This is a genomic window from Rickettsia endosymbiont of Oedothorax gibbosus (assembly GCF_936269705.1).
Classification (GTDB): domain Bacteria; phylum Pseudomonadota; class Alphaproteobacteria; order Rickettsiales; family Rickettsiaceae; genus Tisiphia.
Map to the genome: position 1 here is coordinate 633,383 of NZ_OW370493.1, position 230,686 is coordinate 864,068.

Sequence of the window (230,686 nt, forward strand, 5' to 3'; positions counted from 1 at the left end):
CTTACCACCAACGGAAGGAAGTAGAGAGCGTAGAGCCTCATTATCTTCATCCTATTCCTCATCTTCTATTCGCAGCGAAGAAGATTACACTGAAACGTTAGCTGATAGAATATTTGAGCAAATGCAAGAGCTCAAAGAAGGACTAGCTTATTTTCAGCGTAACATTATTGAATATTGTCAGTTAATCATGCCAAGCTTTCATCCAGCTTTATTGAAAGATATTCTTGAGGATGAGAAGAGCATAAAATTAGAGAAATATTTACTTTTATCAAAAAGATATTTTCCAGTTTTTAAAAAACTATTTCCTGATATTGGAGGTTATGAACTAAGTAGTATAGCTGGAAACTGCTTGCCATCATTCCAGCAAATAAATATTGCCACTATATTGCCAATTTTTCAGAAAATTGCTGTATCTATTATTGGTGATGAAGAATTACATGATTTAAAGATTATTGATAATGAGCTGATTAAGCTAAAACATCCGGTAAGACATTTGTCGGTAGGTTTTCCTTATTCTTCGATATTACAGACTTTTCCTTTGATATTTCCGGATGAATACGAGCATGTTCCGAAAAAAGATGCGGAACTTGGATTGAAGGTCTTTAATAGTAAAGGTGGTTATATTGAAGAAAGGCTTGATAATGGGCAAATAGATAGGCAACATATTAATAGTAGATATTTAGATAGTGATGCGTTGATTAGATTGGTTAATGATAAGAAATATTTAACAACATCAACAGCTACTAAAGAAGTATGTGACTTATTTGCCACTCCTTATCAATCAGGTTGGGTAAATTTTATTATGCACGGAGAAATTAAAACTGATATTGATGTTATTTTTAAGGTCGATAAGCCTTATCCCGTTAGTATATTAAAAATCTATGCCAAGGCAAAGATTTTACCAAATTATAAGGGTAATTGATGAATGAGCGAGAGACCCCCACTAACCACAGGGGTCATAACACTGTACCTACGTTCCTCAGTCAATGTTGCAAGTAGCAATCGGTAATGCCCTAATTCTTCGAAAGAATCGACTGCTAAAAATGCCTACCCGTTAGGCAGATTTTTCAGTACATTTGTGAGTAGACCTAACCAATTGCTTGGTTAAGCCCCTCCTCAGAACCGGACATGCAGAGCTACCGCATCCGGCTCCCGAAAGGTAAGATAGGCTTGTACCCTATTTTTTTTTGTTGGTTTTAGAACATTGAAATGGTCTTCCACTTATTTGGAAAGTCGACCCTTTTGAGTATTTCAGCTAATCTTTGCCAATTCATCTTACGCTTCCCACCCATTCTATTAAACCACCCATATATTGCTCGCCTAGTTTGGTGAATAAATGAACTTACTCGTCTTTGATTATCTGATATACCATGATAATTGATCCACCCCTTTGTAGCTCTAATGACTTGCAATAATATCTGTTCTTTGCCCCTCTCATTAAGGTGACTTCGTAGATATTCTCTTAGCCCTTTAAGCTTCTCGGTAAATCGATCTTTCCTTGTGGTATATTTTAATCTCCATATGTTACCAAACCTTGATTTACCCCAATAGCAAGTAAAGCCAAGAAAATTATAACTCTTGATCTTCTTACCTTGCTTAGCTAAGTCCTCAGCATGGTATCTACCGGACTGAATCATCTGCGATTTAGCTTCATTGATGTTCAAGCCATACTTGTTTAATCTTTTGGGCAAAACCTCATAAAACTTCCTCGCGTCTTCTTCATTCTCAAAGACGAACACCATATCGTCACAATACCTCACCATTCCAGTTTGCCCTCTTATGTTTTCCTTGCTGATTTTAGCAAACCAACAGTCAATAACATAATGTAGGAAGACATTTGCCAAAATTGGTGATGTTTTAGACCCTTGGCGGCATCCTTCCTTGTTAGTAACTGTAATGCCGTTTTCTATAATTGGTGTTTCCATCAGTTTCATAACTAGTCTTAGGAATCTTTTGTCAGATATTCTCTTTCTTAGGAATCCCATCAACTCAGAATGTTTGATTGAATTGAAGCACTTAGTTATATCAATTTCAACTACAGCTCCTTTATTGAAGTTATACGTAAGTCTATTCAACTCCTTAAGTGCATCATGGGCGTTTAATTTAGGTCGAAACCCGTAAGAACATTTTAAGAATATTGGCTCGAACACTGAGTTTAATATCTTGCTTACTGCCGACTCGATTATCTTGTCTTCAAAGCATGATATTACCAAAGGTCTTTTGCCTCCATCTTCTTTTGGAATCAATGTAATTCGTGCAGGTTTAGCTTGATATTGCCCCTTGCGAATTTTAGTAAGGAGCGAGAGCAAATTTGCTTCCAACTTCTTACCATAAACCGCTTTGGTTATACCATCTATTCCTACAGCTTTCTTGCTATCAAGTTCCTTATATTGTTCTTCTAACATCTTTAAATCAATAATATGTCCAAGATTATTAAACTTTATGTCTTGATTTTGTGATGATAGCAACTTTATACGCTCAAGTTTCGTTGACCATGTATTTCCGTCTATGCTGTGTACGGTCATTGTTTCCCTCTTACGTTCTTACCTTTCTGTCAGCCCTTCGCTCCACTCCCATTACGAAGCTTCATCACTACTACAACTGACTCAGCCATCCTTAACACCATCTCCAAAGCCTTATGTTTCGGCACTTGTACTTTGAATACTTACTTAACTCAGTAAGAGTTATAAGGACTTCTCAAGTTGTGTCATTAATCTCTACAAACTCGCTGACGCCTGAGACCCCGATGGTTGAAAACTTTCGGATTTTCGCTAGTTTGACCTCTAGTTTTCTCTTGTCTACTGCGTTGTGTAGCACATCGACTTCCACTACCAATATCATTTCAGGGCTATCACGTTCACCATTTGGTTTCGGCTCGGATGTTTCGCTGTCTACGCTTTACTACTGTCGTTACCTTCAGCAGCACAAGACTCGCTATATGGTGGAGCTAGCTACTCCTTCCATAACAGGACTTTCACCCGTAAGATTAATGCACCTTATCTTGACGCACACACAACTAATACTAGTTATAATGTAACATATTCTTGCAACAAATTAAATAGCTAAAAATCTTTAAAAGGTAAAAAATAGCAATGTTTGATTTTCTAAATTTTTTCTCGAGTGGAGCGAGTATATTTGCTACAGGAGCATCTTTATTTAATACTTACTCCCAACTAAGAAGTAATAAAGAAAAAACTAAGCAATCCTTATATGAACAACAGCATTTATTGAGACAACAACAGGAGAATGTCAGGTTTGACCGTCAACAACTAATAGAAAGAACTGCGGAATATGGAGCAATATCAAGTTATCATGTTGATATGTTGAGGCAAGAACAGTTATATAATCGCCAGCAGCTGGGCTATAATATCCTGAAAACTGGTATTGGTATAACTGGTACTGATTCAGCTGGCTTATTACTACGACATATGGCTTATATGGACGAGATGAAGGCAAGAAGTGTAGAAGCTGAACATTTTCACCAAAGACCAAGATCAAACTTAAACACGGTAATGATTGATTTAAATAAGGAAGCAATTAACCGTAATATTAGTTCGATCAGGTCAGCTTCGCCTTGGCAAAATCTTGGTACGGTTTTAAGCGGGATGTCTGATCTTGCTAGGATATCAAGAAGTAATGAAGGGATAACAGACAAGTAAAAGGGAAGTAATAAAAAAAGATGAAATGGCAAGTTATAGCAGGTATAAGTCAGCAGATTAATGAAGAAGCTAAAGGCTATTTGGTACGTAAACTGGAGAAAGATTCCAGCGTAGAAATGCCAAATTTATGGGCAGACTTTATTAAAGATACCACTACGCACTTGCATCAATCACAGAGCAATATTGAAGTAGCTAGTGATAACAAAACTGGTGGTTTTAACTGTTTGACACAATTTGATGAATTTCATCCGGATTTTTCAGAAAACAACAAACCGTTTATCGAGTATTTTTTAGGCAAGTATGATAAGCGGGCTGTAAATTATCTGCAACAAGCCAAGAACAGACTAACCAAGCGTATGTTGCAAGCTAAGATTAATGACTACCGAATATCTTTAATTGGGCAAATAAGTCATACAGAAGCCAAGCTGATTGATGGTAAACGTAACCATTTAGCAATTGAAGCTATTGAAAAGTTAAAGAATGCTACTTATGATAACCCACAGCTTTATACTAGTCACTTACAAGATATCGTGATAGCTATTAACTCTCTGTCATTACTGCCGCAAGAGCGAGAACAAATGCTAATTAATGCCAAACAAGCTTTAGCATTTGCCTCAGCACTAGGTACTTTAAAGCATTCGCCAGATGCTATATTAAATCCCAATATAGTTGCTGAATGGAAAGAAGATTTATCGCTTGAACAGAGGATAAAGCTGGAGGGGCAAGCAAATAATCTATTACATCATCAGCAATTACTGAGACAACATCAACTTAGTTCTCTTACCAATGCCCATTTGCATAGTATCCTAAATACTGGAGAAGGTATTAAAGGGTTTGAAAATCTACTGCAAGCCAGTTTTAATGCTGGTGATCCACGACTGCAGCAATTCATAGCCCAAGAAGCTTTGTATAACCAGGCTTTTGTTATTTCAGAACAAATGAAGAACTTACCATTTAACCAATGTCAGGAAATATTACAACAAATTGCCCCAAAGGGCGGAGATGTTGATTATGACAAGAAAGAGCAAATATATCATATTTTAGCTGAGAAGTTTAACAGACAGAGTAAATTGGTTCAAACAGACCCGGTTAGGCTGATTGAGGAATTGTACGCCGACATAATACCAATTGCAATAATTAACACGGTGTGTTTATCCAGTCTCTATACATAATTGATTTTACTAAATCTACATTATGAGCAAATTGATTCCAAGCGTAACAAGCCATAGTGACGATATCTTCATATACACCATAACATTGGTTAGACAAGAAATGATTTTTGATCCATTCCCAAACTTGTTCCATTGCATTAAGTTCCGGTGCATAGGGCGGAAGCGGTATCAAAGTGATATTGCTTGGCACAGTTAGTTTTTTGGCTGTGTGCCAACCTGCATTATCCGTTAGTAAAGCTATATGTCGGTTGCCTTGAATACTGCGAGAAAGCTCTTCTAAGAATTTATTCATTGCCTGTGTGTTTGCATATGGTAAAATTAATGCAAAAGCTTCTCCTGTATCATGGCAAGCAGCTCCATAAATATATGTTGAAATGAATTGCTGTTGCCGAACTTTACGGGGTCTAGTGCCACGCTTAGCCCATATACGAGTTAAGCTACCTTGTTGCCCAACTCGAGTTTCATCCTGAGACCATATATCAACTTTACATCTATCGATATTTTTTGGTAATAATTTTGTTAACATGTCTGGGAAGTTTTTTTATATGTATTTTGAGTCTCTTGATTTGACTTTGGATGCATTGAACGAGAAGTAATCCAGCTAAAACCAAGGCGGTGCATAGTATTGTAGACTGTTTTTAAAGCGCATTTAGCACCATATTCCTCAAGTAACATGATATGTAGCTCCTTTCCAGTTATATACCCACCAGTTTTACTTTCACTGAGCGTATTGATTTTATCAAAAAGAGCAGACTCTTGTATAGTGTTAATCTTCCTAGGGGCGCCGCTTCTTTGTGATTCAAATAATCCTTCAAAACCATGATTCCTAAATCTTCTGAGCCATGATTGCACAGTTTTCCAGTGTGACTTCACTATTTCAGATATGGCTTTTAAAGATTTGCCTAATTGAAGGTGATACATCGCCAATAAACGTATACGATTTCGACCATGCGGCTCATGTTTCATCATTTTTATAAAATCATGACCATGAAAACCTTGTGGTAATATTAACCTAGCCATTTGAGTACCTTTATCAGTTAAAAACCCATTTTACACCACTGCGTTAATTATTGCAATTGGTATAATACCTAAAGCCCTAACATTTCCTCAACGTTTATTGCTTAGAAAACAATTACAACAGCAAAAAGGCATTCCGAGTTACGATCAGAGATATTTAATGGAATCTGAGCGTATTGAGTATTTAAAAAAGATTCAGACTAAAGATGTTAACCAAATTAAACAAGCCATCGACAGTATAATTAGTCTACGAGATGATGATACAGGAGGCGGGCAGCAATATGGCTTGGAGATAATGGAAGAAATCTTAAGGGGTAAGGGGGAGCTAGAATGCCTGACTCAATTCTATGCTGAGAGTAGGCTATGTAACCGTAAAAATGCGTCAGCCTTCATACAGATGATGACACTAGTTAACGAGCTATCATTAAAAAGTCAGCCTTTATTTATCAGTAATGAGACTACAGAATTTAACAAAGAAATTGATAAAAATGGTATATTCAAGCGATGGAGTAAGGATTTAGCAAAAAGCAATATGCAAAATGAGACAGAGATTAGCCAAACACGGCAAGCCATAAAATATTTAGCTAAATACTACCAACGTACTGAAGATTTAATGATTGACAAAGCAGTAAAAAAAGCAACCAAAGAATTAATTAGCGAGGTCTATATGCGACTAGATAGTAAAAATCTGCAAATCCCCAGTCAGGTGGTAGCACAAGGTATAATCCAAGATTTAAATGCTGATTATATTGAGAGTAGTCTAGCAGAGCTGCAACATGGTCTCATTAAAGGAACTATAGCTTATGATTATATTACTAGTTTTAGGGATAGTCGTGGTAGCAATAGTATCGATAATATCAATGAACCAATAGGACAATATTCGACTACAATAGTACGAGAATGTTTACAACAAGGTAAATGGAAATTAACACCTGACAAAAAGAGTGTCTATTATACTTTTCCAACTAAAGATGGTCAGTATCTGCCACTTATGGTAGGAGTTGGTAAAATATTAAAATTTGATTTATTAGAGTTAAATAATCCTCAAGCTTTAGAGCAACAGAAAAAAGAATTGCAAGATATCATTAACTCATATTCATATTAGAGTAGATTAGTAGGATGGAAAATAATGACAGCTTAAATAATTATTCAAATAATCAATTACGTTACTATTCTATTTTAATACCGGAGTTTAGAACTAATAGTGTCGTTGATTTGTTAGGCAGCAGTAAAATGGATGTTTGGCGGGCAGTTAGCCGGCAAGCCTATAAGGACAGTCCAAGCCTATCAACTTTATGGCGAGCTTTTGACCCAGAATATATTATTGATCCTGAATTACGGGATATTGCTGAATATTTTAAAACTAATAATAACAAATTAACCAAGGAAGAATTTGAGCAAAAATATGGTGACTCAGATTTAAAGTATGACCCTAATTTTACCAATCAATTAGTAGAAGATATTTTAGAGAGAAAAAAGCAGCGAGAAATTAATGAGATTATCATTGCTGCAGGTAAAGGTGGATTAGTTGAAGCTATTGGCAAATTTGGAGCTGAGATAGTATTTGGTAATTTGTCGATAATTAACATTGCTGCTAGCTTCATTCCTATTGGTGGGCAAGCAAGATGGGCGGCAGCTGCTTTAAAATATGGCAAACTTCCAACAACATTAGCTAAAGGTTTTGTCGGTGGTGCTGTAGGTCAGACAGCTATCGAGCCATTTCTTTATAATGAACGACATATTGAACAAAGACCTTATGACTTGTCAGATAGTTTGATTAATATTATAGAAAGTGGTTTATTTGGTGCAACATTGCATGGTCTTGGTTATTCGGCTAAATATTTGCGGGACAGACTGTACTTACATTCCAATAAGTTACGTCCTGAAATTGAGACCTTACATCCGATAGTTGATAGTCAGTTAAAAGAGAATATTGATACTGTGCTAAAAGAGTCATCTCCTCAAACAATGGAGAAGATAATAGAAACTGAGCAAGTTGATAGTCAAGTGCCAACAAGTAGCAATGCCAACGCTGAAAACATTTCTTTATCAAGATTAGCTGAGTTACAAGCAAAGAAGCTACAATTAATTACGGCAGCCGAGCCACAATTTCCTTTATATTTTGTCCAGCAGAGGAAAATAGCAGAATTACAACAACATATGCATGATCAGTTTGGTACTAATGGCAAGATTGAGCAAATACCAAAATGGTTTTTGGATATTTTACTAGAGGAAAAAGGCAAATTACAACAATTATATCAGGAGCATATTAATAACCCAGCGTTTCAGGAGTATTTGACAGCAGAAAAACAATTAGATCAGCAAATTATCAATAATTTACGACGTCAGCAATGGGAAACTAAAGGCTATGATTTATCGCCTGAGGAGTTATATATAGCAAGAAAACAGCTAGAGGAAGGCAAACATATAAATCTCAAGAATCCACAAGAGGCTGAATCTTTTTACCATGGTGATGATGAGAAATTTGATACTAGCCATGCCTCCCCAAATCTACAAGAGCATCTAGTTTCTTTAGAAGCTGACATAGCCCATCTACCTGAACAACAGAAGGTTACTTATCAAGCAGAAGCCATCAAACAAGATGTTATTTACCAACGAACCGAAGAAATTTTACGTAAAGTTAAGCAAGGGGCAGACCCTTCAGAAGTAGAGGAGTTATTTAAAACTCTAGCTCTTGTCGATCAACAATTAGTAGATGAGCTAAAAACTATCCATAAAGAATTTGTTGGATATGAAAGATTAGATTTGTTAGAGAGAGATAAACAAATAGATAGGTTCATTGATGATTTTAAGAAGGAGTGCTTTGTAAAAAAAAGAAATAATGCTTTAAACTTAATAAAGCTGGCTGCAGCAGAAAGGTTTATAAGAGCTTATGTCAATAAGGTTGCTGCAATAAAAGAATATTTACAGCAAGTTGATCTACGGCAACAAACTACTGCTAAAGAGCTGTTATACGGTCTTACAAGAGATTTAGAGAAAGCTGGTGTGGTACAAGAGTTTGGCGATATCAATTATCAGGGTGCAATAATACAAGAATTATGGAATATCAGCCATACTAATAAAAAGTCGACTGGTAGTGAGAGGGCAATGCTAGTCGCTCAAATAGTCAATAAATGGCAAACAATTGCCATCAATAGAGCTAATCTAGCAGGGGGTTATATAATACCGCTAGAAGGTTATATTACTCACCAAGGTCATGATAGCTTTAAAATCCGCCAAGCTGGTTATGATGACTGGCTAAAATTTATCTATCCACTACTTGATTTTCAGAGAATGGCTAAACTAAATGATAAAATAGATTTAAGGGTAATATTTAATAATCTTGCTAGTAACATTCATTTAAAAGATACTGACCAATATTTAAATATAGCATTTAATCACATTAAAGGTAGTAACGTAGCTGATGTGGCGTCAGCTAATAGGGAAACTACATTTTAAATCGCCAGAAGCTTGGTTAGCATATCAGAAGGAGTTTGGTAACTATGTACAAAATGACCTTGTTGACAAAATCATTAGCCCTTTAATAAAAAGCCGATCTTTTATTGCTGATTCGATAGTTAGTAACCTTAATATACTAGGTCAGAGCATCGGTATGATGGAGAGTATGGGTTGTAATCCTGAATTAATGCTGCAATCGATCAAAGGTACTTTTACCAGGGAACTACAGGAGTTAGCAACTAAAGACTCAGCTATTTTAAAGCAATTAGCAGTACTTAGTAATCCAAACAGTTTTACCAATCAGTTAGACCTAATGCTAGGAGTTAGAGCACAAATACCGTCAGTTGACCGTATCCTTGGAGCTTATCGTGCTTGGAAATGTATGGCAAATCTTGGCAAAGTGGTACTTTCTTCAATACCTGATATGATAACTTTTGTCAGTGAGTTACAAAATAATGGCATACCACTAATGCAATCTTATGCGAATATATTGCAAGTGGCAGCTACAGGCTTTAATGGTAAAAAGAAAAAAGAACTTGCTAGTTTACTTGGTGTGGCTGTAGATTCACTGCTTGGTCATAGTTATTCTCGTTTTGCAGGAACAGAATACCCAGTATCTGGTAGCATATTTAAACTTACCAATGCTTTCTTTAAACTAAATTTTATGGAATGGTGGGATAATGCTTGGAAATCTACAATGGGTAATTTGTTATCGCATAATTTAGCGTTACAAATCAATAAGCCCTTTAACTCGCTATATCATAACTTACAGACTTTGCTTAATAGATATGGCATTAATGAAAGTAACTGGCATCTTTATCAACATTTAGTACAGCAAATAGAGAATAAGCCATATTTAATACCTGATACAGCATTAATACCTGAGCATTTACTAAAGCAACATTTACAACAACAAAGTGGTAAAAGTACAATTAGTAGTCTTGATATAACTAGATTCAAGCAGGATTTGACCAATAATTTACGAAGATATTTACTTGACCGAGTTGATACAGCTATTGCCACTCCTCATACTGCCGAGAAGAATGCTGTATTATTTGGTAATTTAGGAATTAAGGCAGGTTCGCCAGCTGCAACGGTGATTCAGTGTATAATGCAGTTTAAAACTTTTGCCTATACTTACATTACCAAACCCTTAAAATCAGTAACCATCGATCAAATACCACTTCATCAACAAATAGGTAGTGGTAGTTTGTTTGATTTAGGAACATGGAAGGATATTGCTAAAACAATGAGAAACCCAACTAGTATTAAAATGTTGTTTCAATTATTACCGGGTTCCGTAGGACTTGGTTACTTATCGATCAATGCTGGCAGGTTGTTTGAAGGCAAGGAATGGGTTGCACCAAATGAAGAAGGAATATTTATCGCTTCCTTGTTAAAAGGCGGTGGTCTTGGATTATTTGGGGATTTTTTCTTTAATGAGTATGATAGTTATAATAATCTGCTTAAAGCTTTAGCAGGAACTATGGGTAGTGACATTATTGATTTTGGTACAATAGTTACTTTAATCCAAAATGGTGAGTTGGATAAGGCAGAAGAGTTGCTTAAGAAATCCCTTCAAAGAAATATCCCAGGTCAGAATTTATTCTACCTACAGCCGGCTTTATGTGGTTTTCACGAATTTAATAGCTTGAATTGGTAACTCACTTACGCAGTAGTAAAATTGGCTCTAAAATTGAATGTTTTGAGCAGTTATTAAATAAGTATTGGCTGTAATCAGTATCATAACATTATACTTTGATGTTATTTTTCAACTAAAAGTGCTAAAAATAATAATTTATGCTTAAATTACAGTGTTTTATAATGCCTACTGCGTAAGGTAATGGTATGGAACTACCCTATATACAGAATGAATAGCAGATGTTATTCTTCTAGATTTAATATTTAATGTATTAAAACAACAATAGGGAGTCCCAAAATGGAATATAACATAATAGGAATAGATTTAGCAAAAAATATTTTTCATTTGCATGCAGTAGATAAATATGGAAAAAATATTTTTAAGAAAAAATTAACAAGAGAAAAGTTTTTAGATTTTATGGCTAACCAACCAAAATCATTAGTGGGAATGGAAGCATGTGGTGGTTCTAATCATTGGGCTAGAGAGATAACAAAATTTGGTCATGATGTCAAGTTGATGGCACCACAATTTGTTAAACCATATGTTAAAAGCAATAAAAATGATTTTAAAGATGCAGAAGCAATATGCGAAGCAGTAGGTCGTCCTACGATGAGATTTGTACCAATAAAGTCGTTAGAGCAACAGGATGTTTTGTCTATTCACCGGGTTCGAGAAAGATTGGTAAAAAATCGTACAGCTTTGGCAAATGAAATTAGGGGTTTATTGCATGAATTTGGCGTAACTATACCGAGAGGAGTAAATAAAATAATTAGCCATGTAAATACAGCTATGGACGGCAATAAACTGAGTAATAAGAGTAAAGAAACATTTTGTTTATTACTGGAAGAATTTAGAGATAATAATAAGAGAATTATAGATTTAGAAAAACGATTAAATCAGATTACGTCAATTCGGGATAAGGATATTGTGAACATGTAGATTAAAATCAAATTTTGTTGAAGGTTTATTTTTCTTTAATGAGTAAGCAACAAGAGTAGATAATATATGGACAAAGGCATTTATTGGTGATCTATGTCTAGTATGTTCAAGGTTCATTTTATTTTTTAGATAATCAAAAACTGTTTCAATTAAGTTACGCTTTCGAAGTAAGATTTTTTCTTTCAAATCCATTAATTTATTTTCCATATTCTTCTTAATTCCATGAATCATTTTTAAGCCTCTTTCATATAAATTTAAGAACAAATTTTGCTTAATATAACCTTTATCAGCTGCTATAATTCCAGTTAATCTTTTTGTTAACTCCGGTACTGGAACCCTATCATCTACATTGCCTTTGGTCACTTTTAATGCCATAAACTCCCCTTTATTATTGATTATTACATGTAATTTAAAACCATAAAAATACCCCATAGAGGATTTACTATGTTTGGCTAATCCTTTAAAAACTTTATTGCTATAACGCCTTTTATTGTGACAAGCTTTAATCGTTGTAGAGTCAATAAAATAAATACCTGTTTCCTCACCAAACAACAAATGAATCAACATATTTAGCGGTATGAATAATCGTGCCATTAATTCAACAAATCTATTATAACTCAAGGCTTTGGGAAAATCATCCTTATGCATGCACTCTATATAACTTTTATAGAAAAATTTAAAATTCTTAGCATAGGATGTATGAAACATAATTATTATTGTTAACATTTCACTTAGACTCATGCTACAACAGCGATTTCTTTGCTTATTTGATGGTAATAACTTTCTCTGTTCATACTCCAAATAAATTTTACAAAAATCATCTATAAAACTATATAATTCTGTGATATCTTTTTTCATGCCTGTAGTTTGTTTTTTTGTTTAAAAATATAAATACTGCAGGCACTCCTTTTTGACAATCCTTTTATCTATTACTATTTCATCTATATCTTATCCCGAACTGACGTAGATTGCTAAAAATAATGAGAACCATGCTAAATTAATGGCAATACCAGGGTTAGGTTTAATAACTGCAACGGCATTAACAGCCTCAATTGGCAATGCAGCAAATTTTGAAAATGGTAGACAATTATCAGCATGGCTTGGTTTAGTGCCAAAACAGCACTCAACTGTTGGGAAAGAAAGGTTATTAGGAATTAGTAAAAGAGGCGACGTATATTTACGTAATTTATTAATCCATGGAGCCCGGTCTGTTTTTACAGCTAGGGTATTAAGAACTAAGAAATTGGATAAAGTAACAGGTGATAAGAGCAAATTCACTGATTGGATGTTTAGACTACAAGAGAGACGAGGTTATAATACTAGTGTAGTGGCGGTGGCAAATAAATTAGCAAGAGTAGTGTTTGCAGTACTAAGAAATGATCAGCCATATAGTGAAACAAAAGTATGTTACTAAAAGTTTAATATTAATTATTTTTATAAAGGTGGCTGATTTTTTAAAAATTTAAAAAAATAAGGTTTAAATTTTAAAAAATCAGCGGTTGGAATAAAATAATTAAAGTAAGGAATTCCTACCAAGGAATATGCGAGAGATGATAATATTGATGATGAATAAGACAAACCTTAGCTTATGAAAAAACTGTTTAACTCACAGGCTCAAATGAAGTCGTTAAGGTGATAATGTTAAAGTTCATAAGTTAGCGAATTCCATCAGGGCTATGGCACTTTATTGAGCCTTAAGTCGAATACATGACTGCATTTGCTTTTTTTCTGTCAAGTATTATTTTTTTCTTGCATTTTTGGGTAGTTCCATACATGTTGGACTTTGGACAAAATAATTTAGCCTATATTTAGCAACTTATAATTTATCTTTTATGTAAAATAATTTACCTAAAATTGTAAAAATATTAACTATAGATTAATAATAATCTTAGAAAGATAACTCAGAATACTAGTTTTTTATCAAACTTTCTATTTTGTGAAAAAACAGGGATTTTTGTCCAAAGTCCAAATACATGAGTTGGTAAGAAAAAGTTATAAATTTATGCGAAAAATTATAAACTAAGTTCACTGTGTGAACCAAGGCGAATTAATTTCAGCGTGTAATCATCCGACTTCTGATAGATAAGCACAAGATCGGATTTAATATGACAATCTCGGCAATCTTTCCAATCACCGATGAGAGGATGCTCACGCATGCATTTAGGTAATTGTGCATCAATGACTAACAATTCAATCGCTTTCGATAAATCATTATCCAAAGTTACGCCATGTTGTCTACGTTTTTCTCTTGTATAATCACGTTTAAATTGTGTAGTACGCTTAATCGTTCGCATTTAAATCAGTTAATAAATTATTTATGCTACCAATAGTTATTAGTTTACCACTTCGTGCGGCTTTTATAGCCTCAATTGTTTTAGCATTTGGTACAAGTGGATCAAAAGGCAAGGCTTTTTCGCGTGCAATACGGGTTAGAAGCATACGAAAAGCATCTGATACAGTAAGCCCCATAGTTGATAGTACAATAGAAGCTTCCTCTTTTATATTCTCATCAATGCGAGCACGAACAGTAGTATTAACAGCCATGATAATTCTCCATTTTATAGTTTCTAAGCTAGATTGTAGCTCAGAAAGTATAAAAGAGTCAATTAATATAAAAGAAATATACCAAATTTGATTTTACAGAAACAGATTCAGATAAAACTTTATCAAAAATGTAAAGAGTTAAACGATAAGGGGGTGTATTTCATGCTTTCAAATTCTAATTTTCAGTTTATAAAGCATATATATAAAGATTTTTATATAGAAGATTATAGAAGCACCACGCACTATTAATTGTAAAGCTAATGGCAGGAAAAATGCAGAAGAGGTTTTGATTAGAAATTATCAATAAAACACAAGATGGTTCAACTGCAAATAAAACTGAATTTATAACTTGGACGAATAAACAAAATATCTAGGTAATTATTAATTGAACTCTATAGTTTCAATTTAACAGATATTAATTAAAAACCCCAGATTTATTATTGATGACTTTTGGTGTCCCCAGTTATTTCAATCAGCTATTAGTTGAGGGAGTGGGACACCTCAAGTTTGTCTATTTATAATGAGTTATTTATGTTATAAGTTGTTATATCAAGTAGTGTTATTTTAATTTAATAATATAATCAAAATTATAGAATAGTTATGAATACAAAACAAAAAGATAAGGTACTTAGTTGTTTAGATATAGCTAATTATTTTTTAGTTTTAGTAGATAGAGAAGCCGGCGATGCCATAACCCAGCTAAAGCTGTACAAACTAATATATTTTGCTCAAGGGATAAATCTTGCTTTATTTGACGAACTACTTTTTGAAGAAGAGATTGAAGCATGGACACATGGACCAGTAGCACCAGCTTTGCGTTCAACATTCGGTATTTTTGAAGCTAATATCATTCCTACACCTAGAGAAATAGATTTTGATATTTATAGCCAAAAGCAGAAAGGATTAATTTATAAAGTCTATTCTCTTTATGGTGAGCATACAGCTGCCTATTTACGTAATTTAACACATACACATTCTATTTGGTGTAAAGCTATTATGTGTGACAATAAAATTATTACGAAAGAAGAAATGCATAAGTTTTTTCAAACTGATGTAATAAAGGATATTAAAGATTATCTGTTATCAATTTCAAAAGAAGATATTGCCCAAATAGAAAACGCTGAAGATCAATGGTGGATGAATTATGATAGCATAGTTCCTGCAGAAGATATTACGAAACAGCTTTTAAAAGCAAAGAAAAGGAAAGAAATTGACAGTCATCTATTGGTCTAATGAGGCACTTGAGCAAAGACAATTCTGGAAGCATACGGATACTAAAATAGATAAACGAATTCAGAAGCTGCTAGATAATATTCTCCTAACACCCTATGATGGGATAGGAAAGCCTGAGCCTTTAAAACATAAATTAAGCGGTTTTTGGTCTAGAAGAATAGATCAGAAGCATAGATTGGTATATTTTTTTAATGAGGAAACGAAAATTATCCAGATAGAGAGTTGTAAAGGACATTATTATGAATAAACCTGTTTAATTTACAAAAAGGTAAAAATTTTGTTCTAAAACGATTAATCTTCTTAAAAAAATTTTAGTAAAAGCTTCTATCGTCCAATTTTGCAAACTTTAGATTAAATATGCTAGGTAAGACTCAAAGTTACAGTTAAACATTACCTATGTCTATCAATCAAAACTCTAGAAGGCTATAGAATATGAGTGGTAGAAGCAAAAAAGTATAAGAAAAAGCTATAAGTCAAAACTTACGCTATGTTTTACGACAAGTGCCGTAGTATTAGGGTATTATTAAAATTATTCACTGCGAGGGCATGACTTTTGGTCAAGGTTTTTAGTCATACTTGAGATAACATAGCGTAAGTTTTGATAAAATTACCATCATTCTATTTTAAAGAAAAGTTATTTTATAATCTCAACCTATAAATGTATTAATTAAAAAAACAACTTAAATTATATTAGTAAAAAATATGATGTAAAAATATCACGAAACATGATGCAAAGTATGATTTTCTATGCTATAATAAATCCTCTGAAACACAGGTACTATAGAGGTTTATGTGAGAAAAATCACCGTCAAATTTAACAAGTCAAAAGATATCGAAAATCTTAAAAAAATCATGAGAAATGTTTACGCGAGTAATAGTGATCATTTACCGGATATTGCTAAATTTCATTTGGGCGAGAAAATTTTTATACCAAATCAGGTAGATAGAGCAGAGTTGCACATAATAACTGCCAACGGCACTGACATTATAACATTTTCTAAGGCAGCACTAAGCTTTTATCTTGGCACTCAACATCCTTTCACTAAAATAGCCATGACCTCTGAGGATGATGGTAACTATATTGTCCTACCCTGGAACTTAGATAACCGAGTTGGTAGAGATAATCTAAAAAACCTAATAAACCGGATTCCTAGCAATGTTAGAGAACTAAAATATATCATATATGTTAATCATCAGGACAACCTAAGTAGCCTTAGTCTTGAGAATAGCAAAGATTTAAGCCAAAGCCTAACCTCACTCGCTAGTTTACACCTATCGGATATTATGGCAGAAGATGAAACCGAGAACTTGCTGAATAAAATAGGTGATTTAGAACAACGTCTAAGAGAAAGAGATAATATTGTTAATAATTTAACTACGCAAGTAGCTAACTTACAAACTCAAGCACGATCTGTCTCTGCAAACCAGTCTTGGACAGTTGCATTACCAAATAACTTAGGTAATCTCAATGCACCAACCTCGAGTTTGGATTTTGACGGTATTAAAGCAAATCTATCAGGCTGGAAATCTTATGCTAACATTAGCGATGTTGTCGGCAATGTTACCATTGATCTTGTTAATAAAAAACTAATTATTGATGGTAGTTGTAATAGTATTAATGCTTCTTAAGCCCAATAGGTATAATATTTAGAGATTTATATGATAGCAATATTAAGTGCCTTTATGGGGTTTTTCAGTAGTTTTATACCGGAGATTTTGCATTTTCTCAAGGATAAAAAGGACAAAGAACATGAACTTAAATTAATTGATTTGCAATTAAAAGCTTTAAAAACTGGTCATAGTGCTAGGCTTGAGGAAATCCAAATTAAGGCTGATAATGATGAAAGTAAGTATTTGTATCAATATGCTGGTATGCAAATAGCTAGTAACAGCAATAATGGTAATTGGTTTGATTTTTTAGCTACCAGTGTTAGACCAATGATTACTTATATATTTTTTCTGCTCTATGTAGCATTAAAATTAGCTATCTTCATAAAATTTGGTGGATCAGTTGACACCCTATGGAGTAGTGAGGATCAAGGAATATTTTGTGCAGTTATTGGTTTTTGGTTTGGTCATCGAGCTTTTGGCAGATACCGAGTGAATGGTAACAATAATGGTCATACCTATAGCAATGGTAATGGTTACCCCTATATCAATGGTAGTAGTAATGGTAAAGTTAATGGTTACAAATATTGATAGCAATAGTAAAGCAGAATATATAATTAAGAGCTTTGAAGGACTAAGATTGCAACCATATTACTGCCTAGCTGGTTTAAAAACTATTGGTTGGGGGCATGTGATAAAAGAATACGAACAACAACAAATGTCTGATGGTATATCGCGGGAACATGCTGATTACTTGCTAGAGCAGGATATAGAACAAGCTAAATATGCCATTTATCGATATTGTCGCGTACCATTAAACTACTGCCAAGAGGGAGCTTTGATATCGTTCGTCTTCAATTGTGGAGCTGGTGCCTTTCAAGCTTCCAGTTTACGACAGAAGCTGTTAAGGGGTGAATATTTATCAGCTGCCGATGAATTTCCTAAATGGGTTTATGCCCGTGGTGTTAAGCTTAAAGGTTTAGTTAAAAGACGATTAGTAGAGAGAGAAATATTTTTACATAATACCAACTCCTAAAATTAGTTATCACGTCGTTGCACTTCATGTTCTACGGTACTCACATACTAAATGTACGCTCCGCTCTTCGACATTTATACTGCGAGTAGCAACTTAATTTTAGGATTATAAAAAAAGCATTATGCAAAGAGGATGAAGAAATGAAAGCCACAAGAATAAAAATAGAAAAAAACCAAAAGCAACATCAAGATCAAAACATTGTTAGTTTGAGCAAAAAGAAAAATAAACCTCTAGAGATTGTTTTAAATGATACTGTAAAACATACTCCATCCTCACCTGAAGTGATGCCACAAACTGTTGAGCAGGCAAGAAAACACTATGCTATTTTTAGTGATCATGAAAATGTTGCCAGCCAAAATATCATTGAAGCAAATGAGTCAATAGCTGAAAAAGTGAACGAGCTGCATAAGTTGGAGAAGATACATCAACAGCTACTCTGCACGGAAGATAGTCTAAAGCTAGAAGTAATGAACTACATGCAATTCCATATTTACCTAAAAATGGGCGATCATGTTCTTGTCTCGTGGAAGAACTGTATCCGTAGAACATTTGACCTACCAAGATTCAAAGGTGATTACCCTGAGTTATATAGTGAATATGTCAAAGAAATCTCTCCAAGGCTCTTTAGGCTTTATTAAGATTTGCTGATATTGTTAACTAAGACTTAATATTTCTACTTTTAATATTATTTTTTTTTGCTATCATCAATTAGCCAAGCCATTAAAAATAATAAAATGATAGGGTACAAGGAAGAACAAATAAGTTTAATAAAAGAACAAAAAGAAACTGTGGGGTTACTATCAATAGGAACCTTCCTTGAATATTTTGATCTGATGATATATGTACACATGGCAGTATTTCTTAATGACTTATTTTTTCCAAAAACTGATCCACACACTGCTACTTTGTATTTTGCAGCTACTTTTTGTGCAACTTATATACTTAGACCATTAGGAGCTTTAATATTTGGATGGATAGGTGATAATATAGGGCGTAAGCCAACAGTTATCATCACAACTATTACAATGTCTTTATCATGTATTGTTATGGCTAATCTGCCTACTTATGAACAAATAGGAAGTCTAGCAGCTTGGGTAGCGATTATATGCCGGGCTGTTCAAGGTATGTCTTCTATGGGCGAAATAGTGGGGGCAAAACTTTATTTAACTGAAATGCTTAATCCACCTATACAGTATGCAACTGTTGGATTGATAAGTGTTTTTGCTGTCCTAGGAACATTAGGTGCTTTAGGAGTTGTGTTGCTTGTTACTTCTGATATTTTTAACTGGCGTGTAGCATTTTGGATAGGTGCAATAGTTGCATTTATTGGTTCTGTTGCAAGAAACAAACTTAGAGAAGCCCCTGAATTTGCTGATGCCAAACGTCGAATAAAAAGAGTTTTTGAAAAAACTAATACAGATATAAATATTTTACAAGACAATCCTATTTGGCAAGAAAAAGTTAATAAAAAAACCGTACTAGCTTTCTTTTTATTACAATGTGCTTTACCGGTATGTGTTTATTTTATTTATATATATTGTGGTAACATTTTAAAAACTAGCTTTAGTTACACACTATCCGAAGTTATTTATCATAATTTTATTGTCTGTCTAATGGATATGTTAACCACATTAATATTATGTTATTTAAGTTTAAAAGTGTATCCATTATTAATTGTGAAAATTATACTGTTAATATTTTCTATTTTTATGATATTTTGTCCGTATTTATTAAATAATATTAATTCTCCTTATCAGTTATTTTTTATTCAATTCTTTATAGTTTTATGGAAGCAATGCTTAAGCCCTGCTATTCCCATTTGTTTAAAAAGCTTTCCTATATTTAAACGTTTTACCTATGCTAGCATGACATTTGCTGTGTCTCATGCTGTGATATATGTTATTAGCTCGTTTGGTTTTATCTACCTTATTGAGTGTTTTGGCTATTGGGGAATATGGTTTATTATGGTTCCTATAATTATTGGTTTTGTTTACGGATTATTGCATTTTGAAAATCTGGCAAAAGCATCTAAAAATTATCCATATAAGAAATTTCATAGCCTAAAGGCAGTGGGATAATAGACAAATTATTGTGACATAGCTTGATTAATTGTTGTTCTGCTGTTGGTATTTCCAAATATGCACAAAGAGTTATAAAATGTCCCATAGTTTCCTTGATGATCTTCATTGCCTTTTCTGGTGATTTAATTCCTAGTGTTTGTAAGTTATGAATGCGATCAAATAATTTAATCAATATCACATCATATTGTTCTTGTTTAAATAATAAATCTAAAGTCTCTTTAGCACTGATCTTACCATAAGGCTTGACTCTTGTTAGACCTTCCACTTTGCTAGCAACTTGACTACCAAAAATTAGAGCGATCATCTCTTCAGTAAGTATGGTATCTTCGATCGTGTCATGCAGTAAACTAATAACTATCATGTCAGTTTTAAATAATTTGGGAATTTCTTGGGCTGTGTATTTACTAACCAGGTAAGCTACTTTTATTGGATGAGAATAATAGGGTTCGCCTGATTGTCGAATTTGCTTGCCATGATATTTCTTAGCATAATAGATAGCTTTAGTAATTTCGTTAATATCTACTGGATGAGTTGCTTGTTTGTTTAGCTGAGATAGTTTACACAGTAAACTATCAGAATATTTGCAAGATTCAAACTTTATTTGCCAATTATGCAAGTCTTCCATAAAATACCTCTCCATTATTTTAATGGTAAATTAGACTAAACTAAAAATACTGCCAATAATTTTGTGATATCTTTTTTATTGGACTTTGGACAAAATACCCTATTTTTTTACAAAATAGTAAGTTTTATAAAAAACTAGTATTTTTAGCTAACTTTTTAAAAAGTTTATCAATCTATAGTTAATATTTTTGCAATCTCAAGTAAATTACTTTATATCTCATATAGATTATAAGTTGCTAAATATAGGCTAAATTATTTTGTCCAAAGTCCAATTTTTTAAGTTATTTGGGAATTTGTAACAATAGCTTTTCAATTGCCTGCTCATAAGTGATAAGTTCTGATAAAGTCCAATTAAACTGGTTAAAAATATCATAGGCGTTATTTATCTTAGTACTAATAGTAGCTGTATTAAGTCTCTTATTAGATAACAACTCTATTAGCTTTTTTTCCTGGGTCTTTTTATATTTCTCATGGTTGGCGGTACCAAATTCTGCTATATTATGCATACTTCTAGTCCGTATTTGTATTTCTATGTTACGGTCATAGAAACCATCTACAACTATGACATGCAAGGAACGGTAACCATTATTCTTAGGATTGGCAATATAGTTTTTAGTCCTCTTCATATTAATGGGATAGATTTTATAAAGAATAACCCATACTTTATAACAGTCATATTGCTTATTAACTATAATCCTAAAACCAATTAGGTCAGTTAATTCTTTCACAGAGATAGCCTTTCTTAACATCTTATTTAAAGCAGAACAAGGGTCTTTTAATCTGCAATGTATTTCAGCTGCTACATCATTTTTACGCAGGTTAGTACTAATATTATCTATAATGTTACGTAAATCTTTAGTAGTAGTATCTTGCATAATTAATACTATACTAAAAGGAATCTTGGATGTTAACAAGTAATAATTAGATTGTCAATCGTTAATAAATCAATAGAAATTTGTCATACAAAAACTCATAAACTATTATTCTACCCTTCTATTAGATAATTTGGAGAACAGAAACACTCTAAACATAAAGTTTATTCTACTAACATGATATAATTCATAATATTTGTACCTCCAAATTTATTAGATATTTTTTATGGTTAGTGAAATCATGTTATTATAGTGATTATTATTAACATGATTTCACAAGCTTATAAGTTATTAGTCATATTGTTAATCATATCTACGCTCTTTGGTTAAAGGTAATTTTACTGGTACTTGTAAAGTAAAGGTTGTACTCTTACCTTGTTGGCTGCTAATCTCAATTTTACCATTTAGATCGGCAATAAATTGTTTGACTAAGCTCAAACCTAATCCTAATTTTAAATTTGATTCTGAGCTTGAGTTAGATTCCAATTTCTCACCAGTATCTTTGCTAGTCGAGCTAGTAAAGCTAGAACTATCAAGACTATTTAATTGTTCATAAATATATTGTTGCTTTTCTTCAGACATGCCAATACCTGTATCATGAACAACGAATTGTAAAACATCTTTAGCTTTCTGAGCTTCTGCAGATTCTACACCACTAGACTCTTTATTATTTTGTAATAGTACGGTACATGCAGGAAAAAAATCGCTGTTTAAGAAAACATGACCTTTTTCAGTGAAATTAATAGCATTACTAACTAACTGAGTTAATATTGCCTCAATTCGATAACTATCACCAATGGTATCTGGAATATCAACAAAACTCTTTGCCAGCCTTATGCCTTTATATTTCGAGGTTAGTTTTAGCCTATTAATAACTCTGCTTACTAATTTTTCATGGTTGAATTTCTTAGAAATTATTGGTACTGATACTATGTTTGTGGTAGACATTAAGCTTGAATAACACTCAACAAAATCTAGCATATTTGTCGAGTAATCAATTAGTTCTTTAGTACAATCAGCAATATCGGCTATAGACAACTTTTTAACGTTATTGTTCTCTATTTCAAGGAGTGTTAGAGCAAGTGCAAAAATGCTAGTACACGGAGTTTTTATGCTAAGAGCTGTATTTGTTATAAAGTCTTTATGGAGTAAATTAGCTAATTTTAGTTTTTTCTTGGTTTGTTGTAGCTCAACAATAATATCACTATTGATATTATTTGTTTCATTGTTAGTTCCAGGGATGTTGTCACTGGTAACATTTTTATTTATATTTTTTTCATTGGAAATTTTGTTTTGTTGTTGATTTTTATCATCGGTAGTCATACAATCAATTCCTATTGTTCGTTGAGAAAATAGAAGCACGAGGTTAGATTTAAAAATTTTGTAGTTCTTGTTTCTAACCTCGTCGCTTGATATCGCACCATACGCTATCCTTTTTAGACATACCTTGATTATTTCCTAGAGTACAGCGGTTTTTTAGCCTATTAGTAATTTTTTTTAAAAATTTTTAGAATAGTGTTAATCTAGAGACAGTGGATAAAATTATTATTAGTTGGTAGCTAAATGGCTTATAAGTAAGCCATAAATTAGCTGCTTAACATAGCAAATCATTCTGTAAGCCTTATAATATAAGGCTTACAGTGTGTAAATACTGCGTTTCTGATCTAAAGCAAATATTACCTATATTTGTATCAGGTTTTTTTACCACTCAACAAAGCTAATTGTATATCAAAAGCAAGGGGGTGTTTCATTGGTTATGACTTTTAAACGACCATGTTACCAATATATTGACGATTCTTGTAGTATTCTTGTGATATTTATGATACAATAAATGAGCTATTTATTAGTTGAGCTGTTAGTTCAATTATTAATATTAAGTCTTACTTAAATACTTATAATCATGACTACTACCAAAAACAAACCGTTACCATTTTTCACCTGGGTTGGTGGTAAAAGAAAACTTGCTGATCAATTGATAAAATATGTTCCTGCCACCTTCAATAATTATTATGAGCCTTTTCTTGGCGGTGGTGCGTTATTCTTCAAAATAAAAGATAGGTGTAAGCAATGTTTTCTATCTGACATTAACCTAGAGTTAATTACTAGCTACAATACTGTAAAAAAGAATCCAACATTAGTAAGTGATTTATTTGCAGCCCATAAAGAGCAACACTCGAAAAAATATTATTATCGTGTACAAAAACATAATGACAGCAATGATCCAACTAACATTACTGCTAGGTTTCTCTACTTAAATAAATATTCTTTCATGGGTATGTATCGAGTTAATAAGAGTGGTAAGCTTTGTTTGTCCTTTTCTTCTAAGAAATATAATAGTGCTAATTTTGATAAGAAACTACAACAATGTAGCAGTTTTTTAAGTGATGCCACAATTTATGTCACTGATTTTTCGTTTATCGAACCTAAGGAAAATGACTTTGTTTATTTTGATCCACCTTATTACCAAACTGGAGAGAGATTTTATACTAGATTACCCTTTGATAAGAAGGAACAAATCAGGTTAAAAGATTTTGCTAAGGAATTAACGAGCAAAGGGGTAAAACTAATGATTTCTAATAGTGATAGCGACTTTATCAGAGATATATACCAAGATTTTACCATAAATACTGTTGACATTAAATACGCTATCACCAGACAGAAAAAAATCTCTAAAGAGCTTGTTATTACTAATTATGCTTCAGGGTAGAAGTTATTACAACATAAATCTTCAAAGTGGCTAAGCTTTTTTATTATTGTTTTTATCAAAAATATTATCGGCTTTTTCCATAAATTCTCTAACAGGATCAATACTTAATCGTGCATAAATTGATGTTGACCTAGGATTTTTATGGTTAAGAGCTTTACCAATGACATACTGACTTGCCCCAGCAATAGCCATCCAACTTCCCATAGTCCTGCGAAGATCATGTAACTTAAAATCTTTAAGACCAGCTTTTTTCCTAATCTTAATCCACGCTCTTTTGGGATCTTCTAGGTGTCCACTTTTACTATCATGATCACTTGGAAATACCCATGGACATTGAGGATCACGTTGCTCATATCTTGCTTTTAAGATTTCCATAGCTTGTTTTGTTAAAGGAACTAAATAAGGTACACCCTTTTTAGGATTAGGTACATACCATGTTTCATCAATTAAGTTGATATTATCCCACTGCATTGACAAAATATCGCCCTTCCTAGCTGCAGTATACAAATGCATGAGAATAACATCTTGTATTATTTGAGGCTCTTCTTTTACAACCTCAAGAAAGCGTTCTTTTTCTTCAGCAAGTAAATATCTGTCCCTTGACTTTTCCGGATGTTTTGTAATACCAGTTATTGGATTGTTTGCTAATATCCCCCATTCAACTGCTCTATTAAATATTCCTATGAATCTCTGAACACATTTATTAGCCATGATTTTTTTACCATCTTTGGTTAGGTCATTAAAAATCTTTTGTACATCATCTCTCTGTATGGTGGATAGCTTTCTAGTATAAAGATGTTCTGCTTGTCTATTAATATCAGCAACAACATGCTTCCAACGCTTTATTTTGTGCTTGGCATAGTTTTCAATATATTTATTATCAAAAAATTCTTTAAAGGTCATTTCCTGTTCTTCTTGTTTTTCCTTTTTTAACTCTTGAGTTTTAGCTAAAGTAGGATTTATCCCTTTAGCAAGCTGATTTTTAAACTCTGCTGCCTTTGCTCTTGCTGCTGTAATAGAAATATCATCAGGAGAAGATTCTAGTTTATGAGGAAAAGAGCCTAATTTAATTTTGTGACGTGTACCATTAATTGTTTTGTTTAGAAAAAAACTCTTAGCTCCTAAATATGATACATTCAGGACTAATCCTTTTTCTTCAGTATCTCTATAAACATGTTGGACAATTTTAGGGCGGATAACATTGCCTTTACTACTTTTTTCTGCTGGAGGAGGGGTAATTTTTTCTATAATCACTTTAGTGAAGTTAAATGAATTGATTGTCATAGATACCTACCTTGAATTACATTGATTATTTATTAGGTAATAAAGCTAACCTAGTCAATTTAATTATTTTAATATTTAATTCATATTTAAAGAATTACCGCTGATGGAAATAATTTGCAAGAATTAATTTATACTAATGAGAATTAAAATAAGGCAGTGTTTAAAAGTGGTATTTTGACAATTTGGATTATATTTTTAGTAATTAAACTTAGGCTAGGTGATTATTTTTAAATGGCAAAACATTCAACTTTAGGTTGATTGAGTTGATTGTTGATAATGAAAATAATTAACTATTATTTGCTGAGTATTCTAATAAATGAAGTGCTGAAAAATACTAATTTTGTATGTGCATGATATGTGCTTTTTTGCCAAAATAGCCTACGAATTTGTTATAAATTGACAAGTAATACAATTTCCTATACTATTAAAACTTAATCTAATTAACCGGGGGAAATACTATGAGTATAAGGGTTTTAACGGAAATATCACTAAAAGTAACTGGCGGGAGTGACGGGACTCGAACCCGCGACCTTCTGCGTGACAGGCAGACGCTCTAACCAACTGAGCTACACCCCCTTTTCAATATCTATATATATATAAAGTCAACCCTTATGTCAAGAGCTCATCAGCAACTTGTCAGGCAGGGCAATTTAAAAGTCGGGTTATAAGGCTTGAGTTATAAGGAGAAACGTGATAAATACCTCATTACAAATTTTTTCAACTAGAAGCAATGAGGCAACAGTGAGTATAACGAAACTTTTAACGACAGTCAAAGATTATAGAAAGCAGCGTGGTAAAAGATATAATCTTTCTTCGGTTTTACAGTTATAGTCAATTGATGAGAAGTTATTGATATGCCATGGGAATATTTAAACGGTCACAAGCATATTAAACAATTATGTAGGATTACCAGGTTTAGAGAATATAAGAATGATCCAAAATCTGGTACTTCAGAAATTGCTTATATGGTGACAAGTTTAGATAAAAGCTATAAGCCAGAGGATTTACTAAAAATAAATCGTAGTCATTGGAGCTGTGAAAATAATTTAAACTGGGTAAAAGATAGCATTTTTCTTGAGGATAAATCAACTATTAGCGTTGGAAATACGCCATCTGTAATATCTTTACTGCGTAGTTTGAGTATTCAAATAATCAAACGCGTCTCAAATAAAATTACAGAAACAAGAGAAATGTTTAATCGATACAAATTCCTGCTTTGGAAAAAATTTGCAACTTAAAGTTGTGGCTTTTAAATTGCCCTGTGTCAGGGGTGCCTCATGAAAATATTTTGTATAAAACAAGCGGTATAACTCGATGTTCAAGTTTTTAGCAGAATAAATAGGATTTTGAAGGAATAAGGAACAGATACACTATTCCTGCAAAAATCATATGCATTCTCGTCGAAAAATAGCTCAAATATAATTAACCTCAGTTTGATGTAAGAGGAAGGTTGAGATTGTTTAATTTTCCAAAAGCTACAGAAATTTTATTAGGCTTAAAAACATAGGCAAGCAGTCCAGCTAATACGTTAGTTTGAAAATTCATAACAGATCTATGGCTTGTATGGTCTATATGACAAAGGTTTTTTAGTTGATCGTTAATGGTTTCAATAATATACCTTTTATTTAAAAACCGCTTTTTAATAGGATCTATTATTCTTTCTTTCATATTACTTTTAATTTTTGTTATTAGTTCTAAAGCTTGATTAGCAAGGGATTGAGTGAGTTTTTTACTGATATACCCACGATCACCAAAAAGCCAGCCTTGTAATTTATCTACTAAATTTTCTACCACTGCTCTATCATCAACATTTCCTGGAGTTAAAGAAAAACTCATAATCTCTCCGCAACTGTTAATGACAATATGTAGCTTACAACCAAAGAACCACCCAGTGGAAGTCTTACCTCTTTTTGCTATGTCTTTGAATACTTTATGTCTATTAATTCTTAAATTATGGCAAGCAGGAAGTTTAGTAGAGTCGATATAATATTGACCAGTTTGTTTTCCTGATAGGCTTTTTAGCAGTAATACCATGGGCATGAAGCTCATTGGCATTAACTGAACAAAACGACTATAGCTCACAAGTTTTGGAAATTCCTTTCTATAACTTTGACATAGGCAGCATAAATAAAAATCTTTAAAGGTACGGTAGTGACTCAAGTGAAACATTACTATAATAGTAATAATCTCTGAGAGTCCTATACTGCAAACTACTTTACGCTTACGGTTAGGATTTGGTAATATATATTTATTTTGCTCCGTATCAAAATGCTTGCAAAAATCATCAATTAAGCAGAAAATCTCCGTAAGAGGGATCATAATATATTCTCCAATTTTGTTGTTATTATTCGAGAACTTTATAATCCCTCCCTTCTTACTTTTCAAATATTCTTTCTAACAAACTGGTTTGAAAGAAGGTTTTATTTTTACCATAGCTCACCACCAACAGTTTGTTTATGTTATTACATAATGCTTAGCATTTTGTTTGGTGCTTACGTCAAACTCAGGTTATAAATATATTTAGGAAATATTTATGGACGATAAAAACCAAAATAAAAAACTAACATGGATGGAAATTTTTGAAAAATTGTCACTAATACCAACAGGGGATTTTTTTGATAAAAAAGGTAGAGCAGATTCACCAAATGAAGAAAAAGGGGAATTAAACAAACCTAAATATAACCTGAGTTTGACGTAAGCACCAAACAAAATGCTAAGCATTATGTAATAACATAAACAAACTGTTGGTGGTGAGCTATGGTAAAAATAAAACCTTCTTTCAAACCAGTTTGTTAGAAAGAATATTTGAAAAGTAAGAAGGGAGGGATTATAAAGTTCTCGAATAATAACAACAAAATTGGAGAATATATTATGATCCCTCTTACGGAGATTTTCTGCTTAATTGATGATTTTTGCAAGCATTTTGATACGGAGCAAAATAAATATATATTACCAAATCCTAACCGTAAGCGTAAAGTAGTTTGCAGTATAGGACTCTCAGAGATTATTACTATTATAGTAATGTTTCACTTGAGTCACTACCGTACCTTTAAAGATTTTTATTTATGCTGCCTATGTCAAAGTTATAGAAAGGAATTTCCAAAACTTGTGAGCTATAGTCGTTTTGTTCAGTTAATGCCAATGAGCTTCATGCCCATGGTGTTACTGCTAAAAAGCCTATCAGGAAAACAAACTGGTCAATATTATATCGACTCTACTAAACTTCCTGCTTGCCATAATTTAAGAATTAATAGACATAAAGTATTCAAAGACATAGCAAAAAGAGGTAAGACTTCCACTGGGTGGTTCTTTGGTTGTAAGCTACATATTGTCATTAACACGTCAGTTCGGGATAAGATATAGATGAAATAGTAATAGATAAAAGGATTGTCAAAAAGGAGTGCCTGCAGTATTTATATTTTTAAACAAAAAAACAAACTACAGGCATGAAAAAAGATATCACAGAATTATATAGTTTTATAGATGATTTTTGTAAAATTTATTTGGAGTATGAACAGAGAAAGTTATTACCATCAAATAAGCAAAGAAATCGCTGTTGTAGCATGAGTCTAAGTGAAATGTTAACAATAATAATTATGTTTCATACATCCTATGCTAAGAATTTTAAATTTTTCTATAAAAGTTATATAGAGTGCATGCATAAGGATGATTTTCCCAAAGCCTTGAGTTATAATAGATTTGTTGAATTAATGGCACGATTATTCATACCGCTAAATATGTTGATTCATTTGTTGTTTGGTGAGGAAACAGGTATTTATTTTATTGACTCTACAACGATTAAAGCTTGTCACAATAAAAGGCGTTATAGCAATAAAGTTTTTAAAGGATTAGCCAAACATAGTAAATCCTCTATGGGGTATTTTTATGGTTTTAAATTACATGTAATAATCAATAATAAAGGGGAGTTTATGGCATTAAAAGTGACCAAAGGCAATGTAGATGATAGGGTTCCAGTACCGGAGTTAACAAAAAGATTAACTGGAATTATAGCAGCTGATAAAGGTTATATTAAGCAAAATTTGTTCTTAAATTTATATGAAAGAGGCTTAAAAATGATTCATGGAATTAAGAAGAATATGGAAAATAAATTAATGGATTTGAAAGAAAAAATCTTACTTCGAAAGCGTAACTTAATTGAAACAGTTTTTGATTATCTAAAAAATAAAATGAACCTTGAACATACTAGACATAGATCACCAATAAATGCCTTTGTCCATATATTATCTACTCTTGTTGCTTACTCATTAAAGAAAAATAAACCTTCAACAAAATTTGATTTTAATCTACATGTTCACAATATCCTTATCCCGAATTGACGTATTAACAGTTGCGGAGAGATTATGAGTTTTTCTTTAACTCCAGGAAATGTTGATGATAGAGCAGTGGTGGAAAATTTAGTAGATAAATTACAAGGCTGGCTTTTTGGTGATCGTGGGTATATCAGTAAAAAACTCACTCAATCCCTTGCTAATCAAGGTTTAGAACTAATAACAAAAATTAAAAGTAATATGAAAGAAAGAATAATAGATCCTATTAAAAAGCGGTTTTTAAATAAAAGGTATATTATTGAAACCATTAACGATCAACTAAAAAACCTTTGTCATATAGACCATACAAGGCACAGATCTGTTATGAATTTTCAAACTAACGTATTAGCTGGACTGCTTGCCTATGTTTTTAAGCCTAATAAAATTTCTGTAGCTTTTGGAAAATTAAACAATCTCAACCTTCCTCTTACATCAAACTGAGGTTAAATATAATGATACATATCCCTACTTCAGTGATTTTTGATAAGGTATAGTCAATTGATGAGAAGTTGGGGACGTTGTCGCTCCATCGCTTATTGCTAATAATGACAATATTGAGAATGATAACTTACAATTGCTTTTTCGGCTAACGCATTCTTGCAATGATATTAGTTTTTTATAGAATTTTTAAAAAAAATGTTTAGATAAAAAAACTGTAAATTAAATAATTCTAATGCTTCTGCTAATGATTTTGGTAATGGCACTAAATTATATTGTTGATCAAAAGCATTACCATATATTTTACTGATATTATTAATTTTATCAGGAAATTCTAGACCTAATAATATAGAATTTAAAATAGTGAAAATTGCCAAATAAGGATCGGTTAGTGGGCTTGCTATTCGATGTTCTAGTCTTCTAGGAAACGAGTCAGGAATACGTACAGCAACAGTTCTATTGTTATTACCAAAAGACACATTAGTTGGTGCCATAAAATTTTCATCTAAGCGAAGATAATCATCTTCATTCGGCATAAATACCAAAAAACTATCGAGCATATAATGACAGACGCTCTGCCCTATTATATCTAATGAATATGGATTGCCACGACCACTACGTGGTCTTGCAATGACGTTTGTATTATAACTCGTCATTGCGAGGCGGCTTCTGCCTTCGAAGTAATCCAAATTTAATTTTTCTGGATTACCAAGATCACTACATGATCTTGCAACGACGTTTGGGAGAGTTTGCTTCGCTGCTGCTAAAGTATCTTCTCTCAATAACGTTGAAGAATCTATAAAATTTACATGAAAATGCATACTACTACCATAATCGTTGGGAAACGGTTTGGCAGAAAAATTTACCTTACCCTGCAATTTTTTTGCAATAATTTGTATTTTGGACTTAGTGCTACTAATTTTTCCTATATACTCAATTATGTTAGTAGAAGGTGGTAAATCTATCTCAAATTGATTATCACCTTTTTCTTTCTTAATTACTATGCCAAGCAGAGTTTGCAATTCGAGTGGAGCAATATTTTTGCTCAAATAAAACTCTATTTCCACTCCAATACAAGGGGTTAGCGAATAATCTGTTTGGAATTTGTTGATGATTTTTTGCAATGCATTGTTCTTTTGCAAATGATCTAATAGTTTATAAATAAAATCCTGTGGAGTTGTCATGTGCATCAGTTTGTAAAGAATAAAGTGTATTATAAAATTTTTGATAAAAGCTTCAAGCAATCTAGTCATGTTTATAGTAAAAAAAATAAGTCTGGTGTTTCTAATAACTTAGAAATTGTCCCAAATAATAGGTTAGCAGTAGTTCAACATTATAATGCTAATAACATTATCATTTTGCAGCAAATGCATGGTACCAAAGTTATTGATGCTGATCTTGATATTGATACTGATATTGAAGCTGATGGAGCCGTTACTACAAAAAAAAATCTAGTGCTAGCAATACAAAGTGCTGACTGTGTTCCTGTGTTATTTAGTAGCGAAGATGGTATGGTTATAGGGACTGCTCATTGCGGTTGGCGTGGGGCTAAAGCCGGTATCATTAATAATGTAGTAAAATTAATGCATGATAAAGGAGCTATAAACATCAAAGCTATTATTTGCCCTAGTATTCAACAATGTTCTTATGAAGTTGACCAAGAATATTACGATAATTTTATAAAACAACGAGCTGATTATTCAAAATTCTTTATTAATTCCTTGAAAATAGGATATTATATGTTTGATTTACCGGCTTATGTAGAACTTCAATTGCAAGAAGCGGGTGTTAAAGATATAACCAGGATATTAGAGGATACCTATAGTAATCCTGAGAAATACATAAGTTACCGACGTTGCTGCCATACTGGAGAGTTATATAACCATACCATATTATCTACTATTGTAATTTGTAATTAAGGAGTTAAATAAAGCAAATGTTTAAAATTTTAAAAATATCTTGTATTTTACTAATCGTATTATGCAAAAATTATGAGCTATGTGCAGCAGAATATAGCCTTGAAGAAGCAAAAAACAAGTATTATGATCTAAAATTATTGCAGCCTAAAGAAGATGGGGATGGTCGAATTCAAACTCTTAATAAGAGAGGAGCAATGGCACCACAATTAGATGAGGTAACAAAGAAATTTATAGAATTTTCAGAAAACCGGATGGTTTTAGAAATCGGTGGGGCTTATGGAAAAGCTATGATGGAAACACTAAAGAAGCAACATAACGTTACTTACCATTTAAATGATCTTGATGAGCGTCATCTTTTTATTGCAGCACACAACATAGAAACATTAAAATTAAACCAATCAACTTTAGATAAAATTAAATTTATCTCTGGTGATATTACTTCAAACTTAGAAATTCATGATAAGTATGATGCTATTTTGATAGCCCATGTTTTACATTTCTTTTCTCCAGAGCAATTAGATAAGGCAGTTGCTAACATATTTAATCTGTTAAAAGATGGAGGAAGGGTTTATGCAATTGCTATTACGCCATATGTTAAGCGTTATGAAAGGTTTATTCCTGAATATGAGAAAAGAGTATTAAATAAAGAACCATTTCCTGGTTATGTCCAATCTGTAAAAAAGTGGCTAAACACCTCCGTTACTAGCTCTAACCAGCTTGCGTCAATTAATGATGAACCGTTTATGTTTATGGATCAAGATGTACTAACTACCATCTTTAAAAAACATAATTTTAGAATAATTGAATGTGAAATGGCTGGATTAAAGTATAAATCAAAAATATGGTCTCTAGATGGCAGAGAGACTGTGATTTTGATAGCAGAGAAATTAAGCAACTAAAGATATTTAAGGAGATATTATGAAATCACATAGTTTTATATCTGATGATGCTATACAAAGTTCGGATAAAAAATTACAATTTATAGCAGAATGCTTTGATCCTAAATATGACAAAGATTATAAAGATGAGATTGAAGTACAACGTAGACTTGAAAAGGATATAGAACGAAAAGCGGTCTTTTATATTGAGACTCCAGATAGGGGGCTAGTAGACCTAGTAGCTCAGTGTAAGGTAGGTAAAGATGATGAGTATAAAGTAACCTATCAAGACATGCATAAGGCATTAACCAATGATTATAACTTGTCAGAACAACAAACAGAATATATTTTAGCAGCAAATTATCAAGGTGGTATAGCTGGAGGTATTGCTGGATTTTACAAACTGAAAGCAAAAACATACGATGATTGTTACTATAAGGATGGTACGGATGTTATGATGAATGAATGGCTAAGAGATGGTGTTGCGTCGAAGATTATTATAGATAAAGATAATAATCTATCATGTGTCGGTGGACAAAAAATCATGTTTGATTGTAGTAAGCAAGTTTTTTCTTCAAATGCAGATCTTAAAAATATGATGGGGATAAAATTTAATAGCCAAGATTTTGTGGCAATAAATATTACAGCTACACTAGGAAAATTAGGGGACACTGCTCCAATAGAGCAAGTAGTAATTGATGTAGCTGGCACTGGAGTGGTCGCTAATCAATTTATTGGCAAGTTAGAAACAATCAAAGCATCCTGTCCTGCCAAAGATCCTTCATCAATTATTAAGAGTAATGTTGCTTTATCGAAGGAATTAGTAGCTGATGCTCTTACTGATGAACAATATAAAACAGTTGTAACAGAAAAAATTTCGAAAATTTTACATTCTGAACAAGATGAGACTGAAGCAATAACAGCATTAAAAAGACTAGATGGTGTTAAAGAGGCTTTAGCTGATTTGTTAGTAAAACAAATTGACCAAGCAATCGAAGCTCAAAAAGATAAAAAAACCGATAAATTAAGTGCAGAGTCAATTAACGATATTGCTAAAGAAACTGCTGGGCAGTTAAGTAAATTTATTGATCAACCAGACAAATATACAATAAAGAAATTTTCTGAAGATTTAGTAAAAGATCGAGCTACTTCATCGGATGTGATAGTTCCAAGGAAAAATTTTGTTGAAAAAATTTGTCAGTATTTAAAAGATAAATGGCACGGATATTCTTACGATAAAAGCAAGATAGTGACACTTGAGCAATTGCATGATAAAGCAAAAATTGTAGGACAGGCAGCAAAATCACATATGTCATCTAAAATATCAATATCACCACCTCCACATAATAAAAAAGAGGGGGCTAGGACAATTTAGAAAGAGTTATAGTCAATTGACTATAAAACCTTAACGGGTTAGTTATAATGTAATTTAAGGAAATATTATGAAATCACATAGTTTTACATCTGATGATGCTGCTCAAAATAATGATCAAGCCTTACAATATATAGCAGAATCTTTTGATCCCAAATATGACAAAGAGTATCAAAATGATACTAAGTCTGTTGAACTACAAAGAAGATGTAACAGAGATATAGAACGTGGTGTTTTCTATATTGAAACTCCAGACGGAAAGCTAGTAAACCTGGTAGCTCAGTGCAAGCTAGTTAAAGGTAAGGATCATCAAATAACCTATCAAGATATGAAAGAGACATTAACCAATGATTATAAATTATCAACCCAACAAACAGAATATATTTTAGCAGCAAATTATCAAAGTGGTATAGCTGCTGGTACTGGTGGATTTACTCATCTGAGAGTAAATCCACCAGTACATTATGGATTTGATCCTACGAAGGAATGGATGAGAGATGGCAATATGTCCAAAATTATTATAGATAAAGATAATAATGTATCATATGTTGGAGGACAGAGACTCATGTTTGATTGTAGTATGGAAGCTTTGACTCCATATTCAGACTTGAGAAATATGGTAGGTACAAAATTTAATAGCCAAGATTTTATGGCGATAAATATTACAGCTACACTAGGAAAATTAGGAGACACCGCTCCAACAGAACAAGTAGTAATTGATGTAGCTGGTACTGGAGAGATTGCTAGTCAAATTATTAATGACTTAAAAGCAATCCAAACAGATATTCCTGCTAAGAATCCAACAGCAATTATTGAGACTAATGGTACTGTATCAAAGCAATTAGTAACTGCTCCTCTTAATGCTGAACAATATAAAACAGCTGTAACAGAAAAAATTTCAAAAATTTTACATTCTGAACAAGACGAGACTGAAGCAATAACAACATTAAAAAAACTAGATGGTGTTAAAGAGGCTTTAGCTGATTTGTTAGTAAAACAAATTGATCAAGCAATCGAAGCTCAAAAAGATAAAAAAACCGATAAATTAAGTGCAGAGTCAATTAACGATATTGCTAAAGAAACTGCTGGGCAGTTAAGTAAATTTATTGATCAACCAGACAAATATACAATAAAGAAATTTTCTGAAGATTTAGTAAAAGATCGAGCTACTTCATCGGATGTGATAGTTCCAAGGAAAAATTTTGTTGAAAAAATTTGTCAGTATTTAAAAGATAAATGGCACGGATATTCTTACGATAAAAGCAAGATAGTGACACTTGAGCAATTGCATGATAAAGCAAAAATTGTAGGACAGGCAGCAAAATCACATATGTCATCTAAAATATCAATATCACCACCTCCACATAATAAAAAAGAGGGGGCTAGGACAATTTAGAAAAAGTTATTGCAAGCAGCCTCCTAGAGCCTTTCTAATTAAGTGTGTAAATTTTTCATAGGGCTTAAATTCTACCTTCAAATTTTATCAAAAAGTGAGCCATAGCTGCGTTCCAGTTCGGAATCGGCATAACCCATTTCTTGGTCATATAATCAATTGCCAAATATAAGGTCTTAAAAACGGCATTATCATTTGGAAAAACCCTTTTATTCTTAGTAACCTTACGTAATTGGCTATTGACAGATTCTATACTATTAGTTGTGTATATTACTTTCCTTATCGCCTCAGGGTATTCTAGAAAAACCATTAAATTTTCCCAATGAACATACCAAGATTTAGCAATTTGTGGATACTGTTTACTCCATTTAGCTTCAAAAGATTCTAAAGCAAGATGTGCTTCTTCCTCTGTGCTAGCAGTATATATAGGCTTTAAATCAGCCGCTAATTCTTTTCGGTCTTTATATGATACATATTTTAAACTATTTCTAATCTGATGTACAATACATAATTGATGTTCGGTTTTCGGAAAAACTGCTTCTATTGCCTCAGACATACCGGTTAAATTATCACTGCAAGCAATAAGCATGTCTTGCATACCTCTGTTCTTCATCTCAGTAAAATTACCAAGCCAAAATTTAGCTCCTTCATTTTCACTGTTCCACAATCCTAAAATATCCTTCCTTCCAGATAAATCAATACCTAATGCTACATATACAGACTTATTGATAATTCGTTTATCTTGACGTACTTTTACTACTAAACAGTCAAAAAATACTATAGCATATACTCGATCCAATGGTCGGCTTTGCCATATCTTGACATCCTCAATTACATCATCAGTAATTTGACTTATCAAACTTTCGCTAACGTCAGCTCCATACAATTCTTGCATTTGAATCTTAATATCAGATAAGCTCATTCCTTTAGCGTATAACGATATTATTTTATCATCAAATCCTTCAATACGTCTTTGACGCTTCGGAATTAATGCAGGTTCAAATGTACTACTTCTATCCCTTGGAACCTCAATCTCTACAACTCCATTATTTGTTACTAGATTCTTTACTTTACTACCATTACGAACATTATTGCTATCAGTATGACAATATTTATCATATCCTAAGTGATTATTCATCTCTGACTGCAATGCCTTCTCTACAAGCCTTTTGGTTAATTGTTTTAATAAACCATCCTCTTTAAATAAAGTTGATATATCTGTATCATTATTTATTAATAAATCTATTGCTTGATTCATTGCTTCATTTTGTTTGTGACGCATTATAATTTCTCCTTTTGTTATATTATATTTTTATATAACTAAGGTGGTCCCCTTTGTCTAGACAAAAATTTAGATAAATAGAGATATAATTCACAAAAATTAAATTGTTGTTTTTATACAATATTTTTTTCAAAATATACACATTCTGGAGTTTTATAATCCAAAGCTTGATGCATCCTTTGTCTATTATAAAAGTCCATATATTCGTTAATTGCTGTCTTTGCCTCCTTTACTGTTGTTAAAATAATCCGATAAATTTTTTCCTGTTTTAATGATCGCCAAAAACGTTCAATAAAAATATTATCTAAGGCTCGTCCCTTACCATCCATACTAATCAAGATATTATGTAGCTTTAGCATACTAATAAAATTCTCCGAGGTAAATTGTACTCCTTGATCAGTATTAAATATTTTTGGCATACCATATTTTTCTATAGCGTCTTCAAGGGCTGTTACACAAAATTCACTTTCCAAACTAATGGAGATTCGCCAACTTAGAATATAACGACTATACCAGTCAATAATAGCTACTAAATATACGAACCCTTGGCTCAGTCTTATATACGTTATATCTGCACTCCAAACCTGGTTTGGCAATACTATTTCTAATCCTTTTAGTAAATAAGGATATATTTTATGCACTTGATTCCTCTTGCTTAAATTTATTTTAGGATAAACAGCTTCAAGACCCATTATCTTGTAGTAACGTCTAACAGCTTTATGACCTACCGAAAAACCTTGGGCTTGTAAATATTTAGCCATCCGCCGCATACCATAATATGGATGCATAGTATAGGTCTCATCAATTATTGCCATAATCTTGATATCTTGTTCACTAATACCAGTAGGTTGATAGTAATAGGTTGACCTGCTAATATCCAATAACTTACACTGTTGTACAATTGTTAACTTATTATGATTAGGCTCTATCATATTACACCTAACCTTTAATTCCAAACAATGCAGATTTTTTTTTGAGCCAGTCACACTCAACGCTTAACTGACCAATTTGCTCATATAGATTCTTGATTAACCCCTGCTGATTTGGATCAGCACTCTGTGTTTTATTCTTAAAACCTTGTACTAACAACTCAAGACCTTGTTTTTTCCAGTTACTTATCTGTGTTGCATGAACACCATACTTACTGGTTATCTGGGCTATTGTTAGCTCTCCCTTAATTGCTTCTATGACAATTTTGGCTTTCTCCTCAGCACTATATTGCCTTACTTGTTTTTTCATCTCTAGCTCTCCTTGTTTGCTAAAGAATTCTATCTCATTTTTCTTATTTTTCTGTCCAAAATATTGGAACCATTATACTTATTTGTACAGAGCCTCAGTTTGATATATTTCTTCTAAATGCCCTCGGATCTCGCTGACTGTCATACCGCGACCATAAAGGGATATCACTTTCTCATCAAATCCATTAAATCTCCTCAGCCCTTTTGGTATTAATTGAGGATTATACTCTCCTTCCCGATCTCTTGGTACTTCTACTGTCAGCTTACGACCATCCCCATCAATTACTGTCTTCTCATAGCTACCATTACGACTATTATTATACGTCAATTCGGGATAAGGATATTGTGAACATGTAGATTAAAATCAAATTTTGTTGAAGGTTTATTTTTCTTTAATGAGTAAGCAACAAGAGTAGATAATATATGGACAAAGGCATTTATTGGTGATCTATGTCTAGTATGTTCAAGGTTCATTTTATTTTTTAGATAATCAAAAACTGTTTCAATTAAGTTACGCTTTCGAAGTAAGATTTTTTCTTTCAAATCCATTAATTTATTTTCCATATTCTTCTTAATTCCATGAATCATTTTTAAGCCTCTTTCATATAAATTTAAGAACAAATTTTGCTTAATATAACCTTTATCAGCTGCTATAATTCCAGTTAATCTTTTTGTTAACTCCGGTACTGGAACCCTATCATCTACATTGCCTTTGGTCACTTTTAATGCCATAAACTCCCCTTTATTATTGATTATTACATGTAATTTAAAACCATAAAAATACCCCATAGAGGATTTACTATGTTTGGCTAATCCTTTAAAAACTTTATTGCTATAACGCCTTTTATTGTGACAAGCTTTAATCGTTGTAGAGTCAATAAAATAAATACCTGTTTCCTCACCAAACAACAAATGAATCAACATATTTAGCGGTATGAATAATCGTGCCATTAATTCAACAAATCTATTATAACTCAAGGCTTTGGGAAAATCATCCTTATGCATGCACTCTATATAACTTTTATAGAAAAATTTAAAATTCTTAGCATAGGATGTATGAAACATAATTATTATTGTTAACATTTCACTTAGACTCATGCTACAACAGCGATTTCTTTGCTTATTTGATGGTAATAACTTTCTCTGTTCATACTCCAAATAAATTTTACAAAAATCATCTATAAAACTATATAATTCTGTGATATCTTTTTTCATGCCTGTAGTTTGTTTTTTTGTTTAAAAATATAAATACTGCAGGCACTCCTTTTTGACAATCCTTTTATCTATTACTATTTCATCTATATCTTATCCCGAACTGACGTATTATCTACTTTTGGCATCTTACTATGTTTTGAATATCCTAATTCATGATCCAACTCACTTGCTAATATTTTCTCAACTATTTGCTTCTTTAGCTGTTGAAATAAACCATCTCGACCAAATAACTCCGATGGATCTGCTTTTGATAATAATTCTTCTACTAGCTGATTACTGATGTTTAATGTATCTTTATCTGTATCTAATTTTTTAGCCATAATTCCTCCTTGCTTGCTTAAGTTACTTTTTTTACAGTAATCTCTTACTGCTTTCTTTGCAACTTACACAAACTATAGGACAGACTCTCAAGCTTTGGATTATAAAACTCCAGAATGTGTATATTTTGAAAAAAATATTGTATAAAAACAACAATTTAATTTTTGTGAATTATATCTCTATTTATCTAAATTTTTGTCTAGACAAAGGGGACCACCTTAGTCTAACCATTCTTTATTCATAAATTCTCTATCAGCAAGCAAATATTTTATTCTTTCAACGCCAAAATTATTAATAAATTTCTGTAAAAATTCCTTCATAAATTCTGCAGAACACCCGCCACCATGCGACAAAGTCTTCCAGAATATTGGCACCGATATTTTACCAATTACCATTACTAAAAATAAAATATTAATATCGGATTTACCAAATTTCCAACTTGTCCTATCCATTGCTACGACATAATTTTTTGAAGCAAAAAAGCTTAATAGCAAATAGCCAACCTTCATATAATCAAAATTAAAATCTTTTAAAAAACGATAAATTCTATGAGTTTTTGACGTCGCTTTAGCATCACCTAAAATACCAAGTGCTAAACCTTTTTGATAAATTGAGCTGCCCGTCAGCAAACTAATTACCATACCAACCAAACATTTTAATCTTGATTTATTTCCGTCTATATATAAAATCAATTCTTGAAGTATTATATTATGCATTTTGTTATAAAAATACCTACCTTATACTACTTCACACCACTCTAAATCAACCATTCTTCTTCATCTTCTCAAAATTGTAGGGTACTATAGACAAATTCACTCGTCCATATATGACAAATTTTGCGTTTAAAGATATATGTTGTGACTCGGATATATAGTCAATTCAGGAGAATTTGGGGCTAGGAGCGATGGAGCGACGCCTATAAGTAATAGACGAGCGACGACGCCCCCAACTTCTCATCAATTGACTATAGTAATAGGAATAACAGGGCTACGTTGTCCATAAATTAAAAATTCCTGGTTGCCTTTTGCTCCTAGAATAGGGCTGGGTATTACCCCAAATATGTTAAAATTATAATTTGATTCTAGCCATTGTTAAATTTTATCACATACTCTTTGATGTAAGAGTTGGCTTCTAACAATACCACCATTCCCGACCTCATTCTTGGACACTTCAAATTGCGGCTTAATTAAGGCAACTAGACGGCAATTATCTTTTGCTAAACCAAATGCAGTGGGTAATATGGTAGTAAGGCTAATGAAGCTGGCATCACAAACGATAATATCTGGTGGCACACTAATTTGCTCAATTGTTAAATACCGGGCATTAGTTCTTTCAATTACTGAAATTGTAGGGTTATTACGCAGTTTATGATGTAGTTCGCCATATCCGACATCTACTGCAAAAATCTTTTCAGCCTTTCTACGAAGCAAAACCTCAGTAAAACCACCAGTACTAGAGCCTATATCTAGACAAATCAGCCCTTGTGGATCAATATTGAAATGGTCTAGAGCAGCAATTAATTTTAACGCCCCTCGTGATACATAATCATGTATCGGGCGTTTTATAATAATATCACGAGTATCAATTGATATTCCCGTACCTGGTTTAGTATTTTGCTGCTGATTAACATATACTTTGCCTTGGATTATTAAGCTTCGTGCGATGTTAATATCATCAACTAATTGGCATTCTACTAAATGCTGGTCAAGCCTTATTTTTTTCATCAATCAAATTTATAGTATCTTGAATACCAAAAAGTTTAAAAAAAGATCCAAGCCTTGGTCCTTCAGTTTGACCAAGTAATATTTGATATAATTCTTTAAAATAATCTCGTAAATTATGATAACCATGATTATTACCTATATCATAAATTTTCTCCTGAATCTGTTCGGAAGTACTATCTACTGGTAAAGCAGATAACATAGTGCTAATTTCTTGTAAGATAACTTTTTGCTGAACATTAGGCATTAAATAGCACTTATTCGCTTTAATAAAGTCATTATAATAACCAATGGCAAAATCTGTTAAATGATCAAGGTACGGAGCATTTTGCGGTGTCGCATCTGGAGCGTACTGACTGATGAATCCCCAAAGTACCGATTTATCTTCCGGATTACAAACTGATGCTAGATTGAGCAATAAGCTAAAACTAATGCCAAAAGTTTCGATAATAGGCACATTCCCATGATGAATATGGTGTACTGGATTAGCAAAACGCTTTACTTGATCAGTTTCTAAATGATATTTTTTATTAAATGTAATATATTCATCAACATTTTTAGGTATTACATCAAAATGTAAACGCTTAGCTCTTGTTGGGTTTTGGTACATAAATAGTGACATACTTTCCATGGGGGCATATTGTAGCCATTGATCAACTGTAATACCGTTGCCTGTAGATTTAGAAATTTTCTCTCCATCTTCATTAAGAAATAATTCATAAAAAAATTGTACTGGTTCAATGCCACCCAAAATTCGACAAATCTCTGAATATAATTTAGCATTATTCATATGCTCTTTGCCATACATTTCATAGTCAACTTGTAGCGAAGCCCAACGCATACCAAAATCAGGTTTCCATTGTAGTTTGCAATGCCCCTTGGTCACAGGAACTTCAACCAATTTTCCTTCTTCGTCTTGATAGCTAATAGTGCCGTTTAAACGATCAACCTTGCTAATAGGTACTTGCAGGACAATGCCGGTTTTTGGACAAATCGGCATGAAAGGCGAATAGGTTGCTTTTCTTTCGGCTCGAAAGGTTGGTAACATTAGAGCCATTATCTCATCATATTTGTCTATGACTTTTAGCATCATCTGATCAAATAAACCGGATTTATAACATTCTGTACTACTAACAAATTGATATTTAAAACCAAATTTATCTAAGAATGAGCGAAGTTTGGAGTTCATGTAATGCCCATAACTTTCACACTCACCAAAAGGATCTGGCACAGATGTTAGAGGTCTGCCAATATGCAATGCCACCATATCAGGGTTGGGGATATTACTTGGAACTTTACGCAGACCATCCATATCATCAGAAAAACAGAACATCTTAGTTGGAATATTCGATAGCTGTTTAAACGCTTCTTGCACCATTATAGATCTAGCAACCTCTGCAAATGTACCAATATGCGGTAACCCTGACGGTCCATAGCCCGTTTCAAATAATACATAGCCTTTAGCTGGGGTTTTGCCGCCCAATTGATCTAATATTCTTTTTGCTTCTAAAAAAGTCCAAGCATTTGATTTAACAGCATCTTCTAAAATTTCTAATTCTGACATCTATAATATCCATAAGTTTGATTCAATTTACCAACTCACCTTACGCATAAACCCCATGATAATTTAAAAATTCCAGAAAAGTACAAGACGCTATTAGCGAGACCACGTAGTGGTCGTGGCAACCCACATTCATTAGATTGCTTCGTCGCTACTAAAGTAGCTCCTCGCAATGACGCCAAACTATTTTCCTATATGACTTTTAAATGCCATGCATAAGGTGAGTTACCAAGATTATAAATATACATGGTTTTTTGTAAATTTATAAATATATCTCTTGAGTTTTTTACAATATTCTTAGACAATAGCCGATTAAAAATTATTATTCACTTATGACTATTCCTTCTATTGTACATTTTCTTCGTAAAGATAGCTTTAGAATTTTACATATAACCCTAATTTGCATATGCATCTTTGCCTTATCTTTAGCTTATTTTGTTGAATATATATTACATTTTATACCTTGTCCTTTATGTATTTATCAAAGATTCCCATATTTATTTATCATCAAGATTTCAGTTGTAGCATTAATTATTAAAAAAATAAGCAAATATACTTTATTTTTTATCACTCTAAATTTATTAGGTGCTTGCATATTAGCAGGCTATCATAGTACCGTAGAAAGGGGAATAGTTAATCCAAGTGCTCTTTGCTCAACTTTAATCCATATTCCAAAACACTTATCCATCCAAGATATTAAAGAGATATTTTATAGCCAACCGATCACGAGTTGTACCAAAGCAACAGTTAAATTATTTGGCATATCGATGACAGAATGGAATTTGTTACTAAATCTCTCTTTATTATTTGGCGTACTCCTTACTTGGTTTTATCCTAGAAGGCTGCCTCCTATATCTTAAAACAATATCATTATAGAATAAAATTTGACTAGCACTAAGTATAAATTTAAAAAAATATAATAATTTTTTAAATATTTTATATAGCTAACTCGAGAAGGTTACTTAATGTCAGCCCTGCAGGGGTCTAGATTCCCGCCTTCGCGGGAATGACGAATTATAGGCACATGCATCTATAAATATAAAATTAATCACTTTTTCACTTAGTGGAAGAAAATTTTATAGTATACTCAAATAATCACTTATATTGACTATAGTCAATTGATGAGAAGTTGGTAACGTCGTCACTCCTGCTACCTAATTCTCCTGAATTGACTATATAGGATTTTTTATACTTGCAAAGTAAACATACATCAATAGAATTAGACCATTAAATTATAAGAGGGATTTATGCTCAATAACATTAACTTCATCAGTAAGGAATTATCAAATAATCAAGCAACTATAGTGTTTATTAGTGAACAGCTGAAATTAGACAGTAATTTATTACTACTTGATCAACAACATCATGGTTTAATTTCTAAAACTATTCAAAATAAATTACTATTTACTGGAAAATTTGGACAAATTAAAATTGTTAATTCTATCGCTAAGGATGGAGAAATAAAATATTTAATTATGGTTGGCACTGGTGATGAAACAAAATTAACAACCTCTTGCATTGAAGAGCTTGGAGGAAGAATCTTATCCTGTAGTACTTGCAGTAAAATTAGTACTATTGGCATAAAAATTTCTCATAATATCGGACAACATCAACCAGCTATTGTTGCTTCTCTTATAGCTAGCGGCTGTTTGCTTGCTTCATATAGATTTGATAAATACAAAACTACTCAAAGTGAAGGAGAAAAATTTGTTGTAGACTCTCTTGAGATTTCTATAGATGATCAGTCTAAAGCAGAGGAATTGTTTAATGATAAAAGATCATTAGCTGAGGCAGTATTTTTTGCCAGAGATATGATAAATGAACCAGCCAATATAAAAAATCCTCAATCTTACTCTGAAAAAATATTAGAACATCTTGAACCGCTAGGAGTTGAAATTATCATTATCGGTGAAAGAGAAATGAAAAATCTTGGTATGGGAGCTTTACTTGGTGTTGGACAAGGTTCACAAAATGAATCCAAACTTGTAGTAATGCAATATAATGGCTTGGATGATGATACCCCACCTGTCGCTTTTGTTGGTAAAGGGGTTACTTTTGATAGTGGTGGGATTTCTATTAAACCAGCAGCCAATATGGGAGATATGAAATATGATATGGCCGGTTCAGCTGCAGTAGTTGGAGCAATCATGGCTTTGGCTAGTCGTAATGCACAAGTTAATGTGGTCGGGGTTGTTGGTCTTGTAGAAAATATGCCTTCAGGCAATGCTCAACGACCAGGAGATGTGGTAACCACTATGTCCAAAAAAACAGTGGTGGTGGATAATACTGATGCAGAAGGTCGGTTAGTCTTGGCTGATGCAATTTGGTATACTCAAGAAAAGTTTAAGCCTCAATGTGTAATCGATCTGGCTACCCTTACTGGAGCTATTGTTGTCGCTCTTGGTAAAACTTATGCTGGGTGCTTTACCAATAATGATGAATTAGCTGGTAAGCTAATAGATGTTGGCAATAAAGTTAATGAAAAATTATGGCGTATGCCTCTACATAAAGATTTTGATGAGATGATAAAGTCAGACATTGCTGATCTTGCTAATATTGGCAACGTCCCTGGAACCGCTGGTAGTTGTACAGCAGCTCAGTTTATAGGGAATTTTATTAAAGAAGGTATGGTTTGGGTGCATCTTGATATTGCCGGTGTTGCCTATAATAAAAAAGGCAATCCCCTTGGTCCTAAAGGAGCAGTAGGTTATGGTGTAAGACTTCTTAATCAATTTATTCAAGATCACTATGAAAAATAATCAAACAAATCGTATTTTTGTACTTGGGGCTGAAAAAGGTGGAGCTGGTAAAAGTACCTGCTCCATGCATCTAATTACCGGTTTATTGTATAATGGTTATACGGTTGCTAGTATTGATACTGATTCACGTCAGGGGTCTTTAACAAATTATTTAAAGAACAGAGATGATTACAATTTAAAGAACCCGGACAATACGGTTAAAACTTCTCAGCATTTTCATTTGACTGAAAGTCAAGAACAAGTCGTTGCACTTAAAGAAGAGGATGAAAGAACTAGGTTTGAACAGATAATTGAACAGACAAAAAATGCTGATTATCTAGTAATCGATACACCAGGAAGCTACTCTTTCTTATCTAGATTAGCTCATTCTTATGCTGATACGGTAATTACCCCAATTAACGACAGTTTTCTTGATTTTGATGTATTAGCCAAAGTTAACGCTGACAATTTGTCAATTATTGCCCCATCAATCTATAGTCAAATGATTTGGGAGCAAAAGATGCAGAAAGCTAATCGTAATGGCGAGACAATTAACTGGATTGTTATGCGTAATCGATTAAGCAACTTGGATGCAGTAAATAAAAGGAAAGTGGGGGCTGCTCTTGAACAATTAGCAAAAAGAATTAGCTTTAAGATTGCTCCAGGCTTTAGTGAAAGAGTAATTTTTCGGGAATTATTTTTACAAGGGCTAACATTACTTGACTTAACAACAGCTAATCATGGTAAAACACTTAGTATATCTCATGTAGCTGCTCGTCAGGAATTACGAGATTTTTTAAACTTTCTTGGTATATGAGGCACAACTGTTGAAAGTTAGAAGGTAAAGCGGGTTTTAGATAGCTTTTCCGTCATTGCGAGCGAACGTATGTGAGCGTGGCAATCCATAAATTGTCATATGGATTGCTTCGAGGCTAACGCCTCCTCGCAATCTGATGTATCCCCACGAAATTAAGCACGACAAAGCTCCGTCTTTATAATAGATGCCAGGGGTTCTACCAATGGTTTTATGGCATGCAAATAATTAAATTGAGTCAATCATTTAATTTGTGTGTGCGTCAAGATAAGGTGCATTAATCTTACGGGTGAAAGTCCTGTTATGGAAGGAGTAGCTAGCTCCACCATATAGCGAGTCTTGTGCTGCTGAAGGTAACGACAGTAGTAAAGCGTAGACAGCGAAACATCCGAGCCGAAACCAAATGGTGAACGTGATAGCCCTGAAATGATATTGGTAGTGGAAGTCGATGTGCTACACAACGCAGTAGACAAGAGAAAACTAGAGGTCAAACTAGCGAAAATCCGAAAGTTTTCAACCATCGGGGTCTCAGGCGTCAGCGAGTTTGTAGAGATTAATGACACAACTTGAGAAGTCCTTATAACTCTTACTGAGTTAAGTAAGTATTCAAAGTACAAGTGCCGAAACATAAGGCTTTGGAGATGGTGTTAAGGATGGCTGAGTCAGTTGTAGTAGTGATGAAGCTTCGTAATGGGAGTGGAGCGAAGGGCTGACAGAAAGGTAAGAACGTAAGAGGGAAACAATGACCGTACACAGCATAGACGGAAATACATGGTCAACGAAACTTGAGCGTATAAAGTTGCTATCATCACAAAATCAAGACATAAAGTTTAATAATCTTGGACATATTATTGATTTAAAGATGTTAGAAGAACAATATAAGGAACTTGATAGCAAGAAAGCTGTAGGAATAGATGGTATAACCAAAGCGGTTTATGGTAAGAAGTTGGAAGCAAATTTGCTCTCGCTCCTTACTAAAATTCGCAAGGGGCAATATCAAGCTAAACCTGCACGAATTACATTGATTCCAAAAGAAGATGGAGGCAAAAGACCTTTGGTAATATCATGCTTTGAAGACAAGATAATCGAGTCGGCAGTAAGCAAGATATTAAACTCAGTGTTCGAGCCAATATTCTTAAAATGTTCTTACGGGTTTCGACCTAAATTAAACGCCCATGATGCACTTAAGGAGTTGAATAGACTTACGTATAACTTCAATAAAGGAGCTGTAGTTGAAATTGATATAACTAAGTGCTTCAATTCAATCAAACATTCTGAGTTGATGGGATTCCTAAGAAAGAGAATATCTGACAAAAGATTCCTAAGACTAGTTATGAAACTGATGGAAACACCAATTATAGAAAACGGCATTACAGTTACTAACAAGGAAGGATGCCGCCAAGGGTCTAAAACATCACCAATTTTGGCAAATGTCTTCCTACATTATGTTATTGACTGTTGGTTTGCTAAAATCAGCAAGGAAAACATAAGAGGGCAAACTGGAATGGTGAGGTATTGTGACGATATGGTGTTCGTCTTTGAGAATGAAGAAGACGCGAGGAAGTTTTATGAGGTTTTGCCCAAAAGATTAAACAAGTATGGCTTGAACATCAATGAAGCTAAATCGCAGATGATTCAGTCCGGTAGATACCATGCTGAGGACTTAGCTAAGCAAGGTAAGAAGATCAAGAGTTATAATTTTCTTGGCTTTACTTGCTATTGGGGTAAATCAAGGTTTGGTAACATATGGAGATTAAAATATACCACAAGGAAAGATCGATTTACCGAGAAGCTTAAAGGGCTAAGAGAATATCTACGAAGTCACCTTAATGAGAGGGGCAAAGAACAGATATTATTGCAAGTCATTAGAGCTACAAAGGGGTGGATCAATTATCATGGTATATCAGATAATCAAAGACGAGTAAGTTCATTTATTCACCAAACTAGGCGAGCAATATATGGGTGGTTTAATAGAATGGGTGGGAAGCGTAAGATGAATTGGCAAAGATTAGCTGAAATACTCAAAAGGGTCGACTTTCCAAATAAGTGGAAGACCATTTCAATGTTCTAAAACCAACAAAAAAAAATAGGGTACAAGCCTATCTTACCTTTCGGGAGCCGGATGCGGTAGCTCTGCATGTCCGGTTCTGAGGAGGGGCTTAACCAAGCAATTGGTTAGGTCTACTCACAAAGTTCATTTTTTATTTTCCAATAAATCATATTTAAAATCTCCACAAAGTATTTCAAATTGATTTAAAGCTAAAGACCAATCTTTAATAGGCATGGTCCATTTTTTGGCTGCATTTTGTAGGGATAAAAATATTATTTTTTGAATTGACTTATCATCTGGAAACACCCCCTTATTTTTGATAATTTTTCTAATTTGACGATTTACAGATTCTATAGTGTTAGTAGTATAAATTACCTTTCTGTTCTCTTCAGGAAAGGCAAAAAACGGTATTATCCCAGACCAATTACGTTGCCAAATATCAGAAATTACCGGATATTTTTTATCCCATTTTACACCAAATTGCTGAAGTTTTAAACGTGCCATTTCGTCATTATTAGCTGTATAAATTTGTTTTAGATCTGATGTGACCTCTTTTAAATCTTTATATGACACATACTTTACTGAATTGCGAACCATATGTACAATACATAATTGTACTATAGTACTCGGGAATACACTGCTTATAGCTTCTGGAAAGCCCTTTAAACCATCCACACAAGCAACATAAATTTGTTCAATTCCTCGATTCTTTAACTCAGTAACTACTTGCATCCAAAATTTAGCACCTTCATTTTTGCCTATCCAAATGCCAAGTAACTCCTTTTTCCCTTCTATATTTACAGCAAGTGCTAAATATACTGCTTTATTTATTACTATGTGATTGTCTCTAGATTTTACATAGATACAGTCCAAGTATAATATTGGATACACCCTATCTAAACAACGATTTTGCCACCTAGTTACTTCTTCTATTACCCCATCTGTTATGGTGGATATCAAGTCACCAGATACATCAGTTTGATATATTTCTTCTAAATGCCCTCGGATCTCGCTGACTGTCATACCGCGACCATAAAGGGATATCACTTTCTCATCAAATCCATTAAATCTCCTCAGCCCTTTTGGTATTAATTGAGGATTATACTCTCCTTCCCGATCTCTTGGTACTTCTACTGTCAGCTTACGACCATCCCCATCAATTACTGTCTTCTCATAGCTACCATTACGACTATTATTATCTACTTTTGCCATCTTGCTATGTTTTGAATATCCTAATTCATGATCCAACTCACTTGCTAATATTTTATCAACTATTTGCTTCTTTAGCTGTTGAAATAAACCATCTCGACCAAATAACTCCGATGGATCTGCTTTTGATAATAATTCTTCTACTAGCTGATTACTGATGTTTAATGTATCTTTATCTGTATCTAATTTTTTAGCCATAATTCCTCCTTGCTTGCTTAAGTTACTTTTTTTACAGTAATCTCTTACTGCTTTCTTTGCAACTTACACAAACTATAGGACAGACTCATTAAATTCAATAATAAATTTCCCAAGGGTAAAATACGAATAAATCTTTTTATCTTTTACTGTGTTAGGTTGGAAAATTCTTTGCATACCTTGGCTATAGCCTACCACACCTATAACCCAATATGTTATAATAACAATGGCAGATAGTAACATTAAAACTCCCCATCTATTCACATCTAAAGTTCGAATATATCTTCCAGCAAGACCAAATTGATGACTTTTTATCACTCGAAACGTCTCCTCTATTTGCATACGTTTGCTATATAACCTCACTATTTCCGCTCCCTTATATTCATCAGAACTTAAGTTAGTTACCAATATCCAAGGTTCTTTTGCAGCTTTGTTATATGAACCATTTGCTGTTTTACTGCTAGTACGATTCCTGCTAACCTTCTGCACTCGACCCTTAGGGACTTTGCAAGTTGTAACCATTCTGCAGGAATATTTATGAGCTTTGGTTAGCAGAATCGTACCACATTCCATCGTTTTTGAACCAATTGATGGCATGAAATTTTCAACTGATATCCAATCCTCATTCTTAGCTAATTTTAAATCTTTTCCTTGTCGTACCCGACACACCCAACTCCACCCTTGTTTTTCTATTTCCTTAAACCATTCAATATGAAAGCCAGCGTCCATAATCACAATAACCCTTTTTCCATCAGGTATTATACTCTTTAATTTATTTAAAAATTCTACCGTTCTGCCCTTTAATTCACCTTCTTCAAACACATCTTGATACAAAGGTAAACTCATCCCTCTTGTACAAAATTGAGCACTTAGCATTTGTACCATGCGATCATCTTTAAGATAACATAAATCAATCACAACACTGTCATCATTAGAATGCTTGATAAACTCAAATATGAAATATGATAAAGCACTATAGAGATTATCAACCTCGTTATATAAATGTTTGTTACCTATACATCTATCAACTTTTTTTATTTTATGTTTTACTTTACTATCACCACTCAAGTTCCTGCCAATTGCACTCAAAGACAAATTCTGACTATATCGCAAGCCTTCTGCAACATCAAGTAACGCATTTAAACGATTGTTATGTATAAAAGGACAATGTTCTTTTATTACTTCATTTAATACTGTTTTTACATCCATAACCTACTATCTCCATCATCATTAAATAATGAAGATATTCTATCAATTCTTGCTATTTTGCAACAATTTCGTGGGGATACATCAGCTCGCAATGACGGTTGGGGTGCATATACGTCATTGCGAGACCATGTAATGGTCGAAGCAATCCATTTTAACATCTTTCTGGATTGCTTCGAGACTCACGCCTCCTCGCAATGACGGCTTTCCAATTATTACCTTCTTAAACTAACGCCTATGCACAATGACGTTGAAAGATATTGCAAGTCTCGCAATGACGTTTGGCGAGCAGATTTTTATTATCATAAGAAAATTTGCAAGAGTCTAATGAAAAAAATAAGCAACACCGCAAAAATAATGAAAATAGCTATTAGTGGAGCATAAAAATCTGTTATATTTATAGATATAACCGAATTTGCAATAACTGGTTATATCAAATTCAGGTTAAACTAAATAGGGATAATAAATGTCAGAATTTACCAATTTGCAATATTATAAAAGAAAGGAATTTGGGGCTAATGAAGCTGGAGAATTAGGGGGGATATATAGCAGTCAAGATAATATTCTATTTATGGTTAAAAAGGAAAATAAGCCTGAAAAAAATATATCAGAGTTTTTGGGTTCCCAAATTTTTCAGGCAACAAATCCAGAGCATGGTGCCAAAGTTTCGCTCATTGTACCTGATCATCTTACCACGAAAGTAGATCAAGAAGGAGGTCTGCAAAATGATGGTTCTGAAGTATATGTGCAATCTGAATTTTTTAAGAATTACAGTGGAGACATGTATGTTGATATGGATAACCACATGTCTAAAAAAACTAAGCCAGGCGGTTGGTTGCGAAAAGACGGAGGAAGACCGCTTTTTATGGGAACAAGAGAATTACTATCTAGTACTTTAACTAAAGCTTTTGAAGAACTGCATTATAGCGATTTTGATAAAATAGCTCCAACTAGCTTATTAATAGGCGATTTTGATATTCATACAGGTAATATAGGAGTTGTAAGAGATACTAACAATTCTACTATTCCTCCTAGGCTAGTTAGGTTAGATTTTGCTGGAAGTTTTGACCAATTAGATGATGAGATACGTCCACATTCTTGGTCTAGACATCTACCCTTACTAGGACCAACTAATCATTTTAGAGAATTTCCAAGTACCATAAAGTATAATGATTTATTTGTAAAAGGTTTACTTGATACTGCACAAGTTGATTTAAACAATACTATTGACAATAGCTTCGTTGAATTATCAAAATATTATAGTGATAAAGCACTAGCAAATTGGGCAAAAATGACAATGAGCCAGAAATTTAAAAATATAGCACCAGAAAACATAAAGATTGCTGATGTTAAAGATGCTCTTAAAGAAACTATGCAAAAGAGACAACAATCATTAAAAGAATATGGGTTGCAAATTAAACTCGGTCTTTTAGTAACAAGGGGAAAAATTAATAAGCCAGAATTAAAAAAATTAGTTCAAGAACACTTTGATTATTTTAACAATATAATCGACCAAAGGAAAAGACTAGAATTGAAGAAGAAAACTGAGGGAAACTATGTTGAATATATTTTAGGTAATAAAACTCGAGAAGTACTTTTAATTAAAGAAATAGCTCAAATAGTAAAAGAACAAAAAAAAGCACTAACAAACCCTACTTTAGAAAGAACTGATCTATCTGTAGCATCTAAAAAAGCACTAGATGTTATGCATATTAATGACACGATAACAACAACTACTGAAACTCAAGCTACTGAACAGACCTCACCCTACAAATTAGCTCCATCTGAAATAGTCCCAGCCATAGTAGCACAGAGTAAAGTAGCCCCAATTAAAGTAGATTTGGTAACATTAGCTTTTAGACAAGAAATTATTGATAAGCAACAAACAACATTAAAAAACATCCTTGCTGAAGCAAATATTACAGCAATCTCAGTGGCTAATCTTGCTGTTAATTCTCAGCAATTTAAAGAATTTGTAGAAAATAACAACGAATTAATACAAAAAACCTGGGCTAACTCTATTACAAAGAGTACTGTGACTCAAGCGATGAATGATGAAGTGCAAAGCTATGCAAAAATCCATCAGGCTAATAATTTCAAACCGTTAACTTGGAGCAATCAGCCACCAATAGACAATACAACTGATACCAGGTCAAGGGTTATTAAAGTTAAAGATGAAGAATTATTTAAATTAACAGAAACTAAGGTTAAAACCTCTACTAAAGTAATTTTAGAAGATGGAGTAACGGAAATAGAGATTAGCAATTATCGCAATATTAATTTGCCATTAGCCATCAAACCATCTGGTACAGCCGTGCATCTTTCATTTCCAGTGCAAAATGAGAAAGGTGAAAATATTGAGGTCTCGAAGGCACTTTATTTTACTACTCACTATAACGAGCAAGGAAAACTAGTAGAAATAACCAACCCATTATCATTAAAGTTTACCGGTGATGATAAAGATGCTATAGGCTATATACAAAGAGGGAAGCATATTTACACTATCCCGGTGACCAAGGGTCAATATGAAGCAATGCTACAAGAAGTAGCAAAGAATCAAGGATGTAGTATCAATATATCGCAAACTATTTCCTCTGAGGCAAGTGACTTGCTAATACATAATAGTGAATTAAAGCAAATTCAGAGTAACTTAAAACGTCATATAACCAATACACCAACTAAGATAATATCATCAATGCCCAAGACATCATCCCAACAGCAAATTCGTAATAGAACTTGAGAGTAATACAGTTAATTTTCTTCAATCAATCATGGTTATGTTAAAAAATTATTATTTTTTACACTTGAAAAAGATAATCTTAGCTGATATAAAATAAACAGCTTTGTATCTATAGTCAATTGATGAGAAGTTGGAGACGTTGTTGCTCAATGCTCGCCTATTACTTATAGGCATCGCTCCTAGCCCCAAATTCTCCTGAATTGACTATATATTCAAATGCTTTGAAGAATTGTTTTTTGAAAATATATTGCTTTTGAGATTTAAAGAATTATAAAAATGAATGACAAAGAACTGACCATGATATTTGTAAAAAGCAATTCTTGAAAGCCTGCGAATATATGCACCCTTAGCTCAGCTGGATAGAGCAACGGATTTCTAATCCGTAGGTCAAAGGTTCGAATCCCTTAGGGTGCGCCATTCTTCGATTTTGGTACATTTTACGAACATGTCAAACGGTGGACGTAGCTTAAAGTCTAGCTTCCCGCCTTTTATTTCCAGGTTAACAAATACTAAATTTATCAATTTACGTTTTCCTTCGGCACTGGAACCTTTGAAGGCTTCTGCTGCTCCGGAAGCCAATTCTACTAAGTTGATTAGGCATTCTGAAAATTTATCATCGGCATTGTCGTGACTTGCTATTTCGTTGACAACATCCTCACGTTTTTGTATTAACTGTTCACGTTTTTCTTCATGTTCTGCTTTTGTCAGATCGCCATCTAAAAATAAATCTGTTAGCTTATCCATGCGAGTTTTTATCTTTGTCTGTTCAGTGTGCAGCTCTCCTATTCTTCTCTTATGAAAACCTTGTTCAATTTTTGCTGAGCTTTTAAAGGTGTCACCCCTGCGTAAGCAGGGGTCTAGATTCCCGCCTACACGGGAATGATGGTATGGACGAGTGAAGCGAAATATGCTTTACTTGTACGGAGTCAGCTGAAAAATAGTTTTCAGCTGCTCCAAATTAAATAATAATTTAATTAATAGGTCCATACCATGATAAATAATAGCATAAAAAATACTATAATAGGAATAGATTTAGCAAAAAATAGTATGCACTTGGTGCAAGTCGATCAAAATGGCAAAAAAATAGGTTATCAAAAAGTTACAAGAGATGAGTTAATAGCCTATTTAAGCAATCTCGATAAAAGTTCATTGGTAGCTATGGAAGCATGTGGAGGAGCTAATTATTGGTCACAGGAAATTGCTAAGCTTGGTTTGCAAGTCAAACTAATGAAAACAAAAGATGTAAAAGTTTATGCTACATCGAAACAGAAAAATGATTATAACGATGCGTTAGCAATATGCAAAGCGGCTCGTGATCCAGAATTAAAAACTGTGCTGCCAAAAAGCAAAGAGGAACAAGATATAAAATTTTTGCATAAAATTAGAAGTAATACGATCAGAGATCGTGTGCAAAAAACTAATTCTACAATATCAAGTTTATGTGAATATGGCTATAATACAAAATTAAGTAAAAATAAATTTTGCAAATCATGTAGGCTGGAGGTAGAGTTAGCGTATAGTAAAGGTTATATAAATTCTGGGATACGGTCAATTTTACTTTTAGAATGTAAAGAAATTGAGGATTTATGTGACAAAGAGAAAACTTTAGAAAAGCTGATTATCAGCAATAATAAGCAAAGTGAGAAAGCTACTAGGTTGCAGACAATTTTTGGCATTGGAGCAATCAATGCTAGTTGTTTGAGGTAGCCCCAATGGAAAGTTATCCAACCCCGAGGGATTTTGCTGCTTCGCTTGGTTTGGTACCAAAGCAACATAGCTCAGGAGATAAGATAGTTTTAGGAGGGATTACCAAACAGGGAGATAGATATGCCAGAACTATGTTGATTCAAGCCGCAAGGACAATAGCAATAAGAGCAAAAAGTGGTAAGGAATCGAAAGATAAACTAGTGCAGTGGGCAGTGAAGAAATTTGCTGAAAATAAATCATATAATATTATATGTGTTGGTTTAGCAAATAAGTTAGCAAGGATTGCTTATGCAGTAGTCACCAATGGTAGCGAATATGTTGCAAATTAGTTTAGTTGAGAAAAAAGAAGAAACTATGTCAACTAAATAAAAATTGGTAATTGATAAATATTGCGAGTAAAGAATAGTAACAATAAAGAGAACGAAAGTTAAAGAGTTAATGAATAAGTATTCTGAATAAATCCGTAATTATGTCGAGGCTCTAGAAGCCGTGGGAATGAGAGGTCACTCAAGGATATTTATAAGAATGCAGAAACCATTATGGCACTCGATGCCGAATATATGACCGCTTCCTTTGTGGCTCTATTTTTTTATTTTCTTTGTTGACAAATTCACTCGTCCATATATGACAATAGTAGGCGGGAATGATGGTATGGACGAGTGAAGCGAAATATGCTTTACTTGTACGAAGTCAACTGAAAAATAGTTTTCAGATGCTCCAAATTAAATAACGTCAATTCGGGATAAGGATATTGTGAACATGTAGATTAAAATCAAATTTTGTTGAAGGTTTATTTTTCTTTAATGAGTAAGCAACAAGAGTAGATAATATATGGACAAAGGCATTTATTGGTGATCTATGTCTAGTATGTTCAAGGTTCATTTTATTTTTTAGATAATCAAAAACTGTTTCAATTAAGTTACGCTTTCGAAGTAAGATTTTTTCTTTCAAATCCATTAATTTATTTTCCATATTCTTCTTAATTCCATGAATCATTTTTAAGCCTCTTTCATATAAATTTAAGAACAAATTTTGCTTAATATAACCTTTATCAGCTGCTATAATTCCAGTTAATCTTTTTGTTAACTCCGGTACTGGAACCCTATCATCTACATTGCCTTTGGTCACTTTTAATGCCATAAACTCCCCTTTATTATTGATTATTACATGTAATTTAAAACCATAAAAATACCCCATAGAGGATTTACTATGTTTGGCTAATCCTTTAAAAACTTTATTGCTATAACGCCTTTTATTGTGACAAGCTTTAATCGTTGTAGAGTCACTCAATAACTAACCAGCTGAAGCTGGTAGGTTGAAGTTGCGACTAGAAGTCACGGATTTACTCTAAAGAGATATTCATTACATTATTAGGCTGATGTGCATCTGAATGATTGTTAATGTAGTTATTGATTATATCATCAGTGACATTACCACTGGTTGAGCTAAAGAAGCCCCTAGCCCAAAAGTGGCGTCCCCAGTAAGTTTTTCTAATTTCAGGAAATTCTTGCTGAATTTTATATGATGAACGTCCTTTAGCTGCTTTAACAAACTGACTAATGGATATATGAGGTGGAATTTCAGCCATAATATGGACATGATCGGCAGATAATATTCCATTGATGATTTTGATACCAAGATATTCTGCTACCTGAGCAATAATTTCTCTAATTCTAATCCTGAGGTTACCTGTGAGTACTTTGTATCGATACTTAGTAATCCAAACGATATGGAAGCGGTGGTAAAATACGGTGTGGCTAGACTTACTATAATCAGTCATATATATTATTCTCTATTCAGAGAATAATATATATGATAACATTAGTAAATTGAAATATTTTAGAACAAGGACTGAAGTCTTTTCCGGCTGAAGCCGGAGGTTTTAACCAAATTTTGGGACAATAAAATAAATACCTGTTTCCTCACCAAACAACAAATGAATCAACATATTTAGCGGTATGAATAATCGTGCCATTAATTCAACAAATCTATTATAACTCAAGGCTTTGGGAAAATCATCCTTATGCATGCACTCTATATAACTTTTATAGAAAAATTTAAAATTCTTAGCATAGGATGTATGAAACATAATTATTATTGTTAACATTTCACTTAGACTCATGCTACAACAGCGATTTCTTTGCTTATTTGATGGTAATAACTTTCTCTGTTCATACTCCAAATAAATTTTACAAAAATCATCTATAAAACTATATAATTCTGTGATATCTTTTTTCATGCCTGTAGTTTGTTTTTTTGTTTAAAAATATAAATACTGCAGGCACTCCTTTTTGACAATCCTTTTATCTATTACTATTTCATCTATATCTTATCCCGAACTGACGTATATTAGCTTATTCTATAGCTAATTTTTTCATAACACTATCCCATATATGTTGGTAAGGATAAGATGAAGACAACAAGAATTTAATGCTCCTAGTATTTCTAATAATTACTGCTCCAATTTTGAACAATTTTAAACGCACCGTTCCTACCAAGGCTTTAGCTAATTCAGTACCTTGTAAAAACTTATCACGTATATATTCTACTAATGTATAGGCAAGGCTTGACAAAATTAGTCTGAGTTGATTAGCCCACCATTTATGGCATGAAGTGCGATCGGCAAATAGCTCTAACTGTTGCTCTTTTATACGATTTTCCATATCTCCACGTGCACAGTAATTTTTATCATATAAATCTTCTGGCTTACCTGCTAAATTAGTTACTATATATCTTGGATTCTCACCAAGGCTAGTTACTTCTGATTTACCAACTATCTTACGATGACGACTCCAGCTATCAGCTTTATATTTAAATTCACTAAAAAAGCGTTGCTTCTCTTTGCTAATTGTGAAGGCTTCGTTAGATTGTTGCATCAATGGCTCAAGCAGCTTGTTGAGTCTAGTATTTTGGGCTATTCCGACTATATATTTTACATTATTTACGGCATAAAGTAGAGCTACTAGCCATATCGTCCAGTGTGTCTATACTTGTTTGCAAAGCTGGACATTTTCTTAAATTATCGTGATCATTTAAATCTTCATAACCAAGAGCAATACCATAAATACACTGTTTGAGCATTGTTAAAATAGTATGAGTAATTTTATCAGAATCTCGCTTATCAGGAAAAATCTTAGCCAGTTCATTAGTTAGACCAAGTCTTTTATCTGCTTCTCTTAGCAATAATACACCTCCATCGCTACTAATATTACCTCCTGTGAAATTTATTTCTATTTGACGATTTTTTACTTTCGATTGGTAAATTAATCCTGTACAATTTGTCATGGCAAAACCCTCTATGTAATCTTCTTTTAACACTGATATTATATAGTATTACAAGGGTTTTGTCTCTATTCTTTCATGCAATATTCAGGTTAGGTTGAGTGCTACTAGCGATTTCAACCTTAATGAATTCAGCAAGCTCTATTAGTTTAGTTATTTCTTCTTGGTCTGATGCACTACCAATATGTCGAACAACCCGTTGTTTTACTTTATTAGTTATGGGATCGCGTATCCCTTCTACTAGTTGAACAGCGTTAACATTACGGGTAGCAGATTTTTTGACTCTAACGAACATATCAGTAGCATATTTAAAACTAATTGTTGGTTAGTATATCTACTAAAATATTGTATGTCAATAATAAAAATATATGGAGGCACAACAAACGCCCTCTAATTAACAAAACCTTTTTTCTCCTGCTTTTTCTATACACTTATCTTTAACTATTTTCCGAAGTCAGGAAATAAATAATTTGTTGTGCCTGGAAATTTTATCATTTCCTCTTCTGTCAGCCATTTTTTGGCACAACAACACTGAAGTTGGGGTTGTGCTAATATCAATGGCATTCGGTTAAGAAAATCCAGTTTGGAGGTCATGAGTTATTGTGCTTAGTTCCTAAAAATGGGTGCTATTATTGCTTGCTTTATTAAAAAATATGATCCAATATGTAAGGACTCGCTTCTCTATAACCTAAAATTAATAAGGTTAGTTCTTAATTTAAGAGGGGTAACAGCTTAACCGAATGCCATTGGTGCTAATATCCCGCACCGAAGCAGATATTCTCCTTAATTGACTATACCTGAAATCTTGGAAATATAGCTTCTGGCTGACTAATGATGCTGCCTGGAGTTAAACTAAACTCCTTGGTTAAATGTTTAAACATTCTCTGGCTCTCTGGCACAGCAAGCTGATCAAGCATTTTACTAGCTGAATCAGGGATAAATGGCTGTAACATTACAGCAATATATCTTAGTGTTTCAAGTAGCGTATATAGCACCTCCGCCATCTTTATAGGATCAGTTTTTTTTAACTGCCAAGGGGCTTCTCGATCTATGTAAATATTTGCTTCTTCAGTTAAAGTAATAATATTTTCTAACACCGAATTCATATCAAATCTATCCATAAATATTAAATTTTCTGATATAATTTGTTGTGACGTTTTAATTAAAAATGATTCATAAATGCTATTGATAGATTCTTGGCTAATTAACGGAATTTTTGCATCATTATTCTTATAAACAAAGGCTAGAGTTCTTTGCAACAAATTACCAATTTTATTAGATAACTCACTATTGGTTCTATTAACAAAACCACTTCGAGAATAACTTCCATCTGAACCAAATATTATCTCTCTCATCAAATAATATCTAACTGGATCTAAACCAAATTCTTTTATTAACTGCAGTGGGTCAATTACATTTCCTATAGATTTCGATATTTTTTGCCCCTCATTAAGCCACCATCCATGTGCCATAATACATTTTGGCAACGGCAACCCTGCTGCCATCAAAAATGCTGGCCAGTATGCTGCATGAAAGCGTAATATATCTTTACCAACCACATGCACATCAGCTGGCCAAAATTTATTATATTGGCTTGTATCATTTGGGTATCCTAAAGCTGAAATATAGTTTGTTAACGCATCAAGCCATACATATATTATATGCTGTTTATCATTGGGTACTTTAATCCCCCAGTTAAAACTAGAACGCGATATAGAAAAATCATGCAGCCCTGATTTCACAAAGCTAATAACCTCGTTACGCCTGGTATTTGGTCTGATGAAATCAGGATTGGCATCGTAAAAATCCAATAATTTATCTTGCCATTTTGATAAAGAAAAAAAGTAACTTGGTTCTTCAAGCCATTCAACAGGAGCTTGAGTTGGAGCTAATCCGTCGGCTGTTAATTCTGATTCATTATAAAATGTTTCATCACGTACAGAATACCAACCTTTGTAGCTACCTAGGTAAATATCACCATTATCAAGTAATGTCTGCCACAAACTACTTACCGCTTGCTTATGCCTAGCTTCTGTGGTTCTAATAAAATCGTTATTAGAAATGTTCATTGAATGCATTAATGTCCGAAAAGTTTCAGACAGCGTATCAGTAAATATTTGCGGCTCAACATTTTTGGCAATAGCCGATTTTTCTACCTTCTGACCATGTTCATCAGTACCTGTTAAAAACATCACATCTTTACCTGATAAACGCATAAATCTTGCTATTACATCAGATGCAACACTTGTATAAGCATGCCCTATGTGAGGTATATCATTGACATAATAAATCGGTGTAGTAATGTAATATGTGTTTTTCATAATGGTCAATTTATAATAACATAAATTTGTTATAATTAATTATCCGGAATTTGGATAATTGTAGTTAACCCGATTAACATTACTTTCAATTCACAGCGTCATTGCGAGGAGCTACTTTAGTAGCGACGAAGCAATCCATTTTGGTTACTTTTGTGGATTGCTTCGTCGTGCGGTTTCCGCACTCCTCGCAATGACGTTATCTGTCATTGCGAGACCACGTAGTAGTCGTGGCAATCCATTTGGATTGCTTCGTCTACCTAGGGGTCTTTCTCGCAATGACGCTGTGAATTGAAAGTAATGTTAGTCGGGTTAGTTATATATGTAAAAAAATCAAGTTTTTGTATTTATTATAGTGATTTCCGCTAAACTAGTATACTATAAAAATAGCTAAAATAATTTTTGAATTAGGGAATAATTATATGAAACATTATGCATTGTTAGAACAAGAATTAGAGCAAATTTCTCAAATTAATAACGTGATTAGTCTACTTTATTGGGATATCGCAGTAAACATTTCGCAAGGATCGATTGATAGTAGAACAAACGAAATATCACTATTATCTTCCATAGCACATTCTAGATTAAAATCACCAAAACTCGGTGAATTAATACAGGCTGTTTCTGAAAAGCAAAATATGCTAGATATTTGGCAATTAGCAAATTTACAAGAAACAAAAAGACGGATCGTAGAATCTAACTGTATAAATGATGATTTAAGAAAAAAATATGTTACTGCTAGTGCAAAATGTGAGTCAGAACGCCCTCGCAAAGCGAGGGGCTTGACGGTTATGAGCAGCCCAAAGGGCTGCCATTGTTAATTAAAATTCTCCTGATTCGTCAGAGCCTAAACTATCAAGTTGCTCTTGATTCTTAATGTAGTGTTTGATCTGATTCTCTTCAAATCCTACAGTTGAGACCGCATAACCTCTAGCCCACAACTTTTCTCCATTAAAATTACGTTTTCGTCCACCAAACTGCCTAGCAACGGCTATAGCACTTTTCCCCTTGATATAGCCTATTACTTCAGCTACAGAATATTTAGGAGGAATCTTGATGAGCATATGCACATGATCTTGTACCATATGCCCCTCTATGATCTTGCTCCCACGTTGAAAAGCTAACTCATGGAATACGTTCCCAAGATATTTTCTAACCTTCCCGTACAATTCTTTTTTACGACACTTTGGAATAAACACAATATGATATTTGCAATCCCATTTAGAATGATTTAAACTTTCGTATGTTGTCATATATTTTCTCCTTTGACCGTCAAGCCAAAGAAGTTATATATGATAACTTTTTATTTTATACTAAATCTAAAGGCCAAGCCTTGATGGTCTCACTAGTCAAACTAGTGGCTTACCTATCATTGAGTTAATTTGGCGAAATGCTAAAAAGAATAATGACTACCTATCACTTAAACCTTACCTACAAGCAGTATTAGATTCCGTACAAGAAATGGCGAAATCTAAAGCTAAAACCCTAAATTGCACAATATATGATGCTTTACTTGACACATATGATCCTGAGCGTAAACTAGATGAAATTAAAGTAGTTTTTAATAATATCAAAAAAACCATACCGCAATTAATTAGTCAGGTAGTAGAAAAACAAAGCAAAGAACATGTCCTACCTATAGTTGACACTGTTAATAAAGAACAACAAAAACTAATTGCCAAAAGGCTTATGGTAATAATGGGGTTTGATTGCACTAAAGGTAGATTAGATGAATCGGCTCATCCATTTTGTCAAGGCACTCCTGATGATATTAGATTAACTAATAGGTATGATGAACGTAATTTTATTTCAGGGATCATGGGAATTATACATGAAACAGGTCATGCTTTATATGAACAGAACTTGCCTAGCAAATATAAGAACCAACCTGTAGGCAAGGCTAAGGGTATGGCTGTCCATGAAAGTCAGTCTTTATTTATGGAAATGCAAGTAGGCAGATCACGAGAATTTTGTGAATTTCTATCAATGTTACTTAAGGATGAGTTTGCATTCAAAGGACAAGAATATTCTGGAGAAAATCTTTATAAATTAATGACTAGAGTATCCCCTAGTTTTATTAGAGTAGAAGCAGATGAAATTACTTATCCAATGCATGTAATAGTTAGGTTTGAACTAGAAGAATTATTAATTAGCGGAGAGCTAACTTTGGATGATTTGCCACATTATTGGAATAATAAGATGCAAGAATATTTAGGAATTACTCCACAAACAGATACAGATGGATGCTTACAAGATATACATTGGCCAATGGGCAGCTTTGGTTATTTCCCATCTTATACTAACGGAGCAATTATTGCTTCAATGCTGATGAAAAAAGCACAAGAAGTGAATCATAACATAAAAAAAGAAATCACCAGAGGAGAATTCAAAGGTACAAACCAATTCTTGAATAATAATCTTAGAAACTATGGCTCATTAAAAAGTACTAGTGAATTAATTAAAGACGCTACGGGTGAAGAGCGAATTCAATCAGAAATATTTTTAAACTATCTAAAGCAAAAATATCTTGCTCTATTTCAATTGAAGACACCAGAACCATCAGCTCGCTCTTATCATTTCTATATGCGGTAAAATTAACCTTTCTATTCCATAATATACCACTACAAGCCCTATACTCTAAGGCTTTAACATCACTAAATATTCTTTCAATGGTTAAAGTTCTTAAACCTTTTGTAAGACGAATTTTATGATCCATTTTTAATGGAATAACAAACTTTAGATGGTTATTTATCAGAAAGTCTAACCATTCTTTATTCATAAATTCTCTATCAGCAAGCAAATATTTTATTCTTTCAACGCCAAAATTATTAATAAATTTCTGTAAAAATTCCTTCATAAATTCTGCAGAACACCCGCCACCATGCGACAAAGTCTTCCAGAATATTGGCACCGATATTTTACCAATTACCATTACTAAAAATAAAATATTAATATCGGATTTACCAAATTTCCAACTTGTCCTATCCATTGCTACGACATAATTTTTTGAAGCAAAAAAGCTTAATAGCAAATAGCCAACCTTCATATAATCAAAATTAAAATCTTTTAAAAAACGATAAATTCTATGAGTTTTTGACGTCGCTTTAGCATCACCTAAAATACCAAGTGCTAAACCTTTTTGATAAATTGAGCTGCCCGTCAGCAAACTAATTACCATACCAACCAAACATTTTAATCTTGATTTAACCTGAGTTTGACGTAAGCACCAAACAAAATGCTAAGCATTATGTAATAACATAAACAAACTGTTGGTGGTGAGCTATGGTAAAAATAAAACCTTCTTTCAAACCAGTTTGTTAGAAAGAATATTTGAAAAGTAAGAAGGGAGGGATTATAAAGTTCTCGAATAATAACAACAAAATTGGAGAATATATTATGATCCCTCTTACGGAGATTTTCTGCTTAATTGATGATTTTTGCAAGCATTTTGATACGGAGCAAAATAAATATATATTACCAAATCCTAACCGTAAGCGTAAAGTAGTTTGCAGTATAGGACTCTCAGAGATTATTACTATTATAGTAATGTTTCACTTGAGTCACTACCGTACCTTTAAAGATTTTTATTGTCCCAAAATTTGGTTAAAACCTCCGGCTTCAGCCGGAAAAGACTTCAGTCCTTGTTCTAAAATATTTCAATTTACTAATGTTATCATATATATTATTCTCTGAATAGAGAATAATATATATGACTGATTATAGTAAGTCTAGCCACACCGTATTTTACCACCGCTTCCATATCGTTTGGATTACTAAGTATCGATACAAAGTACTCACAGGTAACCTCAGGATTAGAATTAGAGAAATTATTGCTCAGGTAGCAGAATATCTTGGTATCAAAATCATCAATGGAATATTATCTGCCGATCATGTCCATATTATGGCTGAAATTCCACCTCATATATCCATTAGTCAGTTTGTTAAAGCAGCTAAAGGACGTTCATCATATAAAATTCAGCAAGAATTTCCTGAAATTAGAAAAACTTACTGGGGACGCCACTTTTGGGCTAGGGGCTTCTTTAGCTCAACCAGTGGTAATGTCACTGATGATATAATCAATAACTACATTAACAATCATTCAGATGCACATCAGCCTAATAATGTAATGAATATCTCTTTAGAGTAAATCCGTGACTTCTAGTCGCAACTTCAACCTACCAGCTTCAGCTGGTTAGTTATTGAGTTATGCTGCCTATGTCAAAGTTATAGAAAGGAATTTCCAAAACTTGTGATACCAATTGCAATAATTAACACGGTGTGTTTATCCAGTCTCTATACATAATTGATTTTACTAAATCTACATTATGAGCAAATTGATTCCAAGCGTAACAAGCCATAGTGACGATATCTTCATATACACCATAACATTGGTTAGACAAGAAATGATTTTTGATCCATTCCCAAACTTGTTCCATTGCATTAAGTTCCGGTGCATAGGGCGGAAGCGGTATCAAAGTGATATTGCTTGGCACAGTTAGTTTTTTGGCTGTGTGCCAACCTGCATTATCCGTTAGTAAAGCTATATGTCGGTTGCCTTGAATACTGCGAGAAAGCTCTTCTAAGAATTTATTCATTGCCTGTGTGTTTGCATATGGTAAAATTAATGCAAAAGCTTCTCCTGTATCATGGCAAGCAGCTCCATAAATATATGTTGAAATGAATTGCTGTTGCCGAACTTTACGGGGTCTAGTGCCACGCTTAGCCCATATACGAGTTAAGCTACCTTGTTGCCCAACTCGAGTTTCATCCTGAGACCATATATCAACTTTACATCTATCGATATTTTTTGGTAATAATTTTGTTAACATGTCTGGGAAGTTTTTTTATATGTATTTTGAGTCTCTTGATTTGACTTTGGATGCATTGAACGAGAAGTAATCCAGCTAAAACCAAGGCGGTGCATAGTATTGTAGACTGTTTTTAAAGCGCATTTAGCACCATATTCCTTAAGTAACATGATATGTAGCTCCTTTCCAGTTATATACCCACCAGTTTTACTTTCACTGAGCGTATTGATTTTATCAAAAAGAGCAGACTCTTGTATAGTGTTAATCTTCCTAGGGGCACCGCTTCTTTGTGATTCAAATAATCCTTCAAAACCATGATTCCTAAATCTTCTGAGCCATGATTGCACAGTTTTCCAGTGTGACTTCACTATTTCAGATATGGCTTTTAAAGATTTGCCTAATTGAAGGTGATACATCGCCAATAAACGTATACGATTTCGACCATGCGGCTCATGTTTCATCATTTTTATAAAATCATGACCATGAAAACCTTGTGGTAATATTAACCTAGCCATTTGAGTACCTTTATCAGTTAAAAACCCATTTTACACCACTGCGTTAATTATTGCAATTGGTATTAGAGTATAGGGCTTGTAGTGGTATATTATGGAATAGAAAGGTTAATTTTACCGCATATAGAAATGATAAGAGCGAGCTGATGGTTCTGGTGTCTTCAATTGAAATAGAGCAAGATATTTTTGCTTTATATAAATTTCGTTGGAGTGTTGAACGACTATTTTTGCACCTAAAAAGCGGTGGTTTTGATATTGAAAAAAGTCACATTGTAAAATTGGATAGATTTGAAAAATTATTAGTGATAACTGCTATTGCTTCAGCTTTAATAGTCAAAAATGGAATAATACAAAATGCCTTAAATCCCATCCGAATAAAACGGTACAAAACCATTGAAAGACAATTGTTTTCATTATTTACCTATGGCTTTGATCATATCAAAAATGCTTTTTATCAATCTACAACAGCCATAACGCAGCTAATATCCACATTATTAATACCTCCCAAACAAAAACTTTTTTCTATCCTAATACCATCTTTACAAAAATTGTAGGGTACTATGGTGTTTTATTCTCTTCGTTAGAAAGATTTTCATTTATTGCTCTTCTGCTCTGAGCACTTTTAACAAAACGTGGATGGAGTTGTGAAATTTTTCCCTTCTAGACATTGGTAGCAAATATTGCTCCAAATTATTAGCTCCAAGATTTGACATAGTATTTAAATTTTGAATGCTAAAAGTAGCACAGCCACGAGAGGATGTTTGCATAGCAATTATCTTTTATCTAAATTTTCAAAAAAATATTTATCTAAATAATAAAACAACGTTTTTGTTGAATAAGTTTATGGCAAACTTCAAGTAGCTTACGCATACAAGCAACTATCGCAACTTTCTTAGGTTTAAAATTATTAACAAGCCTATTGTATAAAGTTTTTAAATATTGAAAACCATTTTTGCCAGTTAATACCGCCATGTATAAAGCATCCCGTGGTATTTTTCTGCCTCCCCTAATAAATCTTCGTCCTTGCTTATTACCACTATCACGGGCGTACGGAGCTATCCCCACAATTGCTGACAATTCATTACTACTATAATTTTTATCCCCTAATTCAGGTACAAAACTAATTAGTTTTGTAGCCAAACATTTACCAATACCAGGTACAGTCTCTAATATTTTTACCTTCTCTTTTAACTCTTCTGACTCATCTATTGTTTTGTTTAACTTCTTATCAAGCTCAGCTATTTCATTTTGTAAGAATTTAATGTGTTTTTCTATACTATCTTTATCAATACCATCAATACTATGATGTAGTCTTTTCTTTTCATTGCTAAGCATTAATACTAAATCTTCTCGTCTTTGCTTATATCTCTTCAAATTCTCTGATTCAACTTGATATATATAATTCGCTGAAAGCTGCATCTTATCACCATAATATGCTAATTTAAATGCATCCTTCCTATCAGTTTTACACAAATTTACCGATTTACTAAAAGAATTAAAACTATATGTATTGACCTTATGTATTTGTTGCTTATTATTATACAGCTTTTGACAAATCTCAGCTTCGTATCCTCCAGTGGGTTCACATATTATTAGCTTAATCTCTTGCTCTTTTGCTAATTTAATCACCTCTTCATGACCAGCTGCATCATTGGCAAAACGATGATATTTAGGTTTATCGCTTGTATTATATACACATATATCAAGCCATTGTTTACTTACATCTAGACCTATTATTTTACTTATGATATAATATAATGGTTCCAATATTTTGGACAGAAAAATAAGAAAAATGAGATAGAATTCTTTAGCAAACAAGGAGAGCTAGAGATGAAAAAACAAGTAAGGCAATATAGTGCTGAGGAGAAAGCCAAAATTGTCATAGAAGCAATTAAGGGAGAGCTAACAATAGCCCAGATAACCAGTAAGTATGGTGTTCATGCAACACAGATCAGTAACTGGAAAACACAAGGTCTTGAGTTGTTAGTACAAGGTTTTAAGAATAAAACACAGAGTGCTGATCCAAATCAGCAGGGGTTAATCAAGAATCTATATGAGCAAATTGGTCAGTTAAGCGTTGAGTGTGACTGGCTCAAAAAAAAATCTGCATTGTTTAGAATTAAAGGTTAGGTGTAATATGATAGAGCCTAATCATAATAAGTTAACAATTGTACAACAGTGTAAGTTATTGGATATTAGCAGGTCAACCTATTACTATCAACCTACTGGTATTAGTGAACAAGATATCAAGATTATGGCAATAATTGATGAGACCTATACTATGCATCCATATTATGGTATGCGGCGGATGGCTAAATATTTACAAGCCCAAGGTTTTTCGGTAGGTCGTAAAGCTGTTAGACGTTACTACAAGATAATGGGTCTTGAAGCTGTTTATCCTAAAATAAATTTAAGCAAGAGGAATCAAGTGCATAAAATATATCCTTATTTACTAAAAGGATTAGAAATAGTATTGCCAAACCAGGTTTGGAGTGCAGATATAACGTATATAAGACTGAGCCAAGGGTTCGTATATTTAGTAGCTATTATTGACTGGTATAGTCGTTATATTCTAAGTTGGCGAATCTCCATTAGTTTGGAAAGTGAATTTTGTGTAACAGCCCTTGAAGACGCTATAGAAAAATATGGTATGCCAAAAATATTTAATACTGATCAAGGAGTACAATTTACCTCGGAGAATTTTATTAGTATGCTAAAGCTACATAATATCTTGATTAGTATGGATGGTAAGGGACGAGCCTTAGATAATATTTTTATTGAACGTTTTTGGCGATCATTAAAACAGGAAAAAATTTATCGGATTATTTTAACAACAGTAAAGGAGGCAAAGACAGCAATTAACGAATATATGGACTTTTATAATAGACAAAGGATGCATCAAGCTTTGGATTATAAAACTCCAGAATGTGTATATTTTGAAAAAAATATTGTATAAAAACAACAATTTAATTTTTGTGAATTATATCTCTATTTATCTAAATTTTTGTCTAGACAAAGGGGACCACCTTACAATATTACAGCTCTGATAAAGTGAGTTGTAAACGTTGCCTAATTAGAGGGCATAAAAATAACCAATATCATTGTCATCAAGTATTACAAGGGGCTATTGTAAAATTTGGGTTACGACAAGTAATACCAGTAATGCCTGAGGAAATTCGTGTACAAGATGGTGATGAGAAAGAGGATTGTGAGACGAATGCTTTCAAGAGATTTTTGACAAGATTTAGAAAGGATCATGATAAATTAGGGATAATAATCAATGCTGATGCCTTATATGCAACAACTCCAGTGATAGAAACAATTCGTGATCATAAAGCTAATTATATTTTTAAAGTAAAACCCAATAATCATAAGACATTAATGGATAATGTTCAATCTGTAGATAAATCAAAGATAGAGACATTGAGCCTTAGAAGGAACAAATTGATAATTGAATGGGTTAATGATGTTGAATTATTTACTAGCACTAAGGTAAGAACAAATTATATAGCGGCATGGGAGCTAGTGCCGCAGAAAGATGGTAGTAACAAAAGTCAGTATTATGGTAAATGGATTACTGATCTAGAAATCACCTCAGATAATGCTAAAACAATAATAGACGGAGCAAGAGCACGTTGGAAAATAGAGAACGAATGCTTTAATAGCTTAAAGAATCATGGTTATAATATAGAACATAATTACGGTCATGGTTCTGAGAATCTATGTTATAATTTCTACAATTTTAGAGTCTGTCCTATAGTTTGTGTAAGTTGCAAAGAAAGCAGTAAGAGATTACTGTAAAAAAAGTAACTTAAGCAAGCAAGGAGGAATTATGGCTAAAAAATTAGATACAGATAAAGATACATTAAACATCAGTAATCAGCTAGTAGAAGAATTATTATCAAAAGCAGATCCATCGGAGTTATTTGGTCGAGATGGTTTATTTCAACAGCTAAAGAAGCAAATAGTTGAGAAAATATTAGCAAGTGAGTTGGATCATGAATTAGGATATTCAAAACATAGCAAGATGGCAAAAGTAGATAATAATCGTCGTAATGGTAGCTATGAGAAGACAGTAATTGATGGGGATGGTCGTAAGCTGACAGTAGAAGTACCAAGAGATCGGGAAGGAGAGTATAATCCTCAATTAATACCAAAAGGGCTGAGGAGATTTAATGGATTTGATGAGAAAGTGATATCCCTTTATGGTCGCGGTATGACAGTCAGCGAGATCCGAGGGCATTTAGAAGAAATATATCAAACTGATGTATCTGGTGACTTGATATCCACCATAACAGATGGGGTAATAGAAGAAGTAACTAGGTGGCAAAATCGTTGTTTAGATAGGGTGTATCCAATATTATACTTGGACTGTATCTATGTAAAATCTAGAGACAATCACATAGTAATAAATAAAGCAGTATATTTAGCACTTGCTGTAAATATAGAAGGGAAAAAGGAGTTACTTGGCATTTGGATAGGCAAAAATGAAGGTGCTAAATTTTGGATGCAAGTAGTTACTGAGTTAAAGAATCGAGGAATTGAACAAATTTATGTTGCTTGTGTGGGGTTTAAAGGGCTTTCCAGAAGCTATAAGCAGTGTATTCCCGAGTACTATAGTACAATTATGTATTGTACATATGGTTCGCAATTCAGTAAAGTATGTGTCATATAAAGATTTAAAAGAGGTCACATCAGATCTAAAACAAATTTATACAGCTAATAATGACGAAATGGCACGTTTAAAACTTCAGCAATTTGGTGTAAAATGGGATAAAAAATATCCGGTAATTTCTGATATTTGGCAACGTAATTGGTCTGGGATAATACCGTTTTTTGCCTTTCCTGAAGAGAACAGAAAGGTAATTTATACTACTAACACTATAGAATCTGTAAATCGTCAAATTAGAAAAATTATCAAAAATAAGGGGGTGTTTCCAGATGATAAGTCAATTCAAAAAATAATATTTTTATCCCTACAAAATGCAGCCAAAAAATGGACCATGCCTATTAAAGATTGGTCTTTAGCTTTAAATCAATTTGAAATACTTTGTGGAGATTTTAAATATGATTTATTGGAAAATAAAAAATGAACTTACACAAATTAAATGATTGACTCCAATTTACTTTGTTAGCATTTACTATTCATCAAATACACCAATTAGTTGATAAATTATTTCAAGAAATGAGGGAGCAATTTGGTAGATTAGGATCGTTATGGGAACGAATAAGAAGTTTAGTAGACCTTTTTTTCTTTGAATCAATGGAAATGTTATGGGAGATATTAGCTGGCAAACGAGATTACAGAGTCCCGCCAATATAGATTCGACCTATCAAAAGCTTTTTCTAGAGCAATAGACTTATTTATTGCTAACCGTTGGTTTTTACCAAATTGATTACAATAACGTGAATTATGATAAGTTTGTATAAAAATATTTATAGAATTCAAGAAAATACATACAAATCTTTAACAGAAAAATAGATTATTCGTCTTAAAGTTGAGTGGATCGCAATGCTAAAATTTCCCTATGTATCCATAATGTCATATTTGGAATTGCTGCTTGATACCAATATAATATTGATATTATCTTAGATAATTTATCCAACTTTGACTACTTTTTTAACTATTCCTCTACGAAAAACTTATTCTATATCCTTTTACTTACCTTCCTTCTATGACATATTTGGAATCGCTGTAAAATTAGGTATACCTGGCGATATCTGTACTTGCACATCGACATCAATAATGTCTATACCACTAAAGGTTAAACTGCCAAGATGAACTATCATTTACAAAATAAATTTTACTAAATCCAGATTTTTGATAATTTTTGATAATTGCTGATCGACAAAATGATCCTCCATAACTACCTTTTTTTCTTTCATGTCACTTGCATTAAAACTTATATCCTCCAATAAATTTTCTAAAATAGTATGCAATCTTCTTGCTCCAATATCTTCAATTTCTAAGTTAACTTTTGCCGCATAAGTAGCAATCTTATCTATTGCCTTATCAGTAAATTGTAATTCTACCCCTTCGGTACCAATTAAGGCTGAATATTGTTTTATTAAACTTGATTCTGGTTCAACCAAGATTTTCACCATATCTTCCTTAGTGAGTGAGCTTAACTCTACCCTAATAGGTAGTCTTCCTTGCAGCTCAGGCAATAAATCAGATGGTTTTGATAAATGAAAAGCCCCTGATGCTATAAATAATATATGAGCAGTTTCTACAGGACCATACTTAGTATTAACTGTTGTACCCTCAATAATAGGTAATAAATCCCTCTGTACCCCCTCTCTACTAATCTCTGAGCTTTTTCCCTCCGGTCTTGAAGTGATTTTATCAATCTCATCCAAAAATACTATACCATCATTTTGTACTAGCACTAATGCATCTTGAGTAATTTTTTCTTGATCAATCAATTTATCTGACTCTTCAGCCAAGATAGTTAACATAGCATCTTTAACTAGCATTTTTTTGTTTTTTGTTTTACTAGTACCGATGACTTTGCTGATCATATCAGAAACATTTAACACACCCATAGCCGCTCCTGGCATACCAGGAATTTCAAAATTACCACCAAATATGCTACCTGAATCTGCTATATTGATCTCAATTTCATTATCATCGAGTTCACCTTTTTCAAGCTTAAGAAGAAATTTCTCTCTACTCTCAACTGATGCCGCTTTGCCTACTAAAGCGTCCAATACTCTTTCTACAGTTTTTAAAGTTGCATTAGCAATAACTTCTTTTTTAGCATTAGCTTTTTGGTTGTTAACAGCTATCTCCACTAAATCTCGTATTATTGACTCAACGTCTCGTCCAACATATCCTACTTCAGTAAATTTAGTGGCTTCTATTTTAAGAAAAGGTGAGCCGCTAAGCTTAGCAAGCCTTCTAGCAATTTCAGTCTTACCTACGCCAGTTGGTCCAATCATTAAAATATTTTTTGGAACGATTTCTTGACGAAGTGGCTCGGCTACATTTCTACGCCTACAGCGATTACGTAAAGCGATCGCCACAGCTTTTTTAGCCTTATATTGTCCAACAATGAATCTATCAAGCTCAGCTACGATTTTAGAAGGAGTTAATCCCATAGATTTAGCCGGAATTTCCACTGATTTAGGTGGAGTTCCTACAGGTTTAACCGAAGTTTTTACAGATTTAGCAGGAGTTCCCGCGGATTTTTTCTTAATACTAGTACTCATATAACTTTTTCTAAAATAATGTTATGATTAGAGAAAACACAAATGTCAGCTGCAATATGCATTGATTTTAAAGCAATCTCTTCTGCAGTTAGGTTATTATCAAAAGACATTAATCCCCTAGCACTTGCCAGGGCATATAATCCACCAGAACCAATGGCAGCAGCATCCCCGTCAGGTTCAACTACATCACCATTACCAGTTAGAATTAATATATTTTTTTTATCTGCAACAATCATCATTGCTTCAAGTTTACGTAAATATTTATCGCTACGCCACTCTTTTGCCAATTCTACTGCACTTCTCAGTAACTGGTATGAATATTTTTCTAGCTTTAACTCTAGTTTTTCAAATAAAGTTAGAGCATCTGCAGTAGAGCCAGCAAAGCCCGCAATAATACTATTATTGAACATAGTTCTTAATTTTTTGGCTGTCGATTTTAAAATTGTATTACCAAGGGAAACCTGACCATCAGCGGTAATCACGACTTCTCCGCCTTTTCTTAAGCACAGTATAGTAGTCCCGTGTAATGAGTTGTCTGACATAAATAATCTTCTAAATATTGATGTTTAGCTATTGATGTTTAGTTGTTTGTTTATTATTATGGTGTTTAAGTAATCATTCAGTATCATAATTACAAGACTCTCCTATGAATATTTATTCAATATATGTTAATCCTCAAAAAAAAGATAATGATTTTATTATTATCAAACAGGGTTTTTCGTTATTTGCTGCATTTTTTAATATGTTTTGGGCATTATATCACAGAATGTGGTTAGCACTAATAATTACTTTAATAATAAGTGTAGCTATATCAAGTTTAGGTTTTACTTATCTTACCTTTGCCAGTCGAATAGCTATTATGTTAATATTTGGTTTCTTTGCTGCTGATATGAGAGAATATGATTTGAAACAAAGAAAATACCGACTGACAGAAATAATATTAGCAAAATCTGAGATAGAAGCTGAATTAAAATTTTTAAAACACTTAAGTAGGCAATAAGAATTAGAGTATAATGAATATGTATGACAAAAATAATGTTTTTGCAAAAATTATTGGCAAGTATCTGCCAGCAGAAATAATATATGAAGATGAGAATCTAATAGCGTTTAACGATATAAATCCTGTAGCTCCGGTACATGTAATAGTTATACCGAAAAAGGAGTATGTTGACTATAGCGACTTTATCCTTAAAGCTTCTGGCGATGAAATTAAAGATTATTTTACCAAACTATCTTATATTGCATCTCTAGTAGGTTTAGAGCAAGATGGCTACCGTTTAATTACCAATAAAGGTGTGATATCCGGACAAAGTGTGTTTCATTTTCACTTCCATATTATTGGTGGGAAAACTATTTCTAAGTTGATATAGACCCCTCTACCTACGCAGGGATGACATTGTGTCATATATGGACGAGTGAATTTGTCAACAAAGAAAATAAAAAAATAGAGCCACAAAGGAAGCGGTCATATATTCGGCATCGAGTGCCATAATGGTTTCTGCATTCTTATAAATATCCTTGAGTGACCTCTCATTCCCACGGCTTCTAGAGCCTCGACATAATTACGGATTTTATTCAGAATACTTATTCATTAACTCTTTAACTTTCGTTCTCTTTATTGTTACTATTCTTTACTCGCAATATTTATCAATTACCAATTTTTATTTAGTTGACATAATTTCTTCTTTTTTCTCAACTAAACTAATTTGCAACATATTCGCTACCATTGGTGACTACTGCATAAGCAATCCTTGCTAACTTATTTGCTAAACCAACACATATAATATTATATGATTTATTTTCAGCAAATTTCTTCACTGCCCACTGCACTAGTTTATCTTTCGATTCCTTACCACTTTTTGCTCTTATTGCTATTGTCCTTGCGGCTTGAATCAACATAGTTCTGGCATATCTATCTCCCTGTTTGGTAATCCCTCCTAAAACTAATCTTATCCTGAATATTGCATGAAAGAATAGAGACAAAACCCTTGTAATACTATATAATATCAGTGTTAAAAGAAGATTACATAGAGGGTTTTGCCATGACAAATTGTACAGGATTAATTTACCAATCGAAAGTAAAAAATCGTCAAATAGAAATAAATTTCACAGGAGGTAATATTAGTAGCGATGGAGGTGTATTATTGCTAAGAGAAGCAGATAAAAGACTTGGTCTAACTAATGAACTGGCTAAGATTTTTCCTGATAAGCGAGATTCCGATAAAATTACTCATACTATTTTAACAATGCTCAAACAGCGTATTTATGGTATTGCTCTTGGTTATGAAGATTTAAATGATCACGATAATTTAAGAAAATGTCCAGCTTTGCAAACAAGTATAGACACACTGGACGATATGGCTAGTAGCTCTACTTTATGCCGTTTAGAAAATAAAGCACGTCAGTTCGGGATAAGATATAGATGAAATAGTAATAGATAAAAGGATTGTCAAAAAGGAGTGCCTGCAGTATTTATATTTTTAAACAAAAAAACAAACTACAGGCATGAAAAAAGATATCACAGAATTATATAGTTTTATAGATGATTTTTGTAAAATTTATTTGGAGTATGAACAGAGAAAGTTATTACCATCAAATAAGCAAAGAAATCGCTGTTGTAGCATGAGTCTAAGTGAAATGTTAACAATAATAATTATGTTTCATACATCCTATGCTAAGAATTTTAAATTTTTCTATAAAAGTTATATAGAGTGCATGCATAAGGATGATTTTCCCAAAGCCTTGAGTTATAATAGATTTGTTGAATTAATGGCACGATTATTCATACCGCTAAATATGTTGATTCATTTGTTGTTTGGTGAGGAAACAGGTATTTATTTTATTGACTCTACAACGATTAAAGCTTGTCACAATAAAAGGCGTTATAGCAATAAAGTTTTTAAAGGATTAGCCAAACATAGTAAATCCTCTATGGGGTATTTTTATGGTTTTAAATTACATGTAATAATCAATAATAAAGGGGAGTTTATGGCATTAAAAGTGACCAAAGGCAATGTAGATGATAGGGTTCCAGTACCGGAGTTAACAAAAAGATTAACTGGAATTATAGCAGCTGATAAAGGTTATATTAAGCAAAATTTGTTCTTAAATTTATATGAAAGAGGCTTAAAAATGATTCATGGAATTAAGAAGAATATGGAAAATAAATTAATGGATTTGAAAGAAAAAATCTTACTTCGAAAGCGTAACTTAATTGAAACAGTTTTTGATTATCTAAAAAATAAAATGAACCTTGAACATACTAGACATAGATCACCAATAAATGCCTTTGTCCATATATTATCTACTCTTGTTGCTTACTCATTAAAGAAAAATAAACCTTCAACAAAATTTGATTTTAATCTACATGTTCACAATATCCTTATCCCGAATTGACGTAAAGCAGATCGTGGATTTGCTCTTAAAGCTCATAAGGTGATGATTGACAAGTTTGTCGAATCTCATAAAACCGTGCCGAAACAATTAATACTTGATTTTGATGCCACTGATGATGAAATTTATGGCAATCAAGAGGGGAAGTTTTATCATGGATATTATCGTCATAATTGCTTTCTACCTTTATATGTTTTTTGTGGAAAAAAGCTGTTAGTAAGCAATCTTCGCAGCTCAAAGCTAGAACAAGCAAAGCATAGCTGGGCAATATTATCTCTATTAGTCAAGCGTTTTCGTCAATCGTGGCCTGAAGTAGAGATTATTTTTCGTGGTGATGGTGGATTTTGTCGTCATCAGATGCTGGATTGGTGTGATGAAAATAATGTAAAATATATAGTCGGAATAGCCCAAAATACTAGACTCAACAAGCTGCTTGAGCCATTGATGCAACAATCTAACGAAGCCTTCACAATTAGCAAAGAGAAGCAACGCTTTTTTAGTGAATTTAAATATAAAGCTGATAGCTGGAGTCGTCATCGTAAGATAGTTGGTAAATCAGAAGTAACTAGCCTTGGTGAGAATCCAAGATATATAGTAACTAATTTAGCAGGTAAGCCAGAAGATTTATATGATAAAAATTACTGTGCACGTGGAGATATGGAAAATCGTATAAAAGAGCAACAGTTAGAGCTATTTGCCGATCGCACTTCATGCCATAAATGGTGGGCTAATCAACTCAGACTAATTTTGTCAAGCCTTGCCTATACATTAGTAAAATATATACGTGATAAGTTTTTACAAGGTACTGAATTAGCTAAAGCCTTGGTAGGAACGGTGCGTTTAAAATTGTTCAAAATTGGAGCAGTAATTATTAGAAATAACCTCAGTTTGATGTAAGAGGAAGGTTGAGATTGTTTAATTTTCCAAAAGCTACAGAAATTTTATTAGGCTTAAAAACATAGGCAAGCAGTCCAGCTAATACGTTAGTTTGAAAATTCATAACAGATCTGTGCCTTGTATGGTCTATATGACAAAGGTTTTTTAGTTGATCGTTAATGGTTTCAATAATATACCTTTTATTTAAAAACCGCTTTTTAATAGGATCTATTATTCTTTCTTTCATATTACTTTTAATTTTTGTTATTAGTTCTAAACCTTGATTAGCAAGGGATTGAGTGAGTTTTTTACTGATATACCCACGATCACCAAAAAGCCAGCCTTGTAATTTATCTACTAAATTTTCCACCACTGCTCTATCATCAACATTTCCTGGAGTTAAAGAAAAACTCATAATCTCTCCGCAACTGTTAATGACAATATGTAGCTTACAACCAAAGAACCACCCAGTGGAAGTCTTACCTCTTTTTGCTATGTCTTTGAATACTTTATGTCTATTAATTCTTAAATTATGGCAAGCAGGAAGTTTAGTAGAGTCGATATAATATTGACCAGTTTGGAGTCAATCATTTAATTTGTGTGTGCGTCAAGATAAGGTGCATTAATCTTACGGGTGAAAGTCCTGTTATGGAAGGAGTAGCTAGCTCCACCATATAGCGAGTCTTGTGCTGCTGAAGGTAACGACAGTAGTAAAGCGTAGACAGCGAAACATCCGAGCCGAAACCAAATGGTGAACGTGATAGCCCTGAAATGATATTGGTAGTGGAAGTCGATGTGCTACACAACGCAGTAGACAAGAGAAAACTAGAGGTCAAACTAGCGAAAATCCGAAAGTTTTCAACCATCGGGGTCTCAGGCGTCAGCGAGTTTGTAGAGATTAATGACACAACTTGAGAAGTCCTTATAACTCTTACTGAGTTAAGTAAGTATTCAAAGTACAAGTGCCGAAACATAAGGCTTTGGAGATGGTGTTAAGGATGGCTGAGTCAGTTGTAGTAGTGATGAAGCTTCGTAATGGGAGTGGAGCGAAGGGCTGACAGAAAGGTAAGAACGTAAGAGGGAAACAATGACCGTACACAGCATAGACGGAAATACATGGTCAACGAAACTTGAGCGTATAAAGTTGCTATCATCACAAAATCAAGACATAAAGTTTAATAATCTTGGACATATTATTGATTTAAAGATGTTAGAAGAACAATATAAGGAACTTGATAGCAAGAAAGCTGTAGGAATAGATGGTATAACCAAAGCGGTTTATGGTAAGAAGTTGGAAGCAAATTTGCTCTCGCTCCTTACTAAAATTCGCAAGGGGCAATATCAAGCTAAACCTGCACGAATTACATTGATTCCAAAAGAAGATGGAGGCAAAAGACCTTTGGTAATATCATGCTTTGAAGACAAGATAATCGAGTCGGCAGTAAGCAAGATATTAAACTCAGTGTTCGAGCCAATATTCTTAAAATGTTCTTACGGGTTTCGACCTAAATTAAACGCCCATGATGCACTTAAGGAGTTGAATAGACTTACGTATAACTTCAATAAAGGAGCTGTAGTTGAAATTGATATAACTAAGTGCTTCAATTCAATCAAACATTCTGAGTTGATGGGATTCCTAAGAAAGAGAATATCTGACAAAAGATTCCTAAGACTAGTTATGAAACTGATGGAAACACCAATTATAGAAAACGGCATTACAGTTACTAACAAGGAAGGATGCCGCCAAGGGTCTAAAACATCACCAATTTTGGCAAATGTCTTCCTACATTATGTTATTGACTGTTGGTTTGCTAAAATCAGCAAGGAAAACATAAGAGGGCAAACTGGAATGGTGAGGTATTGTGACGATATGGTGTTCGTCTTTGAGAATGAAGAAGACGCGAGGAAGTTTTATGAGGTTTTGCCCAAAAGATTAAACAAGTATGGCTTGAACATCAATGAAGCTAAATCGCAGATGATTCAGTCCGGTAGATACCATGCTGAGGACTTAGCTAAGCAAGGTAAGAAGATCAAGAGTTATAATTTTCTTGGCTTTACTTGCTATTGGGGTAAATCAAGGTTTGGTAACATATGGAGATTAAAATATACCACAAGGAAAGATCGATTTACCGAGAAGCTTAAAGGGCTAAGAGAATATCTACGAAGTCACCTTAATGAGAGGGGCAAAGAACAGATATTATTGCAAGTCATTAGAGCTACAAAGGGGTGGATCAATTATCATGGTATATCAGATAATCAAAGACGAGTAAGTTCATTTATTCACCAAACTAGGCGAGCAATATATGGGTGGTTTAATAGAATGGGTGGGAAGCGTAAGATGAATTGGCAAAGATTAGCTGAAATACTCAAAAGGGTCGACTTTCCAAATAAGTGGAAGACCATTTCAATGTTCTAAAACCAACAAAAAAAAAATAGGGTACAAGCCTATCTTACCTTTCGGGAGCCGGATGCGGTAGCTCTGCATGTCCGGTTCTGAGGAGGGGCTTAACCAAGCAATTGGTTAGGTCTACTCACAAAGTTCATTTTTTATTTTCCAATAAATCATATTTAAAATCTCCACAAAGTATTTCAAATTGATTTAAAGCTAAAGACCAATCTTTAATAGGCATGGTCCATTTTTTGGCTGCATTTTGTAGGGATAAAAATATTATTTTTTGAATTGACTTATCATCTGGAAACACCCCCTTATTTTTGATAATTTTTCTAATTTGACGATTTACAGATTCTATAGTGTTAGTAGTATAAATTACCTTTCTGTTCTCTTCAGGAAAGGCAAAAAACGGTATTATCCCAGACCAATTACGTTGCCAAATATCAGAAATTACCGGATATTTTTTATCCCATTTTACACCAAATTGCTGAAGTTTTAAACGTGCCATTTCGTCATTATTAGCTGTATAAATTTGTTTTAGATCTGATGTGACCTCTTTTAAATCTTTATATGACACATACTTTACTGAATTGCGAACCATATGTACAATACATAATTGTACTATAGTACTCGGGAATACACTGCTTATAGCTTCTGGAAAGCCCTTTAAACCATCCACACAAGCAACATAAATTTGTTCAATTCCTCGATTCTTTAACTCAGTAACTACTTGCATCCAAAATTTAGCACCTTCATTTTTGCCTATCCAAATGCCAAGTAACTCCTTTTTCCCTTCTATATTTACAGCAAGTGCTAAATATTATAATGGTTCCAATATTTTGGACAGAAAAATAAGAAAAATGAGATAGAATTCTTTAGCAAACAAGGAGAGCTAGAGATGAAAAAACAAGTAAGGCAATATAGTGCTGAGGAGAAAGCCAAAATTGTCATAGAAGCAATTAAGGGAGAGCTAACAATAGCCCAGATAACCAGTAAGTATGGTGTTCATGCAACACAGATCAGTAACTGGAAAAAACAAGGTCTTGAGTTGTTAGTACAAGGTTTTAAGAATAAAACACAGAGTGCTGATCCAAATCAGCAGGGGTTAATCAAGAATCTATATGAGCAAATTGGTCAGTTAAGCGTTGAGTGTGACTGGCTCAAAAAAAAATCTGCATTGTTTGGAATTAAAGGTTAGGTGTAATATGATAGAGCCTAATCATAATAAGTTAACAATTGTACAACAGTGTAAGTTATTGGATATTAGCAGGTCAACCTATTACTATCAACCTACTGGTATTAGTGAACAAGATATCAAGATTATGGCAATAATTGATGAGACCTATACTATGCATCCATATTATGGTATGCGGCGGATGGCTAAATATTTACAAGCCCAAGGTTTTTTGGTAGGTCGTAAAGCTGTTAGACGTTACTACAAGATAATGGGTCTTGAAGCTGTTTATCCTAAAATAAATTTAAGCAAGAGGAATCAAGCGCATAAAATATATCCTTATTTACTAAAAGGATTAGAAATAGTATTGCCAAACCAGGTTTGGAGTGCAGATATAACGTATATAAGACTGAGCCAAGGGTTCGTATATTTAGTAGCTATTATTGACTGGTATAGTCGTTATATTCTAAGTTGGCGAATCTCCATTAGTTTGGAAAGTGAATTTTGTGTAACAGCCCTTGAAGACGCTATAGAAAAATATGGTATGCCAAAAATATTTAATACTGATCAAGGAGTACAATTTACCTCGGAGAATTTTATTAGTATGCTAAAGCTACATAATATCTTGATTAGTATGGATGGTAAGGGACGAGCCTTAGATAATATTTTTATTGAACGTTTTTGGCGATCATTAAAACAGGAAAAAATTTATCGGATTATTTTAACAACAGTAAAGGAGGCAAAGACAGCAATTAACGAATATATGGACTTTTATAATAGACAAAGGATGCATCAAGCTTTGGATTATAAAACTCCAGAATGTGTATATTTTGAAAAAAATATTGTATAAAAACAACAATTTAATTTTTGTGAATTATATCTCTATTTATCTAAATTTTTGTCTAGACAAAGGGGACCACCTTAGTGCTTACGTCAAACTCAGGTTAGAAATACTAGGAGCATTAAATTCTTGTTGTCTTCATCTTATCCTTACCAACATATATGGGATAGTGTTATGAAAAAATTAGCTATAGAATAAGCTAATATGGTACTGTCCCCGGTACAATAAAAAATGGGGGTAAGGGGGGATTCTATCTTAAATCAGGAAGAATTGCATATCTAGACATAATTTAAGTGAAAATTAACATATCCATGACCACTTATAAGGAGTCTGTCCTATAGTTTGTGTAAGTTGCAAAGAAAGCAGTAAGAGATTACTGTAAAAAAAGTAACTTAAGCAAGCAAGGAGGAATTATGGCTAAAAAATTAGATACAGATAAAGATACATTAAACATCAGTAATCAGCTAGTAGAAGAATTATTATCAAAAGCAGATCCATCGGAGTTATTTGGTCGAGATGGTTTATTTCAACAGCTAAAGAAGCAAATAGTTGAGAAAATATTAGCAAGTGAGTTGGATCATGAATTAGGATATTCAAAACATAGCAAGATGGCAAAAGTAGATAATAATCGTCGTAATGGTAGCTATGAGAAGACAGTAATTGATGGGGATGGTCGTAAGCTGACAGTAGAAGTACCAAGAGATCGGGAAGGAGAGTATAATCCTCAATTAATACCAAAAGGGCTGAGGAGATTTAATGGATTTGATGAGAAAGTGATATCCCTTTATGGTCGCGGTATGACAGTCAGCGAGATCCGAGGGCATTTAGAAGAAATATATCAAACTGATGTATCTGGTGACTTGATATCCACCATAACAGATGGGGTAATAGAAGAAGTAACTAGGTGGCAAAATCGTTGTTTAGATAGGGTGTATCCAATATTATACTTGGACTGTATCTATGTAAAATCTAGAGACAATCACATAGTAATAAATAAAGCAGTATATTTAGCACTTGCTGTAAATATAGAAGGGAAAAAGGAGTTATACCAATTGCAATAATTAACACAGTGGTGTAAAATGGGTTTTTAACTGATAAAGGTACTCAAATGGCTAGGTTAATATTACCACAAGGTTTTCATGGTCATGATTTTATAAAAATGATGAAACATGAGCCGCATGGTCGAAATCGTATACGTTTATTGGCGATGTATCACCTTCAATTAGGCAAATCTTTAAAAGCCATATCTGAAATAGTGAAGTCACACTGGAAAACTGTGCAATCATGGCTCAGAAGATTTAGGAATCATGGTTTTGAAGGATTATTTGAATCACAAAGAAGCGGCGCCCCTAGGAAGATTAACACTATACAAGAGTCTGCTCTTTTTGATAAAATCAATACGCTCAGTGAAAGTAAAACTGGTGGGTATATAACTGGAAAGGAGCTACATATCATGTTACTTGAGGAATATGGTGCTAAATGCGCTTTAAAAACAGTCTACAATACTATGCACCGCCTTGGTTTTAGCTGGATTACTTCTCGTTCAATGCATCCAAAGTCAAATCAAGAGACTCAAAATACATATAAAAAAACTTCCCAGACATGTTAACAAAATTATTACCAAAAAATATCGATAGATGTAAAGTTGATATATGGTCTCAGGATGAAACTCGAGTTGGGCAACAAGGTAGCTTAACTCGTATATGGGCTAAGCGTGGCACTAGACCCCGTAAAGTTCGGCAACAGCAATTCATTTCAACATATATTTATGGAGCTGCTTGCCATGATACAGGAGAAGCTTTTGCATTAATTTTACCATATGCAAACACACAGGCAATGAATAAATTCTTAGAAGAGCTTTCTCGCAGTATTCAAGGCAACCGACATATAGCTTTACTAACGGATAATGCAGGTTGGCACACAGCCAAAAAACTAACTGTGCCAAGCAATATCACTTTGATACCGCTTCCGCCCTATGCACCGGAACTTAATGCAATGGAACAAGTTTGGGAATGGATCAAAAATCATTTCTTGTCTAACCAATGTTATGGTGTATATGAAGATATCGTCACTATGGCTTGTTACGCTTGGAATCAATTTGCTCATAATGTAGATTTAGTAAAATCAATTATGTATAGAGACTGGATAAACACACCGTGTTAATTATTGCGATTGGTATGATATATGGTCTCAGGATGAAACTCGAGTTGGGCAACAAGGTAGCTTAACTCGTATATGGGCTAAGCGTGGCACTAGACCCCGTAAAGTTCGGCAACAGCAATTCATTTCAACATATATTTATGGAGCTGCTTGCCATGATACAGGAGAAGCTTTTGCATTAATTTTACCATATGCAAACACACAGGCAATGAATAAATTCTTAGAAGAGCTTTCTCGCAGTATTCAAGGCAACCGACATATAGCTTTACTAACGGATAATGCAGGTTGGCACACAGCCAAAAAACTAACTGTGCCAAGCAATATCACTTTGATACCGCTTCCGCCCTATGCACCGGAACTTAATGCAATGGAACAAGTTTGGGAATGGATCAAAAATCATTTCTTGTCTAACCAATGTTATGGTGTATATGAAGATATCGTCACTATGGCTTGTTACGCTTGGAATCAATTTGCTCATAATGTAGATTTAGTAAAATCAATTATGTATAGAGACTGGATAAACACACCGTGTTAATTATTGCAATTGGTATGATATATGGTCTCAGGATGAAACTCGAGTTGGGCAACAAGGTAGCTTAACTCGTATATGGGCTAAGCGTGGCACTAGACCCCGTAAAGTTCGGCAACAGCAATTCATTTCAACATATATTTATGGAGCTGCTTGCCATGATACAGGAGAAGCTTTTGCATTAATTTTACCATATGCAAACACACAGGCAATGAATAAATTCTTAGAAGAGCTTTCTCGCAGTATTCAAGGCAACCGACATATAGCTTTACTAACGGATAATGCAGGTTGGCACACAGCCAAAAAACTAACTGTGCCAAGCAATATCACTTTGATACCGCTTCCGCCCTATGCACCGGAACTTAATGCAATGGAACAAGTTTGGGAATGGATCAAAAATCATTTCTTGTCTAACCAATGTTATGGTGTATATGAAGATATCGTCACTATGGCTTGTTACGCTTGGAATCAATTTGCTCATAATGTAGATTTAGTAAAATCAATTATGTATAGAGACTGGATAAACACACCGTGTTAATTATTGCAATTGGTATAAGTTGGCATTTGGATAGGCAAAAATGAAGGTGCTAAATTTTGGATGCAAGTAGTTACTGAGTTAAAGAATCGAGGAATTGAACAAATTTATGTTGCTTGTGTGGGGTTTAAAGGGCTTTCCAGAAGCTATAAGCAGTGTATTCCCGAGTACTATAGTACAATTATGTATTGTACATATGGTTCGCAATTCAGTAAAGTATGTGTCATATAAAGATTTAAAAGAGGTCACATCAGATCTAAAACAAATTTATACAGCTAATAATGACGAAATGGCACGTTTAAAACTTCAGCAATTTGGTGTAAAATGGGATAAAAAATATCCGGTAATTTCTGATATTTGGCAACGTAATTGGTCTGGGATAATACCGTTTTTTGCCTTTCCTGAAGAGATCAGAAAGGTAATTTATACTACTAACACTATAGAATCTGTAAATCGTCAAATTAGAAAAATTATCAAAAATAAGGGGGTGTTTCCAGATGATAAGTCAATTCAAAAAATAATATTTTTATCCCTACAAAATGCAGCCAAAAAATGGACCATGCCTATTAAAGATTGGTCTTTAGCTTTAAATCAATTTGAAATACTTTGTGGAGATTTTAAATATGATTTATTGGAAAATAAAAAATGAACTTACACAAATTAAATGATTGACTCCAAACCTGGTTTGGCAATACTATTTCTAATCCTTTTAGTAAATAAGGATATATTTTATGCACTTGATTCCTCTTGCTTAAATTTATTTTAGGATAAACAGCTTCAAGACCCATTATCTTGTAGTAACGTCTAACAGCTTTACGACCTACCGAAAAACCTTGGGCTTGTAAATATTTAGCCATCCGCCGCATACCATAATATGGATGCATAGTATAGGTCTCATCAATTATTGCCATAATCTTGATATCTTGTTCACTAATACCAGTAGGTTGATAGTAATAGGTTGACCTGCTAATATCCAATAACTTACACTGTTGTACAATTGTTAACTTATTATGATTAGGCTCTATCATATTACACCTAACCTTTAATTCCAAACAATGCAGATTTTTTTTTGAGCCAGTCACACTCAACGCTTAACTGACCAATTTGCTCATATAGATTCTTGATTAACCCCTGCTGATTTGGATCAGCACTCTGTGTTTTATTCTTAAAACCTTGTACTAACAACTCAAGACCTTGTTTTTTCCAGTTACTGATCTGTGTTGCATGAACACCATACTTACTGGTTATCTGGGCTATTGTTAGCTCTCCCTTAATTGCTTCTATGACAATTTTGGCTTTCTCCTCAGCACTATATTGCCTTACTTGTTTTTTCATCTCTAGCTCTCCTTGTTTGCTAAAGAATTCTATCTCATTTTTCTTATTTTTCTGTCCAAAATATTGGAACCATTATACTTTAGCTTTAAATCAATTTGAAATACTTTGTGGAGATTTTAAATATGATTTATTGGAAAATAAAAAATGAACTTTGTGAGTAGACCTAACCAATTGCTTGGTTAAGCCCCTCCTCAGAACCGGACATGCAGAGCTACCGCATCCGGCTCCCGAAAGGTAAGATAGGCTTGTACCCTATTTTTTTTTGTTGGTTTTAGAACATTGAAATGGTCTTCCACTTATTTGGAAAGTCGACCCTTTTGAGTATTTCAGCTAATCTTTGCCAATTCATCTTACGCTTCCCACCCATTCTATTAAACCACCCATATATTGCTCGCCTAGTTTGGTGAATAAATGAACTTACTCGTCTTTGATTATCTGATATACCATGATAATTGATCCACCCCTTTGTAGCTCTAATGACTTGCAATAATATCTGTTCTTTGCCCCTCTCATTAAGGTGACTTCGTAGATATTCTCTTAGCCCTTTAAGCTTCTCGGTAAATCGATCTTTCCTTGTGGTATATTTTAATCTCCATATGTTACCAAACCTTGATTTACCCCAATAGCAAGTAAAGCCAAGAAAATTATAACTCTTGATCTTCTTACCTTGCTTAGCTAAGTCCTCAGCATGGTATCTACCGGACTGAATCATCTGCGATTTAGCTTCATTGATGTTCAAGCCATACTTGTTTAATCTTTTGGGCAAAACCTCATAAAACTTCCTCGCGTCTTCTTCATTCTCAAAGACGAACACCATATCGTCACAATACCTCACCATTCCAGTTTGCCCTCTTATGTTTTCCTTGCTGATTTTAGCAAACCAACAGTCAATAACATAATGTAGGAAGACATTTGCCAAAATTGGTGATGTTTTAGACCCTTGGCGGCATCCTTCCTTGTTAGTAACTGTAATGCCGTTTTCTATAATTGGTGTTTCCATCAGTTTCATAACTAGTCTTAGGAATCTTTTGTCAGATATTCTCTTTCTTAGGAATCCCATCAACTCAGAATGTTTGATTGAATTGAAGCACTTAGTTATATCAATTTCAACTACAGCTCCTTTATTGAAGTTATACGTAAGTCTATTCAACTCCTTAAGTGCATCATGGGCGTTTAATTTAGGTCGAAACCCGTAAGAACATTTTAAGAATATTGGCTCGAACACTGAGTTTAATATCTTGCTTACTGCCGACTCGATTATCTTGTCTTCAAAGCATGATATTACCAAAGGTCTTTTGCCTCCATCTTCTTTTGGAATCAATGTAATTCGTGCAGGTTTAGCTTGATATTGCCCCTTGCGAATTTTAGTAAGGAGCGAGAGCAAATTTGCTTCCAACTTCTTACCATAAACCGCTTTGGTTATACCATCTATTCCTACAGCTTTCTTGCTATCAAGTTCCTTATATTGTTCTTCTAACATCTTTAAATCAATAATATGTCCAAGATTATTAAACTTTATGTCTTGATTTTGTGATGATAGCAACTTTATACGCTCAAGTTTCGTTGACCATGTATTTCCGTCTATGCTGTGTACGGTCATTGTTTCCCTCTTACGTTCTTACCTTTCTGTCAGCCCTTCGCTCCACTCCCATTACGAAGCTTCATCACTACTACAACTGACTCAGCCATCCTTAACACCATCTCCAAAGCCTTATGTTTCGGCACTTGTACTTTGAATACTTACTTAACTCAGTAAGAGTTATAAGGACTTCTCAAGTTGTGTCATTAATCTCTACAAACTCGCTGACGCCTGAGACCCCGATGGTTGAAAACTTTCGGATTTTCGCTAGTTTGACCTCTAGTTTTCTCTTGTCTACTGCGTTGTGTAGCACATCGACTTCCACTACCAATATCATTTCAGGGCTATCACGTTCACCATTTGGTTTCGGCTCGGATGTTTCGCTGTCTACGCTTTACTACTGTCGTTACCTTCAGCAGCACAAGACTCGCTATATGGTGGAGCTAGCTACTCCTTCCATAACAGGACTTTCACCCGTAAGATTAATGCACCTTATCTTGACGCACACACAAATTAAATGATTGACTCCTTATAAGCGATATTGCCATTTTATTTTTATAAATACCACCTTCATGCAATATCCAGGCTAGATTCCCGCCGTTGCTAAGAATGACAATAGTGGGCGGGAATGGCAAGAGCAGCTAGCCTCCTAGGAGACTGTTGGGTTAATTATATGTTCAAACCATATTTAGCTAGTAAAGAGGAAAGTTCAGATTTTATACTATTCATTACTTCCAAACTATCTGCTTCATATCTAGCAATAATTTTGGCTTCAGTGTTAGAGGCTCGGAGTAACCACCATGCATTAGAGTCAATTGTTGAGTCAATCCTTATACCATCAATATCATTGAAAGCAATATTTTTGCTAATTAAATCCTTTTTTATTTGCTGAATAATATCAAATTTGAGATCATCTGGTACCGGGATGCTAATTTCAGGAGTGCTGTAACATTTAGGTAGCTCATCTATCATATCGTCCAAGGTTTTTTCTGATCTTGATAATAAATCAAGAAACCGTAGAGCAGCATAAATTGCATCGTCATATCCATAATATTTATCAGCAAAAAATATGTGACCACTAGTTTCGCCGCCCAGTAATGCCTTAGTTGTTTGCATCTTGTCTTTAATAAAGGAATGACCTGTTTTCCACATTATCGGTCTTCCGCCATATGACTTAATTTGATTAAATATGGCACTACTTGATTTAATATCCATGATAATAGTTGCTTGTGGATTTTGGTCAATTATATCTTTTGCTAATATACAAAGAATCTGGTCGCCTAAAATTATTCGTCCTTTCTTACTTATAATGGCTATACGATCGGCATCTCCATCAAATGCAATACCAATATCGCAATCTTGGGTTTTCACTACTTCTATTAGTTGTTCTAGATTTTTAGCAATAGTGGGATCTGGGTGGTGATTAGGAAAATTACCATCAATTTCCGAATTGATAACGATATTTTTGTTGGGTAACCTTAATGCTAATAGATCAGTAATATTTCCAGCCGCACCGTTAGCTGGATCCCATGCTACTTTTATTTTAGAGTCTATAGTTATTTCTTGTAAAATCCTATCTATGTATAGAGCTGTGATATCCAGCTCTTTCACTATATAGTCAATTGATGAGAAGTTGGTGACGTCGTCGCTCAATGCTCGCTTATTACTTATAGGCGTCGCTCCATCGCTCCTGCTATCTACTTCTCCTGAATTGACTATAGATGATGCTACAAACTTATCAGGCATATTATAGCTAATCCGATTAGCATTTAGCCATAGTAAACTGGCGTCATTGTAAGGAAGCGTGAGCCGACGAAGCAATCCATTTTTAATCGTTTTTTTGGATTGCTTTGTCGCTACTAAAGTAGCTTCTCGCAATGACGGCGTAATGTTAATCGAGTTAACTATAGACCAATCAGTATTTAGAATGCTATTTAGTAAATGTTGTATTTGTTGGTCGAAAAAAGACTTTCCTTGTGATAACATTTTAAAGCCATTATCATCTTTGGGATTATGTGAGCCTGTGATCATTATACTAGCTTGTGGCTTAAATATCTTATCAGCAAAATATAGCATAGGGGAGGGGGCGACTCCTATTGAGATAACCTGTCCACCAGCTGAGATAATGCCATTAACCAAAGCTTGGTAAAGGGCAGGGGAGCTTAATCTACCATCCCGCCCTATCAATATTTTGTTCCCTTGTTTAGATATACTAAGTTTAGTAAAACAAAATCCAATTTTATAAGCAATAGTTGTATTAATATCCAGCAGACTGCTTCCACGAATATCGTACAATCTAAAAATTGTGCTATTTATTTCCATTGTCATTACTATTTTAGTATAATAGACCTCTTGCATAACCTAAAGATAATTGAGGAATTTTTAGGAAAAACGAAGTCGAGTACCGCAGCGTACTAAGATGTACGTGAGGAACGGAGACGAGTTTTGACAACAAAATTACCAATTAGATTAGGTTATGCAAGAGGTCTAATTAAGTGATTTAAAGAGTTGATAGTATAAATGAAAATTTTAGCATTGGATACGGTAAATAATAGTGCATCTGTTGCGATTTCTGAAGACAAAGTTATTTTAGCCTATATTGAGGATTTAAGACCCTCTATGCAGGCTGAAACAATAGTGCCAATGATTGAGGAAGCTCTGAGAATAGCAAAGCTTTCTTACTATGACTTAAATTACCTAGCTGTTACGAATGGGCCAGGTAGTTTTACCGGTATTAGGGTAGGGTTGTCAGTAGCAAAAGGCATTTTGCTAAGTACCAATATCATAGGTACTACTGTATCTAATTTTGAGTATTCCTGGCGGAGAGCCACTAGGCAAGTAAATAGCCATAATAAAAAGGTTATTTTTAAGTTTTTTATTTTTCTTAATGCATATAGAGAGCAACTATATAGCCAGGTTTTTAATCAAGATGGACAGTCATCTATTCCTTTATTGATAAATTATGACCAAGTTGGGCAGTTATTAAATACAGAAGATAATATTATTAAAGTCTGTGCTGGTAGTGGGTTAGAGATGATATACGACAAGATTAAGGATTTAGAAAATGTAATAATCTTACCGCGTTTCACTAAAATTAAGGCATGGCATATATGTCAATATATAGCTGATAAAATAGCTAAAAAATGTAATTTTTCTAACTCTATCGAGCCGTTATATATTAGAATGGCTGATGTGAAGATTAAACAGAGTTAGCCATAGTCAGTTGAAACAAAAAAATTTGTTACTAAACCAATATATTCATATATAATTGCTGACCGACGGTATGAAAGCTTAATTAGACAATAATGAGCTTTTTTATCTAAAATAACCTGAGTTTGACGTAAGCACCAAACAAAATGCTAAGCATTATGTAATAACATAAACAAACTGTTGGTGGTGAGCTATGGTAAAAATAAAACCTTCTTTCAAACCAGTTTGTTAGAAAGAATATTTGAAAAGTAAGAAGGGAGGGATTATAAAGTTCTCGAATAATAACAACAAAATTGGAGAATATATTATGATCCCTCTTACGGAGATTTTCTGCTTAATTGATGATTTTTGCAAGCATTTTGATACGGAGCAAAATAAATATATATTACCAAATCCTAACCGTAAGCGTAAAGTAGTTTGCAGTATAGGACTCTCAGAGATTATTACTATTATAGTAATGTTTCACTTGAGTCACTACCGTACCTTTAAAGATTTTTATTTATGCTGCCTATGTCAAAGTTATAGAAAGGAATTTCCAAAACTTGTGAGCTATAGTCGTTTTGTTCAGTTAATGCCAATGAGCTTCATGCCCATGGTATTACTGCTAAAAAGCCTATCAGGAAAACAAACTGGTCAATATTATATCGACTCTACTAAACTTCCTGCTTGCCATAATTTAAGAATTAATAGACATAAAGTATTCAAAGACATAGCAAAAAGAGGTAAGACTTCCACTGGGTGGTTCTTTGGTTGTAAGCTACATATTGTCATTAACAGTTGCGGAGAGATTATGAGTTTTTCTTTAACTCCAGGAAATGTTGATGATAGAGCAGTGGTAGAAAATTTAGTAGATAAATTACAAGGCTGGCTTTTTGGTGATCGTGGGTATATCAATAAAAAACTCACTCAATCCCTTGCTAATCAAGCTTTAGAACTAATAACAAAAATTAAAAGTAATATGAAAGAAAGAATAATAGATCCTATTAAAAAGCGGTTTTTAAATAAAAGGTATATTATTGAAACCATTAACGATCAACTAAAAAACCTTTGTCATATAGACCATACAAGGCATAGATCTGTTATGAATTTTCAAACTAACGTATTAGCTGGACTGCTTGCCTATGTTTTTAAGCCTAATAAAATTTCTGTAGCTTTTGGAAAATTAAACAATCTCAACCTTCCTCTTACATCAAACTGAGGTTAAAATAAATGAAGCAATATCAAGATCAGCTTATGAAAACTAAACAAGAAATAGCTATAGAATTATATAACAAAACATTTTATGATACTACCGTGCAGATCGGAGAACGCCAATATTTCACATCAGATGATCGAGAAATAAAGCTCCCTTGTATTGAAACAGAAAGATTTGTTGCTAAAGCAATATATTCATTAGCAACAAACTATGCTGGCTATTCAAAAGAGTTACAACAACTATATACAAATACATTTGCAAATTCTGATGTAGTAGGAAAATATGCTAGCGGTAATGTGTATTCAGTAGATGATTATGTAGCAAGAATTAATACGCAGTCTGCTCGATGGTTGCAAGGATATCCTTTTGCTGCTTTTGGACTAGTGTTAAGAACAAGCTCTTTTGCCGCCACTTAGAATTAAATTGGAAAATCTTTAATCCTTTTTTCATACTCAGATTGGCAATCTCCGAGTGATAATTTTGAATACATCTCCAATGATTGACGACTCTCATGTCCTGAATATGGCTGAATTAATGCGTCATCTACGCCTTTTTTCTTCATCCAAGTAAAAAGAAAATGTCTTAATGTATGAGGAGATATTGAATGCTCAATACCCGCTTCTTTTGTATAGTTCATTAATATTTTTCTAATGCCTCGATCAGAATATGCCATCTTCAAACTTGATTCAAATAAATATTTTGAATCATTTCTTTTCATATTTTCTAGATGAACAGCTAATATTTCCTTAAAACTATCAGGAAACGGAACTATTCTGTCCTTCTTTCCCTTACCTTGCACAACTTTTATCTGACAATTATCTAAATCTATGTCAGATATTTTTATATTTACTAACTCAGAAACTCTCACCCCGGTATAAAGCAATGTTTTAATCATTACTATATGCTTCATATTTCTAGATTTCCATACCGTGTTGTAATATTTATTTATTTCCTCTTCCGTAGGCACATACGGCAACTTCCTTTCCTTACCACTCTTTACTTCTACATCAAGATTTTTTCTTATATGCCTGAATAATTCTCTTAAGTAATTATAATCAGGCTTTTCTTTTTTCAGATGTTTGCAAAAATATTTAGCTTTTTCTCTAACTGGCGTACGTTCTAATATCATAATAAGCAATTAAATAGTTATCCCGATTAACAAGCGTTTATTAAAATCTAACGGAAAAAGACCATAAGGATTTATATGACCTGAGAATAACGGTGTTAATGCTCTATAGTCTTCAGGCATAAACCTGTTCTGCCAATGTGGCTGTGATAATATTTGTTGAATAATCAAGGTATTGATATAAACCATACATACCTGCAACAGATGTAAACATAATACCGATAATTCCTGATCTTCAATATTGTTCGTTGCAATGTGACCTAGTTTACCGTAAAAAATAAAATCCATTACATTATTAAGGCGTTCAACAATATTTAGTCCTTCATTAACTTCAATACGTAATTCTTCCGAGGATAAATATTTACACAAAAATATGGTTTTATTGGCTTTGCCTAGTTCTACCAGTGCCTTATATACCGGATGAGCGTAATTATTATTACTAAATCTTTTGATTAATACGGATGGTGTAACTATTCCTAGTTTTAGGGCAACCATATGTTTGACAGTCTCATCGTAATTATCTTCTAATAACTCCCAATTTATACTTCCCTTTAGGATCTCTGAAATATTTTTATATTTATTTCTATCTCTAGAATCAACGTAATACAATTTTTGCTTATTGATTGCCTTTAGTCTCGGGCATAAGGAGAAATCTAGTAAATAACTCACGGCAAAACCTATTACACTTTGTCCATGGGTATCGACAAATACACGATTCATGTCCATGTCCGTATCATGGTCAATAATGCCTTTTATCATGCTACCTACCTCTGATGAGGTGCAATCCTTTAACTGCGAGTAAATACATAATGATTTCTTGTCAACATGCCAATAAATCATTACTCCTTTCTTACCATAACGAAAATGCCATTCGCTCATTAGATTTTGATCCCAAGCAAACAGATGAGTTGAGTCACAGGCCACTGTTGTAGTAGCCTCTCCCCAAACATCAGGATTTCGTGTTTTTAAAACGTTATTAACCATTGTACGAATAGCATTTCTAATGTTTGTAGCATTAATATGGCGTTTTTTTACATAACGTAAATCACTATAATTAACATTATCATTAGCAATGCTGATTCTTTTTAATCCGGTGTTGCTACCAATGCCAAATATACATAGTAATAGTCTTCTTTGTAGATCAGAACTATTGATATTGCTGCTTTTACCAACAGTTTCAAGTTCCTTAGTAAAATTGATTCTTATACCAATTGCAATAATTAACGCAGTGGTGTAAAATGGGTTTTTAACTGATAAAGGTACTCAAATGGCTAGGTTAATATTACCACAAGGTTTTCATGGTCATGATTTTATAAAAATGATGAAACATGAGCCGCATGGTCGAAATCGTATACGTTTATTGGCGATGTATCACCTTCAATTAGGCAAATCTTTAAAAGCCATATCTGAAATAGTGAAGTCACACTGGAAAACTGTGCAATCATGGCTCAGAAGATTTAGGAATCATGGTTTTGAAGGATTATTTGAATCACAAAGAAGCGGTGCCCCTAGGAAGATTAACACTATACAAGAGTCCGCTCTTTTTGATAAAATCAATACGCTCAGTGAAAGTAAAACTGGTGGGTATATAACTGGAAAGGAGCTACATATCATGTTACTTGAGGAATATGGTGCTAAATGCGCTTTAAAAACAGTCTACAATACTATGCACCGCCTTGGTTTTAGCTGGATTACTTCTCGTTCAATGCATCCAAAGTCAAATCAAGAGACTCAAAATACATATAAAAAAACTTCCCAGACATGTTAACAAAATTATTACCAAAAAATATCGATAGATGTAAAGTTGATATATGGTCTCAGGATGAAACTCGAGTTGGGCAACAAGGTAGCTTAACTCGTATATGGGCTAAGCGTGGCACTAGACCCCGTAAAGTTCGGCAACAGCAATTCATTTCAACATATATTTATGGAGCTGCTTGCCATGATACAGGAGAAGCTTTTGCATTAATTTTACCATATGCAAACACACAGGCAATGAATAAATTCTTAGAAGAGCTTTCTCGCAGTATTCAAGGCAACCGACATATAGCTTTACTAACGGATAATGCAGGTTGGCACACAGCCAAAAAACTAACTGTGCCAAGCAATATCACTTTGATACCGCTTCCGCCCTATGCACCGGAACTTAATGCAATGGAACAAGTTTGGGAATGGATCAAAAATCATTTCTTGTCTAACCAATGTTATGGTGTATATGAAGATATCGTCACTATGGCTTGTTACGCTTGGAATCAATTTGCTCATAATGTAGATTTAGTAAAATCAATTATGTATAGAGACTGGATAAACACACCGTGTTAATTATTGCAATTGGTATTAGATCGCACTCTTTTAAAATATCAATTAAGTGTATACTTGACCACTTATTATTGATTTCTTGCTGTAACTTAATAATATTATCAGGTTCATCCTGTGAGTCTAAGGGAGTAAGCTTTATATTGTTACCAACTTTACTTTGTTGGATCTTTACAAACTGATTATTAGGAATATTTGCATTTAATGCATCTAAGCTGTTAGTAAGTGAAGTCTTTAATTTTTCTACGAACTCCTCGAATTTTAGCGGTAACCCAAGTAACTCATAATATGATTCTCGTTTCTCAATAAAGTCCTTCGGTAAGTCCTTATTCGGATCTCTATAACGGTAACTTTTATTAACCCAAATAGCTTTAAAACCAAGAAGTTCTTTAATCTGTTCTAATATGGCTAGTTCATAATTATATTTATTTATTCGCAATTGACCTTTTTCTATTTTAAAGATCATGCTATACCAGTTCTGTGGGATAGCTCTATTGATTGGTGGGATATTAATATAGTAAGCTAAATCTGATTCATTCCAGTATTGGTTGATAAAACGAATTGCCTTTAAGATAGGTTGATAATCAATATGATCTTCAGAAATTTGTAATATTCTTATTATCGCAAGTAGACTACCTCTATTGCCATAAGCATAGGTGGTATGCATTTTTTCTCGCACCTGAGCCTGATACCACTTACTACCACGATGTTGTAGATCTTCAATTACTTCTTCCAGCTTCTCCTGAGGCACTACCGGATAAACTTTGTCCTCAATAATGCTTTTAGGATTTTTTGCATTTAGTATAGCCAACTTTTCTAGAATATCAAACTTTCCGTCAACACGCTTAACTTCCTGAAGAATATGACGGTCTACATGCTTCTCTGCTCCGGCTCGCATCTTTTTAATTAGTTTAATCATGGTATCTATTAAGGCATCCAACAATAGCTCCAGTCTTACACTACAGAATATTGCCATGGTGGCATATTTTATAGTCGGGGCAAAATCTAGAATATTGCTAGGTGCAAAAACCATCACACGTTCATAATATTTTAATAATAATTTTCTGTCTACTGACTCTATTATGCAGTCAGATAATTTGATTTGACCTAGTAAATTGATTTTATTTATGGCACATTGAATATTCTTAATTTTAGCTCCAGAGATATCTTTTTTAAGTTCTGATAATTCTATAATGTTATTATCCTCATCACTATTTTTACTAAGAATGCGATCTATTAAAAGAAGATTTCCTTGACTTAAATTATCAAATATTTTTCTAAAAAATTGTTGTTCAAATTTTTGTTTAGCTAACGAAATGTAATTTTCTAATTGTTTGGTATTAACAATTTCTATTCTATCTTTGATGAAATATGTACGTATTTGTTCAAGTAGCACTGAATCTGAGAAATGACGCGGTATCAAGTCATCTACAAGATAATTCATTATTAATGTAATATCCTTGGCATTTGCTACACGATATCCTAAATACTGTCTGATATCCTGACGATACCTTTCTCCAGTACGTGTATCCCAGTCAAATGTAATAATTTGTGTTGGATCAATATCTAAATGTTTGGCAACCTGTAACAATAATTGCATCGAAACTGTGTTAGCTTTATTAGAGGGAAATTGTATGTATTTTTTGAAATACACTAACATTATTGCAAAAGTTAACTGATTTGATTGACCTTTCTTTTTCTTGCATAAATTTAAATCCTCTAATGATAAATTATATTGCATTTTTATCTGTTCCTAGAAATCACAGTGTCGGTATTGATTTACTCGATTTTATTCATATTACAATTATTTTGCAATATATTTTTTGCTCTAACAATAAAAAAGTGTAAACATTATTTTTTTAGGAACTGTAAGTGGCGGCAAAAGAGCTTGTTCTTAACACTGGTCCTAACCTCAGTTTGATGTAAGAGGAAGGTTGAGATTGTTTAATTTTCCAAAAGCTACAGAAATTTTATTAGGCTTAAAAACATAGGCAAGCAGTCCAGCTAATACGTTAGTTTGAAAATTCATAACAGATCTATGCCTTGTATGGTCTATATGACAAAGGTTTTTTAGTTGATCGTTAATGGTTTCAATAATATACCTTTTATTTAAAAACCGCTTTTTAATAGGATCTATTATTCTTTCTTTCATATTACTTTTAATTTTTGTTATTAGTTCTAAACCTTGATTAGCAAGGGATTGAGTGAGTTTTTTACTGATATACCCACGATCACCAAAAAGCCAGCCTTGTAATTTATCTACTAAATTTTCCACCACTGCTCTATCATCAACATTTCCTGGAGTTAAAGAAAAACTCATAATCTCTCCGCAACTGTTAATGACAATATGTAGCTTACAACCAAAGAACCACCCAGTGGAAGTCTTACCTCTTTTTGCTATGTCTTTGAATACTTTATGTCTATTAATTCTTAAATTATGGCAAGCAGGAAGTTTAGTAGAGTCGATATAATATTGACCAGTTTGTTTTCCTGATAGGCTTTTTAGCAGTAATACCATGGGCATGAAGCTCATTGGCATTAACTGAACAAAACGACTATAGCTCACAAGTTTTGGAAATTCCTTTCTATAACTTTGACATAGGCAGCATAAATAAAAATCTTTAAAGGTACGGTAGTGACTCAAGTGAAACATTACTATAATAGTAATAATCTCTGAGAGTCCTATACTGCAAACTACTTTACGCTTAAGGTTAGGATTTGGTAATATATATTTATTTTGCTCCGTATCAAAATATAATGGTTCCAATATTTTGGACAGAAAAATAAGAAAAATGAGATAGAATTCTTTAGCAAACAAGGAGAGCTAGAGATGAAAAAACAAGTAAGGCAATATAGTGCTGAGGAGAAAGCCAAAATTGTCATAGAAGCAATTAAGGGAGAGCTAACAATAGCCCAGATAACCAGTAAGTATGGTGTTCATGCAACACAGATAAGTAACTGGAAAAAACAAGGTCTTGAGTTGTTAGTACAAGGTTTTAAGAATAAAACACAGAGTGCTGATCCAAATCAGCAGGGGTTAATCAAGAATCTATATGAGCAAATTGGTCAGTTAAGCGTTGAGTGTGACTGGCTCAAAAAAAAATCTGCATTGTTTGGAATTAAAGGTTAGGTGTAATATGATAGAGCCTAATCATAATAAGTTAACAATTGTACAACAGTGTAAGTTATTGGATATTAGCAGGTCAACCTATTACTATCAACCTACTGGTATTAGTGAACAAGATATCAAGATTATGGCAATAATTGATGAGACCTATACTATGCATCCATATTATGGTATGCGGCGGATGGCTAAATATTTACAAGCCCAAGGTTTTTCGGTAGGTCGTAAAGCTGTTAGACGTTACTACAAGATAATGGGTCTTGAAGCTGTTTATCCTAAAATAAATTTAAGCAAGAGGAATCAAGCGCATAAAATATATCCTTATTTACTAAAAGGATTAGAAATAGTATTGCCAAACCAGGTTTGGAGTGCAGATATAACGTATATAAGACTGAGCCAAGGGTTCGTATATTTAGTAGCTATTATTGACTGGTATAGTCGTTATATTCTAAGTTGGCGAATCTCCATTAGTTTGGAAAGTGAATTTTGTGTAACAGCCCTTGAAGACGCTATAGAAAAATATGGTATGCCAAAAATATTTAATACTGATCAAGGAGTACAATTTACCTCGGAGAATTTTATTAGTATGCTAAAGCTACATAATATCTTGATTAGTATGGATGGTAAGGGACGAGCCTTAGATAATATTTTTATTGAACGTTTTTGGCGATCATTAAAACAGGAAAAAATTTATCGGATTATTTTAACAACAGTAAAGGAGGCAAAGACAGCAATTAACGAATATATGGACTTTTATAATAGACAAAGGATGCATCAAGCTTTGGATTATAAAACTCCAGAATGTGTATATTTTGAAAAAAATATTGTATAAAAACAACAATTTAATTTTTGTGAATTATATCTCTATTTATCTAAATTTTTGTCTAGACAAAGGGGACCACCTTAGAACTGCCATTAAAATTTTGTCCTTTGACGGTCAAGGCTTTTGGCTATGCTCTAAACGCCTATCCAAAGGTAAATTTACCGCAAAACTTTTCCCATCTGATAATTCATCTTATCAAATTTGTTATAGAACCTTACACATTCTTATTCATAATGGTGATCCTAGTTCTGCCAAATTCTCTAATGATTGGCTTCCTGTCGTTTAAGCTGCTGTCTCGATTAATTCCGTATTATTCATATATCTTACGTCAATTCGGGATAAGGATATTGTGAACATGTAGATTAAAATCAAATTTTGTTGAAGGTTTATTTTTCTTTAATGAGTAAGCAACAAGAGTAGATAATATATGGACAAAGGCATTTATTGGTGATCTATGTCTAGTATGTTCAAGGTTCATTTTATTTTTTAGATAATCAAAAACTGTTTCAATTAAGTTACGCTTTCGAAGTAAGATTTTTTCTTTCAAATCCATTAATTTATTTTCCATATTCTTCTTAATTCCATGAATCATTTTTAAGCCTCTTTCATATAAATTTAAGAACAAATTTTGCTTAATATAACCTTTATCAGCTGCTATAATTCCAGTTAATCTTTTTGTTAACTCCGGTACTGGAACCCTATCATCTACATTGCCTTTGGTCACTTTTAATGCCATAAACTCCCCTTTATTATTGATTATTACATGTAATTTAAAACCATAAAAATACCCCATAGAGGATTTACTATGTTTGGCTAATCCTTTAAAAACTTTATTGCTATAACGCCTTTTATTGTGACAAGCTTTAATCGTTGTAGAGTCAATAAAATAAATACCTGTTTCCTCACCAAACAACAAATGAATCAACATATTTAGCGGTATGAATAATCGTGCCATTAATTCAACAAATCTATTATAACTCAAGGCTTTGGGAAAATCATCCTTATGCATGCACTCTATATAACTTTTATAGAAAAATTTAAAATTCTTAGCATAGGATGTATGAAACATAATTATTATTGTTAACATTTCACTTAGACTCATGCTACAACAGCGATTTCTTTGCTTATTTGATGGTAATAACTTTCTCTGTTCATACTCCAAATAAATTTTACAAAAATCATCTATAAAACTATATAATTCTGTGATATCTTTTTTCATGCCTGTAGTTTGTTTTTTTGTTTAAAAATATAAATACTGCAGGCACTCCTTTTTGACAATCCTTTTATCTATTACTATTTCATCTATATCTTATCCCGAACTGACGTATAGGCAATATTCATGCAAAGTGTTAGTGGCATGGTTAAAAAGCGATACGGAAATTAAGAATTAGGTAAAATATGTTAAATGATTTTATACCAATTGCAATAATTAACACGGTGTGTTTATCCAGTCTCTATACATAATTGATTTTACTAAATCTACATTATGAGCAAATTGATTCCAAGCGTAACAAGCCATAGTGACGATATCTTCATATACACCATAACATTGGTTAGACAAGAAATGATTTTTGATCCATTCCCAAACTTGTTCCATTGCATTAAGTTCCGGTGCATAGGGCGGAAGCGGTATCAAAGTGATATTGCTTGGCACAGTTAGTTTTTTGGCTGTGTGCCAACCTGCATTATCCGTTAGTAAAGCTATATGTCGGTTGCCTTGAATACTGCGAGAAAGCTCTTCTAAGAATTTATTCATTGCCTGTGTGTTTGCATATGGTAAAATTAATGCAAAAGCTTCTCCTGTATCATGGCAAGCAGCTCCATAAATATATGTTGAAATGAATTGCTGTTGCCGAACTTTACGGGGTCTAGTGCCACGCTTAGCCCATATACGAGTTAAGCTACCTTGTTGCCCAACTCGAGTTTCATCCTGAGACCATATATCAACTTTACATCTATCGATATTTTTTGGTAATAATTTTGTTAACATGTCTGGGAAGTTTTTTTATATGTATTTTGAGTCTCTTGATTTGACTTTGGATGCATTGAACGAGAAGTAATCCAGCTAAAACCAAGGCGGTGCATAGTATTGTAGACTGTTTTTAAAGCGCATTTAGCACCATATTCCTCAAGTAACATGATATGTAGCTCCTTTCCAGTTATATACCCACCAGTTTTACTTTCACTGAGCGTATTGATTTTATCAAAAAGAGCAGACTCTTGTATAGTGTTAATCTTCCTAGGGGCACCGCTTCTTTGTGATTCAAATAATCCTTCAAAACCATGATTCCTAAATCTTCTGAGCCATGATTGCACAGTTTTCCAGTGTGACTTCACTATTTCAGATATGGCTTTTAAAGATTTGCCTAATTGAAGGTGATACATCGCCAATAAACGTATACGATTTCGACCATGCGGCTCATGTTTCATCATTTTTATAAAATCATGACCATGAAAACCTTGTGGTAATATTAACCTAGCCATTTGAGTACCTTTATCAGTTAAAAACCCATTTTACACCACTGCGTTAATTATTGCAATTGGTATTATTGGTGGTGGTCAAGTTTTTCTACATAAGCTACGGATGTTACTTCAGGTTCTACGTAGCTCTTTCACGAGTTCATTGTTAGTGAGTGTTGCAATAGTCTGCGTTATCTCATACAAACCAGTACAACTATTAGATTTAAAGGCGGCTATGACTTATCAGAAAGCACTATTAGCTGATAGTTTTGATGATGCTGGCAGCTTTATTAGAAACGCGATTAACCCCAATGCTAAGGACTATTATACTAAAATAGATGCTTATGACAAAAAAGGTTTATATGCCAAAGATATTGATCCACGCAAAATTCTTAAATCACGATTCTATAGAGCATCTTACCTTTCAGTATGGGAGTTTGTTAAAATACAATTAGCTCTTACTGTGCTAGTCATGTTTGGCATCTTTGTTTTAATCTATCTGCTATGGTCAAGATTTGGCAAAGATATAAAAGTAGAAAAGCAGAAAGATGGTAGCAATAAAGTATTGACTAGCAAAGAAGTTAGAAAGTGCTTGCGTAAAATTGGTAAAGCCAGCGATCTAACTATTGGTGATATGCCTCTAGTGAAAGATATGGAAACTAGGCATGTGTTAATTACTGGTGCAACAGGTGCTGGTAAAACTAATCTCATGAATAATTTACTGATTCAGGTAGAAGCAAAAGAGCAACCGGCTATTATTATTGATCAAACTGGGGAGATGATTGCCAAGTACTACAATCCACACCGCGGAGATATTATCTTTAATCCTTTCGATCAACGAGGCAAAGCTTGGGATTTTTGGAAAGATTGTGAATCTCGTGAGGATTTAGAGCGATTTTCCAAGATATTAATCGGTTTTAACAGAAAGCAATCCAACAGTCACTCTGATCCTTTTTGGGAAACAGCTGCCGAAACTGTCCTCAATAGCTGCGTTGAGTTTTTGAGAGGAAAAAATGCCTCCGTACAAGATGTAGCAAATATGGCATGTCATGCAGATATAGAATATCTAAAAATCGTACTAGGAGGCACTGAAGCCGCTAGATATCTTACAAGTGACTCCAAGCAAACGGCTGGCTCTATTGTAGCAGTACTGGCAGCAAATAGCAAACCACTTATGTACCTACAGCCTGCCGATGATAATGGAGCATTTTCAATTAAACAATACTTTGCTAATCTTCAGACAGGAAACAAAGCATGGTTATTTCTAGCAACCAAACCCAGCAGTCGTGCATTAACCTTACCACTAATATCTTGTTTAACTGAACTTGCATTAACGCAGCTTATGGAAATAGGCATAGATAGTAAACGCAGAGTATGGATTGTTATCGATGAGCTGCCAGCCCTTGGTAAACTTCCTGCTTTATCACCTATGATGGCAGAAGGTAGAAAATATGGAGCTTGCGTCCTAGCTGGTATGCAATCTCTAAATCAACTTTACTCCCAATATGGTCATTATGATGGATCTGCAATCTTCGGGCAGTTTGGCACATCCTTCTTCTTTAGAAATCTTGAGCCAGCAATTGCTAAAATGATTAGTTCTATGTGTGGTAGCCAAACTTTAATGCGTCAGCAGAAGAATACTAGCTTCGGTGCTCATGAATTTAGAGATGGAGTCAGTTATAACGAACAGTATCATAAACAAGATATTATTGCTGTAGAAGATTTAGCTAACTTAAGCGTTGGTGAGTGTTATACACTATTACCCGAACCTAGAGTTAGATTATCTAAAATACGTCAGTTCGGGATAAGATATAGATGAAATAGTAATAGATAAAAGGATTGTCAAAAAGGAGTGCCTGCAGTATTTATATTTTTAAACAAAAAAACAAACTACAGGCATGAAAAAAGATATCACAGAATTATATAGTTTTATAGATGATTTTTGTAAAATTTATTTGGAGTATGAACAGAGAAAGTTATTACCATCAAATAAGCAAAGAAATCGCTGTTGTAGCATGAGTCTAAGTGAAATGTTAACAATAATAATTATGTTTCATACATCCTATGCTAAGAATTTTAAATTTTTCTATAAAAGTTATATAGAGTGCATGCATAAGGATGATTTTCCCAAAGCCTTGAGTTATAATAGATTTGTTGAATTAATGGCACGATTATTCATACCGCTAAATATGTTGATTCATTTGTTGTTTGGTGAGGAAACAGGTATTTATTTTATTGACTCTACAACGATTAAAGCTTGTCACAATAAAAGGCGTTATAGCAATAAAGTTTTTAAAGGATTAGCCAAACATAGTAAATCCTCTATGGGGTATTTTTATGGTTTTAAATTACATGTAATAATCAATAATAAAGGGGAGTTTATGGCATTAAAAGTGACCAAAGGCAATGTAGATGATAGGGTTCCAGTACCGGAGTTAACAAAAAGATTAACTGGAATTATAGCAGCTGATAAAGGTTATATTAAGCAAAATTTGTTCTTAAATTTATATGAAAGAGGCTTAAAAATGATTCATGGAATTAAGAAGAATATGGAAAATAAATTAATGGATTTGAAAGAAAAAATCTTACTTCGAAAGCGTAACTTAATTGAAACAGTTTTTGATTATCTAAAAAATAAAATGAACCTTGAACATACTAGACATAGATCACCAATAAATGCCTTTGTCCATATATTATCTACTCTTGTTGCTTACTCATTAAAGAAAAATAAACCTTCAACAAAATTTGATTTTAATCTACATGTTCACAATATCCTTATCCCGAATTGACGTATCTTGCATAGGCAAAAGGCGTATAATTCGCAGGACTCTTCTTTGCTTTGCTACTCTGCTCTTGTAGCCAATTTAAATATTTAAAGGCATTGATCTCGTTCTCACTACAAGTCTTTACTATACTATACAGACCACTATGTATCTCAGCACTATTGATTGTTTTAAAGAATAATGAATTCTTCCTTTGTAAAATAATGGTACGCAGTGATCTCTCAGCCCAATTATTATCAAGATTGCTAACTGGCATTTTGAGTCAAACCTTCTTTATTATTTATCCAATATTTCATAGCTTGTCCAAGCCTACTATTAGGCTCAACTTTCTTGTCGTTAAATAATTCGTCTATTTTGTTATATATGTTTTCTCATAGCAATTATCTTTTATCTAAATTTTCAAAAAAATATTTATCTAAATAATAAAACAACGTTTTTGTTGAATAAGTTTATGGCAAACTTCAAGTAGCTTACGCATACAAGCAACTATCGCAACTTTCTTAGGTTTAAAATTATTAACAAGCCTATTGTATAAAGTTTTTAAATATTGAAAACCATTTTTGCCAGTTAATACCGCCATGTATAAAGCATCCCGTGGTATTTTTCTGCCTCCCCTAATAAATCTTCGTCCTTGCTTATTACCACTATCACGGGCGTACGGAGCTATCCCCACAATTGCTGACAATTCATTACTACTATAATTTTTATCCCCTAATTCAGGTACAAAACTAATTAGTTTTGTAGCCAAACATTTACCAATACCAGGTACAGTCTCTAATATTTTTACCTTCTCTTTTAACTCTTCTGACTCATCTATTGTTTTGTTTAACTTCTTATCAAGCTCAGCTATTTCATTTTGTAAGAATTTAATGTGTTTTTCTATACTATCTTTATCAATACCATCAATACTATGATGTAGTCTTTTCTTTTCATTGCTAAGCATTAATACTAAATCTTCTCGTCTTTGCTTATATCTCTTCAAATTCTCTGATTCAACTTGATATATATAATTCGCTGAAAGCTGCATCTTATCACCATAATATGCTAATTTAAATGCATCCTTCCTATCAGTTTTACACAAATTTACCGATTTACTAAAAGAATTAAAACTATATGTATTGACCTTATGTATTTGTTGCTTATTATTATACAGCTTTTGACAAATCTCAGCTTCGTATCCTCCAGTGGGTTCACATATTATTAGCTTAATCTCTTGCTCTTTTGCTAATTTAATCACCTCTTCATGACCAGCTGCATCATTGGCAAAACGATGATATTTAGGTTTATCGCTTGTATTATATACACATATATCAAGCCATTGTTTACTTACATCTAGACCTATTATTTTACTCATGATATAATCTCCTTCGTCTTATTGTGCAAGGCTGCTACTTCCAACACCTTCTGCAATTTGTTCAAAGCAAACTTTGTAAGAGGGTACTTATTCTATGCTCGATTATCTCAATCAAGTACCCCTCAAATCACCCTCTTACCATTACTTATATCATAATTTAAAGATATAAGTACCCTACAATTTTTGTAAAGATGGTATTAGGATAGAAAAAAGTTTTTGTTTGGGAGGTATTAATAATGTGGATATTAGCTGCGTTATGGCTGTTGTAGATTGATAAAAAGCATTTTTGATATGATCAAAGCCATAGGTAAATAATGAAAACAATTGTCTTTCAATGGTTTTGTACCGTTTTATTCGGATGGGATTTAAGGCATTTTGTATTATTCCATTTTTGACTATTAAAGCTGAAGCAATAGCAGTTATCACTAATAATTTTTCAAATCTATCCAATTTTACAATGTGACTTTTTTCAATATCAAAACCACCGCTTTTTAGGTGCAAAAATAGTCGTTCAACACTCCAACGAAATTTATATAAAGCAAAAATATCTTGCTCTATTTCAATTGAAGACACCAGAACCATCAGCTCGCTCTTATCATTTCTATATGCGGTAAAATTAACCTTTCTATTCCATAATATACCACTACAAGCCCTATACTCTAAGGCTTTAACATCACTAAATATTCTTTCAATGGTTAAAGTTCTTAAACCTTTTGTAAGACGAATTTTATGATCCATTTTTAATGGAATAACAAACTTTAGATGGTTATTTATCAGAAAGTCTAACCATTCTTTATTCATAAATTCTCTATCAGCAAGCAAATATTTTATTCTTTCAACGCCAAAATTATTAATAAATTTCTGTAAAAATTCCTTCATAAATTCTGCAGAACACCCGCCACCATGCGACAAAGTCTTCCAGAATATTGGCACCGATATTTTACCAATTACCATTACTAAAACTCAATAACTAACCAGCTGAAGCTGGTAGGTTGAAGTTGCGACTAGAAGTCACGGATTTACTCTAAAGAGATATTCATTACATTATTAGGCTGATGTGCATCTGAATGATTGTTAATGTAGTTATTGATTATATCATCAGTGACATTACCACTGGTTGAGCTAAAGAAGCCCCTAGCCCAAAAGTGGCGTCCCCAGTAAGTTTTTCTAATTTCAGGAAATTCTTGCTGAATTTTATATGATGAACGTCCTTTAGCTGCTTTAACAAACTGACTAATGGATATATGAGGTGGAATTTCAGCCATAATATGGACATGATCGGCAGATAATATTCCATTGATGATTTTGATACCAAGATATTCTGCTACCTGAGCAATAATTTCTCTAATTCTAATCCTGAGGTTACCTGTGAGTACTTTGTATCGATACTTAGTAATCCAAACGATATGGAAGCGGTGGTAAAATACGGTGTGGCTAGACTTACTATAATCAGTCATATATATTATTCTCTATTCAGAGAATAATATATATGATAACATTAGTAAATTGAAATATTTTAGAACAAGGACTGAAGTCTTTTCCGGCTGAAGCCGGAGGTTTTAACCAAATTTTGGGACAATAAAATATTAATATCGGATTTACCAAATTTCCAACTTGTCCTATCCATTGCTACGACATAATTTTTTGAAGCAAAAAAGCTTAATAGCAAATAGCCAACCTTCATATAATCAAAATTAAAATCTTTTAAAAAACGATAAATTCTATGAGTTTTTGACGTCGCTTTAGCATCACCTAAAATACCAAGTGCTAAACCTTTTTGATAAATTGAGCTGCCCGTCAGCAAACTAATTACCATACCAACCAAACATTTTAATCTTGATTTATTTCCGTCTATATATAAAATCAATTCTTGAAGTATTATATTATGCATTTTGTTATAAAAATACCTACCTTATACTACTTCACACCACTCTAAATCAACCATTCTTCTTCATCTTCTCAAAATTGTAGGGTACTATACTTTTTTACTTTCGATTGGTAAATTAATCCTGTACAATTTGTCATGGCAAAACCCTCTATGTAATCTTCTTTTAACACTGATATTATATAGTATTACAAGGGTTTTAAGGTGGTCCCCTTTGTCTAGACAAAAATTTAGATAAATAGAGATATAATTCACAAAAATTAAATTGTTGTTTTTATACAATATTTTTTTCAAAATATACACATTCTGGAGTTTTATAATCCAAAGCTTGATGCATCCTTTGTCTATTATAAAAGTCCATATATTCGTTAATTGCTGTCTTTGCCTCCTTTACTGTTGTTAAAATAATCCGATAAATTTTTTCCTGTTTTAATGATCGCCAAAAACGTTCAATAAAAATATTATCTAAGGCTCGTCCCTTACCATCCATACTAATCAAGATATTATGTAGCTTTAGCATACTAATAAAATTCTCCGAGGTAAATTGTACTCCTTGATCAGTATTAAATATTTTTGGCATACCATATTTTTCTATAGCGTCTTCAAGGGCTGTTACACAAAATTCACTTTCCAAACTAATGGAGATTCGCCAACTTAGAATATAACGACTATACCAGTCAATAATAGCTACTAAATATACGAACCCTTGGCTCAGTCTTATATACGTTATATCTGCACTCCAAACCTGGTTTGGCAATACTATTTCTAATCCTTTTAGTAAATAAGGATATATTTTATGCACTTGATTCCTCTTGCTTAAATTTATTTTAGGATAAACAGCTTCAAGACCCATTATCTTGTAGTAACGTCTAACAGCTTTACGACCTACCGAAAAACCTTGGGCTTGTAAATATTTAGCCATCCGCCGCATACCATAATATGGATGCATAGTATAGGTCTCATCAATTATTGCCATAATCTTGATATCTTGTTCACTAATACCAGTAGGTTGATAGTAATAGGTTGACCTGCTAATATCCAATAACTTACACTGTTGTACAATTGTTAACTTATTATGATTAGGCTCTATCATATTACACCTAACCTTTAATTCCAAACAATGCAGATTTTTTTTTGAGCCAGTCACACTCAACGCTTAACTGACCAATTTGCTCATATAGATTCTTGATTAACCCCTGCTGATTTGGATCAGCACTCTGTGTTTTATTCTTAAAACCTTGTACTAACAACTCAAGACCTTGTTTTTTCCAGTTACTGATCTGTGTTGCATGAACACCATACTTACTGGTTATCTGGGCTATTGTTAGCTCTCCCTTAATTGCTTCTATGACAATTTTGGCTTTCTCCTCAGCACTATATTGCCTTACTTGTTTTTTCATCTCTAGCTCTCCTTGTTTGCTAAAGAATTCTATCTCATTTTTCTTATTTTTCTGTCCAAAATATTGGGACCATTATAGGTGAGCATTTTGTTTGGTGCTTACGTCAAACTCAGGCTAGGAGCGATGGAGCGACGCCTATAAGTAATAGGCGAGCATTGAGCGACAACGTCACCAACTTCTCATCAATTGACTATAGCTTATGTGCTTAGAAACTTGGACACTCTTATGCTTATCGTATTTGAATCTAATTCAATATCAGTCATATAGTCTGGCGTAAAATTGCTTGCAAATTCACTTAAGGTTTGTTCGAGAATGAATTTACTATGTTGCTGGACTATTAGCATAAAATCTGGCTTACCAATAATTTCTAGAAAAATTCTGTCATTTATAGCAAAATTGGCATCTTTTCTCGTTTGCTGAATAAAGCGTATTAAATCTCTTGCTATACCTTCTTCGTATAATTCCCGTGTTATTTCCAAATCTAGCAATATTAGCCCCTGATTATTAGCTAAAGATTTTGTACCTTTAGCATTTTTAGGTTGCAAGGCTAGAGAGAATTCATCATTATTCAGCTTCTCTCCGGCTATTATTAGATGCTCAGGAGTAAGTTGCCACTGATTCTTTTTAGAAGCTACTATGATATCTTTGACTTTATGAGGTAGACGCTTACCTAAATTAGGGAAGTTAATCGATAATTTATGATCGGCATAATTTTCTACATCATCTTTATAAATTACCTTTTTAACATTGATTTCATCTTTAATCAATTCTTCAAATTTTATTAATAGCTCATTATTGCTGCTAATGATTGTTAAGCTGCTCAATGGTTGTCTAGTCCGAATATTCTCGCTACTTCTAATGAATAAAGCATTACTACAAATATCTAATATTTGATCCATGGTGCTAACCAAATCATCATCCACTTCTATCTTATCTAGTGTAGGAAAATCTGTCAAATGAACACTATACTTCCCACAAAACTCTACTTCTGCTGGTAATTTGTACGTCAATGCGGTACTCGAATCCTCACATACATTAGAGTACGCTGCGGTTCTGCGTTCCTCATTTCCTTCAAATTCCTCAGCATAAGTGACTTTTGCAGGAAGTCTACTCTCACCTTTCGGTTCTATCCCGGTGAGTCCCAAATAAATCTCCTCAGAAATTAATGGCAATAAACTAGATTGAGCGGACGACATTATTTTAATACAACTATATAAGGTATTATAAGCATTTTTCTTATCTTGATCTTTCTCACTTTTCCAAAAACGATTTCTACTTCTTCTAATATACCAATTATTTAATACTTCAAAAAAATTGGCAATGTTACTATAGGCTATTTGACTGTCAAAATTATCTAACCCATGCTGAATTTTTTGTACTGATATTTTTAGTTTTGATAAAATATAACGATCTAGCACATTTTGAGAATTAAAGTCTAGTTCAGCTTTGATTTGGTCAGCATTAGCATACATAGTAAAGAAATGGTAGGCATTCCAAATAGGCTTAATAAATAAACGTAAGCTCTCAAAAACCATTTTTCCGTCTTTATCGATCAATAATTCCTGACCTTTAACTATATTTGCAGAGAGCATAGTAACTCTTAGAGCATCAGAACCATATTTATCAAATAATTCTAATGGATCAGCATAATTATTAAGACGCTTTGATAATTTTTGTCCGGTACTATCTAATATAACTCCATGGCAAATACAATTTAAAAAAGGTGGTTGGTCAAATAAAGCAGTTGACAACACCATTAAAGTATAGAACCAACCACGTGTTTGTGCTGAATATTCCACTATAAAATCAGCAGGAAAATGCTTTTCAAACCAATCTTTATTTTCAAATGGATAATGTACTTGTCCATAAGGCATAGAGCCGCTTTCAAACCAACAATCAAATACATCTTCTATTCGACGCATCATTGATTTGCCGGTTGGATCGTCTGGATTTTTTCTAGTTAGCTGATCAATAAAAGGTCGATGCAAATCAACGATTGTTACCCCAAAATCTTTCTCTAGCTCTTCTATTGAGCCATACACATCAATTCTAGGATAAGCCGGATCATCCGACTTCCAGACTGGGAGAGGCGTCCCCCAAAATCTATTACGGCTAATTGACCAATCTCTAGCATTTTCTAACCATTTTCCAAATAGATTATCCCTAATATGCAAGGGTATCCAGTTAATTTGCTGATTTAATTCAACCATTCTGTCTTTAAATTCGGTAACTTTCACATACCAAGAAGGAACTGCTTTGTATATAAGAGGGGTGTCAGTACGCCAACAATGCGGATAATTATGAATATATTGCTCAGTTTTAAACCAATTTCCCTGATTTTTTAGCTTAATAATAATTTGATCATTAGCATCAAATATTTGCAAACCGACAAAATCATAAATTTCTTTGGTAAATTTCCCAGCATTATCTACAGGACAAACGAGTTCTATTCCTTGCGATTGACAAAGAATTTGATCCTCCTCACCAAAACCGGGAGCCATATGTACGATGCCGGTACCGTCTCCTTCGACGACAAAATCTCCAGAAAGTACTTTGAAACTACCTGGATGATTGGAAAAATAATCGAATAATGGTTGGTAAGTAAGATTCATGTTTAATAAGCACTTACCTTCAATTATATCATAATTTGTGTCAGCACTAAGCCCTAATTCTTTGTGATATTTTTCTAAAGCAAATTTTGCCAAAATATAACAAACCTGACCATTTGGCACTAAAGCATATTCAATATTTGCTCCAATGGCTAATGCCAAATTAGCCGGCAAAGTCCATGGCGTCGTAGTCCATGCCAGCATTCTATACTCATTATACTGCCCAAAACCTGGCAATTTCTCATTAAGTACAAAACTTACCGTAACCGCCTTATCAGTTCTCTCTCTATATGAGTTGTCTAGCCTAGTTTCAAAATTGGATAAAGGCGTTTCACATGCCCAAGAATAAGGCATTACCCTCATTGATTCATAAAGAAGCCCTTTATTATATAACTCTTTAAAAGCCCACAAAACAGATTCCATAAAGGCTTTATCCATAGTTTTATAGGAATTGTCAAAATCCACCCATCTTGCTTGCCTATTAACATATTTCTGCCACTGATCAGCATATTTCATCACCGATGATTGACAATGCTCGTTAAATTTATCAATACCAAAATTGATAATGGCAGTTCTACCAGAAATACCCAACTCCTTTTCTGCTTGCATCTCGGCAGGTAGTCCATGACAATCCCAACCAAAGCGTCGCTCAACTCTTTTGCCTCTACTGGTTTGATAACGTGCATAAACATCCTTGATGAACCCAGTTAGCAAATGTCCATAATGTGGGAGTCCATTGGCAAAAGGGGGACCATCATAAAATATAAATTCGTTATTTTTATCATTTTTTACTGATGGTCTAGCATCTATAGTTTTTTGAAAAATATTATGCTTTTGCCAATAAGCTAAAATCTTTCTCTCAATTGTTGGAAAATCAACATTAGATTGAATATCTGGATAGTATTTTTTAGTCATTATAGTCTCGATTACAGAAAGTATATTATAAAAATAGTCGAATAATTGGTATATCGACAGGGTTTGGTAGCTTTAACATATTCTTACATTTAGAGGATATAGTTATGATATTGGATAAAGATTTAGTAATATATTTATCAGTATCTATATTATCTTCTGACTCATCTTGAATGTAATAGAGTATTGAAGTTATATAAACACTGAGTAACAGACCTCTCTTAGTATAATAATTATAATCTATAGACTTATCACCTGCATAACGCCAAATTAAGTCACAAGTACGAAAGGCTGTTTTTGTTGCAAATATGCTGTTTGATGGTACGGCAAAATAACTACGATTCCTCAAATGTACAAGTTTAGCTATACCATCTTTTATTCTGATTTTTAAGGCTAAATCAATTTTAGCCCTTATTTTAATCGGGGTCTCCTGCTGAGATAATAACTCCAGCATTTTCTGGTCTTGCCAGCTTTCAAAAAAATCAACTATTTCCCTTATCCCCTCAGGAAAAATTATATGGCAATATCCTTTAACAAAACCACATTCTGTTTCCGTATCTGCTAATAATTTATCATTCCACTCGTTAAAAATTAGCAGTTTTGCTAAAGTCTGTACAAATTGTACTTTTAAACTATGATATTTCTCTTCAATAGTCATAAATGCATCTTTTAATATTGACATATATCTTGACATATTCATTTAGTATATAGATAATGTTCCTATCATTCAACATTAGACTTCTTATATAAACTAATCTAGTTGGTGATTTTGTTGTCGAAACTCGGCTTCGTTTCTTCTAAAAATCCCTCAACTATCTTTAGTTTATATAAGAAGTCTAGTCTAATTTGCACTAAAAGGGGGTAATTAAAAGTGATACTAGTAAATGTTCATGCTGGGAATGGTGAGCAAGCAATTAAAAATTTGAAAAGAAAAATGCAAAGAGAGCTTGTTTTTCGTTCAATGAAAATGTCTCGTTTCTATGAACCTCCTTCAGTAAAACGTGTCCGTAAGGATCAAGAAACAGAAAGAAGGAAGAGAAAAGTTGCTCGTAAGCAAATGATGGAAGGTTAAGCGAGCTTAATGTTCTTGGATTGCTTCGTTGGCTACGCCTCCTCGCAATGACTGTTTTTATCTCTTAACGTCATGTCATTGCGAGACCACATAGTGGTCGTGGCAATCCATATTTGTTAGATTGCTTCTTTGATTCACGCCTTCTTGCAATGACCTTTTAACAACATCTCTTCAATTTATGTCCATAATAGTTCAAAAATTTGGCGGAACTTCTGTTGCTAACATTGCAAGAATAAAAGAAATCATTCCCATTATTAAGCTTGAAAAGCAGCATGGTAATCAAGTAATAATTGTAGTTTCAGCTATGGCTGGTGTTACCAATCAGCTAGTTACTTTATGCAACGAGGTTTCTAGTCTTAAAACTAGTTCACAACTGGCAGAATATGATGCTGCCCTTTGTAGTGGAGAGATGGTAACAGCCTCCTTACTTGCCCTTGAGCTACAACAACAAGGCATAGATGCAAGGTCTGTGCTAGCATGGCAATTACCAATCTTAACCAATGATAATTATAGCAAAGCTTTGGTTGAGCAAATCTCTACTAGTTTATTAACAGAATGTATTAAACAAGATATCATCCCGGTAGTTGCTGGATTTCAGGGTATCAGTAATAATAATAGGTTGGTAACGCTTGGTCGAGGAGGATCAGATACTACCGCCTCGTTAATTGCAGCTGCTATGCAAGCTGATAGATGTGATATATACACTGATGTAGAAGGGGTTTTTACTGCTGATCCACGAATTGTTCCTGGAGCAAAGAAATTATCACAGATTAGTTTTGAGGAGATGCTGGAATTTGCATCTTGTGGAGCGAAAGTGTTGCATCCACGCTCCTTAGAAGCGGCTATTAGATATAACGTACCCATACGCGTTTTATCGTCGTTCTCACTACCATTATACCATGAAGATAGTGGTACACTAATAACATCTAGAGAAAAAATTATGGAAAATAAAAAAATTACCGGCATTACTTCCAATAAAAATTTATTAAAATTAGTAGTAAATTCCGCTCAATTAAATTTTTCTAAGATATGCAACCTAATCACTAACCATAATATTCACATAGAATTAATGGAAAATATCGAGGAATATCGACAATATAGCTTTATTATCCAATTATCCGATAAAAATAAATTACAGCATTTGCTAGATGATCTAAAAAATGCTAATCAGATAAATAATTTTATTATCGATAGCCAAATTTCTATAGTATCGATTATTGCTCACGGCATTAAAAATGACCATAATTTTCTTGATATAGTATTAACTGAACTGGAAAAACAAAATATATCAGTGAAAATGATACAAATTTCAGAAATTAAAATTTCTCTGCTAATAAAAGACCTTGATACTGAAAAAACTATACGTTGCTTGCATCAACTATTTGAATTAGATAAATAGTTTTAGGTAGATTTTTGTCATTGCAAGACCATATAGTGGTGGATGACGTCACCAACTTCTAATCAATTGACTATACCTATTGAAGTTTCTTAATAGAATCTAAAGTAGTCTCTAAAATCATACTTGCTGCAATTGAGTCATCTTTTTGGTTACGTTCTCGTCTTTTGACTCCTAACGATTTTAATAAGTTATTGGCAGCAAGGGAAGTAAGCCTTTCATCTTGTAGATATATAGGAAGATTTGTTGCAGAACTTAATGTTGCACTGAATTTTAATACAATTATAGTTTGCTCACTAGAGTTACCATTCATACTAATAGGCAAACCTATGACTATACCACAAATGGAATAAGTTGCGACTAAATCTAATATTGACTTAATCTTTTTTTCTTCTATCGTTTCATAAATAGTTTTTAGTGGCATAGCAATAGTCTGTTCTTGATTTGAAATAGCGATGCCTGTTTTCCGTATTCCATAATCTATGGCAATAATTGGTCTATTAGCTTGTAGAAGCTGAAAAAATTCTTGCAATACTGCTATTATCATGATACCTAAATTACAATTTATACAAAGTACGTGTTTATTATGTCAGAACTAATTCAAAAACACCTAGATAGTAAATTAATAAAACTATCTTTAGTTTTTGCCCTTATTTATTCCATATTTTTTAATTCAGTAGTTTCTTGTTACAAATTCAGCTACTACAAGGTAACTTTTTTGAAAGCGGTGTTGGAGTTGAGTAAAGACTTTTTATATATTTACTTTACTTGCTTTATAATTTTTTTTGGTTTAACTATTCATCGGCTTGTTTTTATAATTGGAGCGATATTTTTATTTATAACAGGGGCAATTGCTAGTTATTACCTATATTTCTTTAAAATTTCTCCTACAAAAGAAATGATGGGTAGTTTTTTCTCCACTGACTTGAATGAACTATACGAAATAATCAGCATTAGGCTGATTGTATGGTTAATTTTTAGTTTGTTTAGCTGTATTTATACAATGAAACACTTCTCTATTTTAGATAGTAAACTATTTGTCACAAAATTACTATCAGCAATTTGTCTTTTAATTTCTGTTAATAATATTATTGCCCCGAAATTCAAGTTGCTAAATAGTTATTTTCCTATTCAATATCTACATAATACATATCTATACTTATCCAATAGTAACAACAAAAGCAGCATGCGTGAGAATATAAGAGAAAAATTTTCTTTTATCGATCAATCTGATCAAAATATTGTAGCTGTAGTTGTTATAGGAGAATCGGCACGATTTGATCATTTTGGTATTAATGGTTATTTCAGGAACACTACACCATATTTAAGCACTGTTGAAAATCTTTTTTCATTTAAAGCACAATCTTCATCTAATCATACATGTATCTCAGTTCCATCTCTTATGTCCCGCCATCCTGCTAAGGATATAGACAAAATTACAGGAGATACAAGTTTTTTATCAATTTTTACCATGCTTGACTTTAATACTAATTGGATTGGTACTCAAAGTTTGGTGCAATATTTTAAAAGTAAAGACCCATATACAATTTATGATCAGGCTAAGTTTAGTATGCTCCCTGGTGGTTCGGTTCTATTAACAAGGCTGGATCATGATGAGAAAATGTTACCTTATATTAAAAATATTGTAGATTCTTCTGCTACTAAAGATGTTCTAATTGTTCATACAAGTGGTAGTCATTGGAAATATTCTGCTAGATATCCTAAAGAATTCGAAAAATTTACTCCTAAATGTAATTCTACTACTATGGTAGATCAAAGCACTTGTGATCCTATACAGTTAGTTAATGATTACGATAATACTATTTTATATACTGATTTTTTTTTATATAGCGTGATAGATTTATTAAAAAATAGCAACGCTATTTTAATGTATGTTTCTGATCACGCTGAATCTTTAGGCGAGCATGGTTATTATGGTCACGGTGGTCCGATGATTCCAGAACAAACTACTGTGCCTTTATTAGTTTGGGTATCGGATGAATTTAAAAAAAAACATCCTGACTTAGTAAGTTCTATAGCCAGTCATTTAGATACTGAGATTAGTCATGACTATGTATTTCATTCGATTCTTGATTGTGTTGGTATCCGTTCGGCAGTGATTGAAAAGAATTTAAGCCTATGTAGTAGGAAGTCAAATGGCTAAGATTTATCTAATTGCTGGCGAAATATCAGGAGATTTTATAGGGAGTCGTTTGATGCAAAGCCTAAAAAATCTCTACAAATTGGAGGAAATGCAATTAGAGTTCGTTGGTATTGGCGGCGATAAGATGCAAGAAGCGGGATTGCACCATAGCCTTTTCCCGATTAGTCAAATAAATCTTATGGGTTTCGTCGAAATTATACCACATATTTTTAGGCTCACTAAGTTAATTCAACAAATTATTGACGATATTATTCAACATAATCCAGATTTATTAATTACCATAGACTCACCAGGGTTTACTTATAGGGTGGTAAAGAAGGTTCGAGAAATTAGACCTAACTTAAAGATCATGCATATTGTTGCCCCATCGGTCTGGGCATATAAACCTTCTCGAGCTATGAAATACGCTAAAATTTACGATTATTTGTTAGCTTTGCTACCATTTGAGCCGCCATATTTCCAAAAAGTTGGGCTAGATTGTCGGTATATTGGTCATCCAATATTAGAACAGTATTTTTATGATGATCAAGATAAACGACAATTAAAGCAAGAATTACAAATACCTATTCATTCAAAATTATTATGCATCACTTGTGGTAGCCGCAAAAGTGAAATAATAAGGCATGCCCCTATCTTTATAGAAGCAATTAATTTATTAGCAAGGCAGTTCCCTAATATTCAAGTGATATTTGTCCTGGCCGATCCTAGTCATCAGTCTTTAATTAAAGCATTTTTATCAGATGCAGCATTCAATTACCAGTTCTCAAGTGATCGGCTTAAGATTTTTGCTGCCTCTGATCTTGCTTTAGCAAAATCTGGTACTAATACTTTAGAAATTGCTGCTTGTAATACGCCAATGGTTGTTGCATATAAATTAAATATCGTAAGTTTTTTTCTAATAAAATTATTAATAAAAATACCTTACATTTCTTTGATTAATATTGTTGCTAATAAGGAGATTTTACCAGAATTAATTCAATTTAACTGTACTAAATCAAATATAGCAGCAAGGCTTACATCATTATTAGTTGATGAAAAAAAAGCAGATGAACAACTAAGAGAAAGCCAAAAAATCTTAAGGGAATTAGGCTTTCAAGGATCTATAGTCAATTCAGGAGAATTGAGCAAGAACGAAGGAGCAACGCCTATAAGTATAGTCAATTCAGGAGAATTTGGTGCTAGGAACTATGGAGCGACACCTATAAGTAATAGGCGAGCATTGAGCGACGACGTTACCAATTTCTCATCAATTGACTCTAATAGTTCTTCAAATGTGGCAGCCCATATTATCAAGTCAGAGTGTTTAACTCGATAATAGACCTCTTGCATAACCTAATCTAATTGGTAATTTTGTTGTCAAAACTCGTCTCCGTTCCTATAGTACCCTACAATTTTGAGAAGATGAAGAAGAATGGTTGATTTAGAGTGGTGTGAAGTAGTATAAGGTAGGTATTTTTATAACAAAATGCATAATATAATACTTCAAGAATTGATTTTATATATAGACGGAAATAAATCAAGATTAAAATGTTTGGTTGGTATGGTAATTAGTTTGCTGACGGGCAGCTCAATTTATCAAAAGGTTTAGCACTTGGTATTTTAGGTGATGCTAAAGCGACGTCAAAAACTCATAGAATTTATCGTTTTTTAAAAAATTTTAATTTTGATTATATGAAGGTTGGCTATTTGCTATTAAGCTTTTTTGCTTCAAAAAATTATGTCGTAGCAATGGATAGGACAAGTTGGAAATTTGGTAAATCCGATATTAATATTTTATTTTTAGTAATGGTAATTGGTAAAATATCGGTGCCAATATTCTGGAAGACTTTGTCGCATGGTGGCGGGTGTTCTGCAGAATTTATGAAGGAATTTTTACAGAAATTTATTAATAATTTTGGCGTTGAAAGAATAAAATATTTGCTTGCTGATAGAGAATTTATGAATAAAGAATGGTTAGACTTTCTGATAAATAACCATCTAAAGTTTGTTATTCCATTAAAAATGGATCATAAAATTCGTCTTACAAAAGGTTTAAGAACTTTAACCATTGAAAGAATATTTAGTGATGTTAAAGCCTTAGAGTATAGGGCTTGTAGTGGTATATTATGGAATAGAAAGGTTAATTTTACCGCATATAGAAATGATAAGAGCGAGCTGATGGTTCTGGTGTCTTCAATTGAAATAGAGCAAGATATTTTTGCTTTATATAAATTTCGTTGGAGTGTTGAACGACTATTTTTGCACCTAAAAAGCGGTGGTTTTGATATTGAAAAAAGTCACATTGTAAAATTGGATAGATTTGAAAAATTATTAGTGATAACTGCTATTGCTTCAGCTTTAATAGTCAAAAATGGAATAATACAAAATGCCTTAAATCCCATCCGAATAAAACGGTACAAAACCATTGAAAGACAATTGTTTTCATTATTTACCTATGGCTTTGATCATATCAAAAATGCTTTTTATCAATCTACAACAGCCATAACGCAGCTAATATCCACATTATTAATACCTCCCAAACAAAAACTTTTTTCTATCCTAATACCATCTTTACAAAAATTGTAGGGTACTATGCTCCGTTCCTCACGTACATCTCAGTACGCTGCGGTACTCGACTTCGTTTTTCCTAAAAATTCCTCAATTATCTTTAGGTTATGCAAGAGGTCTAATCAAGTTTTTTGTAGAGCTTATAAATAGTAGGTTGTTCGAAGGAAATTTGAATATATCCGAGTCACAACATCTATTTTTAAACGCAAAATTTGTCATATATGGACGAGTGAATTTGCATAGCAATTATCTTTTATCTAAATAATAAAACAACGTTTTTGTTGAATAAGTTTATGGCAAACTTCAAGTAGCTTACGCATACAAGCAACTATCGCAACTTTCTTAGGTTTAAAATTATTAACAAGCCTATTGTATAAAGTTTTTAAATATTGAAAACCATTTTTGCCAGTTAATACCGCCATGTATAAAGCATCCCGTGGTATTTTTCTGCCTCCCCTAATAAATCTTCGTCCTTGCTTATTACCACTATCACGGGCGTACGGAGCTATCCCCACAATTGCTGACAATTCATTACTACTATAATTTTTATCCCCTAATTCAGGTACAAAACTAATTAGTTTTGTAGCCAAACATTTACCAATACCAGGTACAGTCTCTAATATTTTTACCTTCTCTTTTAACTCTTCTGACTCATCTATTGTTTTGTTTAACTTCTTATCAAGCTCAGCTATTTCATTTTGTAAGAATTTAATGTGTTTTTCTATACTATCTTTATCAATACCATCAATACTATGATGTAGTCTTTTCTTTTCATTGCTAAGCATTAATACTAAATCTTCTCGTCTTTGCTTATATCTCTTCAAATTCTCTGATTCAACTTGATATATATAATTCGCTGAAAGCTGCATCTTATCACCATAATATGCTAATTTAAATGCATCCTTCCTATCAGTTTTACACAAATTTACCGATTTACTAAAAGAATTAAAACTATATGTATTGACCTTATGTATTTGTTGCTTATTATTATACAGCTTTTGACAAATCTCAGCTTCGTATCCTCCAGTGGGTTCACATATTATTAGCTTAATCTCTTGCTCTTTTGCTAATTTAATCACCTCTTCATGACCAGCTGCATCATTGGCAAAACGATGATATTTAGGTTTATCGCTTGTATTATATACACATATATCAAGCCATTGTTTACTTACATCTAGACCTATTATTTTACTCATGATATAATCTCCTTCGTCTTATTGTGCAAGGCTGCTACTTCCAACACCTTCTGCAATTTGTTCAAAGCAAACTTTGTAAGAGGGTACTTATTCTATGCTCGATTATCTCAATCAAGTACCCCTCAAATCACCCTCTTACCATTACTTATATCATAATTTAAAGATATAAGTACCCTACAATTTTTGTAAAGATGGTATTAGGATAGAAAAAAGTTTTTGTTTGGGAGGTATTAATAATGTGGATATTAGCTGCGTTATGGCTGTTGTAGATTGATAAAAAGCATTTTTGATATGATCAAAGCCATAGGTAAATAATGAAAACAATTGTCTTTCAATGGTTTTGTACCGTTTTATTCGGATGGGATTTAAGGCATTTTGTATTATTCCATTTTTGACTATTAAAGCTGAAGCAATAGCAGTTATCACTAATAATTTTTCAAATCTATCCAATTTTACAATGTACGTCAATTCGGGATAAGGATATTGTGAACATGTAGATTAAAATCAAATTTTGTTGAAGGTTTATTTTTCTTTAATGAGTAAGCAACAAGAGTAGATAATATATGGACAAAGGCATTTATTGGTGATCTATGTCTAGTATGTTCAAGGTTCATTTTATTTTTTAGATAATCAAAAACTGTTTCAATTAAGTTACGCTTTCGAAGTAAGATTTTTTCTTTCAAATCCATTAATTTATTTTCCATATTCTTCTTAATTCCATGAATCATTTTTAAGCCTCTTTCATATAAATTTAAGAACAAATTTTGCTTAATATAACCTTTATCAGCTGCTATAATTCCAGTTAATCTTTTTGTTAACTCCGGTACTGGAACCCTATCATCTACATTGCCTTTGGTCACTTTTAATGCCATAAACTCCCCTTTATTATTGATTATTACATGTAATTTAAAACCATAAAAATACCCCATAGAGGATTTACTATGTTTGGCTAATCCTTTAAAAACTTTATTGCTATAACGCCTTTTATTGTGACAAGCTTTAATCGTTGTAGAGTCAATAAAATAAATACCTGTTTCCTCACCAAACAACAAATGAATCAACATATTTAGCGGTATGAATAATCGTGCCATTAATTCAACAAATCTATTATAATTCAAGGCTTTGGGAAAATCATCCTTATGCATGCACTCTATATAACTTTTATAGAAAAATTTAAAATTCTTAGCATAGGATGTATGAAACATAATTATTATTGTTAACATTTCACTTAGACTCATGCTACAACAGCGATTTCTTTGCTTATTTGATGGTAATAACTTTCTCTGTTCATACTCCAAATAAATTTTACAAAAATCATCTATAAAACTATATAATTCTGTGATATCTTTTTTCATGCCTGTAGTTTGTTTTTTTGTTTAAAAATATAAATACTGCAGGCACTCCTTTTTGACAATCCTTTTATCTATTACTATTTCATCTATATCTTATCCCGAACTGACGTAATGTGACTTTTTTCAATATCAAAACCACCGCTTTTTAGGTGCAAAAATAGTCGTTCAACACTCCAACGAAATTTATATAAAGCAAAAATATCTTGCTCTATTTCAATTGAAGACACCAGAACCATCAGCTCGCTCTTATCATTTCTATATGCGGTAAAATTAACCTTTCTATTCCATAATACCAATTGCAATAATTAACACGGTGTGTTTATCCAGTCTCTATACATAATTGATTTTACTAAATCTACATTATGAGCAAATTGATTCCAAGCGTAACAAGCCATAGTGACGATATCTTCATATACACCATAACATTGGTTAGACAAGAAATGATTTTTGATCCATTCCCAAACTTGTTCCATTGCATTAAGTTCCGGTGCATAGGGCGGAAGCGGTATCAAAGTGATATTGCTTGGCACAGTTAGTTTTTTGGCTGTGTGCCAACCTGCATTATCCGTTAGTAAAGCTATATGTCGGTTGCCTTGAATACTGCGAGAAAGCTCTTCTAAGAATTTATTCATTGCCTGTGTGTTTGCATATGGTAAAATTAATGCAAAAGCTTCTCCTGTATCATGGCAAGCAGCTCCATAAATATATGTTGAAATGAATTGCTGTTGCCGAACTTTACGGGGTCTAGTGCCACGCTTAGCCCATATACGAGTTAAGCTACCTTGTTGCCCAACTCGAGTTTCATCCTGAGACCATATATCAACTTTACATCTATCGATATTTTTTGGTAATAATTTTGTTAACATGTCTGGGAAGTTTTTTTATATGTATTTTGAGTCTCTTGATTTGACTTTGGATGCATTGAACGAGAAGTAATCCAGCTAAAACCAAGGCGGTGCATAGTATTGTAGACTGTTTTTAAAGCGCATTTAGCACCATATTCCTCAAGTAACATGATATGTAGCTCCTTTCCAGTTATATACCCACCAGTTTTACTTTCACTGAGCGTATTGATTTTATCAAAAAGAGCAGACTCTTGTATAGTGTTAATCTTCCTAGGGGCACCGCTTCTTTGTGATTCAAATAATCCTTCAAAACCATGATTCCTAAATCTTCTGAGCCATGATTGCACAGTTTTCCAGTGTGACTTCACTATTTCAGATATGGCTTTTAAAGATTTGCCTAATTGAAGGTGATACATCGCCAATAAACGTATACGATTTCGACCATGCGGCTCATGTTTCATCATTTTTATAAAATCATGACCATGAAAACCTTGTGGTAATATTAACCTAGCCATTTGAGTACCTTTATCAGTTAAAAACCCATTTTACACCACTGCGTTAATTATTGCAATTGGTATAATATACCACTACAAGCCCTATACTCTAAGGCTTTAACATCACTAAATATTCTTTCAATGGTTAAAGTTCTTAAACCTTTTGTAAGACGAATTTTATGATCCATTTTTAATGGAATAACAAACTTTAGATGGTTATTTATCAGAAAGTCTAACCATTCTTTATTCATAAATTCTCTATCAGCAAGCAAATATTTTATTCTTTCAACGCCAAAATTATTAATAAATTTCTGTAAAAATTCCTTCATAAATTCTGCAGAACACCCGCCACCATGCGACAAAGTCTTCCAGAATATTGGCACCGATATTTTACCAATTACCATTACTAAAAATAAAATATTAATATCGGATTTACCAAATTTCCAACTTGTCCTATCCATTGCTACGACATAATTTTTTGAAGCAAAAAAGCTTAATAGCAAATAGCCAACCTTCATATAATCAAAATTAAAATCTTTTAAAAAACGATAAATTCTATGAGTTTTTGACGTCGCTTTAGCATCACCTAAAATACCAAGTGCTAAACCTTTTTGATAAATTGAGCTGCCCGTCAGCAAACTAATTACCATACCAACCAAACATTTTAATCTTGATTTATTTCCGTCTATATATAAAATCAATTCTTGAAGTATTATATTATGCATTTTGTTATAAAAATACCTACCTTATACTACTTCACACCGCTCTAAATCAACCATTCTTCTTCATCTTCTCAAAATTGTAGGGTATAATGGTCCCAATATTTTGGACAGAAAAATAAGAAAAATGAGATAGAATTCTTTAGCAAACAAGGAGAGCTAGAGATGAAAAAACAAGTAAGGCAATATAGTGCTGAGGAGAAAGCCAAAATTGTCATAGAAGCAATTAAGGGAGAGCTAACAATAGCCCAGATAACCAGTAAGTATGGTGTTCATGCAACACAGATCAGTAACTGGAAAAAACAAGGTCTTGAGTTGTTAGTACAAGGTTTTAAGAATAAAACACAGAGTGCTGATCCAAATCAGCAGGGGTTAATCAAGAATCTATATGAGCAAATTGTTCAGTTAAGCGTTGAGTGTGACTGGCTCAAAAAAAAATCTGCATTGTTTGGAATTAAAGGTTAGGTGTAATATGATAGAGCCTAATCATAATAAGTTAACAATTGTACAACAGTGTAAGTTATTGGATATTAGCAGGTCAACCTATTACTATCAACCTACTGGTATTAGTGAACAAGATATCAAGATTATGGCAATAATTGATGAGACCTATACTATGCATCCATATTATGGTATGCGGCGGATGGCTAAATATTTACAAGCCCAAGGTTTTTCGGTAGGTCGTAAAGCTGTTAGACGTTACTACAAGATAATGGGTCTTGAAGCTGTTTATCCTAAAATAAATTTAAGCAAGAGGAATCAAGTGCATAAAATATATCCTTATTTACTAAAAGGATTAGAAATAGCATTGCCAAACCAGGTTTGGAGTGCAGATATAACGTATATAAGACTGAGCCAAGGGTTCGTATATTTAGTAGCTATTATTGACTGGTATAGTCGTTATATTCTAAGTTGGCGAATCTCCATTAGTTTGGAAAGTGAATTTTGTGTAACAGCCCTTGAAGACGCTATAGAAAAATATGGTATGCCAAAAATATTTAATACTGATCAAGGAGTACAATTTACCTCGGAGAATTTTATTAGTATGCTAAAGCTACATAATATCTTGATTAGTATGGATGGTAAGGGACGAGCCTTAGATAATATTTTTATTGAACGTTTTTGGCGATCATTAAAACAGGAAAAAATTTATCGGATTATTTTAACAACAGTAAAGGAGGCAAGGCTCTGTACAAATAAGTGTGTAAATTTTTCAAAGGTTATATAAAAATATAATATAACAAAAGGAGAAATTATAATGCGTCACAAACAAAATGAAGCAATGAATCAAGCAATAGATTTATTAATAAATAATGATACAGATATATCAACTTTATTTAAAGAGGATGGTTTATTAAAACAATTAACCAAAAGGCTTGTAGAGAAGGCATTGCAGTCAGAGATGAATAATCACTTAGGATATGATAAATATTGTCATACTGATAGCAATAATGTTCGTAATGGTAGTAAAGTAAAGAATCTAGTAACAAATAATGGAGTTGTAGAGATTGAGGTTCCAAGGGATAGAAGTAGTACATTTGAACCTGCATTAATTCCGAAGCGTCAAAGACGTATTGAAGGATTTGATGATAAAATAATATCGTTATACGCTAAAGGAATGAGCTTATCTGATATTAAGATTCAAATGCAAGAATTGTATGGAGCTGACGTTAGCGAAAGTTTGATAAGTCAAATTACTGATGATGTAATTGAGGATGTCAAGATATGGCAAAGCCGACCATTGGATCGAGTATATGCTATAGTATTTTTTGACTGTTTAGTAGTAAAAGTACGTCAAGATAAACGAATTATCAATAAGTCTGTATATGTAGCATTAGGTATTGATTTATCTGGAAGGAAGGATATTTTAGGATTGTGGAACAGTGAAAATGAAGGAGCTAAATTTTGGCTTGGTAATTTTACTGAGATGAAGAACAGAGGTATGCAAGACATGCTTATTGCTTGCAGTGATAATTTAACCGGTATGTCTGAGGCAATAGAAGCAGTTTTTCCGAAAACCGAACATCAATTATGTATTGTACATCAGATTAGAAATAGTTTAAAATATGTATCATATAAAGACCGAAAAGAATTAGCGGCTGATTTAAAGCCTATATATACTGCTAGCACAGAGGAAGAAGCACATCTTGCTTTAGAATCTTTTGAAGCTAAATGGAGTAAACAGTATCCACAAATTGCTAAATCTTGGTATGTTCATTGGGAAAATTTAATGGTTTTTCTAGAATACCCTGAGGCGATAAGGAAAGTAATATACACAACTAATAGTATAGAATCTGTCAATAGCCAATTACGTAAGGTTACTAAGAATAAAAGGGTTTTTCCAAATGATAATGCCGTTTTTAAGACCTTATATTTGGCAATTGATTATATGACCAAGAAATGGGTTATGCCGATTCCGAACTGGAACGCAGCTATGGCTCACTTTTTGATAAAATTTGAAGGTAGAATTTAAGCCCTATGAAAAATTTACACACTTAATTAGAAAGGCTCTAGCTACTAAATATACGAATCCTTGGCTCAGTCTTATATACGTTATATCTGCACTCCAAACCTGGTTTGGCAATACTATTTCTAATCCTTTTAGTAAATAAGGATATATTTTATGCGCTTGATTCCTCTTGCTTAAATTTATTTTAGGATAAACAGCTTCAAGACCCATTATCTTGTAGTAACGTCTAACAGCTTTACGACCTACCGAAAAACCTTGGGCTTGTAAATATTTAGCCATCCGCCGCATACCATAATATGGATGCATAGTATAGGTCTCATCAATTATTGCCATAATCTTGATATCTTGTTCACTAATACCAGTAGGTTGATAGTAATAGGTTGACCTGCTAATATCCAATAACTTACACTGTTGTACAATTGTTAACTTATTATGATTAGGCTCTATCATATTACACCTAACCTTTAAATTCCGAGTCAATCATTTAATTTGTGTGTGCGTCAAGATAAGGTGCATTAATCTTACGGGTGAAAGTCCTGTTATGGAAGGAGTAGCTAGCTCCACCATATAGCGAGTCTTGTGCTGCTGAAGGTAACGACAGTAGTAAAGCGTAGACAGCGAAACATCCGAGCCGAAACCAAATGGTGAACGTGATAGCCCTGAAATGATATTGGTAGTGGAAGTCGATGTGCTACACAACGCAGTAGACAAGAGAAAACTAGAGGTCAAACTAGCGAAAATCCGAAAGTTTTCAACCATCGGGGTCTCAGGCGTCAGCGAGTTTGTAGAGATTAATGACACAACTTGAGAAGTCCTTATAACTCTTACTGAGTTAAGTAAGTATTCAAAGTACAAGTGCCGAAACATAAGGCTTTGGAGATGGTGTTAAGGATGGCTGAGTCAGTTGTAGTAGTGATGAAGCTTCGTAATGGGAGTGGAGCGAAGGGCTGACAGAAAGGTAAGAACGTAAGAGGGAAACAATGACCGTACACAGCATAGACGGAAATACATGGTCAACGAAACTTGAGCGTATAAAGTTGCTATCATCACAAAATCAAGACATAAAGTTTAATAATCTTGGACATATTATTGATTTAAAGATGTTAGAAGAACAATATAAGGAACTTGATAGCAAGAAAGCTGTAGGAATAGATGGTATAACCAAAGCGGTTTATGGTAAGAAGTTGGAAGCAAATTTGCTCTCGCTCCTTACTAAAATTCGCAAGGGGCAATATCAAGCTAAACCTGCACGAATTACATTGATTCCAAAAGAAGATGGAGGCAAAAGACCTTTGGTAATATCATGCTTTGAAGACAAGATAATCGAGTCGGCAGTAAGCAAGATATTAAACTCAGTGTTCGAGCCAATATTCTTAAAATGTTCTTACGGGTTTCGACCTAAATTAAACGCCCATGATGCACTTAAGGAGTTGAATAGACTTACGTATAACTTCAATAAAGGAGCTGTAGTTGAAATTGATATAACTAAGTGCTTCAATTCAATCAAACATTCTGAGTTGATGGGATTCCTAAGAAAGAGAATATCTGACAAAAGATTCCTAAGACTAGTTATGAAACTGATGGAAACACCAATTATAGAAAACGGCATTACAGTTACTAACAAGGAAGGATGCCGCCAAGGGTCTAAAACATCACCAATTTTGGCAAATGTCTTCCTACATTATGTTATTGACTGTTGGTTTGCTAAAATCAGCAAGGAAAACATAAGAGGGCAAACTGGAATGGTGAGGTATTGTGACGATATGGTGTTCGTCTTTGAGAATGAAGAAGACGCGAGGAAGTTTTATGAGGTTTTGCCCAAAAGATTAAACAAGTATGGCTTGAACATCAATGAAGCTAAATCGCAGATGATTCAGTCCGGTAGATACCATGCTGAGGACTTAGCTAAGCAAGGTAAGAAGATCAAGAGTTATAATTTTCTTGGCTTTACTTGCTATTGGGGTAAATCAAGGTTTGGTAACATATGGAGATTAAAATATACCACAAGGAAAGATCGATTTACCGAGAAGCTTAAAGGGCTAAGAGAATATCTACGAAGTCACCTTAATGAGAGGGGCAAAGAACAGATATTATTGCAAGTCATTAGAGCTACAAAGGGGTGGATCAATTATCATGGTATATCAGATAATCAAAGACGAGTAAGTTCATTTATTCACCAAACTAGGCGAGCAATATATGGGTGGTTTAATAGAATGGGTGGGAAGCGTAAGATGAATTGGCAAAGATTAGCTGAAATACTCAAAAGGGTCGACTTTCCAAATAAGTGGAAGACCATTTCAATGTTCTAAAACCAACAAAAAAAAATAGGGTACAAGCCTATCTTACCTTTCGGGAGCCGGATGCGGTAGCTCTGCATGTCCGGTTCTGAGGAGGGGCTTAACCAAGCAATTGGTTAGGTCTACTCACAAAGTTCATTTTTTATTTTCCAATAAATCATATTTAAAATCTCCACAAAGTATTTCAAATTGATTTAAAGCTAAAGACCAATCTTTAATAGGCATGGTCCATTTTTTGGCTGCATTTTGTAGGGATAAAAATATTATTTTTTGAATTGACTTATCATCTGGAAACACCCCCTTATTTTTGATAATTTTTCTAATTTGACGATTTACAGATTCTATAGTGTTAGTAGTATAAATTACCTTTCTGTTCTCTTCAGGAAAGGCAAAAAACGGTATTATCCCAGACCAATTACGTTGCCAAATATCAGAAATTACCGGATATTTTTTATCCCATTTTACACCAAATTGCTGAAGTTTTAAACGTGCCATTTCGTCATTATTAGCTGTATAAATTTGTTTTAGATCTGATGTGACCTCTTTTAAATCTTTATATGACACATACTTTACTGAATTGCGAACCATATGTACAATACATAATTGTACTATAGTACTCGGGAATACACTGCTTATAGCTTCTGGAAAGCCCTTTAAACCCCACACAAGCAACATAAATTTGTTCAATTCCTCGATTCTTTAACTCAGTAACTACTTGCATCCAAAATTTAGCACCTTCATTTTTGCCTATCCAAATGCCAAGTAACTCCTTTTTCCCTTCTATATTTACAGCAAGTGCTAAATATACTGCTTTATTTATTACTATGTGATTGTCTCTAGATTTTACATAGATACAGTCCAAGTATAATATTGGATACACCCTATCTAAACAACGATTTTGCCACCTAGTTACTTCTTCTATTACCCCATCTGTTATGGTGGATATCAAGTCACCAGATACATCAGTTTGATATATTTCTTCTAAATGCCCTCGGATCTCGCTGACTGTCATACCGCGACCATAAAGGGATATCACTTTCTCATCAAATCCATTAAATCTCCTCAGCCCTTTTGGTATTAATTGAGGATTATACTCTCCTTCCCGATCTCTTGGTACTTCTACTGTCAGCTTACGACCATCCCCATCAATTACTGTCTTCTCATAGCTACCATTACGACTATTATTATCTACTTTTGGCATCTTGCTATGTTTTGAATATCCTAATTCATGATCCAACTCACTTGCTAATATTTTCTCAACTATTTGCTTCTTTAGCTGTTGAAATAAACCATCTCGACCAAATAACTCCGATGGATCTGCTTTTGATAATAATTCTTCTACTAGCTGATTACTGATGTTTAATGTATCTTTATCTGTATCTAATTTTTTAGCCATAATTCCTCCTTGCTTGCTTAAGTTACTTTTTTTACAGTAATCTCTTACTGCTTTCTTTGCAACTTACACAAACTATAGGACAGACTCTTTTTGTGAATTATATCTCTATTTATCTAAATTTTTGTCTAGACAAAGGGGACCACCTTATTTATTTAGTTGACATAGTTTCTTCTTTTTTCTCAACTAAACTAATTTGCAACATATTCGCTACCATTGGTGACTACTGCATAAGCAATCCTTGCTAACTTATTTGCTAAACCAACACATATAATATTATATGATTTATTTTCAGCAAATTTTAAGGTGGTCCCCTTTGTCTAGACAAAAATTTAGATAAATAGAGATATAATTCACAAAAATTAAATTGTTGTTTTTATACAATATTTTTTTCAAAATATACACATTCTGGAGTTTTATAATCCAAAGCTTGATGCATCCTTTGTCTATTATAAAAGTCCATATATTCGTTAATTGCTGTCTTTGCCTCCTTTACTGTTGTTAAAATAATCCGATAAATTTTTTCCTGTTTTAATGATCGCCAAAAACGTTCAATAAAAATATTATCTAAGGCTCGTCCCTTACCATCCATACTAATCAAGATATTATGTAGCTTTAGCATACTAATAAAATTCTCCGAGGTAAATTGTACTCCTTGATCAGTATTAAATATTTTTGGCATACCATATTTTTCTATAGCGTCTTCAAGGGCTGTTACACAAAATTCACTTTCCAAACTAATGGAGATTCGCCAACTTAGAATATAACGACTATACCAGTCAATAATAGCTACTAAATATACGAACCCTTGGCTCAGTCTTATATACGTTATATCTGCACTCCAAACCTGGTTTGGCAATACTATTTCTAATCCTTTTAGTAAATAAGGATATATTTTATGCGCTTGATTCCTCTTGCTTAAATTTATTTTAGGATAAACAGCTTCAAGACCCATTATCTTGTAGTAACGTCTAACAGCTTTACGACCTACCGAAAAACCTTGGGCTTGTAAATATTTAGCCATCCGCCGCATACCATAATATGGATGCATAGTATAGGTCTCATCAATTATTGCCATAATCTTGATATCTTGTTCACTAATACCAGTAGGTTGATAGTAATAGGTTGACCTGCTAATATCCAATAACTTACACTGTTGTACAATTGTTAACTTATTATGATTAGGCTCTATCATATTACACCTAACCTTTAATTCCAAACAATGCAGATTTTTTTTTGAGCCAGTCACACTCAACGCTTAACTGACCAATTTGCTCATATAGATTCTTGATTAACCCCTGCTGATTTGGATCAGCACTCTGTGTTTTATTCTTAAAACCTTGTACTAACAACTCAAGACCTTGTTTTTTCCAGTTACTGATCTGTGTTGCATGAACACCATACTTACTGGTTATCTGGGCTATTGTTAGCTCTCCCTTAATTGCTTCTATGACAATTTTGGCTTTCTCCTCAGCACTATATTGCCTTACTTGTTTTTTCATCTCTAGCTCTCCTTGTTTGCTAAAGAATTCTATCTCATTTTTCTTATTTTTCTGTCCAAAATATTGGAACCATTATAGCACTAGTTTATCTTTCGATTCCTTACCACTTTTTGCTCTTATTGCTATTGTCCTTGCGGCTTGAATCAACATAGTTCTGGCATATCTATCTCCCTGTTTGGTAATCCCTCCTAAAACTATCTTATCTCCTGAGCTATGTTGCTTTGGTACCAAACCAAGCGAAGCAGCAAAATCCCTCGGGGTTGGATAACTTTCCATTGGGGCTACACTCAAACAACTAGCATTGATTGCTCCAATGCCAAAAATTGTCTGCAACCTAGTAGCTTTCTCACTTTGCTTATTATTGCTGATAATCAGCTTTTCTAAAGTTTTCTCTTTGTCACATAAATCCTCAATTTCTTTACATTCTAAAAGTAAAATTGACCGTATCCCAGAATTTATATAACCTTTACTATACGCTAACTCTACCTCCAGCCTACATGATTTGCAAAATTTATTTTTACTTAATTTTGTATTATAGCCATATTCACATAAACTTGATATTGTAGAATTAGTTTTTTGCACACGATCTCTGATCGTATTACTTCTAATTTTATGCAAAAATTTTATATCTTGTTCCTCTTTGCTTTTTGGCAGCACAGTTTTTAATTCTGGATCACGAGCCGCTTTGCATATTGCTAACGCATCGTTATAATCATTTTTCTGTTTCGATGTAGCATAAACTTTTACATCTTTTGTTTTCATTAGTTTGACTTGCAAACCAAGCTTAGCAATTTCCTGTGACCAATAATTAGCTCCTCCACATGCTTCCATAGCTACCAATGAACTTTTATCGAGATCGCTTAAATAGGCTATTAATACCAATTGCAATAATTAACACGGTGTGTTTATCCAGTCTCTATACATAATTGATTTTACTAAATCTACATTATGAGCAAATTGATTCCAAGCGTAACAAGCCATAGTGACGATATCTTCATATACACCATAACATTGGTTAGACAAGAAATGATTTTTGATCCATTCCCAAACTTGTTCCATTGCATTAAGTTCCGGTGCATAGGGCGGAAGCGGTATCAAAGTGATATTGCTTGGCACAGTTAGTTTTTTGGCTGTGTGCCAACCTGCATTATCCGTTAGTAAAGCTATATGTCGGTTGCCTTGAATACTGCGAGAAAGCTCTTCTAAGAATTTATTCATTGCCTGTGTGTTTGCATATGGTAAAATTAATGCAAAAGCTTCTCCTGTATCATGGCAAGCAGCTCCATAAATATATGTTGAAATGAATTGCTGTTGCCGAACTTTACGGGGTCTAGTGCCACGCTTAGCCCATATACGAGTTAAGCTACCTTGTTGCCCAACTCGAGTTTCATCCTGAGACCATATATCAACTTTACATCTATCGATATTTTTTGGTAATAATTTTGTTAACATGTCTGGGAAGTTTTTTTATATGTATTTTGAGTCTCTTGATTTGACTTTGGATGCATTGAACGAGAAGTAATCCAGCTAAAACCAAGGCGGTGCATAGTATTGTAGACTGTTTTTAAAGCGCATTTAGCACCATATTCCTCAAGTAACATGATATGTAGCTCCTTTCCAGTTATATACCCACCAGTTTTACTTTCACTGAGCGTATTGATTTTATCAAAAAGAGCAGACTCTTGTATAGTGTTAATCTTCCTAGGGGCGCCGCTTCTTTGTGATTCAAATAATCCTTCAAAACCATGATTCCTAAATCTTCTGAGCCATGATTGCACAGTTTTCCAGTGTGACTTCACTATTTCAGATATGGCTTTTAAAGATTTGCCTAATTGAAGGTGATACATCGCCAATAAACGTATACGATTTCGACCATGCGGCTCATGTTTCATCATTTTTATAAAATCATGACCATGAAAACCTTGTGGTAATATTAACCTAGCCATTTGAGTACCTTTATCAGTTAAAAACCCATTTTACACCACTGCGTTAATTATTGCAATTGGTATTAGTTATAGCTAAAGCATTTTTACTAATCCTTATCCCGAATTAACGTTTTCTATAACTTTGACATAGGCAGCATAAATAAAAATCTTTAAAGGTACGGTAGTGACTCAAGTGAAACATTACTATAATAGTAATAATCTCTGAGAGTCCTATACTGCAAACTACTTTACGCTTACGGTTAGGATTTGGTAATATATATTTATTTTGCTCCGTATCAAAATGCTTGCAAAAATCATCAATTAAGCAGAAAATCTCCGTAAGAGGGATCATAATATATTCTCCAATTTTGTTGTTATTATTCGAGAACTTTATAATCCCTCCCTTCTTATTTTTCAAATATTCTTTCTCCTAACACACTAGTTTGAAAGAAGGTTTTATTTTTACCATAGCTCACCACCAACAGTTTGTTTATGTTATTACATAATGCTTAGCATTTTGTTTGGTGCTTACGTCAAACTCAGGTTATATAGAAGTGATATTAGGTTGGGAGGAGATCAGAAAAGATCTCATGGTAATCCTTGGAATCTGATGATGTCAAATTATCCGCGTGCTAAAGTTGTTATAATTGAAGATATAGTGATACAATATCAAGATTTCTACAAGGAGCATTCAGGTGATGTACACAGTATATCGAAAGCATTATCTCTTCTTATAGCTCAGCCTATTATTAAGGCATTAGATGAAGTATTTGCTACACTGCCGTTAGTGTTGCCTGATAACTTAGATAAGAAAATGCTAGATAAGTACTTTCATATACTTAATGATTTAGATACACACTAGGAGCCTATTGAAGAATAGAGAATTTACCCTAAATACGGTCAATTTTTATTCTCCGATAACCTCCTATAGTCAATTCAGGGGGATTTGGTGCTAGGAGCGATGGAGCGACGCCTATAAGTAACATAGTACCCTACAATTTTTGTAAAGATGGTATTAGGATAGAAAAAAGTTTTTGTTTGGGAGGTATTAATAATGTGGATATTAGCTGCGTTATGGCTGTTGTAGATTGATAAAAAGCATTTTTGATATGATCAAAGCCATAGGTAAATAATGAAAACAATTGTCTTTCAATGGTTTTGTACCGTTTTATTCGGATGGGATTTAAGGCATTTTGTATTATTCCATTTTTGACTATTAAAGCTGAAGCAATAGTAGTTATCACTAATAATTTTTCAAATCTATCCAATTTTACAATGTGACTTTTTTCAATATCAAAACCACCGCTTTTTAGGTGCAAAAATAGTCGTTAACACTCCAACGAAATTTATATAAAGCAAAAATATCTTGCTCTATTTCAATTGAAGACACCAGAACCATCAGCTCGCTCTTATCATTTCTATATGCGGTAAAATTAACCTTTCTATTCCATAATATACCACTACAAGCCCTATACTCTAAGGCTTTAACATCACTAAATATTCTTTCAATGGTTAAAGTTCTTAAACCTTTTGTAAGACGAATTTTATGATCCATTTTTAATGGAATAACAAACTTTATACCAATTGCAATAATTAACACGGTGTGTTTATCCAGTCTCTATACATAATTGATTTTACTAAATCTACATTATGAGCAAATTGATTCCAAGCGTAACAAGCCATAGTGACGATATCTTCATATACACCATAACATTGGTTAGACAAGAAATGATTTTTGATCCATTCCCAAACTTGTTCCATTGCATTAAGTTCCGGTGCATAGGGCGGAAGCGGTATCAAAGTGATATTGCTTGGCACAGTTAGTTTTTTGGCTGTGTGCCAACCTGCATTATCCGTTAGTAAAGCTATATGTCGGTTGCCTTGAATACTGCGAGAAAGCTCTTCTAAGAATTTATTCATTGCCTGTGTGTTTGCATATGGTAAAATTAATGCAAAAGCTTCTCCTGTATCATGGCAAGCAGCTCCATAAATATATGTTGAAATGAATTGCTGTTGCCGAACTTTACGGGGTCTAGTGCCACGCTTAGCCCATATACGAGTTAAGCTACCTTGTTGCCCAACTCGAGTTTCATCCTGAGACCATATATCAACTTTACATCTATCGATATTTTTTGGTAATAATTTTGTTAACATGTCTGGGAAGTTTTTTTATATGTATTTTGAGTCTCTTGATTTGACTTTGGATGCATTGAACGAGAAGTAATCCAGCTAAAACCAAGGCGGTGCATAGTATTGTAGACTGTTTTTAAAGCGCATTTAGCACCATATTCCTCAAGTAACATGATATGTAGCTCCTTTCCAGTTATATACCCACCAGTTTTACTTTCACTGAGCGTATTGATTTTATCAAAAAGAGCAGACTCTTGTATAGTGTTAATCTTCCTAGGGGCACCGCTTCTTTGTGATTCAAATAATCCTTCAAAACCATGATTCCTAAATCTTCTGAGCCATGATTGCACAGTTTTCCAGTGTGACTTCACTATTTCAGATATGGCTTTTAAAGATTTGCCTAATTGAAGGTGATACATCGCCAATAAACGTATACGATTTCGACCATGCGGCTCATGTTTCATCATTTTTATAAAATCATGACCATGAAAACCTTGTGGTAATATTAACCTAGCCATTTGAGTACCTTTATCAGTTAAAAACCCATTTTACACCACTGTGTTAATTATTGCAATTGGTATTATGGTGTATATGAAGATATCGTCACTATGGCTTGTTACGCTTGGAATCAATTTGCTCATAATGTAGATTTAGTAAAATCAATTATGTATAGAGACTGGATAAACACACCGTGTTAATTATTGCAATTGGTATAAAGTTGTTTAAAGTATCCAAGGCTATTCTTTTTTGTTTTTCTCTTGACTTAATATGATGAAGGGTTTGCATGTTGTGTAATCTGTCAGCAAGCTTGATATATAATGCGTCCGTATTTTCCGGTTGAAGCAATTTCTGTAAGGCATGTTCTCCTTCAATTTTTATTTTCTTTGTTATAACATCGTCAAGCTTCGTCAGTTTGTTAACTAATTCTGCTATTTTGCTACCAAATAAAAGCTGTATCTGGTCAATAGTAATAGCTGTATCCTCTACAATATCGTGTAATAATGACGCTGCTATTATTTCAGTTTTACAGGAAAGTTTGGCTGCTATTAATGCAACTTGTATTGGATGATGGTAATATGACTCACCAGAGTGTCGTTTCTGATCTGCTTGGTATTTGATAACGTATTTTAATGCCAGTTTTATAATAGAGGTATCTATTATAGAATTACGCCTTTTACTACATGCTATAATTTTATCCAAAAACTCCTGCATCAAATATTCTTGTATTTGCCGGCTATGAGGTGGATATGAAAATAACAGGACTTGTTCATCGGTTTCATCGGTCATAAACAACTCATTATTGAATGTTTTCTCTGAATCTTGCTTAGTCATTGCGAGGAGGCGTGAGCTAACGAAGCAATCCAGTCTAATTAAATAGTAATGGATTGCCACGACCACTACGTGGTCTCGCAATGACATCTGTGAATTAGGAATAATGTTAGTCGGGTTAGCTATAAGCCCTAATATCACACATCATTCTTGCTCTTGTGATGATGCCCCTGCTATTGGCACTTCATCTGTAATTTCAGATAAACAATAATGTATTGGTTCAACAAATTTACTCCAGTATTTTATCCCTACTGATCCAAAGTCTTGGATAGTTTGATAATAGGAATGATCTGATAATTTCTCGACAAAATAAGCAAATGCCTTGCCTCTTGCCATCATCTCATCACATAATATTTCTTCTCTACCTTCTACTCCTAATTTATGTTGGACAATTTCTGGCAAACATTTTTTGGCTATATCTAATATTTGCGATGATATTGACCTTGTTGCCATTAGTTCGATTGATTGTTGATCTCCTAACTTAGCTCCTATTAGCAAAGTCAAATCAGCAAGGAAGTCATCTTGAACAGTACCATAACCTTTTCTTAGATACTCTGATAAATATGAAGCAACCTCTTGTTTTCCTGCTACTAAATGTAAATATAAATTCCAGGCAGTGTCTTTCCGGTTATCATTAAATATTTCCTGAAATTCTGAAAGTTCAAGCTCAAGATTTTTAACTGTCTCCAACATATCCATATCTGAGTGATAATTTTCTAGAACTTTGGTCAAATCAATTTGATACTGATTACTTAAGTAGATGTGAATTTGTTCTCTATTCTGCTTTGATGTATCAGACATAAGTACTCTAGTGTATAAAAATTTGTTACCTGGCATAGTCACCCCTTATTTATTTGAGTGTTCTTTAATTGTAGTTTTGATGTATTCAGTGGTAGTGCTTTATTGGATGGAGAATCTCTACTCATGAATCTTCCTATCATCCGCTCTGTTTTTTTAGCTGCCTCAGTTTTCCTTGCCAAAAACTCATCTCTTTCTTTACTTTTTGGTAGCGGTTTACCGGTTTTAATTGACTCTTGCTCTTCCAGCTTTAGTTTTACAAAAATATTCAATTTTTCTTTATTGGGATTAGATTTTGGTAATTTATCAGCCAATAATTGTAGTTTCCTCAGTTTTTCATCAAAAGATTGCTCAACTACTCCTATCTGAGGCATTGCTTGATCTACTTCTTTCACCATTTGAGCAGATTTCTGTCGTATCTTATCAAATTCAGGTAATTGTTTCTTCAGAGGAGTTAAGCCTAATTTTTCATAACCACCACATATTTTTACAGTATCTTCTAACTCCTCTAATGCTGTACTATTTGCATCTGTTGTTTTCTCTTGCTGATATGCTGCTGCATGAGTAGTATAATGTCTTGCTACTGAATTGCTTGCCAAACCAGGATTTCGCTCAGCAAGTTTGTGTAATAATTTTCTCTGTTGGTCTCGCAAGTTAGTTTCTGGTTGTAATTCGTCTAAGATTGCTTGATATTTAGCAATTGCCTGCTGAGGAGTAAGATCATGAATGAGTTTAAATTGCTCTGCCTGCTGCTCAAATATTTGTTTGTTAGGGACATTATCGTGATTATAGACATATTGTAGCCCCTTGGTTATTAATTTAGCTTGTTCTTTCCCTAACCGATAATGTTTAGCTATTTTGGTTAGTTTTTCTTCAGCTAATTTTTGCCTGTCATGATTATATTCTTTCTTTTCTTGTTGAATGTGCAAATAGCTATTGACAGCATTAGCAGTAATCATCATATCTTGAGCAGTAGCCATACTTTGTGAGAGGTTGATTTCTTGCCCTTTATTCTTCTCCAAAACTAACATCATTTCTCGATATTTACCCTGGGTTACTGGCAAACTATAGACCTGTCCTAAATGCTCTATATAGCCTATTGCCTCATCTCCTTCACCATTAAATCTTACTGGTTTTGGACTACTGATCTCTGACAATTTACCTTGACTATCATAATGAGCGGTAAAATATACTGCTCGGTCTAAGGCAATATTTCGACCATTTTCATCTTTTACCGCTAACGACAAATGCATTGAACCAGTTTTATTTGGCAATTCTGTTGGAAAATCTATGGTTCGGTAGTTGTTGATTTGCTTAAGAGTGCCATCTGACAAAGAGACTAGAGCATTAATTTTATGAGTTGTCTCCTTGATAGTAGCCAATTCATCACCTGAATCATTCCTTACTATCTGGCTTCTGACATTGCCTTGCCTATCACCATCTTGCCAGTTCATTGTATGAAATTGATCAGCAAAATTATGATGAACTTTCTTGTATCCTGCTATCTCTGTTTTTTCTAGTTCAGCTTTAACCTTGCTATTTGCAAATGCTTGATCAATTATTGCTCTATTATTGATATTTTTCAGATATTCAGCAAATTCCTGATCATCATAGTCAATTACGGTTAGATCATGATTTTTAACTATATATTCTTTTAGAATATTACGCTGTTTTTTCAGAATTTCTTGCCTGATGGCTTTGGTGATCGGATCTAATTCTTCTGTATCCAGAAAGCTGCTACTAACTGAGTTGGTTAAAACAACTAAGTCCTGTGCTTCTTCTATTTGTTCTGTAACCTCATTACTATTCTCTTCAAGAACATTAGTGGGTTGTGTATTATCTTTCATAATCCTACTCTATTAATGACATGTGTATATAACTGTCATTGCGAGAAGCTACTTTAGTAGCGACGAAGCAATCCAAGAAAGTGATTAAAAATGGATTGCTTCGACCATTACATGGTCTCGCAATGACGTTAGTATTGCTAATACTTACGTTATAAAACTGCAAAAATAATAGAGTTTGACTATTTGAAGAAATTTTTGTATGATCATAGTTACACCTCAATAACGGTTGTAATTTAATAGCAATGCTATTGGATTGATTTTACTAGTAAGTACTTTTGGCGGCGAAACCTTAGAGTACTTACTAGTTTTTCCAAATCTAATACTCAAGTTTTAGCTTTATTAATAAGCTGAACGCTTTGATGTTACATTGGCTTTTATAGTTTGAGACTTATAGCTAACCCGGTTAGCATTATTCCGTCACCGTCATTGCGAGGAGACGTAAGCCGACGAAGCAATCCAATGAATAGTGGATTGCCACGCTCACGTACGTTCGCTTGCAATGACGTCAAGGCTAAATACTAATCGGATAGCTAAACCAAAATATATTATTTTGATTTTAAAAAATTAGTCAGTAATTATTACTTACCTCTTTTTTTTGGTCTCATTCTATTTTGGGAGTCTAATATAATTATTTTGAGGTGTCAAGAAAAATATTAGCTTGGGGCTATTATTTTATTTAGATAACATTTTTTTTATGTAAATTTATGGCTCTTGTTTATAAAATACAAGAATTTCTAGAGAAAAAATTTAACGAATTAAAGTTAAAAAGAAAGGATTTTGTTGAACAAAGCGGAATTCCTTACTCTACTATTACTCATATAATGAAGGGACTCATTCTGAATCCTACAATTAACCATATACTTAAAATAGCTAATTATTTTAATTGTTCGTTAGATGAAGTAATTGGTAGAACACAATATGCTTTACCAATACATACAAAAAATTTTAGAACTATATCATCTAACGACATTAGCAATAATTTAAAAAAATATATAAAAGACAAAGTTAAAAAACAAAATATCAATTTATATACTTTAGGTAGAGATATAGGCTTTAGTAATAATTCTTTGCGTGGTTTTAATGATAATAGAGAACAAAAAATTTTTAACAGTCAAATCATTATAGCCCTAGCAGACTATTTTCAAGTATCACTAGATGAAATGGTTGGCAGAGTCGATCCTGCTATTTCTGATAATGATGAACCTTCTCAACAGCACACTAATGAATAGTGGTTGTGGCAATCCAGGATAAAAATATATATTGACTTTAGATGTGGATATAATTTAGAATTCGAGGTGGAATTACTGCAAAGTAATTCTGGGGTTTCAAAACCTTTACCTTAGGGTTCATCAACCTATAATGATGATACTTGACTTTTTATGGTCGGGGAGACGTTAGTTATGTCCAGGGCTTAAATGTTTACATTTAAGCCTAAAGACTATCGTAGCTATCCTAAGGTGGTTTTTTGAACTCCCCGATCACCAATCTAGATTCATTTCTTCTAAAAATCTTGTCTTTGGTGGTCAAAAACTTACAGTTTTTTGACATTCAGGGGGAGATTATATGCATTTAAGTTGGGATTTGGACACAGCCATTTTTGCTGCCTTTTTAACTTTTAACTTAGCAGTAGGTCTATTTTATAGTCGAGGCATAAAAAATATTAACGAATATGCTATAGGTAACCGCAATTTCTCCACTGGCACTATAACTGCTACAATTATTGCCACTTGTATAGGGGGTGGTCTCTTTTCTGAAGCAGTTAGTGAATCCTATAAACAAGGTTTATATTTTATCATTCCGGCAGTGGGTGAACCTTTAGCTCTTGTAATTGTTGGTTACTTTTTAGCTCCACGTATGGCAGAGTTTTTGGGTAATCTTTCCATAGCTGAAGCCATGGGGACTCTTTATGGTAAAAAAGTTCAATTGCTTACAGCTATAGCAGGCATCTTTCTTTGTATAGGAATAGTTGCAGTGCAATTTAAAGTTTCAGCTAGCATGTTGCAACTTTTCTTTAATGTTTCTAGTTTTTATGCTGTTGTGGCAAGTGCTATTATAGTAATATTATATTCAGCTTTTGGTGGTATCAAGGCTGTTACTTTTACAGATATAATACAATTTCTTACTTTTGGCACTATTGTTCCGATAATTACTTTGATGATTTGGGGAACTCTGCATGAGCCTCACAAAGTTTTTGTAACAATCACAGAAAATCCTTTATTCGATTGTAGGCAAGTATTTAATTTCAATGATTCTAAATTTATAAGTTCCTTTTTCCTGTTATTATTTTTTTTAATCCCAGCTTTTCAACCGGTTTTTTTTCAAAGATTGGCAATGGCTAAGAATATCATACAAGTTAAAAAGTCTTTTATAACAGGAGGTTTAATATCTCTTACAATATTAGTAATAATAATCTGGGTTGGAATATTATTACTGGCAAATAATCCTAATCTTGACCCTGAGAACTTATTAGCCCATATTATAGAGAATCACAGCTATCCAGGATTAAGAGGGCTTACTGCTATAGGTATTGTAGCAATAATCATGTCTAGTGCAGACTCGTACATTAACTCTTCAGCTATATTATTCACTAATGATATTTTAAAATTACTAGATTTTGAGATTATAAGAAAGATACGTAATAATCTTAGTGATCTCATTATATTACGTATTTTCGCTATTTTTGTTGGTATTTTTGCTATTTTTCTAGTTTTCGAAGCAAGTAACATACTTGATTTGCTGTTAAAAATATTAGGTTTTTATATGCCTGTAGTTTCAGTGCCTTTTCTTTTAGCAATTCTAGGCTTTCGTACTAGTAGTAAAGCAGTATTAATAGGCATGTTTGCTGGATTTATCACAGCAGTTAGTTTTGAAGTCTTAAATGTACAAATGAAAGCTGTCATACCAGCTATGGCAGCTAATTTGTTAACTTTGATGTTTAACCATTACTTTTTTAAACAACCCGGTGGTTGGATTGGCGTAAAAGACCCCAGTCCTATAATTGCTCTCAGACTTGAACGTAAAAGAAAATTCAGAAGAATCATTAATTTAATCAAACAATTTAATCTGGTGAATTTTTGTAAAGGTAATCTACCAAAGAATGAAATTACTTTTTCTCTATTTGGTTTCTTTGTAATAATTTCCACTTATTCATCATTATTCACTATCTCAGAATATTATACCACAAAATATGCTAATATTTATCACTTCATCTACCACTCAGTATTGCTAATACCTACCTGGTTTGTAGTTTATCCAATATTGCCTCCTAGATTTAAAAGCGAGAGGTTTATAGCAGTAATTTGGAATTTAGGTGTGCTATATACGTTGATTTGTGTTGGAAGTATGCTGGTCATTATTAGCGAATTTCATCAACTACAATGTATGATATTTATTATTAATTTACTAGTTACTGGTATTTTGCTCAGATGGCAGATAGCTTTATTCATAGCGATTTTTGGTACATTTGCATCATTTCAATTTTTTAAATGTTATATAGGCGAAGACTATTTAATACCAATTGCAATAATTAACGCAGTGGTGTAAAATGGGTTTTTAACTGATAAAGGTACTCAAATGGCTAGGTTAATATTACCACAAGGTTTTCATGGTCATGATTTTATAAAAATGATGAAACATGAGCCGCATGGTCGAAATCGTATACGTTTATTGGCGATGTATCACCTTCAATTAGGCAAATCTTTAAAAGCCATATCTGAAATAGTGAAGTCACACTGGAAAACTGTGCAATCATGGCTCAGAAGATTTAGGAATCATGGTTTTGAAGGATTATTTGAATCACAAAGAAGCGGCGCCCCTAGGAAGATTAACACTATACAAGAGTCTGCTCTTTTTGATAAAATCAATACGCTCAGTGAAAGTAAAACTGGTGGGTATATAACTGGAAAGGAGCTACATATCATGTTACTTGAGGAATATGGTGCTAAATGCGCTTTAAAAACAGTCTACAATACTATGCACCGCCTTGGTTTTAGCTGGATTACTTCTCGTTCAATGCATCCAAAGTCAAATCAAGAGACTCAAAATACATATAAAAAAACTTCCCAGACATGTTAACAAAATTATTACCAAAAAATATCGATAGATGTAAAGTTGATATATGGTCTCAGGATGAAACTCGAGTTGGGCAACAAGGTAGCTTAACTCGTATATGGGCTAAGCGTGGCACTAGACCCCGTAAAGTTCGGCAACAGCAATTCATTTCAACATATATTTATGGAGCTGCTTGCCATGATACAGGAGAAGCTTTTGCATTAATTTTACCATATGCAAACACACAGGCAATGAATAAATTCTTAGAAGAGCTTTCTCGCAGTATTCAAGGCAACCGACATATAGCTTTACTAACGGATAATGCAGGTTGGCACACAGCCAAAAAACTAACTGTGCCAAGCAATATCACTTTGATACCGCTTCCGCCCTATGCACCGGAACTTAATGCAATGGAACAAGTTTGGGAATGGATCAAAAATCATTTCTTGTCTAACCAATGTTATGGTGTATATGAAGATATCGTCACTATGGCTTGTTATGCTTGGAATCAATTTGCTCATAATGTAGATTTAGTAAAATCAATTATGTATAGAGACTGGATAAACACACCGTGTTAATTATTACAATTGGTATAACTAGTAATTTCGGCGATATACAACTCCAAATAAATTACCTTTTATTGCTATTTAGCAGTGCATTAATAGCATTTCTAAAACCAAAACAAAAACATGAAGAATTATCTGAAATCATGAAGAATGTATGGGAAACAAAATCAATAAAACTAACGCATGATTTGATCAAATTAGCACAACATGAAGAAGAGTTTTTTAATAGAGTAGAAGATCAAGAACAACAGCAACTTCATACCTTGCAACTCCAACTTAAAACATTATACGTCAATTCGGGATAAGGATATTGTGAACATGTAGATTAAAATCAAATTTTGTTGAAGGTTTATTTTTCTTTAATGAGTAAGCAACAAGAGTAGATAATATATGGACAAAGGCATTTATTGGTGATCTATGTCTAGTATGTTCAAGGTTCATTTTATTTTTTAGATAATCAAAAACTGTTTCAATTAAGTTACGCTTTCGAAGTAAGATTTTTTCTTTCAAATCCATTAATTTATTTTCCATATTCTTCTTAATTCCATGAATCATTTTTAAGCCTCTTTCATATAAATTTAAGAACAAATTTTGCTTAATATAACCTTTATCAGCTGCTATAATTCCAGTTAATCTTTTTGTTAACTCCGGTACTGGAACCCTATCATCTACATTGCCTTTGGTCACTTTTAATGCCATAAACTCCCCTTTATTATTGATTATTACATGTAATTTAAAACCATAAAAATACCCCATAGAGGATTTACTATGTTTGGCTAATCCTTTAAAAACTTTATTGCTATAACGCCTTTTATTGTGACAAGCTTTAATCGTTGTAGAGTCAATAAAATAAATACCTGTTTCCTCACCAAACAACAAATGAATCAACATATTTAGCGGTATGAATAATCGTGCCATTAATTCAACAAATCTATTATAACTCAAGGCTTTGGGAAAATCATCCTTATGCATGCACTCTATATAACTTTTATAGAAAAATTTAAAATTCTTAGCATAGGATGTATGAAACATAATTATTATTGTTAACATTTCACTTAGACTCATGCTACAACAGCGATTTCTTTGCTTATTTGATGGTAATAACTTTCTCTGTTCATACTCCAAATAAATTTTACAAAAATCATCTATAAAACTATATAATTCTGTGATATCTTTTTTCATGCCTGTAGTTTGTTTTTTTGTTTAAAAATATAAATACTGCAGGCACTCCTTTTTGACAATCCTTTTATCTATTACTATTTCATCTATATCTTATCCCGAACTGACGTATGACAGGGATTTTTCTGAAAACAATAGGTATTTCATTACGTGAAATGCTGTGTTATATAGAAATATAAGACAAGAACTGCAAAATAATTCAAATTATTTCATGTAATGAAATTTCAGTTGGTTGTTGTCAAATAAATCTTTGACTTTGATGTTATTCTTTAGACCAAACCATAAAATAGCTTTATTCCTAGAGCTATGAGTCATAACGTTCACGTTTTATCTCTGGTGTGAAGTAAGAAAATGACCTTGGATGTACAAGTTGCTGCTTACAAATCCGTGCTAGTACTTGCTGAATCTTTTGGTAAATATAATCCTTGCTAATACCGTTTTTTAACCACTCCACAACCAACAACGTATCTTTTGGTAAAACCATACTGTGTTCGTTGAACAGTACTTGTAGCTTTTGAATTAATTCTGCTATTTCGGATTTTGCCAATTTTGCAGTCTCAAGCAAGTTATCCACATGCTCATCTATATCATCTAATCTTATATCAATAGATTTATCTTTAGACGCGTGCGTGCGTAGGTAATACGATTGTATTACGGTCGTATATACGTTCGTATCATTAGAGTGGGTAGCTTTTTCTCCTGCAAATTCGATAAGTTGACTACGATGTTTCTCCCATCTTTTTGCTATATTCAAGGAATTTTGTTGCGATACTTTTATAAGTTTTTGGTACTCGTTTTTCAACTTCAAATGCGTAAAAGTTTTATCAGAAAAAATGAAAAAATTTTGCAAAATTTTTTTATAATTTTGCCATTTTTTTAGGGAAATATTTAAAAAATGTGCCAGTTTTTGGTCATTATTTGGCAATTTCCCACCACTTATCCACATATGTTCAAGTAGTCTAATGTAAATTCCTAATTCATCGTGTCCAAGTAAATTAGTACCATGAAGAAAAGCTGATAGAGTAAAGGGTTTACTCTTAGATTTTAACATAATAATCTCCTATAATTTTAGATAATTTAGCTGATAAAAACTTGTAAAAAACCTTCAAAAAATGGCAAAAAAAAACTATACGAGCGTATAACTCGCAAAAAAACCTAAAAAAATGCAAAAAAAATCCTAAAAAAGTTATAAAAAAATCCAAATTTCACCTCTTATCCACAGGCTAAAAAAACTTATCCATGTGATATCCACATATTTATCCACAGGTTTTGTGGGTAAATATATATTATTTATTACTTAAAATTAAAAAATTTGAATTAATTGATGCTATTGATAGCAACTTTAGAATTAGTCGCTAAAATCCATTTCAGGTTCTGACGTACTCTTTTTCCTTTTTACTAATTCCTGCTTAAGCATTTCTTCAGTAAGTTGATAAAAGTCATTTGCTGAAACCAATCCACCAGTGGTTATGAAGATTATTTTCATTGGATCACGCTTAGGTATTACATCTGCATAAATGTATTTATGTACCAAACTTGGATGCTTACTTATTTTTTTGGCAAATTCTTGTATAGACATTTCTTGTAGTTCTAACTATGTGAGTAATTGCATAGTAATCGCTTAAAAGTTCTTTATCTTTACTAGAAAAACGCCCTTAGTTGGCTAAACTCAAGGAATATTTTTTAAAATTTCATGGCATGAAATTTTTTAATATCAAATAAATAAATTTTGCACGTCAAGACAAACAAATCTAGGTTTTATCAATGCTAGAATTATTTCATGTCATGAAATGACCATTGTAAATCAAGAAAAAATAGTTAACAGTAAGATGAAAGATTATAAAAATGGGAAATATATTATGAGAAATGCCTATATGCACCAGATAACAAAGGAAATAGATAATGATAAACGCTCTTCCAAAGAAATTTACCTGTCAATAGTTAACAAACTAAGGACTATGTCTAACAACCAATTGAGTGACGAGGAACTTCATGAATCAGCTAAGAATTTAATTGGTTTTTATCAAACAATTATTGACTACAAAATGAAACAGAAAAAAGAACAAGAAAAATAAGAAGTAAGAATCTGATTTGCCAGAAGATAAAGCCCCAAAATCTCTTAAAACTAACCAATAGAATTTGTATAGGCTAAAAATGTTACATTTAGCTGCAATGACTCACTACAATGCGACAATTAAGCACATACTTTACTTGACTGTTCTAATTATATGGTCTATCCCTGATGGAGATTGTTTTAAGTAATTAAACTAATATTATAATAAGGAGAAAATATGACAAACAAAGCAACAAATGCTATAATTTTAGTACGAGTTTCAACTAAAGAACAAGAAGATGGATATTCTATTGAAGCTCAAAAACACAGATTAATAGAATATTGTCAACGTAAGAACTTGCAAGTTATTCAAATTTTTGAAATCACCGAATCATCCAGTAAAGGTGATCGTAAACAATTTACGTCAGTTCGGGATAAGATATAGATGAAATAGTAATAGATAAAAGGATTGTCAAAAAGGAGTGCCTGCAGTATTTATATTTTTAAACAAAAAAACAAACTACAGGCATGAAAAAAGATATCACAGAATTATATAGTTTTATAGATGATTTTTGTAAAATTTATTTGGAGTATGAACAGAGAAAGTTATTACCATCAAATAAGCAAAGAAATCGCTGTTGTAGCATGAGTCTAAGTGAAATGTTAACAATAATAATTATGTTTCATACATCCTATGCTAAGAATTTTAAATTTTTCTATAAAAGTTATATAGAGTGCATGCATAAGGATGATTTTCCCAAAGCCTTGAGTTATAATAGATTTGTTGAATTAATGGCACGATTATTCATACCGCTAAATATGTTGATTCATTTGTTGTTTGGTGAGGAAACAGGTATTTATTTTATTGACTCTACAACGATTAAAGCTTGTCACAATAAAAGGCGTTATAGCAATAAAGTTTTTAAAGGATTAGCCAAACATAGTAAATCCTCTATGGGGTATTTTTATGGTTTTAAATTACATGTAATAATCAATAATAAAGGGGAGTTTATGGCATTAAAAGTGACCAAAGGCAATGTAGATGATAGGGTTCCAGTACCGGAGTTAACAAAAAGATTAACTGGAATTATAGCAGCTGATAAAGGTTATATTAAGCAAAATTTGTTCTTAAATTTATATGAAAGAGGCTTAAAAATGATTCATGGAATTAAGAAGAATATGGAAAATAAATTAATGGATTTGAAAGAAAAAATCTTACTTCGAAAGCGTAACTTAATTGAAACAGTTTTTGATTATCTAAAAAATAAAATGAACCTTGAACATACTAGACATAGATCACCAATAAATGCCTTTGTCCATATATTATCTACTCTTGTTGCTTACTCATTAAAGAAAAATAAACCTTCAACAAAATTTGATTTTAATCTACATGTTCACAATATCCTTATCCCGAATTGACGTAATTTAGAGAAATGATTAAATTTGCCAAAAATTACCGGGAAACCATTTCTATTGTAGCTGATAAAGTTGATCGCGTTCAAAGACGAATTTCAGAAATTTCATTATTGGAAGGACCAATAAAAGATGGTAAAATAGAATTACATTTTAGAACTGAAGGTTATATACTAACGAAAGATTCTCAATCTCATGAAAAATTGGTATGGGGAATGAATGTATTAATGGCTCAATCTTATGTTGATAGTTTAAGTGACAATGTCAAAAGGAGTTTAGATCACAAATTACGTAAAGGAGAGTGGATAGGTCCTGCTCCTATTGGTTATCTAAATAGCAGAGATGCACATAGCAATAGTACAGTAATTTTGGATCCATCTAGAGCTTTTATTATAAAAAAATTATTTGAAGAATATGCTACAGGAGCATATACTCTTGGAAAGATAGTAAACATGGCAAAAGAGTTAGGCTTAAGGAGTAAAAAGAATTATTACCTAAATAAAACAGTATTACACCGTTTAATGCAGCAGCCATTTTATTACGGTGAAATGTTAGTAAAAGGAGAGATGTGGCTGCATAATTATCCACCAATTATTACAAGAGAAACATTTATGGCATGTAAAGAAGTACGTTTAGGATGGAATAAAAAGCCTTTCAAATATGGAGGGAAAGATTTCCTATTTAGAGGGTTAATTACTTGTGCAACAACAGGCAAGATAGTGACATCAGAAATTCATAGTAAAACATATGCTAATGGTAAGGTAGATCAATGGGTTTATTTGGCAGCATGGGATCCAAAAAATCCAAACAAAAAAATATATGTTAGGGAAGATGAGATTTTAGCGAAGATAGAAGAGATTTTTAAGAAAATAGGTATAAGACCCAGAACTATTAAAAGACACGCTAGAACACCTTAAAAACACTAATGAGCTAAAAAAAGATGAACATGATGAAGCGACAGCTAGTTTAAAGAAAGAACATACTGAAAACGAAAGAAGATTGAACTCATTAATAGATTTACGACTTAATGGTGAACTGAGTACAGAAGAATTTCAAGCAAAAAAACAACAATTAAAAGATCGTCAATATGAAATTAATCGATTATTGAAAATTTATGATGAAGCAGATGACAAATTTACTGATACCGCCTCAACCTTGATAACTCTAGCTTCTGAAGCCTATAAAACTTTCAAAGGTTCTGAAATGCCTCAAAAACGCAAAATGATAAAATTCGTATTTCAGAACCTGGAGCTTAGGGGTAAAAAACTTGAGACCTCTCTACGTTTCCCGTTCGATATTTTTGAAAAAACGACAACTCGTACCGAATGGCGGATAGGGTGGGATTCGAACCCACGGTACGGTTGCCCGTACGCTAGTTTTCAAGACTAGATCCTTAAACCACTCGGACACCTATCCAAGATAATACATATCAGACAAACTAAAGAAATTCAAGTATAAATGTTCATATAACATTATACAATATAAATTATTGTAAGAAAACTTGAATATTTTTTAACTGACGTTTATACTACTCCCGTCGTACATTTATACTGTTCTCATCATTTTATAAAAATAACTAACTATGATAAATTCACGCTTTTATAAGAAATCTGCCTCTTATAAATTATCAGAAATTATAAAGTTAATAGATGCTGAGATATCATGTTTCACTGACTTGTTAATCCATGATATTAAGTCTTTAGAAGAGGCTGATGTTGGTGATATAACTTTTTTAAGTAATAGCAAATATATTACCCAATTTCAAAACACTAAAGCTTCATGCTGCATAGTTCCAGAGAATTTTTTACAAGAATCTAACAATGGAACAATATTATTAAAAGTAAAGAATCCGTATTTCTTTTATGCAAAATTAGTGGATTTGTTTTATAGTAAAGCAAAGACTTATCCTAACAAAATTATGCAATCTGCCTATATTTCGGATTCTGCCACTATAGGAAATAATTGTTATATAGGACATAATGTTGTTATTGAAGATCATGTTGTAATAGGTGATAATTGCGTTATAGAATCTGGGGCGAGTATAGATTATGGAGTGGTAATAGGTAATAGAGCATTAATATACTCAAATGTTTCAATAAGTTACAGCATAATAGGTGATGATGTGGTAATATTATCTGGAGCAAGAATTGGACAAGATGGTTTCGGTTTTGCAACAGATAAAGGGGTTCACAAGAAAATTTTCCATACAGGTATAGTTAAAATAGGTAATAATGTTGAAATAGGTAGTAATACTACTATTGATAGGGGATCAATAAATGATACGGTGATAGGAGATTTATGTAGAATAGATAACTTAGTGCAGATAGGACATAATGCTATAATAGGAAGGGGGTCGATTATTGTCGCACAGGTCGGTATATCAGGTAGTACTACAATAGGAGCATATTGTGCTCTTGGAGGGCAAGCAGGACTAGCCGGACATATAGTACTAGGTGATAAAGTTCAAGTAGCAGCAAAAGCTGGGGTGATAAAAGATGTTGAACCAGGAGTAACAGTTAGTGGGTTTCCTGCCGTGCCGATTAGAGATTGGCATAGACAATCAATAATTATAAAACAGCTTATAAAGAAACGGAACATAGATGAAAATTAATATTATAGAAATAATGGAAATGTTGCCTCATCGCTATCCATTTTTATTAATAGATAGGGTGTTAGAATTTAAGCTTAATGAATCAATTGTTGGTATCAAAAATGTTACTTTTAATGAACCACAATTTACTGGTCATTTTCCAACAAGACCAGTAATGCCCGGTGTGTTAATTGTTGAGGCTATGGCTCAGCTTTCTGGTATTTTAGTAGCAAAATCAATGGATTTTACAAAAGATAAGGAGACATTCTTTATGTCTATTGAAGAGGCAAAATTTCGTAAAATTGTTGAACCAGGCGATACATTACATATTTATGCTAAAATAGAACAAAATAGAGGTTCTGTTTGGAAATTTTCAAGTAATGCTAAAGTTGATGATCAGATAGTTGCAGAGAGCAAATTTACTGCAATGTTTAAAAATAGGAATTAATGATGATTTTACCAGCTATACATGCAACTGCCATAGTAGATCCAAGGGCTTCAATTGGTAAAAATGTCAGAATAGGTCCTTTTTGTACTATTGGACCAGAGGTGGTTTTAGCAGATAATGTTGAGCTAAAATCACATGTAGTTATAGAGGGGAAAACAAAAATTGGTGCTAATACAGTTATATATCCATTTGCTTCTATTGGTCAACCCCCTCAAATAGTTAAGTATGAAGGAGAAAAGTCAGAGGTTATCATAGGTAGTAATAATACTATTAGAGAATATGTAACTATTCAAGCTGGTAGTAAAGGTGGTGGGATGGTTACCACTGTAGGTAATAATGGTTTATTTATGGTTGGAGTACATATAGCACATGATTGCACCGTAGGAAATAATGTGATTTTTGCAAATTATGCTAGCTTAGGTGGTCATGTTAAAGTTGGTGATTATGCTATTATAGGAGGGCTTTCTGCTGTTCTTCAATTCGTACGTATAGGACAGCATTCGATAGTAGGTGGCATGTCGGCAGTGGGGAAAGATTTAATTCCATTTGGGCTAGCTACAAATGAAAGGGCATTTCTTAGAGGAATAAACTTAGTTGGAATGAAAAGACGTGGCTTTGATAATCAGGAAACGCTTGATACTATAAAAGCTATAGATGATATTTTTGTTAGCGAAGGTATTTTTATTGATAAAGTTGAGAAAGTTTCAAAGCAATATAAAGGTAACCATATTGTAGAACAAATTATCACTTTTATAAAGCAGGATAGTACCAGAGTATTTTGTCAACCACGACAAGTCGATCATGATAAGGCAAATAGCTAAAATGTGGCAAATACACTCTTCTATTTTCAAAAATTGGATTCACAAAGTTTGGTGGTATTTGCGTACTCACATACAAAGAGTACGTTGTACTCGCTTCTTCTCCCTTGTTTATCGTTCCCACTCTTCAAATCCTTTGACTATAAAAAATGTGCATGATCCAAATATGTGTGAGGTAGGTTTGTCCATAACTTTACATTCTAATTTTTCTAATCCTTTTAGTATAGTGGGAATTATAGCAGGAAATGGTTTATTGCCAATCTCACTAGCTGAAAGTTTTATTACACAAGGAGGACAGTGTTATATCGCTGCTTTAGAAGGAGAAGCAGATCCGACATTATATAAGGATCTTACCCACCAATTTTTTAAAATTGGTATGGTCAAACCAATAATTGAGTATTTTCGTAAATATGATGTAAAAAATATAATTCTTGCTGGTGGTGTAAAGCGTCCTAATTTAAAAGCAATTAAAGTAGATTTAATGGGTTCAAGGTTACTTGCTCGTATATTGAAACAAAAATTTTTAGGAGATGATAAACTTCTTAGTATAGTGACAGATTTCCTAGAAGAAAAAGGGTTTAACGTAGTCTCTAGTTATGAAATATTGAGTGCAAATAATAGCATTAAGACCAGGATTGCTCCATCATCAATAGATAGTACAGATATCGAATTAGGCATGAAACTATTAGATAGTATAGGACAGCTTGATGTAGGGCAATCAGTAATTGTTGATAATGGATATATTATAGGTATTGAAGCAGCAGAAGGTACAGATAATTTAATAAAAAGATGTTCATATTTACGCAAAAATTCTACAGGTGGGGTACTTGTTAAAATGATGAAGAAGGGACAAGATACTAGAATTGATATACCTACAATAGGACCAGAGACAATAAATAATTTAGCTAGTTATGGTTATAAAGGGGTAGCAATACAGAAAGAGAAAGTGATTGTTATTGAGCTAGAAAAAACTATCGAACTAGCTAATAAATGTGGGCTTTTTATTGTAGAAAAATAAAATATTTATTAAAATGATTTGTGTGGGAATTACTGGTAGTTATGCTTCAGGAAAAACTTTTGTCTTAAATTATTTAGCTAATTTAGGATTTATGACTTTTTCCGCTGACGAATATATTAAGGATATCTACAAAAAGGCGGCAATACAAAATATAATTCTTAACTTACTGCCTGAGCTAAAAATTTTTGATAAAAGAAAAATAGCAGAGCTAATCTATGCTAATGATTCATCAAGAAGAAAATTGCAAAATTTTATTCATCCATTTGTAGTGGAAGGTTTGTCTATTTTTAAACGGCAAAATAATGATTCAGAAATTACATTTGCTGAGATTCCATTACTTTTTGAAGCTAAATTTGATAAATATTTTGATTTTTATGTTACAACATTCTGTTCAGAGGAATCTAGGTTAAAAAGGGCAATGTCTAGGGAAGGATTTAATTTAACAACTTATAATAAAATCGCACAGATTCAATTATCACAACATATTAAAATAGCAAGAGCAGATTTTGTTATTAATACTGATGTTAATATAGTAGATTTAGATAAACAAATAACTCAACTAATACAAAAATTAAAATGTCGCAATTAAGAGAAGTAATTTTAGATACTGAAACAACTGGCTTAGATCCCAAAAGTGGACATAGGATTGTTGAGATTGGTGCTATTGAAATGGTTAATAAAGTTCTAACCGGTAAGCACTTTCACTTTTATATTAATCCACAACGAGATATGCCGACAGAAGCTTATCGAATACATGGTATATCAGGAGAATTCTTAAAAGATAAACCACTTTTTGCAGAAATTGCCGAGGAGTTTTTAGCGTTTATTAGTAGCAGCCAGCTTGTTATACATAATGCAACATTTGATATTAAGTTTATTAATTATGAGTTGTCTCTGCTCAAAAGACCTAATACAGATTTTTTAGAACTTGCTAGTACTATTGATACTCTTGCTTTGGCTCGCAAGATGTTCCCTGGAATGAAGGCTAATCTTGACTCATTATGTAAAAGATATAAAATTGACAATTCTTCGCGTAAGTTGCATGGAGCCCTTAAAGATGCGGCATTACTGGCAGAAGTTTATGTTGAGCTTACTGGAGGTAGGCAGATAAGTTTTAACATTAATAGTAAAAAGGTACAAAATACAGATGAGCTGTTGGTTAGAACTACTATGGCAAATAAAAATAATACTATAGTTATCAAACCAACTAAGGAAGAATTACAAAAACATAAAGAATTTTTGTCAAAAATTCTTTCTCCTATGTGGTTATAGAATTATATAGTTAATTCAGGAGAATTGGGTAGCAGGAGTGATGGAGTACATAAGCGTTAGTTTAAGAAAACAATAATTGAGAAACCGTCATTGCGAGGAGACCGTAAGGTCGACGAAGCAATCCATTTCTATTCACTTTTTCTTGGATTGCCGCGTCGCTGCCAGCGATTCCAAATATGTCATAGAAGGAAGGTAAGTAAAAGGATATGGAATAAGTTTTTCGTAGAGGAATAGTTAAAAAAGTAGTCAAAGTTGGATAAATTATCTAAGATAATATCAATATAATATTGGTATCAAGTTATGCATTCAAAGAAACATTTAAGTTTTAGTGCAATCAGAAGTATGATTGCAGATAGATTTGCTGGTATAGAAGATAGAAGGGGTGTAAATAGTAGTAATAGTATAGCAGATATTATGTTATCTGGTTTGGCGTGTATGTATTTTCAATCAGTATCTTTGCTAGAATTTCAAAGGCGTATGGAAAGGAAGGAACAACGTAATAATCTGCGTAGCATGTTTACAGTACAATCGCTTCCTAGCGATCAGGGGATACGTCAATTCGGGATAAGGATATTGTGAACATGTAGATTAAAATCAAATTTTGTTGAAGGTTTATTTTTCTTTAATGAGTAAGCAACAAGAGTAGATAATATATGGACAAAGGCATTTATTGGTGATCTATGTCTAGTATGTTCAAGGTTCATTTTATTTTTTAGATAATCAAAAACTGTTTCAATTAAGTTACGCTTTCGAAGTAAGATTTTTTCTTTCAAATCCATTAATTTATTTTCCATATTCTTCTTAATTCCATGAATCATTTTTAAGCCTCTTTCATATAAATTTAAGAACAAATTTTGCTTAATATAACCTTTATCAGCTGCTATAATTCCAGTTAATCTTTTTGTTAACTCCGGTACTGGAACCCTATCATCTACATTGCCTTTGGTCACTTTTAATGCCATAAACTCCCCTTTATTATTGATTATTACATGTAATTTAAAACCATAAAAATACCCCATAGAGGATTTACTATGTTTGGCTAATCCTTTAAAAACTTTATTGCTATAACGCCTTTTATTGTGACAAGCTTTAATCGTTGTAGAGTCAATAAAATAAATACCTGTTTCCTCACCAAACAACAAATGAATCAACATATTTAGCGGTATGAATAATCGTGCCATTAATTCAACAAATCTATTATAACTCAAGGCTTTGGGAAAATCATCCTTATGCATGCACTCTATATAACTTTTATAGAAAAATTTAAAATTCTTAGCATAGGATGTATGAAACATAATTATTATTGTTAACATTTCACTTAGACTCATGCTACAACAGCGATTTCTTTGCTTATTTGATGGTAATAACTTTCTCTGTTCATACTCCAAATAAATTTTACAAAAATCATCTATAAAACTATATAATTCTGTGATATCTTTTTTCATGCCTGTAGTTTGTTTTTTTGTTTAAAAATATAAATACTGCAGGCACTCCTTTTTGACAATCCTTTTATCTATTACTATTTCATCTATATCTTATCCCGAACTGACGTACTTTCCAAACTAATGGAGATTCGCCAACTTAGAATATAACGACTATACCAGTCAATAATAGCTACTAAATATACGAACCCTTGGCTCAGTCTTATATACGTTATATCTGCACTCCAAACCTGGTTTGGCAATACTATTTCTAATCCTTTTAGTAAATAAGGATATATTTTATGCACTTGATTCCTCTTGCTTAAATTTATTTTAGGATAAACAGCTTCAAGACCCATTATCTTGTAGTAACGTCTAACAGCTTTACGACCTACCGAAAAACCTTGGGCTTGTAAATATTTAGCCATCCGCCGCATACCATAATATGGATGCATAGTATAGGTCTCATCAATTATTGCCATAATCTTGATATCTTGTTCACTAATACCAGTAGGTTGATAGTAATAGGTTGACCTGCTAATATCCAATAACTTACACTGTTGTACAATTGTTAACTTATTATGATTAGGCTCTATCATATTACACCTAACCTTTAATTCTAAACAATGCAGATTTTTTTTTGAGCCAGTCACACTCAACGCTTAACTGACCAATTTGCTCATATAGATTCTTGATTAACCCCTGCTGATTTGGATCAGCACTCTGTGTTTTATTCTTAAAACCTTGTACTAACAACTCAAGACCTTGTTTTTTCCAGTTACTGATCTGTGTTGCATGAACACCATACTTACTGGTTATCTGGGCTATTGTTAGCTCTCCCTTAATTGCTTCTATGACAATTTTGGCTTTCTCCTCAGCACTATATTGCCTTACTTGTTTTTTCATCTCTAGCTCTCCTTGTTTGCTAAAGAATTCTATCTCATTTTTCTTATTTTTCTGTCCAAAATATTGGAACCATTATACAATTCGTGATCATAAAGCTAATTATATTTTTAAAGTAAAACCCAATAATCATAAGACATTAATGGATAATGTTCAATCTGTAGATAAATCAAAGATAGAGACATTGAGCCTTAGAAGGAACAAATTGATAATTGAATGGGTTAATGATGTTGAATTATTTACTAGCACTAAGGTAAGAACAAATTATATAGCGGCATGGGAGCTAGTGCCGCAGAAAGATGGTAGTAACAAAAGTCAGTATTATGGTAAATGGATTACTGATCTAGAAATCACCTCAGATAATGCTAAAACAATAATAGACGGAGCAAGAGCACGTTGGAAAATAGAGAACGAATGCTTTAATAGCTTAAAGAATCATGGTTATAATATAGAACATAATTACGGTCATGGTTCTGAGAATCTATGTTATAATTTCTACAATTTTACTTTGTTAGCATTTACTATTCATCAAATACACCAATTAGTTGATAAATTATTTCAAGAAATGAGGGAGCAATTTGGTAGATTAGGATCGTTATGGGAACGAATAAGAAGTTTAGTAGACCTTTTTTTCTTTGAATCAATGGAAATGTTATGGGAGATATAATACCAATTGCAATAATTAACACGGTGTGTTTATCCAGTCTCTATACATAATTGATTTTACTAAATCTACATTATGAGCAAATTGATTCCAAGCGTAACAAGCCATAGTGACGATATCTTCATATACACCATAACATTGGTTAGACAAGAAATGATTTTTGATCCATTCCCAAACTTGTTCCATTGCATTAAGTTCCGGTGCATAGGGCGGAAGCGGTATCAAAGTGATATTGCTTGGCACAGTTAGTTTTTTGGCTGTGTGCCAACCTGCATTATCCGTTAGTAAAGCTATATGTCGGTTGCCTTGAATACTGCGAGAAAGCTCTTCTAAGAATTTATTCATTGCCTGTGTGTTTGCATATGACGTCAGTTCGGGATAAGATATAGATGAAATAGTAATAGATAAAAGGATTGTCAAAAAGGAGTGCCTGCAGTATTTATATTTTTAAACAAAAAAACAAACTACAGGCATGAAAAAAGATATCACAGAATTATATAGTTTTATAGATGATTTTTGTAAAATTTATTTGGAGTATGAACAGAGAAAGTTATTACCATCAAATAAGCAAAGAAATCGCTGTTGTAGCATGAGTCTAAGTGAAATGTTAACAATAATAATTATGTTTCATACATCCTATGCTAAGAATTTTAAATTTTTCTATAAAAGTTATATAGAGTGCATGCATAAGGATGATTTTCCCAAAGCCTTGAGTTATAATAGATTTGTTGAATTAATGGCACGATTATTCATACCGCTAAATATGTTGATTCATTTGTTGTTTGGTGAGGAAACAGGTATTTATTTTATTGACTCTACAACGATTAAAGCTTGTCACAATAAAAGGCGTTATAGCAATAAAGTTTTTAAAGGATTAGCCAAACATAGTAAATCCTCTATGGGGTATTTTTATGGTTTTAAATTACATGTAATAATCAATAATAAAGGGGAGTTTATGGCATTAAAAGTGACCAAAGGCAATGTAGATGATAGGGTTCCAGTACCGGAGTTAACAAAAAGATTAACTGGAATTATAGCAGCTGATAAAGGTTATATTAAGCAAAATTTGTTCTTAAATTTATATGAAAGAGGCTTAAAAATGATTCATGGAATTAAGAAGAATATGGAAAATAAATTAATGGATTTGAAAGAAAAAATCTTACTTCGAAAGCGTAACTTAATTGAAACAGTTTTTGATTATCTAAAAAATAAAATGAACCTTGAACATACTAGACATAGATCACCAATAAATGCCTTTGTCCATATATTATCTACTCTTGTTGCTTACTCATTAAAGAAAAATAAACCTTCAACAAAATTTGATTTTAATCTACATGTTCACAATATCCTTATCCCGAATTGACGTTTATTGCTAACCGTTGGTTTTTACCAAATTGATTACAATAACGTGAATTATGATAAGTTTGTATAAAAATATTTATAGAATTCAAGAAAATACATACAAATCTTTAACAGAAAAATAGATTATTCGTCTTAAAGTTGAGTGGATCGCAATGCTAAAATTTCCCTATGTATCCATAATGTCATATTTGGAATTGCTGACTAAAGTGGCTTCTAGCAATGACGCTGAAGCTAAATACTAATCGGATTTATAACGTTGCTAATTCAAGTTAATTCACTATAATCTGGTTGGTAGTAAATAAAGCATTAAAAATAGCAATGAATGAATAAGTGGAAATATTAATGGAAAATTATGATATAGCAATTATTGGGGGTGGGCCTGGTGGTTATGTTGCGGCAATTAGGGCAGCACAACTAAATAAAAAAGTTGCGTTGATTGAGAGAGAGCATTTAGGAGGGGTTTGTTTAAATTGGGGATGTATACCAACAAAAGCACTGCTTAAATCAGCTGAATTATTTCAGAAAATTAAGCATGCTCAAGATTATGGTATTATAGTCAATGAACCAAGCTTTGACTTAAAAAAAATAGTACAGCGTTCTAGAGATATATCGACGCAGTTAACATCTGGCATTAAGTCCTTACTAAAGAAAAATAAGGTTACGGTAATTGATGGCACTGCTGTACTTGGAACTGGCAAAGTGGTAAATATTGATAGTAACGGTCAAAAAATTTCAATTAAAGCACAAGATATAATAATTGCTACAGGTGCAAGAGCTAGGATTTTAGATGGATTTAAACCAGATGGTAAGCAAATTATTACTTCTAAGGAAGCTATGATTTTGGATAAATTACCAAAATCTATGATTATAGTTGGATCAGGAGCGATTGGTATAGAATTTGCCTCATTTTATAACTCCTTAGGAACAAACGTCACCATAATTGAAGTACAAAATAGGATTTTACAAGCTGAAGATGAAGAAATTTCTTTAATGGCACGAAAAATTTTTGAGAAAAAGGGTATAAAAATTCATACTAATAGTAAGTTGTTAAATCATAGCCAAACACAAGATCATGTTATGATTGAAGTTGAGATAGAAGGTAAGAACCACAAAATACAAGCTGAAACTTTGCTTATGGCAGTTGGTATAGTCGGCAATACGGAAAATCTTAATTTAGAAAAAACTAATATAAAAATAGATAGAGGTCATATTGTTACCAATCAGTTTATGCAAACTGATGAACAAGGAATTTATGCAATAGGTGATGTCACATCTCCCCCGTGGCTTGCACACAAGGCAAGTCATGAAGGTATTATTGCTGTAGAAACTATTGCCGGTCTTAAAGCTCATCCTCTAGAAAATCGTAATATTCCAGGTTGTACTTATTCCTCGCCGCAGATTGCTAGTGTAGGGCTTACTGAAGAACAAGCGAAAAAAGCTGGTTACCAAGTGAAAATTGGCAAATTCCCATCTATCGCTAATGGGAAAGCCTTGGTTGATGGGTGTACTGAAGGGATGATTAAAACAATATTTGATACAAAAACTGGGGAATTGTTAGGAGCACACTTGATAGGCGAAGAGGTTACCGAGCTAATTCAAGGTTATGTAATTGCTAGAACTATGGAAGGTACAGAGCTTGATTTAATCAATACCATTTTCCCTCACCCAACTTTATCGGAAATGATGAGTGAGTCAGTGTTGCAGGCTTATGGTAGAGCCATTCATATTTGATTTATTTTTTCTAAATATGCTTAGTGATAAGGATAGATTGTGTTATAAAGTATAGCTAACATTACTTCGTCATTGCGAGGAGCTACTTTAGTAGCGACGAAGCAATCCAAATTTATCGATTTCCTGGATTGCTTCGTCGGCTTACGCCTCCTCGCAATGACGTATAATATTATTTAAATATGAGGTACAGGCAATGAGTAAGATGAATGCTGAGGATTATGAAACTTTTCCACGAAAGCGGCGAATAAATATCGTTATGCGGCATGGTGTATCATTTGGCTCGGCATTGGCTATGGCTATTTCGTTTAACATCAACCACTCTGTGTTATGGGCAATCTTACATGGTTTGTTTTCATGGCTTTATGTGGGTTATTATTGCTTGGCTTATTAGAGTTTTATGGATGTAACAGTATAATGATCAATAATAAATTAGTACAAAATTATACTTCTGCGTTATTTAATAATGCACTAGCTAATGCCTTGGAAGATAAAATATTTGAGCAGATTAAGATTATTGATCAGCTCATCAATGATAATGCACAAATCAAGGAGGTGATATTCTCTCCTATAGTGAAAAATATTGATAAATGTAAAATAATTGAATTAATTGCAAAAAACTTTAATGTTGAATCTACAGTTAAGCAGTTATTATTAATATTGCTAAAACATTCACGTATGCCTATTTTATCAAATATAGTTGTATTGTACCAACAACTACTTAATAAAAGTAGAAATATTAAGATGGTAACAATCACTTCTGCTAAAATTTTGCATAGTGAAGAAAAACAATGGTTAACAGAACATTTAGAAACTGATTTTCATCAGAAAGTTGCGATAAAATTTAGTCAGAATCAGTCAATTATTGGTGGTATTATTATACAATATGATAGCGTGGTTAGGGATTACTCTATTGATGGAATGTTAAAAAAGATAATAAAAACCTTAAAAACTACAAAGATTTAGGTTATATAGATAGTTAGAAATGGATTGCCACGACCACTATGTGGTCTCGCAATGACGTTTGGATTAAAAATTATTAAATAAGATTTACGAGGTAAATAATTATGGGTTCTTCCCAAAAATTAAAGGCTGTTGAACTTGCTGAAGTACTAAAAAAAGAAATTGCTAATATTGAACAATTTAGCGATTTACAAGAGGTAGGGCAAGTTATAACAGTTGGAGATGGTATAGCTAGAGTATACGGTATCGATAATGTAGGAGCTGGTGAGGTAGTTGAGTTTGCCTCAGGGGTGAAAGGTCTTGCTCTTAATCTTGAAACAGACTCGGTAAATATCATATTGATTGGTGACGATCGCGAAGTAAAGCAAGGAGATACGGTCAAAAGAACTGGCAAGATTATACAAGTACCAGTCGGTAAAGCATTGCTTGGTAGGGTCGTTGATGGTATGGCAAGTCCTATTGACGGTAAAGGTGAAATTATAACTGATAGCTACAGAAATATAGAAGAAAAGGCTCCGGGGATCATTTCTAGACAAAGCGTCAAAGATCCGGTGCAAACGGGTATCAAAGTAATTGATTCCCTAATTCCTATTGGTAGAGGTCAGCGGGAGTTAATTATTGGTGACAGGCAAGTAGGAAAAACGGCTATTGCCATCGATACGATTATTAACCAAAGACAAGTTCATCTTGATGGCGATGAAAAAAATAAGATTTATTGTATTTACGTAGCTATTGGTCAAAAAAGGTCGACTGTCGCACAGGTAGTAAAAAAATTGGAAGATTCAGGGGCTATGGAATACACAGTAGTTGTTGCAGCCACCGCCTCTGATCCTGTTGCGTTGCAATATGTGGCACCTTACACTGGCTGTAGTATTGGTGAGTATTTTCGTGATAATGGCATGCATGCATTAGTTATTTACGATGATTTGAGTAAACATGCTGTTGCCTATAGACAAATCTCTCTATTGCTCAGAAGACCACCAGGGCGTGAAGCATATCCGGGAGATATATTTTATCTACATTCTAGGTTACTGGAACGAGCAGCAAATATGTCGGATAAAGATGGTGGGGGTTCTCTTACGGCTTTGCCCATTATTGAGACCCAGGCAGGTGATGTTTCTGCATATATTCCAACCAATGTTATATCAATTACTGATGGACAGATTTTTTTAGAGAATGAACTATTTTATAAAGGTATCAGACCGGCGGTAAATATTGGTATATCAGTGAGTAGGGTAGGATCAGCCGCCCAAGTAAAATCTATGAAACAAGTAGCAGGAAGTGTCAAACTTGAATTAGCCCAATTTAGGGAATTAGCCGCTTTTGCTCAGTTTAGTTCAGATTTAGACAGCTCAACTAAGCAGCTTATCTCACATGGTACAAGGTTAAGTGAGATATTGAAGCAGGATCAATATGCTCCCTTCTCTGTTGAAGAACAGGTAGTAAGTCTTTATGCTGGGGTAAAAAATTATCTCGATAATATTCCTGTTGAGTTAGTAAAAGAATTTGAGCTTAAATTACTCCAAGAAATAAAACTTAAAGAAAACGATATTTTATTATCCATTAAAAATCAGGGGCAAATCATTAAAGAAACGGAAGAAAAGTTAAAATCTTTCTTAGAAAAATTTGTACAGAACTTTCTTACTGACAATAAAGTTGGGTAGCTATGTCAGGTTTAAAACAATTAAGATCTCGTATTAAAAGTGTTAAATCAACGCAAAAAATTACTAAGGCTATGCAAATAGTCTCGGCTACCAAATTTACCAAAGCCAAAAGCCAAATTAAGGACTCAGAAGATTATATTGAGATTTTGCGGAATACAATGTCTAATGTAGCATCTAGGAATAATTTGCAAAATATGACTGAAGAAGAAAAAAAATTCTTTTCAAGTGATGTGAACATAAATAAGCCTCATTTACTGGTAGTAGTTACCTCGGAACGCGGTTTATGTGGTTCTTTCAATTTTGCAGTGTTCAAACAGGTGAAATTTGATATTGCAAATTTGGAAAATGTTGGTAAACAAGTAAGGCTTATTATTATTGGTAAAAAAGGCTACGATCTATTCAAATGGCAATATTCCCATTATATTGACAATTATTATGATTTTCCCAAATATCATAATAATAATTTGGCATTTCAGATTAAAGATAAAATAACGGAGATGGTAGATAGTGGTAAAATTAGCAGTTGTCAGATATATTTTAATAAATGTAAAAATGCTATAACCCAGATTGCAACTAAACAGCAAATATTACCAATTGAACAACAGCTATCTTCAAGTGAGCAATACTCAAGTGAGCAGTATTTAAGCTATGAATACGAAGGCGAGGGGCTTGTTTTGAATATGATTAATCTTTATGTAACCGCACAAATTAATTATGCTCTACTGCAAAGTAGAGTTAGTGAGGAAGGAGCCAGAATGACAGCGATGGATAATGCCACAAAAAATGCTAATGAGCTTATTAATAAGTTAACATTAACGTTGAATAGGTCTAGACAAGATATAATTACTCGGGATTTAATTGAAATTATTGCAGGAGCAGAAGCTATATGACAAAAATTATTGGCAAGACTATCGGTAAGATTGTGCAAATTATCTCAGCTGTGGTCGATGTACAGTTTATTAATGATGGTAAATTGCCGAAAATTCTTAATGCACTTGAATGCTATAATAATGGAGAAAAGGTGATATTAGAAGTATCGCAACATATCGGAGATGATATTGTTAGATGCATATCTATGAATCCAACAGAGGGGTTAGTAAGAGGTCAAGAGGTGGTAGATACAGGAGATACCATTAAGGTACCTGTTGGCACGGCAACACTTGGGCGTATAATGAACGTAATTGGTATGCCGATTGATGGAAGAGGTAAAATTAATTCAACTAAATCTGCTTCAATTTACCACTCAGCTCCCAGTTTTGTTGACCAATCAACTGAAAAAAACATTTTGGTTACAGGAATTAAAGTCATTGATCTGTTAGCTCCTTATTCAAAAGGAGGAAAGATTGGGTTATTTGGTGGTGCCGGGGTAGGAAAAACAGTATTAATTATGGAGCTTATTAATAATATCGCCAAAGCTCATGGAGGATATACGGTTTTTGTTGGAGTTGGAGAAAGGACTAGAGAAGGCAATGATTTGTATCATGAAATGATTGATTCCAATGTAATTGATCTAGAAAATCCAGAAAAATCTAAAGTAGCCCTGGTTTATGGGCAAATGAACGAACCGCCCGGTGCAAGAGCTAGAGTTGCTTTAACTGGACTCACTATAGCCGAAAGTTTCAGGGATTTAGATGGCGGACAGGATGTCTTGTTTTTTGTCGATAATATTTTCCGATTCACTCAGGCTGGTTCTGAGGTATCAGCCCTTTTAGGTAGAATACCTTCGGCAGTGGGTTATCAACCAACATTAGCAACTGATATGGGCGAGTTACAAGAACGTATTACTTCAACAAAGTTTGGATCAATTACTTCGGTACAGGCGATTTATGTGCCAGCAGATGACCTGACTGACCCTGCTCCTGCTGCCTCTTTTACTCATTTGGATGCAACGACTGTACTTAGTCGACAAATTGCTGAGCTTGGTATTTATCCGGCAGTAGATCCGCTCGATAGTGGTTCACAATTGCTAAGTCCGGAAATTGTTGGAGAAAAACATTACTCAGTGGCTCGAGAGGTACAAAAAGTTTTACAGACCTATAAGTCGCTGCAAGATATAATTGCCATTTTAGGAATGGATGAGTTGTCGGAAGCAGATAAATTAACTGTTACCAGAGCCAGGAAAATACAACGATTTTTATCACAACCTTTCCATGTTGCCGAAGTATTTACAGGTATGTCTGGAAAGTTTGTCAGTTTAGCTGATACTATTGAAGGGTTTCAAGGTTTGGTTTCTGGCAAATATGATCATTTACCAGAAGCAGCTTTTTATATGATAGGTAGTATTGACGAAGCAGTAGAGAAAGCTGAAACACTTAAAGCCAAAGTAGCATAATGAATAAAACAATTAGGGTTAAAATTGTAACACCTACAAGTATTGTATTTGACCAGGAAGCTCAAGAAGTAACAATGCATGGAGAATTAGGAGAATTTGGTGTTTTACCTGGTCATGAGTTACTGATTTCTAGTTTAAAAGCTGGTTTAACAAAAATAACAGTAGGTAATTCTGTATTAAAGTATTTTGTTTATTTGGGATTAGCTGAAGTTACTAAGACCAACGTTAATATAGTAACTGAATTTGCTGTTGATACTAACAACTTGCAAACCCATGAAATAGCTGAAAAGATAGTATTGTTAAAAAAAGAAATAAGCGAAGAAAAGGGCGATACAAAGAATGACATTATTAAGTTGGATATAGCTAGATACGAATCTTTGCTAACTTATCTTGAGTAAATATGTCATTATATAGCTAACATTACTACGTCATTGCGAGACTACGTAGTAGTCGAAGCAATCCAAAGAAATGATTAGAGATGGATTGCTTCGTTGTGTTTACACACTCCTCGCAATGACGTAGTTTGCTAATTAACACAACTACTTTTACTACAGTAAAAGACAAACATTAGGAGATATATTATGTTTATAGAAAATGCCTATGCAGATGACGATACAATAGCAATCAAAGAAACTATAGAAGTAGTTCCAGCAGCACCTGAATCATCTATGCAGTCAGTATTAACAAGCATGGTGCCGATGGTATTAATTTTCATTGTATTTTATTTTTTCCTAATTAGACCGCAAGAAAAACGTCGTAAGGAGAAAGAAAGTGTGGTGAGTAGCGTAAAAAAGGGCGAAGAGGTAGTAACTAATAGCGGAATCTTTGGCACAGTCAGCAAGATTAATGATGCTGACAACACAATAGACCTTGAAATATCTGAAAATATCCGAATCAAAGTTTTAAAATCTGCAATACTCGATATTACAAGTCGTCATAAAAAATAAGCTATAGCTGTTAATAAAAGTAAAAAAGACAAAGGAAAATAACTGTGCATAATATTGCTAAATGGAAAATATTCTTGTCTATTTTATGTACAATAGGAGCCTTTATTTGTGCTTTACCTAATTTTACAACTATAGATTCAAAAATATTACCCAATTATAGGGTAAATCTTGGTCTTGATTTAAGAGGTGGTGCTCATCTATTGCTAGATGTCGATTTTGACGCCTATTTAAATGATGTAATGGAAGGTTTGGCTGACCATTTACGGAAATATTTACGGGAAGATAAGATAGGCTATAAAAATCTTATTGCCAAGAATCGTACGGTGCAATTTGAATTAAGAAACCTAAAAGATTACAAAACAGTGAAAAATATCTTAGATAAAATCGATCGAGAAATTACTGTAGAACAAGATAATTCTAATATTAAGCTTAGCTATAGTGACTCTAAACTTGACGAATTAAGGCATAAGGTAATTGCCCAATCGATCGAAATAATTAGAATGAGAGTGGATAGTACAGGTACCAAAGAGCCTAACATACAGAGGCAAGGCGATAAACATATATTGCTCCAGGTACCAGGTGAGGAAAACCCACAACAACTCAAAAATATTCTTGGTAAAACTGCAAAATTAACCTTCCATTTAGTTGACGAAAATGCCAACATACAAGAAGCAATAAATGGGCGTTTACCCTCTGGTTTAATCCTAGTTAAAGGAGAGAATTCAGATAAAAAAGAATATTATGTAGTTATTAAGAAAAAAGTTATTGTTAGTGGTGAGCAGCTAATAACTGCTCAAGCTTCTTTTAACCAAAATACTCAACCAGCCGTTGCTTTTTCCTTTAATAATCTTGGTAGCAAATTATTTGCGGAAATAACCAAAAATAATTCTGGTAAAAGGCTTGCTATCGTGCTTGATAATAAATTATTAAGTGCTCCAGTAATTAATGAACCAATTCTTGGAGGAAGCGGTATAATTTCAGGTAATTTTACTGTTGAATCAGCCAATGAATTAGCCTTATTACTTAGAGCTGGTTCGTTACCAGCTCCTTTAAAAATAATAGAGGAACGAACCATAGGACCAAATCTTGGAGCAGACTCAATAGAGGCAGGTAAGAAAGCAGGGATGATTGGTTTTGCCAGTGTGGTGATATTTATGATTTGGTCGTACGGAATTCTTGGAATTTTTGCCAATATAGCATTAAGTCTAGCCTTACTCTATATTCTAGCTTTATTGTCACTTTTCCAAGCAACATTAACTCTACCGGGAATTGCTGGTATAATATTAACGATTGGCATGGCGGTTGATGCCAATGTACTCATTTATGAGAGAATAAGGGAAGAGCTTAAAAAGGGTGCATCTAACCTTTATGCTATAAGGACAGGGTTTGAATCAGCTTTTGCGACAATCCTTGACTCAAACGTGACAACCTTGATAGCGGCGTTTTTACTTTTTATGTTTGGTGTTGGTGCTATAAAAGGCTTCGCGGTAACACTAACTATTGGTATAATATCATCGATGTTTTCTGCGATTATTATTACTAAATTGTTAATTGATATTTGGATTAAATACCAAAATCCAAAAAATCTGGGATTGTAGCTAACCCGATTAGTATATTACTCCGAAGCAATCCATAACAAAAAGTCAGGTGTCACCCCTGCGTAAGCAGGGGTCTAGATTCCCGCCGTTGCTAAGAATGACAAAGAAGACAGATGCGAATGATGGTATGGACGCAGCAATTCCAAATATGACATTATGGATACATAGGGAAATTTTAGCATTGCGATCCACTCAACTTTAAGACGAATAATCTATTTTTCTGTTAAAGATTTGTATGTATTTTCTTGAATTCTATAAATATTTTTATACAAACTTATCATAATTCACGTTATTGTAATCAATTTGGTAAAAACCAACGGTTAGCAATAAATAAGTCTATTGCTCTAGAAAAAGCTTTTGATAGGTCGAATCTATATTGGCGGGACTCTGTAATCTCGTTTGCCAGCTAATATCTCCCATAACATTTCCATTGATTCAAAGAAAAAAGGTCTACTAAACTTCTTATTCGTTCCCATAACGATCCTAATCTACCAAATTGCTCCCTCATTTCTTGAAATAATTTATCAACTAATTTGGTGTATTTGATGAATAGTAAATGCTAACAAAGTAAAATTGGAGCCTTTCTAATTAAGTGTGTAAATTTTTCATAGGGCTTAAATTCTACCTTCAAATTTTATCAAAAAGTGAGCCATAGCTGCGTTCCAGTTCGGAATCGGCATAACCCATTTCTTGGTCATATAATCAATTGCCAAATATAAGGTCTTAAAAACGGCATTATCATTTGGAAAAACCCTTTTATTCTTAGTAACCTTACGTAATTGGCTATTGACAGATTCTATACTATTAGTTGTGTATATTACTTTCCTTATCGCCTCAGGGTATTCTAGAAAAACCATTAAATTTTCCCAATGAACATACCAAGATTTAGCAATTTGTGGATACTGTTTACTCCATTTAGCTTCAAAAGATTCTAAAGCAAGATGTGCTTCTTCCTCTGTGCTAGCAGTATATATAGGCTTTAAATCAGCCGCTAATTCTTTTCGGTCTTTATATGATACATATTTTAAACTATTTCTAATCTGATGTACAATACATAATTGATGTTCGGTTTTCGGAAAAACTGCTTCTATTGCCTCAGACATACCGGTTAAATTATCACTGCAAGCAATAAGCATGTCTTGCATACCTCTGTTCTTCATCTCAGTAAAATTACCAAGCCAAAATTTAGCTCCTTCATTTTCACTGTTCCACAATCCTAAAATATCCTTCCTTCCAGATAAATCAATACCTAATGCTACATATACAGACTTATTGATAATTCGTTTATCTTGACGTACTTTTACTACTAAACAGTCAAAAAATACTATAGCATATACTCGATCCAATGGTCGGCTTTGCCATATCTTGACATCCTCAATTACATCATCAGTAATTTGACTTATCAAACTTTCGCTAACGTCAGCTCCATACAATTCTTGCATTTGAATCTTAATATCAGATAAGCTCATTCCTTTAGCGTATAACGATATTATTTTATCATCAAATCCTTCAATACGTCTTTGACGCTTCGGAATTAATGCAGGTTCAAATGTACTACTTCTATCCCTTGGAACCTCAATCTCTACAACTCCATTATTTGTTACTAGATTCTTTACTTTACTACCATTACGAACATTATTGCTATCAGTATGACAATATTTATCATATCCTAAGTGATTATTCATCTCTGACTGCAATGCCTTCTCTACAAGCCTTTTGGTTAATTGTTTTAATAAACCATCCTCTTTAAATAAAGTTGATATATCTGTATCATTATTTATTAATAAATCTATTGCTTGATTCATTGCTTCATTTTGTTTGTGACGCATTATAATTTCTCCTTTTGTTATATTATATTTTTATATAACCTTTGAAAAATTTACACACTTATTTGTACAGAGCCGAAAATTGTAGAAATTATTTCAAGAAATGAGGGAGCAATTTGGTAGATTAGGATCGTTATGGGAACGAATAAGAAGTTTAGTAGACCTTTTTTTCTTTGAATCAATGGAAATGTTATGGGAGATATTAGCTGGCAAACGAGATTACAGAGTCCCGCCAATATAGATTCGACCTATCAAAAGCTTTTTCTAGAGCAATAGACTTATTTATTGCTAACCGTTGGTTTTTACCAAATTGATTACAATAACGTGAATTATGATAAGTTTGTATAAAAATATTTATAGAATTCCGAGTCAATCATTTAATTTGTGTGTGCGTCAAGATAAGGTGCATTAATCTTACGGGTGAAAGTCCTGTTATGGAAGGAGTAGCTAGCTCCACCATATAGCGAGTCTTGTGCTGCTGAAGGTAACGACAGTAGTAAAGCGTAGACAGCGAAACATCCGAGCCGAAACCAAATGGTGAACGTGATAGCCCTGAAATGATATTGGTAGTGGAAGTCGATGTGCTACACAACGCAGTAGACAAGAGAAAACTAGAGGTCAAACTAGCGAAAATCCGAAAGTTTTCAACCATCGGGGTCTCAGGCGTCAGCGAGTTTGTAGAGATTAATGACACAACTTGAGAAGTCCTTATAACTCTTACTGAGTTAAGTAAGTATTCAAAGTACAAGTGCCGAAACATAAGGCTTTGGAGATGGTGTTAAGGATGGCTGAGTCAGTTGTAGTAGTGATGAAGCTTCGTAATGGGAGTGGAGCGAAGGGCTGACAGAAAGGTAAGAACGTAAGAGGGAAACAATGACCGTACACAGCATAGACGGAAATACATGGTCAACGAAACTTGAGCGTATAAAGTTGCTATCATCACAAAATCAAGACATAAAGTTTAATAATCTTGGACATATTATTGATTTAAAGATGTTAGAAGAACAATATAAGGAACTTGATAGCAAGAAAGCTGTAGGAATAGATGGTATAACCAAAGCGGTTTATGGTAAGAAGTTGGAAGCAAATTTGCTCTCGCTCCTTACTAAAATTCGCAAGGGGCAATATCAAGCTAAACCTGCACGAATTACATTGATTCCAAAAGAAGATGGAGGCAAAAGACCTTTGGTAATATCATGCTTTGAAGACAAGATAATCGAGTCGGCAGTAAGCAAGATATTAAACTCAGTGTTCGAGCCAATATTCTTAAAATGTTCTTACGGGTTTCGACCTAAATTAAACGCCCATGATGCACTTAAGGAGTTGAATAGACTTACGTATAACTTCAATAAAGGAGCTGTAGTTGAAATTGATATAACTAAGTGCTTCAATTCAATCAAACATTCTGAGTTGATGGGATTCCTAAGAAAGAGAATATCTGACAAAAGATTCCTAAGACTAGTTATGAAACTGATGGAAACACCAATTATAGAAAACGGCATTACAGTTACTAACAAGGAAGGATGCCGCCAAGGGTCTAAAACATCACCAATTTTGGCAAATGTCTTCCTACATTATGTTATTGACTGTTGGTTTGCTAAAATCAGCAAGGAAAACATAAGAGGGCAAACTGGAATGGTGAGGTATTGTGACGATATGGTGTTCGTCTTTGAGAATGAAGAAGACGCGAGGAAGTTTTATGAGGTTTTGCCCAAAAGATTAAACAAGTATGGCTTGAACATCAATGAAGCTAAATCGCAGATGATTCAGTCCGGTAGATACCATGCTGAGGACTTAGCTAAGCAAGGTAAGAAGATCAAGAGTTATAATTTTCTTGGCTTTACTTGCTATTGGGGTAAATCAAGGTTTGGTAACATATGGAGATTAAAATATACCACAAGGAAAGATCGATTTACCGAGAAGCTTAAAGGGCTAAGAGAATATCTACGAAGTCACCTTAATGAGAGGGGCAAAGAACAGATATTATTGCAAGTCATTAGAGCTACAAAGGGGTGGATCAATTATCATGGTATATCAGATAATCAAAGACGAGTAAGTTCATTTATTCACCAAACTAGGCGAGCAATATATGGGTGGTTTAATAGAATGGGTGGGAAGCGTAAGATGAATTGGCAAAGATTAGCTGAAATACTCAAAAGGGTCGACTTTCCAAATAAGTGGAAGACCATTTCAATGTTCTAAAACCAACAAAAAAAAATAGGGTACAAGCCTATCTTACCTTTCGGGAGCCGGATGCGGTAGCTCTGCATGTCCGGTTCTGAGGAGGGGCTTAACCAAGCAATTGGTTAGGTCTACTCACAAAGTTCATTTTTTATTTTCCAATAAATCATATTTAAAATCTCCACAAAGTATTTCAAATTGATTTAAAGCTAAAGACCAATCTTTAATAGGCATGGTCCATTTTTTGGCTGCATTTTGTAGGGATAAAAATATTATTTTTTGAATTGACTTATCATCTGGAAACACCCCCTTATTTTTGATAATTTTTCTAATTTGACGATTTACAGATTCTATAGTGTTAGTAGTATAAATTACCTTTCTGTTCTCTTCAGGAAAGGCAAAAAACGGTATTATCCCAGACCAATTACGTTGCCAAATATCAGAAATTACCGGATATTTTTTATCCCATTTTACACCAAATTGCTGAAGTTTTAAACGTGCCATTTCGTCATTATTAGCTGTATAAATTTGTTTTAGATCTGATGTGACCTCTTTTAAATCTTTATATGACACATACTTTACTGAATTGCGAACCATATGTACAATACATAATTGTACTATAGTACTCGGGAATACACTGCTTATAGCTTCTGGAAAGCCCTTTAAACCCCACACAAGCAACATAAATTTGTTCAATTCCTCGATTCTTTAACTCAGTAACTACTTGCATCCAAAATTTAGCACCTTCATTTTTGCCTATCCAAATGCCAAGTAACTCCTTTTTCCCTTCTATATTTACAGCAAGTGCTAAATATACTGCTTTATTTATTACTATGTGATTGTCTCTAGATTTTACATAGATACAGTCCAAGTATAATATTGGATACACCCTATCTAAACAACGATTTTGCCACCTAGTTACTTCTTCTATTACCCCATCTGTTATGGTGGATATCAAGTCACCAGATACATCAGTTTGATATATTTCTTCTAAATGCCCTCGGATCTCGCTGACTGTCATACCGCGACCATAAAGGGATATCACTTTCTCATCAAATCCATTAAATCTCCTCAGCCCTTTTGGTATTAATTGAGGATTATACTCTCCTTCCCGATCTCTTGGTACTTCTACTGTCAGCTTACGACCATCCCCATCAATTACTGTCTTCTCATAGCTACCATTACGACGATTATTATCTACTTTTGCCATCTTGCTATGTTTTGAATATCCTAATTCATGATCCAACTCACTTGCTAATATTTTATCAACTATTTGCTTCTTTAGCTGTTGAAATAAACCATCTCGACCAAATAACTCCGATGGATCTGCTTTTGATAATAATTCTTCTACTAGCTGATTACTGATGTTTAATGTATCTTTATCTGTATCTAATTTTTTAGCCATAATTCCTCCTTGCTTGCTTAAGTTACTTTTTTTACAGTAATCTCTTACTGCTTTCTTTGCAACTTACACAAACTATAGGACAGACTCAGAATTCAAGAAAATACATACAAATCTTTAACAGAAAAATAGATTATTCGTCTTAAAGTTGAGTGGATCGCAATGCTAAAATTTCCCTATGTATCCATAATGTCATATTTGGAATTGCTGGTTTTATACTATAATAATAAAGCTGAATCCATAAATTTTTTGAATATTTCACTATTTTCTAATATTTTAAGCTCTTCTTTACACCAAGGAGAAAAGTTGGCTGAGTATTCCTCTGTGTATAACTTAAAATCTTGCCATTTAAGTAATTTTACTTCTGCTATTTCTTGTTCATTTATTCTGATAACATCATCTGATAAAGCTAAATATATCGGACATATCTCATTTTCCACAATATTATTTATAGCAAATTTATAACGATAATTAGCAATAAAATATACTTTCTGCAAGCTGACCAAGCCTAATTCAAATTTTGCATGCCTATAAACAGCCTGCTCGTAAGTTTCGTTAATTTGTGGATGTCCACAAAAACTATTAGACCAAAAACCACCCCAGGTTTTTTTGAGTAAGCTTCTTCTTTGTATCAAGATGTCCTTTTGACTATTGAAAAGAAACACAGAAACCCCTCTATGCAATGGTGTATTAGAATTATGAACCGTCAATTTATCCTCTGTTCCAAGAATCTTATCTTGTTCATCAACTAATACAACATGTATACTCGAATGCTTTGAAGAATTGGTTCTGCAAAACTTCGGGGCATTCGCGTGCTCATGTACTAAATGTACACTCCGCTCGCTCACCCCTTGTTTTACATTCCAATTCTCCAGATCATTCGAGTATATACTATGTTCGTTTACCCTTTGTTTGTTATTCCCATTCTTCCGCTCATTTGAGTATGACATTAATGATTTACTCCTACTATAGTCAATTGATGAGAAGTTGGGGACGTCGTCACTCGTCGCTCGCCTATTACTTATAGGCGTCGCTCCATCGCTCCTAGCCCCAAATTCTCCTGAATTGACTATAACAAATATTTTTCTATAATAGCTAAATAATTACCTAAAATCTGTTGGTTTTTATTAACAAATTCTAAGGCATTAGTCTGATAAATTTTAGCTTCCTCGATACCAGTTTCAGATAGCAAATATTCCATTTTATTCAATAAATCACTTTCGTTTTGAATTTGCGTAGCAGCTTTATTTGCAAGCATTTCATTAGCAATATTAGCAAAATTACTCATATCTGGTCCAAATATAATATAATTAGCAAAATATGCTGGTTCAAGTACGTTATGTCCACCTTGTTTAAATGAACCGCCAACAAATGAGATATAAGATATGCTAAAAAATAATCCTAGTTCTCCAAATTTATCAACGATGTAAAGATCATCAGTCAGAATAGGTATATTTTGTTCAGACTTGATACTATAGGTTAAATTTAGTTGGGTACACGCTTTCCCTATATCATTTTTATGTTCAGGATGGCGTGGAATTAGAATAAAATAGCAATTTGGATATTGTTGTTTTATTGGTTTTATAATATTCAGTAATACTGTTTCATCTTCCAGATGAGTGCTGGCAAATACGATGATTCTTTTAGCACTCATATATTGTGCTAAAATTGTTAATTCTTGTTCATTTACAGGTAATTTTTTGTTGGCAAATTTGATATTGCCTAAATTATTTATATTGGTCATACCAAGTTGCATAAATTTTTCATAATCGATGTTACTTTGAACAATAATTTCACTAAAATTAGAGGTGATTGCTCTAAAAAATGAGCTTATTTTTTTCCATGATGCAAATGATTTATCAGAAATACGAGCATTCAGTAATAATAATTTACAATGTTTCTTCCCTTCGCTAATTAGACATGGCCATAATTCTGATTCAATAAAGATTCCTAGAGTTGGTTGCCAATTTCTAAAAAATTTCTTAACAAAAATAATATTGTCTATAGGAATTAGTTGATGAACAGCATTTACAGGTAACTTTTGTTGTAATATTTTTGCAGAAGATTTGGTTCCTGAAGTAACCAAAAACTTTAAGGCGGTTTTTGGCATCGTTCTTTTTAGCCAAAGATCATTGATATTTTCAACTAAGGTAAGAGCTATCATAGATTCCCCTACACTGGCGGCATGTATCCAAACTAAAGTTTCATTTCGTTTAGTATGTACATACCCAATGGCAAAACGTTCGCCCATACGTTTTATCTCTTCTTTGCCAACAATAACTCTCAATACCAGTAAAAGAACATATAGTGGAAGAAATAGGAAACTTAAGATATGATATAAATAGATCATGAGTTTATTTCACTGATGTTTAATGCTTGGGCTAAATTAATATCATCTTGATTTTCATTGCCTATAAAAATTAGTGGCAAACCTATAAAAGCCGTTATTTTACCAAAAGGTAGCGGCATAATCAGTTTATCCCAACTTTTAAGTAAAAAATATCTAGAAGCCTTACAAGAAACCGGTATTAATTTTATATTATATTTTTGAGCCACTTTGTTAATATTACTATTTATTTTGTAAATAGGTCCACGCGGACCATCTGGGGTAATTACTATATTACTACCATTATGTAATTTTTTGATAATGGCTTTTAAAGCTACCACAGAATTTTTATTAGTAGAGCCATTTATTACCCCAAAGCCGAATTTATTGACAATATCACTAATTATTTTACCATCAGAATGAGGAGAAATAAGGGCATGAATGTCTTTATGACCGGTAAATATTCCCGGACCCAAAGCGAGCCTGTTATGCCAAAAAGCAAAAATCGCCCCTTTTTGTGCTAAAAATTGCTGTTCATTGTAACCATCTGGAAAAACAAACTGCCAACGACAGGTAAAATAAACCACTCTCAAATAACTATACAATAATTTAGTGACTACACTAAGTGCAAAATTATTCTTTTTAAGAAGTTTCTTGATCATTTTAATTGATGACAAGCATTTTTTATACGCAAGCACGCTTGCTCCAAATTTTTTATCGAAGTTGCGTAAGAAATTCTGAAATAATTTTCTAAACCGAATGCAATACCAGGAACAACTACCACACTACATTCTTCAAGCAAATATTCTCCAAAATCGTTACTATCTTTGATAATTTTATTAGAGGGGGTTTTAAGCCCAAATAATTCATTACATTTAGGGAATAAATAGAATGCTCCTGCCGGCTTATAACAACTAATACCCTTGATATCATTTAGGATTGATAAGGTTAAGTCACGTTTTTCTTGAAAGTTTTTTGCATTAGACTTAATAAAATCTTGAGGACCAGTTAAAGCTTCAATGGCTGCCATTTGGCTTATAGAGCAAGGATTAGAAGTGCTTTGTGACTGAATAATAGCCATTGCCTTAATTAACGATTTAGTACCAGCTCCGTATCCTATACGCCACCCTGTCATAGAATAAGCTTTTGATACACCATTAACCGTAAATATTCGATCTTTTAAATCCGGTGCCACTTGAGCAAAAGTATAAAACTTAAAATCATCAAAAATAATATGCTCATAAATATCATCAGACATAATATTTACGTTGGGATATTTGCGTAATAATTCAGCAATATCAGCTAATTCTTGATAAGAATATGCCCCCCCTGTTGGATTACTCGGCGAATTAATAATTAACCATTTAGTTTTTTTGCTAATTACTCGCTCTAGAACATTAACAGTAAGTTTAAAATTATTTTCCATGTTACAATTAACAAACACCGGAATGCCGTCAGCTAATATTACCATATCTGGGTATGAAACCCAGTATGGACTAGGAATAATTACTTCATCACCGGGGTTAAGGGATGCCATAAACAAATTATAGATTACTTGTTTTCCTCCACTGGATACGATTATCTCGTCTAAATCATAATCTAAATTATTTTCATACTTGAATTTCTTCTGTACCGCTTGTTTAAGCTCCAATACACCATCTACATTAGTATATTTTGTTAAACCATCTCGCACAGCCTTAATTGCAGCTTCCTTGATATTATTTGGCGTATCAAAGTCAGGCTCACCAGCCCCAAGAGAAATTATGTCTTTGCCTAGTTTTTTTAGTTCAAATGTTTTTTTGACTAATGCCAAAGTAGGGGATGGCTTTATTAAATCTAATCGTTTAGCAATAAGTGACATAGTAGAACCTATATAATTTTATCAAGTATACTCAAATCATTAGAGCATATACTATATTTGTTTTCAAAAAACAATTCTTGAACGAGTTAAATTATTATATTATTATTTTATATATAAATTGATATGAAATAACAATATGACAAGTTTATCTATTACTTTACCAGATACTATAGCAAAAGCTAGTAATGAAGCTGCTAAAAAACTAGGGATATCTAGAACCGAATTTATTCGTCAAGCTATTATACATGAGTTGAGTAGTTTTCAGTTACCAACTGAACAAGTTGCTATCGTAAAAAGTTTTACTGCTATGAAAAAATCTAAGAAATATATTGAAGAAATGGTGGAAATAACAGAAACCTTAAATTCAGAATTACCACAAGAAGAGAAAAAATGGTGGAGCAAAGAGAAATATTAGATTTATTTTATGTATAGTCAATTCAGGAGAATTTGGGGCTAGGAGCGATGGAGCGACACCTATAAGTAATAGGCGAGCGACGAGTAACGACGCCCCCAATTTCTCATCAATTGACTATAATTATAGACAAAGTCATTAGTGCTAGTTAATATGTATGCTATTATAATGTATGCTATTATATAGTTAACTCACCTTACGCATGGCATTTAAAAGTCATAGGAAAAATATCCTGGTGTTATTGCGAGGAGCCATTTTGGTGGCGACGAAGCAATCTAATGAATGTGGATTGACACGACCACGTAGTGGTCTCGCTAATAGCATCTTATACTTTTCTGCAATTTTTAAATTGTTACGGGATTTATGCGTAAGGTAAGTAGTTCACAAAATCAAATTTCATAGACTTTATGTTTGGCAGCAAAATTATTTATAACAGTTACGGTTTAATAAAGGATAAGATGAAATCATGCTATCATTTTTGCAAAAATTTTCCATCTTGGTATATGGAGAAAATTTTTACGTTCATCAATTATTTTACCGATGTAAAATACAAGGTAACACACTTAAAAGAAACTAATTTAAAGCTTGGTATAGAACATTTATATAAGAATAACTTAAATGACGCTATATTAAGGTTTAAATTGGTTGATAAATTTTTTTCTAATTCAGACCAAGCTATAGTCAATTCAGGAGAAGTAGATAGCAGGAGCGATGGAGCGACGCCTATAAGTAATAGGCGAGCATTGAGCGACGACGTCACCAACTTCCCATCAATTGACTATAATTCTTGCCAAGTTAATTACTGGCTTGGTTGGACATATTTCTTAAAAAATAATTATCAAAAGGCTTTGTATCATCTACAAAAAGCTTCTGAATTTGATCAAGTAAAGTTAGGGGCTTTCTTACAAAATTATAATAATTTGTCAGATATCTCTCCGCAGATTTGGCATCAATATAGAAATCTTACGGCTGAATATTATAACAATAAATTTTGTAGTAATAAGCAACTATACCTACCTCATAATTTTGTCAGTAGGATTATGAGTGGTATAACAGATTTGCCTGATAATTACCGTATTTTGGAGCTAGGTAGTAATGCAGGTTTAGTGGGGGCTGAGGTTAAAAAGCGTTTTCCTGATAGCTTTACTTTTACTGGTGTAGAAAGTTCAGAAGCCATGAATGTTTTTGCCCTAAATATGAATATCTATGATAATATACTAGAAGTTTCTATACCAGACTTTATTAAGCAACATTCTAATAAATATGATGTGATATTAAGTTTTAACGCTCTTTCTTTTACTAAGAATCTGTCAACTTACTTTAATGATATTTATTCAATAGTCGATAAATTAGGATATTTTGCATTTTGTTTGCCAATAAATAACGTTACAAATCTTTCATTAAAAAGAAAAGAATTTATTTTTGCTATAACAGATATCAAGGAAGCTTTAAGTCAAAGTAAATTCACTGTATTAAGTAGTGAGGAATTAGTTATAGAAAAAAATGATAAATACTATATGGTGGTTTGTAAGAAAAATCATTGATGAAACCTATAATGAAGAGATTTATATTACTAGCATTAGTTATACTTAACTTTTTTAACCTAACCGTAATAGCGGACGTTCAAAATACTCAAGATAACGATGATTTTCAGTATGTTTGTAGTGCCAAGAATGGTTGTATGCAAGTCTATGATCCTTATGAGAAACTGAATCGTAAAATTTTTGTCTTTAACTCCATTTTAGATTATCTGTTTTTGCGACCTATTACTATGGGCTATAAACAATTTACTAATGATTATACCAAAGCTAGAGTGAGTAGTTTTCTAGATAACATTACTATACCTTTGACTGCTGTCAATTATGGCTTACAGATGAATTATGATCAAACTATGAAGAGTATATGGAGATTTCTTATCAATAGTACATTTGGTATAGGCGGATTATTTGACGTAGCAAGTAAAATTGGCTTAAAAGTTACCAAACAAACTTTGGGGAATACTTTAGCTCATTATGGAGTAGGACCTGGACCATACTTAGTCCTACCATTTATTGGAGGTACTAATGCAAGAGATTTCACAGATCCAGTATTTACAAATAGTTATTTAAATCCTATAATGTATGTAGTACATAGGAACTTTGAAGTGGTACTCTCTAGTGCACAAATTATAGATACTAGGTTAGGATTATTACCATTTACTGAGTATATAACACGTAGTTCTACCGATCCTTACATAGCTGTAAGATCAGCTACGCATCAAAATCGGGAATCTGTAATTGCCTACCCTAAGCAATTTAAGTGCCCTAAACCTAACTAAATTATAGAAAATTATGAAAAAATTTATTGTTTGCTTAATTTTAAATTTCCTGTCTTTGTCAGCCTATTCAACTGCTAATGATAATAATGCGGGAGTTGATAACTATGTTAATCAGCTAATAAAAGATGGGCTAGAGGTATTTAATGATCAAAATTTAACTCAAGATGGCAAAATTACTAAGAGTAAGATGCTAATTTTAGCTAACCTGGATTTAGATTGGATGGCTAAATTTACCCTTGGTGTCTACAGAAGAACCTTAACTCCTGAACAAATTAAACAATTTACAGAAGTTTATGGTAATTATGTCAGTACAGTCTATGCTGATTTGGTGAAAAATTATCATGGTCAACAGCCTAAAGTTGAACAAGTGCGTATTCTTGATAAAGGTGAGTTTATGGTAGAAATGTTGATAGGAACAGCTAAAGTAAACTACTTGGTACGTCAAAAAGATGCAAGCGATAATTCTAGTTTTAAAGTTTCAGATGTTATTACGGAAGGTGTTAGTATGATCAGTTCCCAACAGTCAGAGTTCATGAATATTCTCAGTAATAGTGGTTTTGATACATTGATAGATGAATTGGTAAAGAAGTCATAAGCTTTTTCGTCATTGCCAGTGAACATGAAGCTTATTATGCAGCAATTCCAAATATGACATTATGGATACATAGGGAAATTTTAGCATTGCGATCCACTCAACTTTAAGACGAATAATCTATTTTTCTGTTAAAGATTTGTATGTATTTTCTTGAATTCTATAAATATTTTTATACAAACTTATCATAATTCACGTTATTGTAATCAATTTGGTAAAAACCAACGGTTAGCAATAAAGGAAGTGTAATATAGTGAATTATTAAGCAGCATTTAGTACCGCAGTTTTCCATTTGCTAGACCAATCATTACTATGGATTATAGATCTTAATTGCAAAATAGGATTTAACCCCTCTCTAGACCATCTCATGTGTTGCTGCCCTTTACATCTTTGATTGATTAAACTCTCAACAGTTGATTCAGCAAGATTACTAGTAAAGATCAGCCCTTGATCCTTCCTTGTTGAGTAATCCACAATTTTATCTTTATTATTATCAACATATTGGGATAATTTTTTAATCCTATCATGATGCTGTTCTTCTTTTGTCAGTGCTAATATTTCTTTAAATCTTATCATCGCCTTCTCCACATCTCCTCTCCATAAATGCCACTTGATATGCATCAGATCTTCTTTTAGCCTTTTTGGTAACGATATATTCTCAAATTTCATACCCAAATGAAACCAATCTAAAATATAAGTTATTTTAGCACACAAAGGCTCTAGTGCCTTTGCTATATTCCAGCAATTTGCCGCCCCATCACATAGTGCGGTAATATGTGTTTTTGGGCTTAAGCCTTGTTTCAATGCTGCAATAATAGTAGAACTTATAATTTGTTTTTGACGATCATCCTTAATTGACGCTGCACAATTCTTACTTATAATATAATTCCTGGTATCTTGACTATTTGATTTTATAGATTCTGGTTTGTAAACTACAGCCACCATAGCCTCCATACTACGTTGATCCTCTGTTGTCTTTATATGTCCTCCATCTACATTTAATATTAGTTCAACAGCATCTTCAGTAATGAGCATTTCCTTCTCATCAGCATTGATATCTTCAATAGCATTGCCAACTGATTCTGTAACTTGTTTAATACGATTATGATTATTAATTTGCCGATCTTTACCAGAAAATAATTCAAATAATTTCTCTCCTTCTCTAAAACTATGTGTAGCACCTAGTGTAGCTTGTATTTTTTTTAAATCACCAGAAATTACTCCCTGCAATAACGTGCGGACGGTAGAGTGCGTTTCATATCCGCAATTATGGCATTTAAATCTCTGTATTACAATGTTATGATCAGTGAAAACATCGTGAAAAGTAGATTTATTTACACCAGTCTTATGCATTTTAATTTTACACTTAGGGCAAGTAACTTTTGTTAGTTTATGGATTAATTGAATCTTTTCCTGCAAAACTATATCCTGTACTCCTTGAATTAAAGCAATTTGATTATCCAAACCTATGGAAAAATCTAGACAATTACTTGGTTCGTTAAGCTCGCCATTAAGTACTTCTACTCTTGAAATTGTTGTAGTGGGTTGCTTATGATCATACGATTCATATATTATTCTATATCTTCTTGTTGTCATCCTATTACTCATAGTTGCTAATAATGACATTATTGTATCGCCTTTTTATAACAATGTCAACTCACTATATTACACTTCCTCATGAATTAGGATATTCAAAACATAGCAAGATGGCAAAAGTAGATAATAATCGTCGTAATGGTAGCTATGAGAAGACAGTAATTGATGGGGATGGTCGTAAGCTGACAGTAGAAGTACCAAGAGATCGGGAAGGAGAGTATAATCCTCAATTAATACCAAAAGGGCTGAGGAGATTTAATGGATTTGATGAGAAAGTGATATCCCTTTATGGTCGCGGTATGACAGTCAGCGAGATCCGAGGGCATTTAGAAGAAATATATCAAACTGATGTATCTGGTGACTTGATATCCACCATAACAGATGGGGTAATAGAAGAAGTAACTAGGTGGCAAAATCGTTGTTTAGATAGGGTGTATCCAATATTATACTTGGACTGTATCTATGTAAAATCTAGAGACAATCACATAGTAATAAATAAAGCAGTATATTTAGCACTTGCTGTAAATATAGAAGGGAAAAAGGAGTTACTTGGCATTTGGATAGGCAAAAATGAAGGTGCTAAATTTTGGATGCAAGTAGTTACTGAGTTAAAGAATCGAGGAATTGAACAAATTTATGTTGCTTGTGTGGGGTTTAAAGGGCTTTCCAGAAGCTATAAGCAGTGTATTCCCGAGTACTATAGTACAATTATGTATTGTACATATGGTTCGCAATTCAGTAAAGTATGTGTCATATAAAGATTTAAAAGAGGTCACATCAGATCTAAAACAAATTTATACAGCTAATAATGACGAAATGGCACGTTTAAAACTTCAGCAATTTGGTGTAAAATGGGATAAAAAATATCCGGTAATTTCTGATATTTGGCAACGTAATTGGTCTGGGATAATACCGTTTTTTGCCTTTCCTGAAGAGAACAGAAAGGTAATTTATACTACTAACACTATAGAATCTGTAAATCGTCAAATTAGAAAAATTATCAAAAATAAGGGGGTGTTTCCAGATGATAAGTCAATTCAAAAAATAATATTTTTATCCCTACAAAATGCAGCCAAAAAATGGACCATGCCTATTAAAGATTGGTCTTTAGCTTTAAATCAATTTGAAATACTTTGTGGAGATTTTAAATATGATTTATTGGAAAATAAAAAATGAACTTACACAAATTAAATGATTGACTCGGAATTCTATAAATATTTTTATACAAACTTATCATAATTCACGTTATTGTAATCAATTTGGTAAAAACCAACGGTTAGCAATAAATAAGTCTATTGCTCTAGAAAAAGCTTTTGATAGGTCGAATCTATATTGGCGGGACTCTGTAATCTCGTTTGCCAGCTAATATCTCCCATAACATTTCCATTGATTCAAAGAAAAAAAGGTCTACTAAACTTCTTATTCGTTCCCATAACGATCCTAATCTACCAAATTGCTCCCTCATTTCTTGAAATAATTTATCAACTAATTGGTGTATTTGATGAATAGTAAATGCTAACAAAGTAAAATTGTAGAAATTATAACATAGATTCTCAGAACCATGACCGTAATTATGTTCTATATTATAACCATGATTCTTTAAGCTATTAAAGCATTCGTTCTCTATTTTCCAACGTGCTCTTGCTCCGTCTATTATTGTTTTAGCATTATCTGAGGTGATTTCTAGATCAGTAATCCATTTACCATAATACTGACTTTTGTTACTACCATCTTTCTGCGGCACTAGCTCCCATGCCGCTATATAATTTGTTCTTACCTTAGTGCTAGTAAATAATTCAACATCATTAACCCATTCAATTATCAATTTGTTCCTTCTAAGGCTCAATGTCTCTATCTTTGATTTATCTACAGATTGAACATTATCCATTAATGTCTTATGATTATTGGGTTTTACTTTAAAAATATAATTAGCTTTATGATCACGAATTGTTTCTATCACTGGAGTTGTTGCATATAAGGCATCAGCATTGATTATTATCCCTAATTTATCATGATCCTTTCTAAATCTTGTCAAAAATCTCTTGAAAGCATTCGTCTCACAATCCTCTTTCTCATCACCATCTTGTACACGAATTTCCTCAGGCATTACTGGTATTACTTGTCGTAACCCAAATTTTACAATAGCCCCTTGTAATACTTGATGACAATGATATTGGTTATTTTTATGCCCTCTAATTAGGCAACGTTTACAACTCACTTTATCAGAGCTGTAATATTGTGTACCATCAACATTTAATAAGTATTTACCAGGAAATATTTGATATTGTTCTAGATGCTTCCCTCGTTGTAATTTACTAAATAATTCTTTGAAAATAGGTCTAAACGTTACGTCACTATCTACTTGGTCTATTACGTTCCTCATCCCCTGATCGCTAGGAAGCGATTGTACTGTAAACATGCTACGCAGATTATTACGTTGTTCCTTCCTTTCCATACGCCTTTGAAATTCTAGCAAAGATACTGATTGAAAATACATACACGCCAAACCAGATAACATAATATCTGCTATACTATTACTACTATTTACACCCCTTCTATCTTCTATACCAGCAAATCTATCTGCAATCATACTTCTGATTGCACTAAAACTTAAATGTTTCTTTGAATGCATAACTTGATACCAATATTATATTGATATTATCTTAGATAATTTATCCAACTTTGACTACTTTTTTAACTATTCCTCTACGAAAAACTTATTCCATATCCTTTTACTTACCTTCCTTCTATGACATATTTGGAATCGCTGGGTTGATAGTAATAGTAAGCAGGGATGATATAAAATATAAATATTTTTCAAATTAAATTGCATGAAAAGCTTAGTGTTAGGTATTTTTAGTGTATACTCAAAATGAAAGTTAATGGTAGTGGTCGTGGCAATCCATTTGGGTTGCTTCAATGCCACTAAAGTGGCTTCTCGCAATGACGGTTGGGGTTTGTGTGCTTCTCGCAATGACGTCTGGGATATCGAGAACTTATTCGAGTTAGCTATAAAATAAATTTGGAGTGGTTAATATGAATTATGATTATCTTAAAGAAATATCTGTTGGAGAGGATGTTTATAAAATTTTTGATATAAATAAGGCGGCAAGTGATATTGGGCTTGAGTTAAAGCGTTTACCTTATAGTTTAAGGATATTATTTGAAAATGTTCTGCGTCTAACTGGTAGCCAAGAGAAGTTGTTGCTATTTAAAGAATGGCTTAAGGCAAGGAAATCCGAGGCTGAGATACCATTTATGCCAGCTAGGGTACTGATGCAGGATTTTACTGGCGTTCCGGTTATTGTTGATTTAGCTGCTATGCGTGATGCTATGAAAAAACTAGGGAAGAATCCATTAAAGATTAATCCTTTGATACCTGTTGATCTGGTAATAGATCATTCGGTACAAGTCGATTATTATGGAACAAGTGAAGCTTTTGATAAAAATGTTACAATGGAAGTAGCTCGGAATATAGAGCGTTATGAGTTTTTAAAATGGGGGCAGGAAGTATTTGATAATTTTAAAGTAGTACCCCCGGGAACAGGTATTTGTCATCAGGTTAATTTGGAATATTTAGCTAATGTTGTGTGGACTAAACAACAAGAAGGGGTAACTTTCGCTTATCCGGATACATTGGTTGGTACAGATAGTCATACTACGATGATTAATGGTCTGGCAGTTCTTGGTTGGGGAGTAGGGGGGGGTGAAGCTGAGGCGGCAATGCTTGGTCAGCCTCTATCAATGATTATACCCGAGGTAATTGGCTTTAAATTGACTGGCTCTTTAAATGGGATGATTACCGCTACAGATTTGGTGCTAACCGTTACCCAAATGTTAAGGAAGAAAAATGTCGTTGGCAAATTTGTCGAATTTTATGGAGATGGATTGGACTTTTTAACATTGGCAGATAGGGCAACTATTTCAAATATGGCTCCTGAATATGGTGCTACTTGTGGCTTCTTTCCAATTGACAATGAGACTATCAAATATCTTAACTTGACGGCTAGAGAGCCAAATCGCATAAAATTAGTAGAGCAATATGCTAAGCTACAGTCATTATGGTACGAATCGACAATTATTCCGGAATATACTGAGACATTAGAGCTGGATTTATCTACTATCGAAGCTTCTTTAGCAGGACCAAGACGTCCACAAGATCGAGTTAACCTAAGAAATGCCGCCAGTAATTTTAACAGTGAACTAGCTTCTTTAACCAAAGGTGATGTTAATATTGATAAAAAATACCCTGTGACTGATGAATATGCAATCAGTCATGGTGATGTCGTAATAGCGGCAATTACTAGCTGTACCAATACTTCCAATCCTAATGTAATGGTTGCTGCTGGCTTGCTGGCTAAAAAAGCAGTAGAACTTGGATTAGTGAAAAAGCCATGGGTTAAGACCTCATTGGCTCCTGGTTCAAAAATAGTGACAGAATATCTGAAGAAAAGTGGGCTTGAGCAATATCTCAATGATTTAGGTTTTAATCTTGTTGGCTATGGTTGTACTACTTGTATAGGCAATTCTGGGTCACTGTTGCCGGAAATAGAAGAGACTATTACCAAAAACAATCTGGTTGTTGCTTCGGTATTATCTGGTAACAGAAATTTTGAGGGTAGGGTACATCCTCTAACCATAGCTAGTTATCTTGCCTCTCCGCCGCTAGTTATTGCTTATGCTATCACCGGTACTATCAACATTAATCTTGAGACTGATGTGATAGGAAAAAGTCATGATGGTAAGGATGTTTATCTTAAGGATATTTGGCCTACTCAAAACTCGATACAGAAAATAATTGAGGAATCTATTGACTGTAAAATGTTTAAGGAGAAATATAGTGATATATTTTTAGGTGATAAGGAATGGCAAAATATTAAGGTAACTAAAAGTGATACTTATAATTGGAATAAAAATAGCACTTATATCAATAATCCACCTTATTTTGAAGGTATCGAGCATATATCCAGTGAATTGGGGGATATAGAATCTGCTAGAATATTAGCCATCTTTGGCAATTCTATTACTACTGATCATATATCGCCAGCCGGAAATATTAGTAAAACAAGCCCTGCTGCTAAATATTTAACCGAGCAGGGTATTTTACCAGCAGATTTTAACTCTTATGGATCACGGCGTGGCAATCATCAAGTAATGATGCGTGGGACTTTTGCCAATAATAGGATTAAAAATGCTATGTGTCCTGGAATTGATGGGGGGATAACGATCAATCAACGGAATGGTCAACAAATGAGTATTTATGACGCCTCTCAGGATTATAAGGCTCATTCTATCCCTTTAGTAATTTTTGCAGGTAAAGAATATGGCTCTGGTTCGTCGAGAGATTGGGCAGCAAAAGGTACTAGTTTACTAGGAGTAAAAGCGGTAATTGCTGAAAGTTTTGAAAGAATTCATCGATCAAATTTAGTTGGTATGGGCGTATTACCACTTGTACTTACTTCTACTACGGTAAGTGATTTAAAACTTGATGGTTCTGAATATATTACAATTACAGGCTTAAGTAATAAAGTAGAGCCTTATGCACAACTCCGTTGTATTATAAGTAGGAAAAATGGTATAGTTGAAACTTTTGAAGTAATATTACAAGTTTTTACAGAAAATGAGATAGATTATATCAAATATGGTAGTATAATGCACTTAGTGGTTAAGAACTTTGGTTTTCTTGGCAATGACGGCAGTTTATGATGAATGAATAAATACTACTAGTTAGCTATAAATTTAAAGGGGGGTTTTATGCAAGTATCAGTATCAGGTCAACATATTTCTATTGGCAATTCTTTGCAAGATTATGTAAAAAGCCGTACTACGCAAGTAGCAGCAAAGTACTTTTCTACTATAATTAATGCAAACGTACATTTCTCTAAACAAGGATTTCAACTGGTTTGCGATATTGTAGTGAATGATGGTACCGGCAGACATATAATATTGAAAGGTAATGCTGCTTCAGATGATATATATTCAGCATTTGATGCTGCTCTTTCTCGAATTGAAAAGCAACTTAGAAAGTACAAATCTAAACTCAAAGATCGTCATGATAGAATTAAAATATCCGAAGCGGCACCTAAAGCAGTCAAATATATTATCACGCCCCATGAACATGAAGACGAAGATAATGTATCAGCCTCTGATAATCCTGTAATTATAGCAGAAAAATCTGTAGAAATATTAATTTTATCAGTAAGTGAAGCCGTTATGAAAATGGATCTTGAAAACCTTCCTGCTTTAATGTTTCAAAATAGTAATACTAATCGTATTAATATAGTTTATTACCGTCGAGATGGCAATATATCTTGGATAGATTCAAAATAGACTAATTTAAATTTATTCAGTAAATTTAGACTGGGTAATTAAAAGTCGTATGCAGCGATTCCAAATATGTCATAGAAGGAAGGTAAGTAAAAGGATATGGAATAAGTTTTTCGTAGAGGAATAGTTAAAAAAGTAGTCAAAGTTGGATAAATTATCTAAGATAATATCAATATAATATTGGTATCAAGTTATGCATTCAAAGAAACATTTAAGTTTTAGTGCAATCAGAAGTATGATTGCAGATAGATTTGCTGGTATAGAAGATAGAAGGGGTGTAAATAGTAGTAATAGTATAGCAGATATTATGTTATCTGGTTTGGCGTGTATGTATTTTCAATCAGTATCTTTGCTAGAATTTCAAAGGCGTATGGAAAGGAAGGAACAACGTAATAATCTGCGTAGCATGTTTACAGTACAATCGCTTCCTAGCGATCAGGGGATGAGGAACGTAATAGACCAAGTAGATAGTGACGTAACGTTTAGACCTATTTTCAAAGAATTATTTAGTAAATTACAACGAGGGAAGCATCTAGAACAATATCAAATATTTCCTGGTAAATACTTATTAAATGTTGATGGTACACAATATTACAGCTCTGATAAAGTGAGTTGTAAACGTTGCCTAATTAGAGGGCATAAAAATAACCAATATCATTGTCATCAAGTATTACAAGGGGCTATTGTAAAATTTGGGTTACGACAAGTAATACCAATTGCAATAATTAACGCAGTGGTGTAAAATGGGTTTTTAACTGATAAAGGTACTCAAATGGCTAGGTTAATATTACCACAAGGTTTTCATGGTCATGATTTTATAAAAATGATGAAACATGAGCCGCATGGTCGAAATCGTATACGTTTATTGGCGATGTATCACCTTCAATTAGGCAAATCTTTAAAAGCCATATCTGAAATAGTGAAGTCACACTGGAAAACTGTGCAATCATGGCTCAGAAGATTTAGGAATCATGGTTTTGAAGGATTATTTGAATCACAAAGAAGCGGTGCCCCTAGGAAGATTAACACTATACAAGAGTCTGCTCTTTTTGATAAAATCAATACGCTCAGTGAAAGTAAAACTGGTGGGTATATAACTGGAAAGGAGCTACATATCATGTTACTTGAGGAATATGGTGCTAAATGCGCTTTAAAAACAGTCTACAATACTATGCACCGCCTTGGTTTTAGCTGGATTACTTCTCGTTCAATGCATCCAAAGTCAAATCAAGAGACTCAAAATACATATAAAAAAACTTCCCAGACATGTTAACAAAATTATTACCAAAAAATATCGATAGATGTAAAGTTGATATATGGTCTCAGGATGAAACTCGAGTTGGGCAACAAGGTAGCTTAACTCGTATATGGGCTAAGCGTGGCACTAGACCCCGTAAAGTTCGGCAACAGCAATTCATTTCAACATATATTTATGGAGCTGCTTGCCATGATACAGGAGAAGCTTTTGCATTAATTTTACCATATGCAAACACACAGGCAATGAATAAATTCTTAGAAGAGCTTTCTCGCAGTATTCAAGGCAACCGACATATAGCTTTACTAACGGATAATGCAGGTTGGCACACAGCCAAAAAACTAACTGTGCCAAGCAATATCACTTTGATACCGCTTCCGCCCTATGCACCGGAACTTAATGCAATGGAACAAGTTTGGGAATGGATCAAAAATCATTTCTTGTCTAACCAATGTTATGGTGTATATGAAGATATCGTCACTATGGCTTGTTACGCTTGGAATCAATTTGCTCATAATGTAGATTTAGTAAAATCAATTATGTATAGAGACTGGATAAACACACCGTGTTAATTATTGCAATTGGTATAATATCTTTATGTGCTGCAACAATCTTACTACGTAACGTTGGTACCTTTCTTACTACACATAGCCCTAGCCCTTATGATTATGATCTAGGTAATTTCTCTACTAGCTCAGATTACCTTTTGGGCAGTTCTTCGCAAAACTATGGGGAAGAAGATATCTCTTTAAACACAATTGATGATACTCCTATTAATTTATCTAAGAAGGCTTCTACTACAACTAAGGCTCTTACTACAACTAAGAAGACCCCGACTACAACTGAGGCTCTTACTACAACCGAAAAGGCTTCTACTACAACTGAGACTCTTACTACAACCGAAAAGGCTCCGATTACAACTGAAGAGACCCTTACTACAACTGGGAAGATTCTTATTACAGCAGTTTCTTCATTGATAATCGTGACGATTACTGCTGCGTTATACACTCTCAAAAAGTATTTTTATAACTTGCCAGAAGAACCAGTCTTAGATATGAAAGAACTTGATTTTTTCATAGTTAACGATGAAGATAATACAGTAGACCTTATGGCCAAGACTCCTATAGATGATCATTTAGAATAAATGTTGTCATTTGAGCAAGTCACTCTTATTATAGACCAAAGAAGTATCTTCACTAATATCAGCGTGACTTGCTTACCATCTTCTATAGTTTATTTACAAGGAGCTAATGGCTGTGGAAAGACTTCATTACTTAGAATTGTTGCTAATATACAAAATCCAACAAGTGGCAATATTTTATATAGCTCATTGAACTGCAAACATTTAAAAAAACCTTATTGTAATTATATTGGACATAATCTTGGGCTAAAATCTCAAATAACTGTATTAGAATATCTAAGATTTTGGTCTACAATTTATGATTCCCTTGAAACATTAGAATCTTCGGTATATTATTTCAAGTTATATAATATTTTGCATGAACAATGTTATAGGCTCTCTGCTGGCAACCAAAAAAAGGTTGCTTTAGCAAAGCTTATTGCTTGCCAATCAAACTTATGGTTATTGGATGAAGTAGAAGCAAACCTAGATCAAGAGAATAAAGAATTACTACATAACTTGATTATTTCAAAAGCCAATAATGGTGGAATTATTTTGCTTACTTCCCACTCCAATATAGATATTAAGTCAGCCCAAATAATCAATCTTGAGGATTATCTGTTGTTGAACAAATAACTTTTGATATTTCAAGAAATGAGGGTTGACTTTAGTTGTTAAAATATATATATTTTGATATATACTTGATGAATTTCAATGTATATATTAATAATGTCAAAATTATGAGATTTATAGAGCGTGACAAAAATTATTAGTTCTAAATATAAGGCAAGCCGAAGACTTGGTGTAAGCCTATGGGGCGACAGCAAAGATGCCTTCAATACAAGAAATTACCGTCCTGGTCAACATGGTCAGAATAGTATGGTTAAAACTTCTGATTATGGTGTACACTTAAAAGCTAAACAAAAGCTTAAATGTCATTATGGTCGGATTAACGAAAAACAGTTTAGAAACACCTTTGCTCTTGCACAAAAAATGAAAGGCAATACTGGTGAAAATTTTATAGGTCTATTAGAGAGAAGGCTTGACGCTGTTATCTACAGAATGAATATTGCCCCAACGATTTTTGCTGCAAGACAATTTGTCACCCATGGTCATATTAAGGTAAATGGCAAAAAGGTTGATATCCCAAGCATGCGATTAAAAGAAGGCGATGTCATCGAGCTAAAGGAATCAGCAAAACAAATTCCTGTAATACTCGAAACAGCTAGCAAACAAAAAAATACCGTACCAGGTTATTTAACTTTTGATGCCCATTCATTGTCTGGTAAGTTCGTCAGAATTCCAGTAATTTCTGATGTTCCATATCCTTTTGAGCCAGAAGTACATTTAGTAATTGAACTTTATTCAAGATAGTATATCCAAAAGGTGATTAGAAATGGATTGCCACGCTCACATATGTTCTTTTGCAATGATGTTTGTGGTGCATATAAGTCATTGCGAGACTACGTAGTAGTCGCGGCAATCCATTTGGGTCACTTTCCTGGGTTGCTTCAATGCTAATACTCGATAATCAAGTTTTTTTGCAGATTTGAATAAAATATAGGATCATGGTTGTCATCCCTGCGAAAGCAGGGATCTAAAAATACCCTAAGGTATTATAGATTCCGCACCGAAGCTGGAATGACAAATTTTGCGTTTAAAGATAGATGTTGTGTTTAAAGATAGATGTTGTGACTCGGATATATTCAAATTTCCTTCAAACAACCTACTATTTATAAGCTCTGCAAAAAACTTGATTATCGAGTAATACAGTAGCTCCTCGCTAATAGACGACGTCTTGTATTTTTTTGCAATTTTTAAATTATCCTGGGTTATGCGTAAGGTGAGATAGTTACTGTCTTAGTAAATCTATTTGTTTTTGATAATTTTTTGATTGAAAAATAAAATTACCTGATACTAAAATATCAGCTCCTGCGTTGATGCAATTTTTACCGGTAATATTATTTATTCCTCCATCTACAGAAAGTAATATAATTTTGTTGGAATTTTTGATTTTTTCTGAAATAATTTTGATTTTCTCTAACTGATTCTCTATAAATTTTTGACCAGAAAACCCAGGATTTACAGTCATTACTAAAATCAAATCTACTTTATCAATAATATAATCTATAGAATTTGGGTTGGTGGAAGGAAGCAGTGCCACTCCAACTTTTACTCCTAAATTTTGAATAATGTCTAAAGTTCGGTCAAGATGAATAGTTGTTTCAGGATGGATAGTGATAATATCTGCCCCACTACTAGCATACTCTTTAATCGAATATTCTGGGTTATTAATCATTAAATGTATATCAAACGGCAATGCAGTATAAGATCTTAAGGCTTTTATTATAGGAGATCCAAATGTTAAGTTAGGCACAAAATGACCATCCATAACGTCTATATGGATCATATCAGCCCCCGCTTTTTCCAAAGAACTGATTTCTTTTTGTAAATTAGCAAAATTTGCTGATAGCAATGAAGGTGCGATCTTAATTACTTTCACTTTTATTTTTATCCTTAAATAATGAATTTTTTGATTTTCCCTTTTATAGTTATTTAGCTATAGTAAGTTTGTTATAGTCAATTAACCTGAATTAGTGCCGAATAAGCACCCATCGTGCTGTCTATTAGCGAGGAAGCGTAAGCCTCCGAAGCAATCCATTTTAATCGCTTTTTTGGATTGCTTCGTACCCACTAAAGTGGCTCCTCGCAATCTGATGTATCCCCACGAAATTAAGCACGACAAAGCTCCGTCTTTATAATAGATGCCAGGGGTTCTACCAATGGTTTTATGGCATGCAAATAATTAAATTCAATAATAAATTTCCCAAGGGTAAAATACGAATAAATCTTTTTATCTTTTACTGTGTTAGGTTGGAAAATTCTTTGCATACCTTGGCTATAGCCTACCACACCTATAACCCAATATGTTATAATAACAATGGCAGATAGTAACATTAAAACTCCCCATCTATTCACATCTAAAGTTCGAATATATCTTCCAGCAAGACCAAATTGATGACTTTTTATCACTCGAAACGTCTCCTCTATTTGCATACGTTTGCTATATAACCTCACTATTTCCGCTCCCTTATATTCATCAGAACTTAAGTTAGTTACCAATATCCAAGGTTCTTTTGCAGCTTTGTTATATGAACCATTTGCTGTTTTACTGCTAGTACGATTCCTGCTAACCTTCTGCACTCGACCCTTAGGGACTTTGCAAGTTGTAACCATTCTGCAGGAATATTTATGAGCTTTGGTTAGCAGAATCGTACCACATTCCATCGTTTTTGAACCAATTGATGGCATGAAATTTTCAACTGATATCCAATCCTCATTCTTAGCTAATTTTAAATCTTTTCCTTGTCGTACCCGACACACCCAACTCCACCCTTGTTTTTCTATTTCCTTAAACCATTCAATATGAAAGCCAGCGTCCATAATCACAATAACCCTTTTTCCATCAGGTATTATACTCTTTAATTTATTTAAAAATTCTACCGTTCTGCCCTTTAATTCACCTTCTTCAAACACATCTTGATACAAAGGTAAACTCATCCCTCTTGTACAAAATTGAGCACTTAGCATTTGTACCATGCGATCATCTTTAAGATAACATAAATCAATCACAACACTGTCATCATTAGAATGCTTGATAAACTCAAATATGAAATATGATAAAGCACTATAGAGATTATCAACCTCGTTATATAAATGTTTGTTACCTATACATCTATCAACTTTTTTTATTTTATGTTTTACTTTACTATCACCACTCAAGTTCCTGCCAATTGCACTCAAAGACAAATTCTGACTATATCGCAAGCCTTCTGCAACATCAAGTAACGCATTTAAACGATTATTATGTATAAAAGGACAATGTTCTTTTATTACTTCATTTAATACTGTTTTTACATCCATAACCTACTATCTCCATCATCATTAAATAATGAAGATATTCTATCAATTCTTGCTATTTTGCAACAATTTCGTGGGGATACATCAGCTCGCAATGACGCTGATGCTAAATGCTAATCGGGTATAACATAACTGCTTTTACTAAATTAGGACGCTTGGCTATTTCTAGAGCGACCAGAATAAGGCTTTTTATCGTTATTATTACGAGGAAAATAACTTTTTCTACCATTATTGTTATTGTTGCTATTATTACCATTAAATGGTCTTCTACGATTCTTATTTCCTGTCATTTCTTCTCTTGAAGTACTCTCGCCTTGGTTCATTAGACGATCAATAGCTTTCCACCTAATATTATCTTCTGGCGAAATGAAGGATAATGCACAACCTGAAAGTCCTGCTCTACCAGTTCTACCTATTCTATGTAAATAATCTTCTGGAGACATTGGTAGGTCATAATTGATCACATGTTGTGTATGCGGTATATCTAAGCCACGAGCCGCAACATCTGTTGCCACCATAATTCTATGACGAGAAGAACGAAATGATGCAATTACATGATCACGTCTACCTTGTGTTAAATCACCATGGATAGCTTCAGCTTTGTGATCTTCAAATTTTAACATTTTTGCCAACTGATCGGCACCACGCTTAGTTTTCACAAAAATAATTATAGAGCCATCACGTTGGTTTAATTGCTTTATAAGCTCAGGGAATTTCTCTTTATCAGAAATTCGCAAAGTTTCTTGTTTTATTTGAGAAGCAGCCTGAGTAGTTGAGCCAATAGTAATACGTTTAGGGTTAATCACATATTTTTGCGATAGTGCAATAATATGTTTTGGCATAGTAGCTGAAAACATTAAAACCTGTCTTTTTTCAGGTATATATTTATTTATTTCTTCCAACTGTTCTTTCATGCCCATATCAAGCATTCTGTCCATCTCATCAAGTACCACTAATTGCACTGTGTTTAATTTTAAGGTACCACGTAGTAAATGATCTATAATACGACCAGGGGTTCCAATCACCACTTTAGGATTTGCCTTTAGCTGCGTAAATTGTTTATGCATTGGTTCACCACCTATTAAAACCGCACTAGGAAGCTTAATTTGAGTAGTTACATTAGTTAAAGTAGTACGTACTTGACTAGCTAATTCCCGAGTTGGTACAAGTACCAAAGCCATTGATTTAGTCTGTATAAAAGAATTGACGATTGGTAGTAAATAGGCAAGGGTTTTACCCGAGCCAGTTTGACTAGAAGCAAGAATATCACTACCTTGCATCGCAATCGGTATAGCCTCTCTTTGAATTTCTGTAGGAGAGGTGATGTTCATCTGTTCAAGTGATATAATCACTTCGTTTGGTAAATTAAAATTTTTCATTATTAAATCCAATGTTATTTATCGTAAATTAAAAATACTCAAATGCTTTAAGGAATTGAAAGGTTAAATGCAGTTAAACTCCAAATCTTCAAAGCACTTGAGTAAACATATATTCTATACCTTAAAAAAATAAATTTATGATTAAGTTTTTATGTTATAAAGCGGGTTATTAATTGTTGTATAGTAAAAGCGGCTGTAATTATAAATACAATCCTACCATAGATACTCTTTTGCTTTGAAAATCCATTTCCCCAAATCATTCGAGTATACTTAAAATAGTCCAATAAAATTACAACTTTACTTACAGTGAACACTGAATTATAAAAGATAATGCACAGAGTGTATAAAAAGATGATACTACCCAAAATTCACTAGTTTAATAACCACTCATAAATTTTGAGTAGTTGCTTGTAGTTTTAAATAAATATTATTTTATTTGCAGATTAACAGCAGAAATTTTTCCCTTATTGTCTTCTAGATCAAAGCCTACACTTTGACCTCCATTAAGATTACGGATCCCGGCACGCTCTACAGCCGAGATGTGAACAAAAACGTCACTCCCACCATCGTCTGGTTGAATAAAACCAAAGCCTTTGGTTGTATTAAACCATTTGACCTTACCTACTTTAGTAATCATAAAAACCTTTTAGTATAGAGTTACTTATCTGAACTTAATTCGAACTCTTCCGTAGAAATTAAACCCAATAACTGACAGGCAGAAATAAGGTTTTCATGCTATTAAAGAGTTAATTATTAAACTCAAAAAGTATGGTACTCCTTTTTTTGATAATTGTCAACAAAGGATAAGAAAATATCCATAGATTTTATATTTATCTTTGAAATATAGACATTTTAGCACGTTTCTTAATTATATATATAGTCAATTCAGAAGAATTTGGGGCTAGGAGCGATGGAGCGACGACGTCACCAACTTCTCATCACTTGACTATAGCCAATCTATCCTAAATTGACTATATATTACCAACACTAATTGATAGGCTAGCTGAAACAAATTTTTCTAAATCTCCGTCAAGTACACCTTTAGTATCAGAAGTCTCATGATTGGTACGTAAATCCTTAACCATTTGATAAGGTTGCAATACATAAGATCTTATTTGATGTCCCCAGCCATTTTCAGTTTTTGATGCATTCTGTTCTTGAATATCCTCAGTACGTTTTTTTAACTCTAGTTCATAAAGCCTTGCTTTAAGCATTTTCATAGCCTGTGCTTTGTTCTTATGCTGTGATCTATCATTTTGGCACTGTGTTACGATATTAGTAGGTAAGTGGGTAATCCTTACGGCAGAATCAGTAGTGTTTACGTGTTGCCCCCCAGCTCCGGAAGAACGATAAGTATCAATTCTAAGGTCTTTTTCATCTATTACAATGGCAATACTATCATCAATTTCTGGATATACCCAACTACTAGCAAAGCTAGTCATCCTTTTGCCCGCTGCATTAAAAGGCGATATCCGTACTAAACGGTGCACTCCTGATTCCGTTCGAAACCAACCATATGCTTGGTAGCCATTAATTTTAATAGTACATGATTTTATTCCTGCTTCTTCACCGTTAATAAGATGAATAACCTCGCTTTTAAAACCCTGCCTTTCCGCGAAACGCAAATACATACGCATCATAATTGACGCCCAGTCATGACTCTCTGTGCCTCCAGCTCCAGCATTGATTTCAAGAAAACAATTATTACTGTCAAATTCCCCAGAAAATAAGCATTCAGTCTCAAATTTGCCGGCAATAATAGATAGTTTTCTTAAATCTTCTTGAACTTGTTCTAGAACTTGTTGGTCATTTTCGACAAACGCCAATTCTTCAAGTTCTAAACATTCCGTAAGATTAGATTGAAGTTGTTTAAACGAATTAAGCTTAGTCTCTAGAAGTCTTTTTTCTTTCATAATACTTTGAGCCTTCTCCTGATTATTCCACAGAGTTGGATCTTCTGAAATATTTTCCAGCTCTACAAGCCTTTTGGTTGCGTTATCAAAATCAAAGTGACCTCCTGAGCAGCTCTAAAGACTGTTCGATTTTTTTTACATAATGTTCAATTTCAGCACGCACTATTATTTCCTACTATAAAATGGAATTTTACTATATAAAGATAAGATAAACCGACGTCATTGTGAGACCACGCAAGTAGGTCGTGGCAATCCACTATTCATTAGATTGGATCGTTTCGTTCGAGCTTCGCTACTTTTTGCAATGACCAGTCGGGTTAGCATTTTTCTAATTTTAACATTATATCGCATATACAATGAATAATCAAAAGTTTATCAGAAATTTTTCAATCATCGCTCATATTGATCATGGTAAGTCTACTTTAGCAGACAGGTTAATTGAATATTGTGGAGGATTGATAGCTCGAGAAATGAGTCAGCAGGTACTTGACTCAATGGACATAGAAAAAGAACGGGGAATCACTATCAAAGCACAGACTGTTAGATTAGTTTATAAAGCCAAAGATGGTAATACCTATTATCTAAACCTAATGGATACTCCTGGTCATGTGGATTTTTCTTATGAGGTTAGTAGGTCACTCGCTGCTTGTGAAAGCTCGTTATTAGTGGTAGATAGTAGCCAGGGTGTTGAGGCACAAACTCTCGCAAATGTTTATCAAGCGATTGATAATAAGCATGAAATTGTTCCAGTACTCAATAAGATTGATCTACCGGCTGCTGATCCTGATAAGGTTAAACAACAAATAGAGGACGTAATTGGTATAGATGCAAGCGATGCATTATTGATTTCGGCAAAGAGTGGTATAGGAATAGAAGAAGTACTTGAAGCAATTGTTAATAGACTACCCTGTCCTGCAACTAATCAAACAGATATTTTGAAGGCATTATTGGTTGATAGTTGGTACGATTCTTACCTAGGAGTAGTAATTTTGGTTAGAGTTATCGATGGAACTTTACGCAAAAATATGCGTATCAGGATGATGGCTAGCAATTCTAGTTATAATATTGAGAATGTTGGGTATTTTACTCCTAAGAAACATATATCAGATATTTTATATTCAGGAGAAATAGGGTTTTTCACTGCTTCAATCAAGCAAGTTGTGGATTGTAAAGTTGGTGACACAATAACTGATGAAAAAAGACCTTGCAAGGAGCCTTTGCCTGGTTTCAAGCCACATTTACCGGTAGTATTTTGTGGATTATATCCTTCAGATGCTTCACAATTTGAGCATTTAAAAGATTCTTTAGCTAAATTAAGGCTTAACGATTCTAGCTTTGAATTTGAAGCAGAAAGTTCAACTGCCTTAGGATTAGGATTTCGCTGCGGTTTCTTAGGGTTACTACATCTTGAAATAGTGCAAGAAAGACTGGAGCGTGAATTTGATCTTGATATGATAACTACTGCTCCTAGTGTGGTTTATAAGATTAATATGCGTGATGGACATCAATTAGAAATACATAATCCGGCTGACTTACCTGTTACTCAAAATATAGAATCAATGTTAGAGCCTTGGGTTAAGGCAACAATATTAGTGCCAGATGAGTTTTTAGGTAATGTTTTATCTTTGTGTACTGATAAAAGAGGAGTACAAATTGAATTAACTTATGTAGGTGGTAGGGCTATGGTAATTTACCGATTACCGTTAAATGAGATAGTATTTGATTTTTACGATAAGTTAAAAAGTTACACAAAAGGCTATGCTAGCTTTGATTGGGAAATGGATGGTTATGAGGAAAGTGATTTGGTAAAATTATCTATTTTGGTTAATAGCGAGCCAGTTGATGCTCTATCTACTATAGTGCATCGGTCACGATCAGAATATCGTGGTCGAGAATTGTGTAAACGCCTTAGCGATTTAATCCCAAGGCAATTATTTCAGATTGCTATTCAAGCTGCTATTGGTAGCAGAATAATCGCTAGAGAAACCGTTAAAGCAATGCGTAAAGATGTTTTATCTAAATGCTATGGTGGGGATATAACTCGTAAACGTAAATTATTGGAAAAGCAAAAAGCTGGGAAAAAACGTATGCGTAATATTGGTAACGTCGAAATTCCGCAATCAGCTTTTATAGCTGCTCTTAGAATAGGAGATGAGTGATATAGTGAATTAACTTGAATTGGCAACGTTATAAAGCCGATTAGTATTTAGCCTCAGCGTCATTGCGAGGAACCACTTTAGTGGCGACGAAGCAATCTAAAAAAACTATTAAAATGGATTGCTTCGGAGGCTTATGCCTCCTCGCAATGACAGCACGATGGGTGCTTATTCGGCACTAATTCAGGTTAATTGACTATATAGCTGCCCTGTCGGGTGGCTATAAAAAGATTGACTCACCGACCAGTTAATATAATATAAATTAAAATTTACAAGGTATTATTATGCTAAAAAACTATTCATGTGTAAAAGGTATTGTGTTAGAGGATTTAGAAGATCGTACAAAACACACAATGACTCACCATAATTTTATAGTGCAAGCCAACAAACTAGACTATCAAGTAAATATAGATATTCAGTCTGATTCTAGAGCTAATGTTAAGCTATACTATGTCGATCAGTTGAATAATAATGAGTTGTTAACTAATTTAGCTAAACTAGGAGATGAAGGATTATTTAGCTTGGATCAGTTAACTCATGTCTCTAGGCTTGATTATCTCCGTAGTGGAATTTTTCAAATAGATTATTTAAAGAATACTTTAGCACAATCATGGCAAGAAATTTCATCTTTGCTAGACATGCATATTGTCCGTGGTACAAAGATATGTATTTTAGGGGAGTCTTATGATGATACTGAAACAAGGGCGGTAGTACCTTATGGACTACAGTTAAAACAACAACATTCTCAACTTCCTCCTAGAGGTATACATGATATACATCTGAATCAGGGGAACTACAACCCACACAGTAAAGATAATGGCATTTATCAAGATGGGGCTATATTCATAGAAACCCCTAATAATAGTATTAAAGCCTTTTTCTTCATGTTTGATGAACAATCTTTGAATACTGATGATTCAGGCGATCCTGTTGATGATGAGTGAATTGACTAACCCGACTTGTCATTGCGAGAAGACCTTACGTCCTCAAGCCGTCATTGCGAGGAGCCGCTAAAAGCGGCGACGCGGCAATCCAAGAAAAAGTGAGTAGAAAGGATTGCTTCGTCGGTCTGGCGACCTCTTCGCAATGACGGTCGGATTAATGTCGGATTAGTTATAAATACAATAAAAGCGAAAAAGAAAAATTTATATGAAAAATTATAGGATTGAAACCGATTCATTTGGAGAAATCAAAGTAGACGATCAGTTTTACTGGGGGGCAGGAACTCAAAGGTCTCTTGAGAATTTTAAGATAGGCGATCAAAAAATGCCTATTCAGTTGATTAAGGCACTAGCAATTTTAAAAAAATGTGCAGCAAAGGTCAATAAAGAATTAGGCGATCTTAAGCCTGAAATATCAGAAGCAATAGATCAAGCTACCTCTAGAATATTAAAAGGGGAATTTGATGATCAATTTCCCTTAGTAGTATGGCAGACTGGCTCTGGTACTCAGACTAATATGAATATCAATGAGGTAATAGCCTCTATTGGTAATGAACAATTAGTAGGCAAGAAGGGTGGTAAGTCGCCAATTCATCCAAATGACCATGTAAATATGGCACAATCATCCAACGATTCGTTTCCAACTGCTATGCATATCGCAACCATACTCGCTAGTAAACAACAATTAATTCCAGCATTAACCAGCCTACATTCGGCGTTAAATACCAAAGCTACAGCTTGGAATAATATAGTTAAGATAGGACGCACTCATTTGCAGGACGCTACGCCAATAACGCTTGGGCAAGAATTTTCTGGTTATGTAACGCAAATAGCCTATGCTATAGAACGAGTTGAGGAATCACTAAAAAGAGTATATTTTTTAGCACAAGGTGGAACTGCAGTAGGGACTGGTATTAATTGCCGTAAAGAATTTGCTGTAAAATTCTCTGATCAAGTTGCTGCATATACCAATTATCCTTTCAAAAGTGCTGCTAATAAATTTGAGGCATTAGCTACTCATGATGCATTAGTAGAATTTTCTGGTACTCTAAATACCATAGCAGGAAGTTTAATGAAAATTGCTAATGACATTAGGTTGTTAGGATCGGGACCAAGATGTGGTTTTGGTGAATTACATTTACCGGAAAATGAGCCTGGTTCTTCAATTATGCCAGGTAAGGTTAATCCAACACAAATTGAAGCATTGACTATGGTTTGTGTGCAGGTTATGGGCAATAATCTTGCAGTAGCTATAGCCGGATCAAACGGTCATCTTGAGCTAAATACCTTTAAGCCGGTTATAATATATAATATTTTGCAGTCAATAGAGTTGATTTCTGCTAGCATCAATAGTTTTGTTACGCATTGTATTGAAGGTCTAGAGCCGAATATAGAACGTATTAATAAGCTGAGAGAGCAATCGCTGATGTTAGTGACAGCCTTAAATCCGCATATAGGTTATGATAATGCGGCAAAAGTTGCAAAAAAAGCCTATCAAGAAGGTATAACTTTAAGAGAAGCTGCTATAAAATTAAATTTTTTATCAGGTGAGGAGTTTGATCGCTTAGTGGTAGCAAAAAATATGGTATAACGTCAATTCGGGATAAGGATATTGTGAACATGTAGATTAAAATCAAATTTTGTTGAAGGTTTATTTTTCTTTAATGAGTAAGCAACAAGAGTAGATAATATATGGACAAAGGCATTTATTGGTGATCTATGTCTAGTATGTTCAAGGTTCATTTTATTTTTTAGATAATCAAAAACTGTTTCAATTAAGTTACGCTTTCGAAGTAAGATTTTTTCTTTCAAATCCATTAATTTATTTTCCATATTCTTCTTAATTCCATGAATCATTTTTAAGCCTCTTTCATATAAATTTAAGAACAAATTTTGCTTAATATAACCTTTATCAGCTGCTATAATTCCAGTTAATCTTTTTGTTAACTCCGGTACTGGAACCCTATCATCTACATTGCCTTTGGTCACTTTTAATGCCATAAACTCCCCTTTATTATTGATTATTACATGTAATTTAAAACCATAAAAATACCCCATAGAGGATTTACTATGTTTGGCTAATCCTTTAAAAACTTTATTGCTATAACGCCTTTTATTGTGACAAGCTTTAATCGTTGTAGAGTCAATAAAATAAATACCTGTTTCCTCACCAAACAACAAATGAATCAACATATTTAGCGGTATGAATAATCGTGCCATTAATTCAACAAATCTATTATAACTCAAGGCTTTGGGAAAATCATCCTTATGCATGCACTCTATATAACTTTTATAGAAAAATTTAAAATTCTTAGCATAGGATGTATGAAACATAATTATTATTGTTAACATTTCACTTAGACTCATGCTACAACAGCGATTTCTTTGCTTATTTGATGGTAATAACTTTCTCTGTTCATACTCCAAATAAATTTTACAAAAATCATCTATAAAACTATATAATTCTGTGATATCTTTTTTCATGCCTGTAGTTTGTTTTTTTGTTTAAAAATATAAATACTGCAGGCACTCCTTTTTGACAATCCTTTTATCTATTACTATTTCATCTATATCTTATCCCGAACTGACGTGTATAGTTAATTAACCTGAATTAGTGCCGAATAAGCACCCTTCGTGCTGTCATTGCGAGGAGGCGTAAGCCTCCGAAGCAATCCATTTTAATCGTTTTTTTGGATTGCTTTGTCGCCACTAAAGTGGCTCCTCGCAATCTGATGTATCCCCACGAAATTGTTGCAAAATAGCAAGAATTGATAGAATATCTTCATTATTTAATGATGATGGAGATAGTAGGTTATGGATGTAAAAACAGTATTAAATGAAGTAATAAAAGAACATTGTCCTTTTATACATAATAATCGTTTAAATGCGTTACTTGATGTTGCAGAAGGCTTGCGATATAGTCAGAATTTGTCTTTGAGTGCAATTGGCAGGAACTTGAGTGGTGATAGTAAAGTAAAACATAAAATAAAAAAAGTTGATAGATGTATAGGTAACAAACATTTATATAACGAGGTTGATAATCTCTATAGTGCTTTATCATATTTCATATTTGAGTTTATCAAGCATTCTAATGATGACAGTGTTGTGATTGATTTATGTTATCTTAAAGATGATCGCATGGTACAAATGCTAAGTGCTCAATTTTGTACAAGAGGGATGAGTTTACCTTTGTATCAAGATGTGTTTGAAGAAGGTGAATTAAAGGGCAGAACGGTAGAATTTTTAAATAAATTAAAGAGTATAATACCTGATGGAAAAAGGGTTATTGTGATTATGGACGCTGGCTTTCATATTGAATGGTTTAAGGAAATAGAAAAACAAGGGTGGAGTTGGGTGTGTCGGGTACGACAAGGAAAAGATTTAAAATTAGCTAAGAATGAGGATTGGATATCAGTTGAAAATTTCATGCCATCAATTGGTTCAAAAACGATGGAATGTGGTACGATTCTGCTAACCAAAGCTCATAAATATTCCTGCAGAATGGTTACAACTTGCTAGCCTGAATATTGCATGAAAGAATAGAGACAAAACCCTTGTAATACTATATAATATCAGTGTTAAAAGAAGATTACATAGAGGGTTTTGCCATGACAAATTGTACAGGATTAATTTACCAATCGAAAGTAAAAAATCGTCAAATAGAAATAAATTTCACAGGAGGTAATATTAGTAGCGATGGAGGTGTATTATTGCTAAGAGAAGCAGATAAAAGACTTGGTCTAACTAATGAACTGGCTAAGATTTTTCCTGATAAGCGAGATTCTGATAAAATTACTCATACTATTTTAACAATGCTCAAACAGCGTATTTATGGTATTGCTCTTGGTTATGAAGATTTAAATGATCACGATAATTTAAGAAAATGTCCAGCTTTGCAAACAAGTATAGACACACTGGACGATATGGCTAGTAGCTCTACTTTATGCCGTTTAGAAAATAAAGCAGATCGTGGATTTGCTCTTAAAGCTCATAAGGTGATGATTGACAAGTTTGTCGAATCTCATAAAACCGTGCCGAAACAATTAATACTTGATTTTGATGCCACTGATGATGAAATTTATGGCAATCAAGAGGGGAAGTTTTATCATGGATATTATCGTCATAATTGCTTTCTACCTTTATATGTTTTTTGTGGAAAAAAGCTGTTAGTAAGCAATCTTCGCAGCTCAAAGCTAGAACAAGCAAAGCATAGCTGGGCAATATTATCTCTATTAGTCAAGCGTTTTCGTCAATCGTGGCCTGAAGTAGAGATTATTTTTCGTGGTGATGGTGGATTTTGTCGTCATCAGATGCTGGATTGGTGTGATGAAAATAATGTAAAATATATAGTCGGAATAGCCCAAAATACTAGACTCAACAAGCTGCTTGAGCCATTGATGCAACAATCTAACGAAGCCTTCACAATTAGCAAAGAGAAGCAACGCTTTTTTAGTGAATTTAAATATAAAGCTGATAGCTGGAGTCGTCATCGTAAGATAGTTGGTAAATCAGAAGTAACTAGCCTTGGTGAGAATCCAAGATATATAGTAACTAATTTAGCAGGTAAGCCAGAAGATTTATATGATAAAAATTACTGTGCACGTGGAGATATGGAAAATCGTATAAAAGAGCAACAGTTAGAGCTATTTGCCGATCGCACTTCATGCCATAAATGGTGGGATAATCAACTCAGACTAATTTTGTCAAGCCTTGCCTATACATTAGTAGAATATATACGTGATAAGTTTTTACAAGGTACTGAATTAGCTAAAGCCTTGGTAGGAACGGTGCGTTTAAAATTGTTCAAAATTGGAGCAGTAATTATTAGAAATACTAGGAGCATTAAATTCTTGTTGTCTTCATCTTATCCTTACCAACATATATGGGATAGTGTTATGAAAAAATTAGCTATAGAATAAGCTAATATGGTACTGTCCCCGGTACAATAAAAAATGGGGGTAAGGGGGGATTCTATCTTAAATCAGGAAGAATTGCATATCTAGACATAATTTAAGTGAAAATTAACATATCCATGACCACTTATAAGCGATATTGCCATTTTATTTTTATAAATACCACCTTCATGCAATATCCAGGCTAAGGGTCGAGTGCAGAAGGTTAGCAGGAATCGTACTAGCAGTAAAACAGCAAATGGTTCATATAACAAAGCTGCAAAAGAACCTTGGATATTGGTAACTAACTCAATGATAGGTAAGCCACTAGTTTGACTAGTGAGACCATCAAGGCTTGGCCTTTAGATTTAGTATAAAATAAAAAGTTATCATATATAACTTCTTTGGCTTGACGGTCAAAGGAGAAAATATATGACAACATACGAAAGTTTAAATCATTCTAAATGGGATTGCAAATATCATATTGTGTTTATTCCAAAGTGTCGTAAAAAAGAATTGTACGGGAAGGTTAGAAAATATCTTGGGAACGTATTCCATGAGTTAGCTTTTCAACGTGGGAGCAAGATCATAGAGGGGCATATGGTACAAGATCATGTGCATATGCTCATCAAGATTCCTCCTAAATATTCTGTAGCTGAAGTAATAGGCTATATCAAGGGGAAAAGTGCTATAGCCGTTGCTAGGCAGTTTGGTGGACGAAAACGTAATTTTAATGGAGAAAAGTTGTGGGCTAGAGGTTATGCGGTCTCAACTGTAGGATTTGAAGAGAATCAGATCAAACACTACATTAAGAATCAAGAGCAACTTGATAGTTTAGGCTCTGACGAATCAGGAGAATTTTAATTAACAATGGCAGCCCTTTGGGCTGCTCATAACCGTCAAGCCCCTCGCTTTGCGAGGGCGTTCTGACTTAAGTTCTGATGAATATAAGGGAGCGGAAATAGTGAGGTTATATAGCAAACGTATGCAAATAGAGGAGACGTTTCGAGTGATAAAAAGTCATCAATTTGGTCTTGCTGGAAGATATATTCGAACTTTAGATGTGAATAGATGGGGAGTTTTAATGTTACTATCTGCCATTGTTATTATAACATATTGGGTTATAGGTGTGGTAGGCTATAGCCAAGGTATGCAAAGAATTTTCCAACCTAACACAGTAAAAGATAAAAAGATTTATTCGTATTTTACCCTTGGGAAATTTATTATTGAATTTAATTATTTGCATGCCATAAAACCATTGGTAGAACCCCTGGCATCTATTATAAAGACGGAACTTTGTCGTGCTTAATTTCGTGGGGATACATCAGCTCGCAATGACGCTGAGGCTAAATACTAATCGGATTTATAACGTTAGCAATTCAAGTTAATTCACTATAATTAGACTGATGCTCTTTATGAAATCTATTTTATAGTAGAAATTTTTAGATTCTTTATTATACTAAAAGCAATTTATATTTAACAGGTAAAATATTATTATGGCTTTACATCTCAAAGCACCAGAAAATGTAATTCTTAAACCAATTATCACAGTATTTGGTGTTGGAGGAGCTGGTGGTAATGCAATAAATAATATGCTACTTGCCAAATTGCAAGGAGCAAACTTTGTCGTTGCCAATACTGATGCACAATCACTCGAACATTCCTTATGCGACAACAAAATACAGTTAGGTGTTACGATTACTAAAGGTCTTGGAGCTGGTGCGTCTCCAGAAATCGGGGCTTTAGCAGCTGAAGAATCAGCTGACGAGATTAAGGGGCATTTAGAAGGTAGCAATATGGTGTTTATCACTGCCGGTATGGGTGGAGGTACTGGTACAGGGGCTTCTCCGGTTGTGGCAAAGATCGCTAAGGAGCTAGGAATTCTTACTGTGGGGGTAGTCACTAAACCTTTTCATTTTGAAGGAAAACATAGAATTAAAACTGCTGAACAAGGTTTACTAGAACTACAAAGATTTGTTGATACTTTGATAGTAATACCGAATCAAAATTTATTTCGTATAGCAAATGAAAATACTACCTTTGCCGATGCCTTTAAAATGGCAGATGATGTATTACATGCCGGAGTCAGAGGGGTTACTGATTTGATGATTATGCCAGGTCTGATTAACCTAGACTTTGCTGACATTAGAACAGTGATGAGCGAAATGGGTAAAGCTATGATGGGTACGGGAGAAGCATCTGGTGAGGATAGAGCGGTTAAGGCAGCTGAAGCGGCTATCTCTAATCCACTACTAGATCATAACTCAATGCGTGGTGCTAGAGGGGTGTTAATTAACATTACTGGTGGTGCAGATATGACCTTATTTGAGGTTGATAGTGCGGCTAATAGAATTAGAGAAGAAGTAGGGGATAGCGATGCTAATATTATTTTTGGTTCAACGTTTAATCAAGAATTAAATGGTGTTATTCGGGTATCGGTAGTTGCTACTGGTATTGATGCTGATCAAGTCATAAGCAACAAATCCCAACCTATTGAATCAGTAACTAGTAGTCCTGCAAGTTGTGAACAAGTAGCTAGTGCCCATGATTTAATAGAGACAACAGTTTTAGAAGAAATTCCAGATTTCACCCAATATACCGGTGAAAAAGCTAGTTTAGTAGATTCTGGAGTACAGCCTTTAAACTTAAAAGTTCAGGCGACATCAATTAATATACCAAATCATCCAACTATAAGTAGCAATGATGCCAAAGCATCTTTACTCATTAGAATGTGGAATTCACTAAAATCCAATAATAATCAAAATCAAGAGCAAATCAAAAACCATATTCCTCCAATTTCTCAAAAGAGCGATGTAGACGTTGATATCCATGATATTCCAGCTTTTTTAAGGAAACCAAAATAATAGAATACATTAGTTATCTTGAAATATATCAAGTAGCGTGCTATAATTCCCACTTATTGTTCTTAGGCTATGTAACAAAATTTAAATTATTCATATAGCTTAGCGATCGATATAAATTAATATATGATAGTGTATAATTATGGCTGAAGTTTTTTTTAATGGTCCTGCTGGTCGGATTGAAGGGCTGTATACTAAATCTAGCGATTCTAAGGCTCCACTTGCTTTGGTATTACATCCACATCCACTTCACGGTGGCACTATGAATAACAAAGTGGTTTATAATGTATATAGAACACTAGTATCGAATGGATTCACAGTACTCAGAATTAATTTCCGAGGAGTTGGACGCTCTCAAGGAGAGTTTGATAATGGTATTGGGGAAATGACTGATGCTGCAACAGCACTTGATTGGTTACAGCTTAACAATCCTACAGGTAGTATAAATTTAATAGCAGGCTTTTCTTTTGGAGCCTGGATAGCCATGCAACTTATCATGAGAAGACCAGAGATTAATAATTTTATTATGGTATCCCCACCAGTAAATAAATATGATTTTTCCTTCTTGTCTCAATGCCCTATTTCCGGTTTTGTAATACAAGGGGACAATGATAGTATTGTGTCAGAAGAATCAGTACTTGAACTGGTAGGAAAATTGTCTAAGCAGAAACATATAACTGTCGACTATAAGCTCATCCATGGAGCCGATCATTTCTTTCGGAACAAAATTGGTGAATTTACTCAGGCAATTAGTGATTATTTACAATTAAGGTTATTAAATAATAAAGTTACTCATTTAAATAAGGACTTTCTTACTGAAGGAAAATTAGCAAAAAAATCTCTTCAAAAGGTTTTCTTAGATTAGCTGCAATTAGCCACTGGTTATAAGTTATAGTCCAGCGATTCCAAATATGTCATAGAAGGAAGGTAAGTAAAAGGATATGGAATAAGTTTTTCGTAGAGGAATAGTTAAAAAAGTAGTCAAAGTTGGATAAATTATCTAAGATAATATCAATATTATATGGAAGTGTAATATAGTGAGTTGACATTGTTATAAAAAGGCGATACAATAATGTCATTATTAGCAACTATGAGTAATAGGATGACAACAAGAAGATATAGAATAATATATGAATCGTATGATCATAAGCAACCCACTACAACAATTTCAAGAGTAGAAGTACTTAATGGCGAGCTTAACGAACCAAGTAATTGTCTAGATTTTTCCATAGGTTTGGATAATCAAATTGCTTTAATTCAAGGAGTACAGGATATAGTTTTGCAGGAAAAGATTCAATTAATCCATAAACTAACAAAAGTTACTTGCCCTAAGTGTAAAATTAAAATGCATAAGACTGGTGTAAATAAATCTACTTTTCACGATGTTTTCACTGATCATAACATTGTAATACAGAGATTTAAATGCCATAATTGCGGATATGAAACGCACTCTACCGTCCGCACGTTATTGCAGGGAGTAATTTCTGGTGATTTAAAAAAAATACAAGCTACACTAGGTGCTACACATAGTTTTAGAGAAGGAGAGAAATTATTTGAATTATTTTCTGGTAAAGATCGGCAAATTAATAATCATAATCGTATTAAACAAGTTACAGAATCAGTTGGCAATGCTATTGAAGATATCAATGCTGATGAGAAGGAAATGCTCATTACTGAAGATGCTGTTGAACTAATATTAAATGTAGATGGAGGACATATAAAGACAACAGAGGATCAACGTAGTATGGAGGCTATGGTGGCTGTAGTTTACAAACCAGAATCTATAAAATCAAATAGTCAAGATACCAGGAATTATATTATAAGTAAGAATTGTGCAGCGTCAATTAAGGATGATGGAAGTGTAATATAGTGAATTATTAAGCAGCATTTAGTACCGCAGTTTTCCATTTGCTAGACCAATCATTACTATGGATTATAGATCTTAATTGCAAAATAGGATTTAACCCCTCTCTAGACCATCTCATGTGTTGCTGCCCTTTACATCTTTGATTGATTAAACTCTCAACAGTTGATTCAGCAAGATTACTAGTAAAGATCAGCCCTTGATCCTTCCTTGTTGAGTAATCCACAATTTTATCTTTATTATTATCAACATATTGGGATAATTTTTTAATCCTATCATGATGCTGTTCTTCTTTTGTCAGTGCTAATATTTCTTTAAATCTTATCATCGCCTTCTCCACATCTCCTCTCCATAAATGCCACTTGATATGTATAATGGTTCCAATATTTTGGACAGAAAAATAAGAAAAATGAGATAGAATTCTTTAGCAAACAAGGAGAGCTAGAGATGAAAAAACAAGGTCTTGAGTTGTTAGTACAAGGTTTTAAGAATAAAACACAGAGTGCTGATCCAAATCAGCAGGGGTTAATCAAGAATCTATATGAGCAAATTGGTCAGTTAAGCGTTGAGTGTGACTGGCTCAAAAAAAAATCTGCATTGTTTGGAATTAAAGGTTAGGTGTAATATGATAGAGCCTAATCATAATAAGTTAACAATTGTACAACAGTGTAAGTTATTGGATATTAGCAGGTCAACCTATTACTATCAACCTACTGGTATTAGTGAACAAGATATCAAGATTATGGCAATAATTGATGAGACCTATACTATGCATCCATATTATGGTATGCGGCGGATGGCTAAATATTTACAAGCCCAAGGTTTTTCGGTAGGTCGTAAAGCTGTTAGACGTTACTACAAGATAATGGGTCTTGAAGCTGTTTATCCTAAAATAAATTTAAGCAAGAGGAATCAAGCGCATAAAATATATCCTTATTTACTAAAAGGATTAGAAATAGTATTGCCAAACCAGGTTTGGAGGCTCTGTACAAATAAGTGTGTAAATTTTTCAAAGGTTATATAAAAATATAATATAACAAAAGGAGAAATTATAATGCGTCACAAACAAAATGAAGCAATGAATCAAGCAATAGATTTATTAATAAATAATGATACAGATATATCAACTTTATTTAAAGAGGATGGTTTATTAAAACAATTAACCAAAAGGCTTGTAGAGAAGGCATTGCAGTCAGAGATGAATAATCACTTAGGATATGATAAATATTGTCATACTGATAGCAATAATGTTCGTAATGGTAGTAAAGTAAAGAATCTAGTAACAAATAATGGAGTTGTAGAGATTGAGGTTCCAAGGGATAGAAGTAGTACATTTGAACCTGCATTAATTCCGAAGCGTCAAAGACGTATTGAAGGATTTGATGATAAAATAATATCGTTATACGCTAAAGGAATGAGCTTATCTGATATTAAGATTCAAATGCAAGAATTGTATGGAGCTGACGTTAGCGAAAGTTTGATAAGTCAAATTACTGATGATGTAATTGAGGATGTCAAGATATGGCAAAGCCGACCATTGGATCGAGTATATGCTATAGTATTTTTTGACTGTTTAGTAGTAAAAGTACGTCAAGATAAACGAATTATCAATAAGTCTGTATATGTAGCATTAGGTATTGATTTATCTGGAAGGAAGGATATTTTAGGATTGTGGAACAGTGAAAATGAAGGAGCTAAATTTTGGCTTGGTAATTTTACTGAGATGAAGAACAGAGGTATGCAAGACATGCTTATTGCTTGCAGTGATAATTTAACCGGTATGTCTGAGGCAATAGAAGCAGTTTTTCCGAAAACCGAACATCAATTATGTATTGTACATCAGATTAGAAATAGTTTAAAATATGTATCATATAAAGACCGAAAAGAATTAGCGGCTGATTTAAAGCCTATATATACTGCTAGCACAGAGGAAGAAGCACATCTTGCTTTAGAATCTTTTGAAGCTAAATGGAGTAAACAGTATCCACAAATTGCTAAATCTTGGTATGTTCATTGGGAAAATTTAATGGTTTTTCTAGAATACCCTGAGGCGATAAGGAAAGTAATATACACAACTAATAGTATAGAATCTGTCAATAGCCAATTACGTAAGGTTACTAAGAATAAAAGGGTTTTTCCAAATGATAATGCCGTTTTTAAGACCTTATATTTGGCAATTGATTATATGACCAAGAAATGGGTTATGCCGATTCCGAACTGGAACGCAGCTATGGCTCACTTTTTGATAAAATTTGAAGGTAGAATTTAAGCCCTATGAAAAATTTACACACTTAATTAGAAAGGCTCTAGCTACTAAATATACGAATCCTTGGCTCAGTCTTATATACGTTATATCTGCACTCCAAACCTGGTTTGGCAATACTATTTCTAATCCTTTTAGTAAATAAGGATATATTTTATGCACTTGATTCCTCTTGCTTAAATTTATTTTAGGATAAACAGCTTCAAGACCCATTATCTTGTAGTAACGTCTAACAGCTTTACGACCTACCGAAAAACCTTGGGCTTGTAAATATTTAGCCATCCGCCGCATACCATAATATGGATGCATAGTATAGGTCTCATCAATTATTGCCATAATCTTGATATCTTGTTCACTAATACCAGTAGGTTGATAGTAATAGGTTGACCTGCTAATATCCAATAACTTACACTGTTGTACAATTGTTAACTTATTATGATTAGGCTCTATCATATTACACCTAACCTTTAAATTCCGAGTCAATCATTTAATTTGTGTGTGCGTCAAGATAAGGTGCATTAATCTTACGGGTGAAAGTCCTGTTATGGAAGGAGTAGCTAGCTCCACCATATAGCGAGTCTTGTGCTGCTGAAGGTAACGACAGTAGTAAAGCGTAGACAGCGAAACATCCGAGCCGAAACCAAATGGTGAACGTGATAGCCCTGAAATGATATTGGTAGTGGAAGTCGATGTGCTACACAACGCAGTAGACAAGAGAAAACTAGAGGTCAAACTAGCGAAAATCCGAAAGTTTTCAACCATCGGGGTCTCAGGCGTCAGCGAGTTTGTAGAGATTAATGACACAACTTGAGAAGTCCTTATAACTCTTACTGAGTTAAGTAAGTATTCAAAGTACAAGTGCCGAAACATAAGGCTTTGGAGATGGTGTTAAGGATGGCTGAGTCAGTTGTAGTAGTGATGAAGCTTCGTAATGGGAGTGGAGCGAAGGGCTGACAGAAAGGTAAGAACGTAAGAGGGAAACAATGACCGTACACAGCATAGACGGAAATACATGGTCAACGAAACTTGAGCGTATAAAGTTGCTATCATCACAAAATCAAGACATAAAGTTTAATAATCTTGGACATATTATTGATTTAAAGATGTTAGAAGAACAATATAAGGAACTTGATAGCAAGAAAGCTGTAGGAATAGATGGTATAACCAAAGCGGTTTATGGTAAGAAGTTGGAAGCAAATTTGCTCTCGCTCCTTACTAAAATTCGCAAGGGGCAATATCAAGCTAAACCTGCACGAATTACATTGATTCCAAAAGAAGATGGAGGCAAAAGACCTTTGGTAATATCATGCTTTGAAGACAAGATAATCGAGTCGGCAGTAAGCAAGATATTAAACTCAGTGTTCGAGCCAATATTCTTAAAATGTTCTTACGGGTTTCGACCTAAATTAAACGCCCATGATGCACTTAAGGAGTTGAATAGACTTACGTATAACTTCAATAAAGGAGCTGTAGTTGAAATTGATATAACTAAGTGCTTCAATTCAATCAAACATTCTGAGTTGATGGGATTCCTAAGAAAGAGAATATCTGACAAAAGATTCCTAAGACTAGTTATGAAACTGATGGAAACACCAATTATAGAAAACGGCATTACAGTTACTAACAAGGAAGGATGCCGCCAAGGGTCTAAAACATCACCAATTTTGGCAAATGTCTTCCTACATTATGTTATTGACTGTTGGTTTGCTAAAATCAGCAAGGAAAACATAAGAGGGCAAACTGGAATGGTGAGGTATTGTGACGATATGGTGTTCGTCTTTGAGAATGAAGAAGACGCGAGGAAGTTTTATGAGGTTTTGCCCAAAAGATTAAACAAGTATGGCTTGAACATCAATGAAGCTAAATCGCAGATGATTCAGTCCGGTAGATACCATGCTGAGGACTTAGCTAAGCAAGGTAAGAAGATCAAGAGTTATAATTTTCTTGGCTTTACTTGCTATTGGGGTAAATCAAGGTTTGGTAACATATGGAGATTAAAATATACCACAAGGAAAGATCGATTTACCGAGAAGCTTAAAGGGCTAAGAGAATATCTACGAAGTCACCTTAATGAGAGGGGCAAAGAACAGATATTATTGCAAGTCATTAGAGCTACAAAGGGGTGGATCAATTATCATGGTATATCAGATAATCAAAGACGAGTAAGTTCATTTATTCACCAAACTAGGCGAGCAATATATGGGTGGTTTAATAGAATGGGTGGGAAGCGTAAGATGAATTGGCAAAGATTAGCTGAAATACTCAAAAGGGTCGACTTTCCAAATAAGTGGAAGACCATTTCAATGTTCTAAAACCAACAAAAAAAAATAGGGTACAAGCCTATCTTACCTTTCGGGAGCCGGATGCGGTAGCTCTGCATGTCCGGTTCTGAGGAGGGGCTTAACCAAGCAATTGGTTAGGTCTACTCACAAAGTTCATTTTTTATTTTCCAATAAATCATATTTAAAATCTCCACAAAGTATTTCAAATTGATTTAAAGCTAAAGACCAATCTTTAATAGGCATGGTCCATTTTTTGGCTGCATTTTGTAAGGATAAAAATATTATTTTTTGAATTGACTTATCATCTGGAAACACCCCCTTATTTTTGATAATTTTTCTAATTTGACGATTTACAGATTCTATAGTGTTAGTAGTATAAATTACCTTTCTGTTCTCTTCAGGAAAGGCAAAAAACGGTATTATCCCAGACCAATTACGTTGCCAAATATCAGAAATTACCGGATATTTTTTATCCCATTTTACACCAAATTGCTGAAGTTTTAAACGTGCCATTTCGTCATTATTAGCTGTATAAATTTGTTTTAGATCTGATGTGACCTCTTTTAAATCTTTATATGACACATACTTTACTGAATTGCGAACCATATGTACAATACATAATTGTACTATAGTACTCAGGAATACGCTGCTTATCGCTTCTGGAAAGCCCTTTAAACCATCCACACAAGCAACATAAATTTGTTCAATTCCTCGATTCTTTAACTCAGTAACTACTTGCATCCAAAATTTAGCACCTTCATTTTTGCCTATCCAAATGCCAAGTAACTCCTTTTTCCCTTCTATATTTACAGCAAGTGCTAAATATACTGCTTTATTTATTACTATGTGATTGTCTCTAGATTTTACATAGATACAGTCCAAGTATAATATTGGATACACCCTATCTAAACAACGATTTTGCCACCTAGTTACTTCTTCTATTACCCCATCTGTTATGGTGGATATCAAGTCACCAGATACATCAGTTTGATATATTTCTTCTAAATGCCCTCGGATCTCGCTGACTGTCATACCGCGACCATAAAGGGATATCACTTTCTCATCAAATCCATTAAATCTCCTCAGCCCTTTTGGTATTAATTGAGGATTATACTCTCCTTCCCGATCTCTTGGTACTTCTACTGTCAGCTTACGACCATCCCCATCAATTACTGTCTTCTCATAGCTACCATTACGACGATTATTATCTACTTTTGGCATCTTGCTATGTTTTGAATATCCTAATTCATGATCCAACTCACTTGCTAATATTTTCTCAACTATTTGCTTCTTTAGCTGTTGAAATAAACCATCTCGACCAAATAACTCCGATGGATCTGCTTTTGATAATAATTCTTCTACTAGCTGATTACTGATGTTTAATGTATCTTTATCTGTATCTAATTTTTTAGCCATAATTCCTCCTTGCTTGCTTAAGTTACTTTTTTTACAGTAATCTCTTACTGCTTTCTTTGCAACTTACACAAACTATAGGACAGACTCTTAATTCCAAACAATGCAGATTTTTTTTGAGCCAGTCACACTCAACGCTTAACTGACCAATTTGCTCATATAGATTCTTGATTAACCCCTGCTGATTTGGATCAGCACTCTGTGTTTTATTCTTAAAACCTTGTACTAACAACTCAAGACCTTGTTTTTTCCAGTTACTGATCTGTGTTGCATGAACACCATACTTACTGGTTATCTGGGCTATTGTTAGCTCTCCCTTAATTGCTTCTATGACAATTTTGGCTTTCTCCTCAGCACTATATTGCCTTACTTGTTTTTTCATCTCTAGCTCTCCTTGTTTGCTAAAGAATTCTATCTCATTTTTCTTATTTTTCTGTCCAAAATATTGGAACCATTATATATTTTATTCTTTCAACGCCAAAATTATTAATAAATTTCTGTAAAAATTCCTTCATAAATTCTGCAGAACACCCGCCACCATGCGACAAAGTCTTCCAGAATATTGGCACCGATATTTTACCAATTACCATTACTAAAAATAAAATATTAATATCGGATTTACCAAATTTCCAACTTGTCCTATCCATTGCTACGACATAATTTTTTGAAGCAAAAAAGCTTAATAGCAAATAGCCAACCTTCATATAATCAAAATTAAAATCTTTTAAAAAACGATAAATTCTATGAGTTTTTGACGTCGCTTTAGCATCACCTAAAATACCAAGTGCTAAACCTTTTTGATAAATTGAGCTGCCCGTCAGCAAACTAATTACCATACCAACCAAACATTTTAATCTTGATTTATTTCCGTCTATATATAAAATCAATTCTTGAAGTATTATATTATGCATTTTGTTATAAAAATACCTACCTTATACTACTTCACACCACTCTAAATCAACCATTCTTCTTCATCTTCTCAAAATTGTAGGGTACTATAATTACTTATAGGCGTCGCTCCATCGCTCCTAGCCCCAAATTCTCCTGAATTGACTATATATCCGAGTCACAACATCTATCTTTAAACGCAAAATTGTCATATATGGACGAGTGAATTTGTCAACAAAGAAAATAAAAAAATAGAGCCACAAAGGAAGCGGTCATATATTCGGCATCGAGTGCCATAATGGTTTCTGCATTCTTATAAATATCCTTGAGTGACCTCTCATTCCCACGGCTTCTAGAGCCTCGACATAATTACGGATTTTATTCAGAATACTTATTCATTAACTCTTTAACTTTCGTTCTCTTTATTGTTACTATTCTTTACTCGCAATATTTATCAATTACCAATTTTTATTTAGTTGACATAGTTTCTTCTTTTTTCTCAACTAAACTAATTTGCAACATATTCGCTACCATTGGTGACTACTGCATAAGCAATCCTTGCTAACTTATTTGCTAAACCAACACATATAATATTATATGATTTATTTTCAGCAAGTTTCTTCACTGCCCACTGCACTAGTTTATCTTTGATTCCTTACCACTTTTTGCTCTTATTGCTATTGTCCCTGCGGCTTGAATCAACATAGTTCTGGCATATCTATCTCCCTGTTTGGTAATCCCTCCTAAAACTATCTTATCTCCTGAGCTATGTTGCTTTGGTACCAAACCAAGCGAAGCAGCAAAATCCCTCGGGGTTGGATAACTTTCCATTGGGGCTACACTCAAACAACTAGCATTGATTGCTCCAATGCCAAAAATTGTCTGCAACCTAGTAGCTTTCTCACTTTGCTTATTATTGCTGATAATCAGCTTTTCTAAAGTTTTCTCTTTGTCACATAAATCCTCAATTTCTTTACATTCTAAAAGTAAAATTGACCGTATCCCAGAATTTATATAACCTTTACTATACGCTAACTCTACCTCCAGCCTACATGATTTGCAAAATTTATTTTTACTTAATTTTGTATTATAGCCATATTCACATAAACTTGATATTGTAGAATTAGTTTTTTGCACACGATCTCTGATCGTATTACTTCTAATTTTATGCAAAAATTTTATATCTTGTTCCTCTTTGCTTTTTGGCAGCACAGTTTTTAATTCTGGATCACGAGCCGCTTTGCATATTGCTAACGCATCGTTATAATCATTTTTCTGTTTCGATGTAGCATAAACTTTTACATCTTTTGTTTTCATTGGTTTGACTTGCAAACCAAGCTTAGCAATTTCCTGTGACCAATAATTAGCTCCTCCACATGCTTCCATAGCTAGCAATGAACTTTTATCGAGATTGCTTAAATAGGCTATTAACTCATCTCTTGTAACTTTTTGATAACCTATTTTTTTGCCATTTTGATCGACTTGCACCAAGTGCATACTATTTTTTGCTAAATCTATTCCTATTATAGTATTTTTTATGCTATTATTTATCATGGTATGGACCTATTAATTAAATTATTATTTAATTTGGAGCAGCTGAAAACTATTTTTCAGCTGACTCCGTACAAGTAAAGCATATTTCGCTTCACTCATCCATACCATCATTCCCGCTTCGGTGCGGAATCTAGATACCTGCTTACGCATGTATGACACAAAGTTGAGCAGGTATGGCATTAAGTCGAGCAGGGATCGTGATACAAAACAGTATTGTTTCGCTAATAGACTTATAGTAATGCTAATCGGGATAGCTGTATTTGCAATAAACTTAAAATTTTGAGAAATGGATGTATCCAACAGTAAGATTAAGAAGAAATAGAAAAACTCGGTGGTTACGAGAATTAGTGGCAGAGAATAGGCTTAGCGTTAATGATTTGGTGCTAGCATTATTTGTTGTTGAAGGGGAAAACCAACGTCAGGAGATTAGCACCATGCCTGGTATATATAGGTTGTCTATTGATCAAGTAGTATTGACGGCTAGGCAGGCTTATGAGAATGGCATAAATGCCATAATACTTTTTCCCTGTATAGAGGCAAAGTTAAAAAGTGACAATGCGGATGAAGCGTATAATTTAGATAATTTAATGTGTAGGACTATACGAAGTATCAAAAAGGCTAACATTGATATTGGTGTAATATGTGATGTTGCACTGGATCCTTATACTACGCATGGTCATGATGGTATTTTACATAATGGTGATGTAGATAATGATAAGACGGTTGAAGCTTTGTGTAAACAAGCTTTAGTTTTAGCAAAGGCTGGGGTAGACATCGTAGCCCCATCTGATATGATGGATGGTAGGATTATGGCAATACGTCAAATGCTAGATTCAGAAGGTTTTATTAATGTTAATATACTATCTTATGCCGCAAAATATGCTTCAAATTTTTATTCGCCATTCAGAGATGCGGTGAGCAGTAATAAGGCAATTTATCTAGATAAAGCGACCTATCAGATGGATGTACGCAATAGCAGAGAGGCTATGTTAGAGATAGAACATGATCTGGCTGAAGGGGCGGATATGATTATGATTAAACCTGGTATGATGTTTTTGGATATCATAGCTCAGGCGGCAAATAGCTTTAATACTAATATATTTGCCTATCAGGTCAGCGGCGAATATGCTATGTTGAGGCTTGCTGCGGATGCCAATGCCTTAAATTGGCAAGCAGCTTTGATAGAATCGTTATTATGTTTTAAGCGAGCTGGGGCTAGTAACATTGTTACTTACGCCGCGTTAGAAGTGGCTCAGATATTGAATAAACAAACAATTAATATTGTAGAATAAATAACCTAAAGAAGAATATTAATGCAAGAGAAACGTCAAGCTAATGTAATAATAGGAATTATTATAACATTGGGTTTATTAATAACTATTACGTCAGTTTATCTGTGGTTATCCTTTGAGACACCGCAGAAGCCTCTTGCTGGTAGAGGAGGGGGGTATAATGATGATGTGCAAATTGGTGGAAAATTTGAGCTAACTGATCAAGATGGCAAGATTTTTAATAGTGATAATTTGAAAGGAAAATTGAGTTTAATTTATTTTGGCTTCACTTATTGCCCTGATATTTGTCCTACTTCTTTGCAAAAGATAATGGAGGTCATTAATACTCTTGATAAATATAAAATTGATGTTGAATTTGTTTTTATTACTATCGATCCCAAACGTGATAGTTCGGATGTTCTTAAGGAATATTTAAAGCATTTTAATTCTAAGTTTATTGGTTTAACAGGTAGCGAACAACAGATTAAAGAAGTGGCTGATAAGTTTAAGGTGTATTATGCTAAAATAGATACTAATAGTGAAGATTATATGTTAGATCACTCTTCTTTCGTTTATTTGATGGATAGACAAGGGAAATATGTAAAGCATTTTTACTTAAATAGTTCAGCTCAAGAGATTATAGAATTTATTAGAGTAATGGAACAGCAGAAAAAATATTAAGATGAATTATTTACTAGTTTCATACCTTTTTACCTTCTTGGCTCTTAGCTTATTGTTGGCAGCAAGTTGGATAGGTTATAATAAGGTTAAGGTTAGGTTAGTTAATGCAAAAAAGGGTAAAAATAGATTAAAAATTATATTATTTTACCTATTATGCAGTGCCGGAGGGGTATATATGATATTATATAATCTTGAAGATAATATAGTATTTTTTTATCCTCCATCAAAGGTTAATGAGTTAAAACTTGGCAAAGAATTTAGGGTAGGGGGGTTAGTTAAAGTAGGTTCAATTAAAAAAATTACGGCTGATAAGGTGCATTTTGTCATTACCGATGACATTAAAGACCTAGAAATATCTTACCAAGGCGTTTTGCCCGCTTTATTTCGTGAGAGGCAAGGGGTAATAGCTGTCGGTAAGCTATTAGACAACATATTCATAGCTCGTGAATTGTTGACTAAACATGATGAGAATTATTCTCCAGCCCAGTATATATATTCAAATGAAAAGTTGATAGAAAAAGATGGAAACGTAAAATTTAAGTAACTTCAGTAGTATTATGGTTATAGAGGGTTGTATTTTCATGCCTTCCTCGTACTACAGTTGTAGATTGAATGTGAGTGTTCACGAAAAAAAGGTTAAAGTACAAGATGTCATTGCGAGGAGCCGTTATCTGTCATTTCCACATCTAATTTGTCATATATGGACGAGTGAATTTGTCAACAAAGAAAATAAAAAAATAGAGCCACAAAGGAAGCGGTCATATATTCGGCATCGAGTCTGTCCTATAGTTTGTGTAAGTTGCAAAGAAAGCAGTAAGAGATTACTGTAAAAAAAGTAACTTAAGCAAGCAAGGAGGAATTATGGCTAAAAAATTAGATACAGATAAAGATACATTAAACATCAGTAATCAGCTAGTAGAAGAATTATTATCAAAAGCAGATCCATCGGAGTTATTTGGTCGAGATGGTTTATTTCAACAGCTAAAGAAGCAAATAGTTGAGAAAATATTAGCAAGTGAGTTGGATCATGAATTAGGATATTCAAAACATAGCAAGATGCCAAAAGTAGATAATAATCGTCGTAATGGTAGCTATGAGAAGACAGTAATTGATGGGGATGGTCGTAAGCTGACAGTAGAAGTACCAAGAGATCGGGAAGGAGAGTATAATCCTCAATTAACCTCAGTTTGATGTAAGAGGAAGGTTGAGATTGTTTAATTTTCCAAAAGCTACAGAAATTTTATTAGGCTTAAAAACATAGGCAAGCAGTCCAGCTAAAAATTCATAACAGATCTGTGCCTTGTATGGTCTATATGACAAAGGTTTTTTAGTTGATCGTTAATGGTTTCAATAATATACCTTTTATTTAAAAACCGCTTTTTAATAGGATCTATTATTCTTTCTTTCATATTACTTTTAATTTTTGTTATTAGTTCTAAACCTTGATTAGCAAGGGATTGAGTGAGTTTTTTACTGATATACCCACGATCACCAAAAAGCCAGCCTTGTAATTTATCTACTAAATTTTCCACCACTGCTCTATCATCAACATTTCCTGGAGTTAAAGAAAAACTCATAATCTCTCCGCAACTGTTAATGACAATATGTAGCTTACAACCAAAGAACCACCCAGTGGAAGTCTTACCTCTTTTTGCTATGTCTTTGAATACTTTATGTCTATTAATTCTTAAATTATGGCAAGCAGGAAGTTTAGTAGAGTCGATATAATATTGACCAGTTTGTTTTCCTGATAGGCTTTTTAGCAGTAACACCATGGGCATGAAGCTCATTGGCATTAACTGAACAAAACGACTATAGCTCACAAGTTTTGGAAATTCCTTTCTATAACTTTGACATAGGCAGCATAAATAAAAATCTTTAAAGGTACGGTAGTGACTCAAGTGAAACATTACTATAATAGTAATAATCTCTGAGAGTCCTATACTGCAAACTACTTTACGCTTACGGTTAGGATTTGGTAATATATATTTATTTTGCTCCGTATCAAAATGCTTGCAAAAATCATCAATTAAGCAGAAAATCTCCGTAAGAGGGATCATAATATATTCTCCAATTTTGTTGTTATTATTCGAGAACTTTATAATCCCTCCCTTCTTACTTTTCAAATATTCTTTCTCCTAACACACTGGTTTGAAAGAAGGTTTTATTTTTACCATAGCTCACCACCAACAGTTTGTTTATGTTATTACATAATGCTTAGCATTTTGTTTGGTGCTTACGTCAAACTCAGGTTAATTTAATTAATAGGTCCATACCATGATAAATAATAGCATAAAAAATACTATAATAGGAATAGATTTAGCAAAAAATAGTATGCACTTGGTGCAAGTCGATCAAAATGGCAAAAAAATAGGTTATCAAAAAGTTACAAGAGATGAGTTAATAGCCTATTTAAGCAATCTCGATAAAAGTTCATTGGTAGCTATGGAAGCATGTGGAGGAGCTAACCTGAATATTGCATGAAAGAATAGAGACAAAACCCTTGTAATACTATATAATATCAGTGTTAAAAGAAGATTACATAGAGGGTTTTGCCATGACAAATTGTACAGGATTAATTTACCAATCGAAAGTAAAAAATCGTCAAATAGAAATAAATTTCACAGGAGGTAATATTAGTAGCGATGGAGGTGTATTATTGCTAAGAGAAGCAGATAAAAGACTTGGTCTAACTAATGAACTGGCTAAGATTTTTCCTGATAAGCGAGATTCTGATAAAATTACTCATACTATTTTAACAATGCTCAAACAGCGTATTTATGGTATTGCTCTTGGTTATGAAGATTTAAATGATCACGATAATTTAAGAAAATGTCCAGCTTTGCAAACAAGTATAGACACACTGGACGATATGGCTAGTAGCTCTACTTTATGCCGTTTAGAAAATAAAGCAGATCGTGGATTTGCTCTTAAAGCTCATAAGGTGATGATTGACAAGTTTGTCGAATCTCATAAAACCGTGCCGAAACAATTAATACTTGATTTTGATGCCACTGATGATGAAATTTATGGCAATCAAGAGGGGAAGTTTTATCATGGATATTATCGTCATAATTGCTTTCTACCTTTATATGTTTTTTGTGGAAAAAAGCTGTTAGTAAGCAATCTTCGCAGCTCAAAGCTAGAACAAGCAAAGCATAGCTGGGCAATATTATCTCTATTAGTCAAGCGTTTTCGTCAATCGTGGCCTGAAGTAGAGATTATTTTTCGTGGTGATGGTGGATTTTGTCGTCATCAGATGCTGGATTGGTGTGATGAAAATAATGTAAAATATATAGTCGGAATAGCCCAAAATACTAGACTCAACAAGCTGCTTGAGCCATTGATGCAACAATCTAACGAAGCCTTCACAATTAGCAAAGAGAAGCAACGCTTTTTTAGTGAATTTAAATATAAAGCTGATAGCTGGAGTCGTCATCGTAAGATAGTTGGTAAATCAGAAGTAACTAGCCTTGGTGAGAATCCAAGATATATAGTAACTAATTTAGCAGGTAAGCCAGAAGATTTATATGATAAAAATTACTGTGCACGTGGAGATATGGAAAATCGTATAAAAGAGCAACAGTTAGAGCTATTTGCCGATCGCGCTTCATGCCATAAATGGTGGGCTAATCAACTCAGACTAATTTTGTCAAGCCTTGCCTATACATTAACCTCAGTTTGATGTAAGAGGAAGGTTGAGATTGTTTAATTTTCCAAAAGCTACAGAAATTTTATTAGGCTTAAAAACATAGGCAAGCAGTCCAGCTAATACGTTAGTTTGAAAATTCATAACAGATCTGTGCCTTGTATGGTCTATATGACAAAGGTTTTTTAGTTGATCGTTAATGGTTTCAATAATATACCTTTTATTTAAAAACCGCTTTTTAATAGGATCTATTATTCTTTCTTTCATATTACTTTTAATTTTTGTTATTAGTTCTAAACCTTGATTAGCAAGGGATTGAGTGAGTTTTTTACTGATATACCCACGATCACCAAAAAGCCAGCCTTATAATTTATCTACTAAATTTTCTACCACTGCTCTATCATCAACATTTCCTGGAGTTAAAGAAAAACTCATAATCTCTCCGCAACTGTTAATGACAATATGTAGCTTACAACCAAAGAACCACCCAGTGGAAGTCTTACCTCTTTTTGCTATGTCTTTGAATACTTTATGTCTATTAATTCTTAAATTATGGCAAGCAGGAAGTTTAGTAGAGTCGATATAATATTGACCAGTTTGTTTTCCTGATAGGCTTTTTAGCAGTAACACCATGGGCATGAAGCTCATTGGCATTAACTGAACAAAACGACTATAGCTCACAAGTTTTGGAAATTCCTTTCTATAACTTTGACATTATAGTACCCTACAATTTTGAGAAGATGAAGAAGAATGGTTGATTTAGAGTGCTGTGAAGTAGTATAAGGTAGGTATTTTTATAACAAAATGCATAATATAACCTGAGTTTGACGTAAGCACCAAACAAAATGCTAAGCATTATGTAATAACATAAACAAACTGTTGGTGGTGAGCTATGGTAAAAATAAAACCTTCTTTCAAACCAGTTTGTTAGAAAGAATATTTGAAAAGTAAGAAGGGAGGGATTATAAAGTTCTCGAATAATAACAACAAAATTGGAGAATATATTATGATCCCTCTTACGGAGATTTTCTGCTTAATTGATGATTTTTGCAAGCATTTTGATACGGAGCAAAATAAATATATATTACCAAATCCTAACCGTAAGCGTAAAGTAGTTTGCAGTATAGGACTCTCAGAGATTATTACTATTATAGTAATGTTTCACTTGAGTCACTACCGTACCTTTAAAGATTTTTATTTATGCTGCCTATGTCAAAGTTATAGAAAGGAATTTACGTCAATTCGGGATAAGGATATTGTGAACATGTAGATTAAAATCAAATTTTGTTGAAGGTTTATTTTTCTTTAATGAGTAAGCAACAAGAGTAGATAATATATGGACAAAGGCATTTATTGGTGATCTATGTCTAGTATGTTCAAGGTTCATTTTATTTTTTAGATAATCAAAAACTGTTTCAATTAAGTTACGCTTTCGAAGTAAGATTTTTTCTTTCAAATCCATTAATTTATTTTCCATATTCTTCTTAATTCCATGAATCATTTTTAAGCCTCTTTCATATAAATTTAAGAACAAATTTTGCTTAATATAACCTTTATCAGCTGCTATAATTCCAGTTAATCTTTTTGTTAACTCCGGTACTGGAACCCTATCATCTACATTGCCTTTGGTCACTTTTAATGCCATAAACTCCCCTTTATTATTGATTATTACATGTAATTTAAAACCATAAAAATACCCCATAGAGGATTTACTATGTTTGGCTAATCCTTTAAAAACTTTATTGCTATAACGCCTTTTATTGTGACAAGCTTTAATCGTTGTAGAGTCAATAAAATAAATACCTGTTTCCTCACCAAACAACAAATGAATCAACATATTTAGCGGTATGAATAATCGTGCCATTAATTCAACAAATCTATTATAACTCAAGGCTTTGGGAAAATCATCCTTATGCATGCACTCTATATAACTTTTATAGAAAAATTTAAAATTCTTAGCATAGGATGTATGAAACATAATTATTATTGTTAACATTTCACTTAGACTCATGCTACAACAGCGATTTCTTTGCTTATTACGTCAGTTCGGGATAAGATATAGATGAAATAGTAATAGATAAAAGGATTGTCAAAAAGGAGTGCCTGCAGTATTTATATTTTTAAACAAAAAAACAAACTACAGGCATGAAAAAAGATATCACAGAATTATATAGTTTTATAGATGATTTTTGTAAAATTTATTTGGAGTATGAACAGAGAAAGTTATTACCATCAAATAAGCAAAGAAATCGCTGTTGTAGCATGAGTCTAAGTGAAATGTTAACAATAATAATTATGTTTCATACATCCTATGCTAAGAATTTTAAATTTTTCTATAAAAGTTATATAGAGTGCATGCATAAGGATGATTTTCCCAAAGCCTTGAGTTATAATAGATTTGTTGAATTAATGGCACGATTATTCATACCGCTAAATATGTTGATTCATTTGTTGTTTGGTGAGGAAACAGGTATTTATTTTATTGACTCTACAACGATTAAAGCTTGTCACAATAAAAGGCGTTATAGCAATAAAGTTTTTAAAGGATTAGCCAAACATAGTAAATCCTCTATGGGGTATTTTTATGGTTTTAAATTACATGTAATAATCAATAATAAAGGGGAGTTTATGGCATTAAAAGTGACCAAAGGCAATGTAGATGATAGGGTTCCAGTACCGGAGTTAACAAAAAGATTAACTGGAATTATAGCAGCTGATAAAGGTTATATTAAGCAA

General features: G+C 33.4%; 234 protein-coding genes, 3 tRNA genes and 22 pseudogenes (2 of these 259 cut by a window edge). 142 read left to right on the top strand and 117 right to left on the bottom strand.

All coding sequences use genetic code 11. The features are described from left to right. A protein-coding gene (locus tag NBW66_RS03500; protein ID WP_250310980.1) for a phage tail protein crosses the window boundary here: on the top strand, window positions 1–922 show its 3' portion. 2,720 nt of this gene lie to the left of the window's left edge; only the last 922 of its 3,642 coding nucleotides appear in the window; its start codon lies beyond the left edge, outside the window; its stop codon occupies window positions 920–922. Window positions 923–1,196: 274 nt separating this feature from the next. On the opposite strand, the gene NBW66_RS03505 is transcribed toward NBW66_RS03500, so the two are convergent. Next, window positions 1,197–2,525, bottom strand: a complete 1,329-nt coding sequence (locus NBW66_RS03505) for a reverse transcriptase domain-containing protein (protein WP_250310618.1) — start codon at window positions 2,523–2,525, stop codon at window positions 1,197–1,199. A 567-nt stretch (window positions 2,526–3,092) separates the two neighbouring features. Here NBW66_RS03505 and NBW66_RS03510 point away from each other — a divergent pair. Together NBW66_RS03510 and NBW66_RS03515 are read left to right on the top strand one after the other, a co-directional pair. Continuing rightward, the gene (locus NBW66_RS03510; protein ID WP_250310979.1) at window positions 3,093–3,659 is read left to right on the top strand and encodes a hypothetical protein; all 567 of its coding nucleotides are present in this window, start codon (window positions 3,093–3,095) and stop codon (window positions 3,657–3,659) included. A 20-nt stretch (window positions 3,660–3,679) separates the two neighbouring features. Further along, window positions 3,680–4,831, top strand: coding sequence for a hypothetical protein (locus NBW66_RS03515; RefSeq protein ID WP_250311762.1), 1,152 nt, complete (start codon window positions 3,680–3,682; stop codon window positions 4,829–4,831). On the opposite strand, the gene NBW66_RS03520 is transcribed toward NBW66_RS03515, so the two are convergent. Both NBW66_RS03520 and NBW66_RS03525 read right to left on the bottom strand, forming a co-directional pair. Then, window positions 4,797–5,357, bottom strand: a complete 561-nt coding sequence (locus tag NBW66_RS03520; protein WP_250310543.1) for an IS630 family transposase — start codon at window positions 5,355–5,357, stop codon at window positions 4,797–4,799. The two genes, NBW66_RS03515 and NBW66_RS03520, sit on opposite strands and share 35 nt — an antisense overlap. Next, window positions 5,351–5,851 (bottom strand): helix-turn-helix domain-containing protein, encoded by a 501-nt coding sequence (locus tag NBW66_RS03525; protein WP_250310542.1) that lies wholly within the window; start codon window positions 5,849–5,851, stop codon window positions 5,351–5,353. The genes NBW66_RS03520 and NBW66_RS03525 overlap by 7 nt, the downstream gene beginning before the upstream one ends. A gap of 97 nt (window positions 5,852–5,948) precedes the next feature. Between NBW66_RS03525 and NBW66_RS03530 the strand changes: the two genes are divergently transcribed. From NBW66_RS03530 to NBW66_RS03545, 4 genes are all read left to right on the top strand, one after another. Next, window positions 5,949–6,953: a hypothetical protein gene (locus NBW66_RS03530; protein ID WP_250311763.1), complete on the top strand. Its 1,005-nt coding sequence runs from the start codon at window positions 5,949–5,951 to the stop codon at window positions 6,951–6,953. A gap of 14 nt (window positions 6,954–6,967) precedes the next feature. Beyond that, window positions 6,968–9,307: a hypothetical protein gene (locus NBW66_RS03535; protein WP_250311764.1), complete on the top strand. Its 2,340-nt coding sequence runs from the start codon at window positions 6,968–6,970 to the stop codon at window positions 9,305–9,307. Next, a complete protein-coding gene (locus tag NBW66_RS03540) occupies window positions 9,273–10,970 on the top strand; it encodes a hypothetical protein (RefSeq protein WP_250311765.1) in 1,698 nt (565 codons plus the stop codon). The genes NBW66_RS03535 and NBW66_RS03540 overlap by 35 nt, the downstream gene beginning before the upstream one ends. A gap of 276 nt (window positions 10,971–11,246) precedes the next feature. Next, on the top strand, window positions 11,247–11,888 hold the full coding sequence (locus tag NBW66_RS03545; protein ID WP_410525810.1) for an IS110 family RNA-guided transposase: 642 nt from the start codon (window positions 11,247–11,249) through the stop codon (window positions 11,886–11,888). Here the strand turns inward: NBW66_RS03545 and NBW66_RS03550 are convergent. Further along, window positions 11,856–12,746 (bottom strand): IS982 family transposase, encoded by an 891-nt coding sequence (locus NBW66_RS03550; protein WP_250310582.1) that lies wholly within the window; start codon window positions 12,744–12,746, stop codon window positions 11,856–11,858. The two genes, NBW66_RS03545 and NBW66_RS03550, sit on opposite strands and share 33 nt — an antisense overlap. A gap of 136 nt (window positions 12,747–12,882) precedes the next feature. Here NBW66_RS03550 and NBW66_RS15215 point away from each other — a divergent pair. Continuing rightward, window positions 12,883–13,302: pseudogene (locus tag NBW66_RS15215) on the top strand (transposase); the annotation flags it as partial. 598 nt (window positions 13,303–13,900) lie between these two features. Here the strand turns inward: NBW66_RS15215 and NBW66_RS03560 are convergent. Next, window positions 13,901–14,182: a type II toxin-antitoxin system YafQ family toxin gene (locus NBW66_RS03560; RefSeq protein ID WP_250311722.1), complete on the bottom strand. Its 282-nt coding sequence runs from the start codon at window positions 14,180–14,182 to the stop codon at window positions 13,901–13,903. After that, entirely contained in the window at window positions 14,169–14,432 is a 264-nt protein-coding gene (locus tag NBW66_RS03565) for a type II toxin-antitoxin system RelB/DinJ family antitoxin (RefSeq protein WP_250311723.1), read from the bottom strand. The genes NBW66_RS03560 and NBW66_RS03565 overlap by 14 nt, the downstream gene beginning before the upstream one ends. A gap of 600 nt (window positions 14,433–15,032) precedes the next feature. Between NBW66_RS03565 and NBW66_RS03570 the strand changes: the two genes are divergently transcribed. From NBW66_RS03570 to NBW66_RS03600, 7 genes are all read left to right on the top strand, one after another. Beyond that, on the top strand, window positions 15,033–15,665 hold the full coding sequence (locus NBW66_RS03570) for a Panacea domain-containing protein (RefSeq protein WP_250311724.1): 633 nt from the start codon (window positions 15,033–15,035) through the stop codon (window positions 15,663–15,665). Further along, window positions 15,643–15,912 carry a Txe/YoeB family addiction module toxin gene (locus tag NBW66_RS03575; RefSeq protein WP_250311725.1) on the top strand — a complete coding sequence of 90 codons (270 nt, stop codon included), beginning with the start codon at window positions 15,643–15,645 and terminating at the stop codon, window positions 15,910–15,912. The genes NBW66_RS03570 and NBW66_RS03575 overlap by 23 nt, the downstream gene beginning before the upstream one ends. Window positions 15,913–16,457: 545 nt before the next feature. After that, window positions 16,458–17,294 carry a hypothetical protein gene (locus tag NBW66_RS03580; protein WP_250311726.1) on the top strand — a complete coding sequence of 279 codons (837 nt, stop codon included), beginning with the start codon at window positions 16,458–16,460 and terminating at the stop codon, window positions 17,292–17,294. 30 nt (window positions 17,295–17,324) lie between these two features. Continuing rightward, window positions 17,325–17,864, top strand: a complete 540-nt coding sequence (locus NBW66_RS03585) for a hypothetical protein (RefSeq protein WP_250311727.1) — start codon at window positions 17,325–17,327, stop codon at window positions 17,862–17,864. Further along, window positions 17,848–18,309, top strand: a complete 462-nt coding sequence (locus NBW66_RS03590) for a lysozyme (protein ID WP_250311728.1) — start codon at window positions 17,848–17,850, stop codon at window positions 18,307–18,309. The genes NBW66_RS03585 and NBW66_RS03590 overlap by 17 nt, the downstream gene beginning before the upstream one ends. A 140-nt stretch (window positions 18,310–18,449) precedes the next feature. Beyond that, window positions 18,450–18,947: a hypothetical protein gene (locus NBW66_RS03595; RefSeq protein ID WP_250311729.1), complete on the top strand. Its 498-nt coding sequence runs from the start codon at window positions 18,450–18,452 to the stop codon at window positions 18,945–18,947. Between the two features lie 96 nt (window positions 18,948–19,043). After that, window positions 19,044–20,387: an MFS transporter gene (locus NBW66_RS03600; RefSeq protein ID WP_250312251.1), complete on the top strand. Its 1,344-nt coding sequence runs from the start codon at window positions 19,044–19,046 to the stop codon at window positions 20,385–20,387. Here NBW66_RS03600 and NBW66_RS03605 read toward each other — a convergent pair. From NBW66_RS03605 to NBW66_RS03615, 3 genes are all read right to left on the bottom strand, one after another. Next, entirely contained in the window at window positions 20,338–21,015 is a 678-nt protein-coding gene (locus tag NBW66_RS03605; protein WP_250311730.1) for an HD domain-containing protein, read from the bottom strand. The genes NBW66_RS03600 and NBW66_RS03605 overlap by 50 nt on opposite strands. A 280-nt stretch (window positions 21,016–21,295) precedes the next feature. Next, window positions 21,296–21,889 (bottom strand): nucleotidyltransferase family protein, encoded by a 594-nt coding sequence (locus NBW66_RS03610; protein ID WP_250311731.1) that lies wholly within the window; start codon window positions 21,887–21,889, stop codon window positions 21,296–21,298. A gap of 300 nt (window positions 21,890–22,189) precedes the next feature. Continuing rightward, a complete protein-coding gene (locus NBW66_RS03615; protein WP_250311732.1) occupies window positions 22,190–23,209 on the bottom strand; it encodes a sensor histidine kinase in 1,020 nt (339 codons plus the stop codon). A gap of 574 nt (window positions 23,210–23,783) precedes the next feature. Here NBW66_RS03615 and NBW66_RS03620 point away from each other — a divergent pair. Beyond that, window positions 23,784–24,593, top strand: coding sequence for a DNA adenine methylase (locus tag NBW66_RS03620; protein WP_410525849.1), 810 nt, complete (start codon window positions 23,784–23,786; stop codon window positions 24,591–24,593). A gap of 30 nt (window positions 24,594–24,623) precedes the next feature. On the opposite strand, the gene NBW66_RS03625 is transcribed toward NBW66_RS03620, so the two are convergent. Both NBW66_RS03625 and NBW66_RS03630 read right to left on the bottom strand, forming a co-directional pair. Next, on the bottom strand, window positions 24,624–25,877 hold the full coding sequence (locus NBW66_RS03625) for a tyrosine-type recombinase/integrase (RefSeq protein WP_250311767.1): 1,254 nt from the start codon (window positions 25,875–25,877) through the stop codon (window positions 24,624–24,626). Between the two features lie 499 nt (window positions 25,878–26,376). Then, window positions 26,377–26,453: transfer RNA gene (locus NBW66_RS03630), tRNA-Asp, on the bottom strand. 278 nt (window positions 26,454–26,731) lie between these two features. Between NBW66_RS03630 and NBW66_RS03635 the strand changes: the two genes are divergently transcribed. Next, the gene (locus NBW66_RS03635; RefSeq protein WP_250311768.1) at window positions 26,732–27,115 is read left to right on the top strand and encodes a hypothetical protein; all 384 of its coding nucleotides are present in this window, start codon (window positions 26,732–26,734) and stop codon (window positions 27,113–27,115) included. A gap of 190 nt (window positions 27,116–27,305) precedes the next feature. Here the strand turns inward: NBW66_RS03635 and NBW66_RS03640 are convergent, their stop codons facing one another. Continuing rightward, window positions 27,306–28,196, bottom strand: coding sequence for an IS982 family transposase (locus tag NBW66_RS03640; RefSeq protein ID WP_250311479.1), 891 nt, complete (start codon window positions 28,194–28,196; stop codon window positions 27,306–27,308). A gap of 214 nt (window positions 28,197–28,410) precedes the next feature. Between NBW66_RS03640 and NBW66_RS03645 the strand changes: the two genes are divergently transcribed. The 4 genes and pseudogenes from NBW66_RS03645 to NBW66_RS03660 form a co-directional block, all read left to right on the top strand. Then, window positions 28,411–28,575: a hypothetical protein gene (locus tag NBW66_RS03645; RefSeq protein WP_250311769.1), complete on the top strand. Its 165-nt coding sequence runs from the start codon at window positions 28,411–28,413 to the stop codon at window positions 28,573–28,575. A 173-nt stretch (window positions 28,576–28,748) separates the two neighbouring features. Further along, window positions 28,749–29,219 (top strand): annotated as a pseudogene (locus tag NBW66_RS03650) (transposase); the annotation flags it as partial. Window positions 29,220–29,323: 104 nt separating this feature from the next. Beyond that, window positions 29,324–30,214, top strand: coding sequence for an IS982 family transposase (locus NBW66_RS03655; protein WP_250310582.1), 891 nt, complete (start codon window positions 29,324–29,326; stop codon window positions 30,212–30,214). A 3-nt stretch (window positions 30,215–30,217) separates the two neighbouring features. Further along, window positions 30,218–30,646, top strand: a pseudogene (locus NBW66_RS03660) (IS982 family transposase); the annotation flags it as partial. Window positions 30,647–30,813: 167 nt separating this feature from the next. On the opposite strand, the gene NBW66_RS03665 reads toward NBW66_RS03660, so the two are convergent. Continuing rightward, window positions 30,814–31,767: a type I glutamate--ammonia ligase gene (locus NBW66_RS03665; RefSeq protein WP_250311771.1), complete on the bottom strand. Its 954-nt coding sequence runs from the start codon at window positions 31,765–31,767 to the stop codon at window positions 30,814–30,816. 60 nt (window positions 31,768–31,827) lie between these two features. Between NBW66_RS03665 and pgeF the strand changes: the two genes are divergently transcribed. From pgeF to NBW66_RS03685, 4 genes are all read left to right on the top strand, one after another. Beyond that, on the top strand, window positions 31,828–32,562 hold the full coding sequence (gene pgeF / locus NBW66_RS03670; protein ID WP_250311772.1) for a peptidoglycan editing factor PgeF: 735 nt from the start codon (window positions 31,828–31,830) through the stop codon (window positions 32,560–32,562). Between the two features lie 17 nt (window positions 32,563–32,579). Next, window positions 32,580–33,461 (top strand): class I SAM-dependent methyltransferase, encoded by an 882-nt coding sequence (locus NBW66_RS03675; RefSeq protein ID WP_250311773.1) that lies wholly within the window; start codon window positions 32,580–32,582, stop codon window positions 33,459–33,461. A 19-nt stretch (window positions 33,462–33,480) separates the two neighbouring features. After that, a complete protein-coding gene (locus NBW66_RS03680; RefSeq protein WP_250311774.1) occupies window positions 33,481–34,815 on the top strand; it encodes a hypothetical protein in 1,335 nt (444 codons plus the stop codon). A gap of 67 nt (window positions 34,816–34,882) precedes the next feature. Beyond that, the gene (locus NBW66_RS03685) at window positions 34,883–36,208 is read left to right on the top strand and encodes a hypothetical protein (protein ID WP_250311775.1); all 1,326 of its coding nucleotides are present in this window, start codon (window positions 34,883–34,885) and stop codon (window positions 36,206–36,208) included. Window positions 36,209–36,272: 64 nt separating this feature from the next. On the opposite strand, the gene NBW66_RS03690 is transcribed toward NBW66_RS03685, so the two are convergent. From NBW66_RS03690 to NBW66_RS03730, 9 genes and pseudogenes are all read right to left on the bottom strand, one after another. Beyond that, window positions 36,273–37,487, bottom strand: coding sequence for an IS256 family transposase (locus tag NBW66_RS03690; RefSeq protein ID WP_250310568.1), 1,215 nt, complete (start codon window positions 37,485–37,487; stop codon window positions 36,273–36,275). Window positions 37,488–37,600: 113 nt separating this feature from the next. Further along, a complete protein-coding gene (locus tag NBW66_RS03695) occupies window positions 37,601–38,419 on the bottom strand; it encodes an IS3 family transposase (protein ID WP_250311195.1) in 819 nt (272 codons plus the stop codon). Window positions 38,420–38,426: 7 nt separating this feature from the next. Further along, complete coding sequence (locus NBW66_RS15220; RefSeq protein ID WP_094649795.1) at window positions 38,427–38,726, bottom strand: transposase; 300 nt, start codon at window positions 38,724–38,726, stop codon at window positions 38,427–38,429. 78 nt (window positions 38,727–38,804) lie between these two features. Further along, window positions 38,805–39,053, bottom strand: coding sequence for a transposase (locus NBW66_RS03705; protein ID WP_410525811.1), 249 nt, complete (start codon window positions 39,051–39,053; stop codon window positions 38,805–38,807). Beyond that, entirely contained in the window at window positions 39,050–39,940 is an 891-nt protein-coding gene (locus tag NBW66_RS03710) for an IS982 family transposase (RefSeq protein ID WP_250310582.1), read from the bottom strand. Before NBW66_RS03710 ends, NBW66_RS03705 begins: the two co-directional genes overlap by 4 nt. Before the next feature lie 83 nt (window positions 39,941–40,023). Continuing rightward, entirely contained in the window at window positions 40,024–40,260 is a 237-nt protein-coding gene (locus NBW66_RS03715; protein ID WP_250311776.1) for a transposase, read from the bottom strand. A 216-nt stretch (window positions 40,261–40,476) separates the two neighbouring features. After that, window positions 40,477–40,974, bottom strand: a complete 498-nt coding sequence (locus NBW66_RS03720) for a hypothetical protein (protein ID WP_250311777.1) — start codon at window positions 40,972–40,974, stop codon at window positions 40,477–40,479. A gap of 240 nt (window positions 40,975–41,214) precedes the next feature. Continuing rightward, window positions 41,215–41,982: pseudogene (locus tag NBW66_RS03725) on the bottom strand (TlyA family RNA methyltransferase). Then, window positions 41,963–43,543: a lysine--tRNA ligase gene (locus NBW66_RS03730; RefSeq protein ID WP_250311778.1), complete on the bottom strand. Its 1,581-nt coding sequence runs from the start codon at window positions 43,541–43,543 to the stop codon at window positions 41,963–41,965. The pseudogene NBW66_RS03725 and the gene NBW66_RS03730 overlap by 20 nt, the downstream one beginning before the upstream one ends. 329 nt (window positions 43,544–43,872) lie before the next feature. Between NBW66_RS03730 and NBW66_RS03735 the strand changes: the two genes are divergently transcribed. The 4 genes from NBW66_RS03735 (at window position 43,873) to NBW66_RS03750 (ending at window position 49,163) form a co-directional block, all read left to right on the top strand. After that, a complete protein-coding gene (locus NBW66_RS03735; protein ID WP_250311779.1) occupies window positions 43,873–44,400 on the top strand; it encodes a disulfide bond formation protein B in 528 nt (175 codons plus the stop codon). Between the two features lie 387 nt (window positions 44,401–44,787). Continuing rightward, window positions 44,788–46,299 (top strand): leucyl aminopeptidase, encoded by a 1,512-nt coding sequence (locus NBW66_RS03740; protein ID WP_250311780.1) that lies wholly within the window; start codon window positions 44,788–44,790, stop codon window positions 46,297–46,299. Beyond that, window positions 46,289–47,095 carry a division plane positioning ATPase MipZ gene (locus NBW66_RS03745; RefSeq protein WP_250311781.1) on the top strand — a complete coding sequence of 269 codons (807 nt, stop codon included), beginning with the start codon at window positions 46,289–46,291 and terminating at the stop codon, window positions 47,093–47,095. The genes NBW66_RS03740 and NBW66_RS03745 overlap by 11 nt, the downstream gene beginning before the upstream one ends. A 739-nt stretch (window positions 47,096–47,834) precedes the next feature. Next, window positions 47,835–49,163: a reverse transcriptase domain-containing protein gene (locus NBW66_RS03750; RefSeq protein WP_250310618.1), complete on the top strand. Its 1,329-nt coding sequence runs from the start codon at window positions 47,835–47,837 to the stop codon at window positions 49,161–49,163. 123 nt (window positions 49,164–49,286) lie between these two features. Here NBW66_RS03750 and NBW66_RS03755 read toward each other — a convergent pair whose 3' ends face one another. Together NBW66_RS03755 and NBW66_RS03760 are read right to left on the bottom strand one after the other, a co-directional pair. Continuing rightward, complete coding sequence (locus tag NBW66_RS03755) at window positions 49,287–50,549, bottom strand: IS256 family transposase (RefSeq protein ID WP_250311782.1); 1,263 nt, start codon at window positions 50,547–50,549, stop codon at window positions 49,287–49,289. A gap of 72 nt (window positions 50,550–50,621) precedes the next feature. Further along, window positions 50,622–51,755 carry an IS4 family transposase gene (locus tag NBW66_RS03760; protein ID WP_250311783.1) on the bottom strand — a complete coding sequence of 378 codons (1,134 nt, stop codon included), beginning with the start codon at window positions 51,753–51,755 and terminating at the stop codon, window positions 50,622–50,624. 463 nt (window positions 51,756–52,218) lie between these two features. Here NBW66_RS03760 and NBW66_RS03765 point away from each other — a divergent pair, with 463 nt between their 5' ends. Beyond that, window positions 52,219–54,492: a Sca4 family protein gene (locus NBW66_RS03765; protein ID WP_250311784.1), complete on the top strand. Its 2,274-nt coding sequence runs from the start codon at window positions 52,219–52,221 to the stop codon at window positions 54,490–54,492. A 340-nt stretch (window positions 54,493–54,832) separates the two neighbouring features. Further along, window positions 54,833–54,909 (top strand) — tRNA-Arg (locus tag NBW66_RS03770). On the opposite strand, the gene NBW66_RS03775 is transcribed toward NBW66_RS03770, so the two are convergent. Continuing rightward, a complete protein-coding gene (locus NBW66_RS03775) occupies window positions 54,880–55,236 on the bottom strand; it encodes a recombinase RecB (RefSeq protein ID WP_250311785.1) in 357 nt (118 codons plus the stop codon). The genes NBW66_RS03770 and NBW66_RS03775 overlap by 30 nt on opposite strands. A gap of 246 nt (window positions 55,237–55,482) precedes the next feature. Between NBW66_RS03775 and NBW66_RS03780 the strand changes: the two genes are divergently transcribed. Together NBW66_RS03780 and NBW66_RS03785 are read left to right on the top strand one after the other, a co-directional pair. Beyond that, on the top strand, window positions 55,483–56,199 hold the full coding sequence (locus NBW66_RS03780) for an IS110 family transposase (RefSeq protein WP_250311786.1): 717 nt from the start codon (window positions 55,483–55,485) through the stop codon (window positions 56,197–56,199). A gap of 5 nt (window positions 56,200–56,204) precedes the next feature. Then, on the top strand, window positions 56,205–56,528 hold the full coding sequence (locus NBW66_RS03785) for a transposase (protein WP_250311787.1): 324 nt from the start codon (window positions 56,205–56,207) through the stop codon (window positions 56,526–56,528). 403 nt (window positions 56,529–56,931) lie between these two features. On the opposite strand, the pseudogene NBW66_RS03790 reads toward NBW66_RS03785, so the two are convergent. The 7 genes and pseudogenes from NBW66_RS03790 to metG form a co-directional block, all read right to left on the bottom strand. Continuing rightward, window positions 56,932–57,483 (bottom strand): annotated as a pseudogene (locus tag NBW66_RS03790) (IS982 family transposase); the annotation flags it as partial. A gap of 58 nt (window positions 57,484–57,541) precedes the next feature. Then, on the bottom strand, window positions 57,542–57,979 hold the full coding sequence (gene tnpA / locus NBW66_RS03795; RefSeq protein ID WP_250310592.1) for an IS200/IS605 family transposase: 438 nt from the start codon (window positions 57,977–57,979) through the stop codon (window positions 57,542–57,544). 120 nt (window positions 57,980–58,099) lie between these two features. Further along, window positions 58,100–58,438: pseudogene (locus NBW66_RS03800) on the bottom strand (IS982 family transposase); the annotation flags it as partial. Window positions 58,439–58,553: 115 nt separating this feature from the next. Further along, the gene (locus tag NBW66_RS03805; protein ID WP_410525850.1) at window positions 58,554–59,171 is read right to left on the bottom strand and encodes a transposase; all 618 of its coding nucleotides are present in this window, start codon (window positions 59,169–59,171) and stop codon (window positions 58,554–58,556) included. After that, a complete protein-coding gene (locus NBW66_RS14900) occupies window positions 59,137–59,517 on the bottom strand; it encodes a transposase (protein WP_410525813.1) in 381 nt (126 codons plus the stop codon). Before NBW66_RS14900 ends, NBW66_RS03805 begins: the two co-directional genes overlap by 35 nt. Window positions 59,518–59,569: 52 nt before the next feature. Continuing rightward, a pseudogene (locus tag NBW66_RS03810) lies at window positions 59,570–59,776 on the bottom strand (IS1634 family transposase); the annotation flags it as partial. Window positions 59,777–60,272: 496 nt separating this feature from the next. Further along, window positions 60,273–61,802, bottom strand: coding sequence for a methionine--tRNA ligase (gene metG / locus NBW66_RS03815; protein ID WP_250311790.1), 1,530 nt, complete (start codon window positions 61,800–61,802; stop codon window positions 60,273–60,275). Between the two features lie 419 nt (window positions 61,803–62,221). On the opposite strand from metG, the gene NBW66_RS03820 reads away from it, so the two are divergent. Then, complete coding sequence (locus NBW66_RS03820; RefSeq protein ID WP_250311791.1) at window positions 62,222–62,620, top strand: gluzincin family metallopeptidase; 399 nt, start codon at window positions 62,222–62,224, stop codon at window positions 62,618–62,620. Here the strand turns inward: NBW66_RS03820 and tnpA (NBW66_RS03825) are convergent, their stop codons facing one another. Continuing rightward, entirely contained in the window at window positions 62,621–63,052 is a 432-nt protein-coding gene (tnpA, locus tag NBW66_RS03825) for an IS200/IS605 family transposase (protein WP_250310729.1), read from the bottom strand. It lies immediately after the preceding gene. Between the two features lie 124 nt (window positions 63,053–63,176). Between tnpA (NBW66_RS03825) and NBW66_RS03830 the strand changes: the two are divergent. Further along, window positions 63,177–64,328, top strand: a pseudogene (locus NBW66_RS03830) (carboxypeptidase M32); the annotation flags it as partial. On the opposite strand, the gene NBW66_RS03835 reads toward NBW66_RS03830, so the two are convergent. Continuing rightward, window positions 64,267–64,977: a transposase gene (locus NBW66_RS03835; RefSeq protein WP_348539310.1), complete on the bottom strand. Its 711-nt coding sequence runs from the start codon at window positions 64,975–64,977 to the stop codon at window positions 64,267–64,269. The pseudogene NBW66_RS03830 and the gene NBW66_RS03835 sit on opposite strands and share 62 nt — an antisense overlap. Before the next feature lie 218 nt (window positions 64,978–65,195). On the opposite strand from NBW66_RS03835, the pseudogene NBW66_RS15225 reads away from it, so the two are divergent. Next, a pseudogene (locus tag NBW66_RS15225) lies at window positions 65,196–65,387 on the top strand (IS982 family transposase); the annotation flags it as partial. A gap of 121 nt (window positions 65,388–65,508) precedes the next feature. Next, window positions 65,509–65,946, top strand: a complete 438-nt coding sequence (gene tnpA / locus NBW66_RS03845; protein WP_250310592.1) for an IS200/IS605 family transposase — start codon at window positions 65,509–65,511, stop codon at window positions 65,944–65,946. Window positions 65,947–66,067: 121 nt separating this feature from the next. On the opposite strand, the gene NBW66_RS03850 is transcribed toward tnpA (NBW66_RS03845), so the two are convergent. Further along, window positions 66,068–66,628, bottom strand: a complete 561-nt coding sequence (locus NBW66_RS03850; RefSeq protein WP_250310543.1) for an IS630 family transposase — start codon at window positions 66,626–66,628, stop codon at window positions 66,068–66,070. Continuing rightward, window positions 66,622–67,122, bottom strand: coding sequence for a helix-turn-helix domain-containing protein (locus tag NBW66_RS03855; RefSeq protein ID WP_250311793.1), 501 nt, complete (start codon window positions 67,120–67,122; stop codon window positions 66,622–66,624). The genes NBW66_RS03850 and NBW66_RS03855 overlap by 7 nt, the downstream gene beginning before the upstream one ends. Before the next feature lie 50 nt (window positions 67,123–67,172). Between NBW66_RS03855 and NBW66_RS03860 the strand changes: the two genes are divergently transcribed. Next, a complete protein-coding gene (locus NBW66_RS03860; RefSeq protein WP_250311794.1) occupies window positions 67,173–67,673 on the top strand; it encodes a transposase in 501 nt (166 codons plus the stop codon). Window positions 67,674–67,926: 253 nt separating this feature from the next. Here NBW66_RS03860 and NBW66_RS03865 read toward each other — a convergent pair whose 3' ends face one another. Beyond that, on the bottom strand, window positions 67,927–68,886 hold the full coding sequence (locus NBW66_RS03865) for an IS110 family RNA-guided transposase (protein WP_250311795.1): 960 nt from the start codon (window positions 68,884–68,886) through the stop codon (window positions 67,927–67,929). A gap of 63 nt (window positions 68,887–68,949) precedes the next feature. Between NBW66_RS03865 and NBW66_RS03870 the strand changes: the two genes are divergently transcribed. The 5 genes and pseudogenes from NBW66_RS03870 to NBW66_RS03890 all read left to right on the top strand — a co-directional run bounded on the left by NBW66_RS03870 (window position 68,950) and on the right by NBW66_RS03890 (window position 72,442). Continuing rightward, window positions 68,950–69,249, top strand: a complete 300-nt coding sequence (locus NBW66_RS03870) for a transposase (protein WP_250311260.1) — start codon at window positions 68,950–68,952, stop codon at window positions 69,247–69,249. Between the two features lie 7 nt (window positions 69,250–69,256). Next, on the top strand, window positions 69,257–70,075 hold the full coding sequence (locus tag NBW66_RS03875; RefSeq protein WP_250310686.1) for an IS3 family transposase: 819 nt from the start codon (window positions 69,257–69,259) through the stop codon (window positions 70,073–70,075). 95 nt (window positions 70,076–70,170) lie between these two features. Continuing rightward, the gene (locus NBW66_RS03880; RefSeq protein WP_250311796.1) at window positions 70,171–70,920 is read left to right on the top strand and encodes a transposase; all 750 of its coding nucleotides are present in this window, start codon (window positions 70,171–70,173) and stop codon (window positions 70,918–70,920) included. 31 nt (window positions 70,921–70,951) lie between these two features. Beyond that, window positions 70,952–72,212 (top strand): annotated as a pseudogene (locus NBW66_RS03885) (IS256 family transposase). A gap of 35 nt (window positions 72,213–72,247) precedes the next feature. After that, the gene (locus tag NBW66_RS03890) at window positions 72,248–72,442 is read left to right on the top strand and encodes a hypothetical protein (protein ID WP_250311797.1); all 195 of its coding nucleotides are present in this window, start codon (window positions 72,248–72,250) and stop codon (window positions 72,440–72,442) included. A gap of 467 nt (window positions 72,443–72,909) precedes the next feature. Here the strand turns inward: NBW66_RS03890 and hslU are convergent, their stop codons facing one another. Together hslU and hslV are read right to left on the bottom strand one after the other, a co-directional pair. After that, window positions 72,910–74,220 (bottom strand): ATP-dependent protease ATPase subunit HslU, encoded by a 1,311-nt coding sequence (gene hslU / locus NBW66_RS03895; RefSeq protein ID WP_250312254.1) that lies wholly within the window; start codon window positions 74,218–74,220, stop codon window positions 72,910–72,912. A 107-nt stretch (window positions 74,221–74,327) separates the two neighbouring features. Continuing rightward, the gene (hslV, locus tag NBW66_RS03900; RefSeq protein WP_250311798.1) at window positions 74,328–74,873 is read right to left on the bottom strand and encodes an ATP-dependent protease subunit HslV; all 546 of its coding nucleotides are present in this window, start codon (window positions 74,871–74,873) and stop codon (window positions 74,328–74,330) included. A 104-nt stretch (window positions 74,874–74,977) separates the two neighbouring features. On the opposite strand from hslV, the gene NBW66_RS03905 reads away from it, so the two are divergent. Further along, window positions 74,978–75,331 (top strand): DUF2628 domain-containing protein, encoded by a 354-nt coding sequence (locus tag NBW66_RS03905; RefSeq protein WP_250311799.1) that lies wholly within the window; start codon window positions 74,978–74,980, stop codon window positions 75,329–75,331. 19 nt (window positions 75,332–75,350) lie between these two features. Continuing rightward, on the top strand, window positions 75,351–75,701 hold the full coding sequence (locus NBW66_RS03910) for an HIT domain-containing protein (RefSeq protein WP_250311800.1): 351 nt from the start codon (window positions 75,351–75,353) through the stop codon (window positions 75,699–75,701). Window positions 75,702–76,032: 331 nt separating this feature from the next. On the opposite strand, the gene NBW66_RS03915 is transcribed toward NBW66_RS03910, so the two are convergent. Further along, window positions 76,033–76,314 carry a hypothetical protein gene (locus tag NBW66_RS03915; RefSeq protein WP_250311801.1) on the bottom strand — a complete coding sequence of 94 codons (282 nt, stop codon included), beginning with the start codon at window positions 76,312–76,314 and terminating at the stop codon, window positions 76,033–76,035. A gap of 26 nt (window positions 76,315–76,340) precedes the next feature. Between NBW66_RS03915 and NBW66_RS03920 the strand changes: the two genes are divergently transcribed. The 3 genes from NBW66_RS03920 (at window position 76,341) to NBW66_RS03930 (ending at window position 78,621) form a co-directional block, all read left to right on the top strand. Beyond that, complete coding sequence (locus NBW66_RS03920) at window positions 76,341–76,757, top strand: transposase (protein ID WP_250311802.1); 417 nt, start codon at window positions 76,341–76,343, stop codon at window positions 76,755–76,757. Between the two features lie 79 nt (window positions 76,758–76,836). Beyond that, entirely contained in the window at window positions 76,837–77,727 is an 891-nt protein-coding gene (locus NBW66_RS03925) for an IS982 family transposase (RefSeq protein ID WP_250310582.1), read from the top strand. Between the two features lie 39 nt (window positions 77,728–77,766). Beyond that, window positions 77,767–78,621, top strand: coding sequence for an IS1380 family transposase (locus NBW66_RS03930; protein ID WP_284346720.1), 855 nt, complete (start codon window positions 77,767–77,769; stop codon window positions 78,619–78,621). On the opposite strand, the pseudogene NBW66_RS03935 reads toward NBW66_RS03930, so the two are convergent. Continuing rightward, window positions 78,608–79,180: pseudogene (locus tag NBW66_RS03935) on the bottom strand (IS982 family transposase); the annotation flags it as partial. The gene NBW66_RS03930 and the pseudogene NBW66_RS03935 sit on opposite strands and share 14 nt — an antisense overlap. A gap of 507 nt (window positions 79,181–79,687) precedes the next feature. Here NBW66_RS03935 and NBW66_RS03940 point away from each other — a divergent pair. Further along, window positions 79,688–81,016 (top strand): reverse transcriptase domain-containing protein, encoded by a 1,329-nt coding sequence (locus NBW66_RS03940; RefSeq protein WP_250310618.1) that lies wholly within the window; start codon window positions 79,688–79,690, stop codon window positions 81,014–81,016. Window positions 81,017–81,140: 124 nt separating this feature from the next. On the opposite strand, the pseudogene NBW66_RS03945 reads toward NBW66_RS03940, so the two are convergent. Beyond that, a pseudogene (locus NBW66_RS03945) lies at window positions 81,141–81,812 on the bottom strand (IS256 family transposase); the annotation flags it as partial. A 78-nt stretch (window positions 81,813–81,890) separates the two neighbouring features. Between NBW66_RS03945 and NBW66_RS03950 the strand changes: the two are divergent. The 8 genes and pseudogenes from NBW66_RS03950 to NBW66_RS03985 form a co-directional block, all read left to right on the top strand. Continuing rightward, entirely contained in the window at window positions 81,891–82,190 is a 300-nt protein-coding gene (locus NBW66_RS03950) for a transposase (protein WP_094649795.1), read from the top strand. A gap of 7 nt (window positions 82,191–82,197) precedes the next feature. Next, window positions 82,198–83,016 carry an IS3 family transposase gene (locus NBW66_RS03955; protein ID WP_250311575.1) on the top strand — a complete coding sequence of 273 codons (819 nt, stop codon included), beginning with the start codon at window positions 82,198–82,200 and terminating at the stop codon, window positions 83,014–83,016. Between the two features lie 404 nt (window positions 83,017–83,420). After that, a complete protein-coding gene (locus tag NBW66_RS03960; RefSeq protein WP_250311804.1) occupies window positions 83,421–84,068 on the top strand; it encodes an IS256 family transposase in 648 nt (215 codons plus the stop codon). A gap of 47 nt (window positions 84,069–84,115) precedes the next feature. After that, entirely contained in the window at window positions 84,116–84,616 is a 501-nt protein-coding gene (locus NBW66_RS03965) for a helix-turn-helix domain-containing protein (protein WP_250310542.1), read from the top strand. Beyond that, window positions 84,610–85,170 (top strand): IS630 family transposase, encoded by a 561-nt coding sequence (locus NBW66_RS03970; RefSeq protein WP_250310543.1) that lies wholly within the window; start codon window positions 84,610–84,612, stop codon window positions 85,168–85,170. The genes NBW66_RS03965 and NBW66_RS03970 overlap by 7 nt, the downstream gene beginning before the upstream one ends. A 19-nt stretch (window positions 85,171–85,189) precedes the next feature. Continuing rightward, window positions 85,190–85,702, top strand: coding sequence for an IS630 family transposase (locus NBW66_RS03975; RefSeq protein ID WP_284346812.1), 513 nt, complete (start codon window positions 85,190–85,192; stop codon window positions 85,700–85,702). Between the two features lie 19 nt (window positions 85,703–85,721). Then, on the top strand, window positions 85,722–86,234 hold the full coding sequence (locus NBW66_RS03980) for an IS630 family transposase (protein ID WP_284346812.1): 513 nt from the start codon (window positions 85,722–85,724) through the stop codon (window positions 86,232–86,234). A 72-nt stretch (window positions 86,235–86,306) separates the two neighbouring features. Further along, window positions 86,307–86,880: pseudogene (locus tag NBW66_RS03985) on the top strand (IS256 family transposase); the annotation flags it as partial. Here NBW66_RS03985 and NBW66_RS03990 read toward each other — a convergent pair. The 4 genes from NBW66_RS03990 to NBW66_RS04005 all read right to left on the bottom strand — a co-directional run bounded on the left by NBW66_RS03990 (window position 86,849) and on the right by NBW66_RS04005 (window position 91,467). Continuing rightward, window positions 86,849–87,259, bottom strand: a complete 411-nt coding sequence (locus NBW66_RS03990; protein ID WP_250311805.1) for an IS3 family transposase — start codon at window positions 87,257–87,259, stop codon at window positions 86,849–86,851. The pseudogene NBW66_RS03985 and the gene NBW66_RS03990 overlap by 32 nt on opposite strands. A 7-nt stretch (window positions 87,260–87,266) precedes the next feature. Next, window positions 87,267–87,566: a transposase gene (locus tag NBW66_RS03995; protein ID WP_094649795.1), complete on the bottom strand. Its 300-nt coding sequence runs from the start codon at window positions 87,564–87,566 to the stop codon at window positions 87,267–87,269. Between the two features lie 271 nt (window positions 87,567–87,837). Then, window positions 87,838–89,166: a reverse transcriptase domain-containing protein gene (locus NBW66_RS04000; RefSeq protein ID WP_250310618.1), complete on the bottom strand. Its 1,329-nt coding sequence runs from the start codon at window positions 89,164–89,166 to the stop codon at window positions 87,838–87,840. Between the two features lie 648 nt (window positions 89,167–89,814). Continuing rightward, the gene (locus NBW66_RS04005; RefSeq protein ID WP_250312257.1) at window positions 89,815–91,467 is read right to left on the bottom strand and encodes a phosphomannomutase/phosphoglucomutase; all 1,653 of its coding nucleotides are present in this window, start codon (window positions 91,465–91,467) and stop codon (window positions 89,815–89,817) included. 198 nt (window positions 91,468–91,665) lie between these two features. On the opposite strand from NBW66_RS04005, the gene tsaB reads away from it, so the two are divergent. From tsaB to NBW66_RS04020, 3 genes are all read left to right on the top strand, one after another. Continuing rightward, window positions 91,666–92,358, top strand: coding sequence for a tRNA (adenosine(37)-N6)-threonylcarbamoyltransferase complex dimerization subunit type 1 TsaB (gene tsaB, locus NBW66_RS04010; RefSeq protein WP_250311806.1), 693 nt, complete (start codon window positions 91,666–91,668; stop codon window positions 92,356–92,358). Between the two features lie 304 nt (window positions 92,359–92,662). After that, window positions 92,663–93,553: an IS982 family transposase gene (locus NBW66_RS04015; protein ID WP_250311807.1), complete on the top strand. Its 891-nt coding sequence runs from the start codon at window positions 92,663–92,665 to the stop codon at window positions 93,551–93,553. Between the two features lie 35 nt (window positions 93,554–93,588). Then, on the top strand, window positions 93,589–93,966 hold the full coding sequence (locus tag NBW66_RS04020) for a hypothetical protein (RefSeq protein ID WP_250311808.1): 378 nt from the start codon (window positions 93,589–93,591) through the stop codon (window positions 93,964–93,966). 2 nt (window positions 93,967–93,968) lie between these two features. On the opposite strand, the gene NBW66_RS04025 is transcribed toward NBW66_RS04020, so the two are convergent. Together NBW66_RS04025 and NBW66_RS04030 are read right to left on the bottom strand one after the other, a co-directional pair. Further along, complete coding sequence (locus tag NBW66_RS04025) at window positions 93,969–94,679, bottom strand: tyrosine-type recombinase/integrase (protein WP_250310731.1); 711 nt, start codon at window positions 94,677–94,679, stop codon at window positions 93,969–93,971. A gap of 9 nt (window positions 94,680–94,688) precedes the next feature. Then, the gene (locus NBW66_RS04030; protein WP_348539311.1) at window positions 94,689–95,897 is read right to left on the bottom strand and encodes a transposase; all 1,209 of its coding nucleotides are present in this window, start codon (window positions 95,895–95,897) and stop codon (window positions 94,689–94,691) included. 46 nt (window positions 95,898–95,943) lie between these two features. Between NBW66_RS04030 and NBW66_RS04035 the strand changes: the two genes are divergently transcribed. Beyond that, window positions 95,944–96,444 carry a helix-turn-helix domain-containing protein gene (locus tag NBW66_RS04035; RefSeq protein ID WP_250310542.1) on the top strand — a complete coding sequence of 167 codons (501 nt, stop codon included), beginning with the start codon at window positions 95,944–95,946 and terminating at the stop codon, window positions 96,442–96,444. Continuing rightward, the gene (locus NBW66_RS04040) at window positions 96,438–96,998 is read left to right on the top strand and encodes an IS630 family transposase (protein WP_250310543.1); all 561 of its coding nucleotides are present in this window, start codon (window positions 96,438–96,440) and stop codon (window positions 96,996–96,998) included. The genes NBW66_RS04035 and NBW66_RS04040 overlap by 7 nt, the downstream gene beginning before the upstream one ends. On the opposite strand, the gene NBW66_RS04045 is transcribed toward NBW66_RS04040, so the two are convergent. Next, a complete protein-coding gene (locus tag NBW66_RS04045) occupies window positions 96,964–98,733 on the bottom strand; it encodes a DUF4158 domain-containing protein (protein WP_250311809.1) in 1,770 nt (589 codons plus the stop codon). The two genes, NBW66_RS04040 and NBW66_RS04045, sit on opposite strands and share 35 nt — an antisense overlap. A gap of 171 nt (window positions 98,734–98,904) precedes the next feature. Further along, window positions 98,905–99,759, bottom strand: coding sequence for an IS982 family transposase (locus NBW66_RS04050; RefSeq protein ID WP_250311810.1), 855 nt, complete (start codon window positions 99,757–99,759; stop codon window positions 98,905–98,907). Between the two features lie 63 nt (window positions 99,760–99,822). On the opposite strand from NBW66_RS04050, the gene NBW66_RS04055 reads away from it, so the two are divergent. From NBW66_RS04055 to tnpB, 3 genes are read left to right on the top strand one after another with little or no spacing between them, the layout of a single operon-like run. Then, on the top strand, window positions 99,823–100,122 hold the full coding sequence (locus NBW66_RS04055; protein ID WP_094649795.1) for a transposase: 300 nt from the start codon (window positions 99,823–99,825) through the stop codon (window positions 100,120–100,122). A gap of 7 nt (window positions 100,123–100,129) precedes the next feature. Further along, window positions 100,130–100,948, top strand: coding sequence for an IS3 family transposase (locus tag NBW66_RS04060; protein WP_250310664.1), 819 nt, complete (start codon window positions 100,130–100,132; stop codon window positions 100,946–100,948). A 19-nt stretch (window positions 100,949–100,967) separates the two neighbouring features. Continuing rightward, window positions 100,968–101,225 carry an IS66 family insertion sequence element accessory protein TnpB gene (gene tnpB / locus NBW66_RS14905; RefSeq protein ID WP_410525815.1) on the top strand — a complete coding sequence of 86 codons (258 nt, stop codon included), beginning with the start codon at window positions 100,968–100,970 and terminating at the stop codon, window positions 101,223–101,225. Window positions 101,226–101,267: 42 nt separating this feature from the next. Here tnpB and NBW66_RS04065 read toward each other — a convergent pair whose 3' ends face one another. The 3 genes from NBW66_RS04065 to NBW66_RS04075 all read right to left on the bottom strand — a co-directional run bounded on the left by NBW66_RS04065 (window position 101,268) and on the right by NBW66_RS04075 (window position 103,423). Then, complete coding sequence (locus tag NBW66_RS04065) at window positions 101,268–102,158, bottom strand: IS982 family transposase (protein WP_250310582.1); 891 nt, start codon at window positions 102,156–102,158, stop codon at window positions 101,268–101,270. Between the two features lie 210 nt (window positions 102,159–102,368). Then, on the bottom strand, window positions 102,369–102,929 hold the full coding sequence (locus NBW66_RS04070) for an IS630 family transposase (protein WP_250310543.1): 561 nt from the start codon (window positions 102,927–102,929) through the stop codon (window positions 102,369–102,371). Further along, entirely contained in the window at window positions 102,923–103,423 is a 501-nt protein-coding gene (locus NBW66_RS04075; RefSeq protein WP_250310542.1) for a helix-turn-helix domain-containing protein, read from the bottom strand. Before NBW66_RS04075 ends, NBW66_RS04070 begins: the two co-directional genes overlap by 7 nt. Before the next feature lie 145 nt (window positions 103,424–103,568). On the opposite strand from NBW66_RS04075, the gene NBW66_RS04080 reads away from it, so the two are divergent. Beyond that, window positions 103,569–105,218 carry a type IV secretion system DNA-binding domain-containing protein gene (locus NBW66_RS04080; protein ID WP_250311811.1) on the top strand — a complete coding sequence of 550 codons (1,650 nt, stop codon included), beginning with the start codon at window positions 103,569–103,571 and terminating at the stop codon, window positions 105,216–105,218. A gap of 79 nt (window positions 105,219–105,297) precedes the next feature. Next, window positions 105,298–106,188, top strand: coding sequence for an IS982 family transposase (locus NBW66_RS04085; protein ID WP_250310582.1), 891 nt, complete (start codon window positions 105,298–105,300; stop codon window positions 106,186–106,188). On the opposite strand, the gene NBW66_RS04090 is transcribed toward NBW66_RS04085, so the two are convergent. From NBW66_RS04090 to NBW66_RS04130, 9 genes are all read right to left on the bottom strand, one after another. Then, a complete protein-coding gene (locus NBW66_RS04090) occupies window positions 106,175–106,438 on the bottom strand; it encodes an IS66 family transposase (RefSeq protein WP_250311812.1) in 264 nt (87 codons plus the stop codon). The two genes, NBW66_RS04085 and NBW66_RS04090, sit on opposite strands and share 14 nt — an antisense overlap. 159 nt (window positions 106,439–106,597) lie before the next feature. Beyond that, window positions 106,598–107,536, bottom strand: coding sequence for an IS110 family RNA-guided transposase (locus tag NBW66_RS04095; protein WP_250310767.1), 939 nt, complete (start codon window positions 107,534–107,536; stop codon window positions 106,598–106,600). Window positions 107,537–107,710: 174 nt separating this feature from the next. Then, window positions 107,711–108,490 carry a transposase gene (locus NBW66_RS04100; protein WP_250311232.1) on the bottom strand — a complete coding sequence of 260 codons (780 nt, stop codon included), beginning with the start codon at window positions 108,488–108,490 and terminating at the stop codon, window positions 107,711–107,713. 65 nt (window positions 108,491–108,555) lie between these two features. Continuing rightward, window positions 108,556–108,993: an IS200/IS605 family transposase gene (tnpA, locus tag NBW66_RS04105; RefSeq protein WP_250310592.1), complete on the bottom strand. Its 438-nt coding sequence runs from the start codon at window positions 108,991–108,993 to the stop codon at window positions 108,556–108,558. A 59-nt stretch (window positions 108,994–109,052) separates the two neighbouring features. Then, complete coding sequence (locus NBW66_RS04110; protein ID WP_250311384.1) at window positions 109,053–109,427, bottom strand: hypothetical protein; 375 nt, start codon at window positions 109,425–109,427, stop codon at window positions 109,053–109,055. Between the two features lie 268 nt (window positions 109,428–109,695). Then, complete coding sequence (locus NBW66_RS04115) at window positions 109,696–110,514, bottom strand: IS3 family transposase (protein ID WP_250310686.1); 819 nt, start codon at window positions 110,512–110,514, stop codon at window positions 109,696–109,698. 7 nt (window positions 110,515–110,521) lie between these two features. Beyond that, window positions 110,522–110,821 carry a transposase gene (locus tag NBW66_RS04120; RefSeq protein WP_094649795.1) on the bottom strand — a complete coding sequence of 100 codons (300 nt, stop codon included), beginning with the start codon at window positions 110,819–110,821 and terminating at the stop codon, window positions 110,522–110,524. A gap of 197 nt (window positions 110,822–111,018) precedes the next feature. Continuing rightward, a complete protein-coding gene (gene ileS / locus NBW66_RS04125) occupies window positions 111,019–114,348 on the bottom strand; it encodes an isoleucine--tRNA ligase (protein WP_250312259.1) in 3,330 nt (1,109 codons plus the stop codon). A 22-nt stretch (window positions 114,349–114,370) separates the two neighbouring features. Then, window positions 114,371–115,000, bottom strand: coding sequence for a COQ9 family protein (locus NBW66_RS04130; RefSeq protein ID WP_250311813.1), 630 nt, complete (start codon window positions 114,998–115,000; stop codon window positions 114,371–114,373). 213 nt (window positions 115,001–115,213) lie between these two features. Here NBW66_RS04130 and rpsU point away from each other — a divergent pair, with 213 nt between their 5' ends. Both rpsU and NBW66_RS04140 read left to right on the top strand, forming a co-directional pair. Next, window positions 115,214–115,414 (top strand): 30S ribosomal protein S21, encoded by a 201-nt coding sequence (gene rpsU / locus NBW66_RS04135; protein WP_094649364.1) that lies wholly within the window; start codon window positions 115,214–115,216, stop codon window positions 115,412–115,414. Between the two features lie 178 nt (window positions 115,415–115,592). After that, window positions 115,593–116,813 (top strand): aspartate kinase, encoded by a 1,221-nt coding sequence (locus NBW66_RS04140; RefSeq protein WP_250311814.1) that lies wholly within the window; start codon window positions 115,593–115,595, stop codon window positions 116,811–116,813. Window positions 116,814–116,889: 76 nt separating this feature from the next. Here the strand turns inward: NBW66_RS04140 and ruvX are convergent, their stop codons facing one another. Further along, window positions 116,890–117,357, bottom strand: coding sequence for a Holliday junction resolvase RuvX (gene ruvX / locus NBW66_RS04145; RefSeq protein ID WP_094649362.1), 468 nt, complete (start codon window positions 117,355–117,357; stop codon window positions 116,890–116,892). Between the two features lie 39 nt (window positions 117,358–117,396). On the opposite strand from ruvX, the gene NBW66_RS04150 reads away from it, so the two are divergent. From NBW66_RS04150 to NBW66_RS04160, 4 genes are all read left to right on the top strand, one after another. Beyond that, window positions 117,397–118,974, top strand: coding sequence for a phosphoethanolamine transferase (locus tag NBW66_RS04150; protein ID WP_250311815.1), 1,578 nt, complete (start codon window positions 117,397–117,399; stop codon window positions 118,972–118,974). Then, window positions 118,967–120,289 carry a lipid-A-disaccharide synthase gene (gene lpxB, locus NBW66_RS04155; RefSeq protein ID WP_250311816.1) on the top strand — a complete coding sequence of 441 codons (1,323 nt, stop codon included), beginning with the start codon at window positions 118,967–118,969 and terminating at the stop codon, window positions 120,287–120,289. Before NBW66_RS04150 ends, lpxB begins: the two co-directional genes overlap by 8 nt. 150 nt (window positions 120,290–120,439) lie before the next feature. Further along, window positions 120,440–120,562 carry a hypothetical protein gene (locus NBW66_RS14430; protein ID WP_284346704.1) on the top strand — a complete coding sequence of 41 codons (123 nt, stop codon included), beginning with the start codon at window positions 120,440–120,442 and terminating at the stop codon, window positions 120,560–120,562. A 47-nt stretch (window positions 120,563–120,609) separates the two neighbouring features. Beyond that, complete coding sequence (locus NBW66_RS04160; protein ID WP_250312225.1) at window positions 120,610–121,539, top strand: transposase; 930 nt, start codon at window positions 120,610–120,612, stop codon at window positions 121,537–121,539. A gap of 239 nt (window positions 121,540–121,778) precedes the next feature. On the opposite strand, the gene NBW66_RS04165 is transcribed toward NBW66_RS04160, so the two are convergent. The 7 genes from NBW66_RS04165 to NBW66_RS04195 all read right to left on the bottom strand — a co-directional run bounded on the left by NBW66_RS04165 (window position 121,779) and on the right by NBW66_RS04195 (window position 126,133). Continuing rightward, window positions 121,779–122,717, bottom strand: a complete 939-nt coding sequence (locus NBW66_RS04165) for an IS110 family RNA-guided transposase (protein ID WP_250310767.1) — start codon at window positions 122,715–122,717, stop codon at window positions 121,779–121,781. A 174-nt stretch (window positions 122,718–122,891) separates the two neighbouring features. Continuing rightward, entirely contained in the window at window positions 122,892–123,167 is a 276-nt protein-coding gene (locus tag NBW66_RS04170) for a hypothetical protein (protein ID WP_250311301.1), read from the bottom strand. A 14-nt stretch (window positions 123,168–123,181) separates the two neighbouring features. Beyond that, window positions 123,182–124,072 carry an IS982 family transposase gene (locus NBW66_RS04175; RefSeq protein WP_250311337.1) on the bottom strand — a complete coding sequence of 297 codons (891 nt, stop codon included), beginning with the start codon at window positions 124,070–124,072 and terminating at the stop codon, window positions 123,182–123,184. 83 nt (window positions 124,073–124,155) lie between these two features. Next, window positions 124,156–124,371 carry a hypothetical protein gene (locus NBW66_RS04180; protein WP_250311817.1) on the bottom strand — a complete coding sequence of 72 codons (216 nt, stop codon included), beginning with the start codon at window positions 124,369–124,371 and terminating at the stop codon, window positions 124,156–124,158. Window positions 124,372–124,374: 3 nt separating this feature from the next. Further along, a complete protein-coding gene (locus tag NBW66_RS04185; protein ID WP_250310543.1) occupies window positions 124,375–124,935 on the bottom strand; it encodes an IS630 family transposase in 561 nt (186 codons plus the stop codon). Further along, on the bottom strand, window positions 124,929–125,429 hold the full coding sequence (locus NBW66_RS04190; protein WP_250310542.1) for a helix-turn-helix domain-containing protein: 501 nt from the start codon (window positions 125,427–125,429) through the stop codon (window positions 124,929–124,931). Before NBW66_RS04190 ends, NBW66_RS04185 begins: the two co-directional genes overlap by 7 nt. A 47-nt stretch (window positions 125,430–125,476) precedes the next feature. After that, complete coding sequence (locus tag NBW66_RS04195) at window positions 125,477–126,133, bottom strand: transposase (protein ID WP_250311818.1); 657 nt, start codon at window positions 126,131–126,133, stop codon at window positions 125,477–125,479. Between the two features lie 159 nt (window positions 126,134–126,292). Here NBW66_RS04195 and NBW66_RS04200 point away from each other — a divergent pair, with 159 nt between their 5' ends. The 3 genes from NBW66_RS04200 to NBW66_RS04210 are packed head-to-tail and all read left to right on the top strand — an operon-like array spanning window position 126,293 to window position 128,600. Next, window positions 126,293–126,592 (top strand): transposase, encoded by a 300-nt coding sequence (locus NBW66_RS04200; protein ID WP_250311819.1) that lies wholly within the window; start codon window positions 126,293–126,295, stop codon window positions 126,590–126,592. 7 nt (window positions 126,593–126,599) lie between these two features. Next, window positions 126,600–127,355, top strand: a complete 756-nt coding sequence (locus NBW66_RS04205) for an IS3 family transposase (protein ID WP_250311820.1) — start codon at window positions 126,600–126,602, stop codon at window positions 127,353–127,355. Window positions 127,356–127,385: 30 nt separating this feature from the next. Next, the gene (locus NBW66_RS04210) at window positions 127,386–128,600 is read left to right on the top strand and encodes an IS256 family transposase (RefSeq protein WP_250310568.1); all 1,215 of its coding nucleotides are present in this window, start codon (window positions 127,386–127,388) and stop codon (window positions 128,598–128,600) included. A 3-nt stretch (window positions 128,601–128,603) separates the two neighbouring features. On the opposite strand, the gene NBW66_RS04215 is transcribed toward NBW66_RS04210, so the two are convergent. Beyond that, window positions 128,604–129,047, bottom strand: a complete 444-nt coding sequence (locus NBW66_RS04215; protein WP_250311493.1) for an IS3 family transposase — start codon at window positions 129,045–129,047, stop codon at window positions 128,604–128,606. Between the two features lie 530 nt (window positions 129,048–129,577). Between NBW66_RS04215 and NBW66_RS04220 the strand changes: the two genes are divergently transcribed. Beyond that, on the top strand, window positions 129,578–130,906 hold the full coding sequence (locus tag NBW66_RS04220) for a reverse transcriptase domain-containing protein (RefSeq protein ID WP_250310618.1): 1,329 nt from the start codon (window positions 129,578–129,580) through the stop codon (window positions 130,904–130,906). Between the two features lie 123 nt (window positions 130,907–131,029). Here NBW66_RS04220 and NBW66_RS04225 read toward each other — a convergent pair. The 7 genes and pseudogenes from NBW66_RS04225 to NBW66_RS04255 all read right to left on the bottom strand — a co-directional run. Then, a pseudogene (locus NBW66_RS04225) lies at window positions 131,030–132,290 on the bottom strand (IS256 family transposase). A 373-nt stretch (window positions 132,291–132,663) separates the two neighbouring features. Next, window positions 132,664–133,482, bottom strand: coding sequence for an IS3 family transposase (locus tag NBW66_RS04230; protein ID WP_250310664.1), 819 nt, complete (start codon window positions 133,480–133,482; stop codon window positions 132,664–132,666). Window positions 133,483–133,489: 7 nt separating this feature from the next. Then, entirely contained in the window at window positions 133,490–133,789 is a 300-nt protein-coding gene (locus NBW66_RS04235) for a transposase (RefSeq protein ID WP_094649795.1), read from the bottom strand. Between the two features lie 72 nt (window positions 133,790–133,861). Beyond that, window positions 133,862–134,677, bottom strand: coding sequence for an IS110 family RNA-guided transposase (locus tag NBW66_RS04240; protein ID WP_250311821.1), 816 nt, complete (start codon window positions 134,675–134,677; stop codon window positions 133,862–133,864). A 3-nt stretch (window positions 134,678–134,680) separates the two neighbouring features. After that, window positions 134,681–135,241, bottom strand: coding sequence for an IS630 family transposase (locus tag NBW66_RS04245; RefSeq protein ID WP_250310543.1), 561 nt, complete (start codon window positions 135,239–135,241; stop codon window positions 134,681–134,683). Beyond that, window positions 135,235–135,735: a helix-turn-helix domain-containing protein gene (locus tag NBW66_RS04250; RefSeq protein WP_250310542.1), complete on the bottom strand. Its 501-nt coding sequence runs from the start codon at window positions 135,733–135,735 to the stop codon at window positions 135,235–135,237. Before NBW66_RS04250 ends, NBW66_RS04245 begins: the two co-directional genes overlap by 7 nt. Window positions 135,736–135,844: 109 nt before the next feature. Continuing rightward, window positions 135,845–136,066 (bottom strand): annotated as a pseudogene (locus tag NBW66_RS04255) (IS982 family transposase); the annotation flags it as partial. A 165-nt stretch (window positions 136,067–136,231) separates the two neighbouring features. On the opposite strand from NBW66_RS04255, the gene NBW66_RS04260 reads away from it, so the two are divergent. Beyond that, window positions 136,232–136,576: a hypothetical protein gene (locus tag NBW66_RS04260; protein ID WP_250311823.1), complete on the top strand. Its 345-nt coding sequence runs from the start codon at window positions 136,232–136,234 to the stop codon at window positions 136,574–136,576. Between the two features lie 130 nt (window positions 136,577–136,706). On the opposite strand, the gene NBW66_RS04265 is transcribed toward NBW66_RS04260, so the two are convergent. From NBW66_RS04265 to NBW66_RS04295, 7 genes are all read right to left on the bottom strand, one after another. Continuing rightward, window positions 136,707–137,033, bottom strand: a complete 327-nt coding sequence (locus tag NBW66_RS04265; RefSeq protein WP_250311824.1) for a hypothetical protein — start codon at window positions 137,031–137,033, stop codon at window positions 136,707–136,709. Continuing rightward, window positions 137,024–137,314 carry a hypothetical protein gene (locus tag NBW66_RS04270; RefSeq protein WP_250311825.1) on the bottom strand — a complete coding sequence of 97 codons (291 nt, stop codon included), beginning with the start codon at window positions 137,312–137,314 and terminating at the stop codon, window positions 137,024–137,026. The genes NBW66_RS04265 and NBW66_RS04270 overlap by 10 nt, the downstream gene beginning before the upstream one ends. Next, window positions 137,308–137,868, bottom strand: coding sequence for an IS630 family transposase (locus NBW66_RS04275; protein ID WP_250310543.1), 561 nt, complete (start codon window positions 137,866–137,868; stop codon window positions 137,308–137,310). Before NBW66_RS04275 ends, NBW66_RS04270 begins: the two co-directional genes overlap by 7 nt. Next, entirely contained in the window at window positions 137,862–138,362 is a 501-nt protein-coding gene (locus tag NBW66_RS04280) for a helix-turn-helix domain-containing protein (protein ID WP_250310542.1), read from the bottom strand. Before NBW66_RS04280 ends, NBW66_RS04275 begins: the two co-directional genes overlap by 7 nt. 145 nt (window positions 138,363–138,507) lie before the next feature. After that, a complete protein-coding gene (locus NBW66_RS04285; protein ID WP_250311826.1) occupies window positions 138,508–139,176 on the bottom strand; it encodes an HD domain-containing protein in 669 nt (222 codons plus the stop codon). Window positions 139,177–139,317: 141 nt separating this feature from the next. Next, window positions 139,318–139,974, bottom strand: a complete 657-nt coding sequence (locus NBW66_RS04290; protein WP_250311827.1) for a hypothetical protein — start codon at window positions 139,972–139,974, stop codon at window positions 139,318–139,320. A 38-nt stretch (window positions 139,975–140,012) separates the two neighbouring features. Then, the gene (locus NBW66_RS04295; protein ID WP_250311828.1) at window positions 140,013–141,818 is read right to left on the bottom strand and encodes a Sca4 family protein; all 1,806 of its coding nucleotides are present in this window, start codon (window positions 141,816–141,818) and stop codon (window positions 140,013–140,015) included. 704 nt (window positions 141,819–142,522) lie between these two features. Here NBW66_RS04295 and NBW66_RS04300 point away from each other — a divergent pair. The 5 genes from NBW66_RS04300 (at window position 142,523) to NBW66_RS04320 (ending at window position 146,739) form a co-directional block, all read left to right on the top strand. Continuing rightward, window positions 142,523–143,047 (top strand): helix-turn-helix domain-containing protein, encoded by a 525-nt coding sequence (locus tag NBW66_RS04300; protein WP_250311829.1) that lies wholly within the window; start codon window positions 142,523–142,525, stop codon window positions 143,045–143,047. Window positions 143,048–143,381: 334 nt separating this feature from the next. Continuing rightward, the gene (locus NBW66_RS04305) at window positions 143,382–145,361 is read left to right on the top strand and encodes a sodium:solute symporter family protein (protein WP_250311830.1); all 1,980 of its coding nucleotides are present in this window, start codon (window positions 143,382–143,384) and stop codon (window positions 145,359–145,361) included. A 30-nt stretch (window positions 145,362–145,391) separates the two neighbouring features. Next, the gene (locus NBW66_RS04310) at window positions 145,392–145,892 is read left to right on the top strand and encodes a helix-turn-helix domain-containing protein (RefSeq protein WP_250310542.1); all 501 of its coding nucleotides are present in this window, start codon (window positions 145,392–145,394) and stop codon (window positions 145,890–145,892) included. Further along, the gene (locus NBW66_RS04315) at window positions 145,886–146,446 is read left to right on the top strand and encodes an IS630 family transposase (protein ID WP_250310543.1); all 561 of its coding nucleotides are present in this window, start codon (window positions 145,886–145,888) and stop codon (window positions 146,444–146,446) included. Before NBW66_RS04310 ends, NBW66_RS04315 begins: the two co-directional genes overlap by 7 nt. Continuing rightward, window positions 146,440–146,739 carry a hypothetical protein gene (locus NBW66_RS04320; RefSeq protein ID WP_250311831.1) on the top strand — a complete coding sequence of 100 codons (300 nt, stop codon included), beginning with the start codon at window positions 146,440–146,442 and terminating at the stop codon, window positions 146,737–146,739. Before NBW66_RS04315 ends, NBW66_RS04320 begins: the two co-directional genes overlap by 7 nt. Here NBW66_RS04320 and NBW66_RS04325 read toward each other — a convergent pair. From NBW66_RS04325 to NBW66_RS04335, 3 genes are all read right to left on the bottom strand, one after another. Further along, window positions 146,726–147,616 carry an IS982 family transposase gene (locus NBW66_RS04325; RefSeq protein WP_250310582.1) on the bottom strand — a complete coding sequence of 297 codons (891 nt, stop codon included), beginning with the start codon at window positions 147,614–147,616 and terminating at the stop codon, window positions 146,726–146,728. The two genes, NBW66_RS04320 and NBW66_RS04325, sit on opposite strands and share 14 nt — an antisense overlap. A 301-nt stretch (window positions 147,617–147,917) precedes the next feature. Next, window positions 147,918–148,664, bottom strand: coding sequence for a DUF1376 domain-containing protein (locus NBW66_RS04330; RefSeq protein WP_250311832.1), 747 nt, complete (start codon window positions 148,662–148,664; stop codon window positions 147,918–147,920). Between the two features lie 297 nt (window positions 148,665–148,961). Beyond that, window positions 148,962–149,192, bottom strand: a complete 231-nt coding sequence (locus tag NBW66_RS04335) for a hypothetical protein (RefSeq protein ID WP_250311833.1) — start codon at window positions 149,190–149,192, stop codon at window positions 148,962–148,964. Window positions 149,193–149,403: 211 nt separating this feature from the next. Here NBW66_RS04335 and NBW66_RS04340 point away from each other — a divergent pair, with 211 nt between their 5' ends. The 4 genes from NBW66_RS04340 (at window position 149,404) to NBW66_RS04355 (ending at window position 151,996) form a co-directional block, all read left to right on the top strand. After that, complete coding sequence (locus tag NBW66_RS04340; protein WP_250311834.1) at window positions 149,404–149,688, top strand: hypothetical protein; 285 nt, start codon at window positions 149,404–149,406, stop codon at window positions 149,686–149,688. A gap of 216 nt (window positions 149,689–149,904) precedes the next feature. After that, the gene (locus NBW66_RS04345) at window positions 149,905–150,111 is read left to right on the top strand and encodes a recombinase family protein (RefSeq protein ID WP_250311835.1); all 207 of its coding nucleotides are present in this window, start codon (window positions 149,905–149,907) and stop codon (window positions 150,109–150,111) included. 83 nt (window positions 150,112–150,194) lie between these two features. After that, window positions 150,195–151,085: an IS982 family transposase gene (locus NBW66_RS04350; protein WP_250310582.1), complete on the top strand. Its 891-nt coding sequence runs from the start codon at window positions 150,195–150,197 to the stop codon at window positions 151,083–151,085. Between the two features lie 14 nt (window positions 151,086–151,099). Further along, the gene (locus NBW66_RS04355; RefSeq protein WP_250311836.1) at window positions 151,100–151,996 is read left to right on the top strand and encodes a recombinase family protein; all 897 of its coding nucleotides are present in this window, start codon (window positions 151,100–151,102) and stop codon (window positions 151,994–151,996) included. Between the two features lie 409 nt (window positions 151,997–152,405). On the opposite strand, the gene NBW66_RS04360 is transcribed toward NBW66_RS04355, so the two are convergent. After that, window positions 152,406–152,495, bottom strand: a tRNA-Ser gene (locus tag NBW66_RS04360). Window positions 152,496–152,661: 166 nt separating this feature from the next. Here NBW66_RS04360 and lpxD point away from each other — a divergent pair. The 7 genes from lpxD to NBW66_RS04395 all read left to right on the top strand — a co-directional run bounded on the left by lpxD (window position 152,662) and on the right by NBW66_RS04395 (window position 157,804). Beyond that, window positions 152,662–153,690 (top strand): UDP-3-O-(3-hydroxymyristoyl)glucosamine N-acyltransferase, encoded by a 1,029-nt coding sequence (gene lpxD, locus NBW66_RS04365; RefSeq protein WP_250311837.1) that lies wholly within the window; start codon window positions 152,662–152,664, stop codon window positions 153,688–153,690. Further along, window positions 153,680–154,117, top strand: coding sequence for a 3-hydroxyacyl-ACP dehydratase FabZ (gene fabZ / locus NBW66_RS04370; RefSeq protein WP_250311838.1), 438 nt, complete (start codon window positions 153,680–153,682; stop codon window positions 154,115–154,117). The genes lpxD and fabZ overlap by 11 nt, the downstream gene beginning before the upstream one ends. A 2-nt stretch (window positions 154,118–154,119) precedes the next feature. After that, on the top strand, window positions 154,120–154,938 hold the full coding sequence (gene lpxA, locus NBW66_RS04375; protein WP_250311839.1) for an acyl-ACP--UDP-N-acetylglucosamine O-acyltransferase: 819 nt from the start codon (window positions 154,120–154,122) through the stop codon (window positions 154,936–154,938). A gap of 163 nt (window positions 154,939–155,101) precedes the next feature. Next, window positions 155,102–155,953: an LpxI family protein gene (locus NBW66_RS04380; RefSeq protein ID WP_250312260.1), complete on the top strand. Its 852-nt coding sequence runs from the start codon at window positions 155,102–155,104 to the stop codon at window positions 155,951–155,953. Window positions 155,954–155,966: 13 nt separating this feature from the next. Next, on the top strand, window positions 155,967–156,542 hold the full coding sequence (gene coaE, locus NBW66_RS04385) for a dephospho-CoA kinase (protein ID WP_250311840.1): 576 nt from the start codon (window positions 155,967–155,969) through the stop codon (window positions 156,540–156,542). Next, window positions 156,530–157,225 (top strand): DNA polymerase III subunit epsilon, encoded by a 696-nt coding sequence (dnaQ, locus tag NBW66_RS04390; RefSeq protein ID WP_250311841.1) that lies wholly within the window; start codon window positions 156,530–156,532, stop codon window positions 157,223–157,225. Before coaE ends, dnaQ begins: the two co-directional genes overlap by 13 nt. Window positions 157,226–157,525: 300 nt before the next feature. Continuing rightward, window positions 157,526–157,804 (top strand): hypothetical protein, encoded by a 279-nt coding sequence (locus tag NBW66_RS04395; protein ID WP_250311842.1) that lies wholly within the window; start codon window positions 157,526–157,528, stop codon window positions 157,802–157,804. On the opposite strand, the gene NBW66_RS04400 is transcribed toward NBW66_RS04395, so the two are convergent. The 3 genes from NBW66_RS04400 to NBW66_RS04410 form a co-directional block, all read right to left on the bottom strand. Beyond that, the gene (locus NBW66_RS04400) at window positions 157,780–158,670 is read right to left on the bottom strand and encodes an IS982 family transposase (RefSeq protein ID WP_250310582.1); all 891 of its coding nucleotides are present in this window, start codon (window positions 158,668–158,670) and stop codon (window positions 157,780–157,782) included. The two genes, NBW66_RS04395 and NBW66_RS04400, sit on opposite strands and share 25 nt — an antisense overlap. A gap of 83 nt (window positions 158,671–158,753) precedes the next feature. Next, complete coding sequence (locus NBW66_RS04405; protein WP_250311843.1) at window positions 158,754–159,245, bottom strand: IS3 family transposase; 492 nt, start codon at window positions 159,243–159,245, stop codon at window positions 158,754–158,756. A gap of 7 nt (window positions 159,246–159,252) precedes the next feature. Then, window positions 159,253–159,552: a transposase gene (locus tag NBW66_RS04410; protein WP_250310572.1), complete on the bottom strand. Its 300-nt coding sequence runs from the start codon at window positions 159,550–159,552 to the stop codon at window positions 159,253–159,255. Window positions 159,553–159,568: 16 nt separating this feature from the next. On the opposite strand from NBW66_RS04410, the gene NBW66_RS04415 reads away from it, so the two are divergent. Continuing rightward, the gene (locus tag NBW66_RS04415) at window positions 159,569–160,216 is read left to right on the top strand and encodes a hypothetical protein (RefSeq protein WP_250311844.1); all 648 of its coding nucleotides are present in this window, start codon (window positions 159,569–159,571) and stop codon (window positions 160,214–160,216) included. A 15-nt stretch (window positions 160,217–160,231) separates the two neighbouring features. On the opposite strand, the gene NBW66_RS04420 is transcribed toward NBW66_RS04415, so the two are convergent. Further along, window positions 160,232–160,633, bottom strand: coding sequence for a transposase (locus NBW66_RS04420; protein WP_250311845.1), 402 nt, complete (start codon window positions 160,631–160,633; stop codon window positions 160,232–160,234). A 52-nt stretch (window positions 160,634–160,685) separates the two neighbouring features. Between NBW66_RS04420 and NBW66_RS04425 the strand changes: the two genes are divergently transcribed. The 9 genes from NBW66_RS04425 (at window position 160,686) to secD (ending at window position 170,807) form a co-directional block, all read left to right on the top strand. Then, window positions 160,686–161,576, top strand: a complete 891-nt coding sequence (locus NBW66_RS04425; RefSeq protein WP_250310582.1) for an IS982 family transposase — start codon at window positions 160,686–160,688, stop codon at window positions 161,574–161,576. 341 nt (window positions 161,577–161,917) lie between these two features. Beyond that, window positions 161,918–163,306, top strand: coding sequence for a dihydrolipoyl dehydrogenase (gene lpdA, locus NBW66_RS04430; protein WP_250311846.1), 1,389 nt, complete (start codon window positions 161,918–161,920; stop codon window positions 163,304–163,306). Window positions 163,307–163,633: 327 nt separating this feature from the next. Further along, complete coding sequence (gene atpH, locus NBW66_RS04435) at window positions 163,634–164,269, top strand: ATP synthase F1 subunit delta (protein ID WP_250311847.1); 636 nt, start codon at window positions 163,634–163,636, stop codon at window positions 164,267–164,269. Between the two features lie 101 nt (window positions 164,270–164,370). Further along, window positions 164,371–165,930: a F0F1 ATP synthase subunit alpha gene (gene atpA / locus NBW66_RS04440; protein WP_250311848.1), complete on the top strand. Its 1,560-nt coding sequence runs from the start codon at window positions 164,371–164,373 to the stop codon at window positions 165,928–165,930. Window positions 165,931–165,932: 2 nt separating this feature from the next. Continuing rightward, window positions 165,933–166,820, top strand: coding sequence for an ATP synthase F1 subunit gamma (gene atpG, locus NBW66_RS04445; RefSeq protein ID WP_250311849.1), 888 nt, complete (start codon window positions 165,933–165,935; stop codon window positions 166,818–166,820). 8 nt (window positions 166,821–166,828) lie between these two features. Continuing rightward, entirely contained in the window at window positions 166,829–168,262 is a 1,434-nt protein-coding gene (gene atpD / locus NBW66_RS04450; RefSeq protein ID WP_250312261.1) for a F0F1 ATP synthase subunit beta, read from the top strand. After that, complete coding sequence (gene atpC / locus NBW66_RS04455) at window positions 168,262–168,660, top strand: ATP synthase F1 subunit epsilon (protein ID WP_250311850.1); 399 nt, start codon at window positions 168,262–168,264, stop codon at window positions 168,658–168,660. Before atpD ends, atpC begins: the two co-directional genes overlap by 1 nt. Before the next feature lie 183 nt (window positions 168,661–168,843). After that, on the top strand, window positions 168,844–169,209 hold the full coding sequence (yajC, locus tag NBW66_RS04460; protein WP_250311851.1) for a preprotein translocase subunit YajC: 366 nt from the start codon (window positions 168,844–168,846) through the stop codon (window positions 169,207–169,209). A gap of 44 nt (window positions 169,210–169,253) precedes the next feature. After that, entirely contained in the window at window positions 169,254–170,807 is a 1,554-nt protein-coding gene (gene secD / locus NBW66_RS04465) for a protein translocase subunit SecD (protein ID WP_250311852.1), read from the top strand. Window positions 170,808–171,421: 614 nt separating this feature from the next. On the opposite strand, the gene NBW66_RS04470 is transcribed toward secD, so the two are convergent. Next, complete coding sequence (locus NBW66_RS04470) at window positions 171,422–172,636, bottom strand: IS256 family transposase (protein ID WP_250310568.1); 1,215 nt, start codon at window positions 172,634–172,636, stop codon at window positions 171,422–171,424. Window positions 172,637–172,736: 100 nt separating this feature from the next. Between NBW66_RS04470 and NBW66_RS04475 the strand changes: the two genes are divergently transcribed. Together NBW66_RS04475 and NBW66_RS04480 are read left to right on the top strand one after the other, a co-directional pair. Then, the gene (locus tag NBW66_RS04475) at window positions 172,737–172,874 is read left to right on the top strand and encodes a hypothetical protein (protein WP_250311853.1); all 138 of its coding nucleotides are present in this window, start codon (window positions 172,737–172,739) and stop codon (window positions 172,872–172,874) included. A gap of 632 nt (window positions 172,875–173,506) precedes the next feature. Beyond that, complete coding sequence (locus NBW66_RS04480) at window positions 173,507–174,835, top strand: reverse transcriptase domain-containing protein (protein WP_250310618.1); 1,329 nt, start codon at window positions 173,507–173,509, stop codon at window positions 174,833–174,835. 123 nt (window positions 174,836–174,958) lie between these two features. Here the strand turns inward: NBW66_RS04480 and NBW66_RS04485 are convergent. The 5 genes and pseudogenes from NBW66_RS04485 to NBW66_RS04505 form a co-directional block, all read right to left on the bottom strand. Then, window positions 174,959–176,219, bottom strand: a pseudogene (locus NBW66_RS04485) (IS256 family transposase). A 215-nt stretch (window positions 176,220–176,434) separates the two neighbouring features. After that, on the bottom strand, window positions 176,435–177,166 hold the full coding sequence (idi, locus tag NBW66_RS04490; RefSeq protein ID WP_250311854.1) for an isopentenyl-diphosphate Delta-isomerase: 732 nt from the start codon (window positions 177,164–177,166) through the stop codon (window positions 176,435–176,437). A 119-nt stretch (window positions 177,167–177,285) separates the two neighbouring features. Next, window positions 177,286–178,566 carry a lipid IV(A) 3-deoxy-D-manno-octulosonic acid transferase gene (gene waaA, locus NBW66_RS04495; protein ID WP_250311855.1) on the bottom strand — a complete coding sequence of 427 codons (1,281 nt, stop codon included), beginning with the start codon at window positions 178,564–178,566 and terminating at the stop codon, window positions 177,286–177,288. Further along, window positions 178,563–179,204 (bottom strand): lysophospholipid acyltransferase family protein, encoded by a 642-nt coding sequence (locus NBW66_RS04500; RefSeq protein WP_250311856.1) that lies wholly within the window; start codon window positions 179,202–179,204, stop codon window positions 178,563–178,565. The genes waaA and NBW66_RS04500 overlap by 4 nt, the downstream gene beginning before the upstream one ends. Next, window positions 179,201–180,403 (bottom strand): pyridoxal phosphate-dependent aminotransferase, encoded by a 1,203-nt coding sequence (locus tag NBW66_RS04505; protein WP_250311857.1) that lies wholly within the window; start codon window positions 180,401–180,403, stop codon window positions 179,201–179,203. The genes NBW66_RS04500 and NBW66_RS04505 overlap by 4 nt, the downstream gene beginning before the upstream one ends. 136 nt (window positions 180,404–180,539) lie before the next feature. Between NBW66_RS04505 and NBW66_RS04510 the strand changes: the two genes are divergently transcribed. From NBW66_RS04510 to NBW66_RS04525, 4 genes and pseudogenes are all read left to right on the top strand, one after another. Then, window positions 180,540–180,818, top strand: coding sequence for a ribbon-helix-helix domain-containing protein (locus NBW66_RS04510; RefSeq protein WP_250311858.1), 279 nt, complete (start codon window positions 180,540–180,542; stop codon window positions 180,816–180,818). Window positions 180,819–181,222: 404 nt separating this feature from the next. Then, window positions 181,223–181,489: pseudogene (locus NBW66_RS04515) on the top strand (hypothetical protein); the annotation flags it as partial. 881 nt (window positions 181,490–182,370) lie between these two features. Beyond that, entirely contained in the window at window positions 182,371–183,132 is a 762-nt protein-coding gene (locus NBW66_RS04520; RefSeq protein ID WP_250312262.1) for an MlaA family lipoprotein, read from the top strand. A 13-nt stretch (window positions 183,133–183,145) separates the two neighbouring features. After that, window positions 183,146–183,727: an MlaC/ttg2D family ABC transporter substrate-binding protein gene (locus NBW66_RS04525; RefSeq protein WP_250311859.1), complete on the top strand. Its 582-nt coding sequence runs from the start codon at window positions 183,146–183,148 to the stop codon at window positions 183,725–183,727. Between the two features lie 258 nt (window positions 183,728–183,985). On the opposite strand, the gene NBW66_RS04530 is transcribed toward NBW66_RS04525, so the two are convergent. Further along, entirely contained in the window at window positions 183,986–185,350 is a 1,365-nt protein-coding gene (locus NBW66_RS04530) for a UPF0236 family transposase-like protein (RefSeq protein WP_250311117.1), read from the bottom strand. A 23-nt stretch (window positions 185,351–185,373) separates the two neighbouring features. Between NBW66_RS04530 and NBW66_RS14435 the strand changes: the two genes are divergently transcribed. Together NBW66_RS14435 and NBW66_RS14440 are read left to right on the top strand one after the other, a co-directional pair. Next, window positions 185,374–186,078: an IS256 family transposase gene (locus tag NBW66_RS14435; protein ID WP_284346723.1), complete on the top strand. Its 705-nt coding sequence runs from the start codon at window positions 185,374–185,376 to the stop codon at window positions 186,076–186,078. Beyond that, window positions 185,966–186,496: an IS256 family transposase gene (locus tag NBW66_RS14440; protein ID WP_250312149.1), complete on the top strand. Its 531-nt coding sequence runs from the start codon at window positions 185,966–185,968 to the stop codon at window positions 186,494–186,496. Before NBW66_RS14435 ends, NBW66_RS14440 begins: the two co-directional genes overlap by 113 nt. A 151-nt stretch (window positions 186,497–186,647) precedes the next feature. Here the strand turns inward: NBW66_RS14440 and NBW66_RS04540 are convergent, their stop codons facing one another. Then, on the bottom strand, window positions 186,648–187,952 hold the full coding sequence (locus NBW66_RS04540; protein ID WP_250311217.1) for a transposase: 1,305 nt from the start codon (window positions 187,950–187,952) through the stop codon (window positions 186,648–186,650). 404 nt (window positions 187,953–188,356) lie between these two features. Here NBW66_RS04540 and acnA point away from each other — a divergent pair, with 404 nt between their 5' ends. The 8 genes from acnA (at window position 188,357) to rpsD (ending at window position 195,396) form a co-directional block, all read left to right on the top strand. Continuing rightward, window positions 188,357–191,026 (top strand): aconitate hydratase AcnA, encoded by a 2,670-nt coding sequence (gene acnA, locus NBW66_RS04545; RefSeq protein ID WP_250311860.1) that lies wholly within the window; start codon window positions 188,357–188,359, stop codon window positions 191,024–191,026. Window positions 191,027–191,074: 48 nt separating this feature from the next. Further along, on the top strand, window positions 191,075–191,650 hold the full coding sequence (gene hpf / locus NBW66_RS04550; protein WP_250311861.1) for a ribosome hibernation-promoting factor, HPF/YfiA family: 576 nt from the start codon (window positions 191,075–191,077) through the stop codon (window positions 191,648–191,650). A 190-nt stretch (window positions 191,651–191,840) separates the two neighbouring features. After that, window positions 191,841–192,389 carry a hypothetical protein gene (locus tag NBW66_RS04555; protein ID WP_250311862.1) on the top strand — a complete coding sequence of 183 codons (549 nt, stop codon included), beginning with the start codon at window positions 191,841–191,843 and terminating at the stop codon, window positions 192,387–192,389. A gap of 30 nt (window positions 192,390–192,419) precedes the next feature. Further along, entirely contained in the window at window positions 192,420–192,920 is a 501-nt protein-coding gene (locus tag NBW66_RS04560; protein WP_250310542.1) for a helix-turn-helix domain-containing protein, read from the top strand. After that, a complete protein-coding gene (locus NBW66_RS04565; RefSeq protein WP_250310543.1) occupies window positions 192,914–193,474 on the top strand; it encodes an IS630 family transposase in 561 nt (186 codons plus the stop codon). The genes NBW66_RS04560 and NBW66_RS04565 overlap by 7 nt, the downstream gene beginning before the upstream one ends. After that, on the top strand, window positions 193,468–194,046 hold the full coding sequence (locus NBW66_RS04570) for a hypothetical protein (protein WP_250311863.1): 579 nt from the start codon (window positions 193,468–193,470) through the stop codon (window positions 194,044–194,046). Before NBW66_RS04565 ends, NBW66_RS04570 begins: the two co-directional genes overlap by 7 nt. Next, window positions 194,047–194,658, top strand: coding sequence for a heme ABC exporter ATP-binding protein CcmA (gene ccmA, locus NBW66_RS04575; protein ID WP_250311864.1), 612 nt, complete (start codon window positions 194,047–194,049; stop codon window positions 194,656–194,658). It abuts the gene before it with no gap. 120 nt (window positions 194,659–194,778) lie between these two features. Next, on the top strand, window positions 194,779–195,396 hold the full coding sequence (gene rpsD / locus NBW66_RS04580; protein ID WP_250311865.1) for a 30S ribosomal protein S4: 618 nt from the start codon (window positions 194,779–194,781) through the stop codon (window positions 195,394–195,396). Between the two features lie 478 nt (window positions 195,397–195,874). Here rpsD and rpe read toward each other — a convergent pair whose 3' ends face one another. The 5 genes from rpe to prfB form a co-directional block, all read right to left on the bottom strand. Next, on the bottom strand, window positions 195,875–196,525 hold the full coding sequence (rpe, locus tag NBW66_RS04585) for a ribulose-phosphate 3-epimerase (protein ID WP_250311866.1): 651 nt from the start codon (window positions 196,523–196,525) through the stop codon (window positions 195,875–195,877). 230 nt (window positions 196,526–196,755) lie between these two features. Continuing rightward, window positions 196,756–197,946, bottom strand: coding sequence for an IS4 family transposase (locus NBW66_RS04590; RefSeq protein WP_250311083.1), 1,191 nt, complete (start codon window positions 197,944–197,946; stop codon window positions 196,756–196,758). Between the two features lie 143 nt (window positions 197,947–198,089). Then, on the bottom strand, window positions 198,090–199,322 hold the full coding sequence (locus NBW66_RS04595; RefSeq protein WP_341752972.1) for a DEAD/DEAH box helicase: 1,233 nt from the start codon (window positions 199,320–199,322) through the stop codon (window positions 198,090–198,092). Window positions 199,323–199,749: 427 nt separating this feature from the next. Continuing rightward, entirely contained in the window at window positions 199,750–199,959 is a 210-nt protein-coding gene (locus NBW66_RS04600; protein ID WP_250311867.1) for a cold-shock protein, read from the bottom strand. Window positions 199,960–200,293: 334 nt separating this feature from the next. Continuing rightward, window positions 200,294–201,398, bottom strand: a protein-coding gene (gene prfB / locus NBW66_RS04605) for a peptide chain release factor 2 (RefSeq protein WP_250311868.1) whose coding sequence is annotated in 2 segments (ribosomal slippage) — window positions 200,294–201,328 and window positions 201,330–201,398 — 1,104 coding nt in all. Because the reading frame shifts where the segments join, the coding sequence is not laid out codon by codon here. A gap of 193 nt (window positions 201,399–201,591) precedes the next feature. Here prfB and lepA point away from each other — a divergent pair. The 3 genes from lepA (at window position 201,592) to fumC (ending at window position 205,923) form a co-directional block, all read left to right on the top strand. Further along, window positions 201,592–203,394 carry a translation elongation factor 4 gene (gene lepA / locus NBW66_RS04610; RefSeq protein ID WP_250311869.1) on the top strand — a complete coding sequence of 601 codons (1,803 nt, stop codon included), beginning with the start codon at window positions 201,592–201,594 and terminating at the stop codon, window positions 203,392–203,394. A 281-nt stretch (window positions 203,395–203,675) separates the two neighbouring features. Further along, window positions 203,676–204,335, top strand: coding sequence for a DUF2278 family protein (locus NBW66_RS04615; protein ID WP_284346724.1), 660 nt, complete (start codon window positions 203,676–203,678; stop codon window positions 204,333–204,335). A gap of 205 nt (window positions 204,336–204,540) precedes the next feature. Then, window positions 204,541–205,923, top strand: a complete 1,383-nt coding sequence (gene fumC / locus NBW66_RS04620; RefSeq protein ID WP_250311871.1) for a class II fumarate hydratase — start codon at window positions 204,541–204,543, stop codon at window positions 205,921–205,923. A 2-nt stretch (window positions 205,924–205,925) separates the two neighbouring features. Here fumC and NBW66_RS04625 read toward each other — a convergent pair whose 3' ends face one another. Further along, window positions 205,926–206,816, bottom strand: coding sequence for an IS982 family transposase (locus NBW66_RS04625; RefSeq protein ID WP_250310582.1), 891 nt, complete (start codon window positions 206,814–206,816; stop codon window positions 205,926–205,928). Window positions 206,817–207,146: 330 nt separating this feature from the next. Between NBW66_RS04625 and NBW66_RS04630 the strand changes: the two genes are divergently transcribed. The 7 genes and pseudogenes from NBW66_RS04630 (at window position 207,147) to NBW66_RS04660 (ending at window position 213,955) form a co-directional block, all read left to right on the top strand. Further along, window positions 207,147–207,851: a transposase gene (locus NBW66_RS04630; protein WP_250311433.1), complete on the top strand. Its 705-nt coding sequence runs from the start codon at window positions 207,147–207,149 to the stop codon at window positions 207,849–207,851. Between the two features lie 89 nt (window positions 207,852–207,940). Continuing rightward, window positions 207,941–209,251 carry an IS1380 family transposase gene (locus NBW66_RS04635; RefSeq protein WP_250312263.1) on the top strand — a complete coding sequence of 437 codons (1,311 nt, stop codon included), beginning with the start codon at window positions 207,941–207,943 and terminating at the stop codon, window positions 209,249–209,251. Window positions 209,252–209,656: 405 nt separating this feature from the next. Continuing rightward, a complete protein-coding gene (gene tnpA, locus NBW66_RS04640) occupies window positions 209,657–210,088 on the top strand; it encodes an IS200/IS605 family transposase (RefSeq protein ID WP_250310729.1) in 432 nt (143 codons plus the stop codon). A 49-nt stretch (window positions 210,089–210,137) separates the two neighbouring features. Continuing rightward, window positions 210,138–210,533, top strand: a complete 396-nt coding sequence (locus NBW66_RS04645) for a transposase (protein ID WP_284346725.1) — start codon at window positions 210,138–210,140, stop codon at window positions 210,531–210,533. Between the two features lie 187 nt (window positions 210,534–210,720). Then, a pseudogene (gene ftsZ, locus NBW66_RS04650) lies at window positions 210,721–211,699 on the top strand (cell division protein FtsZ); the annotation flags it as partial. 528 nt (window positions 211,700–212,227) lie between these two features. After that, window positions 212,228–212,950, top strand: a complete 723-nt coding sequence (locus NBW66_RS04655) for an alpha/beta hydrolase (RefSeq protein WP_094648623.1) — start codon at window positions 212,228–212,230, stop codon at window positions 212,948–212,950. A gap of 207 nt (window positions 212,951–213,157) precedes the next feature. Further along, window positions 213,158–213,955, top strand: coding sequence for a hypothetical protein (locus tag NBW66_RS04660; RefSeq protein WP_250311873.1), 798 nt, complete (start codon window positions 213,158–213,160; stop codon window positions 213,953–213,955). A 7-nt stretch (window positions 213,956–213,962) separates the two neighbouring features. On the opposite strand, the gene NBW66_RS04665 is transcribed toward NBW66_RS04660, so the two are convergent. Continuing rightward, a complete protein-coding gene (locus NBW66_RS04665; RefSeq protein WP_348539312.1) occupies window positions 213,963–214,370 on the bottom strand; it encodes a UPF0236 family transposase-like protein in 408 nt (135 codons plus the stop codon). A gap of 26 nt (window positions 214,371–214,396) precedes the next feature. Here NBW66_RS04665 and NBW66_RS04670 point away from each other — a divergent pair, with 26 nt between their 5' ends. From NBW66_RS04670 to NBW66_RS04680, 3 genes are read left to right on the top strand one after another with little or no spacing between them, the layout of a single operon-like run. Beyond that, window positions 214,397–214,567 (top strand): hypothetical protein, encoded by a 171-nt coding sequence (locus NBW66_RS04670; protein ID WP_250311875.1) that lies wholly within the window; start codon window positions 214,397–214,399, stop codon window positions 214,565–214,567. Between the two features lie 7 nt (window positions 214,568–214,574). Then, window positions 214,575–214,973, top strand: coding sequence for an IS3 family transposase (locus tag NBW66_RS04675; RefSeq protein ID WP_250311876.1), 399 nt, complete (start codon window positions 214,575–214,577; stop codon window positions 214,971–214,973). 30 nt (window positions 214,974–215,003) lie between these two features. After that, the gene (locus NBW66_RS04680) at window positions 215,004–216,218 is read left to right on the top strand and encodes an IS256 family transposase (RefSeq protein WP_250310568.1); all 1,215 of its coding nucleotides are present in this window, start codon (window positions 215,004–215,006) and stop codon (window positions 216,216–216,218) included. 3 nt (window positions 216,219–216,221) lie between these two features. Here NBW66_RS04680 and NBW66_RS04685 read toward each other — a convergent pair whose 3' ends face one another. After that, window positions 216,222–216,665 carry an IS3 family transposase gene (locus NBW66_RS04685; RefSeq protein ID WP_250311877.1) on the bottom strand — a complete coding sequence of 148 codons (444 nt, stop codon included), beginning with the start codon at window positions 216,663–216,665 and terminating at the stop codon, window positions 216,222–216,224. Between the two features lie 530 nt (window positions 216,666–217,195). Here NBW66_RS04685 and NBW66_RS04690 point away from each other — a divergent pair. Continuing rightward, entirely contained in the window at window positions 217,196–218,524 is a 1,329-nt protein-coding gene (locus NBW66_RS04690) for a reverse transcriptase domain-containing protein (protein WP_250310618.1), read from the top strand. Window positions 218,525–218,647: 123 nt separating this feature from the next. On the opposite strand, the gene NBW66_RS04695 is transcribed toward NBW66_RS04690, so the two are convergent. The 5 genes from NBW66_RS04695 to NBW66_RS04710 all read right to left on the bottom strand — a co-directional run bounded on the left by NBW66_RS04695 (window position 218,648) and on the right by NBW66_RS04710 (window position 222,349). Beyond that, window positions 218,648–219,910 (bottom strand): IS256 family transposase, encoded by a 1,263-nt coding sequence (locus tag NBW66_RS04695; RefSeq protein WP_250311878.1) that lies wholly within the window; start codon window positions 219,908–219,910, stop codon window positions 218,648–218,650. A gap of 31 nt (window positions 219,911–219,941) precedes the next feature. Beyond that, a complete protein-coding gene (locus NBW66_RS04700; RefSeq protein WP_250311879.1) occupies window positions 219,942–220,289 on the bottom strand; it encodes a transposase in 348 nt (115 codons plus the stop codon). A 43-nt stretch (window positions 220,290–220,332) separates the two neighbouring features. Next, window positions 220,333–220,818, bottom strand: a complete 486-nt coding sequence (locus tag NBW66_RS04705; protein WP_250311880.1) for a hypothetical protein — start codon at window positions 220,816–220,818, stop codon at window positions 220,333–220,335. 485 nt (window positions 220,819–221,303) lie between these two features. After that, window positions 221,304–221,432: a hypothetical protein gene (locus NBW66_RS14445; RefSeq protein ID WP_284346678.1), complete on the bottom strand. Its 129-nt coding sequence runs from the start codon at window positions 221,430–221,432 to the stop codon at window positions 221,304–221,306. Continuing rightward, window positions 221,432–222,349 carry an IS110 family RNA-guided transposase gene (locus NBW66_RS04710; RefSeq protein ID WP_250311881.1) on the bottom strand — a complete coding sequence of 306 codons (918 nt, stop codon included), beginning with the start codon at window positions 222,347–222,349 and terminating at the stop codon, window positions 221,432–221,434. Before NBW66_RS04710 ends, NBW66_RS14445 begins: the two co-directional genes overlap by 1 nt. Before the next feature lie 290 nt (window positions 222,350–222,639). On the opposite strand from NBW66_RS04710, the gene hemB reads away from it, so the two are divergent. From hemB to NBW66_RS04730, 4 genes are all read left to right on the top strand, one after another. Then, window positions 222,640–223,641: a porphobilinogen synthase gene (hemB, locus tag NBW66_RS04715; RefSeq protein ID WP_250311882.1), complete on the top strand. Its 1,002-nt coding sequence runs from the start codon at window positions 222,640–222,642 to the stop codon at window positions 223,639–223,641. A 21-nt stretch (window positions 223,642–223,662) separates the two neighbouring features. Next, window positions 223,663–224,301, top strand: coding sequence for an SCO family protein (locus tag NBW66_RS04720; protein WP_250311883.1), 639 nt, complete (start codon window positions 223,663–223,665; stop codon window positions 224,299–224,301). Window positions 224,302–224,371: 70 nt separating this feature from the next. Next, complete coding sequence (gene ccmE, locus NBW66_RS04725) at window positions 224,372–224,845, top strand: cytochrome c maturation protein CcmE (protein WP_284346817.1); 474 nt, start codon at window positions 224,372–224,374, stop codon at window positions 224,843–224,845. A 317-nt stretch (window positions 224,846–225,162) separates the two neighbouring features. Beyond that, window positions 225,163–225,492 carry a transposase gene (locus tag NBW66_RS04730; protein ID WP_250311884.1) on the top strand — a complete coding sequence of 110 codons (330 nt, stop codon included), beginning with the start codon at window positions 225,163–225,165 and terminating at the stop codon, window positions 225,490–225,492. Here the strand turns inward: NBW66_RS04730 and NBW66_RS04735 are convergent. Then, window positions 225,484–226,361 (bottom strand): annotated as a pseudogene (locus NBW66_RS04735) (IS982 family transposase). The gene NBW66_RS04730 and the pseudogene NBW66_RS04735 overlap by 9 nt on opposite strands. Before the next feature lie 217 nt (window positions 226,362–226,578). Here NBW66_RS04735 and NBW66_RS04740 point away from each other — a divergent pair. Beyond that, on the top strand, window positions 226,579–226,785 hold the full coding sequence (locus NBW66_RS04740; RefSeq protein WP_250310915.1) for a hypothetical protein: 207 nt from the start codon (window positions 226,579–226,581) through the stop codon (window positions 226,783–226,785). A gap of 40 nt (window positions 226,786–226,825) precedes the next feature. Beyond that, window positions 226,826–227,986 carry an IS1380 family transposase gene (locus tag NBW66_RS04745; RefSeq protein ID WP_250311886.1) on the top strand — a complete coding sequence of 387 codons (1,161 nt, stop codon included), beginning with the start codon at window positions 226,826–226,828 and terminating at the stop codon, window positions 227,984–227,986. On the opposite strand, the pseudogene NBW66_RS04750 reads toward NBW66_RS04745, so the two are convergent. Further along, window positions 227,978–228,664, bottom strand: a pseudogene (locus NBW66_RS04750) (IS982 family transposase); the annotation flags it as partial. The gene NBW66_RS04745 and the pseudogene NBW66_RS04750 sit on opposite strands and share 9 nt — an antisense overlap. A gap of 292 nt (window positions 228,665–228,956) precedes the next feature. Here NBW66_RS04750 and NBW66_RS04755 point away from each other — a divergent pair. Further along, a pseudogene (locus NBW66_RS04755) lies at window positions 228,957–229,193 on the top strand (IS982 family transposase); the annotation flags it as partial. On the opposite strand, the pseudogene NBW66_RS04760 reads toward NBW66_RS04755, so the two are convergent. After that, a pseudogene (locus tag NBW66_RS04760) lies at window positions 229,188–229,988 on the bottom strand (IS982 family transposase); the annotation flags it as partial. The pseudogenes NBW66_RS04755 and NBW66_RS04760 overlap by 6 nt on opposite strands. 107 nt (window positions 229,989–230,095) lie before the next feature. Here NBW66_RS04760 and NBW66_RS04765 point away from each other — a divergent pair. Next, window positions 230,096–230,686, top strand: the 5' portion of a protein-coding gene (locus NBW66_RS04765; RefSeq protein ID WP_250310582.1) for an IS982 family transposase. The gene runs 300 nt beyond the window's last position; only the first 591 of its 891 coding nucleotides appear in the window; its start codon is at window positions 230,096–230,098; its stop codon lies beyond the right edge, outside the window.

Coding starts and splice junctions, on each gene's coding strand:
- NBW66_RS03505 (WP_250310618.1), bottom strand. CDS start 2,525: ATGACCGTACACAGCATAGACGGAAATACATGGTCAACGAAACTTGAG.
- NBW66_RS03510 (WP_250310979.1), top strand. CDS start 3,093: ATGTTTGATTTTCTAAATTTTTTCTCGAGTGGAGCGAGTATATTTGCT.
- NBW66_RS03515 (WP_250311762.1), top strand. CDS start 3,680: ATGAAATGGCAAGTTATAGCAGGTATAAGTCAGCAGATTAATGAAGAA.
- NBW66_RS03520 (WP_250310543.1), bottom strand. CDS start 5,357: ATGTTAACAAAATTATTACCAAAAAATATCGATAGATGTAAAGTTGAT.
- NBW66_RS03525 (WP_250310542.1), bottom strand. CDS start 5,851: ATGGCTAGGTTAATATTACCACAAGGTTTTCATGGTCATGATTTTATA.
- NBW66_RS03535 (WP_250311764.1), top strand. CDS start 6,968: ATGGAAAATAATGACAGCTTAAATAATTATTCAAATAATCAATTACGT.
- NBW66_RS03540 (WP_250311765.1), top strand. CDS start 9,273: ATGTGGCGTCAGCTAATAGGGAAACTACATTTTAAATCGCCAGAAGCT.
- NBW66_RS03545 (WP_410525810.1), top strand. CDS start 11,247: ATGGAATATAACATAATAGGAATAGATTTAGCAAAAAATATTTTTCAT.
- NBW66_RS03550 (WP_250310582.1), bottom strand. CDS start 12,746: ATGAAAAAAGATATCACAGAATTATATAGTTTTATAGATGATTTTTGT.
- NBW66_RS03560 (WP_250311722.1), bottom strand. CDS start 14,182: ATGCGAACGATTAAGCGTACTACACAATTTAAACGTGATTATACAAGA.
- NBW66_RS03565 (WP_250311723.1), bottom strand. CDS start 14,432: ATGGCTGTTAATACTACTGTTCGTGCTCGCATTGATGAGAATATAAAA.
- NBW66_RS03570 (WP_250311724.1), top strand. CDS start 15,033: ATGAATACAAAACAAAAAGATAAGGTACTTAGTTGTTTAGATATAGCT.
- NBW66_RS03585 (WP_250311727.1), top strand. CDS start 17,325: ATGATAGCAATATTAAGTGCCTTTATGGGGTTTTTCAGTAGTTTTATA.
- NBW66_RS03590 (WP_250311728.1), top strand. CDS start 17,848: ATGGTTACAAATATTGATAGCAATAGTAAAGCAGAATATATAATTAAG.
- NBW66_RS03595 (WP_250311729.1), top strand. CDS start 18,450: ATGAAAGCCACAAGAATAAAAATAGAAAAAAACCAAAAGCAACATCAA.
- NBW66_RS03600 (WP_250312251.1), top strand. CDS start 19,044: ATGATAGGGTACAAGGAAGAACAAATAAGTTTAATAAAAGAACAAAAA.
- NBW66_RS03605 (WP_250311730.1), bottom strand. CDS start 21,015: ATGGAAGACTTGCATAATTGGCAAATAAAGTTTGAATCTTGCAAATAT.
- NBW66_RS03610 (WP_250311731.1), bottom strand. CDS start 21,889: ATGCAAGATACTACTACTAAAGATTTACGTAACATTATAGATAATATT.
- NBW66_RS03615 (WP_250311732.1), bottom strand. CDS start 23,209: ATGACTACCGATGATAAAAATCAACAACAAAACAAAATTTCCAATGAA.
- NBW66_RS03625 (WP_250311767.1), bottom strand. CDS start 25,877: ATGACAATCAATTCATTTAACTTCACTAAAGTGATTATAGAAAAAATT.
- NBW66_RS03635 (WP_250311768.1), top strand. CDS start 26,732: ATGCCATGGGAATATTTAAACGGTCACAAGCATATTAAACAATTATGT.
- NBW66_RS03640 (WP_250311479.1), bottom strand. CDS start 28,196: ATGATCCCTCTTACGGAGATTTTCTGCTTAATTGATGATTTTTGCAAG.
- NBW66_RS03645 (WP_250311769.1), top strand. CDS start 28,411: ATGGACGATAAAAACCAAAATAAAAAACTAACATGGATGGAAATTTTT.
- NBW66_RS03655 (WP_250310582.1), top strand. CDS start 29,324: ATGAAAAAAGATATCACAGAATTATATAGTTTTATAGATGATTTTTGT.
- NBW66_RS03675 (WP_250311773.1), top strand. CDS start 32,580: ATGTTTAAAATTTTAAAAATATCTTGTATTTTACTAATCGTATTATGC.
- NBW66_RS03680 (WP_250311774.1), top strand. CDS start 33,481: ATGAAATCACATAGTTTTATATCTGATGATGCTATACAAAGTTCGGAT.
- NBW66_RS03685 (WP_250311775.1), top strand. CDS start 34,883: ATGAAATCACATAGTTTTACATCTGATGATGCTGCTCAAAATAATGAT.
- NBW66_RS03690 (WP_250310568.1), bottom strand. CDS start 37,487: ATGCGTCACAAACAAAATGAAGCAATGAATCAAGCAATAGATTTATTA.
- NBW66_RS03695 (WP_250311195.1), bottom strand. CDS start 38,419: ATGATAGAGCCTAATCATAATAAGTTAACAATTGTACAACAGTGTAAG.
- NBW66_RS15220 (WP_094649795.1), bottom strand. CDS start 38,726: ATGAAAAAACAAGTAAGGCAATATAGTGCTGAGGAGAAAGCCAAAATT.
- NBW66_RS03710 (WP_250310582.1), bottom strand. CDS start 39,940: ATGAAAAAAGATATCACAGAATTATATAGTTTTATAGATGATTTTTGT.
- NBW66_RS03715 (WP_250311776.1), bottom strand. CDS start 40,260: ATGGCTAAAAAATTAGATACAGATAAAGATACATTAAACATCAGTAAT.
- NBW66_RS03720 (WP_250311777.1), bottom strand. CDS start 40,974: ATGCATAATATAATACTTCAAGAATTGATTTTATATATAGACGGAAAT.
- NBW66_RS03730 (WP_250311778.1), bottom strand. CDS start 43,543: ATGTCAGAATTAGAAATTTTAGAAGATGCTGTTAAATCAAATGCTTGG.
- NBW66_RS03735 (WP_250311779.1), top strand. CDS start 43,873: ATGACTATTCCTTCTATTGTACATTTTCTTCGTAAAGATAGCTTTAGA.
- NBW66_RS03740 (WP_250311780.1), top strand. CDS start 44,788: ATGCTCAATAACATTAACTTCATCAGTAAGGAATTATCAAATAATCAA.
- NBW66_RS03745 (WP_250311781.1), top strand. CDS start 46,289: ATGAAAAATAATCAAACAAATCGTATTTTTGTACTTGGGGCTGAAAAA.
- NBW66_RS03750 (WP_250310618.1), top strand. CDS start 47,835: ATGACCGTACACAGCATAGACGGAAATACATGGTCAACGAAACTTGAG.
- NBW66_RS03755 (WP_250311782.1), bottom strand. CDS start 50,549: ATGGCTAAAAAATTAGATACAGATAAAGATACATTAAACATCAGTAAT.
- NBW66_RS03760 (WP_250311783.1), bottom strand. CDS start 51,755: ATGGATGTAAAAACAGTATTAAATGAAGTAATAAAAGAACATTGTCCT.
- NBW66_RS03765 (WP_250311784.1), top strand. CDS start 52,219: ATGTCAGAATTTACCAATTTGCAATATTATAAAAGAAAGGAATTTGGG.
- NBW66_RS03775 (WP_250311785.1), bottom strand. CDS start 55,236: ATGGATAAGCTAACAGATTTATTTTTAGATGGCGATCTGACAAAAGCA.
- NBW66_RS03780 (WP_250311786.1), top strand. CDS start 55,483: ATGATAAATAATAGCATAAAAAATACTATAATAGGAATAGATTTAGCA.
- NBW66_RS03785 (WP_250311787.1), top strand. CDS start 56,205: ATGGAAAGTTATCCAACCCCGAGGGATTTTGCTGCTTCGCTTGGTTTG.
- tnpA (WP_250310592.1), bottom strand. CDS start 57,979: ATGACTGATTATAGTAAGTCTAGCCACACCGTATTTTACCACCGCTTC.
- metG (WP_250311790.1), bottom strand. CDS start 61,802: ATGAAAAACACATATTACATTACTACACCGATTTATTATGTCAATGAT.
- NBW66_RS03820 (WP_250311791.1), top strand. CDS start 62,222: ATGAAACATTATGCATTGTTAGAACAAGAATTAGAGCAAATTTCTCAA.
- tnpA (WP_250310729.1), bottom strand. CDS start 63,052: ATGACAACATACGAAAGTTTAAATCATTCTAAATGGGATTGCAAATAT.
- NBW66_RS03835 (WP_348539310.1), bottom strand. CDS start 64,977: ATGGTAATTAGTTTGCTGACGGGCAGCTCAATTTATCAAAAAGGTTTA.
- tnpA (WP_250310592.1), top strand. CDS start 65,509: ATGACTGATTATAGTAAGTCTAGCCACACCGTATTTTACCACCGCTTC.
- NBW66_RS03850 (WP_250310543.1), bottom strand. CDS start 66,628: ATGTTAACAAAATTATTACCAAAAAATATCGATAGATGTAAAGTTGAT.
- NBW66_RS03855 (WP_250311793.1), bottom strand. CDS start 67,122: ATGGCTAGGTTAATATTACCACAAGGTTTTCATGGTCATGATTTTATA.
- NBW66_RS03870 (WP_250311260.1), top strand. CDS start 68,950: ATGAAAAAACAAGTAAGGCAATATAGTGCTGAGGAGAAAGCCAAAATT.
- NBW66_RS03875 (WP_250310686.1), top strand. CDS start 69,257: ATGATAGAGCCTAATCATAATAAGTTAACAATTGTACAACAGTGTAAG.
- hslU (WP_250312254.1), bottom strand. CDS start 74,220: ATGGGATTAACTCCTTCTAAAATCGTAGCTGAGCTTGATAGATTCATT.
- hslV (WP_250311798.1), bottom strand. CDS start 74,873: ATGTCAGACAACTCATTACACGGGACTACTATACTGTGCTTAAGAAAA.
- NBW66_RS03905 (WP_250311799.1), top strand. CDS start 74,978: ATGAATATTTATTCAATATATGTTAATCCTCAAAAAAAAGATAATGAT.
- NBW66_RS03910 (WP_250311800.1), top strand. CDS start 75,351: ATGTATGACAAAAATAATGTTTTTGCAAAAATTATTGGCAAGTATCTG.
- NBW66_RS03925 (WP_250310582.1), top strand. CDS start 76,837: ATGAAAAAAGATATCACAGAATTATATAGTTTTATAGATGATTTTTGT.
- NBW66_RS03940 (WP_250310618.1), top strand. CDS start 79,688: ATGACCGTACACAGCATAGACGGAAATACATGGTCAACGAAACTTGAG.
- NBW66_RS03950 (WP_094649795.1), top strand. CDS start 81,891: ATGAAAAAACAAGTAAGGCAATATAGTGCTGAGGAGAAAGCCAAAATT.
- NBW66_RS03955 (WP_250311575.1), top strand. CDS start 82,198: ATGATAGAGCCTAATCATAATAAGTTAACAATTGTACAACAGTGTAAG.
- NBW66_RS03960 (WP_250311804.1), top strand. CDS start 83,421: ATGGCTAAAAAATTAGATACAGATAAAGATACATTAAACATCAGTAAT.
- NBW66_RS03965 (WP_250310542.1), top strand. CDS start 84,116: ATGGCTAGGTTAATATTACCACAAGGTTTTCATGGTCATGATTTTATA.
- NBW66_RS03970 (WP_250310543.1), top strand. CDS start 84,610: ATGTTAACAAAATTATTACCAAAAAATATCGATAGATGTAAAGTTGAT.
- NBW66_RS03990 (WP_250311805.1), bottom strand. CDS start 87,259: ATGATAGAGCCTAATCATAATAAGTTAACAATTGTACAACAGTGTAAG.
- NBW66_RS03995 (WP_094649795.1), bottom strand. CDS start 87,566: ATGAAAAAACAAGTAAGGCAATATAGTGCTGAGGAGAAAGCCAAAATT.
- NBW66_RS04000 (WP_250310618.1), bottom strand. CDS start 89,166: ATGACCGTACACAGCATAGACGGAAATACATGGTCAACGAAACTTGAG.
- NBW66_RS04005 (WP_250312257.1), bottom strand. CDS start 91,467: ATGGAAATAAATAGCACAATTTTTAGATTGTACGATATTCGTGGAAGC.
- tsaB (WP_250311806.1), top strand. CDS start 91,666: ATGAAAATTTTAGCATTGGATACGGTAAATAATAGTGCATCTGTTGCG.
- NBW66_RS04015 (WP_250311807.1), top strand. CDS start 92,663: ATGATCCCTCTTACGGAGATTTTCTGCTTAATTGATGATTTTTGCAAG.
- NBW66_RS04020 (WP_250311808.1), top strand. CDS start 93,589: ATGAAAACTAAACAAGAAATAGCTATAGAATTATATAACAAAACATTT.
- NBW66_RS04025 (WP_250310731.1), bottom strand. CDS start 94,679: ATGATATTAGAACGTACGCCAGTTAGAGAAAAAGCTAAATATTTTTGC.
- NBW66_RS04035 (WP_250310542.1), top strand. CDS start 95,944: ATGGCTAGGTTAATATTACCACAAGGTTTTCATGGTCATGATTTTATA.
- NBW66_RS04040 (WP_250310543.1), top strand. CDS start 96,438: ATGTTAACAAAATTATTACCAAAAAATATCGATAGATGTAAAGTTGAT.
- NBW66_RS04045 (WP_250311809.1), bottom strand. CDS start 98,733: ATGCAATATAATTTATCATTAGAGGATTTAAATTTATGCAAGAAAAAG.
- NBW66_RS04055 (WP_094649795.1), top strand. CDS start 99,823: ATGAAAAAACAAGTAAGGCAATATAGTGCTGAGGAGAAAGCCAAAATT.
- NBW66_RS04060 (WP_250310664.1), top strand. CDS start 100,130: ATGATAGAGCCTAATCATAATAAGTTAACAATTGTACAACAGTGTAAG.
- NBW66_RS04065 (WP_250310582.1), bottom strand. CDS start 102,158: ATGAAAAAAGATATCACAGAATTATATAGTTTTATAGATGATTTTTGT.
- NBW66_RS04070 (WP_250310543.1), bottom strand. CDS start 102,929: ATGTTAACAAAATTATTACCAAAAAATATCGATAGATGTAAAGTTGAT.
- NBW66_RS04075 (WP_250310542.1), bottom strand. CDS start 103,423: ATGGCTAGGTTAATATTACCACAAGGTTTTCATGGTCATGATTTTATA.
- NBW66_RS04085 (WP_250310582.1), top strand. CDS start 105,298: ATGAAAAAAGATATCACAGAATTATATAGTTTTATAGATGATTTTTGT.
- NBW66_RS04090 (WP_250311812.1), bottom strand. CDS start 106,438: ATGCCAGTTAGCAATCTTGATAATAATTGGGCTGAGAGATCACTGCGT.
- NBW66_RS04095 (WP_250310767.1), bottom strand. CDS start 107,536: ATGAGTAAAATAATAGGTCTAGATGTAAGTAAACAATGGCTTGATATA.
- NBW66_RS04100 (WP_250311232.1), bottom strand. CDS start 108,490: ATGGTAATTGGTAAAATATCGGTGCCAATATTCTGGAAGACTTTGTCG.
- tnpA (WP_250310592.1), bottom strand. CDS start 108,993: ATGACTGATTATAGTAAGTCTAGCCACACCGTATTTTACCACCGCTTC.
- NBW66_RS04110 (WP_250311384.1), bottom strand. CDS start 109,427: ATGCATAATATAATACTTCAAGAATTGATTTTATATATAGACGGAAAT.
- NBW66_RS04115 (WP_250310686.1), bottom strand. CDS start 110,514: ATGATAGAGCCTAATCATAATAAGTTAACAATTGTACAACAGTGTAAG.
- NBW66_RS04120 (WP_094649795.1), bottom strand. CDS start 110,821: ATGAAAAAACAAGTAAGGCAATATAGTGCTGAGGAGAAAGCCAAAATT.
- NBW66_RS04130 (WP_250311813.1), bottom strand. CDS start 115,000: ATGACTATTGAAGAGAAATATCATAGTTTAAAAGTACAATTTGTACAG.
- NBW66_RS04140 (WP_250311814.1), top strand. CDS start 115,593: ATGTCCATAATAGTTCAAAAATTTGGCGGAACTTCTGTTGCTAACATT.
- ruvX (WP_094649362.1), bottom strand. CDS start 117,357: ATGATAATAGCAGTATTGCAAGAATTTTTTCAGCTTCTACAAGCTAAT.
- NBW66_RS04150 (WP_250311815.1), top strand. CDS start 117,397: ATGTCAGAACTAATTCAAAAACACCTAGATAGTAAATTAATAAAACTA.
- lpxB (WP_250311816.1), top strand. CDS start 118,967: ATGGCTAAGATTTATCTAATTGCTGGCGAAATATCAGGAGATTTTATA.
- NBW66_RS14430 (WP_284346704.1), top strand. CDS start 120,440: ATGCATAATATAATACTTCAAGAATTGATTTTATATATAGACGGAAAT.
- NBW66_RS04165 (WP_250310767.1), bottom strand. CDS start 122,717: ATGAGTAAAATAATAGGTCTAGATGTAAGTAAACAATGGCTTGATATA.
- NBW66_RS04175 (WP_250311337.1), bottom strand. CDS start 124,072: ATGAAAAAAGATATCACAGAATTATATAGTTTTATAGATGATTTTTGT.
- NBW66_RS04185 (WP_250310543.1), bottom strand. CDS start 124,935: ATGTTAACAAAATTATTACCAAAAAATATCGATAGATGTAAAGTTGAT.
- NBW66_RS04190 (WP_250310542.1), bottom strand. CDS start 125,429: ATGGCTAGGTTAATATTACCACAAGGTTTTCATGGTCATGATTTTATA.
- NBW66_RS04195 (WP_250311818.1), bottom strand. CDS start 126,133: ATGCATAATATAATACTTCAAGAATTGATTTTATATATAGACGGAAAT.
- NBW66_RS04200 (WP_250311819.1), top strand. CDS start 126,293: ATGAAAAAACAAGTAAGGCAATATAGTGCTGAGGAGAAAGCCAAAATT.
- NBW66_RS04205 (WP_250311820.1), top strand. CDS start 126,600: ATGATAGAGCCTAATCATAATAAGTTAACAATTGTACAACAGTGTAAG.
- NBW66_RS04210 (WP_250310568.1), top strand. CDS start 127,386: ATGCGTCACAAACAAAATGAAGCAATGAATCAAGCAATAGATTTATTA.
- NBW66_RS04215 (WP_250311493.1), bottom strand. CDS start 129,047: ATGATAGAGCCTAATCATAATAAGTTAACAATTGTACAACAGTGTAAG.
- NBW66_RS04220 (WP_250310618.1), top strand. CDS start 129,578: ATGACCGTACACAGCATAGACGGAAATACATGGTCAACGAAACTTGAG.
- NBW66_RS04230 (WP_250310664.1), bottom strand. CDS start 133,482: ATGATAGAGCCTAATCATAATAAGTTAACAATTGTACAACAGTGTAAG.
- NBW66_RS04235 (WP_094649795.1), bottom strand. CDS start 133,789: ATGAAAAAACAAGTAAGGCAATATAGTGCTGAGGAGAAAGCCAAAATT.
- NBW66_RS04245 (WP_250310543.1), bottom strand. CDS start 135,241: ATGTTAACAAAATTATTACCAAAAAATATCGATAGATGTAAAGTTGAT.
- NBW66_RS04250 (WP_250310542.1), bottom strand. CDS start 135,735: ATGGCTAGGTTAATATTACCACAAGGTTTTCATGGTCATGATTTTATA.
- NBW66_RS04275 (WP_250310543.1), bottom strand. CDS start 137,868: ATGTTAACAAAATTATTACCAAAAAATATCGATAGATGTAAAGTTGAT.
- NBW66_RS04280 (WP_250310542.1), bottom strand. CDS start 138,362: ATGGCTAGGTTAATATTACCACAAGGTTTTCATGGTCATGATTTTATA.
- NBW66_RS04285 (WP_250311826.1), bottom strand. CDS start 139,176: ATGACTAAGCAAGATTCAGAGAAAACATTCAATAATGAGTTGTTTATG.
- NBW66_RS04290 (WP_250311827.1), bottom strand. CDS start 139,974: ATGTCTGATACATCAAAGCAGAATAGAGAACAAATTCACATCTACTTA.
- NBW66_RS04295 (WP_250311828.1), bottom strand. CDS start 141,818: ATGAAAGATAATACACAACCCACTAATGTTCTTGAAGAGAATAGTAAT.
- NBW66_RS04300 (WP_250311829.1), top strand. CDS start 142,523: ATGGCTCTTGTTTATAAAATACAAGAATTTCTAGAGAAAAAATTTAAC.
- NBW66_RS04305 (WP_250311830.1), top strand. CDS start 143,382: ATGCATTTAAGTTGGGATTTGGACACAGCCATTTTTGCTGCCTTTTTA.
- NBW66_RS04310 (WP_250310542.1), top strand. CDS start 145,392: ATGGCTAGGTTAATATTACCACAAGGTTTTCATGGTCATGATTTTATA.
- NBW66_RS04315 (WP_250310543.1), top strand. CDS start 145,886: ATGTTAACAAAATTATTACCAAAAAATATCGATAGATGTAAAGTTGAT.
- NBW66_RS04325 (WP_250310582.1), bottom strand. CDS start 147,616: ATGAAAAAAGATATCACAGAATTATATAGTTTTATAGATGATTTTTGT.
- NBW66_RS04330 (WP_250311832.1), bottom strand. CDS start 148,664: ATGTTAAAATCTAAGAGTAAACCCTTTACTCTATCAGCTTTTCTTCAT.
- NBW66_RS04335 (WP_250311833.1), bottom strand. CDS start 149,192: ATGTCTATACAAGAATTTGCCAAAAAAATAAGTAAGCATCCAAGTTTG.
- NBW66_RS04340 (WP_250311834.1), top strand. CDS start 149,404: ATGACCATTGTAAATCAAGAAAAAATAGTTAACAGTAAGATGAAAGAT.
- NBW66_RS04345 (WP_250311835.1), top strand. CDS start 149,905: ATGACAAACAAAGCAACAAATGCTATAATTTTAGTACGAGTTTCAACT.
- NBW66_RS04350 (WP_250310582.1), top strand. CDS start 150,195: ATGAAAAAAGATATCACAGAATTATATAGTTTTATAGATGATTTTTGT.
- NBW66_RS04355 (WP_250311836.1), top strand. CDS start 151,100: ATGATTAAATTTGCCAAAAATTACCGGGAAACCATTTCTATTGTAGCT.
- lpxD (WP_250311837.1), top strand. CDS start 152,662: ATGATAAATTCACGCTTTTATAAGAAATCTGCCTCTTATAAATTATCA.
- fabZ (WP_250311838.1), top strand. CDS start 153,680: ATGAAAATTAATATTATAGAAATAATGGAAATGTTGCCTCATCGCTAT.
- lpxA (WP_250311839.1), top strand. CDS start 154,120: ATGATTTTACCAGCTATACATGCAACTGCCATAGTAGATCCAAGGGCT.
- NBW66_RS04380 (WP_250312260.1), top strand. CDS start 155,102: ATGTGTGAGGTAGGTTTGTCCATAACTTTACATTCTAATTTTTCTAAT.
- coaE (WP_250311840.1), top strand. CDS start 155,967: ATGATTTGTGTGGGAATTACTGGTAGTTATGCTTCAGGAAAAACTTTT.
- dnaQ (WP_250311841.1), top strand. CDS start 156,530: ATGTCGCAATTAAGAGAAGTAATTTTAGATACTGAAACAACTGGCTTA.
- NBW66_RS04395 (WP_250311842.1), top strand. CDS start 157,526: ATGCATTCAAAGAAACATTTAAGTTTTAGTGCAATCAGAAGTATGATT.
- NBW66_RS04400 (WP_250310582.1), bottom strand. CDS start 158,670: ATGAAAAAAGATATCACAGAATTATATAGTTTTATAGATGATTTTTGT.
- NBW66_RS04405 (WP_250311843.1), bottom strand. CDS start 159,245: ATGATAGAGCCTAATCATAATAAGTTAACAATTGTACAACAGTGTAAG.
- NBW66_RS04410 (WP_250310572.1), bottom strand. CDS start 159,552: ATGAAAAAACAAGTAAGGCAATATAGTGCTGAGGAGAAAGCCAAAATT.
- NBW66_RS04425 (WP_250310582.1), top strand. CDS start 160,686: ATGAAAAAAGATATCACAGAATTATATAGTTTTATAGATGATTTTTGT.
- lpdA (WP_250311846.1), top strand. CDS start 161,918: ATGGAAAATTATGATATAGCAATTATTGGGGGTGGGCCTGGTGGTTAT.
- atpH (WP_250311847.1), top strand. CDS start 163,634: ATGGGCAATCTTACATGGTTTGTTTTCATGGCTTTATGTGGGTTATTA.
- atpA (WP_250311848.1), top strand. CDS start 164,371: ATGGGTTCTTCCCAAAAATTAAAGGCTGTTGAACTTGCTGAAGTACTA.
- atpG (WP_250311849.1), top strand. CDS start 165,933: ATGTCAGGTTTAAAACAATTAAGATCTCGTATTAAAAGTGTTAAATCA.
- atpC (WP_250311850.1), top strand. CDS start 168,262: ATGAATAAAACAATTAGGGTTAAAATTGTAACACCTACAAGTATTGTA.
- yajC (WP_250311851.1), top strand. CDS start 168,844: ATGTTTATAGAAAATGCCTATGCAGATGACGATACAATAGCAATCAAA.
- NBW66_RS04470 (WP_250310568.1), bottom strand. CDS start 172,636: ATGCGTCACAAACAAAATGAAGCAATGAATCAAGCAATAGATTTATTA.
- NBW66_RS04475 (WP_250311853.1), top strand. CDS start 172,737: ATGAGGGAGCAATTTGGTAGATTAGGATCGTTATGGGAACGAATAAGA.
- NBW66_RS04480 (WP_250310618.1), top strand. CDS start 173,507: ATGACCGTACACAGCATAGACGGAAATACATGGTCAACGAAACTTGAG.
- idi (WP_250311854.1), bottom strand. CDS start 177,166: ATGTCATACTCAAATGAGCGGAAGAATGGGAATAACAAACAAAGGGTA.
- waaA (WP_250311855.1), bottom strand. CDS start 178,566: ATGATCTATTTATATCATATCTTAAGTTTCCTATTTCTTCCACTATAT.
- NBW66_RS04500 (WP_250311856.1), bottom strand. CDS start 179,204: ATGATCAAGAAACTTCTTAAAAAGAATAATTTTGCACTTAGTGTAGTC.
- NBW66_RS04505 (WP_250311857.1), bottom strand. CDS start 180,403: ATGTCACTTATTGCTAAACGATTAGATTTAATAAAGCCATCCCCTACT.
- NBW66_RS04510 (WP_250311858.1), top strand. CDS start 180,540: ATGACAAGTTTATCTATTACTTTACCAGATACTATAGCAAAAGCTAGT.
- NBW66_RS04520 (WP_250312262.1), top strand. CDS start 182,371: ATGAAGAGATTTATATTACTAGCATTAGTTATACTTAACTTTTTTAAC.
- NBW66_RS04525 (WP_250311859.1), top strand. CDS start 183,146: ATGAAAAAATTTATTGTTTGCTTAATTTTAAATTTCCTGTCTTTGTCA.
- NBW66_RS04530 (WP_250311117.1), bottom strand. CDS start 185,350: ATGTCATTATTAGCAACTATGAGTAATAGGATGACAACAAGAAGATAT.
- NBW66_RS14435 (WP_284346723.1), top strand. CDS start 185,374: ATGTCAACTCACTATATTACACTTCCTCATGAATTAGGATATTCAAAA.
- NBW66_RS04540 (WP_250311217.1), bottom strand. CDS start 187,952: ATGCATTCAAAGAAACATTTAAGTTTTAGTGCAATCAGAAGTATGATT.
- acnA (WP_250311860.1), top strand. CDS start 188,357: ATGAATTATGATTATCTTAAAGAAATATCTGTTGGAGAGGATGTTTAT.
- hpf (WP_250311861.1), top strand. CDS start 191,075: ATGCAAGTATCAGTATCAGGTCAACATATTTCTATTGGCAATTCTTTG.
- NBW66_RS04555 (WP_250311862.1), top strand. CDS start 191,841: ATGCATTCAAAGAAACATTTAAGTTTTAGTGCAATCAGAAGTATGATT.
- NBW66_RS04560 (WP_250310542.1), top strand. CDS start 192,420: ATGGCTAGGTTAATATTACCACAAGGTTTTCATGGTCATGATTTTATA.
- NBW66_RS04565 (WP_250310543.1), top strand. CDS start 192,914: ATGTTAACAAAATTATTACCAAAAAATATCGATAGATGTAAAGTTGAT.
- ccmA (WP_250311864.1), top strand. CDS start 194,047: ATGTTGTCATTTGAGCAAGTCACTCTTATTATAGACCAAAGAAGTATC.
- NBW66_RS04590 (WP_250311083.1), bottom strand. CDS start 197,946: ATGGATGTAAAAACAGTATTAAATGAAGTAATAAAAGAACATTGTCCT.
- NBW66_RS04595 (WP_341752972.1), bottom strand. CDS start 199,322: ATGAAAAATTTTAATTTACCAAACGAAGTGATTATATCACTTGAACAG.
- NBW66_RS04600 (WP_250311867.1), bottom strand. CDS start 199,959: ATGATTACTAAAGTAGGTAAGGTCAAATGGTTTAATACAACCAAAGGC.
- lepA (WP_250311869.1), top strand. CDS start 201,592: ATGAATAATCAAAAGTTTATCAGAAATTTTTCAATCATCGCTCATATT.
- NBW66_RS04615 (WP_284346724.1), top strand. CDS start 203,676: ATGCTAAAAAACTATTCATGTGTAAAAGGTATTGTGTTAGAGGATTTA.
- fumC (WP_250311871.1), top strand. CDS start 204,541: ATGAAAAATTATAGGATTGAAACCGATTCATTTGGAGAAATCAAAGTA.
- NBW66_RS04625 (WP_250310582.1), bottom strand. CDS start 206,816: ATGAAAAAAGATATCACAGAATTATATAGTTTTATAGATGATTTTTGT.
- NBW66_RS04630 (WP_250311433.1), top strand. CDS start 207,147: ATGGATGTAAAAACAGTATTAAATGAAGTAATAAAAGAACATTGTCCT.
- NBW66_RS04635 (WP_250312263.1), top strand. CDS start 207,941: ATGACAAATTGTACAGGATTAATTTACCAATCGAAAGTAAAAAATCGT.
- tnpA (WP_250310729.1), top strand. CDS start 209,657: ATGACAACATACGAAAGTTTAAATCATTCTAAATGGGATTGCAAATAT.
- NBW66_RS04655 (WP_094648623.1), top strand. CDS start 212,228: ATGGCTGAAGTTTTTTTTAATGGTCCTGCTGGTCGGATTGAAGGGCTG.
- NBW66_RS04660 (WP_250311873.1), top strand. CDS start 213,158: ATGTCATTATTAGCAACTATGAGTAATAGGATGACAACAAGAAGATAT.
- NBW66_RS04670 (WP_250311875.1), top strand. CDS start 214,397: ATGAAAAAACAAGGTCTTGAGTTGTTAGTACAAGGTTTTAAGAATAAA.
- NBW66_RS04675 (WP_250311876.1), top strand. CDS start 214,575: ATGATAGAGCCTAATCATAATAAGTTAACAATTGTACAACAGTGTAAG.
- NBW66_RS04680 (WP_250310568.1), top strand. CDS start 215,004: ATGCGTCACAAACAAAATGAAGCAATGAATCAAGCAATAGATTTATTA.
- NBW66_RS04685 (WP_250311877.1), bottom strand. CDS start 216,665: ATGATAGAGCCTAATCATAATAAGTTAACAATTGTACAACAGTGTAAG.
- NBW66_RS04690 (WP_250310618.1), top strand. CDS start 217,196: ATGACCGTACACAGCATAGACGGAAATACATGGTCAACGAAACTTGAG.
- NBW66_RS04695 (WP_250311878.1), bottom strand. CDS start 219,910: ATGGCTAAAAAATTAGATACAGATAAAGATACATTAAACATCAGTAAT.
- NBW66_RS04700 (WP_250311879.1), bottom strand. CDS start 220,289: ATGAAAAAACAAGTAAGGCAATATAGTGCTGAGGAGAAAGCCAAAATT.
- NBW66_RS04705 (WP_250311880.1), bottom strand. CDS start 220,818: ATGCATAATATAATACTTCAAGAATTGATTTTATATATAGACGGAAAT.
- NBW66_RS04710 (WP_250311881.1), bottom strand. CDS start 222,349: ATGATAAATAATAGCATAAAAAATACTATAATAGGAATAGATTTAGCA.
- hemB (WP_250311882.1), top strand. CDS start 222,640: ATGTATCCAACAGTAAGATTAAGAAGAAATAGAAAAACTCGGTGGTTA.
- NBW66_RS04720 (WP_250311883.1), top strand. CDS start 223,663: ATGCAAGAGAAACGTCAAGCTAATGTAATAATAGGAATTATTATAACA.
- NBW66_RS04730 (WP_250311884.1), top strand. CDS start 225,163: ATGGCTAAAAAATTAGATACAGATAAAGATACATTAAACATCAGTAAT.
- NBW66_RS04740 (WP_250310915.1), top strand. CDS start 226,579: ATGATAAATAATAGCATAAAAAATACTATAATAGGAATAGATTTAGCA.